This window comes from bacterium (assembly GCA_035307765.1).
Taxonomy (GTDB): domain Bacteria; phylum Sysuimicrobiota; class Sysuimicrobiia; order Sysuimicrobiales; family Segetimicrobiaceae; genus Segetimicrobium.
Map to the genome: position 1 here is coordinate 169,100 of DATGHU010000034.1, position 230,686 is coordinate 399,785.

General features: G+C 66.3%; 199 protein-coding genes, 2 tRNA genes, 1 other RNA gene and 1 pseudogene (2 of these 203 cut by a window edge). 83 read left to right on the plus strand and 120 right to left on the minus strand.

All coding sequences use genetic code 11. The features are described 5' to 3' along the window. The 5 genes from VKV57_11745 to VKV57_11765 all read left to right on the plus strand — a co-directional run. Window positions 1-126: the 3' portion of a glucosyl-3-phosphoglycerate synthase gene (locus VKV57_11745; GenBank protein ID HLW60580.1), read on the plus strand. 897 nt of this gene lie to the left of the window's left edge; only the last 126 of its 1,023 coding nucleotides appear in the window; the start codon falls outside the window, past its left edge; it ends in the stop codon at window positions 124-126. 1 nt (window position 127) lies between these two features. Further along, window positions 128-967, plus strand: a complete 840-nt coding sequence (locus VKV57_11750) for a mechanosensitive ion channel family protein (protein ID HLW60581.1) — start codon at window positions 128-130, stop codon at window positions 965-967. A 128-nt stretch (window positions 968-1,095) separates the two neighbouring features. Then, on the plus strand, window positions 1,096-2,820 hold the full coding sequence (locus tag VKV57_11755) for a 1,4-alpha-glucan branching protein domain-containing protein (protein HLW60582.1): 1,725 nt from the start codon (window positions 1,096-1,098) through the stop codon (window positions 2,818-2,820). A 4-nt stretch (window positions 2,821-2,824) separates the two neighbouring features. Beyond that, window positions 2,825-4,066 (plus strand): glucose-1-phosphate adenylyltransferase, encoded by a 1,242-nt coding sequence (locus VKV57_11760; protein ID HLW60583.1) that lies wholly within the window; start codon window positions 2,825-2,827, stop codon window positions 4,064-4,066. Between the two features lie 5 nt (window positions 4,067-4,071). After that, on the plus strand, window positions 4,072-6,558 hold the full coding sequence (locus tag VKV57_11765) for a DUF3536 domain-containing protein (protein HLW60584.1): 2,487 nt from the start codon (window positions 4,072-4,074) through the stop codon (window positions 6,556-6,558). A gap of 61 nt (window positions 6,559-6,619) precedes the next feature. Here VKV57_11765 and VKV57_11770 read toward each other — a convergent pair whose 3' ends face one another. From VKV57_11770 to VKV57_11810, 9 genes are read right to left on the minus strand one after another with little or no spacing between them, the layout of a single operon-like run. Beyond that, window positions 6,620-7,768, minus strand: a complete 1,149-nt coding sequence (locus VKV57_11770) for a permease (protein ID HLW60585.1) — start codon at window positions 7,766-7,768, stop codon at window positions 6,620-6,622. Further along, window positions 7,765-10,068, minus strand: coding sequence for a DEAD/DEAH box helicase (locus VKV57_11775; protein HLW60586.1), 2,304 nt, complete (start codon window positions 10,066-10,068; stop codon window positions 7,765-7,767). The genes VKV57_11770 and VKV57_11775 overlap by 4 nt, the downstream gene beginning before the upstream one ends. A 55-nt stretch (window positions 10,069-10,123) precedes the next feature. Then, a complete protein-coding gene (locus VKV57_11780; protein HLW60587.1) occupies window positions 10,124-12,448 on the minus strand; it encodes a type IV secretory system conjugative DNA transfer family protein in 2,325 nt (774 codons plus the stop codon). 7 nt (window positions 12,449-12,455) lie between these two features. Then, window positions 12,456-12,998, minus strand: coding sequence for a hypothetical protein (locus VKV57_11785; GenBank protein ID HLW60588.1), 543 nt, complete (start codon window positions 12,996-12,998; stop codon window positions 12,456-12,458). Next, complete coding sequence (locus tag VKV57_11790; GenBank protein ID HLW60589.1) at window positions 12,998-14,053, minus strand: hypothetical protein; 1,056 nt, start codon at window positions 14,051-14,053, stop codon at window positions 12,998-13,000. Before VKV57_11790 ends, VKV57_11785 begins: the two co-directional genes overlap by 1 nt. A 23-nt stretch (window positions 14,054-14,076) precedes the next feature. Continuing rightward, entirely contained in the window at window positions 14,077-15,129 is a 1,053-nt protein-coding gene (locus VKV57_11795) for a hypothetical protein (GenBank protein HLW60590.1), read from the minus strand. Next, a complete protein-coding gene (locus tag VKV57_11800; protein ID HLW60591.1) occupies window positions 15,126-17,588 on the minus strand; it encodes a TraC family protein in 2,463 nt (820 codons plus the stop codon). Before VKV57_11800 ends, VKV57_11795 begins: the two co-directional genes overlap by 4 nt. A gap of 12 nt (window positions 17,589-17,600) precedes the next feature. Next, a complete protein-coding gene (locus VKV57_11805) occupies window positions 17,601-17,921 on the minus strand; it encodes a hypothetical protein (GenBank protein ID HLW60592.1) in 321 nt (106 codons plus the stop codon). Between the two features lie 5 nt (window positions 17,922-17,926). Continuing rightward, window positions 17,927-18,094: a hypothetical protein gene (locus tag VKV57_11810; GenBank protein ID HLW60593.1), complete on the minus strand. Its 168-nt coding sequence runs from the start codon at window positions 18,092-18,094 to the stop codon at window positions 17,927-17,929. 591 nt (window positions 18,095-18,685) lie between these two features. Between VKV57_11810 and VKV57_11815 the strand changes: the two genes are divergently transcribed. The 4 genes from VKV57_11815 (at window position 18,686) to VKV57_11830 (ending at window position 23,266) form a co-directional block, all read left to right on the plus strand. Beyond that, window positions 18,686-19,504 carry a hypothetical protein gene (locus VKV57_11815; protein ID HLW60594.1) on the plus strand — a complete coding sequence of 273 codons (819 nt, stop codon included), beginning with the start codon at window positions 18,686-18,688 and terminating at the stop codon, window positions 19,502-19,504. A gap of 70 nt (window positions 19,505-19,574) precedes the next feature. After that, window positions 19,575-20,768 carry a bifunctional DNA primase/polymerase gene (locus VKV57_11820; protein ID HLW60595.1) on the plus strand — a complete coding sequence of 398 codons (1,194 nt, stop codon included), beginning with the start codon at window positions 19,575-19,577 and terminating at the stop codon, window positions 20,766-20,768. Window positions 20,769-20,903: 135 nt separating this feature from the next. Continuing rightward, the gene (locus VKV57_11825; GenBank protein HLW60596.1) at window positions 20,904-22,115 is read left to right on the plus strand and encodes a hypothetical protein; all 1,212 of its coding nucleotides are present in this window, start codon (window positions 20,904-20,906) and stop codon (window positions 22,113-22,115) included. A gap of 668 nt (window positions 22,116-22,783) precedes the next feature. After that, the gene (locus tag VKV57_11830; protein HLW60597.1) at window positions 22,784-23,266 is read left to right on the plus strand and encodes a hypothetical protein; all 483 of its coding nucleotides are present in this window, start codon (window positions 22,784-22,786) and stop codon (window positions 23,264-23,266) included. 1,089 nt (window positions 23,267-24,355) lie between these two features. Here the strand turns inward: VKV57_11830 and VKV57_11835 are convergent. From VKV57_11835 to VKV57_11895, 13 genes are all read right to left on the minus strand, one after another. After that, entirely contained in the window at window positions 24,356-24,877 is a 522-nt protein-coding gene (locus VKV57_11835) for a hypothetical protein (protein ID HLW60598.1), read from the minus strand. Window positions 24,878-25,223: 346 nt separating this feature from the next. After that, window positions 25,224-25,517 carry a hypothetical protein gene (locus VKV57_11840; GenBank protein HLW60599.1) on the minus strand — a complete coding sequence of 98 codons (294 nt, stop codon included), beginning with the start codon at window positions 25,515-25,517 and terminating at the stop codon, window positions 25,224-25,226. Window positions 25,518-25,740: 223 nt separating this feature from the next. Further along, window positions 25,741-26,280: a CPBP family intramembrane glutamic endopeptidase gene (locus tag VKV57_11845; protein ID HLW60600.1), complete on the minus strand. Its 540-nt coding sequence runs from the start codon at window positions 26,278-26,280 to the stop codon at window positions 25,741-25,743. A gap of 2 nt (window positions 26,281-26,282) precedes the next feature. Beyond that, a complete protein-coding gene (locus VKV57_11850; protein HLW60601.1) occupies window positions 26,283-26,696 on the minus strand; it encodes a hypothetical protein in 414 nt (137 codons plus the stop codon). A gap of 71 nt (window positions 26,697-26,767) precedes the next feature. After that, window positions 26,768-27,568: a cytochrome c oxidase assembly protein gene (locus VKV57_11855; protein ID HLW60602.1), complete on the minus strand. Its 801-nt coding sequence runs from the start codon at window positions 27,566-27,568 to the stop codon at window positions 26,768-26,770. Between the two features lie 157 nt (window positions 27,569-27,725). After that, a complete protein-coding gene (locus VKV57_11860) occupies window positions 27,726-28,184 on the minus strand; it encodes a vitamin K epoxide reductase family protein (GenBank protein ID HLW60603.1) in 459 nt (152 codons plus the stop codon). Window positions 28,185-28,188: 4 nt separating this feature from the next. Further along, entirely contained in the window at window positions 28,189-28,995 is an 807-nt protein-coding gene (locus tag VKV57_11865) for a DUF929 family protein (GenBank protein HLW60604.1), read from the minus strand. A 114-nt stretch (window positions 28,996-29,109) separates the two neighbouring features. Continuing rightward, a complete protein-coding gene (locus VKV57_11870; GenBank protein ID HLW60605.1) occupies window positions 29,110-29,757 on the minus strand; it encodes an SCO family protein in 648 nt (215 codons plus the stop codon). An 828-nt stretch (window positions 29,758-30,585) separates the two neighbouring features. Beyond that, window positions 30,586-32,532, minus strand: coding sequence for a copper resistance protein CopC (locus VKV57_11875; protein HLW60606.1), 1,947 nt, complete (start codon window positions 32,530-32,532; stop codon window positions 30,586-30,588). Between the two features lie 122 nt (window positions 32,533-32,654). Further along, window positions 32,655-33,311, minus strand: a complete 657-nt coding sequence (locus VKV57_11880) for a response regulator transcription factor (GenBank protein HLW60607.1) — start codon at window positions 33,309-33,311, stop codon at window positions 32,655-32,657. Continuing rightward, window positions 33,311-34,207: a histidine kinase gene (locus VKV57_11885; GenBank protein HLW60608.1), complete on the minus strand. Its 897-nt coding sequence runs from the start codon at window positions 34,205-34,207 to the stop codon at window positions 33,311-33,313. Before VKV57_11885 ends, VKV57_11880 begins: the two co-directional genes overlap by 1 nt. Before the next feature lie 142 nt (window positions 34,208-34,349). Next, window positions 34,350-35,123 (minus strand): copper resistance CopC family protein, encoded by a 774-nt coding sequence (locus VKV57_11890; GenBank protein HLW60609.1) that lies wholly within the window; start codon window positions 35,121-35,123, stop codon window positions 34,350-34,352. A gap of 34 nt (window positions 35,124-35,157) precedes the next feature. Beyond that, complete coding sequence (locus VKV57_11895) at window positions 35,158-35,724, minus strand: hypothetical protein (protein ID HLW60610.1); 567 nt, start codon at window positions 35,722-35,724, stop codon at window positions 35,158-35,160. A gap of 308 nt (window positions 35,725-36,032) precedes the next feature. On the opposite strand from VKV57_11895, the gene VKV57_11900 reads away from it, so the two are divergent. From VKV57_11900 to VKV57_11945, 10 genes are all read left to right on the plus strand, one after another. Then, window positions 36,033-36,494, plus strand: a complete 462-nt coding sequence (locus VKV57_11900; protein ID HLW60611.1) for a copper resistance CopC family protein — start codon at window positions 36,033-36,035, stop codon at window positions 36,492-36,494. Then, the gene (locus VKV57_11905; GenBank protein ID HLW60612.1) at window positions 36,491-38,116 is read left to right on the plus strand and encodes a hypothetical protein; all 1,626 of its coding nucleotides are present in this window, start codon (window positions 36,491-36,493) and stop codon (window positions 38,114-38,116) included. Before VKV57_11900 ends, VKV57_11905 begins: the two co-directional genes overlap by 4 nt. A gap of 66 nt (window positions 38,117-38,182) precedes the next feature. After that, window positions 38,183-39,526 (plus strand): CopD family protein, encoded by a 1,344-nt coding sequence (locus tag VKV57_11910; protein ID HLW60613.1) that lies wholly within the window; start codon window positions 38,183-38,185, stop codon window positions 39,524-39,526. Between the two features lie 67 nt (window positions 39,527-39,593). After that, window positions 39,594-40,433 carry a M48 family metalloprotease gene (locus tag VKV57_11915; protein ID HLW60614.1) on the plus strand — a complete coding sequence of 280 codons (840 nt, stop codon included), beginning with the start codon at window positions 39,594-39,596 and terminating at the stop codon, window positions 40,431-40,433. Between the two features lie 419 nt (window positions 40,434-40,852). Further along, window positions 40,853-41,752, plus strand: a complete 900-nt coding sequence (locus tag VKV57_11920; protein ID HLW60615.1) for a zinc ABC transporter substrate-binding protein — start codon at window positions 40,853-40,855, stop codon at window positions 41,750-41,752. 31 nt (window positions 41,753-41,783) lie between these two features. Next, the gene (locus VKV57_11925; protein ID HLW60616.1) at window positions 41,784-41,975 is read left to right on the plus strand and encodes a hypothetical protein; all 192 of its coding nucleotides are present in this window, start codon (window positions 41,784-41,786) and stop codon (window positions 41,973-41,975) included. Next, entirely contained in the window at window positions 41,959-42,168 is a 210-nt protein-coding gene (locus VKV57_11930) for a hypothetical protein (protein HLW60617.1), read from the plus strand. Before VKV57_11925 ends, VKV57_11930 begins: the two co-directional genes overlap by 17 nt. Continuing rightward, window positions 42,165-42,380 carry a hypothetical protein gene (locus VKV57_11935; GenBank protein ID HLW60618.1) on the plus strand — a complete coding sequence of 72 codons (216 nt, stop codon included), beginning with the start codon at window positions 42,165-42,167 and terminating at the stop codon, window positions 42,378-42,380. Before VKV57_11930 ends, VKV57_11935 begins: the two co-directional genes overlap by 4 nt. Before the next feature lie 87 nt (window positions 42,381-42,467). Continuing rightward, a complete protein-coding gene (locus tag VKV57_11940) occupies window positions 42,468-42,680 on the plus strand; it encodes a hypothetical protein (protein ID HLW60619.1) in 213 nt (70 codons plus the stop codon). Beyond that, entirely contained in the window at window positions 42,677-43,255 is a 579-nt protein-coding gene (locus tag VKV57_11945) for a recombinase family protein (GenBank protein HLW60620.1), read from the plus strand. The genes VKV57_11940 and VKV57_11945 overlap by 4 nt, the downstream gene beginning before the upstream one ends. A gap of 1,422 nt (window positions 43,256-44,677) precedes the next feature. On the opposite strand, the gene VKV57_11950 is transcribed toward VKV57_11945, so the two are convergent. The 8 genes from VKV57_11950 to VKV57_11985 are packed head-to-tail and all read right to left on the minus strand — an operon-like array spanning window position 44,678 to window position 53,934. Continuing rightward, window positions 44,678-45,130, minus strand: coding sequence for a response regulator (locus tag VKV57_11950; protein ID HLW60621.1), 453 nt, complete (start codon window positions 45,128-45,130; stop codon window positions 44,678-44,680). Continuing rightward, window positions 45,127-46,341, minus strand: a complete 1,215-nt coding sequence (locus VKV57_11955; protein HLW60622.1) for a response regulator — start codon at window positions 46,339-46,341, stop codon at window positions 45,127-45,129. The genes VKV57_11950 and VKV57_11955 overlap by 4 nt, the downstream gene beginning before the upstream one ends. After that, window positions 46,338-47,381 carry a chemotaxis-specific protein-glutamate methyltransferase CheB gene (gene cheB, locus VKV57_11960; GenBank protein ID HLW60623.1) on the minus strand — a complete coding sequence of 348 codons (1,044 nt, stop codon included), beginning with the start codon at window positions 47,379-47,381 and terminating at the stop codon, window positions 46,338-46,340. Before cheB ends, VKV57_11955 begins: the two co-directional genes overlap by 4 nt. Window positions 47,382-47,403: 22 nt before the next feature. Beyond that, window positions 47,404-49,677, minus strand: coding sequence for a hybrid sensor histidine kinase/response regulator (locus VKV57_11965; protein HLW60624.1), 2,274 nt, complete (start codon window positions 49,675-49,677; stop codon window positions 47,404-47,406). Beyond that, window positions 49,670-51,457 carry a CHASE3 domain-containing protein gene (locus VKV57_11970; GenBank protein HLW60625.1) on the minus strand — a complete coding sequence of 596 codons (1,788 nt, stop codon included), beginning with the start codon at window positions 51,455-51,457 and terminating at the stop codon, window positions 49,670-49,672. The genes VKV57_11965 and VKV57_11970 overlap by 8 nt, the downstream gene beginning before the upstream one ends. Before the next feature lie 45 nt (window positions 51,458-51,502). After that, window positions 51,503-52,036, minus strand: a complete 534-nt coding sequence (locus VKV57_11975) for a chemotaxis protein CheW (GenBank protein HLW60626.1) — start codon at window positions 52,034-52,036, stop codon at window positions 51,503-51,505. 12 nt (window positions 52,037-52,048) lie between these two features. Further along, window positions 52,049-53,431: a CheR family methyltransferase gene (locus tag VKV57_11980; GenBank protein HLW60627.1), complete on the minus strand. Its 1,383-nt coding sequence runs from the start codon at window positions 53,429-53,431 to the stop codon at window positions 52,049-52,051. Beyond that, the gene (locus VKV57_11985; GenBank protein HLW60628.1) at window positions 53,428-53,934 is read right to left on the minus strand and encodes a chemotaxis protein CheW; all 507 of its coding nucleotides are present in this window, start codon (window positions 53,932-53,934) and stop codon (window positions 53,428-53,430) included. Before VKV57_11985 ends, VKV57_11980 begins: the two co-directional genes overlap by 4 nt. A 647-nt stretch (window positions 53,935-54,581) precedes the next feature. Between VKV57_11985 and VKV57_11990 the strand changes: the two genes are divergently transcribed. Next, on the plus strand, window positions 54,582-55,001 hold the full coding sequence (locus VKV57_11990; GenBank protein HLW60629.1) for a tyrosine-type recombinase/integrase: 420 nt from the start codon (window positions 54,582-54,584) through the stop codon (window positions 54,999-55,001). 418 nt (window positions 55,002-55,419) lie between these two features. On the opposite strand, the gene VKV57_11995 is transcribed toward VKV57_11990, so the two are convergent. From VKV57_11995 to VKV57_12015, 5 genes are all read right to left on the minus strand, one after another. Continuing rightward, a complete protein-coding gene (locus VKV57_11995) occupies window positions 55,420-56,616 on the minus strand; it encodes a Gfo/Idh/MocA family oxidoreductase (protein HLW60630.1) in 1,197 nt (398 codons plus the stop codon). Between the two features lie 43 nt (window positions 56,617-56,659). Then, the gene (locus VKV57_12000; protein ID HLW60631.1) at window positions 56,660-57,946 is read right to left on the minus strand and encodes an aminotransferase class III-fold pyridoxal phosphate-dependent enzyme; all 1,287 of its coding nucleotides are present in this window, start codon (window positions 57,944-57,946) and stop codon (window positions 56,660-56,662) included. Between the two features lie 33 nt (window positions 57,947-57,979). Then, a complete protein-coding gene (locus VKV57_12005) occupies window positions 57,980-58,807 on the minus strand; it encodes a carbohydrate ABC transporter permease (GenBank protein HLW60632.1) in 828 nt (275 codons plus the stop codon). Continuing rightward, window positions 58,804-59,832: a sugar ABC transporter permease gene (locus VKV57_12010; GenBank protein HLW60633.1), complete on the minus strand. Its 1,029-nt coding sequence runs from the start codon at window positions 59,830-59,832 to the stop codon at window positions 58,804-58,806. Before VKV57_12010 ends, VKV57_12005 begins: the two co-directional genes overlap by 4 nt. A gap of 69 nt (window positions 59,833-59,901) precedes the next feature. After that, complete coding sequence (locus tag VKV57_12015) at window positions 59,902-61,266, minus strand: ABC transporter substrate-binding protein (protein ID HLW60634.1); 1,365 nt, start codon at window positions 61,264-61,266, stop codon at window positions 59,902-59,904. Window positions 61,267-61,526: 260 nt separating this feature from the next. Between VKV57_12015 and VKV57_12020 the strand changes: the two genes are divergently transcribed. After that, window positions 61,527-62,546: a Gfo/Idh/MocA family oxidoreductase gene (locus tag VKV57_12020; protein ID HLW60635.1), complete on the plus strand. Its 1,020-nt coding sequence runs from the start codon at window positions 61,527-61,529 to the stop codon at window positions 62,544-62,546. 49 nt (window positions 62,547-62,595) lie between these two features. On the opposite strand, the gene VKV57_12025 is transcribed toward VKV57_12020, so the two are convergent. From VKV57_12025 to VKV57_12050, 6 genes are all read right to left on the minus strand, one after another. Then, window positions 62,596-63,816 carry a CoA transferase gene (locus VKV57_12025; GenBank protein ID HLW60636.1) on the minus strand — a complete coding sequence of 407 codons (1,221 nt, stop codon included), beginning with the start codon at window positions 63,814-63,816 and terminating at the stop codon, window positions 62,596-62,598. 8 nt (window positions 63,817-63,824) lie between these two features. Beyond that, window positions 63,825-64,685 (minus strand): hypothetical protein, encoded by an 861-nt coding sequence (locus tag VKV57_12030; GenBank protein ID HLW60637.1) that lies wholly within the window; start codon window positions 64,683-64,685, stop codon window positions 63,825-63,827. Beyond that, window positions 64,682-65,464 carry a 6-phosphogluconolactonase gene (locus VKV57_12035; protein HLW60638.1) on the minus strand — a complete coding sequence of 261 codons (783 nt, stop codon included), beginning with the start codon at window positions 65,462-65,464 and terminating at the stop codon, window positions 64,682-64,684. Before VKV57_12035 ends, VKV57_12030 begins: the two co-directional genes overlap by 4 nt. Window positions 65,465-65,523: 59 nt before the next feature. Beyond that, window positions 65,524-66,960, minus strand: a complete 1,437-nt coding sequence (locus VKV57_12040) for an enolase C-terminal domain-like protein (protein HLW60639.1) — start codon at window positions 66,958-66,960, stop codon at window positions 65,524-65,526. A gap of 23 nt (window positions 66,961-66,983) precedes the next feature. Then, the gene (locus tag VKV57_12045) at window positions 66,984-67,676 is read right to left on the minus strand and encodes a GntR family transcriptional regulator (GenBank protein HLW60640.1); all 693 of its coding nucleotides are present in this window, start codon (window positions 67,674-67,676) and stop codon (window positions 66,984-66,986) included. 540 nt (window positions 67,677-68,216) lie between these two features. Beyond that, window positions 68,217-69,911: an AAA family ATPase gene (locus VKV57_12050; protein HLW60641.1), complete on the minus strand. Its 1,695-nt coding sequence runs from the start codon at window positions 69,909-69,911 to the stop codon at window positions 68,217-68,219. A 608-nt stretch (window positions 69,912-70,519) separates the two neighbouring features. On the opposite strand from VKV57_12050, the gene VKV57_12055 reads away from it, so the two are divergent. From VKV57_12055 to VKV57_12065, 3 genes are all read left to right on the plus strand, one after another. Next, window positions 70,520-71,782 (plus strand): hypothetical protein, encoded by a 1,263-nt coding sequence (locus VKV57_12055; protein HLW60642.1) that lies wholly within the window; start codon window positions 70,520-70,522, stop codon window positions 71,780-71,782. A 282-nt stretch (window positions 71,783-72,064) separates the two neighbouring features. After that, window positions 72,065-72,328, plus strand: coding sequence for a DNA cytosine methyltransferase (locus VKV57_12060; GenBank protein ID HLW60643.1), 264 nt, complete (start codon window positions 72,065-72,067; stop codon window positions 72,326-72,328). Window positions 72,329-72,595: 267 nt separating this feature from the next. Beyond that, window positions 72,596-73,345 (plus strand): trypsin-like peptidase domain-containing protein, encoded by a 750-nt coding sequence (locus VKV57_12065; GenBank protein HLW60644.1) that lies wholly within the window; start codon window positions 72,596-72,598, stop codon window positions 73,343-73,345. Between the two features lie 14 nt (window positions 73,346-73,359). Here the strand turns inward: VKV57_12065 and VKV57_12070 are convergent, their stop codons facing one another. Continuing rightward, window positions 73,360-74,781, minus strand: coding sequence for a hypothetical protein (locus VKV57_12070; protein ID HLW60645.1), 1,422 nt, complete (start codon window positions 74,779-74,781; stop codon window positions 73,360-73,362). A gap of 82 nt (window positions 74,782-74,863) precedes the next feature. Here VKV57_12070 and VKV57_12075 point away from each other — a divergent pair, with 82 nt between their 5' ends. The 4 genes from VKV57_12075 to VKV57_12090 all read left to right on the plus strand — a co-directional run bounded on the left by VKV57_12075 (window position 74,864) and on the right by VKV57_12090 (window position 82,113). Further along, a complete protein-coding gene (locus tag VKV57_12075; protein HLW60646.1) occupies window positions 74,864-78,106 on the plus strand; it encodes a TM0106 family RecB-like putative nuclease in 3,243 nt (1,080 codons plus the stop codon). A 469-nt stretch (window positions 78,107-78,575) separates the two neighbouring features. Further along, on the plus strand, window positions 78,576-79,673 hold the full coding sequence (locus VKV57_12080) for a sigma-70 family RNA polymerase sigma factor (GenBank protein HLW60647.1): 1,098 nt from the start codon (window positions 78,576-78,578) through the stop codon (window positions 79,671-79,673). A gap of 182 nt (window positions 79,674-79,855) precedes the next feature. Further along, window positions 79,856-80,170, plus strand: a complete 315-nt coding sequence (locus VKV57_12085) for a hypothetical protein (protein ID HLW60648.1) — start codon at window positions 79,856-79,858, stop codon at window positions 80,168-80,170. Between the two features lie 392 nt (window positions 80,171-80,562). Then, a complete protein-coding gene (locus tag VKV57_12090; GenBank protein HLW60649.1) occupies window positions 80,563-82,113 on the plus strand; it encodes a recombinase family protein in 1,551 nt (516 codons plus the stop codon). Between the two features lie 212 nt (window positions 82,114-82,325). Here VKV57_12090 and VKV57_12095 read toward each other — a convergent pair whose 3' ends face one another. Beyond that, window positions 82,326-83,600 (minus strand): hypothetical protein, encoded by a 1,275-nt coding sequence (locus tag VKV57_12095; protein ID HLW60650.1) that lies wholly within the window; start codon window positions 83,598-83,600, stop codon window positions 82,326-82,328. Window positions 83,601-83,706: 106 nt separating this feature from the next. On the opposite strand from VKV57_12095, the gene VKV57_12100 reads away from it, so the two are divergent. From VKV57_12100 to VKV57_12115, 4 genes are all read left to right on the plus strand, one after another. After that, a complete protein-coding gene (locus VKV57_12100; protein ID HLW60651.1) occupies window positions 83,707-86,148 on the plus strand; it encodes an ATP-binding protein in 2,442 nt (813 codons plus the stop codon). Between the two features lie 255 nt (window positions 86,149-86,403). Then, window positions 86,404-88,938 carry an EAL domain-containing protein gene (locus VKV57_12105; protein HLW60652.1) on the plus strand — a complete coding sequence of 845 codons (2,535 nt, stop codon included), beginning with the start codon at window positions 86,404-86,406 and terminating at the stop codon, window positions 88,936-88,938. An 80-nt stretch (window positions 88,939-89,018) separates the two neighbouring features. Next, a complete protein-coding gene (locus tag VKV57_12110) occupies window positions 89,019-89,489 on the plus strand; it encodes an NUDIX domain-containing protein (protein ID HLW60653.1) in 471 nt (156 codons plus the stop codon). Window positions 89,490-89,541: 52 nt separating this feature from the next. Beyond that, window positions 89,542-89,619, plus strand: a tRNA-Glu gene (locus tag VKV57_12115). A gap of 423 nt (window positions 89,620-90,042) precedes the next feature. On the opposite strand, the gene VKV57_12120 is transcribed toward VKV57_12115, so the two are convergent. From VKV57_12120 to VKV57_12150, 7 genes are all read right to left on the minus strand, one after another. Further along, window positions 90,043-90,906, minus strand: coding sequence for a hypothetical protein (locus VKV57_12120; protein ID HLW60654.1), 864 nt, complete (start codon window positions 90,904-90,906; stop codon window positions 90,043-90,045). 18 nt (window positions 90,907-90,924) lie between these two features. Further along, complete coding sequence (locus tag VKV57_12125; protein HLW60655.1) at window positions 90,925-92,274, minus strand: sulfatase; 1,350 nt, start codon at window positions 92,272-92,274, stop codon at window positions 90,925-90,927. Then, the gene (locus tag VKV57_12130; GenBank protein ID HLW60656.1) at window positions 92,271-93,320 is read right to left on the minus strand and encodes an ABC transporter ATP-binding protein; all 1,050 of its coding nucleotides are present in this window, start codon (window positions 93,318-93,320) and stop codon (window positions 92,271-92,273) included. The genes VKV57_12125 and VKV57_12130 overlap by 4 nt, the downstream gene beginning before the upstream one ends. Window position 93,321: 1 nt before the next feature. After that, window positions 93,322-94,152: a carbohydrate ABC transporter permease gene (locus VKV57_12135; GenBank protein ID HLW60657.1), complete on the minus strand. Its 831-nt coding sequence runs from the start codon at window positions 94,150-94,152 to the stop codon at window positions 93,322-93,324. Then, window positions 94,153-95,133 (minus strand): sugar ABC transporter permease, encoded by a 981-nt coding sequence (locus tag VKV57_12140; GenBank protein HLW60658.1) that lies wholly within the window; start codon window positions 95,131-95,133, stop codon window positions 94,153-94,155. Then, window positions 95,130-96,314, minus strand: a complete 1,185-nt coding sequence (locus VKV57_12145) for an extracellular solute-binding protein (protein ID HLW60659.1) — start codon at window positions 96,312-96,314, stop codon at window positions 95,130-95,132. The genes VKV57_12140 and VKV57_12145 overlap by 4 nt, the downstream gene beginning before the upstream one ends. A gap of 809 nt (window positions 96,315-97,123) precedes the next feature. Beyond that, window positions 97,124-97,333 (minus strand): hypothetical protein, encoded by a 210-nt coding sequence (locus tag VKV57_12150; protein ID HLW60660.1) that lies wholly within the window; start codon window positions 97,331-97,333, stop codon window positions 97,124-97,126. A gap of 379 nt (window positions 97,334-97,712) precedes the next feature. Between VKV57_12150 and VKV57_12155 the strand changes: the two genes are divergently transcribed. Continuing rightward, the gene (locus VKV57_12155; protein ID HLW60661.1) at window positions 97,713-98,333 is read left to right on the plus strand and encodes a recombinase family protein; all 621 of its coding nucleotides are present in this window, start codon (window positions 97,713-97,715) and stop codon (window positions 98,331-98,333) included. A gap of 335 nt (window positions 98,334-98,668) precedes the next feature. Next, window positions 98,669-99,094: a hypothetical protein gene (locus VKV57_12160; GenBank protein HLW60662.1), complete on the plus strand. Its 426-nt coding sequence runs from the start codon at window positions 98,669-98,671 to the stop codon at window positions 99,092-99,094. A gap of 43 nt (window positions 99,095-99,137) precedes the next feature. Here VKV57_12160 and VKV57_12165 read toward each other — a convergent pair whose 3' ends face one another. Together VKV57_12165 and VKV57_12170 are read right to left on the minus strand one after the other, a co-directional pair. Next, the gene (locus tag VKV57_12165) at window positions 99,138-99,536 is read right to left on the minus strand and encodes a hypothetical protein (protein HLW60663.1); all 399 of its coding nucleotides are present in this window, start codon (window positions 99,534-99,536) and stop codon (window positions 99,138-99,140) included. Window positions 99,537-100,582: 1,046 nt separating this feature from the next. Further along, window positions 100,583-100,921, minus strand: coding sequence for a hypothetical protein (locus tag VKV57_12170; protein HLW60664.1), 339 nt, complete (start codon window positions 100,919-100,921; stop codon window positions 100,583-100,585). Window positions 100,922-101,669: 748 nt separating this feature from the next. Here VKV57_12170 and VKV57_12175 point away from each other — a divergent pair. Further along, window positions 101,670-102,416, plus strand: coding sequence for a DUF6544 family protein (locus VKV57_12175; GenBank protein ID HLW60665.1), 747 nt, complete (start codon window positions 101,670-101,672; stop codon window positions 102,414-102,416). A 633-nt stretch (window positions 102,417-103,049) separates the two neighbouring features. Here the strand turns inward: VKV57_12175 and VKV57_12180 are convergent. Next, on the minus strand, window positions 103,050-103,829 hold the full coding sequence (locus VKV57_12180; GenBank protein HLW60666.1) for a metallophosphoesterase: 780 nt from the start codon (window positions 103,827-103,829) through the stop codon (window positions 103,050-103,052). After that, window positions 103,826-104,605 (minus strand): GNAT family N-acetyltransferase, encoded by a 780-nt coding sequence (locus VKV57_12185; protein HLW60667.1) that lies wholly within the window; start codon window positions 104,603-104,605, stop codon window positions 103,826-103,828. The genes VKV57_12180 and VKV57_12185 overlap by 4 nt, the downstream gene beginning before the upstream one ends. A 224-nt stretch (window positions 104,606-104,829) precedes the next feature. Between VKV57_12185 and VKV57_12190 the strand changes: the two genes are divergently transcribed. After that, window positions 104,830-105,657 (plus strand): sulfite exporter TauE/SafE family protein, encoded by an 828-nt coding sequence (locus VKV57_12190; protein ID HLW60668.1) that lies wholly within the window; start codon window positions 104,830-104,832, stop codon window positions 105,655-105,657. Next, a complete protein-coding gene (locus VKV57_12195) occupies window positions 105,654-106,082 on the plus strand; it encodes a DUF1634 domain-containing protein (protein ID HLW60669.1) in 429 nt (142 codons plus the stop codon). Before VKV57_12190 ends, VKV57_12195 begins: the two co-directional genes overlap by 4 nt. Before the next feature lie 5 nt (window positions 106,083-106,087). Here the strand turns inward: VKV57_12195 and VKV57_12200 are convergent, their stop codons facing one another. Continuing rightward, window positions 106,088-106,867, minus strand: a complete 780-nt coding sequence (locus tag VKV57_12200) for an enoyl-CoA hydratase-related protein (protein ID HLW60670.1) — start codon at window positions 106,865-106,867, stop codon at window positions 106,088-106,090. Window positions 106,868-106,967: 100 nt separating this feature from the next. Between VKV57_12200 and VKV57_12205 the strand changes: the two genes are divergently transcribed. Next, the gene (locus tag VKV57_12205; protein HLW60671.1) at window positions 106,968-107,483 is read left to right on the plus strand and encodes a flavin reductase family protein; all 516 of its coding nucleotides are present in this window, start codon (window positions 106,968-106,970) and stop codon (window positions 107,481-107,483) included. A gap of 26 nt (window positions 107,484-107,509) precedes the next feature. Next, window positions 107,510-107,923: a TIGR03668 family PPOX class F420-dependent oxidoreductase gene (locus VKV57_12210; protein ID HLW60672.1), complete on the plus strand. Its 414-nt coding sequence runs from the start codon at window positions 107,510-107,512 to the stop codon at window positions 107,921-107,923. On the opposite strand, the gene VKV57_12215 is transcribed toward VKV57_12210, so the two are convergent. From VKV57_12215 to VKV57_12235, 5 genes are all read right to left on the minus strand, one after another. Continuing rightward, window positions 107,920-108,822 carry a dihydrodipicolinate synthase family protein gene (locus VKV57_12215; GenBank protein HLW60673.1) on the minus strand — a complete coding sequence of 301 codons (903 nt, stop codon included), beginning with the start codon at window positions 108,820-108,822 and terminating at the stop codon, window positions 107,920-107,922. The genes VKV57_12210 and VKV57_12215 overlap by 4 nt on opposite strands. A 70-nt stretch (window positions 108,823-108,892) precedes the next feature. Beyond that, complete coding sequence (locus VKV57_12220) at window positions 108,893-110,083, minus strand: mandelate racemase/muconate lactonizing enzyme family protein (protein HLW60674.1); 1,191 nt, start codon at window positions 110,081-110,083, stop codon at window positions 108,893-108,895. Between the two features lie 13 nt (window positions 110,084-110,096). Further along, on the minus strand, window positions 110,097-110,819 hold the full coding sequence (locus VKV57_12225) for a sulfite exporter TauE/SafE family protein (protein ID HLW60675.1): 723 nt from the start codon (window positions 110,817-110,819) through the stop codon (window positions 110,097-110,099). Then, a complete protein-coding gene (locus tag VKV57_12230; GenBank protein ID HLW60676.1) occupies window positions 110,816-112,186 on the minus strand; it encodes an aminotransferase class III-fold pyridoxal phosphate-dependent enzyme in 1,371 nt (456 codons plus the stop codon). The genes VKV57_12225 and VKV57_12230 overlap by 4 nt, the downstream gene beginning before the upstream one ends. A gap of 166 nt (window positions 112,187-112,352) precedes the next feature. Then, complete coding sequence (locus VKV57_12235) at window positions 112,353-112,490, minus strand: DUF3096 domain-containing protein (protein ID HLW60677.1); 138 nt, start codon at window positions 112,488-112,490, stop codon at window positions 112,353-112,355. 338 nt (window positions 112,491-112,828) lie between these two features. Between VKV57_12235 and VKV57_12240 the strand changes: the two genes are divergently transcribed. The 3 genes from VKV57_12240 to VKV57_12250 all read left to right on the plus strand — a co-directional run bounded on the left by VKV57_12240 (window position 112,829) and on the right by VKV57_12250 (window position 117,786). After that, window positions 112,829-114,082, plus strand: coding sequence for a copper amine oxidase N-terminal domain-containing protein (locus VKV57_12240; GenBank protein ID HLW60678.1), 1,254 nt, complete (start codon window positions 112,829-112,831; stop codon window positions 114,080-114,082). A gap of 265 nt (window positions 114,083-114,347) precedes the next feature. Further along, the gene (locus VKV57_12245; GenBank protein HLW60679.1) at window positions 114,348-115,802 is read left to right on the plus strand and encodes an NAD-dependent succinate-semialdehyde dehydrogenase; all 1,455 of its coding nucleotides are present in this window, start codon (window positions 114,348-114,350) and stop codon (window positions 115,800-115,802) included. Between the two features lie 31 nt (window positions 115,803-115,833). Continuing rightward, a complete protein-coding gene (locus VKV57_12250) occupies window positions 115,834-117,786 on the plus strand; it encodes an FAD-dependent oxidoreductase (GenBank protein HLW60680.1) in 1,953 nt (650 codons plus the stop codon). Between the two features lie 30 nt (window positions 117,787-117,816). Here the strand turns inward: VKV57_12250 and VKV57_12255 are convergent, their stop codons facing one another. Next, window positions 117,817-118,164: a cupin domain-containing protein gene (locus VKV57_12255; GenBank protein ID HLW60681.1), complete on the minus strand. Its 348-nt coding sequence runs from the start codon at window positions 118,162-118,164 to the stop codon at window positions 117,817-117,819. A 276-nt stretch (window positions 118,165-118,440) separates the two neighbouring features. On the opposite strand from VKV57_12255, the gene VKV57_12260 reads away from it, so the two are divergent. From VKV57_12260 to VKV57_12275, 4 genes are all read left to right on the plus strand, one after another. After that, window positions 118,441-119,250 (plus strand): hypothetical protein, encoded by an 810-nt coding sequence (locus tag VKV57_12260; GenBank protein ID HLW60682.1) that lies wholly within the window; start codon window positions 118,441-118,443, stop codon window positions 119,248-119,250. Window positions 119,251-119,340: 90 nt separating this feature from the next. Further along, the gene (locus tag VKV57_12265) at window positions 119,341-119,787 is read left to right on the plus strand and encodes an 8-oxo-dGTP diphosphatase (GenBank protein HLW60683.1); all 447 of its coding nucleotides are present in this window, start codon (window positions 119,341-119,343) and stop codon (window positions 119,785-119,787) included. A 230-nt stretch (window positions 119,788-120,017) separates the two neighbouring features. Continuing rightward, window positions 120,018-120,611, plus strand: a complete 594-nt coding sequence (locus tag VKV57_12270; protein ID HLW60684.1) for a hypothetical protein — start codon at window positions 120,018-120,020, stop codon at window positions 120,609-120,611. Between the two features lie 38 nt (window positions 120,612-120,649). Next, window positions 120,650-121,615: a DNA glycosylase gene (locus VKV57_12275; protein ID HLW60685.1), complete on the plus strand. Its 966-nt coding sequence runs from the start codon at window positions 120,650-120,652 to the stop codon at window positions 121,613-121,615. On the opposite strand, the gene VKV57_12280 is transcribed toward VKV57_12275, so the two are convergent. Together VKV57_12280 and selD are read right to left on the minus strand one after the other, a co-directional pair. Further along, a complete protein-coding gene (locus tag VKV57_12280) occupies window positions 121,605-122,918 on the minus strand; it encodes an aminotransferase class III-fold pyridoxal phosphate-dependent enzyme (protein ID HLW60686.1) in 1,314 nt (437 codons plus the stop codon). The genes VKV57_12275 and VKV57_12280 overlap by 11 nt on opposite strands. 76 nt (window positions 122,919-122,994) lie before the next feature. After that, window positions 122,995-124,047, minus strand: coding sequence for a selenide, water dikinase SelD (gene selD, locus VKV57_12285; GenBank protein HLW60687.1), 1,053 nt, complete (start codon window positions 124,045-124,047; stop codon window positions 122,995-122,997). Between the two features lie 440 nt (window positions 124,048-124,487). Here selD and VKV57_12290 point away from each other — a divergent pair, with 440 nt between their 5' ends. From VKV57_12290 to VKV57_12320, 7 genes are all read left to right on the plus strand, one after another. Next, window positions 124,488-124,913: a phage tail protein gene (locus VKV57_12290; protein ID HLW60688.1), complete on the plus strand. Its 426-nt coding sequence runs from the start codon at window positions 124,488-124,490 to the stop codon at window positions 124,911-124,913. After that, window positions 124,903-125,427, plus strand: coding sequence for a hypothetical protein (locus VKV57_12295; protein HLW60689.1), 525 nt, complete (start codon window positions 124,903-124,905; stop codon window positions 125,425-125,427). The genes VKV57_12290 and VKV57_12295 overlap by 11 nt, the downstream gene beginning before the upstream one ends. 111 nt (window positions 125,428-125,538) lie before the next feature. After that, complete coding sequence (locus VKV57_12300) at window positions 125,539-126,492, plus strand: selenium metabolism-associated LysR family transcriptional regulator (GenBank protein HLW60690.1); 954 nt, start codon at window positions 125,539-125,541, stop codon at window positions 126,490-126,492. Between the two features lie 388 nt (window positions 126,493-126,880). Beyond that, the gene (locus tag VKV57_12305) at window positions 126,881-128,044 is read left to right on the plus strand and encodes an alanine--glyoxylate aminotransferase family protein (protein ID HLW60691.1); all 1,164 of its coding nucleotides are present in this window, start codon (window positions 126,881-126,883) and stop codon (window positions 128,042-128,044) included. A 14-nt stretch (window positions 128,045-128,058) separates the two neighbouring features. Then, on the plus strand, window positions 128,059-129,636 hold the full coding sequence (gene serA / locus VKV57_12310; GenBank protein HLW60692.1) for a phosphoglycerate dehydrogenase: 1,578 nt from the start codon (window positions 128,059-128,061) through the stop codon (window positions 129,634-129,636). A 35-nt stretch (window positions 129,637-129,671) separates the two neighbouring features. Further along, window positions 129,672-130,961, plus strand: coding sequence for a serine--tRNA ligase (gene serS / locus VKV57_12315; protein ID HLW60693.1), 1,290 nt, complete (start codon window positions 129,672-129,674; stop codon window positions 130,959-130,961). 290 nt (window positions 130,962-131,251) lie between these two features. Then, window positions 131,252-132,880 (plus strand): long-chain fatty acid--CoA ligase, encoded by a 1,629-nt coding sequence (locus tag VKV57_12320; protein HLW60694.1) that lies wholly within the window; start codon window positions 131,252-131,254, stop codon window positions 132,878-132,880. A 97-nt stretch (window positions 132,881-132,977) separates the two neighbouring features. On the opposite strand, the gene leuD is transcribed toward VKV57_12320, so the two are convergent. The 7 genes from leuD to dnaX all read right to left on the minus strand — a co-directional run bounded on the left by leuD (window position 132,978) and on the right by dnaX (window position 140,162). Next, window positions 132,978-133,589 (minus strand): 3-isopropylmalate dehydratase small subunit, encoded by a 612-nt coding sequence (leuD, locus tag VKV57_12325; protein ID HLW60695.1) that lies wholly within the window; start codon window positions 133,587-133,589, stop codon window positions 132,978-132,980. Between the two features lie 4 nt (window positions 133,590-133,593). After that, window positions 133,594-135,000 (minus strand): 3-isopropylmalate dehydratase large subunit, encoded by a 1,407-nt coding sequence (leuC, locus tag VKV57_12330; protein ID HLW60696.1) that lies wholly within the window; start codon window positions 134,998-135,000, stop codon window positions 133,594-133,596. Beyond that, on the minus strand, window positions 134,997-135,542 hold the full coding sequence (locus tag VKV57_12335; GenBank protein HLW60697.1) for a ribonuclease H-like YkuK family protein: 546 nt from the start codon (window positions 135,540-135,542) through the stop codon (window positions 134,997-134,999). Before VKV57_12335 ends, leuC begins: the two co-directional genes overlap by 4 nt. Before the next feature lie 79 nt (window positions 135,543-135,621). Next, window positions 135,622-137,370 carry a M3 family oligoendopeptidase gene (locus VKV57_12340; GenBank protein ID HLW60698.1) on the minus strand — a complete coding sequence of 583 codons (1,749 nt, stop codon included), beginning with the start codon at window positions 137,368-137,370 and terminating at the stop codon, window positions 135,622-135,624. A 44-nt stretch (window positions 137,371-137,414) separates the two neighbouring features. Beyond that, window positions 137,415-138,014 (minus strand): recombination mediator RecR, encoded by a 600-nt coding sequence (gene recR, locus VKV57_12345; protein HLW60699.1) that lies wholly within the window; start codon window positions 138,012-138,014, stop codon window positions 137,415-137,417. A gap of 7 nt (window positions 138,015-138,021) precedes the next feature. Next, window positions 138,022-138,348, minus strand: coding sequence for a YbaB/EbfC family nucleoid-associated protein (locus VKV57_12350; protein HLW60700.1), 327 nt, complete (start codon window positions 138,346-138,348; stop codon window positions 138,022-138,024). Between the two features lie 47 nt (window positions 138,349-138,395). Continuing rightward, complete coding sequence (gene dnaX, locus VKV57_12355; protein ID HLW60701.1) at window positions 138,396-140,162, minus strand: DNA polymerase III subunit gamma/tau; 1,767 nt, start codon at window positions 140,160-140,162, stop codon at window positions 138,396-138,398. 71 nt (window positions 140,163-140,233) lie between these two features. On the opposite strand from dnaX, the gene VKV57_12360 reads away from it, so the two are divergent. After that, on the plus strand, window positions 140,234-141,106 hold the full coding sequence (locus VKV57_12360; GenBank protein HLW60702.1) for a type II CAAX endopeptidase family protein: 873 nt from the start codon (window positions 140,234-140,236) through the stop codon (window positions 141,104-141,106). A gap of 12 nt (window positions 141,107-141,118) precedes the next feature. Here the strand turns inward: VKV57_12360 and ffs are convergent. The 3 genes from ffs to lepB all read right to left on the minus strand — a co-directional run bounded on the left by ffs (window position 141,119) and on the right by lepB (window position 142,557). Beyond that, an RNA gene (gene ffs / locus VKV57_12365) (signal recognition particle sRNA large type) lies at window positions 141,119-141,382 on the minus strand. A gap of 160 nt (window positions 141,383-141,542) precedes the next feature. After that, a complete protein-coding gene (locus VKV57_12370) occupies window positions 141,543-142,004 on the minus strand; it encodes a DUF2269 family protein (protein ID HLW60703.1) in 462 nt (153 codons plus the stop codon). Window positions 142,005-142,035: 31 nt separating this feature from the next. Beyond that, a complete protein-coding gene (gene lepB / locus VKV57_12375; GenBank protein ID HLW60704.1) occupies window positions 142,036-142,557 on the minus strand; it encodes a signal peptidase I in 522 nt (173 codons plus the stop codon). Window positions 142,558-143,163: 606 nt separating this feature from the next. Between lepB and VKV57_12380 the strand changes: the two genes are divergently transcribed. From VKV57_12380 to VKV57_12395, 4 genes are all read left to right on the plus strand, one after another. Then, complete coding sequence (locus tag VKV57_12380; protein ID HLW60705.1) at window positions 143,164-144,384, plus strand: CoA transferase; 1,221 nt, start codon at window positions 143,164-143,166, stop codon at window positions 144,382-144,384. 10 nt (window positions 144,385-144,394) lie between these two features. Continuing rightward, the gene (locus VKV57_12385) at window positions 144,395-146,014 is read left to right on the plus strand and encodes a thiamine pyrophosphate-binding protein (protein HLW60706.1); all 1,620 of its coding nucleotides are present in this window, start codon (window positions 144,395-144,397) and stop codon (window positions 146,012-146,014) included. Window positions 146,015-146,183: 169 nt separating this feature from the next. After that, on the plus strand, window positions 146,184-146,402 hold the full coding sequence (locus VKV57_12390) for a hypothetical protein (GenBank protein HLW60707.1): 219 nt from the start codon (window positions 146,184-146,186) through the stop codon (window positions 146,400-146,402). A 339-nt stretch (window positions 146,403-146,741) separates the two neighbouring features. Further along, window positions 146,742-146,972 carry a hypothetical protein gene (locus tag VKV57_12395; GenBank protein HLW60708.1) on the plus strand — a complete coding sequence of 77 codons (231 nt, stop codon included), beginning with the start codon at window positions 146,742-146,744 and terminating at the stop codon, window positions 146,970-146,972. Between the two features lie 196 nt (window positions 146,973-147,168). Here the strand turns inward: VKV57_12395 and VKV57_12400 are convergent, their stop codons facing one another. The 6 genes from VKV57_12400 to VKV57_12425 all read right to left on the minus strand — a co-directional run bounded on the left by VKV57_12400 (window position 147,169) and on the right by VKV57_12425 (window position 153,633). Then, entirely contained in the window at window positions 147,169-147,903 is a 735-nt protein-coding gene (locus VKV57_12400; protein ID HLW60709.1) for a ferritin-like domain-containing protein, read from the minus strand. A 66-nt stretch (window positions 147,904-147,969) separates the two neighbouring features. Then, entirely contained in the window at window positions 147,970-148,689 is a 720-nt protein-coding gene (locus VKV57_12405; protein ID HLW60710.1) for a ferritin-like domain-containing protein, read from the minus strand. Window positions 148,690-149,684: 995 nt separating this feature from the next. Next, a tRNA-Ser gene (locus tag VKV57_12410) sits at window positions 149,685-149,774 on the minus strand. Between the two features lie 110 nt (window positions 149,775-149,884). Next, window positions 149,885-150,748 carry a xanthine dehydrogenase family protein subunit M gene (locus VKV57_12415; GenBank protein HLW60711.1) on the minus strand — a complete coding sequence of 288 codons (864 nt, stop codon included), beginning with the start codon at window positions 150,746-150,748 and terminating at the stop codon, window positions 149,885-149,887. Beyond that, on the minus strand, window positions 150,745-153,123 hold the full coding sequence (locus VKV57_12420) for a molybdopterin cofactor-binding domain-containing protein (GenBank protein HLW60712.1): 2,379 nt from the start codon (window positions 153,121-153,123) through the stop codon (window positions 150,745-150,747). The genes VKV57_12415 and VKV57_12420 overlap by 4 nt, the downstream gene beginning before the upstream one ends. A 15-nt stretch (window positions 153,124-153,138) precedes the next feature. Continuing rightward, a complete protein-coding gene (locus tag VKV57_12425; protein HLW60713.1) occupies window positions 153,139-153,633 on the minus strand; it encodes a (2Fe-2S)-binding protein in 495 nt (164 codons plus the stop codon). A 479-nt stretch (window positions 153,634-154,112) separates the two neighbouring features. Here VKV57_12425 and VKV57_12430 point away from each other — a divergent pair, with 479 nt between their 5' ends. The 5 genes from VKV57_12430 (at window position 154,113) to VKV57_12450 (ending at window position 158,150) form a co-directional block, all read left to right on the plus strand. Then, window positions 154,113-154,961: a branched-chain amino acid ABC transporter permease gene (locus VKV57_12430; protein ID HLW60714.1), complete on the plus strand. Its 849-nt coding sequence runs from the start codon at window positions 154,113-154,115 to the stop codon at window positions 154,959-154,961. Further along, the gene (locus VKV57_12435; GenBank protein ID HLW60715.1) at window positions 154,958-155,902 is read left to right on the plus strand and encodes a hypothetical protein; all 945 of its coding nucleotides are present in this window, start codon (window positions 154,958-154,960) and stop codon (window positions 155,900-155,902) included. Before VKV57_12430 ends, VKV57_12435 begins: the two co-directional genes overlap by 4 nt. Beyond that, entirely contained in the window at window positions 155,899-156,636 is a 738-nt protein-coding gene (locus VKV57_12440; protein ID HLW60716.1) for an ATP-binding cassette domain-containing protein, read from the plus strand. The genes VKV57_12435 and VKV57_12440 overlap by 4 nt, the downstream gene beginning before the upstream one ends. Further along, window positions 156,629-157,330: an ATP-binding cassette domain-containing protein gene (locus VKV57_12445; protein ID HLW60717.1), complete on the plus strand. Its 702-nt coding sequence runs from the start codon at window positions 156,629-156,631 to the stop codon at window positions 157,328-157,330. Before VKV57_12440 ends, VKV57_12445 begins: the two co-directional genes overlap by 8 nt. 304 nt (window positions 157,331-157,634) lie before the next feature. Further along, window positions 157,635-158,150, plus strand: a complete 516-nt coding sequence (locus VKV57_12450; protein ID HLW60718.1) for a DinB family protein — start codon at window positions 157,635-157,637, stop codon at window positions 158,148-158,150. Window positions 158,151-158,739: 589 nt separating this feature from the next. Here the strand turns inward: VKV57_12450 and VKV57_12455 are convergent. Together VKV57_12455 and VKV57_12460 are read right to left on the minus strand one after the other, a co-directional pair. Beyond that, window positions 158,740-159,954: a DUF4185 domain-containing protein gene (locus tag VKV57_12455; protein ID HLW60719.1), complete on the minus strand. Its 1,215-nt coding sequence runs from the start codon at window positions 159,952-159,954 to the stop codon at window positions 158,740-158,742. 420 nt (window positions 159,955-160,374) lie between these two features. Then, on the minus strand, window positions 160,375-162,306 hold the full coding sequence (locus VKV57_12460; protein ID HLW60720.1) for a GDSL-type esterase/lipase family protein: 1,932 nt from the start codon (window positions 162,304-162,306) through the stop codon (window positions 160,375-160,377). 365 nt (window positions 162,307-162,671) lie between these two features. On the opposite strand from VKV57_12460, the gene VKV57_12465 reads away from it, so the two are divergent. Next, complete coding sequence (locus tag VKV57_12465) at window positions 162,672-163,001, plus strand: ATP-binding cassette domain-containing protein (GenBank protein HLW60721.1); 330 nt, start codon at window positions 162,672-162,674, stop codon at window positions 162,999-163,001. Window positions 163,002-163,161: 160 nt separating this feature from the next. Here the strand turns inward: VKV57_12465 and VKV57_12470 are convergent, their stop codons facing one another. After that, complete coding sequence (locus VKV57_12470) at window positions 163,162-163,620, minus strand: RidA family protein (GenBank protein HLW60722.1); 459 nt, start codon at window positions 163,618-163,620, stop codon at window positions 163,162-163,164. 153 nt (window positions 163,621-163,773) lie between these two features. Here VKV57_12470 and VKV57_12475 point away from each other — a divergent pair, with 153 nt between their 5' ends. Continuing rightward, complete coding sequence (locus VKV57_12475) at window positions 163,774-164,961, plus strand: Xaa-Pro peptidase family protein (GenBank protein HLW60723.1); 1,188 nt, start codon at window positions 163,774-163,776, stop codon at window positions 164,959-164,961. A 249-nt stretch (window positions 164,962-165,210) separates the two neighbouring features. Here VKV57_12475 and VKV57_12480 read toward each other — a convergent pair whose 3' ends face one another. The 9 genes from VKV57_12480 to VKV57_12520 all read right to left on the minus strand — a co-directional run bounded on the left by VKV57_12480 (window position 165,211) and on the right by VKV57_12520 (window position 172,313). Next, entirely contained in the window at window positions 165,211-166,014 is an 804-nt protein-coding gene (locus VKV57_12480) for an ABC transporter permease (GenBank protein HLW60724.1), read from the minus strand. Window positions 166,015-166,033: 19 nt separating this feature from the next. Further along, on the minus strand, window positions 166,034-166,918 hold the full coding sequence (locus tag VKV57_12485) for an ABC transporter permease (GenBank protein HLW60725.1): 885 nt from the start codon (window positions 166,916-166,918) through the stop codon (window positions 166,034-166,036). Window positions 166,919-166,921: 3 nt separating this feature from the next. After that, window positions 166,922-168,004, minus strand: a complete 1,083-nt coding sequence (locus tag VKV57_12490) for an ABC transporter ATP-binding protein (GenBank protein ID HLW60726.1) — start codon at window positions 168,002-168,004, stop codon at window positions 166,922-166,924. A gap of 18 nt (window positions 168,005-168,022) precedes the next feature. Beyond that, window positions 168,023-169,180 carry an extracellular solute-binding protein gene (locus VKV57_12495; protein ID HLW60727.1) on the minus strand — a complete coding sequence of 386 codons (1,158 nt, stop codon included), beginning with the start codon at window positions 169,178-169,180 and terminating at the stop codon, window positions 168,023-168,025. A gap of 141 nt (window positions 169,181-169,321) precedes the next feature. Then, entirely contained in the window at window positions 169,322-169,753 is a 432-nt protein-coding gene (gene tadA, locus VKV57_12500) for a tRNA adenosine(34) deaminase TadA (protein ID HLW60728.1), read from the minus strand. A gap of 35 nt (window positions 169,754-169,788) precedes the next feature. Beyond that, complete coding sequence (locus VKV57_12505; GenBank protein ID HLW60729.1) at window positions 169,789-170,409, minus strand: hypothetical protein; 621 nt, start codon at window positions 170,407-170,409, stop codon at window positions 169,789-169,791. 3 nt (window positions 170,410-170,412) lie between these two features. Further along, complete coding sequence (locus VKV57_12510; GenBank protein ID HLW60730.1) at window positions 170,413-171,216, minus strand: aldolase/citrate lyase family protein; 804 nt, start codon at window positions 171,214-171,216, stop codon at window positions 170,413-170,415. Window positions 171,217-171,292: 76 nt separating this feature from the next. Next, on the minus strand, window positions 171,293-171,844 hold the full coding sequence (locus VKV57_12515; protein HLW60731.1) for a VIT family protein: 552 nt from the start codon (window positions 171,842-171,844) through the stop codon (window positions 171,293-171,295). Next, on the minus strand, window positions 171,831-172,313 hold the full coding sequence (locus VKV57_12520) for a Fur family transcriptional regulator (GenBank protein HLW60732.1): 483 nt from the start codon (window positions 172,311-172,313) through the stop codon (window positions 171,831-171,833). Before VKV57_12520 ends, VKV57_12515 begins: the two co-directional genes overlap by 14 nt. A gap of 110 nt (window positions 172,314-172,423) precedes the next feature. Between VKV57_12520 and VKV57_12525 the strand changes: the two genes are divergently transcribed. Both VKV57_12525 and VKV57_12530 read left to right on the plus strand, forming a co-directional pair. Beyond that, the gene (locus VKV57_12525; GenBank protein HLW60733.1) at window positions 172,424-173,386 is read left to right on the plus strand and encodes a fumarylacetoacetate hydrolase family protein; all 963 of its coding nucleotides are present in this window, start codon (window positions 172,424-172,426) and stop codon (window positions 173,384-173,386) included. A gap of 53 nt (window positions 173,387-173,439) precedes the next feature. Next, entirely contained in the window at window positions 173,440-174,471 is a 1,032-nt protein-coding gene (locus tag VKV57_12530; protein ID HLW60734.1) for an ATP-dependent 6-phosphofructokinase, read from the plus strand. An 11-nt stretch (window positions 174,472-174,482) separates the two neighbouring features. Here VKV57_12530 and VKV57_12535 read toward each other — a convergent pair whose 3' ends face one another. Beyond that, window positions 174,483-174,617, minus strand: a complete 135-nt coding sequence (locus VKV57_12535) for a hypothetical protein (protein ID HLW60735.1) — start codon at window positions 174,615-174,617, stop codon at window positions 174,483-174,485. A 607-nt stretch (window positions 174,618-175,224) separates the two neighbouring features. Between VKV57_12535 and VKV57_12540 the strand changes: the two genes are divergently transcribed. Continuing rightward, a complete protein-coding gene (locus VKV57_12540) occupies window positions 175,225-176,055 on the plus strand; it encodes an ABC transporter permease (GenBank protein HLW60736.1) in 831 nt (276 codons plus the stop codon). Window positions 176,056-176,186: 131 nt separating this feature from the next. Here the strand turns inward: VKV57_12540 and VKV57_12545 are convergent, their stop codons facing one another. Genes VKV57_12545 through VKV57_12560 form a run of 4 tightly spaced genes read right to left on the minus strand, consistent with a single transcriptional unit; the run spans window position 176,187 to window position 181,830 of the window. Beyond that, window positions 176,187-176,990: a class I SAM-dependent methyltransferase gene (locus VKV57_12545; GenBank protein HLW60737.1), complete on the minus strand. Its 804-nt coding sequence runs from the start codon at window positions 176,988-176,990 to the stop codon at window positions 176,187-176,189. Beyond that, window positions 176,987-178,675, minus strand: a complete 1,689-nt coding sequence (locus VKV57_12550) for a hydantoinase B/oxoprolinase family protein (protein ID HLW60738.1) — start codon at window positions 178,673-178,675, stop codon at window positions 176,987-176,989. Before VKV57_12550 ends, VKV57_12545 begins: the two co-directional genes overlap by 4 nt. Continuing rightward, entirely contained in the window at window positions 178,672-180,771 is a 2,100-nt protein-coding gene (locus VKV57_12555; protein HLW60739.1) for a hydantoinase/oxoprolinase family protein, read from the minus strand. The genes VKV57_12550 and VKV57_12555 overlap by 4 nt, the downstream gene beginning before the upstream one ends. A gap of 30 nt (window positions 180,772-180,801) precedes the next feature. Continuing rightward, on the minus strand, window positions 180,802-181,830 hold the full coding sequence (locus VKV57_12560; GenBank protein ID HLW60740.1) for an LLM class flavin-dependent oxidoreductase: 1,029 nt from the start codon (window positions 181,828-181,830) through the stop codon (window positions 180,802-180,804). Window positions 181,831-182,232: 402 nt separating this feature from the next. Here VKV57_12560 and VKV57_12565 point away from each other — a divergent pair, with 402 nt between their 5' ends. From VKV57_12565 to VKV57_12575, 3 genes are all read left to right on the plus strand, one after another. Next, a complete protein-coding gene (locus tag VKV57_12565) occupies window positions 182,233-183,795 on the plus strand; it encodes an ABC transporter substrate-binding protein (GenBank protein ID HLW60741.1) in 1,563 nt (520 codons plus the stop codon). 91 nt (window positions 183,796-183,886) lie between these two features. After that, the gene (locus tag VKV57_12570; protein HLW60742.1) at window positions 183,887-184,828 is read left to right on the plus strand and encodes an ABC transporter permease; all 942 of its coding nucleotides are present in this window, start codon (window positions 183,887-183,889) and stop codon (window positions 184,826-184,828) included. Window positions 184,829-184,909: 81 nt separating this feature from the next. After that, window positions 184,910-185,722 (plus strand): ABC transporter permease, encoded by an 813-nt coding sequence (locus VKV57_12575; protein ID HLW60743.1) that lies wholly within the window; start codon window positions 184,910-184,912, stop codon window positions 185,720-185,722. Between the two features lie 20 nt (window positions 185,723-185,742). Here the strand turns inward: VKV57_12575 and VKV57_12580 are convergent, their stop codons facing one another. Next, the gene (locus tag VKV57_12580; GenBank protein HLW60744.1) at window positions 185,743-186,603 is read right to left on the minus strand and encodes a DNA-formamidopyrimidine glycosylase family protein; all 861 of its coding nucleotides are present in this window, start codon (window positions 186,601-186,603) and stop codon (window positions 185,743-185,745) included. Window positions 186,604-186,760: 157 nt separating this feature from the next. Between VKV57_12580 and VKV57_12585 the strand changes: the two genes are divergently transcribed. Further along, entirely contained in the window at window positions 186,761-187,702 is a 942-nt protein-coding gene (locus VKV57_12585; protein HLW60745.1) for an aldo/keto reductase, read from the plus strand. Between the two features lie 183 nt (window positions 187,703-187,885). Here the strand turns inward: VKV57_12585 and VKV57_12590 are convergent, their stop codons facing one another. From VKV57_12590 to VKV57_12615, 6 genes are all read right to left on the minus strand, one after another. Then, on the minus strand, window positions 187,886-188,932 hold the full coding sequence (locus VKV57_12590; GenBank protein HLW60746.1) for an alcohol dehydrogenase catalytic domain-containing protein: 1,047 nt from the start codon (window positions 188,930-188,932) through the stop codon (window positions 187,886-187,888). Next, window positions 188,929-190,548, minus strand: coding sequence for an ABC transporter substrate-binding protein (locus VKV57_12595; protein ID HLW60747.1), 1,620 nt, complete (start codon window positions 190,546-190,548; stop codon window positions 188,929-188,931). Before VKV57_12595 ends, VKV57_12590 begins: the two co-directional genes overlap by 4 nt. Window positions 190,549-190,653: 105 nt before the next feature. Further along, complete coding sequence (gene opp4C / locus VKV57_12600; protein ID HLW60748.1) at window positions 190,654-191,559, minus strand: oligopeptide ABC transporter permease; 906 nt, start codon at window positions 191,557-191,559, stop codon at window positions 190,654-190,656. Window positions 191,560-191,669: 110 nt separating this feature from the next. Beyond that, a complete protein-coding gene (locus VKV57_12605) occupies window positions 191,670-192,620 on the minus strand; it encodes an ABC transporter permease (protein ID HLW60749.1) in 951 nt (316 codons plus the stop codon). 21 nt (window positions 192,621-192,641) lie between these two features. Next, on the minus strand, window positions 192,642-194,027 hold the full coding sequence (locus VKV57_12610) for a M20/M25/M40 family metallo-hydrolase (protein ID HLW60750.1): 1,386 nt from the start codon (window positions 194,025-194,027) through the stop codon (window positions 192,642-192,644). Window positions 194,028-194,234: 207 nt separating this feature from the next. After that, a complete protein-coding gene (locus VKV57_12615; protein HLW60751.1) occupies window positions 194,235-194,930 on the minus strand; it encodes an AIM24 family protein in 696 nt (231 codons plus the stop codon). Between the two features lie 213 nt (window positions 194,931-195,143). On the opposite strand from VKV57_12615, the gene VKV57_12620 reads away from it, so the two are divergent. Beyond that, window positions 195,144-196,181 (plus strand): dipeptidase, encoded by a 1,038-nt coding sequence (locus VKV57_12620; GenBank protein HLW60752.1) that lies wholly within the window; start codon window positions 195,144-195,146, stop codon window positions 196,179-196,181. A gap of 92 nt (window positions 196,182-196,273) precedes the next feature. On the opposite strand, the gene VKV57_12625 is transcribed toward VKV57_12620, so the two are convergent. The 4 genes from VKV57_12625 to VKV57_12640 all read right to left on the minus strand — a co-directional run bounded on the left by VKV57_12625 (window position 196,274) and on the right by VKV57_12640 (window position 203,610). Next, window positions 196,274-196,657 (minus strand): RidA family protein, encoded by a 384-nt coding sequence (locus VKV57_12625; GenBank protein ID HLW60753.1) that lies wholly within the window; start codon window positions 196,655-196,657, stop codon window positions 196,274-196,276. 97 nt (window positions 196,658-196,754) lie between these two features. Next, window positions 196,755-198,698, minus strand: coding sequence for a M28 family peptidase (locus VKV57_12630; protein HLW60754.1), 1,944 nt, complete (start codon window positions 198,696-198,698; stop codon window positions 196,755-196,757). A gap of 200 nt (window positions 198,699-198,898) precedes the next feature. Beyond that, entirely contained in the window at window positions 198,899-200,926 is a 2,028-nt protein-coding gene (locus VKV57_12635; GenBank protein ID HLW60755.1) for an amylo-alpha-1,6-glucosidase, read from the minus strand. A gap of 11 nt (window positions 200,927-200,937) precedes the next feature. After that, entirely contained in the window at window positions 200,938-203,610 is a 2,673-nt protein-coding gene (locus tag VKV57_12640; GenBank protein ID HLW60756.1) for a glucosidase, read from the minus strand. Between the two features lie 256 nt (window positions 203,611-203,866). On the opposite strand from VKV57_12640, the gene VKV57_12645 reads away from it, so the two are divergent. Both VKV57_12645 and VKV57_12650 read left to right on the plus strand, forming a co-directional pair. After that, the gene (locus VKV57_12645; GenBank protein ID HLW60757.1) at window positions 203,867-204,835 is read left to right on the plus strand and encodes an NAD(P)-dependent oxidoreductase; all 969 of its coding nucleotides are present in this window, start codon (window positions 203,867-203,869) and stop codon (window positions 204,833-204,835) included. A 37-nt stretch (window positions 204,836-204,872) separates the two neighbouring features. Further along, on the plus strand, window positions 204,873-205,652 hold the full coding sequence (locus VKV57_12650; protein ID HLW60758.1) for an N-acyl homoserine lactonase family protein: 780 nt from the start codon (window positions 204,873-204,875) through the stop codon (window positions 205,650-205,652). A gap of 27 nt (window positions 205,653-205,679) precedes the next feature. Here the strand turns inward: VKV57_12650 and VKV57_12655 are convergent, their stop codons facing one another. The 6 genes from VKV57_12655 to VKV57_12680 all read right to left on the minus strand — a co-directional run bounded on the left by VKV57_12655 (window position 205,680) and on the right by VKV57_12680 (window position 211,554). Next, window positions 205,680-206,669 carry a D-2-hydroxyacid dehydrogenase family protein gene (locus VKV57_12655; protein ID HLW60759.1) on the minus strand — a complete coding sequence of 330 codons (990 nt, stop codon included), beginning with the start codon at window positions 206,667-206,669 and terminating at the stop codon, window positions 205,680-205,682. Between the two features lie 25 nt (window positions 206,670-206,694). Next, window positions 206,695-207,777, minus strand: coding sequence for a dipeptidase (locus tag VKV57_12660; GenBank protein HLW60760.1), 1,083 nt, complete (start codon window positions 207,775-207,777; stop codon window positions 206,695-206,697). Between the two features lie 106 nt (window positions 207,778-207,883). Further along, window positions 207,884-208,201: a hypothetical protein gene (locus VKV57_12665; GenBank protein ID HLW60761.1), complete on the minus strand. Its 318-nt coding sequence runs from the start codon at window positions 208,199-208,201 to the stop codon at window positions 207,884-207,886. Further along, window positions 208,202-208,444: a carboxymuconolactone decarboxylase family protein gene (locus VKV57_12670; protein ID HLW60762.1), complete on the minus strand. Its 243-nt coding sequence runs from the start codon at window positions 208,442-208,444 to the stop codon at window positions 208,202-208,204. A 104-nt stretch (window positions 208,445-208,548) separates the two neighbouring features. Beyond that, on the minus strand, window positions 208,549-210,273 hold the full coding sequence (locus tag VKV57_12675; GenBank protein HLW60763.1) for a thiamine pyrophosphate-requiring protein: 1,725 nt from the start codon (window positions 210,271-210,273) through the stop codon (window positions 208,549-208,551). A gap of 63 nt (window positions 210,274-210,336) precedes the next feature. Next, the gene (locus VKV57_12680) at window positions 210,337-211,554 is read right to left on the minus strand and encodes an amidohydrolase/deacetylase family metallohydrolase (protein ID HLW60764.1); all 1,218 of its coding nucleotides are present in this window, start codon (window positions 211,552-211,554) and stop codon (window positions 210,337-210,339) included. A 132-nt stretch (window positions 211,555-211,686) separates the two neighbouring features. On the opposite strand from VKV57_12680, the gene VKV57_12685 reads away from it, so the two are divergent. After that, on the plus strand, window positions 211,687-212,754 hold the full coding sequence (locus VKV57_12685) for a hypothetical protein (protein HLW60765.1): 1,068 nt from the start codon (window positions 211,687-211,689) through the stop codon (window positions 212,752-212,754). 118 nt (window positions 212,755-212,872) lie between these two features. On the opposite strand, the gene VKV57_12690 is transcribed toward VKV57_12685, so the two are convergent. From VKV57_12690 to VKV57_12700, 3 genes are read right to left on the minus strand one after another with little or no spacing between them, the layout of a single operon-like run. Next, window positions 212,873-213,841, minus strand: coding sequence for a Gfo/Idh/MocA family oxidoreductase (locus VKV57_12690; protein ID HLW60766.1), 969 nt, complete (start codon window positions 213,839-213,841; stop codon window positions 212,873-212,875). Beyond that, a complete protein-coding gene (locus VKV57_12695; GenBank protein ID HLW60767.1) occupies window positions 213,838-214,908 on the minus strand; it encodes a Gfo/Idh/MocA family oxidoreductase in 1,071 nt (356 codons plus the stop codon). Before VKV57_12695 ends, VKV57_12690 begins: the two co-directional genes overlap by 4 nt. Before the next feature lie 10 nt (window positions 214,909-214,918). Beyond that, window positions 214,919-216,709, minus strand: coding sequence for a gamma-glutamyltransferase family protein (locus VKV57_12700; GenBank protein ID HLW60768.1), 1,791 nt, complete (start codon window positions 216,707-216,709; stop codon window positions 214,919-214,921). A gap of 185 nt (window positions 216,710-216,894) precedes the next feature. On the opposite strand from VKV57_12700, the gene VKV57_12705 reads away from it, so the two are divergent. Beyond that, complete coding sequence (locus VKV57_12705; GenBank protein HLW60769.1) at window positions 216,895-217,524, plus strand: MFS transporter; 630 nt, start codon at window positions 216,895-216,897, stop codon at window positions 217,522-217,524. Here VKV57_12705 and VKV57_12710 read toward each other — a convergent pair. After that, window positions 217,475-218,242: an SDR family oxidoreductase gene (locus VKV57_12710; protein HLW60770.1), complete on the minus strand. Its 768-nt coding sequence runs from the start codon at window positions 218,240-218,242 to the stop codon at window positions 217,475-217,477. The genes VKV57_12705 and VKV57_12710 overlap by 50 nt on opposite strands. Window positions 218,243-218,460: 218 nt before the next feature. On the opposite strand from VKV57_12710, the gene VKV57_12715 reads away from it, so the two are divergent. Next, window positions 218,461-219,309 (plus strand): DMT family transporter, encoded by an 849-nt coding sequence (locus tag VKV57_12715; protein HLW60771.1) that lies wholly within the window; start codon window positions 218,461-218,463, stop codon window positions 219,307-219,309. A gap of 325 nt (window positions 219,310-219,634) precedes the next feature. On the opposite strand, the gene VKV57_12720 is transcribed toward VKV57_12715, so the two are convergent. Next, the gene (locus VKV57_12720) at window positions 219,635-221,059 is read right to left on the minus strand and encodes an amidohydrolase (protein ID HLW60772.1); all 1,425 of its coding nucleotides are present in this window, start codon (window positions 221,057-221,059) and stop codon (window positions 219,635-219,637) included. Window positions 221,060-221,405: 346 nt separating this feature from the next. Between VKV57_12720 and VKV57_12725 the strand changes: the two genes are divergently transcribed. The 5 genes and pseudogenes from VKV57_12725 (at window position 221,406) to VKV57_12745 (ending at window position 228,690) form a co-directional block, all read left to right on the plus strand. Further along, a complete protein-coding gene (locus tag VKV57_12725; GenBank protein HLW60773.1) occupies window positions 221,406-223,739 on the plus strand; it encodes a penicillin acylase family protein in 2,334 nt (777 codons plus the stop codon). A 48-nt stretch (window positions 223,740-223,787) separates the two neighbouring features. Further along, window positions 223,788-224,291: a hypothetical protein gene (locus VKV57_12730; protein ID HLW60774.1), complete on the plus strand. Its 504-nt coding sequence runs from the start codon at window positions 223,788-223,790 to the stop codon at window positions 224,289-224,291. Between the two features lie 176 nt (window positions 224,292-224,467). Continuing rightward, window positions 224,468-225,496, plus strand: a complete 1,029-nt coding sequence (locus tag VKV57_12735) for a C-terminal binding protein (protein HLW60775.1) — start codon at window positions 224,468-224,470, stop codon at window positions 225,494-225,496. Between the two features lie 157 nt (window positions 225,497-225,653). Then, window positions 225,654-227,415, plus strand: a pseudogene (locus tag VKV57_12740) (CocE/NonD family hydrolase). Between the two features lie 87 nt (window positions 227,416-227,502). Next, entirely contained in the window at window positions 227,503-228,690 is a 1,188-nt protein-coding gene (locus VKV57_12745; protein ID HLW60776.1) for an aminotransferase class V-fold PLP-dependent enzyme, read from the plus strand. 124 nt (window positions 228,691-228,814) lie between these two features. Here the strand turns inward: VKV57_12745 and VKV57_12750 are convergent, their stop codons facing one another. Together VKV57_12750 and VKV57_12755 are read right to left on the minus strand one after the other, a co-directional pair. Beyond that, complete coding sequence (locus VKV57_12750) at window positions 228,815-229,771, minus strand: glycosyltransferase family A protein (protein ID HLW60777.1); 957 nt, start codon at window positions 229,769-229,771, stop codon at window positions 228,815-228,817. After that, window positions 229,768-230,686, minus strand: the 3' portion of a protein-coding gene (locus VKV57_12755) for a glycosyltransferase family 2 protein (GenBank protein HLW60778.1). It continues 296 nt past the right edge of the window; the window shows 919 of its 1,215 coding nt (coding positions 297-1,215); the start codon falls outside the window, past its right edge; it ends in the stop codon at window positions 229,768-229,770. The genes VKV57_12750 and VKV57_12755 overlap by 4 nt, the downstream gene beginning before the upstream one ends.

Genomic DNA, 230,686 nt, shown 5'->3' on the forward strand with positions numbered 1-230,686 from the left:
GGCCGCTCTCTCGAAGTGCGCGAGGTCTTGGAACGCGAGCGGCCGCCGATCATCACCATCCCCGAGTACCGACACCAACGGGCGCTCATCGGGTCGGCCCGGGGGGCAGCGGCGGGAGCCCGCTGAGATGGATCCGCTCGAACCCCTCCGCCAGGTCGGACGGGATCTGCTGAACCCCGAGCGAATCGCCGGCACCATCGAAGCCGTGATCTGGCTTTCGGTCATCGCGATCGGTGCGTGGGTGGCGCTGCGCCTCTCGCTCGGCGTGGTGCGCCGCACGGCGGCGTGGCGGGTCGGCCACCCCGCCGCACGCCTCCAGCCGATTCTGGAAGGGTTGCTCCGGTACGTGATCGTCTTCACGGCGATCGTGCTGATGCTTGCCGCGATGCGGGTCGATATCACCCCGGTGCTCGCCAGTGCCACCGTCCTCGGCCTGACGCTCGGCTTCGGGGCCCAGTACATCATCCGGGATCTGCTGGCGGGCGTCTTCCTGGTTTCCGAGGGCATCATCCAGACGGGGGACTCCGTGCGCGTGGACGGCGATCTCGGGACCGTCGAGCGCGTCACGCTCCGGTTCACGCAGATCCGGATGTTCTCGGGTGAACTCGTGACGATGCCCAACGGCACCATCGCGAAGATCGGCAACCTGAGCCGCGGCTTCGCGCGAGCGATCGTCCAAGTCCTTGTGCCCTACAATGCCCACGCCTCGAAGGCGCTCGAGGCGCTCCGCGACGCGGCGCAGACGTGGGCCGCTTCCCAGGCTGCGGACGGCCTGGCCGCCCCAACGATCGACGGCGTCGTGGAGCTGCACGACACGGGCGCGGTGTTGCAGTGCTCGGTCCGCGTCCCGCCGGGGCGCCAGGACGCGGTGGCCGCCGAACTCCGCCGCCACGTCTTGGAGGCGATGGGACACCGCGGGATCGTCCCGGGGGCGACGCTCTCCGCGCCGACGCCACCGCCGCCGTAACCGGCGGGGGGTAGCGCGCCTTTGGAATATCGTGACAATAGGGTACAATACTAGGAGCACCGATGCTCGTGCTCCGGGCGGCGTGCCCGTAATCCCCGCCGCGATCCGCGCTCGCCAACAGGGACATCATGAAGCAGCCTGTGGGATACCTGATTTTCACGCTACACTCCCATCTCCCGTTCGTGCTGAACCACGGACGATGGCCCTTTGGAAGCGACTGGCTCTCCGAGGCCGCGGTGCAGTCCTACCTGCCCCTCCTCCGCAGCCTGACCCTGCTCGCCGACGAGGACGTCATCCCCACGGTGACCATCACCCTCTCCCCCATCCTCTGCGAACAGTTGGCCAACCCCGGGTTCGGGGAAGAGATCACCGCCTTTCTCCAGCAGCGCTTGGAGGCGTGCCGGGACAACCGCCGGCATTTCGCGGACACCGGCGAGGATCACCTCGCCGCCCTGTGCGACTACTGGCAGTCGTTCTACCAGGGAGCGCAGGCCCAACTGGAGACCCTGGGAGGGGATCTCCTCGGGGCTTTCCGACGGCTCGCGGACCGCGAGGCGATCGAGCTGATCACCTGCGCGGCGACCCACGGCTACCTTCCGCTGCTGAGCCGGGATGAGAGCCTCGACCTCCAGATGCGGGTGGCGGTGGCGACCCATACCCGACACTTCGGCCACGCCCCCCACGGGGTCTGGCTCCCCGAGTGCGCCTACCGCCCGCGGTACGAGTGGACCCCGCCGGTGGGCCCCCGCAGCGGCAAGGTCCGGTATCGCCGCCGCGGCGTCGAGGAGGTCCTGGCCGACCACGGCTTGGCGTACTTCTTCACCGACATCCACTTGGTGCGCGGGGGGCGGGGAATCTCGGCGTACGGGGATTACTTCCCGAGCCTACGCACGGTGCTGGGGCCCGAACCCCACAACTTCTACCGGCGGGGGGAGCGGACGCCCTACACCCCGTACGTGGTCGCTTCGCGCGGCGGAACCGGGCAGGCGGTCGCCTTCGTCCGCGATCCCGAGACGACCCTGCAGGTGTGGAGCCGGGACGTCGGCTACCCGGGGGATGAATGGTACCTCGACTTCCATAAGATACACTTCCCGGGCGGGCTCCGCTTCTGGCGGGTGACCCACCCGAAGATCGACCTCGCCGACAAGCAGGTCTACGACCCCCGGCCCGCCGCGGAACGCACCCGGGCGCAAGCCGAGCACTACGTGGGGATCGTCCGGGAAATCTTGAGCCGCAGCGGGGGAGACGGCGAGGCACCGGCGGTGCTGTGCAGCCCGTTCGACACCGAATTGTTCGGCCACTGGTGGTACGAAGGCCCGCAGTGGCTGGCCCGCGTCTTCGAGCGGCTGGCGGCGGAACAGATCACCCCGCTCACAGCCGGGCAATACTTGGCGAAGCACCCGCCGCACGAGGCGATCACCCTGCTCGAGGGATCCTGGGGCGAGGGGGGGGACCACCGCGTCTGGATGAACCGGGACACCGAATGGACCTGGGAAATGATCTACGAGGCCGAGGAGACCTTCTGGACCTTCGTGGCCGCCGGCGGCTGGCAGCGCACGCCGTTGCTCCGCCGGATCGTCGAGCAAATGGGACGGGAGCTCCTGCTCCTGCAGGGGTCCGATTGGCAGTTCCTCATCACCACCTGGGCCGCCCGCAGCTACGCCGAAACGCGCTTCGCCGAGCACTGCGCCAACCTGACCCGGCTGCTGGACCTGGCCAAGCGGGTGGCGGGCGGCGGGTCCCTCACCTGGGAGGACGAGCAGTTCCTCAAAAGCAAGGAGGTACAGGACTTCTGCTTTCCGGTCCTCGCCGGGCACCTCGAGGCGGCGGCACAGCATCCCCATCCGGCGTGATGGCGTGAGCACGCCCCGCATCCTTGGCCTGATCCTCGCGGGCGGCAAGGGGGAGCGGCTGTTTCCCCTGACGCAGGAGCGGAGCAAGCCGGCGGTGCCGTTTGGGAGCAAGTACCGGATCGCCGATTTCGTGCTGAGCAACTTCATCAATTCGCAGATTTACTCGCTGTACATCTTGGTCCAGTACAAATCGCAATCGTTGATCGACCACATCCGCCGCGGCTGGCGGATCGGCGGCCTCGTCGAAGGCCACTTCATCATCACCGTCCCCCCACAGATGCGCTGGGGCGAGACCTGGTACCGCGGCACGGCGGACGCCGTGTTCCAAAACCTCAACCTGATCCGGGACGTGGACCCGGATCTGGTGGCGATCTTTGGAGCCGACCACATCTACCGGATGGACCTTCAGCAGATGGTCGCCTCGCACCTGAATCGCCGCGCCGATGTCTCCGTCGCCGCCCTCCCCGTGCCGATCGAGTCGGCCTCCGGGTTCGGCATCATCGAAGCGGATGTCGAGGGCCGGATCATCGGGTGGGAGGAGAAACCGCGGGAGCCGAAACCGATGCCGGGGGACCCGACGCGGGCGTTCTCCTCGATGGGCAATTACATCTTTACGACGGACGTGCTGGTCGAGGCCCTCGTCGAGGATGCGCGGCGCAGCACCGACCACGACTTCGGCCGGACGATCATCCCCGAACTGTACCCGTACGCGCGGGCGTTCGCGTACGACTTCATGCAGAACGCGATCCCGGGAATCCACCCCGGCGAGGAGCTGGGGTACTGGCGGGACGTCGGGACGATTGAGGCCTATTGGCGGGCCAACATGGATCTGCTGGGGCCCGCCCCTGCGTTGGACCTCGACAACCCCCGGTGGCCGGTCCTCGGCTCCCCGTTCGGTGGGCCGTCGGCCCGGATCCTCGACGGGGTCATCGAGGACGTCCTCTTGGGCGAAGGAACCCTCGTCCGCGGAGCGACGATTCGCCGCTCGATCGTCGGACGCGGGGTCACCATCGAGCGGGGGGCCACGATCGAAAACAGCATCATCATGGACAATACCACCGTCGGCCCACACGCCCGCATCCGGCGGACCATCGTCGACCGGTTCAACACGGTCCCCGCTGGGGCGGTGATCGGCGAGGAGGCCGAGCCGCCCGAGGATGCGATCGTGGATCCTTCGGGCATCACCATCGTGGCGCGCGGCACGACCCGGGTCCGGAGGACCACCCCCACCTCCGCGCTGCCGTGACGGCGATGGGCGCCGCGGACCGCTTCATCTGCATTCACGCACACTTCTACCAGCCGCCCCGCGAGAACCCCTGGCTCGAGACGGTGGAGGTCCAGGACTCCGCCCGACCGTATCATGACTGGAACGCGCGGGTGACCGCCGAGTGCTACGCGCCGAATGGCGCCTCGCGGCTCCTCGACGGCGCCAAGCGCATCTTGGAAATCACCAACAACTATCGGCTGGTCAGCTTCAACGTCGGCCCCACGCTTCTCGCCTGGCTTCAGGGCGCGGCGCCGGAGACCTACGCGAGAATCCTGGAGGCCGACCGGGTGAGCCGGGCGCAGCGGGGCGGCCACGGCAATGCACTGGCACAGGCCTACAACCACATCATCCTCCCCCTGGCGACCAGGCGGGACAAGGAGACCCAGGTGGCATGGGGGGTCGCCGACTTCCGGCACCGCTTCGGGCGCGAGCCCGAGGGCATGTGGCTCCCCGAGACCGCGGTGGACACCGAAACGCTCGAGGTCCTCGCCGCGTCCGGCCTCAGGTTCACGATTCTCGCTCCCGACCAGGCGGCGCGCGTGCGCCCTGTGGGGCAGGATGGGTGGATCGACGTCCGCGGCGGTCGTGTCGACCCGAGCCGTCCGTATCTCTGCCGGCTCCCGAGCGGAGCGACGATCGCGTTGTTCTTCTACGATGGGCCGATCTCGCGCGCCGTGGCGTTCGAAGGCCTCCTCAACAGCGGCGAGGAGTTCGCGGACCGGCTCGCCGCGGGCTTCCGGGGCGATCGGCAAGGTCCCCAGATCGTCCACATCGCGACGGACGGGGAGTCATACGGGCATCACCACGCGTTCGGCGAGATGGCCCTCACCGCCGCCCTGCGGATGATCGAAGAGCGCGACACGGCGCGCCTCACCAACTACGGGCTGTTTCTTGCGCTGCACCCCCCCGACCACGAGGTCGAGATCGTCGAGCCGTCGAGCTGGTCGTGCCCACATGGGGTGGAGCGGTGGCGGTCTAACTGCGGATGTCGTGCGGGGCACCCCGGTTGGACCCAAGAGTGGCGGACGCCGCTGCGCAACGCGCTCGACTGGCTTCGGGACACCCTCGCGCCCATCTACGAGGACCGGATCGGGGGAGACCTGCGGGATCCGTGGGCGGCCCGGGATGCCTACGTCGATATCGTCCTGGACCGCAGCCCGGAGAACGTGGACGGGTTTTTCGCCGCTTACGGCCGTCCGGGCCTCGACCGCGGCGAGCGCCCGCGGGTGCTCCGCCTCCTGGAGATGCAGCGGCACGCGCTCTTGATGTACACCTCGTGCGGGTGGTTCTTCGACGACCTCTCCGGGATCGAGGCGGTCCAGGTCACCATGTACGCCGCACGCGCGATCCAACTTGCGGAACGGTTCGGAGCCCACCTGGAAGACGAGTTCGTTGCGCGGCTGGCCGAAGCCAGGAGCAACGTCGCGCGGTGGGGGGATGGTGCCAAGATCTACCGGCGGGTCATTCGGCCGGCGGCCGTGACCCATTCCCGGCTCGCCGCGCACTACGCGATCAGCGGGCTCTTCGACCCGTACGAAGACGACGCCCGCGTCTTTAGCTTTGTGGTACGGCGCCTGGACGCCCGGCGAGAGGACCGCGGCGGCCACACCGTGGCCGTGGGGTTGGTCTCGGCGGCCTCCCGCATCACGACCGAGGCCGAGCAGGCCGCGTTTGCGGTGCTGCACCTGGGGGGGACCGACGTGCAGTGCGGGGTCCGAATGGACGCCACCCCGGAATGGTACGAGACGGTGAAGACCGAGCTCGTCGATTCTTTCCTCACCAACGGGCCCAGCGAGGCCGTTCGCGTCCTCGACGAGGCCTTCCGCGGTTCCCTGTACTCGCTCTCCGACCTCTTCACCGAAGCGCGCCGGAGCATCCTGGGGCGCATCACCGAGAGCCACCTCGCCCGCTTCGAGGGGGCGTACAAGGCGCTGTACGAGGAATCGCGCCCGCTCATCGCGTTTATGCGCGATTCGGGGGTCCCCGTTCCGGCCGGAATTCTCATGGCCGCGGAGTACACGCTGCTCAAAGAGCTCGCCGACGCGCTGGACCGCGCGCCCGCTCACCCCCTGCCCGACCGCGCCTTCGAGATCGCCCGCGAGCTCGACGCGCTGGAGATCAAAGACCACGCGGGGGAGCACGAGCTGCTCCTGCGCCGGGCCGCCGAGGCGCGGGCGGAAGGCCTGAAGACCGGACCGTTCGGGGAGGACCTCGACCAGCTCCACCGCCTGCTCGATCTCGCCGACGCCCTTGGGTTCACCCTCAACCTCTGGCATGTCCAAAACGCCTACCACGACGCGGCGCTGACCCACCGCGAAGAGCTGGCGCGGGCCGATGCCGAAGCCGACCGGGTGGCGGAGTTTTGGCGGCTCGGGGCCAGGCTGAACTTCAACCTGGACCGCCTGCGGGCTCCCGCCCGGGGTCGGGTAGCCTCGCCGGACCCCGGCGATCGTACGGCGGCGGAACGTTGACTCCGCTCCCGGCGGCCCGCGGCGCGGTCGCGCCTCCCGCTCGGGGAGGCGGCCCCTTTCGCTATTTCGACTCCGGCGTGGTCATGGGCGTGTTCATCATTCGGAGCATTTCAGGCCCGCCGGTCGTGAGGAAGCGCCGGACCAGGACGGCCGCAAGCAGGAGGAAGATGAGGTTGAGGATCGAGGTGGAGTTCAGGGCGATGCGGGCGTCGAGTACGACGGCGTGGCGCGCGGTCGGGGTCAGTCCGAGGACACGGAAAAGGAGATCGACGGCCACGCCCGCGGTCACGATCGCGGCGTAGGAGGTGACGAGCAGGTACAGCGCCATCCGCGTCCCATAGTACTTCCGATAGATGTTCAGAATGGGAAGGATGATCAGGTCGGAGTAGATGAAGGACACGACCCCGCCGAAGCTGATGCCCCCGTTCCACAGGACGGCGGCCAGCGGCACGTTCCCCACTGAGCAGACAAAGGCCATCATCGACACCACCGGTCCGATCAACGGACCCCAGATCAGGCCCAGCCCCGGATGGTTCATCAGGAAAAACCCCCGCCAGAACGCGGCGGGCACCCACGCGGCGATGGCCCCGGCGATCACGAGGCCGCCGGCGATGTCCATCCAGACCGCCGCCCAATCCATGACGAAGTAATGGCTGACGGCGGTAAATCCCTCCGGCGATACCATTCGCGCGAGCAGGGGTGTGCCTTCGGTCACCGCCATGTCCATCTCGGCGTGGCCCTCCATGCGCCCGGCCCGCCCCCGCTCCGCCTGCCGGCGGGCTTCGTCGACCGCCGCGCGACGGAGCGTAAGGCGGAACACCAACCACAACACGGCGATCATGATCGGGCCGCCGGCAAACTCCGCCAGCGCGAACGGCCACCCCAGGAGCACGATCATGATGATCCCAAGCTCGATCACCAGATTCGTCGACGCGAACTCGAACACGATCGACGCGGTGAAGTCGGCACCCTTCCGGAATATCGATCGGGCCAGTGCCACCGCCGCGTACGAACAGGATGACGAGGCGGCGCCGAACAGACTGGCCAGGACGATGGAGCGCGGCGAGTCGTCTCCCAGCACCCGGACCATCTGCCGCTTGGAGACGAATGCCTGGATTGTCGCCGAGAGCGCGAATCCCAGGATCAGCGGCCAGAGGATCTCCCACCCCATCGCCGCCGCCGCACTCAGCGCCCGGGCGATGGCGCTCATCTGGACCGCAGCCCCTTTTCCTCCAGCAGGCAGCGGAGCAGCAGCACCGCGGCGTGCTTGTCGAGCGGGGTGTTGAAGTTGCCGCACTTGGGGGACTGAATGCAGGAGGGGCACCCGGCTTCGCACGGGCAGGACCTGATCGCGTCCAACGTCCGCCGCAGCAGCTCGTCGAGCAGTTCGAACCCTTTCTCGGCGACCCCCACCCCGCCCCGGTGCCCGTCGTAGATGAAGATGGTCACCTCCCCTGTATCGGGATACGCCGGGTAGCTGACCCCGCCGATATCCCAGCGGTCGCACATCGCGAGCAAGGGCAGCAGACCGATCGCCGCGTGCTCGACGGCGTGGATGCCGCCGGCGAGGTCCCGCCCGGCCTCCTCCACGGCGGCGGCCAGCGCAGGGGGAATGGTGAGCCACAGTGCGGTCGTCGCCAGCTCCTCCTCGGGGAGGTCAAGCGGTGCGACGGACACCACCGCATCGCTGACGAGATGCTTGCGCCGGTACTCGACCACCCGATGGGTGACCAGAACCTCGCCAAAGTATGCGGTCGTCCCGCCGCACGCCCGGTCGGCCCGGGCCCGGGCAACGCTGAGGTCGGTGACGACGCGTGGTTCGGTGTAGGTGCCGCTGTCGTCCGCCTCGACGGTGGCTGTGCGCGTGGCCAAGTCGAGGCGTGTCACCCGGTAGGCCTCCCCCTGGTGGAGGTAGATGGCCCCCTCGTGCACCTGCTCGAACGCTCGGGCGCCGTCCACGGTCCCGACCAACCGGCGCGTGCGGGCGTTCACGATGCGGTAGAGATCGCTGGAGGTGCTGCGGATTTCAACCGACCCCGCAGGATACCGGCGGGATCGAGGGTGCCACCGATCCCGCCGGCGCACGAGCTCCCCGGTGCCTTCGAGCGCTTCGGCGATGACCCGCATCCGCGGACCGAACACCGCCTCGTCCCCCGCCCAGAGCGCCACCTCACTGGCGGCACAACGGAGGTGCGCCGCCAGCACATAGGGGTTCTCCGGGTCAACCGTCGCGTGCTCGACCGGCCGGCCGAAGAAGTAGGCCGGCTGGCGCATCAAGTATTGGTCAAGCGCATCCTCGAGGCCGATCAGCACCGCGAGCGATTCATCCTGCCCCCGCCCCGCGCGCCCCGCCCGCTGCCAGACACTGGCCATCGTCCCCGGATACCCCACCAGCACCGCCGCGTCCAGCCCGCCGACGTCAATCCCCAACTCGAGCGCGCTCGTGCTGATCACCCCGGCCAGATCGCCGCTGAACAACCGCCGCTCGATCTCCCGCCGCTGTTCCGGAAGGTACCCGGCCCGGTACGGGCTGACGCGCGCCGCGAGGACGGGATCCTCCCGAAGGGCGTCCACGGTGTACCGGTGCACCAGCTCCGTGATCTTGCGGGCCTTGGTAAACGCGATCGTCCGCACACCGCCCTTAAGGAGGCTCGCCACGAGCCAGCTCGCTTCGATGTAAGGACTGCGGCGGCTCATCTTGGCCCGATCGATCACCGGGGGGTTCCACAGCAGGAACGACCGGGGCCCCCGCGGCGCACCGTCCTGGTCGATGACCCGCAGCGGGCGCCCGGTGAGGCGGCGGCCAAACTCGCCGGCGTTCGCCACCGTCGCCGACGTGCAGATGATCTGTGGATCGATCCCGCGAAGGCGGCAGACCCGGACCAACCGGCGGAGGATGTTAGCCACGTGGCTCCCGAAGACGCCGCGGTACACGTGCATGTCGTCGAGCACCACGAACCTGAGGTGCTTGAGAAATGGCGTCCACCGAAAATGCTGCGGGAGGATCCCCACGTGGAGCATGTCGGGGTTGGTCAGGAGGATCTGCGCCTCTCCGCGCAGCCGTCGCCGCTCGGCCTGTGGGGTATCGCCGTCGTAGGATCCAACGCGGAGGCCGAGGCCGAACTCCCCCAACGCGTCCTGCTGGTCCTGCGCCAGGGCCTTCGTCGGGAAGATGAACAGCGCTCTCGCCTCCGGGGCCGTGACCAGCGCTTCGAGAACCGGCAGCATGTAGCAGAGTGACTTCCCGCTGGCGGTCCCGGTCGTGACGATGACCGACTCTCCGCCCCGCACGGCCTCGACCGCCTCCGCCTGGTGCGTGTACAGGCGGGTGATCCCTAGACGGACCAACGCCTCGGCGAGCGGCGGCGCCAGTGCTTCTCGCAGCGTCGCATACCGCGCCGATCTGGCGGGGAAGCGCTCCTCGTGGACGATCTGACCGCGGTAGCGGGGGTCTTCGCGGACCGCCCCGAGGAGGTGGACGAAGTCCATGCGCAGGTAGTTCGCGGCCAACGCGATCCGGGCCTGTGAGCGGACCGGCGATCGGGGCGCACACGTCGGCGCGCCGTCAGGGCTTCGCGCCTCCATCGCCGATGGAGCTCTCGAGTCGCCGGGCCAGCCGTGAGTCGAGGGCATCCAACGCCCGCCGACTGAGGACGAATGACGGGCGAACGCGACGCACCCAACGGAGGGCCGACCAGCGCCGAGCCAACGCGTGCATCACCTCGGGCCGGCCGCAGGCGCGGCTGACCGCCCGGGGATCCACTCGGACCTCTATCAGCCTCCCTCGCACCCGGACTCCCCGGAGCGCGTCCGGCCGGTCCCGCTGGGCGTGAATGAGCACCTCAAGAAACCTGTGCAGCTCGGAGATGTCGGCCGGCGTCGGGGCATCCTCCGACGGCGGGGCCGGTGGGTCGGACCCCTGCGGGTGACCACCGACGGCGGGGGAGGAGATGTCGGCCGGCGTCGGGGCGTCCTTCGACGGCGGGGCCGGTGGGTCGGAACCCTGCGGGTGACCACCGACGGCGGGGGAACGTGGCGGCGCCGTTGGCGTTTCTGGTGCCGGCGGCGGGGAAGGCGCCGCCGAGCCGTTGGCGCGACGGATCCAGAGGTGGTGATAGACGGCGAGGTCGGGGGTGCGGGGGAGTCGATCGGGGCTTCGGCCAACATACGGAGGCCGAAGATAGAATGGAGGACACCACAGGCGTGCCGGCGGCATGCGGCCAAACCGCACAAGGACTTCGTCCGTCTCCAACGCCCCCCCGCGAAGCTCCTCGGCGCGTCCGAGGGGAACGGGAATGGCCCGCCGCTGCTCTCCGCCGCGATACCCGGCCGCTCCCCATCCCCGGCTGTGGGCGACGTCTTCCCCTGGGGCCATCCCCAGCACCTGACTGAGGCGCTCGGCATCGCCGTCTGCCAGCGATGGGAGGTACAACTTCGTCACCAGGTTGGCTTCGATGGCGGCCCACCCTGCCCGCCCGTACACGTGCTCTCCCTGGGCCGTGCTCTGCAGCGTCGCAACCACGGAGACCTGCCGACTCCGATACGTGGCCAAGTGGTCGGCCAGCCCCGGCAGCGCCCCCCACGCCGGCAACTCCTCGAGCACCAACAACACCCGCACCGCCTCGTCCGCGTCGCGCGGTCGAAGCAGATGGACGGCGAGGTCTCGGAGGAACAGTCGGCAGAGCCATCGGAGCCGTCCGAGGGCGGCCTGGGGCACCCCGACGATCAGCAACACGGGCTCGCGGCGGAGCCGGCCGAGATCAACGTGTTCCCACGGCGCGCCTTGACCCGTGGCCGCGCAGACGGCGTCATCGCCCCACGCTTCGAGGCGGGCGGCGATCCCCTGAAGGATCCCCGCCTGGTCCTTGGGGAGCATCGCCAAGTACGCTCCCAACCGAGCCATCAGCTGCGCGGCGTGCGGATGGGCCCCGACGAAGGCGTGGATGACTCCCGGGCCGGATTCGCACAGCGATCGCACCCGGCCAAGCGTGGGCGGCCCGCCGTCGACCGTGACCGCATGGCAGAGAGCGGCGCAGACGTGCCGCTCCGCCCCCATCCAGTAGACCATGCCGGGGTCCGAAGACTCGAGATCGTCGAAGAGCTGTGATGCGATCCGCTGACCATCGCCGATCGAGCGGCACCCTACGAGAGGGTTCCATCGCAGGGTGGCCGTGTCGAGAGGAGCAAACACCAGCACGTCGCGGGCCCACCTCTGCCACTCCTGAGCCGCCCCGACGAGGCTGTCGCCCTCTCCGTACTTGAGATCCAAGGCCACCACAGACACTCCGTGCCGGGCGGCCTCGAGCACGATCGGCAAGACCACCGCGGTGGTCTTGTGGGAGCCGGTCAATCCAACCGTCAGCACATGGCGAGCGAGGTCCTCCGTCGGCAACCGCACCAGGGGCCCCGACAAGAGATGACGGATCCCCGTGCGCGCCGAGCGCCGCGCCCACGCCCTGAGGAATCGCGGGAACGGCGCGTATCCGAGGGGGAGCCAGGCCTCACCGGATTGGCATGCCAGACGCCAGATTTCGACCAGCGATGCATATCGTGCGCACCCCGCGGAGGAACGAAGGCCCGCCGCCCGCGCGCGCCACATCCGCCCCAATACTTCCAGCCCCACCCCGACCAGGCTCGTCACCGACAGGAAGCTTGCGTGCGTGCGCAGGGTGCGGCGGAACACCCAAGACACTCCCCGGCGGCACTCGGAGGAGAACGCGCAGGCCCGCAGCCAGCGCGCGAAGCCTTCCGGAGCCGAGGAGGCCTCGGCGGGGAGCACTCTTCGAATCGTCTCGACGCTCTCCCGAGCGATCGCAAGCAACGCCGCGGCGACGATCGCGATCCCCAGGAGTTGCATCGCGGCCCCCACCTCGCAAAGCTTGGAACGCATCCGCCGCTCACCGCACAAACGGGATCGCGTATCCTTCCGGGATGGTGCGAAAGGTCACCGCACAGCGAACCCCCTCCCAGCTCACGAACAGGAACACGGCATAGCCCAAACGCTCGTACGTCGCGAGATCGCTGATCCACGGCGACACGGCTTTCAGGGCTTCTACCCCAGGGTCGCCGGGGGTCCGAAGGGCGGCGGCGATCCTGGCGATGGCCCGGCCTCCCTCCGCGGGGTGCGGCCTCGTGATCAGGGCTTGGGCCACCCGAGCCGCGAGCGGACCCGCGGCGGCGGGTCCCGTCACGAGCATCATCACCGCCCCCACGCCGGGGCACCCTCCCCAGAAATATGGGACGAACGGGTACACGTCGACATCCGAGGGCGCCGTCGGCCATCCGCGCACCACTTCCACCCGACCCGCCGCGGAATCGACAAAGGAGAGCACGGCCGCGGTCGTCCCCGCCGGGAGGGGCTGCGCCCCCGCCCAGGGGCTCGCCAGGGGCGCGAGGACCCCGATCACCGCAACGACCACACGACGCAGGCCGGCCGGCATCACCGGACGAATCGGCCCCCGGGCTGAATCACCGTGGCTCCCTGAGCGCTCCCGCTCGGAGGACCCCACGGCCCCGTTCCTCCCGCCGGGGGGCCGATGGTTGCGGTGTCGGGGATCTGTCGATCCGCGGCCTGATGCGACACCCAGCCGGCGAGTTGTCCCTGCAGGCGCATGGGGCCGGCGAAGAGGCCTTCGCCAAATGCCACGCCCTCCACGAACTGCCCGGTCAACCGCTCGGCACGCAGCATCGCGTACACGCCGATGCCGGTCCCCACGAGCATCAGCGCAAGCAGCCACACCAGGTTCAAGAGCGCAATCCCCAGGGTGGAGGGATCCCCTCGGGAGCTCCCTCCCGTCTGGCCGAACCCATTGGAGAGTCCGGCCGACAGCTGGTGGATCGGGACGATCACCGCCAGGTAAATCGCGGCCGCGTGGATGACCCTGACGCTGAACACCACCAGCCCCGTCTTCACGACGACCACCGCCCACCGCGCCGTCCATCGGGCCGTCGCCGGCGCCGCGAGCAGCGCGAAGGCCAGCGGGGCCAGAAAGATCGCCAGGAGCAGGGTGAGGTGGGCAAAGAACAGGATGGCCAAGTACACCATGAAGCCAACCGCGAATAGGAGCACCCCGAGCAGGACGCCCGCCAGCAGCACGGTCAGGGCCCATGGATACGTGAACCAAGGCCCCAAGGTCTGAAAGAGCGTGGCGGCCTGCGGCGACAGCCAGTCCTGCACGAATTGATTCCAGTGCTGGCTGATCAGCCCGGAAAGCACGGCCGTTCCGGCATCTCGAAACGTGGTGAAGGTGAGCAGGATGAGCTGATTGATCGACCCCACGCCACTCAATAGCCCGCCGGCAACGATCAAACGACTGAACGCTCCGACCACATCGGGGGGCCGGTCCGGACGCAGCGAAACAGCGATGTGGGACAACCACAGGCACGTCAGGACCGCCCAGGAAAGTCGCAACATCGACTGGGTGGCCCCCGTCGACACGAGCCACTGTTCCAACGCCGTGAAGATCTCCGCGATCCCTCGCTCAAACCCGCTCACGATCGGTGTCGCCGTCTCCTCCCTTAGTACAGCGGCCGGAGCTCGATGTCGGCGGGTTGGGTGGCGCCGGCGCCCGCCAGGACCTCGCCGAGCACCTGTGATGCCGTCGAGACCGCATCGGCCAAACCCAGCTGCGCGTCCAGCGCGCGCCGATCTTGCTCTGCCTGCCGAAGGGTCAGCGCTCCCGTCGTGGCCGCGAGCGCGCCGACCTGCTGACTCACCTCCGCGGCCTGCGCTACGAGAACGGTCAACCGATCCGCCGTGGCAGTCCCGAGGTCCGCCTGCTGCCGTAGGCTGGCTCCGGCCCCTGCGACCAGGAGCTCGATGCCTGCCCGAGCGCTGGGCAAGTCGTGCGCGCTCGATGCGAGCGCATCCCCCGTCTCGCGAGCCTGCACGGCCGCCGCCTGGGGGCGCAGGTCTCGGGCGACCTCCGCCGCCGCCGCCGCGGCCGTCTCGGAGGCGGCCGCCTGCTGGACGACCCCGCCGGCGACCACCTGATCGGTCTCGGCGATGCCGACGGCCTCCCGGGCCACCGCAGGATTACTCCCCACGTACGCGTGGTGCCGCTCATCGACGCTCCCCGGAACGACCGCCGGCTGGAGCTTCGCCCGAACAACCTGCAGCGCGCCCCCGAGCGCAGCGGGCAGGGCCGCGATTTCCCTGGCCAGGTCCGTGAGATCCGTCCCGTCCGGTAGCTGACCCGGAAACTCCTGGATCAGCCGCGCCAGCATCTCCGAGGAGGTCTGTCGAAACAATTGGCTCCACTCCGCCAACCGGTCCAGGGATTGCCGAAACAGATCGATGACCTGGGAGAGATCCTCCGCTCCGCCAACTTGCGCCACCGACGCAGGAGCCGCAGCCCAGCCTAAGGTGAGAAAAATCCGGGCGTGCGGATCGACAGCGGCCTCCCCCACCGCCGCTTGGGCGACCGGAGGTGAGGCGCTCCGGCTGTGGAAGATGCGGGGCCGTTGGCCGGGGGCGGCGATCTGCGCCAGCAGCGGAGCGGGATCGTGAACAATCAGCAGACTCACCACAAGCAGAAACCCGGTCGCCCGGGGCATCGACCGTGAAGTCATTGTTCCCTCCTCGATTCGGCGAGGTGCTGAACGGCCTTCCAGGTGCCCAGGCGAGCGGCGAGCTGATCCCGTTCGAGGCGTTCCTCCGCGGTCGTGGTGGCGATCACGTAGTCTTCCGGAATATCACGAATGACGACGATGCCGCCCTCGCGCCCCTCGAGCAGGTCCGTGATGACGAGCGCTTCGCTGAACACCCCGCGACGCTGCGCCAAACTCTTCCACAACATCCGATACTGGTCGTTGAGTTGGAACAGGGGGGCGACGCGGTCCACGTCTTCGGCGCGGGTCAGGACCTTGATCGGGGCGTTTTCAAGTATCCCGCGGGCGTATTCGTTCTCGAAGTCCTGAACCCGCTGGCTGATCGCCATGATCCCGGCGCCGAATTTGCGAAACCGGCGGAACATGCCCACCAGCGAATCCGCCGCGACCCGGTTCAACAGGGTGGCCCAGGTCTCGTCGCTGACCACGTATTTGAGGCGACCTTCTTCACCCCGCACCCTCCGGTAGATCAGATGGTTGGCGAGCAGGGCGGCGATCGGCACGAGATCGGGGTAGTGTTCGTTCAACCCCTCGGTATCGAGACACACAATCCCACCGCTGAGATCGACCGTGGACGGGCGGTCAAGCAAACCCGCATAGAGTCCCTGATCCACCCAGAGCTCGAGGCGACGGGCGATTCCCCGGGCGCTGCTCCATTCCTCGGGTCCCCCCTCGTGCGTGCCGACCTGCTCGAACGTCCGGAGGGTCCGGACCAAATCGTGCAGGAACACCGGGTCACCCGCCCCCCGGGCGTAGGTTTGTCGAATCGCCGACTCGAGGATCGCCATCTCCTGGCGGTCCAAGCTCTTCTCCGGTTCGGCCACCATCATCGCCACGAGGCTCTTCAGCAGACCGAGCTGGGTGTGATCGGGCTCCACCTCCCCAGGCAGGAGGTCAAAAGGGTTTACGGAGATGCCGGAGCCGGGATCCAGGTGGACATACTGCCCGCCGTAGACGTCGCAGAATGTCTTGTACGCCCCGCCCTTGTCGACGATCAAGACGACCGGATTGCGCGCGAGCAAGTGCGACAACCAGGCGATCGCGAAGTGCGTCTTCCCTCCCCCGGACTCCCCAACCACCACGGCGTTCCAGGACGGGAGCCGCGGGTCAAAGGGGTCGATCGCCACCAGGCTCCCCCGGCGCGTCAGGAATGGACAGACGACACGTCTGGCGCCTCGCCAGGGGGCGTGGCACGGCACGAAATCGGCCGCGTTGCTGGTCAACATCCGCATCAGCCGTTCGTTGGGGAGACCGCTGAACGGCGCGAGCTGCACGAATTGCCGCCGCAGCGCCACCGACTCGATGCGGGCGTCAACTCCAGGAATCTGCTGAAACGCGTCCACGGCGCGGCGCGCAGCCGCGCGAACGGCCTCCGGACTCCTCTCTTGAAGGATCACCGCTGCCCCGACGCGGACAACGCGCTCGCTGGTTAGTTGAAGGACATCCAGGGCATCGGCAACCTGTCGCTCCACCGCGCGGGCGTTGGAATCGCCGCCATCCTGGGCGAGCACGGCCTGCCGGCTCAAGCGGCTCTTCAGTTCGAGTCGCTTGATCTGGTCCGAGCGCGGGTCGTTCCACGCCTCGATCACCAGCCAGTAGGTTCCGGGCAGCGTTTGAAGCGGCCCCAGCACGTTCGGCGTCGTCGGCTTGTCGGGAAGGGTATCCATCGCCACGACGGCATGCGCGTGCCCATCCAGCCAGAGGAAATCCCACCGGCGAAAGAGATCGGACCGGGCCACGGCCGTGCGCACCGACGGACGGCTGAGAAACGGCCAGGCCGCCAGCAGGCGCCGCGGGAGCTCACCGCCCTGATTCTCCATGGGGACGGGGGGGGGCGGGCAGTAGCGCTTACGATCGGGGTTGAAGAACCGCCAGGCGGTCGCCAGCAGGTCCCCATCGTCAAGCGGGCGCGCCCGGAACCCGCACCGTTCGCAGTGTCCGACCATCAGATCGCGGAGGATCTCCATTTCTCGCAGGTGACGCCTGTAGGTGGCGGCGTCCACCGGGGCCCACCACCGTGTCCGCCCGTGCCTTGGATGGTAGGAGAGATCAAACACCAAGCGTGAGTTCACCAAGCGACCCGCGGCGTGGGCCTCGCTCCAGGCGGAAACGCGCCGGCGGTGGAGTTCCCGAACAATGGCATGACTGCTCAGGCACTGCTCGGCATACGTGCGCAGCAGTTCGGCACAGTCGGTGTGGATTTCCAGGAGGATCCGCAGGCATTCGCCATCGGGAACCGCCGACCCGATGAGGGTCCGGAGCCGCTCGTTGCACAGCGTGAGCTGCGGCGCATCCCAGACCTCAGTCCCCGGAAGGTCCACCTCGAATCCCAACCGGTAGCTTCCATCGCGCAGGACGACCGCGCGGTCGCGGATTGTCCAGTAGGGCAGCGCTCGGGTCAGATCTCCCCAGGACTCCATCGGCATCGCCCTTCAGGCCACGTAGGGGTTGGCGTCCGTATCGGCGGTCAGGACGTACACGTCGGGTTCCCCAAGGTAGTCGAGGAGGTGTCGAACGAAGTGGCGCGGGGTCCGCTCCCGCACCCTCCGCCAGAGCAGGAAAACGGCACCTGTGGCGAGGGCCGAGGCGCCGGCCTCGGCCCGAGGGATCCGCAGGATTTGTCCAACGACCAGATCGCTCACCCGAGACAGGACGACGAAGGACACCCCGAGGCCGAACCAATCTTCGAGTTCCACCCCAAGCACCGTCACCGCCGCGTCGAGTTTCCGAAAGACCGGATGCTGCGGGAGCATCGGCGCTATCCCTTGATCATCCGGATAATCTGGCCGCCGAAGAAGAGAATGACCGAGCCGATGATCACCCACAACGCGTTGCGAACGCCGTTGCGGTGATCGGCCACGATGAGCGCCCCGGCGACGAGGAGGGCAGCCGTGGCGTAGGCGAGCCCGAACGCGGCGCAATACAACTCCCGGGTCGGAGCAGGCGACGCCGTCCCCCCACAATCTCAGACACACATTCGCCACATCACGAGAATGGGTGCGAAACACGATAAGTTTGACAAGGAACTCCGCTTTACACCGCGGCGGAGATCGCCAAGATGACGCCCGCCCACGCCAGCAGCTTCGCCGACGCCGCCCTGCGCCCTGTATCTACCCGGCGAGACGAATGGTGACAGAAAATGAGCAGTCGGATATCGAAGAGCCATAAAGTCCAGTTCCTCCTAGCGGCCCAGAGGGCCGGCTTCATTGTGCTCCACAACTCCGTAGGGGTCTTTTCTCTGAGTGCAACGTTCGAGGCGCAGGTGCGGAGAAAAACGATCAGGTTCCTCGTCTATGGGGAGCAACATGAGATCCGGCGGCAAATTAAGCGGGCGTTGCGGCAATTTGATGCGCTCAACGATGAGGAATTTAGACGCGACTTCGAAGTCCCCTGCTGGTTTCTGTTCGGTGATTTTCCAGAGGTACTATTCGGACCCCGAGACATCGCGGGGTACATTCGCTTGTTGCTGAACGTGCGAAAAATACTTCACTACTGACACAATGGAGGTGGGATGAAAATGCACCGGGCCCTTCTGGTCGTCCTTGATACTGCAAGGCGTGATCGGGACACAGTGGAAACGGCGGTCGCGGAACAAATGGCGACGTTCGGTGGGGACGCTGAGAGCGGCGGCCTGTGGGACAGTTGGCAGATCGGAGGCCGGTGCACCGGCTACCTGTCCGGTTACCGTCCTTCACAAGACAAGCGGAACTACTCGCCGTGCGAATTCTGCGGCGGAAAGGGAACGCGCCCGCTCGGCGGGACGGCGCCAGAGCTAGACGCGTGGTATGCGGCGCGCGCCCTTGACTCCGGCGTGTTCCCGGTGATCGGTAAGGGCTGCAACGGGTGTCTGGGCACCGGCTGGAGATGGAACGACCTGTTGTGCCAGCCGCCGCACGACGGCGACATTATGCGACACGATGAGATTGATCTGGACGCGTTGCTCAGGCGTCGGCGGGCCGATGCCGCCGAGCTTCACCGGTGGTTGCGACGGGATCGGACCCTACGTCCGCGCGCCGAACGCGAGAAGATCCTCGCGATGACCGAAGCTGAGTACGTCGCGACCGTTCCGGCATTCTCGCCGTTCAAGGCCTTTCTCCGGTATAGACACTGGATTGAGCGAGAGCCGTTGGACATGGGCCTGAGCTGGTCGATTCGCACCGAGTGCGAGAGGGCTGTCCGGACAACGAGCCCGGCCTCTGTAACGCGAAGGATCGAGGCCGACACGACTATCATCATTTATGAGGACGCCGACGATTGGGCCCGGCAGTTCTATGAGCGGTTCGTCGAGCACCTGCCGGGGAGCACCCTGCTCGTGGTCGTGGACTTCCACGTGTAGCAGGCATGCGACGAAACTCAATAAGTGTGACAAGGAACTCCTCTTCTGCATCGCGGCGGAGATCGCTCGGATGAACGCGGCCCATGCCAGCAGCTTCGCCGACGCCGCCCTCGAATTCCGTAGAGCCGGGCTGAACGTGATCCCGGTGATCACCGGCGCGAAGCGGCCCCCTCGCGGCTTCCGGTGGCGGCGCTGGCAGAAGGACTGTCAGACAGGCCGCGACCTCGACCGCCTTCGCAGCAGATACCCCGACTACGGGACGGCTGTCATCCTCGGGGGACCTGGGGGACTCGTGGACCTCGACGTGGACGGCGAGGACGGCGAAATGCACCTGAACGACATCCGTCTACCGGTGCCGGAGACCGCAGAGTTCGCCTCGCCGCGCGGCCGTCACCGTCTGTACCGGTCTTCCGTCCGCCTCTCGCGCCAGATTGGCCTCCGGCCGAACCTCGATGTCCTCGGGGCCGGCTACGTCGTAGTCCCGCCGTCCCTCGGCAGGCGGTGGCTCCGACCGCTCAGTGATCTGAATGAACTGCCCGGGGAATGGCTCGAACTGTTGCGGACGCGTGTCCCTCCCCCCGTCGCTTCTCGCCCCGCACCCCCTAAGAAGCAAGTAACGAGAGAGGGGGGGTGTGGCGCCGCCGGGCGCAACTGGCTGGCGGATCTCTACCGGGACGCTGCTACGGTCCGGGCGGTGGCCGCCGTCCTGGGGATCCCGGGCGAGGTCGGCCGCGGCTTCCGCTGCATTCTCCCCGGGCACGGCGAGACGAGCCCCTCGGCATCGCTCGGCCTGAACAGCGTCGGCATCCCCGTCTACTACGACTGGCACGAGCGGGATGGCCTGAAGGTCCTGACGCTCCCCGAGGTCCGCGCGGCGCTCGCATACGGCGAGGTCCGCCAGCTCCGGGGACCAGGGTTGGCGACGTGGGGGCTGCGCTTGCTCGTGGAGGCAGGCGTCCTGCACCCGGTCCGCGTGGAGCCCCCGCCGCTGCCCGATTGGGAGCCACCCTACGTCCGCCAGGTATACGACGGCTTCCTGTTCCTTCTGGGCTGCAAGTGGCTGCACACGCCCGGGGCGCCGACGGCCTTCTCTTGGAGGTTCGCGGCAGCGTGGTGCGGCGTCCCCCAGAAGCAGGCGGGCGAGGCGATCCACCACCTGTGCTACGAGGGCTACATGCACATCGTGGACCCGGCGGGGCCGGTCACGCTGTTCCTGCCGGGGCCTCGCCATGCTGCCGCTACGCTTACGACCCATGTTTCGTAGAGGCTACCCGTGTACGAGACCATCGTCGACTCTCCCGTCCAGGGTCGCTGCAAGGTCCCCCCCACCGTGTGTGGTGAGCCCCAGGCATCAAAACTGCACCTGGACCAAGGCGGTTATTCGAAGGGAGGCGATGGAATGGCTGATGTGAATGTACTGGAGGCGCTTAGGGAGCGGGCGCGCACGGCAAGGGACGAAGTACGAAGCCTGATTGACGAGAATGTGATCAAGGCGACGCGCCGGTACCTACGCCAGCCTGTCTTCTTATCCACGAAGGAAGAGCGCGCGGTGGTCGCGGCGTACATTGCGCTCTGCCACGTGACACCAATTGGAGCGATCCGGTGGGCGCCCTACCTGGGAGTACACAACTCCGCGGGTACTGGCAAGAGCACCTTGGGCGAGGTCATGGCGTCGCTGACTGCCGGAACCGTTTCCGGTGGCCACACAGCAGCGTCAGTCTACCGGTGGCTGGACGAGAACGTCGGCCGTCTCTTCGTCGCGGACGAGGGTGAAAGGATACTGCGCGGCGCGCGCAGGGAGGGCTTCGAAGAGATCCTTCTCAACGGCAATAACATCAAGGGCACAATCAGGCGTGGTCGTCCCGGCCCAAAGGGTGCAGGCTGCGACACGTATCGGGTGTTCGGGCCGAAACTGATCGTCAGCATCCGCGGGGCTGAGGCGAGCACGGCTCTGGCGCGGCGGATCATCATAATCGAGATGAAGGAACCGCCGGTGGCGGAGTTCAGTTCGCTACGGATCCAGCGGCTGGAGCAGGAGTTGTGTAACGCGCTGGAGTCGTGGGCCAAGACGCACCGGGACGAGGTCCGCGACCGGTATCTATCTTACAGCCATAGTGCGACGTACGGATCGGGGTGGCAGTTCGCCAACCAATCGCAGCGGCAACTCTGGGCCGGGATGCTCGCCGTCGCGGAAGTCGCTGGTCTATTGGAACCCGTGGCGACTTATTGCCGCGCCCACGAACAGGCGGCCGAGAGGCGGATTGAGTCGCCGCTGGGAGACGCGCTGTTGGAGCTGTTCGACACGCTGCCCGCCGGTCAGTATCGGTACACGGACCTGAGCGAACGACTCCGGCAGCGCCATGGCGCGAGAGCTGATCGCTGGTCGGAGGAGAGGATCGGCAGGATCATCGCCAAACGGGAGCGCCACCCGCGCGTAGGCCCCGTCGAGAAGGACATGCGGAGTCGCTACGTGGTCCTGAGCGGGGCCCCCGTCACCCCCTCCCCGCAACCGTCCCAGCCGCCGGACATGGGGACGCTGATCGCGGCTACCGCGGCAGCCGTCGCGGCCGCCACACAGAGTGGAGCGCGCAAGCCGAGCGCACGCGGTTAGGCGGCATTGTCCCCATGCCGGTTATGCCGGTATGCCGGTAATTCAGGCACTATGGGCCGGTCCCGCCACCGCATCTGAACTTGAGAGCACAAGTCCAGGCAAGTCCGGGAGGCGAGCCGTGGTCGAAGGGGAGCTCGGGGGTTACCCTCGGGCCCCAGAGTCGGACTCGTCCTCGGAGATTCTCGGGGGCGTAGAGCCCATTGTAGAGCCGGTCTCGGGCGACCCCGCGAGGGGAGCTGGCGAGAGAGTCGCGTCAGCTCGGGCGGGTGGCGCGCGATGGGTCGCGCACCCTGCAACGAGGGCGGGCAGGGAGTGGACGCCCTACTGGGCGGACTGGTAGGACTGTGGGACAGGGCGCTGGCGCCGGATTCCGGGGTATAATAGTGGAGGACAGTGTCATCCGTGACAAGGTAGTCCTCGGTCGGTGAATCCTCGGTACAATCTCATACCCGATACTGCACTACACCGCGGCGACTTTGAGCTTCACGAGCTGGGCGTGGAGGACCTCCGCGGTCACTGGTCCCAAATCGGGGCTCGACGGAAGATCCCCCGTATTGTCGGTAGCGTGGTCGTGCTCGCAGCGAGGGTGCGGCGGTGCCTCGTCGGGAGCCCAGCTTCTCGGTGCAGAACTGTCGTATCTCGCACGGGCGAATCCTGGAGGCTTCGTGATGGATGGCGATCTTGTCACGGTTGTGGTAGTCGCTTACGTGGATGTGCCCGGATATGCCTCGTATATGCCCGGGGACGTGGCTGGCTTTGAGCCTAGTGTGGCCGAAGCGCTCATTCAGCAGCGCAAGGTTAGGCGGTTTCAGGGGGTGCCCCCGACAGCCCCCGCACCTTCGGCCAACACTCCGCCGGAGCAAGCGCCGAAGCTGCTGGTGGCCGGGCCGACTACTCTCGCGCCCTCAGCGGAAGCTGTACAACCGGTCGCCGCCAAGTCTTCCCAGCTCGCAATAGCCATAGCGTTTCTCCGCGAGGTCCTCGGTCGCAGGCCCAGGCCGGTCACAGAGGTGCAGACGCTCGCCAGGCAGCGCGGTATTTCTCGCGCGACCCTTTGGCGCGCCAAGCGGGCGTTATGGGTGCAGTCCGAGAAAATCGGGATGAAGGCGGGATGGGCCTGGGCGATCCGCGAGGGGACGCTCTGGGGGTGATCACCCTCGGGAATGGGGCGTGAATGGGGCGTGAATGGGGTGTTAATGGGGTGTTAATGGGGTGCGAAAGAGGCTGAAAACGTAAGTTTGCCCGGATGGGCGGAACCCCCGCTGATCTTCGGAACCTCATGGGATTCCAGGGTTTGCGCGAAGGTGATCGAGGTGCGCGGGGAGGGAAAAGACCCGAAGATTGGTGTAAGTGGGGGGGAGCACCCAGCCGCCCGACCCCTTCCACGCACGCACGACCCCACCGATGAGCATGTAGCAGGGCGACGCAGTCGACGAAGGGTGCTGGAACTTGTGCTTAATGGTAACCACCCATTTACCACCGGCGCTGACAGAACCTGGGACCGCGGCGTTGACGCCTGTGCTTTGGCTCGAGGGCGTGCAACGTCAGGGCGGCGAGGGCAACCTCGGGGACCAGGGTTCAGATGCCACCTCGGACAACCTCGGCCGAATAGAGATAGGTAGAGTCTGCCCCGGTCGATCGTCAGACCCTTGCTCCAGAGAGGCACGTCGGTCGGGACTGGCGACAGTGCATGATCCGAATACATCGGTGCGGCCTCGTGGAAGTGCGAGCCGACCCTCCCTCTCGCGGCGTCCGGTAGGTCCCGATCGTTGGCCTTCCTTATGGACAGAGGGTACCACCGACGACCTCGTTTTCCCGAGGGGTGGGAGGTTGCACTCAATTTACACTTGTCCGGCGCTATGCAGGATGCAACGGGGTGCATTCCTGTTCTACCTTCTGAGGGGCCGAAACCTTTGGAAGATAGGGCGTCTAGCAGCGCCGTGCAGTCGGATGTAGCCGGGTTCTTGGTGGAGGCGGCGGGAATCGAAACATCGACCTTTGGTCTGCCGTCTAGTAAAAACCGCATCTCGCTGTCAGCCTTTGTTCACAGGTGTTTGCGAAGTTTCATCGATCCTGCGTTCCCCTGCCCCACTCTGTCTAGTTTCGGGTACTTGGGACACAGGTTTTGGCACAGGTTGAAACGCGTCGGGGGGCCCGTTTCCTCGGCGCGGCCTCGCGGGGGGCCTAGCTACTCGATAAGAGGGGAAGGAAGGTCTGAGACCCTTTGGGCTCTCCGGGACTCATATCACCGACGATATCTCATCCTTTCCAGGATCCGTAGCGCCGGGGCCACCGATCCCCCCGTGGCGACCGGCGGAGAAAATCCTCCGCGCCACAGCCCCTATCCCAGCGATTACCACAATAGCAACGAGCCAGCGGATCCATGGGCGGGTCGCCGTGGGGCCGGCAGCCACGAACACACCCGGCAGGTCTGAGGGGGCAAAAACCTCCATGCCCTCCGATACCTGAGTCGCCCCCAGCGGGCTCCACCCCGATCCGGAGAACCGGAGGAGCGCCGTTGCGCTGATTGGATAGCGCAAGACGACCGTCACAGGCTTGGCGAGCTCGATCACCGCCTTGGAGTTCGCATAGCGCAGGTCAATGCGATAGGCGTTCCCGTCGAAATTCAGTTGCGACGGCGGTGGGGCGAACGTGAAAGGGTCCACCGGGGTGATTTTCACAATCACGGAGGATTCGCCGTGATGTGGGACGACGCCGTTCTGAGGAAAGATCACTGTGGCCTGGGCGTCATCGGTCGACACCTCCCCCTCCACCGACCCGAATTGGTTCAACGCGAGCGCCCCGGCTCCCGTCGCCGGAGCGTGATTTCCCTCTCGAAGAGAGGGCGGGGGGTGGAGCCAGTTATACGGGGGCAGTGGTGCGATCCCATCGTAGAGCAAGCGGATCGGACCTGACCCCCAGGCAGACACCGTCGCGGCGACATAGAGCAGCACGGTCAGGCCCCCCCACACAAGCCAGAGCCGTGAGCTCTCGTTGAGCTCGACCCCGGACCCCGCTCCTTTCACCATGGTTGTCTGAAGAGAGTTTTCTCCATCGTGGTGACCCCGGAGCCACCATCTGTGCGGAGATCCCTGGCCCGATCTCGGATCACGGCCCGGCAGGGACGAAGATCCCCAGGCTGTCTGTGTCCGCCAGCACCTGCTGGCTCCCGGCGAACCGCGTCGTGGGGAGAGCTTTCCACCCGCTCCCGACTGATTGGAGCAGCATAGTGCTATGCACGGCGTAGCGGAGCACCACTGTCGCAGGACCGGCGAGCGTAGCCGGCATCGCCGATGCCGCGTAGGTCGCCTCGATGCGGTAGGTGCTGAGGGAGTTGATTGTCCCCGGTGCGATTTGCCGGAGGATGGACCCAGCGGTATGGAGGAAGGGGCGCCAACCCATCGTACAGCAACCGAGAAAAGAACGACCACGAGCTGGTCACCGCCGCAAGATACAGGAGTGCCGCAACAATACCCCAAGCGAGGGGGCGAGTCCTCACGGTACCTGGTGGTGCGCACTCACGACCTCTTCATCGCTCCTGACGGCCATGACTGCGTCGTGCTTGGCAGCTCGCTCAGCCGCACGCGCTGCGGCCGAGCGGCAAGCGCCCCACGTCGCATTGGCATCAGCTCATCTGGAGGAGATTGGCCGCGGCATGCGTGACGGCTGAGGCGGACCACGTACCGGCCGCCCAGCGCTGCCAGCCGAACAACACCCCTGCCGCGAGATCAATCGGCAGGGCTCGCACCCCGTAGACCGGCACGTGCACGATCGCGAAGGCCATGGCACTCCCCCCCACGGCGAGCCATGCCCCCCATCGAATCAGCCAGCCATACACGAACCGCCGGAAAAAGAGTTCCTCGGCCGCAGCGGCGAGCAGACTTGCCCCCACAGCCAAGGTGGTGACGGGCGCAGGCGCCACGGCCACGCGCAGCCACCGGCCGATGGCGAACGCGGTGATGCCCATTCCGACGGCGACCAGCCAGCGCGTCCCTCGCGGCCGTTCAACCTCATCGCGCCGCAGGGGGGCGAGCGCCCCGACTGCCCCTACCGCGCCTGTCACCAGCACCGCGCTGAACGACCCCGGCGGCCGAACGGCCAGAGCCACGCAGCCGCAGACCGCCAACAGCGCCGCCCCCCATTCTCCCGGGCGCGCCCCTCCCACGCTCAGCGAACCGTAAATGTTACCGATCGAATCACGCGCGGATTAAACGGGAAGTGGTCTTGTGCCACGAACTCCGCCGTGAGCAGGTGCGGGCCTTTGACCACAGCGATGTCCTGCTCGAGCCCGTAGGCCATTGACACGACCCTCCCATCGACGAGCAGATGGACGTGCCCACGATCAGGTCGCAAGTGGGTGGAGACCTGGGGGGTGATCTGCGCCCCCTCTAGCCGGAGCCGGACGTGGAGGGTGGTGCCTGAGATCGTGGCCCCGGGCTCCGGCCACACGATGGCGAGAGTGGCGCTTGAGCGCGGGCGGATCTGGGGTGCTGGCGGGGCGGCCGCTTGCGGGCGCGCACTGCATCCGATGATCGCAAGCGAGATGAGAATGAGGCCTGCATGCCCCATCAGGTTATGCATCGGTAGAGGATTCGCTCCCAGCGGAGTCCCCTCCCGTCATCTCGACGTTCCGGACTGGCTGCCGTCATGAGCTAATTCCTTCCATGGGCCGCCTGCGCCTCACGGCGTTGCTGCACGCGTTCCTCACGCCCGAGGAACCACGCGATCAGGATCAGCAATGGGATGACATACATCATCTGCCCCATCACCCACATCAGGCTGCCACCCAGCTTTTGGTCTTGAAGAGCGCTCAGGCCCCAGAGGTGCGGGACGACCGTGTAAGGCCAGTAGAAGACTCGGTCCGAAAACGCCAGCGCGAGGCCGAGCAAGAAGTTGACAACTTCGGTACCAAACAGCATCGTGATGCGAACCCCCAGGTCCGCCTGAACGAGCGTCGGCGCCGGTGAGACGATGACGCCCCAGAACACGAGACCGACCGCGACGAAACTGGCGTGCTCGGCCGCATGGATCCACGGCGCCTCGAGCGTCGCAATGTACGCCGCGGGGGAGTGCCAGAGCAGCAGCACCCCATTGTAGAGCACGAAGGCCGGGACAGGCGACCACAGCGCCCGGTAGGCGTGCCACAGCGAAGGTCGACGATGGAGCCACCCAACGACCCCCGACGGCACGCCCAACACGAGTAACGGGGGGGCGACCATCATCAAGAGCATGTGCTGGACCATGTGGAGCGTAAACGAGTACGGGGCTCCAGTGTGAACCGGGGAGAGCAGGGCGACAACGAGCGTGGAGAAACCGGCCCAGAAGTACAGCTGTTGCCGGCGCCCGACGCGGAACCGGTGTAGCACCCAGAGGTACGCCGCCGCGGTCAGCCACAAACCGGCGACGCTTGTGGGGTTCCAATCCCAATCTGTGAGCCGTAGCGTGACGACCATCGATGGTGAGCCGAGTCCCGCCCTCCAGTATAGTAGCAGAAAGACGCGTCGGCGGTCGCGTTCCGAAGATCGTCCGAGAAATGTTGCCCATTTCGACGGCAACCTCCTCGAGTGCGTCTCGACCCGCTCACGACCACCTCGGCCGGATGAACGACCTCTAAGGCTCTGGATTCGTAGAGGTGCGTGTCGCGTCTGTCAGCATCTGGACCACGAAGAGGCCGATGACCAACACGTGCACGGCCGTGCACCACAGGCAGATGCTTCCGATCACCACCAGTTCGGTGTAGAGAAGCCGCAGCACCGCTGCGGCACCGATCACCGCCCAGCCGATCCCGCCCCAACGTAGCCACGGGGGCTCCGCGGCTCCGTGACGCACTAGCGACAGGATCGCGAGCGTGGCGGCGACGGCGAACCAGATCATGCCCCAGAGTGCCACGGGGATCCCGTTCCAGACGGCTTGAGGGCTCGTCAGCACGCGCTCGCAGTTCACGGCGCCCGAACTCGAGCAGACAAGAGACACGGCCGTGTCGTAGTGTAGGGCGCTGAGGTACGCGGCGATCCCAAGCCCGATCAGGCTCGCGGCGAGACGGACGCGGTCCCAGGCCTGGAGGGACACCCGATCAGTTCCCGGTGTGGGGCAGCACCTGCGCGGCGTCGCGCACCCCCGCACTCTGACACACGGAGGCCGGCGCCTTTCCGTCGACGGCACAGATCGCGGCGGTGATCTCGTTCGCGAAGCTGAGAATCGCCCGAGCCGCGGTGGTCGTGCCTACAGGGAGGGATGCTGCAATGGCGTGCCAATCCATTCCCTGCAACACGGATGGCGAAAAGGGCGATCCCGTCAGAAGATATCGGCCGCCGATGATCAGGAACGGGATGCTCCCCGAGGAGTCGTAGTGGCTGAACAGCGCTGCCTGCGTATCGGTGAGGTGCTGCAGCGGTGGATATCGCCCGGAGGCGTCCTGGATATTGCCCTGCAGTTCCGCGGTCTGCAGCAGAAGGTATGGGCTTTCGTATCGTTGTCGCAGCAAGGTGAGGGTCGGCGTGCGTGGGAAGACGTCGGTTGCGGACGATGTCGAGAGCGCCAGCCCGGTAAACGTGCCGAATCGATCGAGCGTCGCGACGAGCGGCCACCGCATGACGGCACAGTAGGGACAGTACTCGGCGCCGACGTAGAGCACGACGGGCGTCACGTTACCCGACGGCGGCGTCCCCACAAGCATCAGGCGAGCCGCCCCGTCCGCTCCCACCCGATCCCACGTAGGCTCGGGGATGGCGGCCAGGTTGCGCGCGATATCCGCCGGTAGTGGCGTGCCTTCGGCCGCGGCCAAGGCTAGCCGCGAGGCGCTTTGCCGTTGGCGCTGATGGACGATACCCCCGACGATGACCAACGCAACCGCCACGCCGAGGGCCGGGAGCGTCCACACTAGGGATGGTCGTCGACCATGCGGTGCGGGTCGGCGCATCTCCGGACCCGCACCAGTCTTGATCTTTCGACGCGGTCCCTGCGGCATAGGACTCCTCTCCAGCGTGGCCTGTTCTCACGTCTGCGGGGGGGCGAGAATCTTCAGGTCCGTCATCAGCGCCTTCGGCGTGAAGTCCGCGGACAGGAAAACTCGAATTTGCCCCCTTGGATCGATGACGTACGCGAGGGCGGTGTGTGTGATGTTGCCGATGGTCGCCGCCACCGCACCGGCCTCAGGATCCAGTCCCCTCGTTCCGATATAGTATTGCGCCCAGATCGGGCGGAGTTGTGCGGGCGACCCTGTGAGATACTCTAGTTCCCCCCGTACGTGGTGCGCTGCAAGGAAGGCCCGAACCGCAGGGCCGGTGTCTCCCCGGGGATCCACACTGACCGCGATGAACGCCACGTGCCGTGCCAGAATCCCCAATTGCGCGTAAGTGCGGTGCAGTTTCTCGGCGATCAGCGGGCAAACATCTGGGCAATGGGTGTAGAGAAAGGTCAGGACAACCACCTTTCCCCGAAAACCCGCGAGAGACACTTCCCGTCCGTCTTGATCTCGCAGGCGAAACCCGAAGGCTGATATTGGAGGCGTGAGCACGCTCCCGACAAGGGGGGTTGGGGGTTGAGGTAGCAAGCGTTTGAAGGTCGCGAGCCCACCGACGGTCGCCGCCATCAAGGTGACTAATACTATTCCCACCCAACGTCGTGAACCCCGGATCGGCATGCGAGGGCCCCCAGAAGCGCGGCGCTTTTCCCGTTCATCCGTGTTGATCACCCCGTTTCACCATGCCCCCCCCGGAGTCATTCGGTCCCACCAAAATGATTGTATCATCCGGATACCTCTGGACAATGGTCCGGAAATAGTAGTCCTCACATCCCGGCCGACTTAGCCGAGCGAGGTCTTGCCAACGTCGTCACTGGCCCGAGCACTACCGGAAAACCGACATTCCGGAAGCTTACATCAAAACGGAGGACTCTATTGTGCGCGCGAGAAAATGTATCGAATCTCTGTGATCACCCGACGATCAAGAAGGTAAACGTCTGAGCGTGCGCGACCGGACGCTACCCGACAAGGGGGCCCGAGGGAAAAAACGCTCAACAATCCGTGAAGGTCAGTGATCGGATCACACGTGGATCGAAAATGATCTTGTGCGACGAACTCGGCAGTGAGCAGATGTCCCCCCTTTGGCGACAGAGATGGCTTGATCGAGCCGTATGCCATTGAAACCACTTGCCTATCGATGAGCAAATGGACGTCCCCTCTGTCAGGTCTCAGACGCGTGGAGTTCTGGGCGGTGATCTGCGCATATAGCTCGAAGCCGGACGTGGCGCATAGGTCCCGAGATCGTGGCGCCGGGCTCTGGCGAGACGATGGTCAGCACGGCGGTCCAGCGCAGATGGGTGTTGTTCGCGGGCCCGAGGGCCGCCGGGACGGCACTGCACCTGCGCAGGCTCAAGGCAATGCGCACCAATCCTGGAAGACCGACCAGGGATCCCCATTGGGAAAAGGATCGCTCCACACGCGCCACGCCGTTTCGCCTCCAGGGTCGCTCTACAGGTGGGCGGTGAAATGGGCGCGCAGGGTCTCGCCACTTCCGGTGGTGACGACAACGTCGATTCTCCAGTCCCCTTTGGTCAATCGGGCGTCCGCAATGAAGTGCCCAGGGCCGAACCGGCGCGCAGACAGCGACAGAGGAACCTTCCCAGTCCCGGCCGCGAGAATCTGGGGAAATCGCGGGACCGGAAGCTCGCCGCCTGCAGCATTAATGAAGGTCAGGTGCAACTCGTTGAGTCCTGGCTTTCCAGGATCGAGGTACGCGTCCAACAGACGGCGACCAGGGAGATCGATGTTGTAGAGGGCGGGCTGGCCCGGGGTTTGCAGGATCCGAACGGCCTGGGGAGGGGTCCGGGTGGTCACCGCGAGAGGCACCTCCACGGCGGTACGCTGTCGTTCAATGACGGCGGTGACGAGCCAGGGTCCGTCGAGGGAAATGTTCACCCCCTGCCCCTGGTACGTTCCATCGGCCGCGCGCCGTAGTTCCAGCGTCGAGGCGCCAATGTCCGGTCGCGCGGGAGCCATAAACCGCAGAGTGACCCGTTCCGCCGCGATGGGACGCCGCGTATCATAATCTGTAATCTGTGCCACGAACCGGTTCACGCCGGGGACCCCCGGGGTGACCTCCAGGTGGACTCGAATCGTCGTGGCGTAGTCGTTGGCCGTGGCCGTGACGACCGACACGGCGGATGCGGCGCCCCCGGTGAGGCTGGGCGGCGCCAAGCCCGTCAGCAGCCCGGCCACGGCCAGCACCACCGCCGCAAGCCCCAACTCAGTTCCCCCTATCCGACGCAGACCGCGCAGGGTCTTGGTGGCAGCGGGAACACTCCGGTAGCGGTTCACTGCTCCAAGGCTCGCGAGGACGAGCAAGAACGCGGCCTTGACCAGCACGACCTGCCCGAAATCGCTGGTGAGCAGGGCCCCCCAGCTCCCCACCTCATCGACCGCGCGAAGCACGCCCGTTGCCGCAACAACGACCAGTGCCACCCCGGCTCCGGTTGAGAAGCGCCGGACCAGAATAGCTTTGTCGCCATCTGGCCTGCCACGGACGGCCACCAGCAGGGCAGCGAGGCCCCCGACCCAGATGCCGATGCCGGCAAAGTGCAGCCACTGGTCCATGATGTTCGGCCATCGCCATGGGCCTGCGCCCGCGCCAGGATGCCCGGCCAGCACATGCGCGAGCATCGCGCCTGCCGCTCCTATGCCAACAATAAGAAGGGCGCGGCGACGTGAACGGATGGATAGGCGTTGGGTCGCTCCAATGGCGATTCCCGCAATGCTGAGCGGGAGCGCCCTCCAAGCGAGGGCGAGACCGAGCGGTGTTCCGAGGAGGCGGCCGATCCCGACTCCCGCGTCGGCCGCCTGGGCCAGACCCAGGACGACTAGCCCCGCCGCGGCAAACGCCCACAGCATCCACAGATATCCCGCGCTCGGCATCACGGGCTCGTGGGCTGCCAGCGCCCACACCCATGCAGCCCCCAGCAGACCGCTCAGGCCAAGATACCACCCCCAACGGCTGATGACGTAGAGCGGTGAGGGCCACGGCGGCCTCCCTTGCGCTGCCGGAACCGTCCCTGGAGAGACACCGATCCCGAACCCAAACGCGCCCCCGGTTACGTGGCCATCGACGCGGGATACGGTCCGCCAAGTGACCGTGTACACCCCGTTCAGGAGCGGGCCGAGAGGGACTCGTAGCTGCCGCGGATTCTCTGGAACGACCTGTGCCCCTCCGCGATCGACCACCCGGCCGGCATTATCGAGCACGTGGACCACGGAGAGGGTCGGCTCGGGTTCCTCGGTGAAGGTCATGGTCACAGCGGCGGGTGACTTCTGGAGAACGGCTCCGCTTGCGGGGGTAGCTTCGCGCAACAGCGCGTGTGCACCGGCCGGGGACGCGATGACGAGTACGGTTACGAGCGCGAGGGTCGTGCCCCGCGAGAACACTATGCGGTACCCGGGCGCCGCGGTTCGTTCACGCCACCGAAAGCTCCCAAACTAGAGTCTTCTGCTCTTCGGCAGCACATTATCGAATTGGGACCAAGCGGGGTCCGATGGTGAACCCCTGCTCACCGTTTGCGCTGGCCCATGTCATGCCTCGTCGCGAAGGCGGCGAGCTCGACGCGGTTCCGTAGATGCAGCTTCTCCAGGATGTTCTGGAGGTGGCGTCTTACGGTATTCTCTGCAATGTCCAGCACCATCCCGATCTCCCGATTCGTCTGGCCGCGGGTGACGAGCGTGAGAATGTCTCGCTCTCGCGCAGTGAGCATCGGCAGGGTCGTTGCCAGGTCCGGCTTCCGGGACCAGGTAAACTCTTGAAGGACGCGCTCCGCGATGGTCCGTGAGATACGCGCGTCTCCCGACACAATCGCATCCAGATATTCCAACCAGAGCTGCGGTTCCATATTCTTGATCAAGTAGCCTTGCGCGCCACGCTTAATCGCTTCGAACAGATCCCGGGGGTCGTCCGAGACGCTCAGCACCACGATCTGCATCGACGGAAATTCTTCCTTGATCGCCTGGATCGCGCCGAGGCCGTCTAGACGCGGCATGCGGAGATCCATAAGCACGAGCTCGGGCATGAGCTCACGGGCTCGGGCGATGGCCTCCAGGCCGTTTGTCGCTTCGGCGATAACCTCGAACTGCGAGGACCGTTCGAGGATGTTCCGAATGGCGCGCCGCGCAAGCGCGCTGTCGTCAACGATCAGCGTCCGCCTGACAGACATCAGGTCCTTTCTCCCAAGCCGTGGAGGGAAAGGACAATCGCGGTCCCCCCACCCGGCACCTGCGATACCGCCACCGTCCCGCCGGCCGCCGCAGCGTGCTCCCGGAGCGTCGCCAGGCCGTACCGCCCTTGCGCCGGACCCGGGACGGGATCCGGCAGGCCCCGCCCATCGTCCGCAACGGCGACCGCGAGGCCGGCCTTGCTCCTGGTGACGGTGATGGTGACCGTCCGCGCCTGCGCGTGTTTGGCGACGTTGTGCAGGATTTCCCGGATCAGGGCCATCACGTGCAGTTCCCGTTCGACCGGGAGGGCCAGGGGGGGGCCCACCTCCTCCAGCGTGACCGCCACGTTGTGGATGTCACTCCATTGCTGCGCGTAGGCTCGCAGCCAGGCGGCGAACGGCTGGTCGGGCTGCCGCGCCGTTCGCAAGTCGAAGATGGTATCACGGACACGGCTGGCGGTGTCTTGGACGGCCTGTGCGATCTCGCGCACGGTGCGAAGGGCGGTCTCCGGTTGGGTGGGGTCACCTAGGGATCGTTCGAGCGTCCCGGCCTCGACATTGAGGAAGAACAGCGCTTGCGAAATTCCCTCGTGCAGCTCCCGGGCGATTCGCTCCCGCTCGTCGCGCACGGCGTGCTCGATCTCGAGCCTCCGGACGCGCGCATCAGTTGAATCGAGCCGCCGGTAGAGCGGCACGAAGATCAGCAGGGAAATGCCGAGCGCGATCGCCCCGGTCACGACGTTCCCCAGCATCACCGGGAGGACATCGTGCAACCATTCGTGCCTGACGATCTCGGCGCCAAGAACCAGAACCGCCGGCAGCAGAACCGTAAGATACCGGGCGAGCGTTCGCGCGCCAAACGAGACAATGGACCCCGGATACGTGGCGATCGCCATACGCGCCCCCGATCGTGCGGACACTTCGCCGCCCCCAGCACCTAGCTGGGTAGATATGGAGACACCGCCATCCGAACCAGAGTACGTCTGGCTCTGGGCTGTCCGCCGCAGTTCTACAGCGGCCCGCCCTGCGAGTCTGCGGCTACTGCGTCACGGTGCACGTCGCTGCATGCACCGGGCCCACCGGCTGGTGCGTCTTATTGTCCGCCCAAAAGACCTTCACGGTATGCGGACCCGGCGACAACGGAGCGAGCATATACTGGTAGCGGTGGGTGCCGGCCGGTGTGAGTTGGTCGCTGCTCGGCATCGTCACCACGCCGTCCACCAGGATGTGCAGGTGGACGCCCGGCGCCATCCCCGCCATGCCCCCCCCACCGCTCGTCTGCCCCGTGGTCATGCTCCCCATGGTCAGCTTCTTGATATCACCGGGCGTCTCCACAATAAGGGCCACCGGGTTCTTGACCGTGCTGTGGTCGGCCGGCGCGACGAGTTGGAGCGCCGGCAGGGCCATCGATCCGGGCATACTCATGGCGCTGGTCTGGATCGAGAAGCGGAAGTACCCTTGCGTGACCGCGTTATCGTCAGCCGACACCACATGCCAGCGCACGAGGTAACTGCCGGGGCTTAACCGCGGCGGCGCCAGTCGCAGGACCTCGTGGCTCGACACCTTCGGATCCAGGCCGCCGGTCCCCAGCTGCTTGTTGTGGGCATCGTACAGGTGTAGGTAATTCCCATGCGTGGCGAGTTCCTCGCTGAACCACGCCTGAATCGCCGAAGGACTCGATGTCAGCGCCGCGCCGTTAGCCGGAGAGGATTTGGTCATCTCCGCATGCGCCGATACCCTCACCCCCGCGAGCAGGGTCGCCACTCCCACCGCCACCAGCCACACGGTTGCTGCCGTTGTTGTCTTTCCCATGTACCTCACCTTCCTTTCCTCTCTCTGCTAGAGCTCATGCTGACCGCACCGTCCCGCCGGCGGGCCCGGTCCCGCGTGCGCGGCGACGGCTCGATCTGGCGGCGACGATCACGCCGACGGTGCCCGCCAGGATCCCCATCGTGCCGAGCAGCTCTCCGCGACGGGCCCCGGCTGCGGCGGTAACCCGGGTGGCCTCCAGCCGCGAGCCGAGCCGGTCGAGCTTCTCCGCCAGTTCTCCCGGAGACGGATCCTTGGCGGGGAACTCGATCGCGGCCGCTTCCTGCACCGGATCGAACGTTGTTTCGGAACTCGTGAAGGACTGGTCGATCCGCTGGCCGTTGAGCGACCCAATGAAGTGGAAGGTGTAGTTACCCGGTCGCGTCGGTACCACGGCGGCGCGAAAGTCGCCCGGCCTGCCGAACGCCTTTCCGAAGGCGGCCTCCAGCGGCAGCGGACCCGTCTTTTGGCCGCCGAAGACGATCTCGACCTTGAGGTCCTCGGGAAGGTCCGTGAACGGCTTCCCTTTCGCGTCGCTCAGCATGAGCTGGACGGCGTTCTTCACACCCGCATACGTGGGTTCATCGGCCCAGCCGACGCGCATGACATACGCCCCCACCTGGCGCCGTTCATGCGCTCCGGCACTGCCCGTGGCAGTCAGTACCACACATAGCGCCAGGGCTAGTCCGGTTCCTAATGTATACACACCACGCCATGGCATAATTTCTCCTTATTTCGTAGCAACCGGGGCAGGCTCACGTCGAACGCGCCGGAGGGCTATTGGAAGAGCCCCTGGCCTCCAGCCCCCTCATTCTAGAAACTCCGCCGGCGGATGTCTCTACTACTTTTGGACCATTGTACGAGATTTTGCCTCGATCTACACTGCTGGACAGGCACATTCGGGGGGGCTTCATGGTTCGGCGAAGTGGGTGGATCGCTGTCATCATCATGTTAGGGTGCATGTGCGGAGGCCCGCAGGCCTCCGCACATGCTTTCCTCAACGCATCAGTTCCAAGCGCGGACAGCACCGCCAGCGCGTTGCTGAAAGAGGTCAGGTTATCGTACTCTGAACCGGTCGAGATCCGCTTCAGCATCTTCAAGGTCTACAAATTGAATGCCGCGCCCGGCGCCGACGTGCGGGCACTGCATGCGGCGGCGGACGATATTGTGTCTGCTGACTTGCTGAAGCGCGGTGATGAGGCGGCTCGAAGCGATGCGGGTGTCGCGAACACCACGAGGACCAGCACCGACATCGTCCTGCGGCTCAAGGATCTGGAGCCGGGCGCCTACGTGCTCATGTGGCGCGTCCTTTCGGTCGACACACACACGACGCAAGGTTCGTTCATTTTCGTCTACGCGCCCGGCGATTCATGAATAAGCACGCAGACACCCGGATCTGGCAGAGTGTGCTCCTCGCCGGTTTGCTGATCCTCGGAATCGCGGCCCCCGTGGTAGGTTTTTTGACGCCGCTCGCCTTCGGGCCAGCACATGATCCCTCTATGCTGACATCCGATGCGGGCACGCTGGGAATGACGGGTGGAGCCGGGCAGGAGCCACTGCTGGGGAGCGCTCCGTGGGCGACGATCCCGCTTCCGTCGACTGTTCTTGCCGCCGACGTCACGCAAGGCGGCGAACCCGCGGGAGCTCACCCGCCTTTGTGGGTGTGGCTGCCGGACATTGACGGCCCGGACCTATCCGGCGTGCGGGTCGCCAACGAACCCATTCGGTCACTGGAAACCGCAACCGGGTCATCGGACTTCTCTGCCGGCATTCGTGCACAGGCCTCAGCGATCGATGCGATGCCGCCGCAGGCTATTCAAGCGCTACAGGCTGGCGCTCCAGAGCGCCAGGACCCGCCGGCCAACCTCCAAGTCTCCGGTGTCTTGATGTACCGGCTATTCAACAGCCCGTATCCCCCGGTCGCCGGTGGAGCCAACCTGAATGGCCTGGCACCCACGCCAGGCTTGTCCACAATCCACGATGGTCTGCTGGAGACGGCCTGGAATGCGACGTTCAGCCCCACGTTCAGCCTGTTTGCCGATCTGAGCCTCGAAAACACAACCGCGGCTGACTTTAGTACCTCGGACATCGAAGAAGCCTACCTCGATGCGCATAATCTATTTGGCCTGCCCGGCCTCGGCATACGGCTTGGCCGTGATCGGATCAAACTTGGCTTCACGGGATTATTGCTCGACGAAACTGCCTTTGACGGTGGCCGGCGCGATGGCATTGAGATGCAGTTGTCTCAGCTCGGCCCGGTCTCAGTCCTCGGCTTCATGCAGTACGCGGTGGACGACGGATTGCAGATCGGGAACTGGACGTCAACGCGCCGGGTGTGGGGCGCCCGCGCCGAGGCTGAGGTGGTGCCGGGCTGGACCGTCAATGTGAGCTATCGGGCCGACACCGCGGGGGACGTCGAGGTCGGGATGTGCCCCGGCATCGGGTGCAATGTCGGCAACGGGTTCTCGGCGGGAATCCAGGGAGAGCTTACCTCTGGCGTGAACCTCATCGTGGAAGCGGCCACCTACACGCAATCACAGGATGTGGCGCGATGGTACTATGAACCGAGCCTCGCGTTCGACCTGCAGCGGCTGCTCGGGCTACCGGCGCAGCCGGTACTGACGCTCTGGTACAAGAATTTCGATCCGTATACACTTCCTCTGGATGCCCCTCTTGGTCACCTGCTGACCCCCAGTGATTTCGGGATCTTCAACACCAACGACAACCTCACCGCAGTCGGCGCACGCGTTGACCTTTCGGTGACTCCGGCGGTTTCGCTGTTTGGGCTGGCCGAGTGGGGCACGTACAAGGACGGTGGACCCAACTACAATGTGTATTCGATCGGGGTAAAGTACAATCTCGGGGCGGACATTGTGATCAAAGTCACCTACAACAGCTATCAGGTCGATGGGGGCATCGTCACGACGAGTCCGGTGTCCGGCCTCCAATTGAGCAACGCACAAATCTACGAATTGGAAGCGACGAAGAGCTTCTAACGCACGACCCACGCGGAGACAGTTGTTATTGAACCCATGCAGGTAGGTGCGAAAGCCGCGCTCTTTGTGGGCATCATCCTGTTGCTCGGGGCGGGGGTGTTCGTCCGCTGGATCGCGGGGGACGTAGTGAACAGGGGGTCGTGGCGACAGCTCCGAGCAGGAGCCTGGGCCGGCGGCGTCTTGTTGGTTGGCGGATGCGCGCTCGACGTAATCGACACGCTCTCCCGTGCGGTCGGCAGTTTTGACCCGTCTCTCCTTCTGCCCTATCTGTCGGAAACCCGGCACGGCAATGCGGTCATCGCCCGGGTGGCGATCGTCGCCCTTCTTCTCTGGCTCGGGGCGGGGCATCGACGGCCAGCCGGCGCGGACAACGCCGCGTTTGTTACACTCGGCGTGGGGCTGCTAATGACGTTCAGCCTCGTCAGTCACGCAGGTGCTCAACCCGGATTCCTCCCGGTTTCGGCCGATCTCGCCCATCTCACAGGCGTTGCTGCGTGGGCCGGAGCACTCGTGTACGCGGCATGGTTCTTCCCATGGCATGGATCCGGTACCGCAGGCCCATCTTTTGAGCGGGCTCTGGGTCGGCTCTCGACAGTTGGACTCTGGAGCGTCATGCTGATCGCTGCAACGGGCGTTTACGCGTCCCTCAAAAATATTTGGGGCCCTCAGGCACTGATCGGTACGCCCTATGGCCGTGCCCTGCTCATTAAACTCGCCGTAGTTTCCATGGTGGTCATGGTCGCCGCGGTCAACCGGTGGGTGCTGATGCCATCGCTCGCACTCAGATCAGAAGCAGGCCGCCTGGGTGGGACGGTTAAGATCGAGTCACTGCTGCTCCTCGCTATTCTTGGTCTGACGGCCGTGCTGGTCTCCCAAGCACCCCCGGGGCCGCCCCCGACACTCTCGCGACCCCTGACCTTCGGCGACACAGCAGGGCCGTGGGTTCTTCGCGGTACCCTAGAGCGTCGAGACCCTGGCCGCTTCGCGATCGAACTGACCATTCGCGACGCCACCAGTGCGCCGGCACCCAATGGGGTGACGGTGGACCTTACCTTGACGATGCTGGAACATGAAATGGCTCCAGTACGAACGACCCTCGCAGAAATCCGCCCGGGCACGTATCGTGGGACATTCTTTCTTCCAATGACCGGTCGATGGCAGATGGCCATCCACGCTGGACCCAGCACCGCTCGGGTCACAATCCCGACCGAAGACGCGGTCTTCATCCGACATTCCAACCCGTGGACAGTTATGCTCCCGGGCGTCGCGGTCATCGCCTTCGGGTGTGGGTTCGTCGTCGTTGGCTTACGCCGGATGGGTGCGGGCATGCGAGGATCGTGGCCGGCGATGGCCGCCGGGATCACGTTCTTAATCATCGGTACCGTGTTGGCCGCACGCACAGTGAATTAACTGCGCCTCTAGCCGGGTGGCGCGATCCCCCGCTGATCAGCTTGCACCAGGCCCCTCGAGGGAGGTGATGCTCATGCGGTGCAGTGTTCGCCGGTTGATTGCGGCAGCCACTGCGGCGATCCTGGTCCCTCTCGCACCCAGCTCTTCGGTCGCACATGCGCAGCTTCTTGGGATTAGCGAAGACGAGGAGATCCAGATAGGACGGCAGGTCGAAGCCGAAGTGGCCAAGACATACGGGTTCGTGAACGATTCCGCCGAAACGCGCCGTGTGGCGACTATGGGGCTCAAGCTCGCCCGCGTTTCAGAGCGGCCAAACCTCCCGTGGACCTACCACATCGTGCGCGATTCCTCCGTGAACGCCTTCGCTGCTCCCGGGGGGTTTATTTTCGTGACCAAAGGGCTATTGTCGTTTGCTAAATCGGACGATGAGTTAGCGTTCGTGTTGGGTCACGAAACTACCCACATCGCGCATCGCCATGCTGTGGATCTTGCCCAGCGTGAAATGGAGTTGCAGCTAGGAGCCGCCCTGATTACCCGCCTATTGTTTGGGGGGAGTTTGAGTGTATATCAGCTCTCTCAGATTGCGACTGGCCTGATCGGAGCGAAGTACTCTCGTGACAAGGAATACGAAGCGGATCATTACGGCGTGATCTATGCTCGGAAAGCGGGCTTCGACCCTAGGGCCTCCATCTCGTTTTTCGAGCGACTTCAAACACTTGAGCAGAAGCAGGGGGCGGTTGGGGTTGCTTTCGCCAGCCACCCTCCAACGCCCGATCGGATCAAGGCCATCAGAGATGAGCTTCGTCAGATAGGGTACCAGGTCGCTCTCACGGACAATTTCGTTCCTATATCTCTGACAGAACGCTGGGCCGAGCTAAAGACTAATCCCCACAACGTCAAATTCTGATCCTCTCGCGCCACCTACCTCTGGTAGTTTCCCAACCTCCCTCCGGTACTCGTCCAGCCGGGCCTCTGCTTCAGCCCCAGGATAGCGGCAGAGTTGCTTTGGAGTTCCCTTACCACACATCTTCAGACAATTTCCGCGCTTCTCATTTCGGCCTTAGTTAAGAGTCTTCCCGTTTGCGGATACTGTTTTGAAGGGCGGCGATACCAGACAACTGCAGGCCTGAGTAGCCTACTCCGTTGGTCCGATTTCGTGACCTATAAGAGATTGGATTGATTAAGAAGCGAGCGACGATTAATTTTTCGGGCTAACTCGCATCACACCCCGGGCATTCGCGCCCTTGACAGGTGAATATCGGTTTCGATATGATTCATGAGACTAAATCTCGATACCCAATCTCATCTATATTAAGGAGGTGCCAAATGCCCTCGAGGCCCTTTCGCCGCTTGCTCGTCAGCATTGCGATAGGCTCTGTGACACTCGCGGCGGGGTACCCGGTCGCTGCCGCGCCATCCTCTCCCGTCATCGTGGTCGCCGCCGAGAATTTCTACGGCGATATCGTGGGGCAAATTGGCGGCGATCATGTCGCCGTCACGAGTATCGTGAGCGATCCCAACATCGATCCCCACGAATACGAGACTAACGCCAGGGATGCCGCTGCGGTGGCGAACGCCCGCCTCATTATTCAAAACGGTCTCGGGTACGACGCCTTTATGGACCGCCTGGAGGCGGCGTCGCCGAACTCCCAGCGAAAGCTGATCGTGGTATCAGAACTAACCGGGCACAAGAAGGGCGACAACGTGCACCTATGGTACGATCCGGCGACGATCCCCAAGGTCGCGCAGGTGGTCCTCGAGGCGCTGGTCCAGATCGATTCCGCAAACGCCCCGTCGTACCGGAACTGGTACCGAGCCTTCCAGGCGTCGCTCCCACCCCTGACCCAGGCGATCGCCGACCTTAGGGCCCAACACGCCGGCACCGCTGTTGGCGCGACGGAGCCTGTGTTCGGGTACATGGCGCAGGCGATTGGGCTGAACGTCATCACGCCCGTGAAGTTCCAGAAGGCGATCGAGGAGGGGGAGGATCCGCCCGCCGCGGCGCTGGCGCAAATGGAAGATCAGGTCAGGAAGCACCAGGTCAGGCTGCTCCTCTACAACATCCAAACGGTGTCACCCATCACCAAGCGAGTCCAGGAGCTGGCGAAGCGGCAGGGAGTTCCCGTCGTTGGCGTCTCGGAGACCGAACCGCCGGGAAAAACCTTCCAGCAGTGGATGCTGACCCAATTGGAACAGGTGCGTGCGGCCCTCGCCCAGGGGAAGTGATGCAAGACACGCCCCATCCCAGGGGCATGAGATGAAAACGTCGTTCTTGGCAGGACCGGTTGTGCTCGTCCTTGGGCTGCTCACGTCCGCCTGGGCCCAGCCATTCGCGGATGCGCCAACCACCTACTGGGCGCATGGTGCGCTCGCCAAGTTGGCGGCGGACGGCCTCATCCAGGACTACCGATGGCATGTTCCGCGGCGATCGAATGCTTACGCGCTATGAGATGGCGACGATCGTCGCGCGGCTCCTTGCCCGCATCGAGCTCCGGTCCGCAGCATCTACGGCCAGCAGAGCCACACCCCCCCAGCCAGAGGTGACCAAGGAAGACCTCGATCTGATTATGCAACTCGTCAATGAGTTACGCCAGGAACTGACCGACAAGAACGTCCGCCTGCCATCGTCGAGGAAGAGTTGAACGCCGTCAAGAGCAAGATCCACAACGTCAAGATCACCGGCGCGACGGAACTCCGATACGACATCGCCCGGATCGCCACCGGGGCTCCTTTGAACGGTAACCCCACCACTGGCAATGTGAGCGTAGGCGCCAGTCCGACGGGCAACATGGCCCGGAGTGTGCTCCGGCTGTTGCCGCCCGCAGCCGGCGGGGTTCCTTGGTCTTCCTCATAGGCGGAGCGTACCATGAAAGGTCCTAACACGAAAGGGACTCGTATTGGGTGTTACGAAAAGGGGCGTATGTTGGGGGGGGACGTCCAAATGAGACTCGTTGCGCTGGAGAAGGAGGAGGTGCTCCGGCTCCTCGAGGCGGCCAAGCGGCACGGCCCGCGCTCACACGCGATGGTCCTGCACGCGATCCGGCACGGCCTGCGAGCGGCGAAGGTCATGGGCCTGTGGGTCGAGCACGTCAAAGGCGCTCGGCATCGCCGCGCTAGCGGGCGCTGTCGTGGCGACTCTGCCGAAAGGAGGTGAGCAGCGTGATGCGCGCCGCGATTTATGCGCGGGTCTCCACGTCAGACAAGGACCAGAATCCCGAGACGCAGCTGTGGGCGCTGCGGACGTTCATCCAGGCGCAGGGCTGGCGGGCCGCCGGGGAGTACGTGGACGAGGCGTCCGCGACGAACCTGCGGGGCCGGGCCCAGTGGCGGGCGCTGCTGGACGCCGCCTCGAGGCGGCAGATCGACCTAGTCGTCTGCTGGAAGCTCGACCGCTGTTTCCGCAGCGTACTCGACGCGAACACGACCCTCCAGAACCTCAAGCGATGGGGCGTGGGGCTACGGTCCTACACCGAGTCGATGATCGACACGGCCTCCGGGTCGCCCTGGTCGGAGATGCTGTTCAACCTGATGGCCACGTTCGCGCAATTCGAGCGCGGCCTGATCTCGGAGCGGACGCGGGCGGGGATGGCCCGGGCGCAGGGCAAGCACGTCGGCCGGCCCCGGAAAGGGGGGGTCCCGGGCGCGCCCCGCGGGCCCCTGCAAATCACGGGGTCCCCTATTCGGAACGGCGAGCTGGGAAAGGGTTCCCTTTCGGCGGGAGGGGGGTGAAAGTGCTGGCAAGGACCATTCCGGGATGATGCCAGCACTGGAGGCGTCCTCCGGGGGGCAGGGCGACTGTCGTTGGGTGTAATCGATCGCGCTACTTCAGAGAGCCTGAGAAGACCATGATCAGTAATCCGGCAGATTGATCGACAGATCTCCCGACACAGTCTCAGTTCGCTCCATATCTCCGAGCGTCTTTGCTACCAGCGAGACCGCCGTAGAGACCCCCAAATAGGTCGCGGTACCATTGAAGGTGCAGCCGGCATTGCAGTGATAGGTGCCGCCGACCACGAGCGTGCCCCCCGAGGCAATTCCCCAGAGCCCATCCGAATATGCCCCCACGAAAGCGGTCCCACCCCAAGTCCCGGCAATCGTTCCCTTGGCGGAGGTACCCGAGAACGTGAGAGAATAGTGAAGCGTTGCGTGTTCCGGTGGGCGCCCCGGTAGGGCCACGATTAGAACGAGGGCGATCACGAGCCATGTCCCGAGCCCGGTCAACCCTCCTCACCCCTTCGCGTCCGGAGCCTGTTGCGCGGCGAGAAACATCTGAGCAAATGTTTACCCAATTACTCTTATCATCTCCTCTTCGCTGGATGTGCCCATCGCGCCTATCGACCTGTACCGGTCCACGCGCGCACGACCCCGCCGACGAGGAATGTAGCAGGGCGACGCAGTCGACGAGGGGAGCGCCGCTGCCGTGGCGCCGGCGGACGCCTCCATTGCTGGCATCATGCGCACCGCCGGGAGGCGTCCTCGCGGCGATCCGCTCTCAATACCACTACCATCCGCCTGAATGTGGGACCACGGCGTTGGCGCCTGTGCTTTGGCTCGAGGGAGTGCAACGTCAGGGCGGCGAGGGGGCAATCTCGGGGACCAGGGTTCGGATGCCACCTCGGGCAAACTCGGCCGAATAGAGACCACTATAGAGTCTGCCTCGTTCGATTGTCAGACCCGTGCGGGTGGGGGTGCTCGTGAGACTGTGCGGGGCGCCGTGCTGGGAGTGGACGCGCTACTGGACGGGCTGGGAGAGCTTGGACAGGGTGTGGCGACTTCCCCAGCCCGTCTTTGATACTGCGCCCGAAGCCATCGCAGGACTCGCTTCAATTCGGAGAGGCGTGGCGGCTTTCGCTTTGGCATCGGCAAGTCCGCGTATTTTCAATGATCTCGAACCGAAACGAGGAGCCGCTCGGAGTGTCGGACCAGCGCGGACCCGTGTGGAGGGGAGGGCTTCCCGCCGTCACCCGCCCGACAGCGACGTGACGCCGAGCCAGGTGGGGAACTGCCGCCGCTGCCTGAGCGCCGCCATGAGTCAGCCCAACCCGGCGACGTACGCGTTGACCGGCCCGAAGGAGTCGTATGGGCGACAGAAGATCTGATCGCGCTGTACCCTGGTTTCATTACGAGATTCGGTTGCCGCTTCGAACGCGACTAGCCCCCAGGAATGTGGCTGAACAACACCCTGTAAAAATCGACCGTGTCCCAGTAGAACCTTGTCGTGCGAACCGCGTCGGTTAATTTCTGAAAATCAACAGGCTTGACAATATAGCTGTGCACGCCCAACTCCCGGCACGCTTGGGCGTCACGCTCTTCCTGCGAGGCGGTGAGGATGATCACGGAAATCCCTCGAGTAGATGGGTTCTCTCTGATCCTACGGAGGACTTCAATGCCGTCGATTCCCGGAAGCTTCAGATCGAGCAGGACAAGCTTCAGCCCAGCGTTGCGCTCGTGGTCCTTGGCACAGAGTATTTCGATGGCTTCCGCCCCGTCCGCGACCACCTGAATAGGGTTGGAGATATTGAACTTGCGGAGCGCGCGGACGGTCATCTCTGCGTGATCCGGCGTATCCTCAACCAGTAGGATCTCGACAGGCTCTCCGGTCATGTGGCCTCGCTTCCCGGAAGGGTGAAGTAGAAGGTAGCGCCCTTTCCAACCTCCCCTTCGGCCCAGACGCGTCCCCCGTGACGCTGAATAATGCGTTGCACGATCGCGAGCCCTACGCCGGTCCCCTCGTATTCTTCTTGACGATGTAGGCGCTGAAACACGCGGAACATCTTACCGGCATACTGCATATCGAATCCCGCACCATTGTCGTTGACGAAGTAGGTGTGGTGCGTGGGTTCCTCAAGATCAGTGCGCCCCCCGACCTCGATCACCGCGTCCTTGCGATTGCGACTGAACTTTAGGGCGTTGGAGAGCAGGTTCACGTAGACTTGTTTGAGCAGAGCGGGATCCGCCCAGCAGGGGGGAAGATCGTCAATGCGGACATCGGCTTCCTGCCCCGCTCTCGCTCCGTTCACCTCTGCCAGGGCCTGGTGGACGATATCCGCTGGCTCGACATGCTGCTTATTCACGGGTTGGCGACCGAGACGCGAGAACGACAGCAGATCATCAATGAGATCGCTCATTCGCCGCGTCCCGTTCGCCACTTCGTGGATATACCGTTGGGCCTCTTCGGGGAGGGACGATGCATAGTCTTCGAGGAGCATTTGAGAGAAGCCGTGTACTGTTATAACGGGTGCCCGGAGATCATGGGCGACCGAATACGCGAAGGCATCCAATTCGGCGTTCGCCTGTTCCAGTTGTTCGGCCCGATAGGCGAGTTCCTCCATGGTGCTGAGAAGCAGCGCGACGATCTGCTGCCGTTCCGGCGTGACGGCAATCTTCTTCCCGAACAATTCCACATCCATCGTCAGCCGAAATTTCTGCTGCCGGTGCCCCCCCTCTTGCTCGGCGAACAGGGCCTGCATCCGTCCTTGGAGTAGGACATCTTCGTAGGGTTTGATGAAAAAGTTGTCGGCGCCCGCTTCCAGGCCTTTGATGATGTCCATGGGCGCGCCCTTTGAGGTGAGCATAATGATGGGAGTCTCTTGAAACTTGGGGGAACCCCGCAGTTGCCGGCACAGCTCATAGCCGTCCATCCGCGGCATCACGATATCGGTGATCACCATATCCGGGTGCCAGGTGGCGGTCTTGGTGAGCGCTTCCTCCCCATCTCCCGCTACCTGCACCTCGTACCCCTCTGCCTCGATGATTGCACGGAGGCGCTCCAACTGTGTACGGCTGTCTTCAACGATGAGCACCTTCTTCCTCATCGACCTCGGCCTCCTCTGCTAGCCACCAGGGTCATAATTCTGTCCGCAATGTGACTCAGCGGCTCAACGTAATCGACGGCCCCGCGGGCGATGGCCGCCTTCGGCATCCCAAAGACTACGCAGGACGTCTCGTCCTGGGCGATCGTCTGGCCTCCGGCGTCCCGAAGCTCCTTCATCCCGTCCGCTCCATCTTCACCCATTCCGGTCAAGATGACGCCGACAGCTCGCGGCCCATAGGTCTTGGCCACCGAGCGGAAGAGGTAGGTCGCCGATGGGCGGTGTCCGCTCACTGGGGGGACCTGGCTGAGGGCGATATCACCGTCGCCTGCCACACCGAGATGGCAGTCACCCGGGCCCAGCAGGACGCCGCCCCCGTTCAGCCGCTCGCCGTTCTTCGCCAGGCGCACGCGACGCGGCGTAAGCGATCCGAGCCACTGCGCAAGCCCTGGCTCGAAGCCCGGGCTGATGTGCTGGACGACCAGAATCGGTATGCTGAGGTCCGGCGGCAGATCCTGCAGCACTGCCGCCAGCGCCGCCGGGCCCCCAGTCGAGGCGGCGATGGCGATGACCTGATTCCAATGAGCAGTCGGGCCGGCCAGATTCCTGACGGAATGGACTGCAGAGACCCGATCAGGCCGACCCCGTACGACCCTTACGTCCGCCATCACCTTGATTGTCGTGAGCAACTCGTGGCGCACTGCCTGAAATGCCGCGTGAGTCGGTGCCCGGGGCTTCTCCACGACGGCCACGGCTCCCAGCTTCAATGCGTTGAACGCGATCTTTACCTCATCGGGGTCCACGCTCGAACTTACCACCACGATGCGCGTGGGCGACTCGCTCATAATCCGTTTGGTCGCCTCGAACCCGTCGATCACGGGCATGCGGATGTCCATCGTGATGACATCGGGCCGCAGGCTGGCGGCGAGGGCTACCGCTTCGGCCCCATTGATCGCTTGGCCCACCACCGTCACGTCCTGATCGCTCCGCAGGACGGCGACAATGAGGTCGCGCATGACGGGGGAATCTTCGGCTACCAACACGCGAATCGGCAAGGTCTCGCTCCTAGAGTAGCTGTCGAATCGTCTCGAGTAGGTTGGCCTGGTCAAACATGCTTTTCATGATGTACGCATCTGCCCCGGCCGCGATCCCTCGCTCTTTGTCCTCGCGGGTCTCTAGCGACGTCACCAGGATCACCGGCATGCGCTTGAGGGCCTCATCGCTCCGAAGCCGTGTGGTCAACTCGAACCCATCCATGCCGGGCATCGCCACGTCTGTCACAACTAGGTCGCACCCGTCGGCCTGCAGGACGTTCCACGCTTCGACCCCGTCGATCGCCACCAGAACCTCGTACCCTGCCGCCTCAAGGATCGTCTTCACAAGCGTTCGCGTGGTGATGGAGTCATCGACCACCAGGATCGTTTGCCGCTCCTCCGCAACGGCCGGGGCACCCGGCCGGGTCATGTGCCTTCGGATCTGCGCGCGCCCGGCGGATCTCAACAAATCGATCACGTTGAGGACGACCACAACCTCGCCGGTGCCCAGGATGGCGGCGCCGATGACATGCCTGACTTTGGCAAGCTGCGGACCCAGGCTCTTGATGACGATCTCCTGCTCACCCAAGAGGCGCCGCACGCGGAACGCGGCCCGCTGCTCCCCTGACGCGAGGACAACCGCGGTGACGGTGTCGTCCGGCAGTGGGTCCTTCGCGGCGACGGCGACAGGAGGCAGACCGAGAATGTCCTCGAGGCCAACGAGAGTGACAGGACGACCGTTGTAACGAATAGCGTCTTGCCCTGCCACGGCAACCATCTGCTCCCGTGACACGCGGAGGATCCGCTCCACGTTGCCGAGAGGGATCGCAAAGGTCTGGCCCGCTGCTTCTACCAGGAGCCCCTGGGTCGTGGTGAGCGTCACGGGCACGGTCAGAACGACCCGCGTCCCTCCGCCGAGTGTGGAGGAGATCTCGACCCGGCCGTGCAGCCGCTCGATGTGCTCTCGGACCACATCGAGCCCTACGCCACGCCCGGAGAGATCCGTAATCATCGCGTTGGTGGAGAGGCCCGGCCGAAGCACCAGGGCCAGCGCTGCTTGCTCGTCCATCGCGGCTAATTCCTCCGCCTCCACGATGCCCTTCCGCAGCGCCGCTTCCTTGACCCGCTGGGTATCAATCCCTCTCCCGTCATCGGCCACTGCGAGGGTGACGCTTCCGCCTTCCGAGCCTGCCTCGAGCGTAATGGTCCCTTCCGGAGGCTTTCCCACCCGCTCCCGGTCCTGCGGGGACTCGATGCCGTGATCCAGGCAGTTGCGCACGAGGTGAACGAGAGGGTCCTTGAGCAGCTCGAGAACCGTCTTGTCGAGCTCGGTGTCGGCGCCCACCACCTGCAGGGTGACCCGCTTGCCCTTCTCGCGAGCCAGATCACGCACCATTCGGGGGAACAGGTTGAAGACGGTCGAGATAGGCAGCAACCGGATCCGCTTCACCTCATCCTGGAGGTTCGCACTCACCTGGGCCAGGCGCCGGGTTTCGGCCTTGAAGCGGTGTCGCAAGCAGTGCATCTGCTCCTGCAGTTCCCGGAGGCGCTCCTCGTTCCGGTGCAGGAACCGGAGCAGTTCTGCCGGCGGGGCGCCGCCTTCGTCAGGCCAACCGCGCTTTTGGATCATCCCCCGGACCTGGCGCCAGTCGTCATGCCAGCGGTTGGCCAGGTCCGCGACCGATCCAAGGGTCTCGACAGGCTGCTCCACACCCATCCTGGCCACGAGCAGCTCTCCTGCCTCGGCCAAAAACGAGTCCAGCTTCGCTGCGGGCACACGCACGGTCGGCATGACGGTGGGAGCGGCATTGGCCAGACGGGACCCATCTCCACCTGCCGAGGCAGGAGGGGCAGCCTGCCCGGGTCCCGGGACGGTCGCCGGTGCAGGTCGCGGTACCCCGGCCTGCGTGTCCTCCCGTGAGATGGACGTGTCCACCTGGGAACTCGGGTCCGGGGGCACGGTCTTCATGGCTGCGGCAATCCCATCAAGCCTCTGATAGATAAAGGTCAAGGTCTCCGGGCCTAGCGCTGCATTCCCTGTCTTCATCTCTGACAGCCGGGACTCCAGTTCGTGGGCCCTGGCTTCGATGTCATCGAACCCAACAGCTTGCGCCGCTCCCTTCAGGCTGTGCGCCTCCCGGAAGAACGCCTCCAGGTGGCCTCGGCGCAGGTCTGGCGTGAGGTCTTTCTCTAATTCCAGGAGGAGCCCGGTCATCGACTGGAGATGTTCCTCGGCTTCCGCGAAGAAGGTCGTTCGAAGCCGGCGCAGGAACTCATCGTCCAATGAAGCCGATGCTCTAACCAATCTTGTACCGCTCCACTGTCCCGCGCAACTCACCGGCCAGCTCGTTCAGGTGCTCTGCGGCTTGCTGAGACTGGCGAGACCCCGCGACGGCTTGCGTGGTGGCCTGGGTGATATCCTTCATGGCCTGGGCGATCTGGCCCATGCCGAGGCTCTGCTGTCGGGCCGAGGCCGCGATCTGCTGGGCCGCCTGCGAAGCTTCCCGGATCGTCTCTGCGAGCTGCCGGATGCCCTCGCCCGCCTTTTGAGCCATCACTACCCCCGCCTCGGCATTCTTCGTCCCCTGCTCCGTCGCTATCACGGCGGCGTTGGTGGCTCGCTGGATCTCCCCCAGAATCGCCCGCACGCGAGCAGTGGCCTGCTTGGACTGCTCGGCAAGGGTGCGCACCTCGGCGGCCACGACGGCGAACCCCCTGCCGTGCTCTCCAGCTTTGGCCGCCTCAATCGCCGCGTTCAGGGCCAAGAGGTTGGATTGGTCGGCGAGGTCGTTGACCGTCGTGGTGATGTCCCCGATCTGCTGGGTCTGCTCGCTGAGTGCCAGGATGTCCTGGGCAATCGCGTCGACCTTGGCGCGGATCTCTTGCATACCCTGGACGATCGCCTGCACGTTCTCCAGGCCGGTCTGGCCGATCTTTGCCGCGTTCTGGGACGCCTCGGCGACCCCTTCCGCCCGCTCCTGCGCCTGCTCAGCAGCGGCCCGGACCTCGTCCACCGTCGTGCCAGTTTGGGAGATCGCCGCTGCTTGCTCCGTCGCGCTGGCCGTGTGCTGCGTGACCGCTGCAAGGATCTCCGCCGCGGCCGAGGTGATGCTCCCCGCGCCCTTCCCCACCTGACTGGCGAGTTCGTGGAGGCTCACCACCATGGTGTTGAGGTGAAGGCCGAGCACTCCGAGCTCGTCCTGGCCATCTTGGGCCAACCGCGCGGTCAGATCACCTTGCGCCACACGCTCCGCCAGGACCTTGTAATCGCGCACGGTGTTTTGCAGCTTCTCCTTCATGAGGCGCTCGGCTTCGACCATTTCCTGAAGACGTTCGGCCATCCGGTTAAAGGCAGTGGCCATGGCCTCGACCTCATCGCCACTGTGGACATCGGCACGATGCGTCAGATCGCCGCCCGCCAGCCCCTGAGCGGCGCGCGCGACTTCGCCGACATTTCGGGTGATCCGACGAGTGACGACGAACCCGATCGAAACGAGCAGGAGCACGCTCAGAATCGCGCCGTATGTGATACCGCGGATAGTGTCGCGAGCTATGGCACCGGCTGCCCCATCCCTCTGCCGGAGCAGAACGCGCTCGTCGTCCTGCTGTGTGCCAATCACCTTCCGGATCTCGTCCATGATGGTCTTGCCGCGACCGTCCAGAATCACCTGGGTCGCCGCCGCAAATCCCTTGCTTCTCCGGAGACTGATGGTCTTGTTGAGTTCGGAAAGTTTGTCCGCGATCAGGGGAGCGAGGGCGTCAAGCCCGCGCTGCAAACCAGGGGCAGCACCAACGAGTTGTTGGAGAGCGCTTTGTTCCTGGCTGACGACCGCGACGGCGCTGTTGTACGGTGCCAGATACCGCTCGTCTCCAGTGATGATGTACCCGCGCTGACCGGTCTCGGCGTCTTTGAGTGTCGAAAGCAGCGTCTCGAGGTGCTCAAGCACCTGGAGGGAGACCGTCACCTGACGGCTGGACTCAACGAGCTGCACCGTGATCCGGTAGGCGAAGATGTCCGTGACAGCCAAGAGCACCAGTGCCAGCCCGAACCCGGCCCCGATTCTTCGTCCGATCGACCATTTCATCGCCCGTCACCTGCTTTCGTTAATAGCGACCGCGGCTCAGGATCATCACTCCATGTCAGCGGCGGCCACGATCATCCGCCGGTCTCCAAGGATGGCATCGAGGTTCAAGATGATGAGCGCATCGGGCATGATACCGAACACGTACTCCTCTCTAACCGCCCAATCGAGCGACGACATCTTCCCAATGTCCTGCACGGGCACGGTGCGGACATCGCCGACCTCATCGGCAAGGATTCCGACGGTCAGCCCTGCCCCCGTCACCAGGACCACTTTGGCCGGACTGCCGGCTCCGGCATCGAGCAGGCCAAGGAACCGCCGCAGGTTGATGACCGAATAGAGGGTCCCGCGGATGTTGATCACCCCCGCCACAAATTCGGGTGTGGAAGGGAGCGTCACGAGCCCCCGCACGGGGTGGATCTGGTGGATGTGCGTCACGTCGATCCCATAGGCCTCGCCGCCGATAACGAAGGTTACGATCTGCTTCTGCTCCCCTGCGTAGGGGAGCTCGGGGACGATGGAGAGTCTGCGCGCACGCTCTTCGAGAATGCGCTGGACATCGACGGGGGTCCGGGTCTCCATCGTGATTTCGCCTCACCGGTGATTCAGTTTCATGGCCACCGCGTCCAGAAGCTGGCCCACCGTCACGCCCTCGCCGTCAGGGATGGGCTCCTCCCTCGGTCGCGCTCGAAGGAGGCGGTGGGCCACCTCCAGGCACTTTCGAGCCTGACGATTGTTCCCGGCGTGCATCGCCACGTCGGCGAGCACAACGTAGGCCAGAACGAACTCGGGATCCAGGAAGATCGCGCTTCTGAAGGCCTCCACGCTGACCTCCCAGCGTGCTTGCTCTTGATAGACGAGCCCCCTCAGGTAGTGGGCCCTCGCCTGCAGCGGATCGATGGCCAGCATGTCCGCAATCACGGCATGGGCGTCCTCGAGGCGACCGTGGTCCGCGTGCTCGCGAGCCTGCCGGTACGCCTCCTCCGCGGTTGCGGACGCCGCTCCTGCCACTGTTGCGCCCGGGAGAGGACCCTGATGGCCCGCGTCCATGCGGGGGGCAGGGTCAGCGAAAGAATTCCGCCTCGGGGTCTCGTCGGGGGGCGTCCATGGCAAATGAGGGGCCGGCACGGATGGCTGCGTCGTCACCTTCTGATAGGCCATCGCATTAGGGAAGGTCCTGATCTGAAAGCGCCGGTAGATCTCAAGCGACGGCTCGGCATGGCCGACGAGGAGCCATCCGCCCTCAACCAGGGCGTCGTAAAAGCGACTCACCACTTGCTGAGTCGTGTGACTGTCGAAGTAGATGGTGACATTGCGGCAGAGGATGAGATCCATCCCTTCGGGGCCGCCCGCGAGGGGTGGATATGGTCCCTCGATGAGGTTGTGGTGGGCGAAGGATACCATCGTCCCGATCTCAGGCCTGAGATGGAACTCCGCTCCGTGCTGAGTGAAGTACCGAGCCTGGATGCCTGGAGGGCACCCGCGAAAGGACCATTTCCCGTAGCATGCCCTCTCAGCCGTGCGGAGCTGCTCCTCGTTAATGTCTGTGCCTAGGATCAGAATGGTCCAGGTGTCGACGTCGGGAAGCAACTCCCGAAGCACCATGGCCACGGAGTAGGGCTCTTCACCCGAAGCGCACCCAGCGGCCCAAATTCGCAGGCGACGGGAAGCGCGATTCGAGGCGATCAACTGGGGGAGAATCTGCTGCTGCAGCGCGTCGAATTGCTCGCGGTTCCGGAAAAAGTACGTCTCGCCCACGGTCAGGTGTCTCAGCAGTCGTTCGAACGCGGCTCTTCCACGAACCCCATCGGCCAGTAATGCGTAATAGCTGTCAAGATCGTGGTGCGTGGACTGGACCAGGGCCCTCCGTACCCCCGCCTCCAGGTCCGCCCGTCGTTGATCCGGAAACGCTAGCCCGGCCCTCGAAGCGATAAGGTCACGAAAGCGCCGGTAGGCTACATCGTCGAGGCGGATCACGGCATTCCTTCGCTCCGGGAGATTGGCACCGAGCCCATCTCCTCCGGCGCATAGAGCATCTCGGGTTCCAAGACGGGGATCGAGCGATCGTGGAGCTGTGCGACAAGCGACGTGCGTTGTCCAGTCGGGTCGACTGCCACGCTTTGCACCTCCACCTGCTCCGCGGTCACGACCTCCTCGACACCATCTACCAGCAATCCGACAGTCTGCTCACCCGCGTGAACGACCATAATGCGATCAGTGAGCGTCGGTTCCCTGGAGGGGAGACCCATGCGAGCCCGGAGAGAGATCACGGGAATGATGTGTCCCCGCAGGTTGATGGCCCCGACGACTTCAGAAGGGACGTTGGAAAGAGGCGTGATTGCGACCATCCGGAGCAACTCCTTAACATGCTCAAGGGCCAAGGCATAGGTGCGCTCCCCGATGGTAAAGCACACGAGCGTGGAGGCTGCCGGACCTTGTAAAGCCGCGAACGGAGCTCCACGGGGTGGTGAATTGCCCATGGCTCCGCTACCTCCTCACGGCGTATAGCCTGCGCCAAGTAGTGCCCGAGGCGTGCAGGTTCTCTTCCAGGGTCAATATGTGCTCCCGCAGGGGCAGCCCGGCTCACAAGTCAGCTTCCAAACCTTGAGCCGCAGATCCCGGCTCGTTCACCAAGCGACGCGAATCTTATGCCGCTCTTCTCAACATGCCCCACAGCAGGCTGTCGTAGACTTCCCGGAAACTTCTCTCTTGGGCCTGGCGCATCTGATTACAAATCAACATCGGCCATCCCACTCTGCCCGCGTCCACCCATACGTGTCGGGGATTGCGCAAGATGGGCGCCTGGGGTGACAGAACGAGGCAAGCTACCTCCCAGCAATCATGACCCGCAATCAAAGGGGACATTATGGGCTAGGGCAACCTCCCACGCCTTCTTGCCGCCCTTGACGCCACCCATCGCTCCCAGTCTGGACGCCGCATACCGGCTGACGGCCGCGAGCGTTCTGCGACCGAGGCGGTCCAGGGTTCTTCGTAGCGCGTCCGGTAGGTCCGGATCCTTGCCTTCCTCAATGGACCGAGCGTACCACGCCAAGCGCACGGTACAAGAGGGACTCATTCTAGCTTTACGAAAGAGGGGTCGTATTGCTGAGTCGGAGGTAGTGTCCAAATGAGACTCGTCGCGCTGGAGAAGGAGGAGGTGCTCCGGCTCCTCGAGGCCGCCAAGCGGCATGGTCCCCGCGCACACGCTATGGTCCTGCTTGCGATCCGGCACGGCCTGCGGGTGTCGGAGGTCACGGGCATGCGGGTCGAGCACGTCAACGTGAAAGAGGGGTGGATCCGCGTCGAGCGGCTAAAGGGCAGTCTCACCACGGTGCAGACGCTCGAGCGCCACCCGGGCCAGCCGCTGCTGGACGAGGTGCGCGTGCTCAGCCGTTGGCTGCGGGCACGGCGGGAGCGGCGTCCTGTTCGTCTCCTCCCACGGCGGCCAGATGAACCGCTCGACCTTCGCCCGACTCTGGCGGCGCCTGGCCGAGGCGGCCGGCCTGCCGCCGGTCGATCAGTTCGTCCCAGGTCTACTGCACCGTGAGCGATCGGGACGCGAGCGCGGCCGCCCGAGCCGCGTTCATCCGGGCGTTCTGAGCCCGAAACGCACCAATACCGGTGATCCGGGCCTCCCGTCCGTTCACGGATTCTGAGGGTTTCGGACGCCAAAGGTGTGGCGAACGCACCAATATGAGCGAAACGACGCGCCGGACGATAGGCTAGGCGTCTCGGGCGTCCTTCACAGAAGCCGCCGCCGTCGTTCATGGGAGCCGTTCCCAGATCACGCGTGTAAAACGGTTGGGTGTTGTACAGTGCTGAGTGAGCATTTCCGACAAGGATCAGACGATATCTTCGTCATTGCGGTTAGGGGCAAGGCCGGATTATGGTTGAGCACTGCTGCAGGGCCTCACCGGGTCGCCGACCAGCTGGATGGGAGAACGCCGATGGAATCGAATGGTTATCTACGGCTCCAATTCGACGCGCCGTCCTTCTGCGGCGGAAAGATAGCCGGCGTAGACCACCTCGACGACGTCGCGGCCGAGGCGTCCACTGGCGAGCGGCTCACGGTCCTCGGCCACACACTCCACGAAGTCTTGAAGGACCTGCCGGTGGCCTTGCGCCCAATCCTCGTCCGGAGCCGGAGAGCTCCAGCCGGCCTTGGTCTCGAGTTTCTCCATCAGATATTCGTTCTCGAAGACAGTGGGGTCGGGCGCAAACGCCTGCACGAGATTGGTGTGCTCCATGCTGCACTTGATGTGCGCGTTTGACAGAAAGACCTGTAGGATGCTCTCCATCCCGCCCAGCACGGCATCCGAAGCCCAGACGACTCCCCGGGTGCCGTCCTCGAAGGTGATGAGGAGGCAACCCCAGTTCTCCACATCCACCCAGCCGGTGCCGATCCAGTGGTGTTCTTCCCGCTGAAAGGCCGGCGTACGTGTCAGGTCGCCCACGTCAGCGACGACGGCACGGGGCCGGATGGGCACACCTGCGCGACGAAAGCCTTCCCGCCGTTTCAAGTGCAGCATCGCGCCGATCGGATGGACGCCGAGGCGAAGCAGCGCACCACCACCTGTGAATCGCCACTCCCGAGCGTAAGGCGAGTGAGATCCACTGTGGCACTCGCCACCGCGCATCTCGAGAATCGCCCCGCCCGACGCGGCCGCCAGGCGATCCGCCTTTGCGATCGACGGAGCATACACCCAGTTCTCGGCGTACATGAGGCGCACGCGAGCCCGCTCGGCGGCGGTGACCATCGCGTCGGCGTTGGCGACCGCGCCCGCCAGCATCTGTGCGCGGGGCACTGCGGCGACGTCCGTGTCCGGGGGCAGGCCATACCCATCAAATGCGGTGAGGGGCTTCGCGCAGACAACGTGCTTGCCGGCCACAACGGCATCTTCGACCATGGACCGGTGAAGATGGTTCGGGACGCAGAGGTCCACGATGTCAATGTCGGGGCGGAGGAGGATCTCCCGGTAGTCATCGTATACGTCCGGAACGCCGTACCTGCGGGCATATGCCTCGGCGCGGTCGCGGGACCGACCGGCGACGGCCGCGATCCGCACGTCGTAGCCTGATACGGTCGCGTAGCACCGAGCCCGCGTCTCCGCGATGAATCCGGCGCCAATCAGCGCTATGTTAATGCGGCGCTTCTCGCGCATGACTCATCAGTTTTCGAGTGCATGGCTCTATACTCAGGCGAGGTCAAAGGCGTTGGACCTCACGTTCGTCCGGCACGGCCCGTCGTAAGCTACCGGCATCTAGGTGGCGCCGCAAGCCGCCCAAGACCTCCCTCACTATTGCTGTGCTGGTGTCGATATCTTGCTCGGTGTGCGTAAAGGCGACAAAGTTCAAGCCGCCGCGCCGAAATAGCACGCCGCGCCGCGCCGTTTCCTGGAGAAAGTAACTCCACGATAGCGCCTCAGCGTCTGGCGCGGCCGAGTCGAACTTCATGGCGCTCATCGGCGCCAGCCCAAAGCAGCGAAATGCAACACCGGCCGAGCGTGCCGCGTCATTCAAACCACGCATCAGCCGTTCGCCCAGTCGCCAAACGTGAGCGAAGACTTTCTCGGTGCGATACTCATTAATGGTTGCCACGGCAGCCGCCAGTGAAAGTGCTTCGCCGCCGTAGGTCGTCGTAACTGTCAGTCGCTCTGCCGCCTGCATGACTGCGCGCGAGCCGCAAACGGCGGCAAGCGGCATCCCATTCGCAACTCCCTTGGCAAAGCACGCCAAATCGGGCGTGACCCCAAAGTACTCCTGCGCGCCGCCCAGGGCTACGCGAAAGCCCGTGACAACTTCATCAAAGATAAGCAAGGCGCCATGGGCCCGAGCCAGTTCTCGGACGCCTTCCAGGAAGCCCGGCGCGGGAACATCGCGGCGCGCCGGGTCGAGTATCACGGCAGCAACCGCGCCCCTGTTGCTGTCCAGCGCCGTTTCAAGGGAGGAGAGGTTGTTGAACTCAAATGGCAGCGTATGGGCTCGCAACGCGTGCGGGACACCCTCCTCGTTGCCTGAGATCATCCACTGATCGTGCCAGCCGCGGTATCCGCAGTTGGCCACTTTCTCCCGTCCCGTGTAGGCCCGCGCGATTCGCGCGGCTGCGGAGGTGGCCTCGCCTCCGGACTTGAGAAAGCGTACCTGCTCCGCACACGGGACCGCCGCCACCACCGCTTCTGCCGCGGCGACCTCGACCTCGGCTAGGAGGCTGTATATGATGCCCCGGCCGAGTTGCACCTTGATTGCCTCGTCCACAGCCGGGTAGCAATAGCCCAAGGTGATCGGCCCCAGCGCCATCACGAAATCGACATATTCATTACCATCGATATCCCAAATATGGCCACCGCGGCCATGACTGGCATAGATGGGGTACCGTCCGAAAGCAAACCGCCCGGGTCGCTTGCTGTTCGTCTGACTTCCCGCGGGGATCACCGCGAGGGCACGTCTGAATTCAGCTAGCGACCTGTCGAAGCTGTGTATCGTTTCGGGCATGGCGCCAACCTCCTGTTGCACGATCTGGGCCGGCTACAGTTTCAACCCGCCGGACATCAATCCCGTGATAAACGTCCGCGTAGCGAGGGCGAAGAGAATGAGTAAGGGGATGCTCGCGATGGTGTACGCGGCCATCAACGGTCCCCAGTTCGTCACGTATTTGTTTTGAAAGTCAAGCAAACCCAGTGTTAGCGTCTTCAGCGAGCTGTCGAACACGGTGATCAGGGGCCACACATAGTCGTTCCAACTGTAGAGCACTTGCAAAATAGCGATCGCGCCGAGCGCCGGCTTGGTGAGTGGCAGCGCGATGCGCCAGAAGGTAACTGCCTCACTAGCCCCGTCAATCCGAGCGGCCTCGAACAGCTCCTCCGGCAGCGTCGCAAAGAACGCACGCAGAACAAAGATCCCGAACACCTCGCCTCCCGCGATATACGGCAGGATCAGGGCCTGCCGGGTGTTGAGCAGGCCGAGTTCCTTGACCAACACGAAACTGGGCACCAGTGTCAGCACTCCCGGTACCATCATCAACGCGATCACCAGGTAATAGAGTACTTCCTTCCCCGGGAACGCAAAGCGCGCGAAGGCATACGCAGCCAGTGACGAGACCACGACGACGCCCGCTGTGGAGAACGCTGTCACGATCAAACTGTTCAGAATGTAGTGATTGATATCGGCCCATGCCAGACCGTAGTTGCTGTAGTGCAGCGGCAGCGTCACCGCGAAAAACGAGCGGTAAAACTGCGTATTGTCCTTGAAGCTCGTGATGACCATGAGGATGAAAGGAAAGAAGGTGAGCCCAATGAGCAGCCACAGCAGCGTGTGACGGCCGCCTTCATGCACGTAGCGGGCCAGACGCGTCATGACGTTCCCGCGGTGTCGGATGTGTCCGGCACGCGCCAGCTTCCCGCCAGTGCGCCGCTGGGCTGAACTGGGAGATCGGCCCGATCCGGCTCGTACTCAACCCTTGACCGTATGGACCGCAGGTTGATGAACGTGAGCACGAGAATCGCAGCAAAGAGCACAGTACCGATGGCGCACGCGCGACCCATACGTTGATTCTCGAAAGCTTCGATATACATCCGTAAGGCCGGCACCGTCGTCGCGTAGCCCGGCCCGCCCTGCGTGAGGATAAGGACGCGCGTGAAACTCTGAATACCGTCAATGATCGCCAGCACCCACATGAGCCGCAGCTGCCCCACGATCTGTGGAATCTGCACGGCGAAGAACATCCGCACAGCGCCGGCTCCGTCGATGTGTGCCGCCTCCACGATCTCGTGAGGAATCGCCTGGAGGCCGGCGGTGTAGATCAATAGGCCGACACCTTCAACCCAGGGGAAGCCCATGGCCATAATGGCGTAGAGCGCGGTCTGCGGATTGCCTAGCCAATCCTGTTCCAGGCGGTTGAGGTGCAAAGCGCCGAGTACCTGGTTCAACGGACCGTCGCCAGCGTAAATGAACTGCCAAAGCAGAATATTCACCACGGCGGGCACCACGAGAGGCAGAACGAAAAAGAGGCGATAGATGAACTGAAGTCGCGGGCTCTTGATGCCGAGGATGAGCTGCGCCACAATGAGCGGCACCGTCACCGCCTGCACCATCCAGAACAATGTCAACTCCCCAACGTTCAGCACCGAGCGGCCAAAAATCGGATCCGCAAAGAAGCTGCGGAAGTTCGCCAACCCCACAAAAATCGGGGGGCTCGTTCCGTCCCAAGTCGTTAAAGAATGGTAGAGTGCCGACAGGGCCGGATAGTATCTGAAAACAAGCAGCATCACGAGGCCGGGAGCGATAAATAGGTAGGCGAGCCGCGTGCGCGCGCGCTGCCGGCCCGCGCTCGGCCGAGGCGCGCCGACTACTCCTGCACTGCCAACCGATAGTATGCTCATCACCTCAAATCAAATCGGGCGTCTTCAACACACTGAATGCTAAGATTCTCCGCCACCCATGGCCGAACTTCAAGAGAGGCCGACACTGGCCAGGGCGGCGTCGGCAACCTCGTGGCACACCTGATTCAACTGAGCCGTTGCTGCCTCCAAACTGAGTGATCCCGCGAGATATCCCTGCAAGAAGTCGTGTTCACCCCGGCTCAGCCTTGGCGATAGATCGAAGTGGACCGGCCCGAGCAGGCTCTGCCGAGCGATGATCTCATCGTACGACTGTTTGACCAGGGGCGGCAGGTTCCTCGCCCCGACGACCGCCGGAACCGCACCATACGCTACTGCCAGCGGGTAGACGACATCAGCCACCGTGTAGAACTGCAGGAAGTCGAGGGCCAGCGGGAGGGTCCCCCTACTGACCGTCGTGGTCGGTATGGCAATCGGATGTCCACCCGCCATGGCCCCGATCCCCGTATGGCTATCGCCGATAGCCAGGGGTGACGATGGCTTTGTGATCGGCGGGATAGGAAATATGCCAACTTCGAAGTCCTTGCCGACGGTCTTCTGCATGGAGATCGCGTATCCGGTGTTGTCGTACCACATCGCTGTGTTCCCGGACGTGAAGGCACGAAATTCGGTTGCGGTCAACGTGCCGCGAGCCCAAAATTGCGAGAAGTCTTTGATAAGCTGCCAGGCTTGCCGAGTACGTTCGGCTGTCTTCGAATACCGGCCTGCCTTAACAGCGCGGCAGAAATCCAGGGGCGACATGACATACGGATCGTCAGGGCCGTGCTTGAAGGCGCCCGCCCACAACATGCTTTCCACCACAGTGCCGAACGGTTGAATGGCTCTTCTGAGGCCTGCGAGACCAAAAGCCGGGTGGCCCGCGTCCGCCATCTTTCGCGAGACGGCCATGAGATCCGCCCAGGTAGCCGGCGGTGTTACACCAACCTTCTTGAATAGATCTTTGTTGTAAAAGATCGCCCAATCAGCGTACTCCGTGGCGAACACGTACGTCTTATTATCCAGGTACATGCCTTGGTCGAGCAAGTGCGGCGGCTGAATCAGATCGCGCCACCGCCGGTTACCCGAAACGTAACGATTGGGCTGCTCGAGGTATGGATCTAGGGCGACGAACCACTTCTTTGGAACAACACCAAGAACGAGGTTGACACTATCGGCCTCATACAAGTCGCTCATGCTGCCACCCATCATCCTCGTCTGCAACCAGGCCGGCGCATCGTTCGTAGGCTCGACGTCGTCCACAATCTTCACCTTCGGATTGAGCGCCATATACTGATCGTAAAGACGCTTCGTCTCCGGTTGTTTGTACGCGAGGGAATGGTACCAGGTGATGGAAAGCGTCCCAGAAAGCTCTGGTGCGGCCGCTATGGCCCGGGAGGCATCACCTCCCCGATTGAGCGCAACTAAGCCTGATCCCAACGCTGCCGCTCCAATCTTTAGAACCTGCGCCCTCGTGTACGTGCGCTGTCCCCTCGGAGCCCGAACTCCCCAGCGATTGCTCCCGCGTCTATTGCTCATACCGGATCCCTCCCGGACTTGACCGGACTTGATCGTTCTTGACAATTATCGATACCTAAAATACGATGTCTGATACATCAATCCTCTGTCAAGCGAAGAACACCGCCTCGACCATAATCGGGCCGCTATAGGGGCTCTTTGTGCCCCCACGGCCGGATCACTTGACCGAACTTGAGAAAGGAGCGCACTTCACGCCCGTATCGGTCGCGCTTGTTGGCCTCGAGGGACATGCCTCGTATGTGCTCGCCGGCGTCAAAGAAACGGCGGGCATCCATCTCGTTGGCGCGGCCGTTTTGGGTGAGCAGGCTGAGGCTTTCACCGCCGAACATCACGTACCGGTTTATGAATCAATTGGCGCGCTATTGGAGCACTGCTCGGTCGACGTTGTCGCCGTCTGCCTGGTTCCAAACCGACACGGCGCAACGGTCTTAGAAGCACTCCGAGCCGGTAAGCACGTCATCACCGACAAGCCGCTCGTCACCGACGCGGAGATGTTCGCTCGGGTGGTGGACGAGAGCGCACGCCACCCCGAGTTAGAAATCGGCATGCTATTGGCGCTGCGCGGCAATCCTCGATACCGGGCTGTCCGACAAATCATTCAATCTGGCGCCATCGGTACGCCGGCGCTTGCGTACGCAAAGCGAGCGGCACAATTGCGCCGTGCGACCCGCGCGCGCTGGTACTTCGATCGCCGTCTCTCCGGCGGACTGATGCCGGATCTCGCCATCCATGATGCGGATTACCTGACCTGGGCCACCGGACTACGGTATCAACAGGTAAGCGCCCATGAGGTGAACGTCGGGAACCGCGACGACCAGTATATGGATGATGCTGGGGCCGCTTTGTTTCAGATGGAGACCGGTATTCCGGCTCTGATCGAATACCATCGTCTCCTTCAGGCACCCTTCGGCAAAATGGATTGCAGAGTCAAGATAGTCGGGACGCGCGGACAAGTCGAAATGGCTGCCGATGGCCCCGTGACGGTTATCACCGAAACAGAACGTACGACAGTACGTGACATACCGCCCGCGCAGAACGTCTTCGTCGATTTCGCCGAGGCAGTGGTAGCTGGCCGCCGGCCGATCGTGGCCACGTCAGACACCTTCCACGCGATGGCAGCTGCGCTAGCGGCTGGTCAATCGGCCCGAGATGGTCGCACGGTGACAATCGCCCGATTCTAAAGGAGGGCGCGCTTGTTCGGTCACGTCGCCAAGACCGCCTTGGTCGACGTTAGATAATATTACTGGCTCGCAAAGCATCGATTTCGCTGTCTGAGAGACTGAGCAACTCTTTGAGGACTTCTCCGGTATGAGCGCCCAGACCCGGACCTGCCCAGCGAACTTGTCCCGGCGTCCTCGAGAACCGCGGCGTCACGCCCTGCATGCGTACGGAACCCAGTTCAGCGTCGGATACGGCCACGATGTTCTGACGGGCTGCGATATGCGGATCTTCGAAGATGTCGCGCACACTGTTGACTCGAGCATAGGCCACATCCGCCGGCGCCAAAGCGGCATCCACCTCGGCAAACGTGCGCGCGGCAACCCATTCGGCCACCACGCGGTCTAGCCTGTCCCGCTGGTGGAGGCGCAACTCAGGCGTGCTCGTCTCCGGATTGTGAACGAGGTCGGGCTTTCCGATCGCGCCCATGAATCGCTCGTAGATCGTCGGGGTCGATGTCGCAATACTGACCCAGCGGTCGTCACTGGTTTGATAGACGTTGGCCGGCGCGACATACTGGCTAAGATTCCCGCCGCGCTGGCGAACCGCCCGAAGTTGATCATACTCGATGACCAGATACTCGAGGATACGCAGGACGGCCTCGTAGAGGGACAGGTCGATGCACTGGCCGTCTCCGGCTGTGCGCTCGCGTTCCGCGAGCGCAAAACCGACGGCCATCGCGCCAAACACCCCAGTCAGGGCGTCGGCGATGGGGTAGCCGGCGTGCTGCGGCGCCGTTTCGGGAGTTCCGGTAATATTCGCCAAACCGGCGAATGCCTCGGCCATGCGCGCAAATCCGGCGCGACCGGCGTAGGGGCCCGTCTGACCATAACCCGTAATCCGCAGCATCGTGAGCTGCGGGCGCAGCTTGTGCAATGTGTCCCAACCCAACCCCCATCGCTCCAAAACCCCGGGCCTAAAGCTTTCGATGAGGACGTCAAAGTGCACGATAAGGCGGCGCACCAACTCCTGTCCCTCGGGCTTACGCAGATCGATTGTGATGGACCGTTTGTTGCGATTGGTAACCTTCCACCACAGCGACACTCCATCTTTGTGGGGGGGCATCAGGCGGAGAGCATCACCCCTCTCCGGCATCTCCACTTTGACGACGTCCGCGCCGAAGTCGGCGAGCAGACAGGAAGCGAACGGCCCGGCGATGATGTTGGAAATGTCCAGAACGCGCACACCGGACATTGGGCCTCGTGGATTGTCGTCGGCGGTTTCTGGCGTCACTTTGGTTCTCACTGGGCGCCGGCGCGGCAAGCGGCCACGAAATCTCGTGCCGACGCCGAGTACCCCAAGTCCATTTCGATTACGCGGATCGCCGCGTGGGTCATCCACCTGCCATCATAGGTTTCAGGAAACTCATATGCCGTCGTGCATTCGCGCAACACGACACATCGGTACCGGAACTTCGTCGCCATTTCACGCAGGGCCCCTGGAACGTTCACCAAGCACACATCAGCCATAAATCCCATGTAAAAGAGCGTGTCGATATCCATTCGGCGACATAAGCCGTTCAATTGCCACCCATCCAAGAACACCTCTTCATGGGGTAGCGGCCGGACTGCTTGGGCGATATCGAATCGGTCCGCATGCGTCCGCCAGGCGGGTCCCGGGAAATCAGCGCCATACAGGTCGTGCCTTCTTTCCTCGACCGACCACGGACGCACGCATCCCTCGACGGACTGTTGAGGGCCCGGCGGCTGCAGGGCAGGGTCGACTGCGATCTTTAGATACTGAGGATACTTTGGAGCATATCCAGACTGCGCCAGGTGAAAGACGGCGACGCCCGCGGCTCTGGCCGCGTCCACAGCCGGCTTGATGTAATTGGCGATGATCTCGTGTGCCGTGGGGACCCAGTCGGCGGCTTCACCCGGACAATGCGCATCGGGGCCGATGGGATAGGGTCCAGTCGACTCCCCCAAATTCCAACAATGGACGCATACCAGCCCAACCTGCCCAGCCGGCGCGTCGAGTTGCTTTTCGTGTAACCCCTCGTCGCCCGCGGCCGGCATGCCAGGCCCATAGAGTCGCGCGATTTGATAGTGGCGGATTGGGAGACGTAGCCGGTTTGGCTGCTCGTCGTCGTCGCCGCTCATAGGCGAGTCGTTCCTCTTTCGTCACGCGCGTCCGCCGGGCCTCCGGCAAATACCGATCCACCGCGGAGCGAAGCCGCCGCGGCTTCATCGAGGTAGAGTACCGCGTCCCGATGCGAGCGGAGAATGCTCGCGGGACACATGGGCGATACAGGTTCCAGAAGGGTCGTCCTCACTGCTTCGGACTTTGCCCGTCCCGGAACAACACAGGACAGATAGTTGGTCTGCATGAGAGCGGTGACGGTGACGGTAAGCGCATGTGTCGGCACTTGGGCCAAAGATTCGAATTGAGCATCGTGAACCTGTTGTTCCCGGCTCCGCGCATCCAAGGCCGCAAGCCTGACGAGCTCCGGATCGTCGAAGTTCGCGGGGGGGTCGTTGAATGCCAAGTGACCATTCTCCCCGATCCCGGCACAGACGATGTCCACCGGAGAATGCGTGAGGATCTCGATGTAGCGGAGGCGCGCATGCGTCGCATCCTCGCCGACCGCGAGAAGAGTGTGCATCACCCCCGGACGGACCACTTCGTACAGGTGCTCCTCGAGGAAGCGCGCCAGCGTTTGCCTCGACCCCGGCAGACTCACATACTCGTCCATCTGCAATGCCACCACGCGCGACCAATCGATGTGATCCATTCGGGCGAGGGTCGCGAGAAATTCACGCTGCGAAGGTGCCGATGCGAACATTATTGTCACGCGTCCCTTCCGACCGATAACGTTGCGCATGCGATGTGCGACTCGCTCAGCCGCTGCGGCGCCGGTCGCCGCGCGATCAAGATACACCTCCACGCTAAGGCGATCGACTGTAACACGATAGAGCAACCCGCTGGCTGGTGTGGAACTCATTCTAGTCTCAGACTGTCGCGCCCGTCGACGCGTACATCGCTCCCCCGGGGCCTGCTGTGCGAACTGCGGAATATAGGTCTCGGAATCTCATCGGTGCGAAACCCAAATCCGGATCCGTAGAGACTGTCGGTTCGCACGAACCCTTCTTTCACAGAAAAGATGTCCGGATGAACGGAGGCCTCGGCGGCCGATGTCGCGGGAAAGTATTGCCGCGAGTTGGTCTCCACGCCGACAAGGGGATGTGTCCGCGCGGCAAACCCTACAGAGTGAAGAAGCGCCAAACCGGGGTTGGTCAGATCCTGAACGGTATAGGGAATCCCGCGCTGTTCCGCCAGGCAAACGAACAGCAGGTCCTTGGAGTGACACTTGCAGGTCTTCAGGGCGATCCCGGACCATCCGAGCGTAAGGGCGAGATCGAAATCTTGAAGACTGGCTAGCCCCTCATCTAGAATCACGGGCTTCAGACGCGCGACGGCGCGCATGTCGTGTGGGTTTGCCGCGAGATTACGGGTGACCGGTTGTTCGACGTACAGTAGGGCATCGAAGGCCGGTGCGTCTTGTTCTGCGAGCCTGCGGAGGAACTCAACGATATACTCCGCGCTTTCGCACTGCTCGTTGGTATCCACAGAGAAGACCGGTGGACACGGCACGATCGTCGCCAACTCTCGAACAACCGTCACAACGTGGAGAAAACGCTCAAGGTCCCAAGACAGATCGTTTCCGCGTAGCTTCACCTTGAAGCAGAACAGACCGTCGCGCTCAATCCAATCCTCAAGGGACCTCGGTAAATCATCATCCGCACCAGTCAGTTCGTCCTTGTGAATTTGGTCGAGACCGCCGACGAGGTGAAACACTGGAAGCCGAGGAGTCGCAGCGGATATGAGATAGTCGCTGATGTACCTCCCCTTGAAGCCCGGACCCAAGTAGGCGCCAAGGTCAAACCGCATAAACTCTGGTCCATATCCTTGATAGGTGTGTATCCCGTTGACGTTCCCGAAGGCGTCGTGCAAAGCCATGTCGAGGGGCGAGGCAGAAATGAGGGCGGCCAGAGGCGGAATGGACTCCTGCGCACCAAGGCCACCAGCGACTGATCCAGCGATCGCGGGCAGATCGCGCTCCGCTTCCATGAAGACGCTCAAGGGATGGGCATAGTCTCGTGACCTGGAAAGGTTTTGGGCAAAGGCCTCCGTAACCCGCTGGAGCGCAACCTCCCGATCTACGTGAGACACGGCTGCTGACGGCCATCCCCACATGTCCATCAGAAAAATCGCGCCCCATCCGTCCGCAACGTGCCCACGCGCATTTTCTACCGTGACACGCGCATGGCAGTAGAGACAATTGTCCACGATCACGTTGCCGAATTTTAACGACTCGCGCGCTGTCTCCCGCGAGACATATACATCCGTTTCAAGGACACGAATGTCCGTCAGCATGGCCGGGTCACGGCGAGACCGCTCTACGAACCGCCCCGGGCATCGCCCGAGCGCCGCTGCAGCAGGTCGGCCTCCGCGTTTCGCAAGTGCTTGATGATGGCTTCTTTAGCCCGTGGTACATCCCGAAGTCGGAATGCCTGAGCGATATCCTCATGCTCAGCAACGGTAGCTTGCGCGCGCTGGAAGGGAGATCGTGACAGGGCCCGGACAACCATAATAGGCCAACGAAGGGTTTCGTAGAACTGGCTCAGCCGACGGTTTTCAAGAACCTTGGTTATACACCGATGAAAGTCTGTGTCCAGCGAGCTGAACGCATCATAGTCGGAGAAGATCTCTTCTGTTCGCAGGGCTTCCATCGCCTTCGCCAAATCGAACATCTGGATCAGGATCGCCTCGGGGGCGGACGGCAGTTCATCGGCCGCCGCGCATTCAATGATTCGCCGAATATGAAAGATCTCTCCTATACTCCTTGCGTCGAAGGCGGCGACGATGGTACCCCGGCGTGGCAACACGTCGACGAGTCCATCGGTGCTCAGCCGCCTGAGGGCATCGCGCACAGGGGTGGGGCTGAGTCCGATACGAGCAGCCAGGCCGCTGACCGTCACTCGCTCGCCAGATCGAAGGCTGCCCGCCAAGATCTCTGACTTGAATAGTTCGTAAACCTGGTCACTGAGAAGACTAAGATCAACGGATGCGCTCCGAAGTCGGGTAGCCATTTATCTACCCCCATATCAAATCAGAATCAGGCGAGGCTTCGTGTAAAATACGATGTCTGATGCATCAAGACCTCTAAAATACGAACTCTGTGCTTTCCACGCCGCGTGATTCTTTGACCACTGCCCGATCGAGAACTTGGATGCACGGTTCATGCTTCAAGTAGCGTGGGACGCGCCCAAAGGTGACGCTCTTGGGTCATCCACCGACCCGGGTCCATCCTTGGAGCCGGGCGTTCTGAGCCCGAAACGCACCAATACCGGCGATCCGGTCCTCCCGTCCGTTCAAGGATTCTGAGGGTTTTGGGGAGCCGAGGTGGGCGAACGCACCAATACGGGTGAAACGGTGCGCGGGTAGGCCGGTCGTCTCGGGAGTCGTTCAGCACGGCATCCTTCACAGGAGCCGCCGGCGTCGGTCACGGGGGAAGCCATTCCCAGATCACGTGTGTGCAAAACGGGTGGGTCTTGTACGATCGTGTCGCCGGGGAAGAAATTTCCCTTGATGGGAAGCATATTGCGATTCGAGATCCGACCATTCGCAGTTTACGCTTGTTCAGGGACCTTCGGCCGATTACCTAACCAGCGGAGAATTTCCGGTACGGGTTCAGGGATCGCCAGCCCTGGTTCCATTGCGATTAATCGCGCCCTTGTTGGCTTTCCCACGTTGGGAAACTTTTGGCAAAGTTCCTGATACTTCTGTTCACCGAGTGCCTTACGCAAATGGTCTTCGTAGCAGGTGTCCAACCGCCAGACACGTACAGTCCCCACCGGTTGGTGCAGAGCGTCCAACTGGGTGTTATAAGTAGTCTCTTCGCCCTTTTTGTCGCTCGAAAAATCAGACGAGTCGCTGTCGTACACTACCCCTGTCGGGATACCAAATGAGATGGCGATCTTAGCGAACTCCATCAAGTTGCGTTTCCCACCCGCCTCAATAATCGTGGCCCCGGCTTGATCAAGATCGATCCCAAGGTCTCTGGCGTATTCCGGTAGAGCGAGCTTTTCGGTATCACCTTCAACGATAAGAAGCCGCGTTGCGAAGAATAGCTCGTTTCTCTCAGGGTCTAATTCCTTGATGAGCTTTTCCCGTCGCGCGCTGTCGCTCGGCAGCCTTGAAATGGTCACGCCAGTTCTGCCGGTTTGCTTGCGGACCAGAACGATTTCTTTGTAGTCGGGTACTGCGACAAAATGAGGCGAATGAGTAGTATAGATGATTTGGTTCTTCTCTCCGATCCTGCGGAGAGTCTTATAAAGCGCTCGCTGCATTTGGGGATGTAGAAACATTTCCGGCTCTTCAATGAGCAGGATTGCTCCCCGTCTTTGGGTTTCTTCAAAAGCCTGCAGAATCGCGAGAACGATGGCATTTTGCATACCTTCACCCATCTCCTGCGCGCTTACAGTAAAGCCGTCCTCGCGGACATGCAGGTCTAACGTTTTGTAGAAGTCGAGGCTATCAATTGGCTTGAAATAGAGATCGATCTTGCTTGCATCGTTCACCGGATCAAAACCGAGCTGCTGAAGCACCTTGTCTTTAATAGACGATTCCACTTCGTTGAACGCATCAGTGTGGAGGAGTTCAAGCGCTGACTCCATTAATTCTCGGAAGCGCTCGATGCGAGACACCATCACTTCGGTTCCGTCCCCTCGCTTTACCCGTACAGTGTTTTTGGGGTCTTGTAGCCCGCGGTTGATGTCTTCGAACATCTGGCGCAGGAGCGAATAGCGCGCGCTCGGCAGCTGCTCTTTCAGAGACCGATTAGTGCCGATGTAGATGAGCGGAACAGCATCGCGGACCTCGGGTGGGATGCCGATGAGGCGTTCGTACTGATGTGTCTGTCCCATTTTCGGGGCCTTGGTAAGAACGCTTGGCGGCTTGCCCCTTTCATCGCGGCAACTTTGCTCTAATCGGGGCTGGCCTTTCTTTTCGCCCATCTTGTACCGTGTGTATTCAAACGAGAGGCCATGAACATCGGTCCGGGGTGCCTCCTTGAAATGATGATATGAAATCGGCGGGTCTACCGAGCACGAAATCGTGACAGCCGCTTCAGTGCGCATGAAGATATCCTCTGGGGAGAAGCTCGACGCCGCAACCCAGTTTGTTCCTAATATTCTGCGAAGGGCTTCTAGAATGTTGCTTTTTCCGGCATTGTTGGGGCCGATTAAGGCGCAGATCTGCGGCACCTCGAAAGTGAGACTCTCGATCGAGCGAAAGTTCTCGATCCGGAGGGATTTGATTCTCATGGCGCTACTGCCATCCTGCGTGTAGTGGTGCCCTGTGCTCCGTGACGCGTCTTCTTCAGAATCCCGAGTACTTCCTTCGTGCGGACTCGCTCGCCGCTCGCGAGCAGATTAACGCCTTCTGCCGTCGTCACCACCTACCCCTTGTTGATATCGGGATGACGATCCTGACAGAGGGCGAGCATCTCGCGTTGGCCCACGGCCAGCTCGTGCTTGTAACGCCGGACTCCGCCTGTCTCCGCTGCGGGCCGTTACTTTCCGATGCGGCTCTTGAGCGCGAACGTACTGTGCGTCGACCGGGTTATGATCGGAATCCCGAGACCCTGGGAGACCCTCAGGTGGTATGCATGAATGGGGTCCTTGCCTCAGGGGCGGCGAATAGCGTTCTCAACCTCATCACTGGATATGCGGGTGTGGCCCGGAATGCAGGTTGGTGGAGTTATGATGGTCGCCAGGGAGCCCTCATTCCCTGTGCGTCGCCAGGGGGGGCTGTCCTGCCTACGCCGAGCAAGGTCATGGCGATTTGCCTTAATGACTAGGGGGGCCTCATGACAGCATTTTCCTCGCGACACATAGCTGGGATCGATGCGAATCGCACTGTCAAAGATGAGTTGGCTGCCGCCATCGCCCGCAGGTCGGCAAGGCGCAGAATCTCGGTCACCGACCTAGTGAACCCGCGACAGACCTTCTTTAGCCGAACTCGGCCAGACATTGTCATCTCCGCAGACCGTAAACAGTTGATGATGGCAGGGACCGGGTTCCATGACTTATTCGGTCGCGCGGTCTCGACGGAAGAGTACGTCGAGCAGTTCGTTGAGTTTGAAGAGATCGTCGGCAAGATCGACGTCTTCGAGAGCGAGCCGATCGAGCTAAAGACCACCTCCTCAATCCCCACAGAGGTGCTCACATCACGTCCGGGTCAGGTGGAGCAACTAGCGATGTACTGCGCGATGGTCGCCAGGCCCTTAGGGCACCTCCTGTATTATCGACGGTCTGAGTACGGGCGCGAGCCTCTCCTCAAGGCGTTCGACGTGGAAATGACGGATCGCGACCACATCGTGCGCGAGATGCTTCAGCGTCGCGACCTCCTGCGTGCCGCTCTCGACACCGGGGATCCCTGCCACCTCCTCCGCTGCGAGTGGTTTGGCCGGGACTGTACGTATGCGGACGTTTGCGGTTGCGTCACCGCGCAGCCGCTCACGCGCATGGTTTCGACCGGGACAGTCCGCATCGCAGAGAACACCGCACTGGCCGAGGTCCTCAAGGCTAAGATCCTGGCAGTGCCCCCGATAGGGCCGGCCGACAACTTCACGCTGAACGACCTGGTATTCCCGCGGAAAGCGGCCCTCCGGCGTGATGGCATCCCAGAGAGTGGGGAGCCAGATGCAGGCGAACAAATGGAGTCGATGGAACGTCGTGGTTTCCTTGACGTGCTTGAGGACGCGGTGTGGCACGGAGTACCTGGGGCCTGCCGGACAACCAGGGTGCAGTTTGGGCCCATTCGCGGATCGCTGCTGCTTTACCGGGGGATCCCGACGTTGCTGCGCGCCACCAAACGCAGGGAGATGATCCCCCGAGACCGCCTCGCTGTCGATGCCCCTTACTACACGGACCGACTCGCCTTCGAGTGCGCGATGGCGGGCAGTGAGAAGGGAAGGCTCATCATCTACTATTCTGCTCTGGAAGACAAGTTCATGGTGTACGACTTCTGGTTTCGAGATCTCGAAGGCATTCGGGCCGAGATGCGCAGGCGCCTCGATTTGCTCCAATCAGGCGCCCAACCAAATGAGCTTCCGCCCTGCGAGCCGGCCTGGATGAGCAGGCTCTGCAACTTTGGGCACAAATGTGCCTGTGCGGGGGTCCCGCGGCGGTGATGCATCGACAAATACTCTGAAGAATCGCCAAAGCATGGAAGCGCAATAGAATCGCATGAAGCACGGTCGCCGGTGGCATGCCAGCACGGTAGGGCATGTCCTTTGGAATTCGCTTCATCAGATATGGTTGCCGGCCCGCGGCACCAAGAACAACCTAGACAAGTAATCGTTATCGCCGCCCGCTTCTGTGCTGCGCTGTCAATCTTAGTCGATCCTGAAGGAGGAGGAGCCACCCAGGAGAATGACCTTCGCAGAGTCCTTCGATGATCCGGAGCATCGACCATGAGGATCGCCGGATTGTTCGCCGGCATAGGCGGGATCGAGGTCGGCCTTGAGGGGGCGGGGCATTCGACGGAGTTCCTCTGCGATATCGACCCCTGCGCGCAAGCTGTTCTACGGCATCGTTTTCCCGGGGTGCCAGTCGAATCCGATATCCGCAAGATCCGTTGTCTCCCGAAGAACGTCGAGCTACTTACCGCCGCCGCCCCTCCTCCCCCGCCCGACCCCTTCCCCCCGTGCATCGCGACCCCACCGACTACATCGTAACGTAGCCGATGGCATGGCGACGTCCTTGGGCCCCGGCGAGACGCCCGTGTTGACGCCCGAGGAGCGGAATTTGCGAGCCGCCGCGCGGGGCGCCGGAGGGACGATGGAGGGGTGGAAGAAGCGCATCAGTGTTGATTAGGCACGGACGTTTGGCGAGTTGTAGGGCCACTCGACGATGACCCGCTCTCTTGTTCGCACCCATCCCCGGAGAATGGTATCATTCGGGGAATGGACAAACCCGGGTTCCGCGACTTGAAAGCAGAAGCGTTGGCCGTCCGAGACGGGATGGCGAACGCGGTCGCGCGGTACGCTGTTGCGCTTGTGCCCGCGACCGGGCCGACGATCGGCAGCGGTGTCCTTGTGTCACACGGAACGGATTTGTTTGTGGCTACCGCGGAGCATGTCGCCGACGCGCTCGACCTTGATGATATCCGCTGCATTCCCAAACCGCCCCAGCCTGTCAACATAATTGAGCATCGCGACGAACGGTATCGGCACCTGATACGTCCCGATCTTGCTGACACGGTTGCGTTCAGGCTGCCGGTGGCGAACGTACTCGCGGACGCGGCAGCGGACGTGGCACTCCTGCGTCTCAACGGGCACCCGGCCGAGTTCCGTAGCATGGAGTTCTACCCGCTCGAACGGGCGCGTTCAACCGAACTGCCGCACGATCGGGTGGTGGTCTGCGGGTTCCCGTTTGACCTGACCCTCGTGTTTCGTCCCACACGTCAGAGCGCGGTGTTCTCACGTACGCTCTGGGGTAAGTTGACGACTACTGTCCGGGAAAACTTCGACCCTGACCGCCAGTTGCTCATTACGTACGAGGTCGATGAAGTGATGGACGGACACGGCATGAGCGGGGGAGGGGTATGGATGCCCCCGCGACCAGGCACGGACCTTTGGAATCCCGACGATCAGATCCTCGTTGGCCTGCAGATCGGGTGCTTTGAAAAGACTGCAGGGCGACCGCTCGTCGCAACGCGAATTGAGCGGGTCAGGCGCCTGCTCGTTAAGTGACTTTACGGCCGATGTCACGGTCGATTCGGCTGCATCCTCAGCTCCGGCAGGGGTGGCTTCCTCCCCTTGCCCCCGCTCCGGACGCGCGCCCAGTAACCCCTCGGCGGCACGGGCACATTGAGCAGGCGGCAGACCTTGCCGAGCCGCACGGCGGAGACTACGTACGCCTTGGCCACGGTCAGCACGGGCTCTGACCAGACTTGCTCGTAGAGCACCTCACGGTCGTAGTCACGCAGCAGTTTCCTTATCGCGTTCGTCTGCTTCCCGTGCTCAGACTTTCTCTTCTCGCTTTCGGTGATGGGCTTCTTCTTCAGGCCCAGGGAAACGAGCCGCGCATGCACCTTCGGAGTTCGGACGAGCTCCCGATAAGTTTCTGGCGCGCAGATCTCGGGCCGCTCGAGGCGATGCATGATCGTTTTCAGGTGATAATCGCCGACTTTCAACAGAGAGCGCCGTATCCGCACGAGCCGCTCCGGATCCCTCTCTTCCCAGCGTACGCCGCACTTGAGGATCGCCTCGATTACGCCGGTGCCTCTATAGCCAGCGCCCGTGTTTGGAAAGCGATCCTCCAGCCACCAGAAGTGCCACGACAGGATTCGGGTCAGATCCCTGGGCGGCTGCACAGTCAGAAGGAACGCGACGATGGATTCGTACCTCGCACATTCGTACAGCTCGTCGAAGTCGTCACGGGCGGGATCGGGTCCGAGGCGCTTCAAGATGCCGAGATGCCCGGCGCGTGCAGCCTCCGTGATCGCTGACCAGCCAACGAAGCGCTCCTCGCCGTCTTCCGAGTCAGCATCCTCGGCGATGCCCAGGTTCAGATTAGGCGCCGGCGCGTGGGGATCGGCGCCGGCCCAGAGGCAGAGGGCGATGCCTCGTTCGTTCGCCTCCCTGACGTGGTAGCCGAGGGCGATATTCAGCTCCCGCTGGATTTTTGGGTTCTCGGCCCGATGGCGCTTGACGAATCCAAGTAGTGGGCGGTTCGAGGTGCCGTGACCGAGGATCGACGCCATCTCGTGGCCCTCCGTCAGATCATAGCCGGAGGCCCTGAAACGCTCATAGAGATCGGCATTGTAGGTGTTGAGCACCGTGTAGACGTCGACGCTCCTGAGATCTCCGCCCCACTCCAGGAGGAGGTCGAACAGGTCCCAGCGTCGGGACCGGAGCGCCAGGTCGAGCGGCGCGTACCGCTCGAGCTCGAGCCGGTAGCCATTCTGCAGGAGAAGGGTCGCGAGCGAATGCTGGCCGGTCTCGAGCACGATCTGCAGCGCCGTCTTCGGCCGGGCTCCCTTGGGGACGGCCTCTGACGTCAGCTGAAGCGGCTTCCCGTCAGCGATCCAGCGCTCGACGTCGTAGAAGCGGCCTTCGCGGCACAACTGGTGAAGGGGCCGGACATCCTCAGGGGAACACGCGAGAGGAAGGCTGACCTCTGGCATGGCGGGCCGGTTCTAGGCCGGCGACCGGTCACCCTCAGATCTAACCAACTTCGTCGCCTGCGAACACCTGACCCAGCTTGAACTGGGGGTTGCGCACCAGGAGAGCACGCGTCCGACGTTCGGGAACGCGTATGCTGATCTGATCAAGCGAAAGGGTGAGGAGCACGAGATTCGTATTCTGGACGGTTTGCGCGCCGAAGGGCACAAGATAGTCCATGCAGGCCTCGGTCAGGACCACGACTTCCAGGCGGCGGCCAAAGCGACAATCGAGGCAATCCACGCAGGCGCCAAGTATATCTACCAGGCCGTCTTCTTCGTTGATGGTTGGCGCGGGGTCGCAGACTTCCTCGAGCGAGTCGAGCGGCCCTCTGTTCTCGGCGCGTGGAGCTATGTAGTCCTTGACACCAAGCTCGCCCGACATCCGCGACCCGAGCACGCCCTTCAGCTCTGCTTCTATGCGCACTGTCTCAGGCGAATCCAGGAGCTCGAGCCCGAAATCGCGTACGTTGTCCTTGGCACCCGGGAGCGCATCCCAATCAGGCTTGCAAATATATTGGCCTATTACCGCCGGTTGCGGCGGCGCTTCGAGTTAGCAGCAGAAGGGCGCGCCCAAACCGCGCCCTATCCGTGCGAGCATTGCCCCCTGTGCGACTTCCGGCCGGTCTGTGAGGAACGCTGGAATCGTGAGGATCACCTTGTCCGCGTTGCTGGTATCCGTCACGATCAGGTCGATCGACTCGTGACCGCCGGCATCACCACGTTGACCGCCCTGGCTGAGGCACGTTCGGGCATACGAATTCCGAAGATGGCCGCTCCGGCGTTAAAGGGCTTGCATGAGCAAGCCGCGCTGCAGCTTGAGCGTCAATGTTCGGGAAAGATCCAATATAGTGCGCTTCCGATCGAAGATGGTCGCGGTCTCGCGGTTCTCCCCCAGCGATCGAAGGGTGACATCGTCCTCGATCTTGAGGGACATCCCTTCTTTGAGCCCGCGCGGGGCCTGAATTTTCTCTTTGGTGTCCTCACGTTTGATGGCCTTGAACCGCATTACGATGTCTTCTGGGCGCACGACCGCGATGGCGAACGCCGGGTATTCGAAGGCTTCGTTGACCTCGTCCACACGCGGCTTGCCCTTTACCCCGATCTCCACGTGTATCACTTCGGCGCTTACGAGCCGACCGCGATCAAACGGCTGATGGGCGAGTACGCGACGCGTGAGACTGAAGTGGACGAACTGCTCCGACGCAAAACCTTTGTTGATCTCCATGCCGTCGTACGTCAAGCTCTGCGGGCAGGCGTTCCGAGTTACTCACTTAAGGAGCTTGAACTATTGTTCTCTTTCACGCCGTCCGCCGCAGTGCGTTCGGGCACGCAGGCGATTCTCCAATACGAGCAGTGGATCTCGACGAAGGACGACGCGTTTCTTGCCGGGATCGCCGCATACAACGAGGACGATTGTCGGGCGACCCACGCTCTCCTCGGCTGGCTCCACAGATTGCGCCCGGCTGACCTCCCGTGGCCTACTATCCCGGCAGCACCGACTGTTACGGAAGAAGCGTCTGCGGCATTAGAGGCTCGCCAGCGCCTTCGCGAGGAGCTCTTGAGGGGTGCCGAGCCAGGCACGCCTCGCTGGCTCACCGCCGAGCTCCTTGAGTACCATCGCCGCGAGGCGCGACCGGCTTGGTGGTGGTACTTCGAGCGGCTCGGCATGACGCCGGAGGAATTGGTTGATGATTCTGAGTCGATCGGCTGTCTTGAATCCGATGCGAACATGCCGCCCAAACCGCGCAAGAGATCTGTCCTTCATATGCTCAGGTTTCCACCTCAGGACCACAAGCTCCGACCCGGGCCGGCTGACGACCCGGCGACCGGGAAGAGCGCTGGCGAGATCCTGGAGATCGACGAGGCCACCGGGACACTCTGGCTCCTGCGCGGTCCGACGCTCGCGGGGGTGCCGCTTCCACGGGCTCTCATCGCCACGGGCCCCTATGATGATCGTCAGCAACGTGAGGCCGTGCTTCGGTTTGCTGAATCGATCAGAGATGGTGACAATCGCTATCCGGCGCTCCAGGCGATTCTGGGTCGAGAGCGCCCTCGGACTCGTGGGCTAGCTTCGGGTGATCGAATCCAAACGACCGATTTGGCTCGCATGGAGCACCTCGCACTCAGCCTCGACGACAGCTACCTTTTCTTGCAGGGACCGCCAGGGACGGGCAAAACAAGGACCGGAGCTCGTCTCATCGTGCACCTATTGGTCCACGGACGGCGGGTGGGAGTTACTTCCCAAACTCACAAGGCAATCTACAACCTGCTTCATGAAGTCGAGGCTGTCGCACACGAAAAGGGCTTCAGCTTCCGCGGTCTCAAGAAGTCGACTGCCGGCAATCCGGAGTCGAAGTACGAAGGCGAGTTCATCAAGAGCGAATCGGACGCATCGGCGGTCTTCTCCGCGTCCGATGTCCAGCTTCTCGCGGGTACAGGGTGGCTCTTTGCACGTGGCGACATTGATGGTCAGCTCGACTATATCGTAATTGACGAGGCTGGCCAGATCTCGCTCGCCGACGCGATCGCCATAGGGACCTCATCCCGAAACATAATCCTGCTTGGCGACCCTCTTCAGCTTGCACAGGTAACCCAGGGTTCACACCCGTCGGGTAGCGGGGTATCGGTCCTCGAACACCTTCTCGGTGAGGTGGCCACGATCCCGGAAGACCGCGGCGTGTTCCTAGATCACAGTTTCAGGATGCACCCTGATGTGTGCGCATTCCTCTCAGAGATGGTCTACGCTGGCAGGCTCCACTCCGACCCCTGCGCGGCACGACGCGCGACCTCCTTCGGGACCGGCATCCGCTTCGTTGCTGTCGAACATCACGGAAATCGCTCTGCCTCGGACGAGGAGGTCGCACAGATCGCAGCCCGGATTCAAGAAATGCTTCGAGGTTCGTTCACCGATGCGAATGGAACGACCCGGCCGATCCGCGAAGACGACTTCATGGTCGTAGCGCCCTACAACGCTCAGGTACGGTGCCTTCGAGCAGGTTTGCTAGCTGGTGTGCGCGTCGGCACCGTTGATAAGTTCCAAGGTCAGGAGGCCCCGATAGTCTTCTTTTCCATGGCGACCTCCAGCGGCGAGGATGTCCCGCGCAATCTTGCTTTCCTCTTCTCTCGCAACCGTTTGAACGTAGCAATCTCTCGGGCGCAGTGCCTCGCCGTTCTTGTCTGCTCGCCGCGGCTACTTGAAGCGCGCTGCCGGTCGATTGATGAGATGGAGCTTGTGAACGCACTGTGTCGGTTGGTTGAGTACGCTGACGGGAGGGCGCAGGGATAGACAGCCGACGCCTCGGCCCGCGCCAACCCTAAGCTCCGCTCCCGGCCCTAAGAGGATCTTCGCGGGAACTCAGCCACCCGATGTGCCCAAGAATCAGCGCCCTGCCCTAAGATTGTCGAGGGGGCTGGCCCTCCGGAACTTTCGGCTCACGTCTAGTTTCGTAAGCTGAGCATAGCGGAGAGTCATAGCGAGGCTTTCGTGAGCACGATCATAACGTTCGGTGACGTCCACCATTTGCCGGGCCGCCAGTAACGCAGCGCAGATCTCTTCAACCAGTGGCAGGTTCGGGTAGGCGGCGCGAAGCCGAGCTTCGTCGGTTTCCCCACGCATCATTTCCGCCCACATCTCCGGGGACATATCCTTCCACCGTCCCGAGCGTCCGCCGTGTAGATAGCGGTCGGTCTCTCGAGTCTGCCGCTCGAGCTTCGGGGTGTCTGGTTGGTGCGGCGTCTGGGCATAAGCACGGGTGATGAACAGAGCAAAGACCCTGCCTAATCGCCTTCAGACGCCTTGGAGTGGGGAAATCCTCTCCGGGCGCATCAATCGTCTGATGCGCACAAACGTTATCTGGCACCCCATCTTCTCCCCAGAGTTCAATACTGACGATTGGGTTCTTATACCAGGGTGGCACTTCATGTGGGGGTGGACCTCTAATCGCCCCCACGCCCCGGGGGCCGCAAAATTCCACCCCGAAGATTGGGGGACCGATACCCTCGCCGATTGGGTTCCCGTAAGAGTCCCGGTTCCACTCCACCGACTGAAGAAAACTCCCAGGCAGGTCTCCTGCTCCTTTGAGGACTTTCTCCGGAAATATCAGCCTGTGGGAATGCTGATCCTCAAGGAGTGGTTGCTCTACATGCGCCCTCACGTTGCCGATCTGTTCCAGCATCCAGAGGACTACTCAGAACTCGTCGTGTGGATAGCACTGTGCGGGCTGAAGTTCACCGTCGAGCAGGCAGAAGCAATCCGGGGGTTCCTCACGAACCGTGTCATCCAGAAACTGAAGTGGTCAAATCCGGAGAAACTCCGCAAGCACCTGGGGATCACCGTGCAGCGTGATAATACTTACAGGCATGTTCCTGCAACAGGTACCGAGATAGAGTCGGATCTCTACGATCACTTCGTCGCTGATGTCTTGAACGACGTCTATGTCGTTCGGACCAATTGTCTCGGCTATCTGTACAGCGCGGCCAGAAACTACCAGCTTAACCTCTACAAAAGAGCGAAGTCTCGTCCGGCCCTAGAAGGGGTGCCCCCTCCCTCGAATGCGGAAGGAGAGCGGTCGGAAGATGAGACGGCCTTGGACAAACTGGCCACTGACCAGCAGAGGCAGAAGGCTGAGGCAGAGCGAGAGGCCGTGGAATCAAAACTCGACATGGACCGGCTGTTAGATCAAACGAACCTCACACCTCGCGAACGCGAACTTGCGGTCCTTCTGTGCCAGCCTTCTCAACTTACCCAGAAAGAGATCGCCCGGCGAATGCATGTTACGCCCGCAAGAATCAGCCAAATGATCAAGCAACTCGCCTCGAACCCGGTGCTCAAGCAAGCTTACGCCAGGCTTTAATCCAGCCCCCCCTTTCCTGGTCCCCTGAGGGTTTTAGCCGCCAGGATATTAACTTTCGCTTCCTCCCAGTTGTCTGTACACAGTAGAGGGCAATAAGACACCCTTTCCGTTCTGAGCCTTCCTGGACGGCTAGGCGGAGTCTGAACGTGGCAATCCAGTTCGTGACAAGAGGAGGAGCAGCGATGGGAGAGACTCAGGAATCGGGGCGGTTCGAGACCGTGGAGGATGGCGCGGCGATGGACGGTAGAGATCGCTGGGCCCCCGCCGAGCCGGGGGAGCGCGAGGTCGTGATCCAGTTTGATATGGCCAGCGGAGGGATGGCGCTTGTCTTTACATCGTGGCCAGGGTGGTATTCGAAGTTCCGGCGGAACCCCTCGGCCCGGCTGCTGGAAGTACACCGGGACGAGCAAGGGCGGCTGACCGGCGCGGATTTCGAGCTCCCGGTTGCGCTCGTGTCCACCCGGTCAAAGCGGCGCTCGGACAAGAAGGTCGGGTAGCCTCTGGTGCCGGTCGCGCGCGGCCGCTAGGATGGCCTCTTTTGCCTCTAGAGTGAGTTGGAGCCGGGGTCCAGCAGGCCCTAGGGCGGCGAGGGGGAGCGAGGTCCCTCCCGGCCCGCTCGCCGACGCAGAACGCGATACTGGGCACCGGGTGGTGCCCGCGGTGCCGGAGGAGCCAGCGGGGTCGTGACGCCCAACGCGCGGCAGGGAACAGGCGCTCGACCTCCCGAGACGCTCGGGAAGAAGAGAGGAACGCCCGCTGATGACCGGCGAAGCGAACGGCCTATGACCGTGCGGCTCATCCAAGTCGAACCCGATCTTGGGGCGCAGGACGTCATGGATCGGGTGTGGCACCAGCTCCTCGCGGATGATCCTGCTGCGGAGGAGTCAGCGTGAAGGCAGCTCTCTACGTGCGCGTCTCGACAATCGACCAGGTCGAGAAGTGGTCGCTCGCGGCCCAGAAGCGGGCCCTCGTGGAGTTCGCCGAGCGCCAGGGTTGGACGTACGGGGTCTATGAGGATGCCGGGATCTCCGGGGAGACGCTGGACGCTCGTCCCGCAATGTTGCGGCTGCTCGAAGATGCCCGGGCCGGGCAGATCCAGGTCACCGTGGCGATCGAGATGGAGCGGTTCAGCCGGTCGGAGAGCCTATTCGACTGGCTGGTGATCAAAAAGGCATTCCGGGAGGGCAAGATCAAGTTCGGGACGCCGCAGCAACTCTACGATCCAGCGGATGCCGAGGACGACTTCCTTACAGACCTTTTTGGAGCGCTCGCCAAGCGCGAGAAGCGCAAAATCCTGGAGCGCACCCGTCGCGGCCGGCTGGAGGCGGCACGCCGGGGACGGTTCGTGGGCACGCGCATCCCGATCGGCTACCGGCTCGCCTCGCCGGGCGTCTTGGAGGTCAATGAGCAGGGCGCGCGCATCGTGCGACTGATCTTCGACCTAGCGCTGCGGGGCCGCAGCACGAGGGCGATCGCCCGAGACCTGTTACGGCGCGGGATTTCGTCGCCCCGGGGGGTCCGGACGTGGACGCACTCCGAGGTGGGCCGCGTCCTGCGCAACCCGGCGTACGTCGGGCGGATGCGGTTCAACCGCCGTCGCGTGGTCCGCGAGGGCGCCGGCCGCCGGCTCGCGCCAACCCCCGAGCACGAGTGGGTGGAGATCGCGATCCCTCGCCTCGTCAGCGAGGAAACGTTCCGGCGCGTCCAGGACCAGCTCCGCCGGAACCTCCTGTTCTCGCCGCGCCGGAGGAAGGCCACGTACCTCGTCGCCGGCCTCATCCGCTGCGGCGTGTGTGGGGCCGCCAGATCAGGATCGAGCGCCGACGGTCGCGGGTACTACCGCTGCAACAACGCGATCGACCCAAAGCCCGGGCACGAGCGATGCCGGGCCCGTCCGGTCCGGTCCGACAAGTTGGACGCGGCGGTGTGGGCCCAGGTGGTCGCCTCACTGCGCCAGCCGGACGTGATCCTCGAGGCGGCCCGACGATACCGGGAGTCGCATCTCGGGCAGCGCGACGAGCTGCTAATACGCCTGGAGGCGTTGCGGACCGCGATGTCGCGGGTCCCGGAGGAGCGCGAGCGGGTGCAGCGGCTGTACCGTGAAGGGCTGGCTTCGTTCGAAGAGACGAAGAGTCACGTGGGCGAAATCGACCGCAAACGCTCGGCGCTCCACCAAGAGAAGGAGACGCTCGAAGCGCGCTTGTCCATGCAGACCGCGGACGAGGCGGAGGCGGATCGCCTAGGTCGAGTGGTCCGGCGCGTTGCCGACCGGCTCGAGCTGCTATCGCCTGGACAGCGCGTCGAGGTCATCCGCGCGTTCGTCCGTCGGGTCGTCGTCCTACCGGGTCCCGAGATCCAGGTCCATGCCTTCGTGCCGGTCCCCGGTCGCCAGGAGGAGCAGCAGTACGTGGGGGCGACATGGGAGGCAGCGCTGTCATGAACCCGACCGGGTTGTATTGCGGAGCGTTTGTCAGCCCAAAGGCGCCCGACAGACTCGCCGCCGCCATGTTGAAGAGATTCGTCAGAGGGCCGAACAGGTCGCCGGTCGATGCGCCGCCCGAAGGTCCAGGAGTCTGTCCGGCGGCTGGAGCGACCGACATCAGGATGGTGACGAGTCCGAGTGCCCCGCTCGCACGTCCACGAAGCCACACGTCACGATGCCTCCGTCACCAGAATGATCAGCGGCGTTCCCGTGGGGATCTCGATCGTCGGCACCCAGGATCCGGGGGCGCCGGGTGGGCTGAGTTCCTGTGCCATGCGCGCCGCCACATAGGTCCAAGCTGGAGCCGTCTGTCCCCCGGAAATTTGAACCCCTCCGTCAAAGATGTTCACGGTATCCTGGCGTGCGACGGCCTGAAGATAGTCGGCGGTGGCCTGCAGAGTGGCCGCGGCGACGGCGTTGGCCGCGGCGGGGTGGCGCATGGATGTCCGCCCGGAGAGACCGGGGACAAGGCTGCCGGGATCAAGCGCCAGGCCGCGAACCAGATGCCCCTGTTGCTTCTCAACGAGCGTCATCTGGATGCGGCCCGCCGGACCGACCACCGCTTGTCCGAGCCAGATCCCCGGCGGGTCGGCGACTTGAACGACAACCGGCACGGGCGGACCGCCCGGCACGTTGAGAATCCCCGTCACCAGCGTGGCGGAGAGCCGGGTGCCCGGAGCCAGAGAAGGCCCAGCGTCGTGTGCGTTCGCCGGCGAGGGATCCGCGGGGGCGGTGGGCGTCGTTGCCGAGGCGTCGGCGGCGCGATTGTACACCACGGGGGAAAACCCGCTGAGATCCCCGGACGGTCCGCGGTCGATCACCGGGCCGATTGGGACGCTGATCACGATGGGGTTTCCCGGGGGACGCGACGCGAAGCCGGAGGGTTCCACGGGTTCGAATAACGGTGGAACCGGAAGGACGCCGGCCGTCGAGGCCCTGGGTTCACCCTGTGGAACGACGGGCTCCCCTTCCTGCGGGCGGAACGGCGCGGTGAGAAGGCGAGGCAACTCCGCCCTGATGGCGGCGGTATCGTCAGGCCCCGGTTTGGACACCGCCACGGGCGGCGCCGGCAAGGGGAGGGCCCGGTGGCGGAAGGCGATCGAGAGCCCGAGCAGCACCAGGGCCAACGCGGCGATCGCCAGGGGCACCGCGGCCGCCACCTCGCGTTTGGCCAGAAGCCGGTCCCCCACGCTGGTCTCATATTCCCCCCACCAGAAGAACAACCGCCTCAACATGCCTCGCCGCCGTCGTCGCCGGAACTCGTCCTCGCTGTCGAGGCGGATCTGGGATCCCGAAATCTCCGCCAGCACCTGCGAGTACGTCGCCGGTGCCTCTACGGCAAGCCGGGCGAGAACCGCCGGGATGACTTCGGGCGCCAGGTCCACGTCGTCTCCAAGCGTGCCGCGGATCCGTTGGGCCGTCTGCTCACTCAAGGCAATTTTCATCCGCACCCTCACCCATTGTGATAGGTATATATTCCAGCATCAGTATATCTATCAACTTCATTGTGTCAAGAGGCGAACTCCTGGCCCCTATCGAAATTTGTCTCCCATGACTGCACCCACCCGAGAGCGCCTGCGCGTTCCGGTGGAGGCGCTGCGCTGGACGTGCGACCTCACCTCTCTCGGTTTTGCGACGACGGCGGACCTCCCCCGTGAGTCCGCGATCGTCGGGCAGGTTCGAGGGGTGCGCGCGCTGCAGTTCGGCTTGGGGATCGACCAACCCGGGTACAACATTTTCGTAAGCGGCGCGCCGGGGACGGGCCGGAGCACGTACACGCGCGGCGAGGTCGAGCGGGCCGCGCAGGCCAAGCCCGTCCCCTCCGACTGGTGCTACGTCCGGAACTTCGCTGCGGCGGATCAGCCGGTGGCGATCTCCCTCCCCGCCGGCGAGGGGCAGGCCTTCCGCGCGCAGGTGGCCGACCTTGTGACCGAGGTCCGGGAGGGCCTCCGGCGGGCGTTCGCGAGCGAAGCCTACGAGCAGCAGCGGGCGACGGTCGCCAAACAGTACGAGCAGCAACTGGGAGAGATCTGGCAGGCCCTCGAGAACCAGGCGAAGATCCGCAGCCTCATGCTCCAGCGCACGCCGACCGGCATCCTGACGGTGGCGGTGGACCTCCAGGGACGGCCGATCACCCCCGAGGTCTTTCAGTCGCTCCCGGAGGGTGAACGCCAGCGCATCGCCGATCGCAGCAAGGAGCTCGAAGAGGTCCTGGCCGAAGCGCAGCGCAAAGCGCGCAGCCTCGAACGCGAGGGGCGCGAAGCCCTTCGCCAGTTCGACGCGCAGACGGCGAAGTTCGTGATCGACACCCCGGTGGAACGCCTCAAGGACGCGGACCGCGACCACGCCAAAGTCGTGGCGTTTCTCAACGCGATCGAGCAGGACATGCTCGAACACCTCGCCGAACTCCGCGGCGACGACGAGGGCGAGCGGCCGCGTCAGGAGCTGCCATTTCCCCGCCAGGATCCGTACGCCCGCTATCAGGTCAACCTCCTCGTGGATCATCGGGGCACCCACGGGGCGCCCGTGATCATCGAGACCAACCCGACCTACTACAATCTCGTAGGCAAGGCGGAGTACCGGTCGGAGTTCGGAGCGCTGCTCACCGACTTCACGATGATCAAGGCGGGCGCGCTCCATCGCGCCAACGGCGGGTTTCTCATCCTCCAAGCGCGCGATGTGCTCACGAACCCGTACGCCTACGATGGACTGAAGCGCGCGCTCCGCAGTCAGGAGATCCGGATTGAGCACCTGGGGGAGGCGGCGGGGCTGCTGCCGACCGCGACGCTTCGGCCGGATCCGATCGCGCTGGACATCAAAGTGGTCCTGATCGGGACCCCGGATGTCTTCCACCTGCTGTACGGGCTCGACGAGGAGTTTGAGAAGCTGTTCAAGATCCGCGCGGACTTCGACGTGACGATCGACCGCACACCGGCGAACCAGGAGGAATACGTGCGGGCGATAGCGGCAATCTGCCACCGCACAGGCTCGTGCCACTTCGACCCTTCGGGGGTCGCCGCCGTCCTCGAACACAGCGCCCGGCTGGCCGCGAGTCAGGACAAGCTGAGTACCCGATTCAACGAGGTGGTCGAGATCGTCTTCGAAGCCACCGCCTGGGCGCGGGAGGGCGGGAGTCCGGTGGTGACGCGGGAGCACGTCCGTCGGGCCGTCGAGGAGAAGGCGTACCGATCCAACCTCCTCGAGGAACGGATCCGCGAACTGATCACCAAGGGTGTCATCCTCGTCGACACCGATGGCGCCGTGACCGGCCAGATCAACGGCCTGTCGGTGCTCCAGCTCGGCGACTACACCTTCGGGCAACCAAGCCGGATCACCGCCCGTGCCTACGTCGGCGGCCGGGGGGTCGTGAACATCGAGCGCGAAACCCAAATGTCCGGCCGGGTCCACAGCAAAGGCGTATTCGTGCTCGCTTCGTTCCTCGCGAGCCGGTTCGCCCAGGCCCACCCCCTCAGCCTCTCCGCCTCGCTAACCTTCGAGCAGCTCTACTCGGACGTAGACGGAGACAGCGCCAGCTCGACCGAGCTGTACGCGTTGCTGAGCGAGCTCTCGGGGCTGCCGATCGCCCAAGGCCTCGCGGTGACGGGATCCGTCAATCAGATGGGGGAGGTTCAGCCCATCGGCGGGGTCAACGAGAAGATCGAAGGTTTCTACTACGTGTGCAAAGCCAAGGGGCTCACCGGGCGCCAGGGGGTCGTGATCCCGCACCAGAACGTCCGCGACCTCATGCTGCGCGAGGAAGTGGTGGCCGCCTGCCGCGAGGGACGATTCGCCATCTGGGCCGTCCACACCATCGACGAAGGAATCGAGGTCCTCACGGACAGCGAGGCCGGCGCGCGCGGCTCCGATGGGCGATTTCCCCCCACCTCGGTCAACGGACGTGTCGAGACGCGCCTGGCGGAACTGGCCAAGCGCTACCGAGAATTTGGCCCCACCCCTGAGCACCCGAAGGACACCCCCCCCGCCTCCACCTAGTCGTCGCCTGTCCCAGTCCGCGCCCGGCCAGAGTCTCCGTCAATCTCCCATCGTTCTTCTTCCACCCTGGACCACCGGCCGCGCCCTCGGGTGGAAACGCCGATCTATCCACTCGATGCGTCCGTGACCGGAGAGTCCGGGGCATTACTTTGAACGAGGAATCTTCCACGAGGACCCCTATTGGCGAGCGACGAGACCGCCGGGACTAACCCGGGCACCGGAAGTCCAGGAATCCGTGCGAGGCAGCAGGCCGTGATGGCCATTCTCGGCCAGCGCGCGCTGTCGAGCAGCGACGTATCCACGTTCATGAGCGAAGCCGTCGCGTCCATTGCGCGGCTCCTCAGGGTTCAGTACTGCAACGTCTTGGAACGCATCCCGGGGACCCAAACCTTCCGGCTGTGCGCCGGGGTGGGGTGGACCGAGGACACGCGCACCGATGCGTCCGTCGATGGCGGCCCGGCCTCCCAAGCCGGATACACCCTCGGATCCACCACGCCCGTGATCGTGGAGGACTATCGGACCGAAGCTCGGTTCCGTGTGCCCGCCGTTGTCCACAGACATCCGCTGGGCGGCGGCATGAGCGTGGCGATCCCCGGGCGGGACGGTCCGTTCGGCGTCCTGGCCGTGGCCACGACGGCCTCACGAACGTTCAGTGAAGAGGATGCCACCTTTCTTCAGGGCGTGGCCACCGTATTCGCCGCGGCGGTCGAGCGCCGGAGGACCCACGATTCGGCCCAGGAGACCAACCAGCAACTTCGGGCGCTCGCCGACACCGCGCCGCTGGCCATCGTCTCGCTGGATCTGAACGGCATCGTACAGAGCTGGAACGCCGCCGCGGAGCGCGTCTTCGGCTGGATCGCCGCAGAGGTGCTCGGGCGGCCCGACCCGTTGTTCTTCGATCACGGACGCGAGGAAGGCGCCGGGGTGCTGGAACGCGTGCTCCGAGGGGAAACCATCGAGGAGCTCGCGAGCCAGATCCTACATAAGGAGGGGCGGGCGGTCGATGTCTCGATCTCCGCCACCCCAGTCTACGACGGCACGGGCTCCGTCGAAGGCGTGATCGCTTTGATTGCCGACAGGACCGCCCACCGCCAGATCGAGGCGGCCCAGGCCCAACTGGCAGAGATCATTGAGACGACGACGGACTTCGTGACGATCACCGACGTCCCCGGGAAGGGCTTCTACGTCAATCGGGCCGGCCGCCGGATGCTGGGGATCGACGGGGACGAGGACATCTCCAAAATGACCTTCGCCGACGTCTTTTCCGGCGACACCTGGTCGTTCATCTCGAACGAAGCGATGCCGGCCGCGGTGCGGGACGGGGGATGGAGCGGCGAGATCGTCCTCTTCAACCGGGATGGGCAGGAGATCCCCGTCTCGATGGTCATGATCGCCCACAAGGGACAGCACGGGCACGTCGAGTTCTTCTCGGCCATCGCCCGGGATATCAGCGAACGCAAGCAGTTCGAGCACCAACTGGTGCGCCTCGCCAATCACGACCCCCTCACGGATCTCTTCAACCGCCGACGGCTGGAAGAGGAGGTGGAGCGTCACCTGGCGGAGGCCCGACGGTACGGGATCCGCGGCGCGCTGCTCTTCGTCGATCTCGATCAGTTCAAGGACGTTAACGACTCTCTCGGTCACCCCACGGGCGACGCGCTCCTCGTCCACGTGGCGGGGCTCCTGCGGGAGCGGTTGCGGGAGACCGACATCATCGCCCGGATGGGTGGGGACGAGTTTGCGATCCTGCTGCCACACACCGATAAACCGGAAGCGGAGGCGCTCGCCACGCAGCTGGTGAACGCGCTGAGGAACACCACCATCGACGCGGCGGGGCGGCCGGTTGGCGTGACCGCCAGCGTCGGAATCGCCCTCTTCCCCGAGCACGCCACGACGCTCGGTGACCTGTTCGCGCGCGCCGACCTCGCCATGTACCAGGCAAAGGAGAGCGGGCGGAACCAGTGTGGGGTCTACGAGCCTGAGAGGGACTGGCAGGCCGCCAGCCACGCGCGGCTCTCCTGGCAGCGTCGCATCCGGGAGGCCCTGGAGAGAAACCAGTTCACCCTTCAAGCTCAGCCCATTCTCGATCTCCGCACCGGCCGCGTCGGCCACTACGAGCTGCTCGTCCGCATGGTTGGGGAGAAGGGGGAAATTATCCCGCCGGGGGCGTTCCTCGACATCGCCGAGCGGTTTGGACTGATCCAGGCGATCGACCGGTGGGTCGTGAGACGGGCCATTCGCCTGCTCGCCGCTCACCAGCGCGCCGGTCGCGACCTCAGCCTGGTCGTCAACGTATCCAGCAAGGGGTTGGCGGATGCGGACCTCCTCCCGATGATCAAGCAAGAACTGGGAGAGACGGCCGTCGATCCGCGGCGCCTCGTGCTCGAGATCACCGAGACCGCAGCCATCACCAACATCTACCAAGCGGAGAAGTTCGTGAACACGCTCCAGAAACTCGGCTGTCGGGTCGGCCTCGATGACTTCGGGGTCGGGTTTACCTCGTTCTACCACCTCAAGCACCTGCCCGTCGATTACTTCAAGATCGACGGCAGCTTCATCCGCGAGCTTCCGCGGGACAAGGTCGACCAGCAACTGGTTCGTGCCATGGTTGCCGTGGCGCGCGGGCTGGAGAAGGAGACCGTCGCGGAATTCGTGACCGACGCCGAGACGGTGCGGCTCCTTCGCGAATACGGGGTCGACTACGCGCAGGGGTTCCACGTCGGCGCCGACGCGGGAGAGGAGATCGTCTCCCCCCAGGCGGCCGCCGTCAGCGCTTTCGGGAACGACTGACGCGCGCTCACATCTGATCCGACTCGGCCGCGCGGAGGCAGACGGGGGTCGGCGGGGCCGCCGACGAAAGACCTTCCACGGTGAGGTTGACCGCACTCACGTCCTGGATCTGGCAGCGCCTACCTTGGCGGGCCCGGCAACTACTGCTCTGGATGTGCACCGCGCATTTCCTGATCGGCGCGGTCGCCATCGTCGATGATGGCGCAGGGCGGATCCTGGTGGCCCGGCACACGTATCGACGCGGCGCCCCGTGGGCGCTCCCCGGAGGGTGGGTCCAGCGTGGCGAAAACCCCGCGCACACGGTGGTGCGCGAGATCCGGGAAGAGACGAGTCTTGAGACCGAAATCATGAGCCTGCTGACGATCCTCGTGGAAAGCCCGGGGCACCTCACCGCCGTCTATCGTGCTCGGGTGGCCGGCGGGACTTTTCGCCCCAGCGATGAAGTGTCGGCGGTTCGGTTCATCGCACCGGGGGACTGGCCGGACGGACTGCGCGAGGACCACCGGCGGTTGATCGCCGCGCTTGCCACGCGGCCCACCCCTCTGGCCTGAACCCTCTTTCCCGAGGTCACCCGGGTGTGCTAATGTGGGACCCGACAGCCGCGCCCCCATCGTCTAGGCTGGCCCAGGACATCGGCCCTTCAAGCCGGTAACGCGAGTTCGAATCTCGCTGGGGGCACCACGCATCCCGTTGCACCAGACTGCACCACGTTGCAATTCTCCTGATTTTCCAAGGGGTTGCGGGCCTCCCGCGACTGTGTCGGACTGCACGCCACTGCACCCTGTGGAGCGCCGGACAAGTGCAATTTGAGTGCAGCGGCAAGGCCCTCCGGAAACACGATCTCGTCGATCCACTCGACCTGGACCCGCGGCACGGAGTCCATCAAGCGTCCGTACGTATCGAGCGTAACCCGGCCGAATAGTGCCTCATCTGCCGGGCGATGTAGAGCGGGTTCTTCCCGGTCGCGATCAGCAAGCTGGCGTAGGTGTGCCGGAGATCGTACTGGCTTGGCCACGACTTGTTGAGTGAAATACGGCGGGAGATAGCTAGAACTTAGCCTTTAGGGGGACCCCGGGTCGCGACAAAAATTTTCGATGGGCGCTCCTACAGATTGCTCAAACCGTCATCGGGCCATTCGCGTTTCGCGTGGAAGTTGTAAGGGACGAAGAAATCATGCAGGATGGCGTTCACCCACCGGCCGGCGATGAGCCACCCGGAATCGCGAAGCCGCGGCAGCGGATCCACGAGTCGATCGAAGCATACATACTCCTCCCAAGCACCGGGGAATCGCGGGGGCCAACGCTGCTTGAGGGGGTGGTTTGGCACCCGGCCCCCATGCGATGACGACTGAAAGTCGCGCCGCAGCACGGCCTCGACCTCCTCGCGCCCGGCACAGCCCTCGGGCACCGAGCCGTGCTTTCCCCACTGGACGCACACCGTTGGCCGAGCGTCGGCGCGCGGTGCCTGCCCCGTGAGGATTCGGCCGTGGAAGTAGCTCACCACCTCCACCGGAGCGAGATCCGTAGGCCGATAGCGGACCCAGGCGACCTCATGGTCACAGGGCTCATCGTCGTCCGGGTAATCCCAATCATCTTCCCAAAAGAAGTGGTACCCGATGAGCGCATCCTTCGGATGGTGGATCGCGGCGCAGTCCCGCAGGGGAAAGCACTCGGCCACGGTCGTCCGCAGGACGGGGCACAGACATTCGATCGCGCGCCGCTGCTGGTCGTCTAGCAGGCGGGGCGGATCGAGCCGGGTGACCTCAGCGTACAGGCGCCGCGCGACGTCGAGGCGCCCCAGGTTGTGCTGGAGTATCGCGAGCTGCTCGCAAGGATGAGGTGCCGCGGGGTGTGAGGCGATGAGGGCGCGGAGTGCGGCGAGCGCGGCCTCAACCACCGGGTCGTCCTCCCGCTTGGAGGCTTCCCCGCCGGCCCGAACGACCGCGTTTAGGAGAGCCGCAGTGGCCATGCGCAGGTCGTCGTCCATCTACACGTGGTCGGGCACGTAAGAACGGTGTTTGAGCGCTGGTCCGCCGATCGCGCGCAGCCACGCCTCAGCGACAGATCGAAGGTGCGCGAGCGCTACAGGGTCGGTGTCAAAGAGATCCGACGACTCCGCCAGGTCGGTAGCGATGTGGTAGAGCCTGTCACGGTACGGCGCCTCCTCCGGCCAGAAGAACGCCTCCCACTCTCCATCGGTCACGTTAATGGCCTCGCCGAAGCGCCCCCAGAACGCGTGCTCCCGGATGCGCCGAGTACGTCCTTCGATCAGCGGGAGTAAGTTCTTCGAGTGCCCGGGTGGCCCCGAAAGCCGCAACCAGGCGAGCAGGGTGGCGAACAGGTCGACGGGTTGGATGAGCGCGTCGCAGCGGACGCCTGCACCCGCCCCTTCCGGGTGATAGATGATCCACGGGAGGTGCGCGACCTCACGGTACAGGTTGGCCTCCGCAAGCCGTGCCCAAGGCTTCCCGAGGAGACCGTGCTCGCCGAACATGTACCCGTGGTCGGTGATCACGGCCACCAGGGTGTTCGACATGAGTCCAAGGTCCGCCACCTTCTCAAGCAACCGTCCCACCCAGCGGTCGACCATCGTGATCTCTCCAGCGTACAGTGCCCGGCACTCGGCCAGGTCCTCGCGGCCCAAGCGGTTCGCGAGGCCGTAGGCAGGATAGATCACGTGCTCCCCTTCATGGCCTGGGTTGTACATTTCATCGTAAGGGTAAGGCGGATCCCACGGTTCGTGCGGATCGAAGCAGTCCACCCATAGGAGGAAGCCGTCCAGGGTCCGATTCCGCTCCAACCATGCTATCGCGCGCCGCATAACCTGGGGTGCGAAGTAGTCCTCTTCCCCGAGACGGGCCGCGGTGTTCCGCAAGTACTGCGCCACCCGCCCGTAGGGATCGCGGAGCTTGTCCGGCCGGCAGGGGAACGCGATCGGGATTGTGGGATCGGTGATCCAGTCGTCGTGCTCCTGGCCTCGGATCAGGTCCCAACAGAAGCCGCGCTGATAGTTTCCGTCGTCATAGCAGAGCAGGTAGTTGTCGGTGATGAACATCGTGGTGTACCCGGCATCGCGCGCAATCTCCGAAAAGATAACGTCGTCCCTGTCGAGCGGGCCCCAGCCCCGAAACGGGAACTCATAGCGTCCCGTCCACATCTCCCGGCGGCAGGGCAGGCAGGGGTACGAGCCAACGATGGCGCGATCGAACACGGTGGCCCGCCGGGCGAACGCATCGAGGTGGGGCGTGCGGATCCACGGATTTCCATTGAAGCCCGTAAAGTCGTAGCGCAGGCTGTCCAGCAGGACGACGAGGGCGTTGCGGCGGCGGGCGGTCATGGCAAGGCGGCCTGCCCGCTTTCGGCCTCAAAGAGGAGGATGTGCTCCCAGGCCAGGCGGAGGCGGATCGGCTGGCCGAGCGTGACAGGGGCGTCCGGACCGGCCAGGACCCTGAGGCGCGTCTTCGCGAACTTCACGTGGATCAACGTTTCCCGCCCCAGGGATTCCAGCAGGATCACTTCCCCCACGAGGTCGCCGTCTGCAGCCACCGTCAGGTGCTCGGGGCGAACGCCGAGGTCGTAGCGGCCGGCCCGCAACGGCCGAGGGAGGGGCCTGGGAACTCCGTCCCCGATAGCCAGGCATCCGTCCGCCACCGTGACCGGCAGGAAGTTTATCGGGGGGGTCCCGATAAAATCGGCCACGAAGCGGGACGGAGGCCGTTCGTACAGGTCTCGGGGCGTCATGAGTGCCACCAGCCTGCCGCTCTGCATGACCCCGACACGGTCGGCGATCCCCAGCGCCTCCGCCTGGTCGTGGGAGACGAGGACCGTGGTGATCCCGAGGTCTTTCTGGAGTCGCTTGATCTCGGCTCGGGTCACCTCGCGGAGACGGGCGTCCAGGTTGGACAGCGGCTCGTCGAGCAAGAGGACCGCAGGCGCCTTGACGAGCGCGCGGCACAATGCCACCCGCTGCTGCTGGCCGCCCGAGAGCTGTCCAGGCCGGCGTGGGAGGCATTCTGTGATGCCGACCATCTCCGCAACCTCGCATACCCGACGGGCCACCTCGCCGGCCCTGATGCGCTTGACCCGCAGGGGAAAGGCGATGTTCTCAAACACCGTCAGGTGAGGGTAGAGGGCGTAGCTCTGGAAGACCAGCCCGATGCCACGCTCCTGCGGGTGCTCGTCGTTGACCACGCGGTCGCCGAACAGGATGCGGCCAGAGGACGGACGATAGAGGCCCGCCACGAGGAAGAGCGTTGTCGTCTTGCCGCATCCCGAGGGGCCGAGCAAGGCGAGGAACTCGCCCTCTCCGACGGTGAGGGAGACGTCGTCGACCGCCGTCACGGCTCCAAACCGCTTGGATAGGTGTTCCAGAGCGACTTGCACGTCAGCCCTTCACTCCCCCCGAGAAGATGTTCAGGAGATACTTCTGGGTCAGCGCGAAAACCAGCACAGCCGGCAGGATGTAGAAGACGCTCACTGCCGTCACGAGCCCGTAGTCCGCGAAGCGCTCCTCGCTGGCGAGGCTGGCCATGAGGACCGAGAGCGTCTGGGAGTTCTGGCTCGGCAACAGCACGTAGGGGAGTAAGAATTCGTTCCATCCGCTCAGGAAGGCGAAGATCCCGAAGGCCAGGAGCCCAGGCTTGACCAGGGGCACCATAACGCGCCACCAGATCCGGAGGCGCGAGCAGCCGTCGATGAGGGCAGCCATCTCGATGTCCCACGGGACGTTGTCGAAAAACCCCTTCATGATCCAGATCCCTAGTGGCAGATCGAGCGCCAGTTTGACCAGGATGACGCCCGCCAGCCGATCGTACAACCCCAGGAACCGGAGCACCAGGAAGATCGCGATGAGCAGGGTCACGCTGGGAAACGAGTGCAGCACCATGGTGGAGGACAAGACCACGCCCCGGCCCGCGAAGTTCAGACGCGAGAGGGCATAGGCGGCCATCGACCCGATGAGCACCTCGAGGATGCCGACGGCGAATGCGAACAGCAGCGAGTTCAGGGTCGTCGTCCAGATGCTGGCTTCGTTCGGGAGCGCCCTCCCCAGGAACCGCCAGTTCTCCAGGGTGAACCCATGCGGAACCAGGCCGGTGATGCGGACGCTGAACGATGCAACCAGCAGCCAACTGTACATCAAGATGATCGGCGCCGACAAAACCACGAGGCTCAGCATGATTCCCCAGCGTCCTCGGGGAGCGGCGGTCTCGGTCACTTAGTTCACCTCGATCTTGGGAGCCGCGACGAGTTCGCCGAAACGGAACAGCCGGAGGTAGATCGCTGAGGCCGCTAGGCCCAGCACGACCAGCACCGCAGCCAACGCCGCGCCGAGGCCGAACTGCGTGTTCCCGAAGTAGTTCGAGAGCGCCAAATGAAATGCGTACAGCGACCACACCTCGGTGGTATAGAATCCCGGGCCACCGTTCGTGGTGAGGAGGATATACTCGAACGAGGTCAGGAGGGACAGTGTTTGGTATGCCGTTACGAAGAGGATCGGCCACCGGAGACGTGGCAGGGTGATGCGCCAAACCTGCTGCCAGGGCGACGCCCCGTCCACGTCGGCGGCGAGGTACTGGTCGTGCGGGATCGCTGCGATCGCCGAGGAGAAGATAATCATCCCGAAGGACGCGCCGACGAACCCATTGAGCGCGACGATGAAGGCCCAAGGGTGGACGTTCATCCAGTTGGCTCCCGGCACGCCGGCCCATCCCAGGATCTGGCTGAGGGTCCCGTAAGGTGGCTGGGCGGCGAACCACCGCCACATGAGGGCGTAGATGACGGACGGCGTGATCCGCGGTAGCATCCACAGGACCCGGAACACGCCGGGTGCCTGTCCCGATAGGTGCGCGGTCAGGAGGGCGAGCATGAGGGCCAGTCCGACATTGAAGAGCGAGAGCGTGGAGAGCATGTAGATCATCGTGTTCTTCAACACGAGGACCAGCCACGGACTGTGGGTGATCTGGGCGTAGTTGCCGATGCCGATGTAGCGGTACTTGTGCAGGCCGGTGGCGACGCTCAGATTGGTAAGGCTGATGACGACGGTGAGCACGGCGGGCACGAGGAACAACAGGAGCACGACGACGACGGCCGGCCCCAGGAAGAACGCGGGATATCCGCCGACAGCAAGGGTGCGGCGGAGGAAGGATCCCCGCGCCGCACCCCGTGCCTCGATGGCGCGCTCGGTCGGCAGGGTCACTGAATGACGACGTTCGTCCCCAAGTTGGTCTTCATCTGCTGGATCGCCGTCTGGACGGCCTGGTCAGGCGTCATCTGCCCGGCGATCACCGCCGACAGGCTCTGCCAGATGGCTTGATCGTACGACCCGAAGTCCTTGTTGTTCGGGAGGAACGTAGTGAAGCCCAGCATATAGAAGGTATCCTTCGCGAACATGTCCTGCGCATACTGGGGGACCCGCGCTTCGTCCTTGAGCACCGCGAGGTGGCCGCTCGTCACCGCGTGTCTCGCGTTAAGCTGCGGGGTGGTGGCCAGGGCCAGGATGCGGGCCGCCAAGTCTGAATGCTGCGAGGCCTTGCTGATCATGTAGACCACGGGATGGCTGAGGGTGACCGGTTTGCCCCCCTGTCGTCCCGGGGGGACGAGGGCGAACCCGTAGGTCTTCCAGAGCTCATCCGCGGGCATCTTGTACTGTTTGGTCCACTGCGCCCAGCACCAAGTGCCACACTGGCTGAAGAACACGTCCTTTCCGACGAAGGTCTCGTGCCAGCTGTTCCAGTCGGTGCCGATGATGTCTTTCGGGGTGACTTTGTACGTGAAGACGGCGTCGTAGAAGAACTGGTATTCGTCGTGCAGCGCCTTGGAGTCGAGGAGCAGCTTCCCCTCCGCGTTCTGCATCTTCCCGCCAAACGCCTCGTAGTACATGTAGTAGTCGGGGCCATTGATCGGACGGATCCACCAGCCGTGCCCCGCAGGGACGAGCCCCTTGTCCTGCGCGTCCTTCGCCATCCGGAGAATATCATAGAGGGAAAACTGACCCGATTCGATCGCCTTCGGCAGGCCGGTGATCCTCGCCTGTGACCACCCGAGCTTGGCGAGTAGCGGCATGTTGAAATAGAGCGGGCGTGCCTCGACATCCTGAGGAATGGCGTAGATTTGCCCGTTGAACTTGGTGGCGCTCCACAGCGTCGGGATGACGTCGGAGAACTCCGGGTACTTCTTTACGTAGGCATCGAGCGGAACCACATAACCCGCCGCCGCCCAGGCGGCGATGTCCTCATGGCCGCTGCCGATGATGTCCGGGGCCTTGTCCGACTGGGCCGCAAGCACAAACCGCTGCTTGTAGGCGCCCCACGCCTCGCCTCCGCCTGTCGTGAAGGTCGCGTCCAGCTTGACCTGGATCGCAGAGCCTTCTGCCGCCAACTGCTTGTTTAGTGCGTCTACGGCACTAAGCAGGTTATCCCGTCGGTAATACGACGGTTCATCGGGGCCAATGGTCCAAGCCGTCATTTGGATTGTCTGACCACCGGCGGCAAGTGTCAGGCCGGTATGCACGATTCCATAGGCGGCCACTAGGGTAATCAATACGAAAACCGATCCGGCGATCCGGCCTCGCATGTCACACGACCCCCTCTCGAGCGCAAGGATCTATAGAATTGAGATTCGTATTTTGGGTTCTTTAGTTACGCTCAGTATACACCTGACAATCCTTCATTTAGAAGGTTCCACCCGATTCGGGATTCGTTTACTTGATGCAGGTAACCTCCTGATGCCAACGTTTAGGCATCGCCGGGAGGTCAATCTTGAGAGGGCTGCTATGTTGAATTCAGCGTGGAGTGTGTGCTTAGGACGCTATCTGCGGTTCGCGCTAATCGAAATGTGGTACCAATCGGCTAGCGCAAAGGGAAGTGAGAGGTCTTATCAGGCCCTGACCCGGCTCTGCAGGACCTTATCGGGCAGGAGTCAGCATCCCCTCGCTTTTAGGGGGTGATCGCCCGACGCACGCCCGAACAAGTGTTAACCTAGCCCTCAAACTGAATTTGCCGTCATAACCGTACGTCGAGGTGCTGGCAGGGGGGGCGGGGGTACCATGCCGCCGTTCCTTTGGGGACGCTGCCCATGCCTAACGACGGTGCTTCGCCCGCTTCATGTTCTGCCAGCGCCCCAGGACGGGCGCGATGGTCAGGACGCCATCAACGGGACCACACTGCCTCGCCGTTACGTGCCCGTTTCTAGGAGGACGGGGACTCGGTTTTGCTCTTCGACTGCGACTTCGGTCGTCGCCGCGGACGCTTCGCCAGTGACTTAGGCGGATTGATCGACGCAACATAGGCCTCATGCCCTGCTTTCCTGAGACGGTCGGTAATCCCCCACGCCACGTGCGCGGCATTGGTGAAGCCGCGTTCCTTGATTATCAGGATGAGATGAGCCTGGAAGGTCATGCGAACTCCCCCTTCTCGTGCGCCGCTGCCCACACACAAACCGGCTGTCGTCACGCCGCCGGCTACTCACGCCTGACGAGAACGCTGACTCTTCCTCTTGCCTTTCGCCTTTGCCCATCGCGCCAGCACCGCACGACGGGCAGCCTCGCTGCGCTCCTCTTTCGTTGCCCGCTGGTGACGAACCAGAGCGGCGTGGCGAGCGATCTTCGATCGCTGCTCGGACGAGAGCTTCCGAAGTCGCATCCTTGCGCCCTTGCGACCGTACGCGGAGAAATCCGGTGGGATCGCCACACACACGAGTATATCACCCTGAGCACGTATTGACCACGAAGGGGCTGAGCACGTATACTCGTGACGAGGCCTTTTTCGAGGTGTGCCCATGCGTGTTGCCCTGTACGCGAGAGTGAGTACCTCCGATAAGGATCAGAACCCGACCACGCAGCTGCTCCCACTTCGGGAGTTCGCGGCGGCGCAGGGATGGACGCTGGCCGGCGAGTTCGTAGACCGCGCCTCTGCCACCGACCTCCGCGGCCGGACCCAATGGCAGGCGGTGCTCCAAGCCGCCTCGAGGCGCAAGACCGATCTCGTCCTCGTGTGGAAACTCGACCGGGCCTTCCGGAGTGTCCTCCACGCCAGCACGACGCTCGAGGACCTGCGCCGGTGGGGCATCGGCCTCCGCTCCTACACCGAGCCGTGGGCGGATACGACGTCCCCGCAGGGCGAGCTCGTGTTCAACCTCCTCGCCACGTTCGCGCAGTTTGAGCGGTCACTGATTGCTGAGCGGGTCAGGGCGGGAATGGCGAGGGCGAAGCAGCAGGGCAAGCGCCTGGGACGGCCTCGAGCCGTGAACGGGGAATGGACGCGGGTTCAGCCATTGATCGAGAACGGCACGATGAGCCGGCGCAAAGCGGCTCGGGTCCTAGGCGTCGGCCGCAGCACGGTCGGTCGGCTGCTGGCCCAAAAAGGTAACGTAAACGACACCTCGAAGGCCCTTGTCTAGCAAGGTGTTCGATGCTAGCAAAGGGCGTCCCGAAAAGATCTCTTTGTGGGCCATGGTGGTCGTTGTGGCAAGGGATGTGGAACATGCCAAGGGTTGCATTTGCGGTCATCTTGGTGCTTCTGCTTGCCCCTCAGCTTGCCTTTAACCCGATTGCACATCCTCGGGATGCACTAGCAGCACCAGCAACTTGCCTGGTCTCAGAAGCTGCTCCCGCAGTGCTGATTGAGGGACCACCCCCATATGGAATTGTCTACACGCCTGACACAAGTTCATGCCTGATCTCTCCCGGCAAAGGTATCGGTCATGTCAGGCTTGGGGGATCGATTAAACGTGCCTTGTCCTACCTGGGCCCCGCCAAAGCGGCTTCACCGGATCCGGATGGAGGGGGTAATAGGTGGCTGTGGTTCGAACCCCCCGAGAACTCAGGCATTGGGGCCTTCGTCTCGCCAAACGGCATCATAGAGCGGATGTGGGCGCAGAACGACACCCGGTACGTTACGCAGGGGGGACTCCATATCGGCTACACCGAGGCGCAGGTCCGGTCGATTCTGGGGGCACCGGATCAGACAGTCGACACGCAGATCAAGACGCGGGAGTTACTGTATGACATCCTAGGGTTGTGGTTCATCATTCAGCTCGATGAGCGATTCGCCTTCTTCAACCACGTGTTCGACATTGGCGTGATGCGCCCGGCCGCCAACCTGTTCGAGTTCTATCTCTTAGGCCCGTGTCGCTATTTAAGAAACGTTCCCTGTACCTGAGCGACGGTTGTGGGGGCAAATGTCAGCGCAGCCTTGAGAGACGTTACCGATCGGCAAGCGCAGGTGCTCGCTGTGCTCCAGACCCACTATCAACAGACAGGGGTTCCGCCGAGCCTTCGGGAGACGGCCGCAGCCCTACAGGTATCTCCTGCCACGGTCCACACCCGACCCGGGCCCACTTCATCAGATCCCGACCGCTCATGCCCCCCATCGCCAGGAGCAGCACCATCGACTGAGTGACCTCGCCAAGCGGGAGCCGCGAACCCCCGTCCCCGTTCGGGGCGTGCCGGATGGTCACCACCTGGGCCCTCCGGTAACACGCCCCGTCCGCTTCGATGATCCCGCTCGAGGTATCGCAGAACCCCGTAATCAGCGCTGTCGTGCTTCCCACCCGAACCACCGCTACGACCCGCAGGTGGAACCCTGGCAGGGCAAATTGCACGATTGAGCCCCCCGGTTGAGGCGGTTTGGAGCAGATTGCCCATTGTGGAGGAGTATATTCCTGCCGGCTGAGTGACCGCAACAGATGGTACCTTCCCAGCCGCCCCGAAACGCCCCGCTACGCCTTGATAAACGCCCCTCAACCGCTCCGACCAAGGGCCCGAGAGGATCTTGACAACCGCTTATGCGAGCCTATGTTTCTGGGCCAATCTGCGGGCTACGGAACGGATGCGGGAATCGCGGCTCTCGAGGTTCTGGCGGATGAGGGAACGGGCGAGTTCGGCCTCCCGGTCACGGAGCGGTTGGAGCATCGTCTGGGTCTGGGCTCGGGCCGCTTCCCGCTCCCTGCGGCGTCTAGCGCGAACGGCCCGCATCACGCATCGATGGGAGCAGAACCGACGGGAGGCGCGTGTCGCGAAGATGGGGGTGCGGCAGACCGCGCACCAGCGCGGAGGGAGTACCTTGCGGGATGACCGGGGGGACGCACTAGGACGACCACTTTGGGCCATTTCCCCCGCGTCGGCGCAGCGCTTGGGATCAACGAGGACCCGAGAGGTTATTCGGATACCTCCCCACGGCCCTCAGAATCGATTCTCGCCGCATGAGGCACCCTCCGAGGGGCGTCAAGCGAGCGGGACGGGGGCGACACGTCCACTACGGGCTTGCTCAGGGGCCTGACCGGACCTTCTGGCAACCGCGAGGGGTCGATGCCGCCGGTTAGGACGACGGTAACATGGGAATTGGTGGGCATCACGGCCTGTGGCTTTCCGAGCAGACGGTCATCGAGCGTCTCCACGACTTTAAGCGCCAGTGCCTGGACAGATAGCCGATCATCGGTCTGCGCTCGCTGGAGGAAGCGACCTCGGATCGCATAACCGCGCACCGCATGTCGCCGCTGAAGGACCGCTGCAAGATCAGGGCTCCACCAGGATTCTTGCTTTTTGGTCAGGGGTCGGCCAAGCTGGGTACTCCGCTCGATGGAGGCGGCCTGAATCTCCGCCAAGGCGAGCCGATCCACCCCCGCCAGTCGCTTCGGTTTACGCTTCGTCATGTTCGGGGGCTCCCCGATTTGCCATTATCCATCAAGGACAAGAGCATGGTAAAGACGGCCCGCATTCCTCGAAACCACCACTCCTGCTCCTCTACGAGATTCGCCGGCGGATCCGGGAACTCGAGATAGAAAGGCGAAAACGTGCGTGTTTCTCCGAGCACGCCGAGGATCGCCATCACTCCGCGCTCGAAAGTGAATATGTCTTCTGCACCCACAGCCAGACGCGCCGCATCTGCGGCTCGCTTCCCGACTTCATCCCACTCGCGCAGCTCAGACTTAGGTCTATTCCCCAAGACAATCAGGTCTACCGCATCCGACCAGCGCCCATTGGCCACCTCGTCACCTCAGCACCGTGTGGCATTCCCGAGAGAGATTCGCCACGCCCATCGTCAATCCAGCACCCCGAGAGAAGGGACCTGCGGGGAGGCATCCTCCCTCCGCGACAAGCATGCTTGCCGGGACTCTCCAACAAGTGCAAAATGAGTGCAAGCGGGGCGGCCGTTACTTTAGGGATCATCGCGCGGGGGCTTGTTTTCCTTGGGTTCTGGCAGGTCGGGGGGTTCAGGGAACGCGAGTTCGAATCTCGCTGGGGGCACCAGACACCGAAATCCCAAGCGTCCCAGTCGAGATTACCGAGCAGGTATCCGTAAAGGAAGCCGATGTCCGCGGCGCGATCGAGTCGTTTCTCCTCAACCAACTACGGCCAACTATTCCGAGTGCACCCTGCAGACTTGCAAAGCGGGCCGGCACGGGCTCATCCGTACGATCGGCTACGGAAGCACCGCACCTCGCCGATGTCAAGGCGTTGATTGATCACACGGCTCTATGCGTACGGCGGCGAATGGCGCTGGTCACTCGCACTGAAAAGTGGTGGGAGCTCGCAACGTGCGGCATTGGACTGTCGCAGGTGCCCATTATTCAGTGGCGGAAGGACACCCACGCTGGAACCGTGAGGATTGTCCGCCTGCCGGACGGCGTGCACCTCCAAGTCCCGTGCGATCGTGCGGTTCGTGAGGACATTGTCGCGGCCGGGCGAAGGTTCCAACAGGTGGGACACCGGCAGCGCCACCGGGTGCGATAACCATGACGAGAGACCCCTCCCTCAACGGACTTTGGGAGTTGGTGCCATCCGGCGAGCGCCCCTTTCGCCCCGGCCACCTCTCGGGGCTGACGGAAGCGGCGCGATGCTATCTTGAGCACGCGATTGCCCCTGGCGCGTCGCTCGCGTCGGCAGTCCGCTTGCGGATGCACGGGGAGATGAAACTTGGGCGGTGGCGTCCATTTACGGCGGAGCAAGTCATTAATTGGGGCCAGGGAATGATATGGACCGCCACCGTACGCATGAACGGGATGCCTATTCGCGGATTCGACCGTCTCGTGAACGGCGAAGGCGCCATGCAGTGGAAATTGTTCGGGATTGTCCCCCTGATGAGGGCGTCCGGTCCCGACATTACTCGCTCAGCAACAGGCCGTATCATGGCAGAGTCGGTATGGTTGCCGTCCGTTCTCTGTGGCGAGGGCGTAACGTGGACGGCACAGGATGCCCTGCACCCTCGCGCCAGCCTGACGATCCATGGCGAAGCCGGAGAACTCTCGCTCACGATCGACCGCAACGGCAGGCTCAAGACCCTCACCCTTCCGCGCTGGAGCAACCCCGGGGGGCTTACGTTCGGGTATGTGGACTTCGGTGGCGTTGTTGAGGAAGAAAAGCAGTTCGGTATGTACACGATTCCGACTCGCTTGCGAGTTGGATACTACGTCGGGACCGACCGGTTTGAGTCGGACGGCGAGTTTTTTCGTGTTTCGATTGATGACGCGGCGTACCGATAACCGGCTCTGAAACGCAAAACAGTTCAGAGCAGCCCGCGTGCACTGCAGGGGCCTTCGGACACGCGGAGCGGACCCAATCAGAAGGTGCTCGGCGTTAAGATTTGATGGGAGAGGTCATAGGTGTTACGGGTGTGATACATTCACATGACGGCGACGACAAGATCCCGAACCACAATTACGGCAGGCGAGATGTCATGCAACAGCGTGGGAGGATGCGCGATGCGATATTTTCTACCAATCCTGCTGGTAGGCGGGGCGTTGACCATGAGTGCGTCTGGGGCACTCGCCACGTCGGGAGGCATGTCGTCAGGTGGTTCGGCCGGCGGCATGTCGGGAGGGGCCTCCGGCGGGAGTATGGGCGGCGGCGGCAACGACAGTAACGCAGGGGCCGATAATCACAACGAAGCCCCCACCGTTCAATCTCAAGGGAATTCGGCGCCCGGGAGCATCACGGCGACACCAACGTCTCGTGTGGCCGGATCGACAGACGACAGACCCGTGTGGGTCCGGCAACGTGAGGATAACATGGGCCGGTAGCGGTGCGCGTTCGCCCATGGCGAATCGTAGCCTTTCGAGCCTCGGCGCACGATCTGCGGCCGGCAGGGGGCCGGCTCCCCCCCGGGCGAGATTCCCTCACCGGGTGAACTCGAAGTGGCCGGGGCGGAGTCCTTCCACTCGAACGTCAATGACCCCGGTACGCACCGCCACGGTTGCAAACGTCCCGGCCGGCCGGCCCGCGGTATAGGCGCAGTCAACCAACGAACCCAGCGTGACGTAGGGAATCCGGTTGATCATCGACACGCGCGTCCAGTGCAGGTGTCCGGCGAACGCCGCGATCACCCGAGCGCTCCGCTCGACCAGGGACCGAATCTCGGCCCGGTTTCGGACCAACGCCCGGTCCGGTCGCACGGCGAAATAGCGGTGGCCGCGAAGGTCCTGCTCGTCGAGCGGATGGTGACAGAACACCAAACAGGTCTTGCCGGTTTCCTCAAGCACCCGGGCTAGCCAGACGACCTGGTCGGAACCGATCTCACCCCCGACCCCCTCGACCGGCGGGTCCTGGCTGTCGAGGAGGGCGATGCGCTGGTCCCACCGGTCGATGCATTGATAGGCCTCGTGCTGGCCGACCAGCGACAACGACTCCGCCTTCGTCAGATGGCCGCCATCGGTATTCCCAATGACGTGGAACACCGGAACGCCGATCTGGATGAGAGCGCGCCGGATCCACGTCAGGCGCTCGCGGTCCTCCGCCGCCGAGACGCTGTTGATCCGGTCCCCCAGATCGACGATGAGGTCCGGCCGGAATGCCTGCATCGCCGCGCAGAACGACTCCAGGAGCACCGGCGCGTGGCTGCCGAGTTGGGTGTCGGCATCCGGACCGGCATGGATATCGGCGATGAGGCCGAGCTTCACCGGGGGGCCACGCCGGCACCGGGCCGCCGAACCCACTCCGTGATCGCGCCGAGCGGCACGAATCCCAGCCGTTCCAGAATCGGCCGGCTTGCGGCGCTTGCGTCGACCGTGAGGTACCGGAAGCCGCGCCCCGCGGCTTCCCTCGCCCGCGCGGCCACCAAGGCCCGATAGATCCCCCGGCCACGGAACGGCGGCAGCGTCCCGCCGCCCCACAGCCCGGCGAAGGACCGCCCGGGGGGCATCTCCAGTCGTCCCTCGGCCACGGGCACGACGCCGGCGTACGCCACGAAAAGGCCGAGCGTTGGATCGTCCAGGCGGGAGCGAAACCGATCATCCTGTGCGCGGAGGTCGCGCCCAAACGCGGCGGAGGCGACGGCGACCAGATCGAGGAGGCCGGCCTCATCCCGGACGCGGCGAATCGCGATGTCCGGAGTCGAGGACGCCGACGGCACGCCCCCGGCCAGGTCCCACACCATCAACGTCTCGGGCGCGCGGGGCTCGAACCCGCGCGCGGCGAGACGGTCCCCCAGGTCGTGGGGCCGGTCGTGACCGTAGACCTTCCACTCAACCGCTCGCCCCAGCGAGGCGTAGTATGCCACCTGCTCATCGATGGCACGATCCGCATCGGCCTCGGTCAATTCCCAATAGACGATGCCCGCATACTCCCCCACCGCGCGGACGATGCCGCCGATCGTCTCGAAGCGGACGCTCCGCTCGGGCACGGGGTGGATCCGAAGCTCCGCGTCGAATCGCTCAAGCACCAATCTCTCGTCCACGGTGTCGATCACCTCGCGCGCGGTTCCGCCCTCGCCCGGATATCAGCCCCATGATAGGGGCGAGGCGGCGGGTGTCAAGGAGGATCATGCCGGCGAGCGCACGATGCCGCGGGCGCACGGCGGCGGACCGAGCCGCGGGCGGCGTGGACAGGGAAAAAGGAGAGCCCTCCGCGGCCTAGAATCCGCATCAGCATGTGTTCGGCAGGCGCCGCGGGAGCGCGCAGATGTTCTTCTTGATCCTGATCATGTCGGCGGGGGCGGGCGTCGCCGGGGCGGTCCTGGGGTTGGGCGGGGGGACATTCATCGTCCCGGCGCTCACGCTGGTCTTGAAGCTCCCCATTCGCTACGCGATCGGGGCGAGCATCGTCTCCGTCATCGCGACCAGCAGCGGCGCCGCAGCCGCCTACATCCGGGACCACCTCACCAATCTCAGGATCGGCATCGCCCTTGAGGTCATGACCGTCCTGGGGGCGTTCACCGGTGCGTTCGCCGCGGGGCACGTGTCGCCGCGGTTGTTGTATGTGATCTTCGGGATTCTCCTTGCCTATTCCGCGATCGCCCTACTCGGGCGGCTGAAGTTGGAACTGCCCGGCGAGGTCCCGCATGATCCCCTCGCCGCGCGCCTCCGGTTCGCCGGCCACTACTACGACCAGGCGCTTCGCCAGCGGGTGCCGTACGAAGCGACGGGGGTGATCCCCGGAGGCGTGATGATGTATCTCGCCGGGGTCCTCTCGGGGCTCCTGGGGATCGGCAGCGGGCTGTTCAAGGTGCTGGCGATGGATATTGCGATGCGGCTGCCGATGAAGGTGTCCACTTCCACGAGCAACTTCATGATCGGGGTCACCGCGGCCGCCAGCGCCGGAGTCTACTTCGCCCGCGGCGACGTCTATCCGCTCGTGGTCGCGCCCGTCGCGCTGGGCGTCCTGGGCGGCGCTTGGGTCGGCACGCGCATCCTGGGCCACCTGCGAAACACCACGATCCGCAAGCTCTTCATCCCGATCCTGGCGGTCGTCGCGGTCAGCATGATCGTGAGGGGGCTCGGGCTCCGATGAGGATGGCAGGCGGGTCGGGCGGGGTGCCGAACGACGAGCCCGCCGAGCACGGGATGCGGCCGGTCGTGAGCGCCCTGCTGCGGTACGGGGTCATCCTGTCCGCGGCCACCATCGTCCTCGGCCTGCTGCTCCTCCTGGCTCAGGCGGGACCGCAGGCCCTCATCTCCATCCCGCGCGTCCCCACCGCGGAGAGCACAGACCTGACCTCCGTGCACGCGGTCCTGAGCCAACTGCTGCCCCCCGTCCCGCAGGCTGTGATGGACGCCGGGATCCTGCTGCTGATCGCCACCCCCGTCCTGACCGTGGGCGCCTCCGTCGTCTCGTTCGCCATCGAGAGGGACTGGCTCTACACGCTGATCGCGGCCATTGTGTTCGTGATGCTGATTATCGGCTTCACCGTGGGCCGCGGAGCGGGGGGCGGGTAGGCCCCCTACCGCCCGGCCCAGCGCGGCGCGCGGCGCTCCCGGAAGGCCGCGATCCCCTCCTGGCAGTCGGCGGTGGCGTAGAGCATGCGCTGCAGCTGCCCCTCGAACTCCAAGCCGGCCTCCAACGTCGCCCCCAGCCCATGCCGAATCGCCCGTTTCGCGGCGCGCACCGCGAGGGGCGCGTTGGCGGCAATGATCCGCGCGGTCTCGCCGACCGCCCGGGAGAGGTCCTCGGGGGCGACGACGGCGTCGACGAGTCCGATCCGGTGAGCCTCCTGGGCGCCGATCCGCCGGCCGCTCAAGATCAGGGCCATCGCTCGGGACGACCCGACGAGTCGCGGCAGGCGCTGCGTCCCGCCGGCCGCCGGGACGATCCCCCGGGCGACTTCGGGACACCCAAACTCGGCGCTGCTGGCGGCCCAGCGGAGATCGCACCCCAGCGCCACCTCACATCCGCCGCCGAGCGCGTAGCCATTGACCGCGGCGATCGTCGGCACCGCCATCCGCTCCAGCCCCAGGGGGATCTGGAAGATCAGGCGGTTGTGGGCCCAGATCGCCTCGAGCGCGGCCCCCTCCCGCTCCAGGAGGTCTGCCCCCGCGCAAAACGCCCGCCCCTCGCCGGTGAGGATGAGGACGCGCGCCCCCGGGTCCTGGTCGACCCGCGCCAGCGCGTCCAGCATGTCCCGGCACAGCCCGCTGTTCAGCGCGTTGAGCGCGTCGGGCCGTCGAAGCGTCAGGATGTAGATCCCCTCCGAGCCGTCCAACGTCACGAACGAAACCGGCATCGCGCGCTCCTCCCTTTGCCGCGGGGCCAGGAGAAAGGACCCGCCCGCCTTCCCGCGTAAACTCTTCCGGCGTGAGCCTTTCCTCATGATAGGTGGTGCGATGGGATTGAACAATCCGGGGGAGCGTCCGGCGATCGACCCCGCGGCCAGAAAACAGGTCCTGCGGCTCATCACCTACGGCCTGTACGTCCTGACCTCCGCCGCCGACGACGATCTGGCCGCCGGCACGATCACGTGGCTGTCGCAGGCGTCGTTTACCCCCCCGCTGGTCATGGCGGGCGTCCGCCGGGACGGCCACGTGCACGCCGTCGTCGATCGCAGTAGCACGTTCGCCGTGAACGTGGTGGGGGCCGACCAGCGGGAGATCGCCTCCGCCTTCTTCCGCACCTCCGTGGTGGCGGCGGGGCGGATCAGCGGCTACGCGTTCGAGCGGGGGCGCGCAACCGGTGCTCCGATCTTGACCGATCTGCCGGCGTGGTTCGAGGCGCGCGTCACCGATGCCGTCCGGCGGGGGGATCACACGATCTTCGTGGCCGAGATCGTCGCCTGCGGGGTGCGGGATCCCGCCGCGAGCCCGCTCGCGTTGTCGGACACCCCGTGGTCGTACGCCGGGTAGCGGCACGGCCGCGCACGGCGGCCGGCATGCTCCGCCGGGCGCGGGTCGGCCGGCTCGCGACGGCGGACCCGCAGGGCCAGCCCCACGTCGTCCCCGTCTGCTTCGCCTTCGACGGCGCTGCCGTCTACATCGCCATCGACGACAAGCCCAAGCGTGCGGCTCCCCGCCGCCTGCGGCGGGTCCGAAACATCGAGGCCAATCCCCAAGTGGCCCTGGTGATCGATCACTACGAGGAGGACTGGAGACGCCTCGGCTTCGTCCTGATGACGGGGACGGCGCAGATGATCGCGGAGGGCCGCGATTACCTGCGCGCCCTGACGCTGCTTCGGCGCAAGTACCGCCAATATCGGGCGATGCGCCTGGAGAACAACCCGGTGATCAAGATCTCGCCGCGGCGCACCGTCGCCTGGACGGCGACGCCCCGGAAGGGATCTGCCTAGGGAGCGGGCGGGAGCAGCCCCAGTTCGGCGCAGACGCGGTCGAGGTCGCCGCGATCCTCCGCGCTCGGCACCGGGAGGGGGTTGCGCGCCCTCGCGGTGGCGATGACGCCGGCGCGCCAGAGGTAGTGCTTGACCAGGGCGAGACCGACCGCGGGCTGATTCGTGAGGCGGATCACGGGGTGGAATCGGTGAAAGAGCACGCGGGCTTCCACCGCACGACCGGCCTGCCAGTGGGTCCAGATCTCCACGTAGACGCCGGGCATGATCGCGGCCGGCATCGTGCCGCGCGCGCCCCGCGCCAGTTCCTCGACGAACCAATTTCCCCCCAGCCCGCCGAGAAGGGTGAGCCGATCGGCAGCGGCACGACGCAGCTCGCTGATCTTCGACAGCGGCGCCGGGGTCTCGACTTTGACGTACCGGATCAGCGGATGATCCGCCAGCCGGACGATGAGGTCGGCGGGGATCGTCACTCCGGTCCATCCCGGATTGTCCTGGATCATGATCGGAATTCCCGCCGCGTCCGCGACCGTGGTGTAGTAGGTGTGCAGCGCCTGCGCCGTCGGCTTGACGAAGTACGGTGGCATGACCATGAGCGCGGCCGCGCCGGCGCGGGCCGCATCACGGGCGAGCACGGCGGCGGCCTCCGCGCTGTTGTGGCTCGCGCCGACCACCACGGGGACCCGACCGGCGGCCTGCGCCACAACCGTCTCCGCGACCGTCCGGCGCTCTCCGTCGGTGAGCGCGAAGATCTCTCCCGCGACCCCGAGGGCCGCGAGTCCGTGCACCCCCGCATCGATCAGGTAGTCGACGAGCCGCCGGAGGCTCGGGAGATCGAGCTCCCCACGAGCGTCAAACGGGGTGGCAACGATCGGCACAACACCCTGCAGCGTCGCCGGCATCTGTCGGCCTCCCACTCCCAAGGCGGCGTCTCCGCCGCCCGGCTTCCCGCCCCGCGTGCGGCGGGGGGACTCACGCCCGGACCCGATTGACCTCGCCCCGGCCGGACACGTACTCGGCGAGCGCGGCGACGTCCACGTCGACGCCGAGGCCGGGGCCCGCCGGCACGATCAGCGATCCGCGGTCCAGCCGCAGCGGCGGAGCAATGAAGCGGTTCGTCAATTCCAGCATCGGCGGATGGTGCTCCTGGATCAGAAAGTGCGGGAGCGTCGCGGCGACGTGCCAGGTGGCGGCCATCGCCACCCCCAACGACACCCCGAGGTGCAGGGCGACGGGGCGGCGGTACGCCGCCGCCAGCTCGGCGATGCGGCAGCCCTCGGTGATCCCGCAGCGGGCGATGTCGGGCTGCGCGACGTCAAGGGCGTCCTGCCTGAGCCAGTCGGCAAACTGGTGGCCCGTGCGGAGGGCCTCACCGACCGCCACCGGGAGATCGAGCTGGTTCGCCAGACGGGCGTGCCCCAAGACATCCTCCGGCTCGATGGGAGATTCCAGCCACTCCACGCCGAGCGCCGCCAGCCGCCCCCCGAGCCGCACCGCCTCCTCCATCGAGTAGACCCAGAAGGCGTCGGCCACGAGGCGGGCGCCCGAGCCCACGCGGTCGCGGACGGCCGCTGCCTGCGCGACGTCGGGGTCGAGACCGTGGCCGAGATACAGCTTGACGCCCGCGTACCCGGCCCGAAAGCACTCCGCGGCCAGCGCGGCGCGGTCCTCCACCGTCGGCGCGCGCAGCCCGGAGACGTAGGCCGGCAGCCGGTCCCGCAGCGGGGCGCCGATCGCCGCCGCGAGCGGGGTCCCGGCCGCCTTCGCCGCGATGTCCCATAGGGCGATGTCCAGCCCGCTGATCGCATCGACCATGAACCCGGTAAAATGCCCGCGCACGTTCATGCTCTGATACATCCGATCACGCAGGGCGCGCACATCGCGGGGGTCCGCCCCGAGCAGCATCGGCCCGAGGAGACGGTCGACCACGGCCTGGGCGGCCTCAGGCACGATGGGGGCCTGGCACTCGCCCCACCCGTGCAGGCCCTGGTCGGTGTCGATCCGCACCAGCAGCGACTCCGTCCGGTCGGCGTAGACTTCCCGCCAGTCCTCTTCAAAGTAGTACTCGCTTCCGGGAAAGCGGGCGGGGCGCGCCGTGTGGCCGCCGAAGCGATCGTGATAGGGGATCTTCACCGCAAATGTCTGGACTCGATCGATCCGCACCGAGCACCTCTCCCTACGCGAGTGCCTGCACGGCGCCGAGAATCCCGACGACCAGCAGGAATCCGAGGACCGTCCGCTCGAACCCGCGCTCCGACAACCGGGCGGCGACGGCGATGCCGCCCGCATATCCCAGGAGAGCGCACGGGACGAGGGCGAGCGCCAGCCGGATCGTCGGCGGGGGCATGGCGCCCGACAGCACCAGCAGTCCCACGCTGGCCAGCGTCGTCAGAAAGACGAACGCGACGATGTTCGCGCGGAAGAGATCCTTGGACTGCCCCCACCAGAGCAGCAGTAACGCCACGGGCGGTCCGTTCAGGCTGGTCCCCGTGGAAAGAATCCCGCTCACCACCCCCGCCGCAACCGCCTGCCAGGGAGCCGGACGAACGCGGGGACGAACGCCGGTCAGCCTGGAGGCGGCAAACGCGGCGGTGAGCCCGGCGATGGCCACCTTGATCGCTACGGGGTGGGCATGGAGCAAGAGGAAAAGCCCCAGCGGCATCCCGGCCAGGCTGGAGAGAGACATCCGGCCCACCAGCTTCCAGTCGGCCCCGAGGCGGATCTCGGGACGCGCGAGCAGGACCCCACTCGTGACGGTCCCGAGCGCCAGGGTCAGTGCGACGATCGTCCGGGGAGGGTACACCGCGGCAAGCAGCGGCGCGCTGAACAGGTTGAAGCCAAACCCGGTGGCGGCGGCCCCAGCCGCCGCCGCGAGAATCACCAGCGCGGCGTAGATCACGAGCGGCCGCCCGCCCCCCCCGCCGCAGAGGTCCGCCCCCCCAGCGCGGCGACGGCCGCCGCGGCGGCCTCGATGAGCTGCGCGGTCTCGCGCGGCGTGACCACGAGCGGCGGGGCAAGGATCACAGGGTTGTCGACAAACGCCAGCACGCCGCGGTGGCGCAGGTCCCGCTCCAGCCGGTCGAGATCGCGGGAGCGGAGGCGGCGGGGCGCGCGCGTCGCGCGGTCCTCCACCAGCTCGATCGCGACCATCAGACCCACCCCGCGCACCTCCCCGACGGCCGGGCAGGTCGCGAGCGCCTGCCGCAGTCCCTCGCGCAGCCGTGCGCCCTCGACGGCGGCGCGAGCGGCAAGATCCTCCGCCGCAACGATCCGGAGGCAGGCCAGAGCGGCCGCGCACGCGGCGGGGTGTCCGGAGTAGGTGAACCCATGCGGGATCATCCTCGCCTCAAGCCGAGCCGCGACGTGGGAGCGCATCGCCACGGCGGCGAGCGTCTGATAGCCGCCGGTCATCCCCTTGCCGAGGATCATCAGGTCCGGAACCACCCCCCAGTGGTCGCAGGCGAACCACCGGCCGGTGCGCCCGAACCCGGTGATCACCTCGTCGGCGACGAGCAGCACCCCGTACCGATCGCAGATCGCCCGCAGGCGCGGCCAATAGTCGTCGGGGGGCACCAGGACGCCGCCCGGGCCGGGAACCGGCTCCGCGAAGACCGCGGCCACCCGATCCGGGCCCGCGGCGGCGATCGCCTCTTCCACGGCCCCGGCACACGCCAGGGTGCAGGCCGGGCCGTCCGCACAGAACCGGCACCGGTACCGATACGGCGCCGGGGTAAACCGGATGCCAGCCAGGCGCGCGCCGATCCCACGGAGCAACCCGCGGTCGGGATCGCTGAGGGATGCCCCGGCATAGGTACTGCCGTGCGCCGAGTACTCGCGGCTGATCACGATTCGCCGGCGGCGCTCGCCAGCCGCGGAATGATACAGGCGCGCGAACTTCAGCGCCGTGTCGACGGCTTCGGACCCGGTCGGGACCAGCGCCACCGCCGAGAGATCGCCGGGGAGAACGTCCGCCAGCCGCGCCGCCAGGTCCAGCGCCAGCGGTGATGCGGCGTCGGTGAGCGGGGCAAACGAAAGCCGGCGGAGCTGCTCGTGCACGGCGTCCGCCACGTCCGCGCGCCCGTAGCCGACCGTCACCGCCCACAGCCCGGACCGGGCGTCGAGGTAGGCCCGGCCGCGGTCATCCCAAACCCGGCACCCCTCGCCCCGCACCAAGAGCAGAGGGCCGCCCCGTCGGCGCAGCGCGGTTTGCGCCTGCCCTTGCAACCACAGCGACCCACCCGGCCCGGAGGCCGGGGCCGGCTTCACCTCGCCGCGCCGCGCATGTCCGGGGAGATCCGGTGCCGGTCACACCGGTCGACGGCCGGGCCCTTCGCGGCGCCGGCGATGCCGTGGCAGTTCATCGAGGGGCTCCTTCCCAGGCGAATGGCAACCGGATTCTCCGCCCGGGGAGGATCTCCCTGGAACGACGGGGTCAGTGCCCGAAGAAGCCGATCAGGCCGACCGCGATGAGGTAGAGCGCCACGATGGAGTTCGAGAGGTGGGGCACGATGAGGATCAGGATCCCCGCGATCAACGCCACCAGGGGCGACGGCGCGGTCGCGCTCACGATCCACGTGGGTCCCCGCAGCGCACCGGGGGCGGCAAACCCAGGTACCGCGACAACCTCCACGAGCAGCGCGAGCAGGATCGCACAGACCGACGCGAAACGAACGTATCGTCTGCGCTCCGCACACTCATCATCGTCCCTCCGAAGGACACACCCTCTCCACGTGTCCGCATGGGCTCCTCGTCTATCATTTTTCCCCATTCTCGCGCCGCGATGTCGCGAGTCCCACCCCCCGCCTCACCGGGGGCGATGTTTGACGGCGGGCCGGGGAGGGTAACGACGTACGCGGGAAGGGCATTTCAGCCGTTCCTGGGGGGGTCGGCGAAAAAGGAGGCGTGTGTATGAAACGCTTGGCTCTCGTCGCGCTGCTGCTCGCCTGTGCGGCGGTCTCCACATCAGTCCGCCCGGCGTCGGCGCAACAAGGTCCCATTCGCGTGTATATCGACGGGCAATCGATCGGCTTCGATGTCCCGCCGATGGTCAGCCAGAACCGAGTCTTCGTCCCGCTGCGCGGCATCTTCGAGCGCCTGGGGGCAACGGTGGACTACGATGCCGCCACCCAGCACATCGTGGCCATCCGGGGCGGGCAGACGGTCGAACTGACGATCGGTTCGCGCCAGGCTCGAGTCAATAATACGCCCGCGCTGCTCGACGTCCCCGCGTTCACGATCGGTGGCCGGGCGATGGTGCCGCTGCGGTTCATCAGCGAATCCCTCGGCGCGAGCGTGCAGTGGGTGGACGCCAGCCAGACGATCTTGATCGGTTCGGCCGGCGCCAGCCCTCCCCTGCCGCCCCAAGGCGAGCCGAGTGCCGTGCCCCCGCCCCCACCGGCCCAAAACCAGACGATCAGCGGACGACTGATGGCGGTGTCCACGGGAGGGAATCCACGGATCGTCGTCCGCAGCGGCGGGCAGGATTCCACGATCGCGGTCCTGCCCGACACCTCCATCTTTCGCTACAACGCGGAGACCCATACCGGTGGCTCCGCCCCGCTGGGCGCCCTTCGGAATGGCGACCAGGTCACGGTGATCGTCAACGATCAAGGTCAGGCCATGAAGATCACGGCGGACTACCGCGTGGTGGCGGGGGGCAGGATCGTCGGGGTAAACTCACAGGAGCGTACCGTCACGCTGGCCAACGGCCGGACCTTCGTGGTGATGGACAACTCCGAGATCACCCTGAACGGCCAGCCCGCCGATTGGGGAGCGCTGCAGTCGGGACGGAGCGCCCGCTTCCTGGTCGTTGCGGGCACCAATCAAGCGTATGCCGTCCGGGTGGTCAACACCACGCAGAATCCACCTCAGAGCGTGATCGCTCCACAGATCGAAACCCCGGTGCCGGGCGCCCAGGTGGGCAACACCTTCTCCGTAAGAGGGATGGCTCAACCCGGCGCGCTCGTCGTGGTCAAGGCCCAGCCGAAGCTGCTTGGGCAGGCGGCGCAGGCGCAGACGACCGCGGACCTCGCCGGGAGGTGGCGCGTGCCGATGAACCTGACGTCGCTTCCGTTTGTGACATTTCCGTACGTCGTCTCGGCCATTGAGGTCGTCAACGGTGTGCAGTCCGATCCGGCCAGCATTGAGGTGAACGTGCACTGAGCCGCGGTCCGGATCGTGTCCGGTGCGGCCGGGAGTCCCCGGCCGCACCACCTTTCTCCCCCCAGCCCCTGGATCCGTCGCATTCGCCGGGGGAACGCCCTTTGCGGATCAGCCCGCGGCTTCTCGGTCGGGATTGTGCCGGACCCGGCTCCCGCCCAAACTCCGGCGCTCCCCCCCGGCGGCAGGAAGTGATCCCTCCCGCTCTGAAAACAGGACGCGGTCGACGCGAAAAACCGGCGCAGTGGGACACGAGGAGGGCCAGACCATGGCAGTGCGGGAGGTTCCGCTATTCATCGACGGGCACTGGGTCAACGGTCACGTCGGCGGCAAATTCGAAGTGCTCAACCCGGCGACGTCTGAACCGATCGCCGCCGTTCCCGACGGCGGCCCCGAACAGGCGCGGGCGGCCGTCGACGCCGCCGCCCAGGCGTTCCCGAAGTGGGCCGCGCTGACCGCGCTCCAGCGCGGCGCCATCCTCTTGAAAGCTCGGGACATCCTGACCTCGCGGATCGATGCGCTGGCGCGCCTGATCACCGAAGAAAACGGCAAGCCGGTCGCCGAGGCGAAGGGCGAGGTGACGTTCGGCATCCAATACCTCCCCTGGTTTGCTGAGGAAGCCCGGCGCGTCTACGGCGAGATCGTCCCTCCGCCCGTGCCGCACAAGCGGCTCTGGGTCACCCATCAGCCCATCGGGGTCGTCGCCGCGATCACGCCCTGGAACTTTCCCGCCACGATGGTGCTCCGCAAAATCGCTCCCGCGCTCGCCGCCGGGTGTACGGTGGTGCTGAAACCGCCCAAGGAAACTCCGCTCACGGCGATCGAAATCGCCCGGGCCTTCGAGGAGGTGGGTCTGCCCCACGGGGTGTTCAACGTCGTGGTCGGGAAGCGCGCCGCGCCGATCGCGGAGGTCTTCATGAACGATCACCGCGTCCGCAAAATCGCCTTCACCGGCTCGACCGAGATCGGCAAGATGTTGATGGCCCAGGCGGCGAACCAGCTCAAGCGCGTCGCGTTCGAGTTGGGCGGCAATGCCCCGTATATCGTCTTCGACGACGCGGACATCGACAGGGCGGTGGCCAACGCGGTCGCGATCAAGTACTTCCGCGTCGGCGGCCAATCGTGCATCTGCGCGAATCGGGTCTACGTGCAGCGCCCCGTCGCCGAGGCATTCCTGGCGAAGTTCACAGAGGCGGTTCGGGCGATCAAGGTCGGCTCGGGCTTTGAACCCGGGGTGATGGTCGGCCCGATGATCAACGCGGAGACACTCGAAAAGGTGGAAGGCCTCGTCAACGACGCCGTGAAGAGAGGGGCCCGCCCGCTCACCGGAGGGCACCGGTTGACCGAAGGGGCCTATCGCCAGGGGTTCTTCTTCGCCCCGACCGTGCTGACGGACGTGACGGAGGAGATGCCGGTGGCGCACGACGAGACGTTTGGCCCGGTGGCGCCGGTGCTCGTCTTCGACACCGATGACGAGGTCATCGCCCGATCGAACAACACGGCGTTTGGCCTAGCCGCGTACGTGGCGGCGCGCGACATGCGCCGGATCATCCGGGTCAGCGAGGCGCTGGAGTACGGGTTGATCTGCGTGAACGACGCCACGGGGTACACGCACGAGATTCCGTTTGGCGGCTTCAAGGAAAGCGGCCTGGGTCGCGAGGGCGGGCGTCAGGGCATCGAGGAGTACATGGAGGTGAAATCCATCTCCCTGAACATCAGTTGACTGCCCGACGCCGCCATCCTCCCCAGCGCTGATGGCGCCCGGATCAAGCGACGCGCGGGTCATCGAGGTTCCGTGTGACGTGTTCATCGCCGGCGGCGGCCTGGGGGGGGTCGCCGCCGCGCTTCGGGCGGCCCGCCTCGGACGGCGGGTCTGCCTGATCGAAGAGACGGGATGGCTCGGCGGACAGATCAGCACCCAAGGCGTTGCCCATCTTGACGAACACCGCTACATCGAGAGCTTCGGGGGAACCGCGAGTTACTATGAACTCCGCGCCCGCATCCGAGCCTTCTACCGCTCCCACTATGAACTGTCCGAAGAGGGCCGCCGCGCTACGGAGCTGAATCCCGGGAACGCCTGGGTGAGCCGCCTGTCGTTCGAGCCCAGGGTGGGCGCAGCGGTGATCGACGAGATGCTCGCCGGCCCCCACGACTCCGGGACCCTGCAAGTCTTCACCCACACCCGAGCGATCGCCGCGGAGGTCTTCGGAGGACGCGTGGCGTCGGTGCTCACCCGGCAAACCGACAGCGGCACACTGATCCGCTTCCGCGCGGCGTACGTGCTCGATGCGACCGACCTCGGTGATCTCTTCGTGCTCACCGCGACCGCCTACGCGGTGGGAGCGGAGTCCCACGCCGAGACCGGAGAGCGGTCGGCCCCCGAGCAGCGGGATCCCGCCTGCACCCAGGATTACACGTTTCCGTTTGCGGTGGAGTACCGCCCGGGGGAGGACCACACGATCCCCAAGCCGCCCGGGTACGAGGTGCAGCGCGCCGCGCAACCCTATTCGCTCTCCTCGACGCCCTGGATTCCGGGGACCCCCGCCTACAAGATGTTCGAGACCGCCCCCGGGACCCACGGTCCGTTCTTCACCTATCGCCGCATCCTCGACGCGAGGAACTTCGACGATGCCCGGATCGTCCACGACGTCGCCGTGATCAACTGGCCGAGCAACGACTTCCGGGGCGGGACGCTGGTCGACCGCCTGCCGGACGAACAGACCCGGCTGCGCGAGCGCGCGCGGCTGCTGAGCTTGGGGTTCCTCTATTGGCTGCAGACCGAGGCGCCCCGGGACGACGGCGGCGCCGGGTATCCGGAACTCCTCCCCCGACCCGATGTGATGGGAAGCGCCGACGGACTCTCGCAGGCCCCGTACATCCGCGAGGGGCGCCGGCTGCGGGCCAAGCAGACCATCCGCGAACAGGACATCGCCGAGGCGACGAATCCCAGGGCGCGGGCGGCGAGGTTCGCGAATACGGTGGGGATCGGCTGGTACCCGATCGACCTGCACGGATGCGGGCGGGAGACGATCGGCATCCCGACCAAACCCTTCCAGATTCCCCTCGGCGCGATGGTGCCGGAGCGGACCCTCAACCTCATCCCCGCCGGCAAGAACATCGGCACGACGCATCTCTCGAACGGGGCGTACCGGCTGCACCCCGTGGAGTGGGCGGTCGGCGAGGCAGCCGCGGTGCTCGCGGTCTTCTGCCAGCGGGCCGCCGCCTCGCCCCAGGAAGTGTACGCTGACGACACCCTGGTGCGCCGGCTGCAGCTGACGCTGCTCGATCAGAGCATTCCCCTCTACTGGTACGAGGATGTCCCGCTCGCCCACCCGGCGTTTGCGGCGACACAGCTGCTGGCCGTCGCCGGCGCGTGGGAAGGGGAACCCGACACGCTCGCCTTCTCCCCCCGAAGCACCATGACGCTCGCCGCGGGAAAACGACGCGTGGCCGCCGCCGCGGTCACCCTCCGATCGCAGCGCGTTGGAGGCGCGAACCCGGATGCGGACGTCCTGCGGGCCGGCCCGGAGGATACCACCCTCCCGCTCCGCTGGTCCGCGGCGGCGACGATGATCACCCTGTCCATTCCCGGCGCCACGGTCCCGCCGCTCCCGGGCGAAGATCGGCGGATGACCCGGGCGGATCTCGCGATGTGGCTGGGGCGGCTGCTCCGTGAGGCGATCGAGCGGGAGGCGGCCGCCGGCTAGCGACCGACAGGCGGTGCGCGGGGACCCCGACTAAGCGAAGAGCTTGAGGTAGTCCTCTCGAAGCGGATAGAAGACATCCACGACCAACGCGCCGCCGCGGCCCGCCCGGCCGCTGTGCTGGATGCCTCCCGGGATCACGTAGGTGTCTCCGGGCCGGAGCGTCCGCCGCTCCGCGCCGATCTGCATCTCCAGTTCGCCCTCGATGATCAGACCGAGTTGCTCGTGGTGGTGGGAGTGGAGTGGGACCTCTCCCTCCGGGGTGAACTCCACGTAGTTCAACATCACATGCTCTCCCGCCAGGGGCTTAATCGTCACCCCCTTCGCGACTTCTTTTCCCCGCAACTGCTTGATCGAGGTGATGATCTGCTTGGCCGGCATCGGATCCCTCCTCGCCGACCCTTTCCCCCGAACCGGGCTCGGCCGGTGCAAGATTCGACTCCTCCGTGCGAGCTTCCCGCCGGGGGAGGGCGCCGGCGTTTGGGGCGGGTGCATCGTGGGTACAATAGTAGTCAGCGAACGGGTATCCCCTGGCATCGCCCGCGGAGGTGAACGTCGTGGTTCTTCTGCTGTTGGGCGTACTGATCCTCGTGGCCACCGGGCACCTGTTCGTGCACTGATCGCCCGCATGATCGCGACGGGCAGATGAGGGATCTCATGAATTGGTCGAGTCGAACCGTGCATGCGCTGGCCCTGGGTGCCGGCGTCGCCCTGATCCTCCAGGGGCTCGCGCTGCCCGCGCCCGCCCAGCAGACGCCGCCGGCCCAAAGCGCCCCCGACGCCCAAGCGGTGACGGTCACACTGGCCCGCGGGATCAAGGATACCAGTTCCATCTTCGGATCCGGCCTGGTCACGCCGGTCGATCCGACCACAAGCTTCGTGGACACGGATCTCCCCTACGCGATCGTCAAAGTGAAACCGCTCCCCCCGGAGGCGGAGGTGACGTTACGCCTCGCGGATCCGACCGGGCCGGCGTACACGATCAACGCGAAGATCCCCTCCCATCGAGGCAATCCCAAGGAGTTCGACGTCGCCCTGCCGATGTATATCCTGGGCACCGACCTCGAGGACCGCTTCGGCACCTGGCGTCTCGACGTGGCGTTCAACGGACAACCTCGGGGCGACACCGCGTTTCAATGGGCCCCCGCCTCCCCGATACAGCTTTCCAAGATCAAAGACCTCATCGATCAAGACCCGATGAGCGCGGACCTCCACTGGCGATACGGCGCCGCGCTGGCGCTGCTCCACCACGACCAAGAGGCGATCCGGGAGCTGCAGAGCGCGATCCAGCTCGACCGGAACTACGCGCTGTACTACATCACGCTCGGGCGGGTCTATGAGCGGGAAGGGCGCACCGCGGACGCGATGCGAAATTTCCAGACCGCCTTGTCGCTCCACGGGTCCTACTACGATACGGTATACTCCGGGTGGGCAAAGGCGCATCTGACCCGACTGCAGGCCCGCTAGCCGCCGGCGGCGCGGGGGGGCGCCCGGCGCCCGCGGGGCCGGAACAGGAGGATCGCCGCGCACCCCATCTACCTCAGGACTCTGTGCTTCATCCGCGACGGGGATCGCGTGCTCCTCCTCCGCCGAAACAAACCCCCCAACGACGGCCTCTACAATGCCCCCGGCGGGAAGATCGAACCGCATGAGGATCCGTATGAATCCTGCCTCCGGGAAGTCCATGAGGAAACCGGATTGCAGCTCCCCGAGGCCGCCCTCCGAGGCATCATCACCGTCGTCGTACAGGAGACCGGCGGCCAGTGGGTCTTGTTCGTATTCGTCGCCGATCGGCCGGCCGGGCCGGCGGATCCCGTGACGACGGACGAGGGCGCGCTCCGCTGGGTCCCCCTCGACGAGATCTCCACCCTTCCCGTGTTCCCGGACATCCCGCTGATGCTTCCCCACATCCTGGCGCCCCAGGGTGGGCTGCTCATGGGAAAGGTCCGCGCGCTGAACGACGACGCCGACAGCATCGTGGACTACGAATTCCGCACCGCGTGACCGTGCGCGCGATGCACCGGCGCGCAGCCTTGACCCCCCTTTCGGGTCCTTCTACAATCGAGGAGGGAAGTTCCGCCCCCAGTCTCCCATCAAGAAGTACCAGTGGGATCACCGGATCGTCCCCGGCGCCGAGCGGGCGGATGGAGACGAATCGGCCGAACAGGGCCTCGTCTTCGGTGACCGCGCGTCGCGGCCCGCCGGCGCGTAACCAGGCGCGAAAAAGGAGACGGATGCCCGAAGACGTGCTGGTAGTTCCGCGCGCCCGCCTGTTTCCCGCGGGCGGCTTTCACGGCTTCTCGACCGACGCGATCCCCCGATATCTAGCGGCGATCGCCGCGCACGCCCACTTCGCACCGCGGGCGCGGGTGGAGGAAGATGCCAGCCTGAAGCAGATCATCCCTTACGTCGTCCTCCGCCACCGCGAGACCATCTTCCTCGTCCGGCGGACCCGCGGAGGATCGGAAGCCCGCCTCCGGGAGAAGCTCTCCGTCGGCTTGGGCGGCCACATCAATCCGGAGGACGTCGGGGACGCCGTCGACCCCGTGGAGGCGGGGATGCGGCGCGAGCTCGCCGAGGAGGTCGAGGTACCGCCGGGGTGGCGGGCGCGGCCGGTCGGAGTCATCAACGACGACGTCGAACCGGTGGGCCGGGTGCATTTCGGGCTCGTCTACCTCGCGGATCTGCCCACCCCGGACGTGCGCGTGCGAGAGACGACCAAGCTGGCGGGGGCGTTTGCCGGGCTGCACGAGATCCGGGCGGCGTACGACCGGCTGGAAACCTGGTCGCAGTTCATCGTCGACGCGATCGACCTGCGCGAGATCTAACCGATGCCCGTCTCCGCCCCGCCGGGTGGTGACCGGGAGTGCCTGGCTGCGCGGGGGTAGCCGTGGCGATCCACCTCCCCGAGGCCGAGGGGGTCCACCTCGCCCGCACCCTGGAGTCCGGCCAGGCCTTCCGCTGGCGGTGGGAGCGTGGCGCGAGCGGTCGCGGGGCGGTGGTCGGCGTGATCGGCGGCCGGGTGCTTCGGATCCTCCAGGATGAACGCGGACTGTGGTTGATCTCACCCCCCACCGACGCGGCGCGGCGGCGGCTGCGGACCTACCTGGGGCTCCTCGCCGGCCCCGGGCGCTTGAGCGACGTGGAGGCGGCGCTGGCGCGCGACCCGGCGCTCTCGCGGGTACTCCCGCACACTCGCGGCATCGCCGTCCTGGCGCAGGATCCATGGGAAGTACTGATCTCGTTCATCATCTCCGCAAACAACAACATCCCGAAAATCCGCCAGTCGATCGAGCAGCTGGCCCGGTCCCTCGGCGAGCCGATCGGTAAGGGCCGGCACGCCTTCCCGACCCCCGAACGGCTCGCGGCGGCCCCCGCGCGGACGCTGGCCGCGTGCCTGCTGGGGTACCGCGCGCCCTACGTCCGGGCCGCCGCGCGCCTGGTCGTCGACGGCCGCCTCGACCTGAGGGCGCTCCGCCGCCGGCCGGTCGACGAGGCTCGCGAAACGCTCCTCTCGGTTCCTGGGGTAGGGGACAAGGTCGCCGATTGCACCCTGTTGTTCGGGCTCGGGCAGACGGCCGCGTTTCCCGTGGACGTGTGGGTCAAGCGTGCGGTGGAGCGATTGTACTTTCGCGGCCGGGCGCGGACCGCCGGACAGATCCGCGCGTTCGCGCAGGCCCGATTCGGCCCGATCAGCGGGTACGCGCAGCAGCATCTGTTCGCCTACGCCCGCGCCTATCTCGGGCCGCGAGGCGCGCGGTCGGGCCCCGTCCGCCCCGGCCTCTGGATGACCGAGCCGCCCCGTCGCGCGGGGCCCACGCCTACCGACTGATCGCCGTGAACGCCTGGTCGCACGCCTCGAGCGTGCGGTCCACATCGGCGTTGGTGTGGGCCAGCGAGAGGTAGAACTTCTCGTTCGGGTTGACGAGGATCCCCCGCTTCAGCAACTCGATCGACCACTTCAAGTTCAGCTGCGTGTCGGAGGTCAGCAGATCCTCCCAGTTGCGCAGCGGCTTTCGCGCGGTGAACCGGACCCCAAACACCGCATCCTCTCCCGGGGTCTGCACGACCACGCCGTGCCGGGCCCCGAGGGCCTCGATCTCGCGCCGCAGCCGGCCCCCGATCGCGTGGAAGTGCTCGTACGAGCCGGGGCGGCTGAGCACATCCAGGGCGCAGACCCCGGCGCTCGCGCTGATCGGGTTGCCGTTCAGCGTCCCGCTTGCCCACACCAGGTGCGCGCGGTCGGTCCGGCGCGCATCCAGATGCTTCATCACGTCGCTGCGGCCGGCGATCGCCGCCATCGGAAACCCGCCGGACATCGCCTTCCCGTAGGTGGCCAGATCGGGCACGACACCGTACCTCTCCTGGGCGCCTCCCCAGGCGATCCGGAAGCCGGTGACGACCTCGTCGAAGATCAGCACGATCCCGTGACGCGCGGTCGCCTCGCGCACCGCCTCGAGAAACCCGGGAACCGGAACCAGCACGCGCTGCAGCGGCTCGACGATCACCGCGGCCAGCTCCGCGGCGTGCTGCTCGATGATCTCCACCGCCTTCGCCGCGTTGTTGAAGGGCGCCACGAGCACCTGCCCGCGCAGCGCCTCGGGGATCCCGATGGAGTCCGGCTCGGCGTCCGGGTAGGCACTGGGGCGCTTGGGGACGGTGCCCCACAGCGCGTAGTCGTTCATCCCGTGCCAGCCACCCTCAAACTTCATCACCTTCGACCGGCCGGTGGCGCCGCGGGCCAGCCGCATCGCAAAGAACGTCGCCTCCGTGCCGGAGCCCGTGAAGTGAATGTGGTCGGCGCAGGGGATCGCCTCGACCATCCGTTCCGCCAGCCGGATGACGGATTCGTTGAGGAAGTAGTAGGTCGATCCTTTGGTCACCTGGCGCTGCACCGCGGCCGCGATCTCGGGGTGCCCGTGCCCGAGGAGGGCCGGCCCGGATCCCAGGTGATAGTCGATGAAGTCCCGCCCATCCACGTCGGTGACGTGGCTGCCGTGACCCTCGGCGATGACGAGGTTCACTTCGGGCGGCAGAACGAACAGCCCCAGGCCCCCGCCGGCCAGATACCGTCCGGCCTTTTCGAGGAGCTCCGCCTGGCGGGTGGTTTCGACGCGCCCGGTCTCCGGTGTCATCAGTGTCCTCCTTGGCCGTGTCGGCGTGTCGCCGGCCTCGGCATCGGTCAGCTTCGCTCGAGATCGCTCCTCGACACTATTCCACCACCACCGTGATCTCCCCCTCCCCCGGCGAGGTGATCTCGCCGACGACCGCCGGCTCCGAGATTCCCCCCGCGCGGAGCGCCCGAAGGAGGGCGTCGAGCCGCGCCGGGGGCACGGCGATCAGGAGACCGCCGGACGTCTGCGCGTCGCAGAGGAGGATCTGGCCGTCCTCGTCGATCCCTTCCCAGGCCACCGCTCCCCCCAGCCCCGCGCGGTTCCGGAGGGTGCCCGCGGGGATCACCCGCGCCCGCGCCAACGCCCACGCCTCCTCGAGCACGGGCACGGCGCGGAGCCGGACGCGTGCCCGCACCGCGGCGGCGCGCGTCATCTCGTGCAGGTGACCGAGCAGCCCGAACCCCGTGACATCGGTCGCGGCGGAAACCCCCACGTCGATCATGGCCTGCGCCGCGGCCCGGTTGAGCGTGGCCATGATCCGAATCGCCTCGTCGATCGTCGCCCGCGACGTCCGCTGCTGTTTGATCCCGGTCGTGATGACCCCCATCCCCAAAGGCTTCGTGAGCACCAACCGGTCGCCGGGGCGGGCCGAGGCGTTCGTGACGATCCGGTCGGGGTGGATGGTCCCGGTCACCGCCAACCCGTACTTCGGCTCGGGATCGTCGATCGTGTGGCCGCCGATGATCGCCACCCCGGCCTCGGCACACTTCTCCCCCCCTCCCCGCAGGATCTCCCCGAGAATCTCGAGCGGCAGCTTCGCCCGCGGAAACCCGGCGATGTTGAGCGCCAGGCGAGGCGTCCCCCCCATCGCGTAGATGTCGCTGAGCGCGTTCGCGGCGGCGATCGCCCCGAACCAGTACGGCTCGTCGACGATGGGGGTGAAGAAATCCACGGTCTGCACGAGGGCCAGGTCGGGGGCAAGGCGGTACACCCCCGCGTCGTCCGCCGTGTTCGTGGCCACGAGGACGGCAGGATCAGTTACCGGAGGAAGATGGCGCAGGACCTGCGCCAGGTCGGTCGGACTCAGTTTTGACGCTCAGCCGGCGCAGGCCACCATCGAGGTGAGCCGGATCCGGTCACGGTCATCCATGCGTCGTCCCCTGCATGACGTAGTCCCTATTGTAGCATCCGCGGCCGTCCCGATTCCGTTCCCGACGCAGGCTCCAGAGATGGCCCCAGGGAAGCCGACGTACACTCCCGGCCCCGCGACCGCCTCGTCCCGGACAGGAAGCCCGCACGGCACCGGGGCCCCTCGGCGGGCTCCCCGCCCCGAAATCGCACGCTCCGGCCGAGCATCCGACGAACTCTCCGCCGCCGCCCACGGAACCGCGGATTGCACACCCCAGAACCGCGCGCTATATGTAACTGGGGGGGGATGGCCGGGCTGCGCGTCGCCGGAGCGCAATCCGAGGCCGGGCCCCGCCGCTTCGATCGGCGAGATGTTCGACCAGTCGCGAAGAAGAGCCGCCCGGGGGGTTACCATCCGTGCCCCGCGGCGGGCCGGCGAGATCATCCCAGGAGGCCAGGGCCATGCCCCAGGATCCATACGCGAACTTCAGGTTCCTTGTAGAGATCGAGGGAATGACCCAGGCAGGCTTCACCGAGTGCTCCGGGCTCGGGGCCAGCGTCGACGTCATCACCTACCGCGAAGGAGGAGAGCCCCGCACCGTCCGAAAATTGCCCGGCCTCGTCCGGTACAGCAACATCGTCCTCCGGTGGGGAATCACCGACTCGGACGAGTTGTACCAATGGTTTCGGGGTGTCGTCGCGGGCACCATCCAGCGCAAGAACGGGTCGATCATCTTGCTCGACCAGGACGGGACCCCCAAGGTGCGGTGGAATTTCGTCCGCGCATGGCCGGCGAGGTGGGAGGGACCGGCGCTAGCCGGGGAGGGCGCCCAGGCCGCCATCGAGACCCTCGAGATCGCCCACGAGGGCATCGAGCGTGCCCCGTAGGGCGACGGCGAGTTCTCGGAATCCGCGGCGGCGGGCGGAGCCGGGCGCCGCTTCGGGCCGCCCCGATGTCATCGTGGACTTCCTCTTCGAGGAGGGGCTCTTCTTCATCGCCGTCAAGAACATCGGGGCCGGATCGGCCCTCCAGGTGTCGGTCCGGTTCGACCAGCGGCTGACCGGGGCGGGCGGCGGACGCGAGATCTCCGCGCTGCCGCTCTTCCAGAATATCGAGTTTCTCCCTCCCCAGAAGACGATCACCGCATTTCTCGACACCAGCGCCGCGTATTTCGCGAGAAATGAGCCGACAAAAATCGCCGCGCACGTCACTTTCCGAGATCCGAGCGGGCGGCGGTACGCGCAGACCCTCCGCCACGACCTGGAGATCTATCGGGCCATCGGGTATGTGGCGAGACCCGCCGGCGCGCCGGGCAGCGCGCCGAGTGGGGACCGCGGGGTCGACTCCGAGCTTATCGGTCGCGAGGAGAACGGCCCGATCGAGGGGGGCCGCGGGCCTTAGCGGCGGGCGGCGGACCGCCTCCCCGCGGAGATCGTCGGGCCTTACCGCGAGGGGCAGACGCATCGGCGGCTGTCGCCCGGACGGATTTATAGTAATATGGTGACAAGTTCGATGGCGATCAACCTGCACCAGTTGAAGATCTTCCACACCGTTGCGCGGTCCGGGAGCTTCTCGCGCGCCGCCGCCGAACTCTTGATCAGCCAGCCGTCGGTCAGCATCCAAGTGGGCGAGCTGGAGCGGCAGTTTGGGACGGACCTTTTTGCGCAGACAGGCAAGTCGGTGCGGCTGACCGAGGCCGGCCGCGTCCTCGACGACTACGCCGCCCGGATCCTGTCGTTGATCGACGAGACCCGGGTGGCGGTGGACGAGGTGAAGGGACTGCGTCGCGGGCGCCTGCTGCTCGGGGCAACCCCCACCCCCGGCACCTACCTGCTCCCGACCCTCCTGGGGCGGTTCAAGGAACTGTATCCCAACATCGAGATTTCGCTGCGCATCACCGACACCCGCCGGATCCAGGAGATGCTCCTGCAACACCACCTCGATCTCGGGGTCGTTGGCGGTAAGGTCAGCTTCCCCGACATCGAGTCCTCGGTGTTCCTCACGGATACCCTGGTGCTCATCGCCTCCCCGCTGCACCGGTTCGCCTCGGTCCCGAGCGTGCGGGTTGCCGACCTCACCGGCGAGCCGTTCATTCTTCGTGAGCGCGGTTCCGGAAACCGGGAGACCGTCGACGAGGCGCTCCACCGTGCCGGAGTGCACGTGACGCCGGTGTTCGAGCTCGAGGGCGCGGAGGTGGTCAAGCAGGCCGTCGCCGCGAACCTCGGCGTCTCGATCCTGTCGCGGTGCGCGGTCGAGCTCGAAGTCGCCGCCGGACGTCTGCGCATCGTGGCGGTCGACGGGCTGCGCGTGGAGCGGGCGTTCTCCCTGATCCACCGACGCGATCACGCACTCCCCCATGTGGCTCAGGCGTTCTTGGAAACGATCCGCCCGTCGGCGCCCGCCGGGGTGGCCGCCGCCGCCGAGGCCCCCTACGGGAGGCTGCCCCCCCCCTCTACCCCTGCCTAAACCCCGTTTTTCCCCCGCAATCGTCCCGGGACGGGCGGGGAAACGCGAGAAAGCCCCCTCGGCCCGTTGACGCCTGCGGGAGCGGATGCTATCATCACCACCAGTGCATCAGCTCGTCAGGTGAAGACGGAGACATCTCGGCCAGGGTCGCTCCCGTAGAGAGCCGGGTCTGGTGAAATCCGGCGGAGAGGTCCGGCCGAGTCCGCTCCCGAGCCGCAGCCGCACGGCGAACGCCGCAAGGCTGCCGGGTCCGCCCGATACCGCGTTCGAGTACCAGGCTGTGTGGTCATTTGGCCTGGATGAGGAGTGGCACCGCGAGCGCTCTCGCCTCCTTAGTGGCGGGAGCGTTGCTATTTCGAGAGACAAAACGATCCAGGAGGCGATAGCCATGAGTGACATCAACCTGCTGATCCCCGGGCCGACCCCGCTCCCCCCCCGGGTGCTCCAGGCGATGGGGCAGCAGATGACCAACCACCGGGGCCCCACCTTTGGCCGGGTCATGGCGGAGATGCTTGCCGGCCTGAAGGACGTCTTCCAAACGCGCAACGACATCATCCCGCTCGTGTGTTCGGGAACCGGCGGGCTGGAGGCCGCGGCGGTCAACTTCATCGCGCCGGGTGACCGCGTGCTCTCGGTGAACAACGGGCACTTCTGCGAACGGTTCGCGGAGATCGCCGAGACCTTCGGCGCCCGCGTCGACCGGGTGCGCGCGGAGTGGGGCCGGCCCGTCCCCCTGGAGGCGATCGCCGCACAGATCCGGGCGGACGCCAACCGGGACTACCGCGCGGTGCTCGTCACGCAGAGCGAAACCAGCACCGGGGTGCACAACGACATCAAAGCCATCCGCGACGCGCTGGGGGACCATCCGGCGCTCCTGATGGTGGACGCGGTGAGCAGCCTGGGGGCGATCCCCCTGGAGACGGACGCGTGGCACGTCGATGTCGTCGTCACCGGCTCCCAAAAGGCGCTGATGAGCCCGCCGGGCATGGCGTTCCTCAGCGTGAGCGACCGGGCGTGGGCGGCCGCGGACCGCGCCCCGACCCCGCGGTTCTACCTCGACCTGCGCCGGGCGCGCACGGAGGTCCACAGGGCCCTGCCGAGCACGGCCTTCACCACCGCGGTGACGGTGGCCTACGCCGTCCACGAAGCGCTGCGCCTGATCCACGAAGAAGGATTGGCGCACGTCTTCGAGCGGCACCGCCGGATCGCCCGGATGGTGCGGGCGGGCGTCCGCGGGATGGGGCTCCGCACCCTGGCCGATGACGCCTGGGCCGTGGACACGGTCACACCGACGTGCATGCCGGAGGGCATCGACGCCGTGGCGGTCGGCACCCGGGCACGCGAGGAGTACGGCGTCCTGCTGGGCCGGGGCATCGGGAATCTCGAACACACCATCGTACGGATCGGCCACCTCGGGTATACCCTGCCCGAGATGCTGCTGTCGGGCCTAGACGTGCTCGGACGGACCCTGAACGATCTGGGGCACCGCGTCCCCACCGACAAAGGACTGGCGGCGGCGCGCCAGACGCTCGAGACCGCCGCGCGGCGCTAGGTGGCGGACCCGCAATGCGCATCTTGGTCGCCGACGGACTGGCCGAGGAGGGTCTCGCCCGGCTGCGCGAGTCCGGCGACCTCTTGATCCGATCGGGCCTGAGCGAGGACGAGCTCGCGGGAGAGCTCCCCGGCGTGGAGGCGCTGATCGTCCGAAGCCGGACCCGGGTGTCCGCGGAGGCCGTAAAGCAGGCGACCTCCCTCCGGGTGATCGCGCGCGCGGGGGTCGGGGTCGACAACATCGACGTCGCGGCGGCCACGCGGCAGGGGATCCTCGTCCTCAACACCCCGGAGAGCAGCACGATCGCGGCGGCCGAGCACACGCTCGCCATGCTGTTGTCCCTGGTCCGGCGGATCCCGCAGGCCCAGGCGGCCCTTGTCGCGGGCCGGTGGACGCGTGAGAAATTCATCGGCTCCGAACTGTTCGGGAAGACCCTGGGCGTGGTCGGGCTCGGCAAGATCGGCGGCGAGGTCGCGCGCCGGGCCGCAGCCTTCGGCATGCGGGTGCTCGCCTACGACCCCTACGTCACCGAGGAGCGCGCGCGCCGCCTGGGGGTCGAGCTGAGCGCGTGGGAAGAGGTGCTGGACCAAGCCGACGTCCTCACGCTCCACGTCCCTCTGGCCCAGGATACCAAGGCCCTGATCGGCCGAACGGAAATGGCGGCGATGAAGCCGGGGGCGCTCCTCGTCAACTGCGCCCGCGGCGGCCTGATCGACGAAGCGGCGCTGCTGGCCGCGCTGGAGGAAGGCCGGGTGGGGGGCGCCGCGCTCGATGTGTTTGCGCACGAGCCCCCGCCGGACGGTTATCCGCTGCTTGCCCACCCGCGCGTCGTGGTCACCCCCCACCTCGGCGGATCCACACTCGAGGCGCAGCGGACCATCGCCGTCGACATCGCCGACCAGGTCCTCGCCGCCCTGCGCGGCGATCCGGTACACGGAGCCGTTAACGCGCCGGCGCTGGGGGAGGACACCTGGCGCCGCCTCGACCCCTTCATGCACTTGGCGCGGCGGCTCGGGGAACTCACCCAACAGGTCGCGGCCAAGCCCCTCAGCGCGATCGCGATGTCCTATGAGGGCGAGGTGGCGCGGATGGACACGCCGCCGCTGACCGCGTCGTACCTCACGGGCCTGCTGCACCGCGCCTCCGACCAGACGGTGAACCTGGTCAACGCCGTGGTCATCGCCAAGGAACGGGGGCTGGCGATCAGCGAAACCCGGACCGACCTCTGCGATGACTTCACCAGCCAGATCGTCGTCGACGCCCAGACCTCCGACGGGGCGCTGCGCCTCGGCGGGACGCTCTTCGGACACCGGGAGGCGCGCATCACCCGGCTGAACCGATGGCGGCTCGATCTGGTGCCGGCCGACCACATGCTCTTCGTGTGGAACGAGGACCGTCCGGGGATGATCGGCGCGGTCGGAACGATCCTCGGCCGGCACTCGGTGAACATCGCCAACATGCACGTGGGACGGAGGGACGCCGGGGGCACCGCGCTCATGGTGCTCACCCTCGACGCGCCGGCTCCCCAGGCGGTCCTGGGCGAGATTCAAGGAGCGGGCGGCATCTCCCGGGTGAAGGCGGTGCAACTCTAGGATCCGGCCGCGGCCGGCGGCGAGGAGCGGCGGAGATGGTGGACCTGAAACTGATTCGCGAGCAGCCCGACCTGTTCCGGGCCGGGCTGCGCAAGAAGGGCGCGGCGCCCGGCCTCGTGGATCGGGCGCTGGACGCCGACCGACGCCGCCGCGAGCTCGTCCAGCAGGTGGAGGCGCTGCGGGCCGCCCAAAACCGGGCCTCGCAGGAGATCCCCAAACTCGCGGGGGTCGCGCGTGGTGAGCGAATCGACGAGATGAAGCAGATCGCCGCGCAGGTCAGAGCGCAGGAACCGCTCCTCCAGGAGGCCGAGGCCGCGCTCCAAGCGGTGCTGCTCCAGATCCCAAACCTCCCCCACCCCTCGGTCCCGGAGGGAGGCCCGGACGACAGCGTCACCCTCCGGGTGGTCGGGGCCCCCCCGGAGTTTGATTTCAAGGCGCGGGACCACGTAGAACTCGGCACGGCCCTGGGTCTCCTCGACATCGAGCGCGGCGCCAGAGTCTCGGGATCGCGGTCCTACTTTCTGCGGCACGACGGCGCGCTGCTTCACCTCGCCCTCCTCCGGTTCGCGGTCGATCGGTTGGTGACCGAGGGGTTTACGCCGGTCATCCCCCCGGTGCTGATCCGCCGAGAGAACATGATCGGCCTGATGGGGGGCGCCTCCCTCGACGAGCAGATGGTCTACCGGATCGAGGGGGAGGATCTCGCGCTCGCGGGGACCTCGGAAATGGCGCTGGGATCGATGCTGGGCGGAGAGGTGCTGAGCGAAGCCGACCTGCCGATCCGGTTCTGCGGGATCTCCACCTGCTTCCGCCGCGAAGCCGGCGCGCACGGGAGGGACACCCGGGGGATCTTCCGCGTTCATCAGTTCGACAAGGTGGAGATGTTCTCGTACTGTCATCCCGAGCGGTCGTGGGAAGAGCACGAGTACCTCGTCGACGTGCAGGAGCGACTCTGGCAGACGCTCGGGCTCCCCTACCGCGTCGTCAATATTGCCGGCGGCGACCTCGGGGATCCCGCCGCCCGCAAGTACGACATCGAGACCTGGATGCCCGGCCGCGGCGCGTTCGGCGAGACGCAGTCGTGCAGCAACTGCACGGATTTTCAGGCGCGCCGCCTCAACGTCCGGTTCCGCAGGCGGGAGGGGGGCGGGGTCGACTTCGTGCACACCCTCAACGGGACGGCGGTGGCGAGCACACGGGCGATTGTCGCGATCATCGAGAACTTCCAGCAGCGCGACGGCAGTATCCGCGTTCCCCCCCCGATCGTCCCCTACATGGGCGGGCGGACCGTACTGCAGCCTCCCGCCGCAAAGGCGGCGCGGTAGGTTCCCCACCGAGATCGTGGAGACGGCGGCGCGCTTCCATCTCGCCGCCCCGCGCGACGACCGACAGGCCCGCCCTTCCCCGACCGGATCGCCCCCCCCGGGACGAGTCTCGCGCGGGCCGCCGGTGCGCCCTGCCCGAGCCGGACGCGTGTCGGGAGCCGTTCGGAGGAGCAGGAGTCCCAACGCGCACGGACGAACGACGGCGCTGATCCCACGGGCCTCGATGGCTCGCCCTTTCACCATACCTGATTCGGGCCGGGAACGATGGAGGGAGGCGACCCATGGCGACGATGCGGTACGCGCTGACCCTGCCGGCGATGCTCGAGCGGGCGGAGCGGGTCTTCCCCCGGAAGGCCATCGTGTCCAGAACGCCATCGGGCACCTTCCGGTACACCTATCGCGACTACGGCCTGCGGGTCCGCAAGCTGAGCGCGGCGCTCCAACGCTTCGGCGTGCGCAAGGGGGACCGGGTGGGCACGCTCGCCTGGAACCACCACCGTCACCTCGAGGCCTACTTTGCCGTCCCGTCGATCGGTGCCGTGCTGCACACGCTCAACCTGCGCCTTCCCCCGGCCCACCTGACCCACGTGATCAATCACGCGGCGGATAAAATCATCCTCGTCGACGCCGATCTGGTCCCGCTGCTGGAGGCGGTCGCCCCCGACCTGCGGACCCTGGAGGCCGTCGTCGTGATGGACGACGGGGTCGACCTGCCGTCGACCGCGCTGCCCCGCGTCGCGTCCTATGAGGCCCTGCTCGCGGCGGCCGAGCCGCTCGGGCAGTGGCCGGACCTGGACGAGTGGGACCCGGCAGGCCTGTGCTTCTCGTCGGCGACGACCGGCATGCCGAAGGGGGTGACCTATACCCACCGGGCGCTCTGGCTCCACAGCATGGCGTGGGGTCTCGCCGACACCGCCGCCCTCTCGGAACGGGACACGATCCTCCCCATCGTGCCGATGTTCCACGTCAACGCCTGGGGGCTGCCCTTTACCGGGGTCTGGATGGGGGCGAAGCAGGTACTCCCCGGCCCGCGCCCGGATCCCAAAGTGTACTGCGAACTGATCCAGCAGGAGCGGGTGACCCTGGCCGCGGGGGTCCCGACGGTCTGGATGGGGGTGCTCGCGCACCTGGATCGGGAATCCTATGACTTGTCCAGCCTCACCCGGATCATCTGCGGCGGCGCGGCGCCGCCCCGGGCATTGATCGAGTCGGTCGAGTCCCGGCTCCGGGTTCGGTTCATCCACGCGTACGGGATGACCGAAGCGGCCCCGCTGACGCACGTGGGGGGGCTGAAGAGCTACATGACGGACTGGGATGACGACCGCCGGTACGCGGTGAAGGCGAAGCAGGGGCTGCTCGTCCCCGGACTGGAGATGCGGGTTGTGGGGTGGGATGGGGCGGACGTGGCGTGGGACGGCAAGACGATGGGTGAGGTGTGGCTGCGGGGGCCCTGGATCGCCGACGAGTACTATCGTGACGAACGCACGGCGGAAACGTTCAAAGACGGCTGGTACCGCACCGGCGACGTCGCCACGACCGACGCGGAGGGCTACCTGACCATCGTGGACCGGATGAGAGATGTCATCAAATCCGGCGGCGAGTGGATCTCCTCGGTCGATTTGGAAAACGCCATCATGGCGCACCCATCGGTGGCGGAGGCCGCGGTGGTCGGAGTCGCGCATCCGAAGTGGCAGGAGCGCCCGCTGGCCTGCGTCGTCGTGAAGGCGGGGCGGACCCTCAGCGCGGACGAGATCCTGGCGCAGGTCAGGGACAAGTTTGCATCCTGGTGGGTGCCCGACGACGTGGTCTTCATCGATGAGGTGCCGAAGACCAGCGTGGGCAAGTTCGACAAGAAGGTGTTGCGGCAGCGGTTCGCCGCGCACCTGACGCCGCCGGGAACGGCATCCACGCGCCCCTGAGGCCTGGTCGCGGGCGACGTGCCGGGTTGCCGCGGACCGGGGGGAAGCGAGCGGGAGCGCGGGGGAGATCCCGCCCGGGGGCGTGCCGGGCCGAGGTTCAGCTCGTCACCCGCGGCAGCCACCCCGGCCGGGCGGCTTCGAAGCGGGCGATCTCGGCCTCGTGGCGGAGGGTGAGCGCGATCGCGTCCAATCCGTTCAAAAGGCAGTGCTTCTTGAACGCGTCGATCGCGAACCGATCAATGTGCCCGAAGCTGTCGGTCACGGTCTGCGCGTCGAGGTCCACGGTCAATTGATACCCTTCCCGCGTGCTCGCGGTGTCCAGGATCTGCCGAACCCGCTCCTCGGGCAGCTCGATCGTCACGAGACCCACTTGAGCGGAATTGTTGGCGAAAATATCGGCAAACGAGGGTGCGACGACAACCTTGAACCCGTAGTCCTGGAGCGCCCAGGGGGCATGCTCCCGGGATGACCCGCACCCGAAGTTCCGGCCGGCGACGAGCACCGTCCCCTCCCGGTACTGGGGCTTATTGAGGACGAACTCCGGATCGGGGGCCCCATCGGCCAGGAAGCGCTTGGGATAGAAGAGGAACTGCCCGTATCCCGTCCGCTCCACCCGCTTGAGATACCGGGCCGGGATGATCTGATCCGTGTCCACGTCGGCCCGATCGAAGGGCACGACGACGCCGGTGTGCGCCTTGAACGGGTCCATCCCGCTACACCCTCCACTCCCGGATGTCCACGAAGTGCCCGGCGATCGCCGCCGCCGCCGCCATCGGCGGGCTGACGAGATGCGTCCGGCCTCCGGGCCCCTGGCGGCCCTCGAAGTTGCGGTTGGAGGTCGACGCGCACCGCTCGCCGGGTCCCAGAATGTCGGGGTTCATCCCCAGGCACATCGAGCATCCGGCCTCGCGCCACTCGAACCCGGCGGTGGTAAAGATCCGGTCCAAGCCCTCGCGCTCCGCCGCCGCCTTGACCTGCTGTGATCCGGGCACGACCATCGCCCGCACCTTGGGATGCACCTTCCGTCCCGCCACGACCCGAGCCGCCGCCCGGAGGTCCTCCAGGCGGGCATTGGTGCACGATCCGATGAACACCCGGTCAACGGCGATGTCCTGGATCGGGACCCCCGGCCGCAGGGCCATGTACTGAAGCGCGCGCTCGATCGCCCCCCGCGCATCCATGTCGGGCGCGGAGGCGGGATCCGGCACGCGGCCCGTCACGGGCTCAGACTGAGACGGGTTGGTTCCCCAGGTCACGAACGGCTCGAACGTGGACGCATCCAGGACCACGCGCCTATCGTACGTGGCGCCCCGATCGGTGGGCAGGGTCTTCCAGAACGCGACCGCCTCGTCCCAGGCGGCCCCCTTGGGGGCGTACGGCCGGCCGGAGAGGTAGGCGAACGTCGTCTCGTCGGGCGCGATCAGCCCCGCCCGGGCCCCACCCTCGATCGTCATATTGCAGACCGTGAGCCGGCCCTCCATGGAGAGGCTGCGGATCGCCGACCCCGTGTACTCGACGACGTGCCCGATTCCGCCGCCCACGCCGATGCGCCGGATCACCCCGAGGATCAGATCCTTGGGCGTGGTCCCGAGCGGCAGCGCTCCGTCGATCCGGATCTCCATGGTCTGCGGCCGCCTCTGAGGGAGGATCTGACTGGCCAGCACGTGCTCAACCTCGGAGGTGCCGATCCCGAAGGCGAGCGCCCCGAGCGCGCCGTGCGTCGCGGTGTGGCTGTCCCCGCAGACGATGAGCATCCCGGGCTGCGTCAACCCCAGTTCCGGCCCGATAATGTGCACGATCCCCTGCCGCTGGCTCTGCAGCCCCTCCAGCCGAATTCCAAAATCGCGGCAATTCCGCTCCAGCGCTTCGACTTGGCGCCGGCTGATCGGATCGGTGATCGGCTCGGTCCGAGACGTCGTCGGGATGTTGTGGTCGAGCGTGGCAAACGTCAGATCCGGCCGCCGCACCCCCCGCCGGTGCATTCGCAGACCGTCAAACGCCTGGGGCGAAGTCACCTCATGGACGAGGTGGAGATCGACGTAGAGCCGATCCGGCTCCCCCCCCTGGTGGCGAACGATGTGGGCGTCCCAGATCTTCTCGACCAGCGTTCGCGGTTTCACGACCCCGACGCCCCTCCCGACCCTCCGACGGTCCCGGATGCCGCGGCGCGCGCGCGGTCACCTGCCCGGGGCTTGCCGGTCTCTCGATCCGCAACCTTGCTGGCGCCGTAGCTATCGGGCTTGGTGATCGCCGCATAGCCGCTGCCCTGGACCATGCCGACGACTTCCCGAATGATGCGCTTGGTCTCGCCGCGGTCCCCGACGTCGAGGTGGATCTCGACCGGAAGTTCGCTGAACCCGTTCTTTGCCAGCTGCGCGCTGACATTGCTGGCGGTTTCCAGGCTGAGCGATGTTTCATACAAAATGCGCTGGCGGAGACTTTCGATCTTCCGGTTGCGGAACTTGTGGTAGAAGTACCGCCCCCCCCGCCCCACCCGGTGGATGATCACCGCGGTGACGAAGCAGGTGTCGTCCCCCAACAGTGAATCGGTGCCGATGATCAGATGGTATTTTTGGGAAGGCTCCTCTTGCATGTAGTCCACGATGTGCTTGAACATCCGCTCAAAGCTGAGCTTCCCGTGGGTTGGGCTGATGTATTCCATGACTTCACCTGGCTCCAGTATACTCAAAGCTCAACCGAGGCGGCAAGGCGCCGACGGGAGGGAAGACGTCGCCCCCGTGCTACGAGGCCGTGTCGTCCCGCCCGTAGGGAACCTGGGCCAACGCCTCCCCCAGCGCCCGCGCCAGCGGCGCCATCGTCTCCTCGTCGAAAGCAAATCGGGCCCCGGCCGCTGCAAACAGGTCGGGCAGCGGGCGGCTCCCCCCCAGGGCCAGCGCCGCCCGGTATCCCTCGACGGCCTCGATCGGACTCGCCTGAGCCGCGCGCAGCCAGATCTGCAGCGCCCCTTGTTGGGCGACGCCGTACTCGATGTAGTAAAACGGGAGGAGAAAAATGTGAAGCTGCGCGTGCCAGGACGACGCCAAGGCCTCCTCGTGCCCCGACCAGTCGAGCCAGGGAATGAAGCGCCGGTGGATGCTCAGCCAGGCGGCGCGCCGCTCTTTCGGCGTGTGGTCGGCATGGGTGTAGAGCCAGTGCTGGAACGCGTCGACCGTCGCGATCCAGGGCATCCCCTTCGGCATGAGGATCCCTTCGAGGAGTGCGCGGAGCGCGCGCCGGGCGTCCTCCGCCTCTGGATAGATGGTGCCGAGGGAGGACGCACTCAGGAGCTCCATCCCCTGGGACGCGACCTCGGCGAATTCGATCGGGGCGTCTCGATAGGCGAGGAGCGCCTGCTCGCGCGCGGCGAGTGCGTGAAAGGCGTGGCCGGCCTCGTGCAGCAGGGTGCGCACGTCCTCCGCCGGGGCGACGTTCGCGAAGATGAACGGCACCCGCCGCTCGGCGAGGGTCTGCTGGTACCCTCCGGGCGCCTTCCCCTTCCGCCGTTCCAGATCGAGGAGCCCCTCCTCGCGCATGAACTGGAAAAACTCCCCGAACTCCGGCCGCACCCTCCCGAACACCGCCTCGCAGCGGTCGAGCAGGTCCGCCGTCCGTTCGAACTCCGGAAGCGGAGGGCGCCGGAGCGGGTCCACTTCGAGGTCCCATGGCCGCATCGTGTCAACGGCCAGGAGGCGCTGCCGCTCGCGGATGATCTCGCCGGCCAGCGGGACAAACAGCGCCGCAACCGCATCCTGGAACTGCCGGCACTCCGCCGGGCCGTAGTCGAACCGTTGGAGGGCGCGAAAGGCATAGTCGCGGTACGAGACGAAGCCGGCGTTGCGGGCGATCGCCAGCCGCACCTCTCGGAGCTGATCGAACAGGCCCTCCATCGCCTCCCGCTCCACGCCCCACCGTTCCTGGGTGAGCGCCCAGGTTTCTTGCCGGATCGCACGATCGGGATCTTGGAGGTACCGGGCCATCTCCTGCAGGGTGTGCTCGCGCCCGCGGTAGACGACCGTCATCGCGCCCCGCAGCTTCTGGTACTGTTGTCCCAGCTCTTCTTCCCGCACCTTCAGGGGGAGATTTTCCTCGCGATAGAGCGCCACGCGGGTTTCGACCCTGCGATCGAGCAGGTGGTAGTACGCGGGCAACGCGGCCCGGTGGGGCGTGTGCAGGTAGGCTTCGTCCAATCGCTGGGAGAGCGCCCGCCAGCGGGGCCGAACCTCACGGACGAAGTCGAGGAACGCCCGCTCCCGTTCCGGATCGTCGGTCTGGGAGGTCATGGCGATGTACAGACGGGCTCCCGCCTCCGACACGCAGGCGGCCAGCTCGCCGGCCTCCGCCACCCACTCCCGCAGCTCCTCGACGCTCCGGGGAGTGCGGCGCACCAGCGCGGTCCCGATTCGCTCGATCTCGGCCCACCGGCCGGCGTCGGCGTCCGGTGGCACGAACCGTCGGGGAAATGCCTTCCGCGGGTCAATCGTCGGCGGCATCGGGATGTCCTCCGGAACGATGATGGCGTCGGGCCCGATCGAAGCTACAACTCGCGGCGGCCTTCCAGCGCCCGCGCCAGGGTCACCTCGTCGGCGTACTCGAGGTCGCCGCCAACCGGCAGGCCGTGCGCGATCCGGGTCACCTTGACCTCAAGCGGCTTAATGACCTTGGAAAGGTAGAGGGCGGTGGCCTCCCCCTCCACCCGAGGGTTCGTGGCGATGATGACCTCCCGCACCGTTCCTCCGGCAAGACGCCGCAACAGCTCGGCGATGCGGAGATCGTCGGGGCCCACCCCATCCAATGGCGAGATCGCACCCTGCAGCACATGATAGAGCCCTTTGAACTCCCGGCTCCGCTCCATCGCCGCGACGTCCCGGGGGTTCTCCACGACGCAGATCACGGATTGGTCGCGCCTCGGATCGGTGCACAGCGCGCACGGGTCGGCCTCGGTGATGTTCGCGCACACCGAGCAGTGACGGATCCGGCGCTTGGCCTCGAGGATCGCCGCCGCCAAGGCCTCTGCATCCTGCGCCGTCATCGAGAGCATATAGAACGCCAGGCGCTGCGCGGTCTTGGGGCCGACCGTCGGCAGCTTGCTCAGCTCCTCAATCAGGCGGGCCAGCGGAGGGGCGTAGGTAAACATTCGGGCATCACGGACCCAGGCCGGGGAGCCCGGGCGGCAGTTGTAGCCCGCCGGTCACCGCCTTCATCCGCTCCGCGGCGTGATCACGGGCCTTTCGGATGACCTCACCGACGGCGGCGAGGATGAGGTCTTGGAGCATCGCGACATCGGCCGGGTCGACCACGCTCGGGTCGATCGCGATCTCAACGAGATCCCCCTGCCCCGTCGCCACGGCCCGCACCACGCCCCCGCCTGCGCTGGCCTCGACGCGCTCGCGTCCCAGCTCTTCTTGGACCCGAGCCATATCCGATTGCAGCTTCTGCACCTGCTTCAGCATCTTCTGCATGTTAAACATGCGTCACTCCACTCCGGGCGAGCCATCGCGGGGCGCTCGCGAGCCGGTCACTCCGGGTGCCGGATCTCCCGCACGGGATTGCCGAACCGGCGCACGGCTTCCTGGACGAGCGCATCCCCCGGCGGGGACGACTCGGCCGCAGCGGCTTCGGGCGGCGGCTCGGTCTCTCCCAGCACCAGGCGAAGCCGGAGGGGAACCCCCACCACCACGGCCAGGAGCTCTTCGACGAGCCGGCGGTTCTTGATCTCGTGGAGGTTCTCGAGGTGGAACTTGTGCCGGACCGCGAGGACGAGATCGGACCCCTCGACCGCCCTGGGCGCGCTCTCCAAGAGGAAGGCGTGGACGGAGCGGGTGCGTTGCTTCACCTCGTCCATCAGGCGCCCCCACCGGGCGAGGACGACCTCGAGGTCGACGCCCGTCGTCGCGCCCTCGCTCGGGCCCGCCGGGGACGGTGCCACCGCGGGGGCCGGGGCAGCGGCGATGGGTGAGGGCGCCGCCTCCGCGGCTTCACTTCGGGGCCCCCGCGGAGACCGCCGCGTACTCGGCCGGGCGGGCGGAGCACCCGGGCCGGGCGTCGGCGTCTCGTCCTTGGGGGGGGCCGGGGGCCGCTCGACCGCGGGCCGCGGAGCGGATCCAGACCCGCCCTGCCGCTCCAGCGCCTCGACCCTCGCCGCCAACCCCTCGATCGTCGCATCCACCTCGGGCCGGCTCAGCTTCAAGAGCGCCATTTCGAGCACGACCCTGGGCTGCGTCGCAAACCGCACCTCCGCCTCCGCGGCGGTGAGGATTCGGATCTGCTGCAGGATGGCGCCCGGCGTCAGTCGGGCGCTCTGCACGCGGAGCGTCTCCAGCCGGTCCTCGCTCGTTTCCACGATGGCGCGCGGATCCCCCACCACCGCCACCACGAGCAGGTCCCGAAAGTGCTCCACGAGGCTGCGGAGGATTTGTCGGACGTCTCTTCCCTCGGCGATCACGCGATGGGCGATTTCGAGGCAGGCCGCCGCGTCCCCCGCGATCACGGCGTCGGTCACCTGATGGGCCACCTCCTCCTCGATCAGCCCCAGGACCGCCAAGACGTCGGCTTTGGTGATCCGGCCCTGACAGAACGCGCTGAGCTGATCCAGCACGCTCTCGGCATCGCGCAGGGCGCCGTCGGCGCTCCGGGCGATGAGACCGAACGCATCGTCGGCGGCGGTGATCCCCTCGCTCTCCGCCATCGTCCGCAGCCGCTCGACGATCGCCGTCTGCGAGATCCGCCGGAAATCAAACCGCTGGGTCCGTGAGGTGATCGTCGCCGGCAGCCGATGCGGTTCGGTGGTGACCAGAACGAATATCGCGTGGGGGGGAGGCTCCTCCAGCGTCTTCAAGAGCGCATTCGCCGCTTCCGAGGTCAGCATATGCGCTTCATCGATGATGTAGACCTTGTGCCGGCCTTCGACCGGCATGAGCTTGACCTTTTCCCGAAGGTCACGAATCTCATCAATGCCCCGGTTGCTCGCGGCGTCGATCTCGATGACATCGAGCGAGACTCCGTTGCCGATCGCCTCGCAGATCGCGCACGTGTTGCAGGGTGTCGGGGTCGGCCCGTGCTCGCAGTTCAATGCCTTGGCCAGGATCCGGGCGGTCGTCGTCTTTCCGGTGCCGCGATGGCCGCAGAAGAGGTAGGCGTGCACGATGCGGTTGGCGGTGATTGCGTTCTGCAACGTGCGGGTGACGCGTTCCTGTCCGATCACATCGTCGAATGTCTGAGGTCGCCACTTCCGATAGAAGGAGACGTGCGACACAGAGGTCACCTCACGCAGGGTCCGGGTCATATTCGCCGAACCTTACCGGCACTCCTGGAGGTGCGGCGATCGTCGAGCCACTCGAGTGGGTCATCCTTATCGTGACGCTGATCACGAGCGCGTGTGTCTTTGTCGACGGCCGAACGCGCCTGCCGAGAACGACCACGGCCATTTGGACCCTGGGAACGTTTGTCACCGCTGGGCTCGCGTCTCCCCTTTATCTCCTGGCGCGGCCCTCACGCAACCCCAGTTGGGGGCTCGGCGAACTCGCTGCCCTTCCGCTCTTTTTTGTCTTGGCGGTGGCGCCGTCGGCGATGATTCTAGAAACCTTTGCGCTCCGGTTGGAAGTCTTTTCCTCGCTCGCCGTGATTGTCGCGCTTACCGTCGCCCAAAACGCGGTGTTCGTCGGTGCCGCCCTGTACGTCGTGCTGGTCAAGTACCGCCTCCCGCCGGACCGCATCGGCCTCGTCTCCCCCGCGGCGCCGCGCGTGTTCGTGCTGGCGGCGATCGCGTCGGCAACGGCCCTCGCGGGCAACTTCGTGGGACAAAACCTCACGGTCTTCGGGGCGGGGCTGGTCGTCGGACAGAAGGCCGCCGCCGACCTGGTCGTCCGACAGGAGATCCGACTCCCGGTCTTCCGCATGCTGCAGCAGTTCCGCCACCCCGTTGACATCGCCACCCTGGCGGTACTGGTGGGCCTTGTCGTGCCGGTGGGCGAGGAAATCTTCTTCCGGGGGTTGACCTACGGGGCGCTGCGCCGCATGATGGGCCGGCCGCTGGCGATCGGCGTCAGCGCGCTGTTCTTCGCGGTGGCGCACCTCGAACCAATAGAATTCCTTCCGATCCTCATCCTGGGAGTGATCCTCGCCGCCCTGTACGAATACAACAAGTCCCTCATCCCCTGCATGATCACGCACGCCGTCAACAACCTGGTTGCCTTGGCGCTGTTCTACCTGGCGCCGCCCACTCCCTGAAGCGTTCTTTGGCCGTGCACCCGCCGTCGACAGCACACTCCAGACGGTCCCCACGTAGCCAGCTCCGACCAGGTGATCCCGCGGCACACGAGACGCCTTACGTACCGTTGCTTCCTTCCGGACCTGGCGGGGTTGGTAAGATCTCGTTGCGCGGGACCCGGCCCTCCTTGCCGCTTGCGCGGGCCTGGCCCTGAAGCGTGAGGCCTCGGGCGGGAATTCAGCCCCGCTGTAGCGGGTTGCGGGTACAGGGAACCGCTAGCTCCCCGCCTAGCACGGCCACCTGCAGTATAACACATCGATCCACCCGCTCCGGGTCCAAGGATTGGAGCTCCAGGTCGACCCATTCCCGAAACTCAGGGAAAGCCGCAGGGGCGGCGCAGTGAAACGGCGAGACCGGACTCCCGCCCTGAACGAGGCACTGCCCGCGGCCGGTGTGCTAGGGCTTGACGACCATCAGGTAGAGAACGATCAGCGGAAGGAGTGTGGCGATCCCGCCCCACATGGCCCACCGCGCGGACAGCCGCGCGAACTCGGGCGGGAGAACGCCCGTGCGCCGGGCCTCCTCGCTCACGCCGATCAGTCGGCGCTGTGTCGGGAGCAGGACGAAGACCCAGATCAGAACCGCCAGCCAAAACAGCCCCTGCCCCCACTCGAGCCAGCGCAGTCCGTGCAGCGGCCAGGGGCGCTTCCCGGCCATCGCGTAGCCGCCGATCACGACCAGCAGCACCCCCGGCACGGTGAAGATCCAATCGGCGCGCGCCACCGTCCGCTGCGCAAACGCCACGGTCGCGAGATCCCCGGAACGATCGGCGCGCGTCTTCCACAACGCGGCGGTGATGATGTTCCCGACGAACAGGACGACGCCCAGGAGATGAAGGAATTTGAACGTCGCGTACATGTCGTTCCCCCCTGCGGCCCGAAGATGGGCCTTATAAGAAAATGTGGAACCGCTGCGGGGGCCAGTAAATCACGATGGCCTCACCGACGATGTTGCTTGTAGGCACGAACCCGAACGCCCGGCTGTCCTCGCTGTTGCCGCGGTTGTCCCCGAGAACAAAGATATCAGACTGCGGAACGACCTCCGGCCCATAATCCCCGTTGGTGGCGACGTGCAGATACGGTTCGCTGAGGGGCTGACCGTTCACGTACACCCGCCCTGCACGGATCTGCACCGTCTGGGAGGCCACGGCAACCACCCGCTTGATGTAATTCCGTGACATGTATGTCGGTGGGTGGAGGACGACGATCTCCCCCTGCCGAGGAGGGCGAAACCGATAGATGAATTTGTTCACCAAAACACGGTCGTGCGGCAGCAGATTGGGCTCCATGGAAAACTGCTCCACTTGGAACGCCTGGGCGACCGAGACCATGATGAAGTGGGCGAGGAGAAAGGCAACGATCAGTGTCTTGAGAAACTCGAAGGCGGCCCGACGGACTTCCTTGCCGATCATCTCGACCCTCGCTTCGTTACACGGTGGGAGGGAGGACGGCTCCCCGCCCTCCCCACGGCCGCGTGGTATTTGAGCGCTCTCTGCCGCTACAGGTCATTCTACCGTATTTGACCGGGGTTTCGGGGAGACCCCGAGATACGGGGCTCTCCTGCGGTCATCGCCGGTCGATTTCCTCAAGAGGCCGCGGGAGTCTTGTGCGGCTGCTCTTCCGCAAGGATCCGGCGGAGCCCCCGTTCTCCGTAGCGTGCGGCGATCGCATGGTTCCATCGCGTCCACTCAAACGGCCGCCCCCACGCCGTCGAGGTCATTTTGAGGACGTGCCTCCACAAACTGCTTCCACCATCGTGGGTAACCCTCTCGATGGGCCTGCCACACATAGACAAAATGGTAGGCGTTGCACCGATCCACGTCTCACCCCACGGCAAGAGGGATGACCCTCGTGGCGTCCTCGAGGGTACGGTAGCGAAAAAATCGTGAGGTGGCAATCCGAACGCCCCCGGGGGGCGTGAGGGGGTGGGGTTCGCTGGTGCCCCCACCGGCGAACCCAGGCGACCGCTTCGGTCGGGTGAGAACAGGAGACCGCCCTCCTCAGTGGAAGGGTACGGGATGCCTAACGAAGGCTCGGCGCTGAGCGGCGTCCGGGTTGTCGATCTCACGCAGTTCGAGGCTGGCACCTCGTGCACTGAAACGCTGGCCTGGTTGGGAGCTGACGTGATCAAGGTGGAGCCGCCCGGTCGGGGCGAACAGGGTCGGGCCGCCTCCACTGACATCCCGGGCCTGGACTCCTACTATTTCCTGCTCCTGAACGCCAACAAGCGCTCGGTCACCCTCAACCTCAAACACCCTGAGGGGCGCCGCCTGCTCGGGCGTTTGATCGAAAAGGCGGATGTGTTCGTGGAGAATTTCGCGCCCGGGATCATCGAGCGTCTGGGGTTTGGCTATCATGACGTGCGCCGGATCAATCCCCAAGTCATCTACGCGCAAGTCAAGGGATTCGCGCCGGACGGTCCTTTCGGCAGCTTCCTCGCGTTCGACATGATCGCCCAGGCGACGGGTGGCGCGATGAGCCTCACCGGGGAACCGGGGGCCGCGCCCATCAAGCCGGGGCCGACGATCGGCGACACCGGGGCCGGCCTGCACCTGGCGATCGGCATTTTGGCCGCCCTCTTCCAGCGGGAGCGGACGGGCGTGGGCCAGCAGGTGGACGTGGCGATGCAGGAGGCCGTCATCAACTATTGTCGGATTTCATTTGCCCGCCAGCTGCTCACCGGCCGCGCGGCCGAGCGGTGGGGCAACCAAAGCCAGTTGGGGATGACGGCGCCCAGCGGTATCTACCCTTGTCGGCCCGGGGGGGCCAACGATTACGTGTTCATCTACACCAGCCGGGCCGGCAATCACCAGTGGGAACGCCTGCTGAAGGTGATCGGCCGCGATGATCTGAAGGACGATCCCCGGTTCGGGGACCCCGTCCGCCGGGCCGCCAACGCAGCGGCGATCGACGAACTGATCTCCTCTTGGACCCGCCGGTACACGAAGCGCGAGGCGATGGAGTGCCTGGGCCAGGCGGGAGTGCCCGCGGGGGCGACCTTCGACACCCTGGAGTTGACCGAAGACGAACACCTGAACCGCAGGGAGGCCATTGTCAGCGTCGATCACCCAACGAGAGGCCTGGTCAAGATGCCGGGCTGGCCGGTGAAGATGGAGCGCTCGCACGTGCGGGTTGAGGCGGCACCCCTGCTGGGTCAGCACAATCGCGAAGTCTACGCGGAGCTCCTTGGGCTGAGCGAGGATGAACTGGCCAGGCTGGGCGAAGCGGGGGCGATTTGAGGGAGGGGCGATGACCGGCAACGAGATCCTGGCGCGCTGCCTCAAAGCCCAGGGGGTGGAGGTCATCTTCTTCCTCATGGGAGGCCCCATGATCGACTGCGAGAACGCCTGCCTGGGGCAGGGAATCCGGATGATCGACGCCCGCCACGAGCAGGCAGCCGCGATGATGGCAACCGCCTACAGTCGCCTGCGGCGTCAACCCGCGGTCTGCATGGCCTGCAGCGGTCCCGGTGCGATGAACTTGGTCACCGGGGTGGCGAACGCGTTTGCGGATTCCGCTCCTGTGGTGGCCATCGGCGGGTCAAGTCCGGTCTCCCAGTCGGGCATGGGGGCTTTCCAGGAGACCGACCAAGTGGCGCTGTTCCGGCCGATCACGCGCTGGGCCGATCGCTGTTACGATCCCAGGCGCATCCCCGAGTTAGTCGGGACGGCCTTCCGCCACGCGTTCGGCTCCCGGCCAGGACCGGCCTACCTCGACATGCCGGGGGACATCCTCTACCGCGAGGTCCCGGAGGATCACGTGCGCTGGGCACCGGCCACCGCCGAGCGCCGGCGACCGCCTGGGGACCCCCACTTGGTGAAACGCGCCGTCGAACTGATCGCCGCCTCCGCGCGCCCAATCCTTATCAGTGGCAGCGGGGTGCTTTGGGCGAAGGCTGAGCGAGAATTACGCACCCTGGTGGAGCGGGCGACCATCCCATTTTACACCACCCCCCAGGGGCGGGGGGTCATACCCGAGGACCACCCGCTGTGCTTCCTGGGCGCCCGCGGCGTCGGTTGGCGGGAGGCCGATCTGATCGTCATGGTGGGCACCCGACAGAACTACGTCGTCGGATACACTCGGCCACCCCGCTGGAATTCGGAGGCGAAGCTGATCCAGGTCGACATCGATCCCGCTGAGATCGGCCGCAATCGGCACGCGGATGTCGGCATTGTTGGAGACGCCAAAGCCGTGCTCGCGCAGCTCGTGGAGGCGAGCGAGGGCACCGTCGGCGCTGAGCGGAGGAGGAGCTGGACCTCCTACCTGGCCGAACAGCACGCAGAGAGGCAGGCCGAGCAGGAGAGGCGGATGTCTTCCGACACCCAGCCCATCCACCCCCTCCGCCTCTGCAAGGAAGTCCGCAACTTCCTCCCCCGGGATGCGATCCTTTGTGTGGACGGGCAGGAGATCCTCAACTACGCCCGAAGCGCGATCCCATTCTACGCTCCGCACAGCCTCAACTCCGGCCCCTACGGCTGCATGGGCGTGGGCCTCCCGCTTGGGGTGGGGGCGAAGGTCGCCATGCCCGACAAGTTGGTGGTCGTCCTCCATGGCGACGGCTCCTTCGGTCTCAACGCCATGGAGATGGACACGGCCCTCCGGCACCACCTGCCTGTGATCTGTGTGATCTCGAACAACGGCGGCTGGACCGCCACCGATCGATTCAAAGTCGGCCGCGAGCTCGGCTTCACCCGTTATGATCTCATGTTTGCCGCCATCGGCTGCCATTCCGAGTACGTCCGGGACCCGAGTCTCATCCGGCCGGCCCTGGAACGAGCGGCGGCCAGCGGGAAGCCGGCGGTGGTCAACGTCGTCACCGACCCCACCGCGCGGGCCCAGACCGTCCGCTTTGCCGACTACTCAACGTGAAGCGGGGTTGAACGCCGACAAATAGCGGTCCCGACCCCCCCGCAACCAGAGCCACCCCGGCATCACGCTCAGTGACCCACGTCACGCTCTCACGGTGCGTTGGGTCATGGTCTCGTTTTCCCCCATCCCCTATGCTGGGACCATCCTAAAAAGAAAGGAGGGAGCGACAATGCGGAATATCCTGGTGGCTCTGGCTCTGGGGGTTGCGGTGCTCCTCCCCGCGGTAGCCGCGTCGGCCGAGAGCGAAGTGGCGGGCGGCGATCACGAGACCGTCGTGACGCCAACCGTGGCCCAAGGCGACTCGGTGAACCTCGGCACGATCGCGGGTTCCGTCCAAACCCCGCAGGCGCCCTACTTCAACCTGCGGCTGGAAAACCGTGACAACTAGCCCGTAGCGCGCTGCCGGTCGTCGCACGTTGGGGGCGGCTGGCAGCGCGGCTTATCTTGCCTCCGCGATCGCGGTTCGGCGGTATCGGTGGGTGCGGCCATTGCCTGCGCTTCTCTCGCGGAGGGAACTGCTGCCGGCCGAATTCCGTCACTTCTCCTTCCGGTTTCCCCCATTCGCTTCCCCGCTGTTGCCCTGCCATACCAAATCATCCCCCCGAATGGGCGTGACGAACCTGTGACGCCATTCCCACCTCCGTCGCAATCTGCGCTTCCCTTCCAGGTGTATTGGTTCGTGAACGATCGCACAGCGCGATCAAATCGAGCAAAAGGAGTGAGCGCGATGAAGACGATGCTGGTGATGCTCATCCTGGGGATGTCCATCGCCCTGCCCGGCGCCGCGTCTGCCGCCGCAGGCGATGATACCCACCCAGACCGTTCGAACCCGTGGCAGGCCGCACAGGGGGCGCCGGAGACCGAGCCCACAAATCTCGGCACGGTGGCGGGCCCCGCCCAGGCCCAGCCCAACTTCGGTCCGTACTCCCAACAGCGGCTCGACAACCGGGGACAGTAGGGACCCGCCGGGCGAGCGGCCACCACGGGATGCCGGAACGAATCTTGATGGGGTCGGGGAGTCATGTCAGGATCCCGCTTTGGCCCGCGCGGCCCCCCGAGAACGTGCCGCGCTTTTGTCCGGCGGGGAAACGCGGGGGCGGCGGAGCAGGTCCGCCGCCCCCGGGCATCGTGCGCTTGCGCTCCGCAGTGAGGACCTACGTCGGGGTAAGTTGAGTCACCCCGGCGGTGTCGACGGAGCCCGCGAAATCGGCGTACCGAACCGGGGTGCCGGCGCCGCCGATGAACCCAAGCTTCTGGAGCGCGGCCGCCGCCTCCCCTACCTGGGTGAACAGCTTCTGCTCGAACGCGAGATTGTGGGGCAGCGGGTCGCGCAGGAAGAGGCGCGCGAGCGCGCGGTGTTCGCACTCGACCCCACCAATCTGAAGCGCGACCTTGACGAGATCGGGCTTCTGCATCTCCGCGAATTCCCGCGCCGCGCTCATGTACGCAGCGATGAATGCGGTCTCAAGGGACTCGAGCGTCCGGTACATCGCGTCGGTATCGGTGGCGATCTTGGGGTCCGGCACACTGAATGTCAGGGCCAGGGGTTTGGCCCCCGCCTTGGTCAGGAACGCAAAGTGCGCCTGTTCGGACGCCTGGTACGCTTTGAGGACGGTGACGACAATCGGAGGTAAGCCCTTGGACCCGTCCGCGTTTGTGTACACGGCCGCGCCCCGGATCACCGCGCCGGTCAGCGTGACCGCTAGGGCTTCCGCGGTCGCCGCGATGTTGATGATCGTCTCGATGTCCTCTGACTGCATCGCCGCTTCGGCGATGCCCCGGACCGCCGCTCCCTGGGTCAACGCCAGCCCGAGCCCCGTGGCCCCGGCCATCTTGATGAGGTCTCGGCGGGAGAGTCTCCCCCGCGCCGACTCTGTGTGCTCCAGCATCTGCCCGTCACTCCTTTCGCCGCGCGTCTGTGCTGCTCTCGAACGCTCCCCGACCCGAGCGGCGTGTTATACAGTCAACCCGCTCACGCCCGAGGGATCCACTTTGCCTGAAAAATCGGTGTAGTTAAGCGTCGCTGCCGGGTTGGACGTGCCGAGCAGGCCTAGGCTCTTGATCTTGGCGGCCGCCTCGCCGACGGTCTGGAACGGAGCCTGCTCGAACCCAAGGTTGTTGGGAGGGGTCACGCCCATCCCGAAGTTCGCCAGAACCCGATGCTCGCACTCGACGCCGGCAACCTGAAACGCCACTTGGGCCAGCGCGGGCTGACCGAGTTGCGCGAACTCGACCGCCGCAGCGATGTACGCGCCGATGAAAACGGTCTCAGCCGAAACCACAAAGCTGAGCAGCGCATGGCTGTCCTTGGTGATCGGGACAAGATCTTGCGGAACCGTGAAGGTGAGCGTCAGTGCCTTCGCGCCCGCCTTGGTCAGGTACTGATAGTGCGCCTGTTCCTCCGCCTGGATCGCCTTCACCCAGGCGACGATTGACGGCGGCAACCCCTTCCCGCCGTCATAGTTCTGAGCCCCGTCGATCACGGCACCGGTCAGCGTGACCGCTAGGGCTTCGGCGGTCGCAGCGATGTTGATGATGTCGGCCACAGACTCCTTGCTCTGCGCCATGGCCCTGAGGGTTCCGATCTGAGAAACCGCCAGGGCCCCGAGCCCGGCGATGCCTGCGGTCTTGGCAAAGCCTCTCCGGTCGAGCCTCCGATCCGCTCTGTCGGTCATTTGACCTTCACTCCCTTCCGCTGTGTGGTGCGACGCGGTTTGCGCGGAACGATCACCGCGCGCTCCGCGCTGTGAGGGAGGTTTCGGTGCCCGCGGCCGCAGAAGCACCAGCCCCTCCACGCATCTCTTCGCACCGACGCGCCTGTCGGATTGGCCGATCTGGACCCCACGGCGAGAGGGTTGCCAGCGGGCACCGACAGATTTTTGGCGAACATGCCGATCCCAAGAAATTGTGGGCGAAGGTTCCGGCTGGCTGTGTTCGTTCGGCAGGGACTCGGGCGGGGCGGGTGAAAAATCGCAACAAATTCCTCGGGAGCCGGAGGGCGCGAAGTGATACCTGATACCTGTGTGACGGTACCGGATACGCGCGTGATGTACGTCGCGGGGGAAGCGGGAAAGCCGATTGCCGAACAGGCTCCGAAGCCCTTCAAGGAACTCGAAGCGAAGCTCGCTTCGCTCAATGGTAGGAAGTTCTATGGGGTCGTGCTTGGCCACGAATATCGAGCGTGTGTCTCCATTGACCCGAATGACGACCCTCTCGCTCTCCCGCACCCGACTTGGGTGTTACCAGGCGGTAGGTACGTTCGCCGAAGGCTCTCCGATTGGGAAAACAACCTCCACCTGATTGGCCCGACCTTCGAGACCCTGTGCCGACGATCCGACTTTGACCCATCCCGGCCCTGCATAGAGTATTACAGGAGTCAAAAGGAACTCTTGGTAATGGTGCCGGTGCGGTAGGGGCAAACGGATTCATTTTGACACCGTGGGGGCCCCGGTGCTGCTTCACACTTAACCTTCCTGATCCGCGCAATCATACGAGCGCCCGAAGTCAACCCCAGGACTCGTTTCAGAACATGATTGTGATGATGAGGGGTCAAGCGCCGTCGGTCTCGATTACGTCCTCGCAATCTCACCTGGACGCCGAGATCAGTGGGAACCTCAATCTGATGTTCGCGCTCACGGGACGGGGGAGGTTCAAATGAACGGCTTTTTGGTGGCGGAGGGGGTGGGATTTGAACCCACGAGGCGGTTTCCCGCCTACACGCTCTCCAGGCGTGCCGAATCGGCCACTCTCGCACCCCTCCGAGCGTAGCTCATTATAACACCTCGACCGCGGCGCCGCCTTCCTGCACCCGCATCGTGTAAGGAAAGGCCCGGGACGAGAGGCCCCGGGCCTTTCCTTCGTGGCAGAACCTTACTTGGCGCGGGACGCCGCGAGCAGCACCGCCCGTTTGGTGTAGACCGAGGCGAGATGCGCCCGAAACTGCCCCGACGCATACAAATCTCCCTGCGGTTCGACCCCGTCCGCGGCATGAGCCGCGGCCTTCGCGACCGTGGCCTCATCCAGGGCTTGGCCGGCCAGCGCCTTTTCCACCGCGGTCGCCCGATAGGCCTTTCCCGCCACCCCGGTGATCCCGATCGCCGCCCGCTGGCACTTCCCGCCGCTCACGGTCACGACGGCCGCGACCCCTACCACCGCGTACCCGCTTGCGGGATGGGGATGCTTCTGGTACGCGCTCCCTGTGCCGCGGGCCAGCGCCGGGACGTGCAGTGCGGTGATCAACTCGTTGGGCTTGAGCGACGTGGTGAGCATGTCCACGAAGAACGCCCCCGCCGGGATCGTCCGCGAGCCTTGGGGACCCGTCGCCACGATCTCCGCATCCAGCGCCAGGAGCGCCGCCGGGTAGTCCGCCGCGGGGTCGGCGTGCGCCGCCGCCCCACCGATCGTCCCTCGATTCCGAACCTGCATGTCCCCGATCACCGCGGCGGCTTCGGAGAGGAGAGGACATTTCTCCATGAGCAGGGTGTTGTGTTCAACGGCATCGTGGGTCGTCAGCGCGCCGATCGCGATCTTCTGCCCCTCTGCCTTGATCCCGTCCAAGCCGCTGATCCGGCCGATATCAACGATGACCTTGGGCTGCGCGAGCCTCAGCTTCATGATCGGGAGAAGGCTGTGGCCGCCGGCGAGGACTTTAGCGTCGTCGCCGTGCTTCTCCAGCAGCCCGATCGCCTCTTTGACGGATTGGGGTGCGAAGTACTCGAACACTGCAGGGATCATCGTGCCTTCACCTCCCGATGCTGGCCGTGAATGGCGTTCCAGATCCGTTCAGGTGTCAGGGGCATATCGAGGTGCGTGATGCCGTAGGGCCGCAAGGCGTCCATGACCGCGTTGACGATCGCGGGCGTGCTGGCAATGGTGCCGGTCTCCCCCACCCCTTTTACCCCCAACGGGTTGTGGGGCGAGGGGGTCTCGGTGCGCGCGGTCGCAAAGGTGGGAAACATGTGAGCTTTCGGTACCGCGTACTCCGCCATCGTGCCGGTCAGGAGTTGACCGTCGGGGGTGTACGCGGCGCCCTCGCATAGGGCCTGCGCGATCCCCTGGACGAGCCCCCCGTGCACCTGACCGTCCACGATCAAGGGGTTGATCACCCGGCCGCAGTCGTCGACCGCGACGTACTGCTTGAGGTCGACCTGACCGGTTTCCGCATCGACCTCCACGACGGCGACGTGCGCCCCGAAGGGAAACGTGAAGTTCGAGGGGTCGAAAAATGCGGACGCCTCAAGCGAAGGCTCGACGCCCGGCGGAAGGTTCCACGCCAGGTACGCCTGCAGCGTCACTTCCTGGATGGTCTTGGCTCGATCGGGGCTGCCCCGCACATGGAACCGCCCCTGGTCGAAGACGACGTCCTTTTCCGCGGCCTCGAGCATGTGGGCGGCGATCTTCGTGGCCTTTTCGCGGACCCGCCGGGCAGCGAGCACGAGCGCCGCGCCCCCGACGACGGTGGTGCGGCTGCCGTAGGTTCCCCATCCCATCGGGATCGAGGCGGTGTCGCCGTGCACGACCTCGATATCCTCGATGGGCAACCCCAACTCGTCCGCAACGATCTGAGCGAAGGTCGTTTCCTCTCCCTGTCCGTGGGGGGAGGCGCCGGTGAAGACGGTCGCCTTTCCCGTGGGATGCATGCGGACCACCGCGCTCTCCCACAGCCCGCCCTGGAACCCGACCGCCCCAGCGACCTGCGAAGGGCCGAGCCCGCAGATCTCCACGTACGTGCTGAGCCCAATCCCCAGGTGCTTGCCCGCGTTGGAGCCCCCCTTCTGCGCCTCGCGCAGCTTGGGGTAGCCGACCATCTGCAGGGCTCGATCAAGCGCCGGGCCGTAGTTCCCGCTGTCGTAGGACAGCCCTTCCGCGGTCGTGTACGGAAACTTTCCGGCGGGGATGAAATTTTTGCGGCGGATCTCGACGGGGTCCATGTTGAGCTTGGTCGCGAGCAGGTCCACCACCCGCTCGATCAAATAGGTGGCCTCCGGCCGGCCGGCCCCGCGGTAGGCGTCCACCGGAGTGGTATTCGTGAAGACCCCGTGGACGACATAGTCGATGTTCGGGATCGTATAGCAGCCGGTCAGCATCAGCCCGTGCAGGATCGTCGGGACCCCCGGGGCGGCGGTGGAGAGGTACGCGCCGAGATTGGCCCACGTCTTGCCCCGCAGCGCGGTGATCGTGCCATCCCGGGTTGCCGCGATTTCCAGATCGGTGATGTGGTCCCGACCGTGGATCGTGCTCGTGTAGTTTTCCCCTCGGTCCTCGGTCCACTTCACCGGCCGGCCGGTCGCGCGTGCGCAGAAGACGACGATCGCCTCGTCGGCGTAGAATGGGATCTTGCTCCCGAACCCGCCACCGACCTCCGGCGCGATGATCCGGATCTTGTGTTCTGGGATCCCGGTGACGACCGACATGAGGAAGCGGGCGATGTGCGGGTTCTGGGTCGTGTAGGTGACGGTGAGGTCGCCGGCGCCGCTTTTGTAGTCGGCGACAACGGCGCGCGTTTCCATCGCGTTGGGGATCAGCCGCTGGTTCACGAACCGCTGGGCCAAAACGATCCCGTCACGCTCCGCAGCCTTGAACGCCGCCGCGGTCGCCTCGGCGTTCCCGAGCACCCACTTAAACGCGAGGTTGTTCGGAACCTCCGGATGGATCTGCGGAGCGCCCCGCTCCATCGCCTTCTGCTGATCGACCACCGTGGGCAGCGGCTCGTACTCGACGTGCACCAACGCCGCGGCGTCCCGCGCGGTGTACGGGTCCTCCGCCACGACCACCGCCACCCCGTCCCCGACGTAGCGGACGACATCCACCGCCAGGGCGGGATGCGGCGGAGTCTTGAGGTCGGAATTAGGAATCAGCCAGGCCGTAGGGATCGGGTTGATCTTCCCCTGGAGATCCTTGCCGGTAAACGCGGCGATCACCCCAGGGTGTCGGCGGGCCGCCTCCACGTCAATCCGCTTGATTCGCGCGTGCGCGTGCGGACTCCGAATGATCACGGCGTGCGCGAGCCCGGCGGGATGGAGGTCGTCGGTGTACGTGGCGGTGCCCGTGATCAACCGAGGGTCCTCCCGGCGCTTGATCCTGGCTCCGAACAGCTTGCTGACGGCCATGGGCTCCCCCCTCCGCTACCGTGACGCCGCTCGTCCGGCGCCACCGCGCATCTTACGCGCCGCGTGCTGAACAGAATTGACGATGTGCTGGTACCCCGTACACCGACAGAGGTTCCCCTCGATCCCCAGCCGGATCTGCTCCTCCGTGGGATCGGGATTTCGCTGCAGCAAGTCGAGCACCGTCATCATCATTCCGGGGGTGCAGAACCCGCATTGGAGCCCGTGCTCCTCCCAAAACCCCTCCTGGATCGGGTGAAGCTTGCCGTTCGTCGCCAACCCCTCGACGGTCTGAAGCGAAGCGCCGTCTGCCTGAACCGCGAGTACCGTGCAGGACTTGACCGCCTTCCCGTGCATCAGGATGGTGCACGCCCCGCAGTTGCTGGTGTCGCAGCCAACGTGGGTGCCGGTAAGTCCCAGCACGTCGCGAATGTAGTGGACGAGCAGGAGCCGCGGCTCTACCTCGTGCGTGTGGACCTTCCCGTTCACGGTCACCTTGACAGCCCGCTTCACCGTCTGTCCCCCTTTCGTCTCGCACTGTCCCACAAAACCGAACGCCGGCCGCTGATGCCCCTGCGGCCGGCGCCTGCGCGCAAACCCGTCCCTTGGTGGTGGCGGTGACAGATCCTCAGGCTGCCTGGTCGGCGATCGCGCAACGTCATCCGCACCCAAAAAGGCATGAGACAGACCGACAGGCCGGGAATATCGTTGGTGGGTTGAGGCTGCGGTAGCTGGAACCGGCGCCGTGGAACCTCGTGTGAGTGCATTATAGCGAGCGGTCTCGCGGCGAAGCAAGGGTTTGTTGCGAGCCCAACCGTACCATGTTAGCATGGGCCCTGCCCGCGACGCCGCGGGGCGATCCCTTACTCGCGCGCCAAACGGTTCGGGGAGCAGGAGACCAACGCCCGGGTTGAAACATTCGGCGACCGCATCGAGCGTGTGTTTGCGGTCGCCGGTGCGAGCCGCTGCGGGTAGCGGGGGACGCGAGCGATATGGAGGCGGCCTTCCAGCTCCTCATCGGCGGGACGCTGACCGGCGCCGAATACGCGCTGGCCGCGGTGGGAATGGTATTGATCCTCCGCGTCGGCCGTGGGGTCAATTTGGCCCACGGCGCGTTCATGGCGCTTGGAGCGTACCTCGCCTACCAAACCAGTATGTCCGGGCGTTCCATCTTCGTCGGAGCCGTGCCGGCCGCCGCGGCCGGCCTGGTGCTCGGAGGCGTGGTGGAACGGGTCCTGATGCGCCCCGTGCGGGGGGGCCCGCTCGCGCGGGCGGTGGTCCTCCTCGGGCTGGGGATCTTGGCGGAGGAGGGATTCCTGCTCGTCTGGGGGGACTCACCCCACTCGGTCCCGTTCCGCCTGGCGCCGCTGCTTGTGGGCCGGATGGTCATCAACACAGATCAGGCAATCGGCGTGGCCATCACCGCGGCGCTTCTGGGGACGATGGCGCTCGGCATCCGCACGCGGCCGGGGTTGGCGCTGCGAGCTGTAATCGCCAACCCGGAGATCGCCGAGCTATCGGGCATCGATGTGGGACGCGTCCGCACCATCACGTTCGCCGGGGGATGCGCGATGGGAGCCGTCGCCGGAGCGTTCCTCTCGCCGCTGCTCACCATCTCCCCCACGATGGGAGGGGGGCAACTCGCCCTCACGCTGGCAATGGTTCTCGTCGGAGGGGCCGGCCGGATCGGAGGGATCCTCGCGGCGAGCCTGGGGGTCGGCGTTGCGTCGACGGCCGTCGGCTTTTACCTGACGCCGGCATGGTCCGACATCCTGGCGCTGCTCCTCGTCGCCGCCGCGATCGTCTCGCACCCTCAGGGCACGCGGGGGCGCTGCAGATGATGCGCTCCGGGGCGGGGCTCTGGCAAATGGCGTGGGGCCTCCTTCCCCTGGGGATCGTCCTCGTGTCCAGGGATCGCTTCACGCTTTCGATCCTCGCGGTGGCCAGCACCCAGGCGCTGTACGTGGTGAGCTGGGACGTTCTCAGCGGCAGCGGCCGGATCAGCCTCGGCCATGCGCTGCCGTTCGGGTGCGGCGCGTACGCGACGGCGCTTGTGTCGGGGTGGGGGCTGGTCCCGCCCGCCCCGGCGATCGCCGTGGGCGCACTAGCCGGGATCGCCGCCGGCGCCCTGCAGGCAGCGCTCGGCGCCCGCCTTCCCCGGATCGGGCTGGCGATTGTGACGCTGGCGGTCGCCGAGTGCGCGCACGAGATCGCGGGGATGCTCCAAATTGCCGGCCCCGGCGGGCTCGTCATCGGTGAGGAGGCCGGCGTCACCGCGACCGTGTTCCCCGCAGACGAAACCGCCGCGGCGCGGCTCGCCGCGGCGGCGCTTACGGTCGCCGTGATCGGCGTCCTCTGGATGGTGCGCTCGCGGCTTGGGCTGGCCATGCGCACGGTGGAGGCCGATGATCGCGGAGCGACGGCGTCAGGAATCGATGTCACGCGGATCCGCGAGGTGGCATTTGTGATCGCCGGCGGACTTGCCGGTCTCGCCGGCGGGCTCGCCGCGTCGCTGGCCGGTCGAGCGGCGCCGCCGATGCTGTCGCTGGAACCCAGCCTCTTCGCGATCGCCGCTGCGGGAATCGGTGGGCGCGGCTCGATCGTCGGGCCGGCTCTCACCGCGTTCGCCGCGTCGGCAGCGCTGCAGTGGTTCGACCTGCCGGTGATGGCGCGGCTCGCATTGTACGCCCTCGTCCTGATCGGGATGGAACTCACGGCATCCCGCGGCCGCCGCCGCCGGGACGCCCGTCTGCATCCGCTGCGGGAAGACGGCGCACGATGAATGACCGCGCCGCCTCGGCGGGCGGACTAAGGGATGCTGAGGCCGCCCCCCGACGGCCGCTGCTGCGGGTCGAGGACATCGTCAAGCATTTCGGCGGCGCGGCCGCCCTCGCCGGCCTTACCCTGACGCTGGGCGAAGGAGAAATGCTCGGGATCACCGGTCCAAACGGATCCGGGAAGACCACCCTGATAGACGTGATCGCCGGATCCGTCCGCCCGGAACGAGGACGCGTTTGGCTCGGGACCCGGGACATCACCGCGTGGCCGCCGTACCGGACGGTGCGGGCCGGAGTGGCGCGCACGTTCCACGCCCCCCGTCTCTCCGCCAACTTAAGCGTCCGGCAGAATCTCGAGGCCGCGACACTTCACCGAAACCTGGCACGACGCAGGAGGGACGAGACCGTGAGCCGGGCCCTCGACCTCGCGGGCCTGCAACCGCTCCGCGAGCGGGAGGTCCGCACCCTTACCTTGGGCGAGATCCGACGCGTCGCGGTGGGGCGGGCGTTGGCGACCGGAGCCCACGTGCTGCTGCTGGACGAACCGTTTGCGTCGTTGGGCCCTGAAGAAATTCCCAAAATGCTGTCGGCGCTCCGTCGCCTTCGGGAGACGGGGATCTCCGTGGCCCTCGTCGCGCACAGTTACTCGGTGCTTCAAGCGTTGTGCGACCGGGTGGTGGTGATCGCCGCGGGCCGAGTCGTTGGCGGCGGCCCGCCTTCGGACCTGTGGCATGCTTAGCGCCCGGGGCCTGCGGGTCCGGTCCCCCGGGGGCTTCCTGGTGCTCGACGACGTCACCGTGGTCGTGCATCCAGGCGAAGTCGTCGTCTTGGTGGGCCCAAACGGGTCGGGCAAAACCATGCTGCTGCGGACGTTCGCCGGGCTGGTCCACCCCGAGGCCGGCACGATCCACTTATACGGGAAACCACTCCTGCCCCACCCCGCGCACCGGCGGGCCGACTCCGGATTGGCCTACGCCCCGGCCCCGCCGGCGATGCTGGCGGGACTTTCCGTCCAGGACACCCTAAAGGTCGGCGCGTGGCATCGCCGGGATCGCCGGGCGGTGGCCCGTGATGTTCAGCGGATTCTTGAAGACCTCCCGCCCCTTGGGGAGCGCCTGCATCACCTCGCGGAGTCCCTGCCTGCGCCCGCACGCCGGATGCTCGCGCTCGGCCGGGCGGTGATGTCGGCGCCGCGGGCGCTGCTCCTCGACGAACCTCTCGGCGGACTGGATGATGAGGCCGCCGCATACATCCGGCGGGCGATCCGCCGACTACGGGACGACGGGGTCGCCCTCCTCGCCGCCGAGCACGCCCTCACCGGTACCCTGGCGATCGCCGACCGGGCGTATGGGTTCAGGGATGGACGGGTCGTCTTCAGCGGTTCCCCCTCCGCGCTGGCACACGCGGCCGCATTCGGGGAGATTTACTACTAAGAGGCGATTTGCGCTCGCCCGCAAACTCCTCATCGTGGCGCATGCTCCTGACGAACGAGGTCTACCGAGCGGCACCAGCGATCGTAGTGGCGCGGAAACACCGCGAGCTGCAGAGCAAAATCCGGATACCGATGCCTTCAACGGTGCCAGTTCTGGATTCCGCGCGGGTCATCCGACGGCGGGAACACGCGCCGGGGAAACGGAGGGGCGATGAGTCGACGGCGAACACTCGGTTCGATTTGACTTCAATCACCAGTAGAAATTCCGGGTAAGAAAGTCGACTGGATACGTCGCGGAGGACCGGATGAGCGAATCCACCGTGGACTTGGCCGAGTACTTCGATTACCTGTGTCTCGCCCGTGAGCGGCTATTTGCCTGGATCGCCGGTCTCCCGGCGGAGGCCTACGCGCGTGCCTTTCCGTTCGGCCGCGGGTCCATCCGCGCGACGCTCATTCATGTCGCGGATGCGCAGCGCGGGTACACGTCGCGGCTTGAAGGGTCGGAATATTCGGCCGCGGAGAATCCCTTCACCGCGGAGCGGCTGCCCGATCTGGGATCGTTGAAAGACGCCTGGTCCACGCTGAATCCTCTGACGCGGCGCGCGATGGCGGCGCTCGGCAACGGCAGCCGTGAGATCCTGTACGCCAGCCGGGTGCTCTCCCCGGGCAAACGTCTTCGGGGCACGGCCGGCGGCGTCGCGAGCCAACTGCTCTTCCACGAGGTGCACCACCGGGCACAGGTGATGACCATGCTCCGCCATTTTGGCGTGGCCGCGGAGAATCTCGACTACAACAATCTGATGTTCGACCGGGTCGACTGAGGATCGGAAGAGGTTTCGCCGCGGCGTGACGCGTGGAGGTGGATTCGGATCTCGCAAACTCCTCCCGCGCCGTCCGGCAGTCTCCGCCACGTTCCGGGCTGGACGGCGCTGCCGTCGACCGCCCGAACTTCAATAAATAGTCGCCCGGTGACGGCGGTGCCCATGCCGCCGACCAGAACTACCAGGCGTTCACCGCGGGCCCATCCTTCACCACCGCCCGGAACCAGGTCTCGCCGACGTCGGCGCTGAGCTCCACCCCGGGAATGCCGCAGAAGAGTCAAAATCCCATGACATTGGTCTGGCAAGGCGTTCCGGGGTTCGAGCCCTTGTCGTCAGGCGAGGAGCCGAATTCACGAAAAATGACCTCGAGCGTGCGGCTGACCAAGCGCAGCCCCCTCCCCATTGCTGCACGTGGTCAATCGGCGCACCGTCGTGTATGTTTTACAACGCCGAAATTAAAGAATGTGTCTGAAGTTATAAGCCGAAATTTGCGCGATGTCCACTGCTTGACTACCATACGGCGGATGCGATCGCCCTCGCGGGCCAGCGGCGTCTTCATTCGTACCCCTCCAGTCCGCGCCCCCGTCGGCTATTTCGTCTCCAGGCGTGATTCCATCAGGACGACCACGTATGGATTCCACGTCGACAGCACGTAGTAGAGGCTGAGTTCGGATCCGCGGAGCATGGTCCAGCGCTCCACGACGTAAGGTGCATAGGCGCCACCGCGGACGGCTCCGGGGTTACTCCGACCTTTACCGATGACCGGCCCCGCCAGGCCGTCGTCCGGCTTTATCTCCGGATCATGGATGAACTTTCCCTGGGCGCCGTCACGAACAGCATCGAACAGAATTTGGGGGTCGCTCCACGGTCCCCACGGGGTGCGGGCGTAGGAGAACAGGATGCCCCGCGGTGTGCGGCTATCATAGGTCATCAGCCACACGCTGAGGTCTTTACACCACGTGACCGACAGGTCGCCGAGCGTGCCATTTTTCACGATCGGCGCAGCATCTGACTCCTGGCCGCTCCACCTCGGCGCGCCCGTCGCATCCAACCCAGCAAAATAGCGGGTTCCCTGTCCGTTCTCGAACGTTGCGGCGGGGACGATTGACAGGTAGGCGTCGCTCTCCCGGTACCGGCCGGTCCCCCAGACGATGACGAACGGTCCGCCCGACGGCAGGCCCGCCATCGGTGCTGGCTCGGTGTGCCATGACATCTTCACGAACCGCCCCGCCGGAAGCTCAGAAACGGTGCGGAGCGGCTGGAACGTCGCAGGGGGGATGAACTTCGTCAGCACGCTCCGATCGGTCGAACGATCCTCGGAGTGGTTCGTACTCACGGCGACGTACATCTGCCCGTTGAGGGTGATCCCCGCGACCGGCACCTCGAAGGGCCGCATGCTAATGCCCGGCGGCTGGATCGTCAGAGCACGGCCCCGGTCGGTCAGGAAGTCCAGCCGCACGCCTTGCCCCGGATCGCGAGCGTCCGTCGTCCCGATCGGGTGCCGCACGGGGCCCGGCAGGCCGATGGTATCGCCGAACAGGAAATACGCCCGTCCCTCATGCTCGAAGGAATAGCCGAGGTCGGTACCCTGGATCTTATACTGTTTGAAGGTCCGGCTCAGCGTCGGTTGATGCCGCTCCTTATCTGTATCACCGATGAGCTGTTCGAGTTTGACGGTGGACCCGGACACGAAGCGGAGGGTCGGCGCATTCGTCGGGGGCGACGAGGCCCCACGCACTCCAGGCGCCAGCGTGCCCGTGCTCAGCCCTACGGTCGCAATCACGCATGCCAGCAGTTTCTTCATTTTCGCGGCTCCCCCTTGCCGTGGCGATGATCCGGCGTAAACGTCCCCTTCAAATTACCACCCCCGTGATGACTGTGTATCCGGTTTCCAGATCGCCGCTGAGATCGTAGAGCCGTGCATTCGCGAGCGCTGAGGGTCTGGATAGAAGGGACGAACCGGTATCTTCGTTTGTGGAGAGGTCCGCCTCTGCAGGGCACCCCACGCTTAATTGCGCAGGCTGCCGGCCCGTCCATTCTATCTAGGGCGGTCGCGATCGAAAACCCGCGCGACGCGAAGGCGCGGGATAGTCCTGTGTCGCATCCCATCAAGAAACATACTCTCCCCGTATTCTTCGTGCGGCCCTGGTTCGGCGGATGTCACCGCCCCTCGTGTCCCCCGGCGCCGCGGCACGCGGCCCGAGACATCGCATCCCCAGCGGAATCAACGATGAGGCGCTACCGCCGGCAACAGGGCGGTGGGCGCGCCAGGGTAGTAGACTATCACGTAGAGCGCATTCCCCACGAGATTGGTGCCCTGAAAACCGTTGCCGAAGGAAAAGTTCCACTCGAAATTGGGTGCCGGTCCGCGGTCTTCACAATGCGCCTGAGCGGTTTTCCCCGAACAGGCCCAGTAGAGATAGGGCTGAATGTTGTGGAAGGGCCCGACCCTGACGTCCGGTGGGGCGACCACGGATTGGCCCGGGTGCAACCCCAATTGATTGTAGAACAATTCGCCCATGTCGCTGCCCGTGCAGCCGAACCCGGTCCTTCCGTCCGTGCATGACGGCTGATCACTCGGCTTGGATTCGGGTAACTTCCAGTCGGTCTGACCGAGATATCCGCGGCCATGCTCCGCCGTGTTCAGGGCGTGTATCCACCGAACCGCGGTCGGGTGTGTCATCGCACCGTCCGGATTGATCTCCTTGATGCCGAGTGCCTGCGTGGCCGCAAGATTGGCATCCGCGAGCCAGGTGACCTTCGCCACGGGATCGTAGACGGTCTTCCCGCCCGGGTTGACCTGCAATCCTCGTCCCGTGGCGGGTGGGGTGCCGGCCAGTTTGTGCGGGATCATCGGCAGCACATAGAGATAATTCGGCGGCACATTGGCCCCTTGAAATCCGGTGTTGAACGAGAAGCTGATGAACCCCTGTTTCGCATCCGCTGCAGCGGCTGCGGACCAATAGAGATACGGCTGGAAGTTGTGGAAGGGCCCGACGGCAGTGTCGGAAATGGGAACGGCCGTGTTCGGCTCTTGAAGGCCCAATGCAGTATAGTAGAGGGACCCAAGGGTACTCCCCGAACATCCGAACCCGAACGATTCGCCGTGACGGCCGGTATGCGCGCAGGTGCGATCCTTTTCCGGTGTCGTGGGGAGCTGCCAGTTGTTGTGGCCCAAATAACCCTCGCCGGTGTGGTAGGCGTCCAGCGCCTGGACCCAGCGAACGGCGGCCGCATAAGTCATCGAACCGTTGGAGTTGACGCCGCCGACGCCGAATTTTTCGGCTGCCGCGAGATTGCCGTTGGCGAGCCACGTCACGTGCAGTGTTGTGTCGTATACGGTCTGGCCGTCGGCGCTCGGCACCAATGCGGCCGCCGCGCCTTGCGTCGTAGCCGCGGCCAGCGCAACCGGCGCACCCTGTGGCGAGGCGGGGATCGTCGGGGCTTGCCCCTTCATGCCGCTGACGACCGCCCGTATGGCACCTTCCCAGGCTCGCGCCATCTTATCGTAGCCGCCGGCGTTCGGGTGAAGGACATCGGCATAGTCGGTTTTGGAGAGGATGGTCTGCATGTCGACCGTTGAGACCCGCGGGCCTTTGGATGCGGCGAGGCCGGGTATCGCGGCCACGTAGGTTTGATAGGCCTTGTCGGGGCCCCTCCGGAACGGAATGATTTGCGCCACGATGACGTACGCGTGTGGCAAACGCCCCAGGATATCATCGAGCAGCGCCGAGAGATTGGCCGGTGCCGAAGCCGCACCGCCCTTGTGGAGATCATTGGTGCCGATGTGGAGAAGAATGATCTCGGGCTGATACGTCTCGAGCCAGTGCCTTGTATCGATGCCGTTCTTGAGCTGCGGGATTGTCCACCCGGGGTGCCCCTCATTCGCCGGGTCGGGGATGACGCCGGTGCCGCTCTGCTGGGAGCCTACGAAGTGCACAGTATAGCCGTCCTGGGCGAGCAACGTCCCAAGCGAGTGTCGGTAACCGCCGTAGTCGCGATCGGGCCAACCGAAGGTAATGGAATCACCGAGCGGCATAATCTTGAAGACGCGATTGGACGGGGCCGCCAACGAAGCGGGGGTGCCCGCCCCATTCGCCAGGGCGCCCGCGAACACCGCTACGATCGCTATCGCACACACCAGCGCCTTTTTCATTCATGCTCCTCGAGTCCGCGCCCCGTGTCGGCTATTTCGTCTCCAGGCGCGATTTCATCAGGACGACGACGTACGAATTCCACGTCGACAGCACGTAGGCGAAATTTGCGTTTCGGCTTTTCGACTCATCGTCAGTGTGCACCTGCACCCCTTGTATTTGGAGGATCCATCCCATCCTCCAGCCCCGGGGTCCCAGAAGAGCCCGTTCTGCCTATCCTGAGAACGCCAACACCGGAATGCCGCACCGACGGGCGACAAGCCGTCTCAAAAAACCATGCGGAGATCCACCGGAAGATCGCGGAGGGCGCCCCCCGCGCACGTGCCCGCGGACACCGCCCTGATGGCGCCCGCGCTCCTCCGGCCTGTTGAGGCCCAGGCGGGGAACGGTGTGGCTCGAGAGCCGGGAGATCAGTCCCCTTCCCCCCGAGCGGATCGTCCGCCTCGGGGTCGCGCACGTCCCGCAGGGGCGGCATCTGTTTCCGGACCTGTCGGTGCGCGAGAACCTGCTCCTCGGCGCCTACACCCGGGGGACCCGGGAGGCATTGCCGAGGATCTACACCGGATGCTCAACCTGTTCCCCCGTGGTGGCCGATCGGGTCTCGCTGCCGGCGAACCACCTCAGCGGCGGGGAGCAACTAATGGTCGCGCTTGAGCGCGTGCTAATGACGCACCCGCCGATCGGGTCCAGGCGCTGATGCACGCGATCGACCGCCTTCGAACCGCCGGGGCGAGCGTGCTCCTTGCTGGAGGACACGTCGCCACGCTCTTGGATGGTGTCAGGGTCCGGGAGGCGTACCTAGGCTGGGCGCGGGATCCTCCCTCAGGTCCAAATCGGGACTCGCGGGGTGGATCGGGTCACTCCGCCTCCACGATCACCTCGATCTCGACGGTGATGCCGCCGGGGAGCGAACCCATCCCCACCGCCGAACGGGCGTGCCGGCCCTTCTCGCCGAACACCTCCACGAACAGATCCGAACAGCCGTTGATCACCTTCGGCTGGTCTCCGAACTCGGGGACGCCGTTCACCATCCCGAGGACCTTGACGATGCGCTTCACGCGATCGAGGCTGCCGAGCGTCTCCTTCAGCACGGCGATCTGCGTCAGTCCGACGGAGCGGGCATGTTTATATGCCTCCTCGGTCGACACGTCCCGGCCGACCTTACCCTTCGGGACCGAGCCGTCGGGATTATACGGGCCCTTGCCGGAGAGAAAGAGCAGATTTCCGACCCGGACGGCGTGCACGTAGGTGCCGGCGGGCTTCGGGACCGGCGGCAGCTCGATCTTCAACTCGGCGAGGCGGGCATCGATCGTCATGCGGCTCCCCCTTGGTAACCAATGTGCGGCATCGGGGTGTTCGCCGGCGACCGGCGGCGCCCCCTTCCCGGTTGAAGGAACCATCCCGGGATCGCCCAACTGTACCAACGGCGCGCACGCCGCACCGTTACGCCGGTCGTCGGGAGGCCCCGAGTGCCGTTAACGCCACGCGACGAGCTCACGATCCGCATCGACCAACTGCAGCGCCACCTGCAGTCTCAATCCCTGGATGCGGCCCTGATCGGCCAGAACATCGACCTCTATTACTTCACCGGCAGCATGCAGGGCGGCCTGCTCATCGTGCCCGCCGCGGGCCGTGCCGTGTACGCCGTCCGCCGCGTCTTCGAGCGGGCGATCCAGGAGAGCCGCCTCGAGGAGATCGTCCGGTTCGAGAGCTTCCGCCAGCTTCCCGACCTCGTCCGGGGGGCGGCGGGGCGCACTCCCCGCCGGATGGGGCTCGAGCACGACGTGCTCCCGGTCGCGGTCAGGGACCGCATCGTCGCAGGGTTCCCAGACACGACATGGGCCGACGTCTCCCCGGCCATCCGCACGATCCGCGCGGTGAAATCCCCGTACGAACTGGAGCGGCTGCGGGCGTCCGGTACACTCTCCGCGCAGATGATCGACGCCGCGGTCGGCGCGCTGCGGGAGGGCATGACCGAACTCGAATTCGCGGCCCGGGTCGAGGCCGCCGCCCGGATGAAGGGGCACCAGGGCATTGTGCGCATGCGGGGATGGAACCAAGAAGTATTTTTCGGCACGCTCTCCTCCGGAGAAGCCGCCGCGATGCAGAGTTTCCCCGACGTCCCGCTCGCCGGTCAGGGGCCGGGACCGGCGAGCCCGCTCGGCGCCGGCTGGCGCCGCATCGTGGCGGGCGACCCAATCATCGTGGATTACGTGGCGGCGCTGGACGGGTACATCTGCGACCAGACCCGCACGCTGGTACTCGGGGCGCTGCCCGAAAAGTTTGCCCGCGCCCACGACGCTGCCCTGGCGATCCTCGCGGACATCCAGGCTGCGATCCACCCGGGCGCAACCCCGCAGGACCTCTACCGGCGCGCGCTGGCGCGGGCCGACGCGCTTGGGTACGCGGAACACTTCATGGGCCACGGCGCGCTGCGGGCGCGGTACATCGGCCATGGGGTCGGCCTGGAGCTGGACGAATGGCCGGTGCTCGCCGAAGGATGGACGCAGCCGCTCCAGCTCGGGCACGTGTTCTGCGTGGAGCCCAAGATCGTCTTCCCGGGCGAGGGCGCCGTCGGGATCGAGGACCAATTCGCGGTGACCCCGGACGGCGCCGAGCGGCTCACCCAGTCCGAGCAGCGCCTCTTCACGGTCTAGCCGCCGCCGCGCAGGAGGGACCCCGTGCGGTCGGTGAAGCGGAGATCGCCGTCCACTGGAAAGAAGAGGGTACGAGCACCCTCCCCCAAGTTCATCGGGCAGGCCAACCTTGTCGACCCGGGGATCATGGAGCGGTTCAGTCTCGAGCGCTTCCCGGAATGCTTTCGCGAGTACGCGATGCGTTTCGCCGCACTCGCGCGCCGTGCCGGATTGCGTTCGCCAGGGGACCGACCGCGCCCCGCGGGGTGATCAGCCGCCGCCCAAGTAAAGCGAATCGAGCCCCACCAGCCGCTGGGTCACCAGGACCACCACCAGGGCCATCGCGATGCTGATCGTCCCGGCCACCGCTGCGGTGGGATCGAACGAAAACCGCAGGTAGTCGAAGATCTCGATCGGCAGCGGCGTCGTCCCGACGCCGCTGAGGAACAGCGAGATGTTGAACTCGTCGTAGCTGGTGACGAAGGCAAAGATCGCCCCCGAGATGATCCCCCCCTTGATCAACGGCAGCGTCACCCGCCAGAAGGTGGTGGCGAGGCCCGCCCCCAGGTTCCGGGCCGCCTCCTCCAGCGTGCGGTCGAACCGCACGAGCACCGCACTCGTGATCAGGAAGACGTACGGGAGGCTGATCAGCGTGTGGCCGATGATCAACCCCAGCAGCCCGGTGCGGCTCCACCCCAGCGCGTAGAAGAAGATGAGCAGGGCGATCCCGGTGAGGATCCCGGGAACGGCCAGGGGGGAGATCACCAGCACGCGCATCAGGTCCCGGAAGCGCCCCACCGACCGAGCCAGCCACAGGCTGGCCATCGTGCCCAGCACGGTGGCGACGACGGTGACGATCGCCGCCAGCTCCACGCTGAACGCGAGCGATCGGGTAAACGACCGGCTGTGGGCGAAAGCCGCGAACCATCGCAGCGAGATCCCATCCGGCGGGAAGCGGAGGTACGCGCCGGAGTTGAGCGCGGCGAGCACGACCACCACGATCGGCGCCAGCAGAAACGCGTAGATCAGCCCGACGGCGAGGAGCAGATACAGCCGCTCGCGCCGGATTACCATCGCCGGGGGCTGGGGGCCGTCATGTCACCGGCCGCGTCACCCGGCCGATCAGCCGGATGTAGCACCAGACGAGCAGCATCGTGATGACGAAGAAGAGGAGCGCAAATGCGCTGCCGCCGGGCCAGTTGAAGAGCTCGGTGATGGTGCGGACGACCAGGATGGGGACCGTGATCACGGTAAATCCGCCGAGCAGCGACGGGATGACATAGGAACTAATCGCGAGCACGAAGACCAGGATCGTCCCGGCCGCCAGCCCGGGCAGGCTGAGCGGGAACGTCACCCGCCAAAACGTGCGCCAGGCACCCGCGCCGAGCGAGCGTGCCTCCAGCTCGAGTTCGGGGTCGATCCCCTGGATCGATCCCGCCAGCGAGAGCACCATGAACGGGATGAACACGTGGACCAAGCCGATCAGGACGCCGGTCTGATTGTACATCAGCGGGGCCCGCCGCATCCCCACCGCGTGGAGCAGTTGGTTGATCAGGCCGGTGTCCTGCAGCAAGATCATCCAGCCGTAGGTGCGGATCAGCACCCCGACGAGGAGCGGGGAAATCACCAGAATCATGAAGAGCCCCTTCATCCGGCGCGGCGTCCGGGCGAGATGGTAGGCCAGCGGATAGGCCAGCACTACGCTCAGCCCCGTGGTCACCACCCCCAACCAGAGGCTGCGCCAGACGACCTGCCAGGTAAACGGATCGTGCACGATGTGGCCGTAGTTGGCGAGGGTGAACACGCGCAGGTAAGGTGCCTGATGGCTCGGCGTGAACACGCTGATCAGGAGCAGATTGAGGTAGGGGGCGACGAAGAACACCAGCATCAGCCCGAGCGCCGGGAGGATCAGCAGGGCCTGGCCCGAGATCCGGCCGCCCGGGGACGCTCCTGCCGGACCGGGCGCCGCAGCGGGCATCGCCTACCCCCGCCCCCCGGGGAGGGTCCACCCGGAAGACGCATCGAAGGCCACGGTGACCTCATCGGCCATTTGGTGCACGGCATGGACGCCACCCTGCACGCGGAGCAAGGTCCCCGCGCCGACGTCCACGCGGTAGTCGAAGAAGCTGCCCAGGAAGATGCGCTCGCGGATGATCCCCCGGAGGCGGTTGACGCCGTCGCCCGCCACCGCCGCCTCCCGCCGGCCGAGCTCGATGTTCTCGGGCCGGATGCTCAGCACCGCCTCCATGCCGCCGCCGAGGTCCTCCGGCCCCCGCGCCCGCAGCCGGCCGATGCTCGTCTCCAGCACGACGTCGTCGCCCGCGCGCGCCGCCACCCGCCCCGGGATCAGGTTGGTCAGCCCGATGAAGGACGCCACCCGAGCCGTGCGCGGACGTCGGTAGACGATCTCCGGCGCGTCAAACTGCTGGAGGACCCCGTCCATCAGCACCGCGACGCGGTCCGCCAGCACCAGCGCCTCCGACTGATCGTGCGTCACGTACAGGGTGGTGATGTGAAATTCTCGCTGAAGAGATCTGATGTAGAAACGCATTTCCTCGCGCAGCTTGGCATCCAGATTGGCCAAGGGCTCGTCCAGCAGCAGGACGCTGGGGTTGATCACGAGGGCGCGGGCCAGGGCGGTGCGCTGCTGCTGGCCCCCGGACAGCTGACGCGGGTAGCGCTTCCCCAGGCCCCCCAGACCGACCTTGTCGAGGATCTCCGCGACCATGCGGTCGATGTCGGCACGCCGGACGCCCTGCATCTCCAGGCCGAAGGCGATGTTCTGGTGGACCGTCAGGTGTGGAAAGAGGGCGTAGTTCTGAAACACCATCCCGCAGCTGCGCTTCTCGGGAGGGGCTTCGGTGACGTCCCGATCGCCCAGGAGGACCCGCCCGTGGGAGGGCGTCTCAAACCCGGCGATCATCCGAAGCGTGGTGGTCTTCCCGCAACCCGACGGGCCGAGCAGGGCCACCAGCTCGCCGGAGGCGAACGTCAGCGTCAGTTCATTGACGGCCACAACATTGCCAAAGCGCTTGGTGAGCCCTCGAAGACTGATCTCCGCCATGCCGGCTGAGCCGGATCGCTAGCAGTGCCCGCCGACCTGGTGGTTCCAGGCGTCCGCCATCCCCTCCCGTGCCCCCGAACTGTTCAGCCACACGTAGTCCCAACGCGGGATCTTGCCGAGCTGGGCCGGCGTCACCGGGATCAGCTTGGCCGCGTCGGGGCTGATGTTCACCTGCGTGTTGGCCGGGGTCCAGTAGAACTTCTCCGCCCACTTCTTCTGCACGGGCGCGCTGAGCCAGTAGTTGATGAAGGCGTAGCCGAGCTCCTTCACCTTGCTCCCCGCGCAGACGTTCATGTCCTGCTCGAACATCCCGCAGTAGCCTTCCTTGGGCAGGACCCAGGCCACGGGTAGCCCCTTCGCCTTTAAGAAGGACCAATCGGGCGCATCGATCAGGCCGACGGACGTTTCGCCCTGGGTCAACATCGTCTGCTCTGTGCCGCTGAAGTCAACCTGCCGGGCCGCGCAGAGGTGCTTGGCGATCCAGTCGATCGCCGGCTTCCAGTTCTTGTAGCTGCCGGTCAACACCTGAGCCATCTTCATCACGTGCTGGGGCTCACCGGAGTTCCCGATGTTGAAGATCGTCGTTTTGGTTCCGTACTTGCCGAGGTCGAACCACGAGGTTGGTGCATCCTGCACCATGTCGGTCCGGTACGTGATCCCCAGCGCCCCGACCAGGCCCAACACTCCCACGTCGTTCGGTTGGCGCAGCGCTTTGGGGACGAACTTCAGGTTGGGCACCTGGTCCGGCGGCAGCGGGGCGAAATACCCTTCCGCCCGCAACTGCGCCAGGTAGGTCTCGTTCGTGACAAACACGTCGTACGGGGGGCGGTCCTTGCCGGCCGCCTGCATCTTCGCAAACCAGTCCTTGGCGAGCCCAATCGCCAGTTCGACCTTGGCCCCCGTCTCCGCCTCGAACTGCGGGATGTGCTCGTTCAACATGAAATCCTGCCACGTCCCCCCGTAGCTGGTGACGACGAGCGTTTGTCCCTTGAAACTCTGGGCCGCGGCCGCAGCGGGCGTCGGGCTCAGGGCGCGGACCGCCGCGGACGCCGCCGGCACGCTCAGGCCGAGCAGGGCCAACCGACCGATCGCGGCACGGCGGCTGAGCCGTCCGCGCTTCGCCGAGGCGACGAGCCTCTCCACCGCGGGATCCCGGACCAGTTCATGCGCGTTCATCGTTGCGCCCCCTCGGAGTGCCTCGATTCCCCCCGCACCGCGCGGACCAAGCCGGCCGGCGGGGCGATGCGGTCGTTGGCGACGGTAACTTTGGCCCGCGGGGGGGATTTTCCTTCAGGACAGGCGGCGGACGAGGGACCGTCAGCGCCGCAGCGCGGCGAAGAACCCGCGGAGCAGCGCGCCGCACTCCGCCTCACGCACGCCCCCGAACACTTCCACGGCATGGTTGAACCGGGAATCGCGCAAGAGGTCAACGACGCTGCCGGCTCCCCCGGCCTTCGGATCGGGGGCGCCGTAGACGAGGCGAGGCAGTCGGGCCTGCACGAGCGCCCCGGCGCACATCACGCAGGGCTCGAGTGTGACGTACAGCGTGCACCCCAGCAATCGCCATCCGCCTAGGATCTTCGCGGCCTGGCGCACGGCGTTGAGTTCGGCATGTGCGGTGGGATCCCGCAGTACCTCGCGGCGGTTGCGGCCGCGGGCGATCACCCGCCCTTCCCGCACGACGACCGCTCCGATCGGAACATCGCTGAGGCGCGCGGCGGCCTCGGCCTCGGTGAGGGCCTCGCCCATGAACGCCAGATCGGCGGAGCTTGGAGGCGAGGGAGTCACTCGCTTGGGGGCATGGGGGCGCCTTCGGCGGGGAGATGCAGGGTCTGCAGCGCGTTGAGGATCCCCGCCGCCGTTCCGGCGATCTTGCGGGGACGGTCGCCGTCGACGAGCTCATCCTCTTTGAGCATGATGCTGGACTGCACCCGGGCGCTGTACACCGGAGGGGCGTCTTCGGTCGAGAAGTGCTGCTGAAGGCTGATGCTCGGCACTCCGGGATCGTCCGACGCGGGCACGATCGCGCGGCGCAGCGCCACGACGTCGGGGGGGACGAGGAGGCGGTCCATCATGATTTCCATCACCAGCTCGCCGAAGACTTGAACTTCTTCATGCACCGTCTTGGAGAACTCTACCCCCTCATCGTACTCGGCGATGTGCCGGCCGAACGACAACGCGTCGACGAGGAACCGCAGCTCCGCCCACGGCCAGGCGAAGGTCCGGGGAGTGTCGACCGACGGCTCGCTCTCAAGATGCACGACGTAGCGATACTCACGACTCATGTGGTCCACGTCGACCAGGAAGGCGTACCCGGAGACGATCAGGTGGTGATCCTCCAACGCCTCGGTCAAACGCCCGGCAAACTCGTGGAACGGATCGTGGTAATCAAGCCTGCCGGACATGGGTTACCTGGGGTGAGCGGGAGTGGGCGACGCGGCTCCGCTCGCGGCTTCGCGCATGCCGTGCACTTGGCCCTGGCAAGCCCGCAGGAGCACCCGCGGCAGGCTGTCAACGAACACGGTCACCCCCAACGTCCGGTAGGTCCGCACATCCTCCGGGGTCAGCGCTAGAATGCCGACCGGGACCCCCGCGGCGCGGCCGGCCCCGATGATGCGCCGGATCGCCGCCTGGATGTCGGGGTGTGTCGGGGTCCCCGGATGCCCCAGGCTTTGCGAGAGATCCGAGGGGCCGATGAACAGCACGTCGACGCCCGGCACCCGCGCGATCGCCTCCACGGCCTCGAAGCCGCGCCGGGTCTCGATCTGGAGCACGCTGATCGTGGTCGCGTTGCTGTTGGCAATATGGTCCGACATCGAAACCTTTCCCCACAACGCCGCCGCAGTCGCACCGGCCAACGACCGCGTCCCAGCCGGAGCGTACTTGGTCGCGGTCACGACCGCCGCGGCCTGCTCGGGGGTATCGACCTGGGGAACCATCACCCCCACGCAGCCGACGTCGAGGGCCCGCAGGATCGTCTTCGGGTGACCCTCCGGGACGCGAGCCAGCGGGACGACGTTCACCGCGCGGCAGGCGCGCACCAATCCCCCCAGGACATCGACCGTGACCGGCCCGTGCTCCATGTCCAGCAGGAGAAAATCATAGCCGGCGAGTCCGGCGACTTCCGCGACCTCCGGCGACGGCAGGGGCAGAATGGTGCCGAGCACCGTCTCCCCGCCATGGACCCGCTCCTTGAATGAGTTCGTGGTCATCGCACGCTCCCATATGTCGAGCACCGCCCGGAAGAGTTCCATCCGGGTTGGTGAAATTCCCTTGTCACAGGTGGGTTCAGGACTTACCGATCAGCACGCCCGCGACGAACACGAGCCCGCCCCCGACGATAACCTGGAGGAACGAGAGCCAGAAGCTCATGCCGAAATAGCGGTTGCGGATAATCGCGATCAACACCAGCTCGATCCCGACCACGAAGTAGGCCACGACCAGCGCGAGCCCGAGGTGGGCAATCAGGAATGGCAGCGTGTGCATCAGGCCGCCGATCAGCGTCGCGATCCCCGTAATCGTGCCTCGGATCAACGGGTGCCCACGGCCGGTGAGCTTTCCGGTGTCGGACAGCGCTTCGGCGAACCCCATGCTGATGGCCGCGCCGATCGCCGCCGCGCCGCCGACCAGAAACGCGGTGTGGGGGTTCTGCGTCGCAAACGCGGTCGCGAACAGCGGTGCGAGCGTCGAGATCGACCCGTCCATCAACCCCAGGAGCGCGGGCTGCACCACTTTGAGCAGGTATCCCGACCCCTGCGCCTCGCGGTCCCCGGCGATGTCGCCGAAGACCTGGCGGCCGGCCTCGCGCATCTGGGCGTGGAACCCCTCAGGACCGGGCATCACGCCCCCTTCCGCGCCGCGTCGATCGCTGGCAGCCGGGGCAGAAACCGTGCAGCTCAAACCGCACCGCGGCCACCAAGAATCTCGCCCGCGACGCCGCTCGATGCTGCACCGCTTCAAGCTCCACATCGGGTACGTCGGTGATCCGGCCGCACCGCTGGCAGACCAAATTGACGTGCGTGCCCGCCCGCCCATCATAGCGGCGGACGGCGCCGCTCACCTCCTGGATAAACCCGAGGCGCGCGAATAGGTCCAGTGCGCTGTACACCGTGGCCGCGCTGAGTCCGGGGAACCGCCGTCGAACCTCCTGGTGGACCGCCGCCACGCTCGGATGGCTGGTTCGCCCCACGACCGCCTCGTAAATCGCCATGCGCTGGGGCGTCAGCCGCCCCCCCCGGCCGGCGAGCCGGTCGTGGAGAGCGGTCCAGGCGGGCGATTTCGTCTGAATCGAATCCTTCTTTATAACCATTATGGACAACAGTCTATGGGGCGAATCGACCCGTGTCAATCAAGATCCAACTCAGGGCCCCAAGAGGGGCGGGCTCCGAAAACCGCCAATAGGTCATTGGGGGGTGACGGATGCGGCTCATCACATTTGCGGCGCGAGGCGAGACGACGTTGGGGGTAGAGGAGGGAGAGTGGGCAATCGACCTCGCCCGCGCCGGACGGGCGTACGTTCGTGCCCGCGGCCACTCGCGCGAGGTCGCGGGGGGGTGCGCCCTGCTCCCGCCGTCGATGACGCCCTTCCTCGGCGGTGGGGACGAGGCGATCGCGATCGCCTCGGAGGTCGTCGCGCACATTCGCGAAGCGCTGGGGACCCCACGCGAGGTCGCGCGGCTTCAGCAGGAGGGGATCGTGTGGAACCTGGCGGACATCCAGCGATGCCCCCCGGTGCCCGCCCCTCCCAAGATCCTTTGCGTCGGCCGCAACTACGCCGAGCATGCGCGCGAAGGCGGCAGCGAACCGCCGGAGTTCCCCATCTTCTTCGGCCGGTTCCCCCACAGCCTCCTCGCGCCGGGGGCACCGTATGTCCTGCCGCGGGTCAGCCCGCAGGTCGATTTCGAGGGTGAGCTCGTTGCCGTGATCGGCACCGGCGGTCGCGATATCCCCGAGGCGCGAGCGCTCGACCACGTGGCCGGCTACACGATCTTCAACGATCTCTCCATCAGGGATTTCCAGCGGCGGACCTCACAGTGGATGCTCGGCAAGAACTTCGATCGCAGCGGGCCGCTCGGCCCGGCGCTGGTCACCCGCGACGAGATCCCGGATCCCCAGGCCCTCTCGCTCACCGTCGATGTGAGCGGCGAACGGATGCAGGAGGCGCACACCGGGATGATGATCTTCTCCGTCGCCCACCTGATCGCGTACGTCTCCGGCGCGCTGAGCCTGGAGCCGGGCGACCTGATCGCCACGGGCACCCCCGGTGGGGTCGGGTTTGCCCGGAAGCCCCCGCGCTGGCTCCGCGCCGGCGACACGGTCCGCGTCGCGATCACCGGACTCGGCGCGCTCGAGACCCCGATCGTCGCGGCGCCACCCGAGTGAACGGGCCCCGGTGCCGCTTGGGAACCAACCGAGACCAACCGAGGAGGACGGGTGTGAAACGAATCGCTGTACTCACCGGCGGCGGGGATGTCCCCGGTCTCAACCCCGCCATCCGGGCCGTCGTCAGGCGGGCCGGAGAGGCGGGGCTTGAGGTCCTGGGCGTGCGCGACGGCTGGCAGGGCCTGATCGCGGACGACACGGTCCCGCTCTCGCGCGATGCGGTCTCCGGGATCCTGCCCAAGGGTGGGACGATCTTGGGAACGTCTCGGACCAACCCGCTCAAGGTCGCCGATGGTGTCTCCCGGATCAAGGCGACGACCGCCCGACACGGGATCGACGCGGTCGTGGCGATCGGGGGGGACGATACCCTGGGGGCGGCGGCGCATCTGACGCGCGCGGCGATCGCGATCGTCGGGATTCCGAAGACGATGGACAACGATGTGTGGGGGACCGACGCGACGATCGGGTTCGACACCGCCGTGAATACGGTCATGGAAGCGATCGACCGGGTGCACTCGACGACCGAATCGCATCACCGCATCATGGTCGTGGAGGTGATGGGACGGGACGCCGGGTGGGTAGCGGCCCTGGGGGGATTGGCCGGCGGCGCGGACGTGATCCTTGTCCCCGAGGCCCCGTTTGACATCGATGAGATCTGCGCAACGCTCCGGCGCCGCCACGGCACGGGCAGGCGGTTCAGCATCGTCGTCGCCGCCGAAGGCGCCACCCCCAAAGGGGGCGGAAGCCAGCAGACGGTGCAGGGGACACAGGTCGATGCCTTCGGCCACCCGCAGCTCGGGGGGATCGGCGCCGCCCTCGCCGGCGAGATCGGGCGGCGTCTGAAGATCGAGACGCGGTCAACCGCGCTCGGTCACGTCCAACGCGGGGGCTCGCCCTCGGCGTTCGACCGCGTACTCGCCACGCGGTTCGGCATCGCGGCCGTCGAGGCGCTCGCCGCGGGCCGGACCGGGGTGATGGTGGCCCTCCGGGGTCCCGCGATCGTCACGGTCCCTCTGGATGAGGTGATCAAGGGAACCCGCACCCTTGACCCTGCCATCGCCGCGATGATCCGCCTGTTCTGGTAACTCCCGGAGACCTACGCGCCCGACTCGACGATGGCCCGGCCGATTTCCTCGATCGCCCCCCGGCCGTCGGCCGAGGCGGCGAGATCGTTGGTGAAGACGGCGGCGATCACGGGCCCGCCGGGCAAAAAAAATGATACCCGCGTCATTCATCACCCCAGGAAGGCTCCCCGTCTTATGCGCGATCTCGACGCCCTCCGGCAGCCGGGCGGGCAGGCGTTCCCGCTCCTGTTGGGCCTTCAGGATCCCGAGAAGCACGGCGGTGGTCCGCGGCGTGGCCAGATCGCCCCGGAGTAGGCGCACGAACAAATCCGCCGTCTCCTCCGGGGTCAAGGTGTTGTCCAATCCCCGGCCGCGGGCGTCCGCGTCCATCATCCGCCGGCGGAGTGCGGCGCCCGGCCAGCCGGCGCGCGTAAGATGCGCGTTGATCTGCTCCATGCCGACGAAATCGATGATCAGGTTGGTCGCACGGTTGTCGCTGACGATGATCATCAGCGTCGCCAGGTCGAGAAACGTATAGGGCAAGGGGGACAGATACTGGATCACCCCGCTCCCGCCCGCGCCCTCGCGGCGGGGGGCCGGCACCTCATCCCACCGAAACCGACCGGCATCAACCTCGGCGGCGAGCGCGACGGCACGGGCACCTTGATCACGCTGGCGCCAGGGCAGCATCCTCGTCGTCGCGGTCCTCGCCACCCTCGTGCAGCTGGCGGTGGATCTGGTCTACGCGCTCATGGACCCGCGGATCCGCTTCTCGTGACCCGCCGGTCCCGGCTCTTTTTGCGGCACCGGCTCGGGGTCGTGGGGGCCCTCCTCGCCGTGCTGCTGCTCCTCGTTGCGCTCGGCGCCCCGTGGCTGGCGCGCGAAGACCCCCTCGGGATGCGCATGACGGAAACGCTCGAACCTCCCTCGGCTCAGCACTGGTTCGGCACCGATCAGTTCGGTCGCGACGTCTGGGCGCGGGTCGTCTACGGCGCCCGCCTGTCGTTCACCGTCGGCTGCGTGTCGATGCTCCTTGCCACCGCGGTGGGGATGCCGCTCGGGGCGGCGGCGGGGTACCTCGGCGGCGCCGCGGACGCCGTGACGATGCGCCTCATGGATGCCATCCTCGCGTTCCCGGCGATCTTGCTCGCGATCGGACTGGTCGCCGCGCTGGGCCCGGGCACCGGCAGCGGGATCATCGCGATCGGCATCGTCTACATCCCCGTCCTGGCCCGGGTGACGCGGGGGGCGGTGCTGGCGCGGCGCGGGGAGGAATACGTGGATGCCGCCCGAGCCATCGGCGAGACCGACTGGGGAATCCTTCGCCGACACGTGCTTCCGAACTCGATCGCGCCGATTCTGATCCAGGGCACGGTCGGCTTCGCCAGCGCCGTCGTGATCGAGGCGGGCCTCTCGTTCCTGGGAGCCGGCACGCCGCCCCCGACGCCGAGCTGGGGCAGCATGCTCAACGAGGCCCGGCAGTTCATGGTCGTGGCCCCTCACGTGGCGATCTTCCCGGGGGCGGCGATCTCGCTGGCGGTGCTGGGGTTCAACCTGCTCGGCGACGGGCTACGCGACGTGCTGGATCCGCGGCTCGACGCCTAACGGCACCGACCCCTCGGGGTAGCGCGAACGCTGATCGTGATTCGGGGTGGGGGCACTCATGGATGGAGCCGGACACGCCACCGACCGCGCCGGGACGCCGTTGGCCGCCGTTTTTGGATCTTGCCGATGCCCTACTTGCGGGTGGCCACGACTTCGAGATACGCGCTCGGTGCGACGAGGGTCCCGTCCCCGGACCGATTCCCGCGCCGCATCAGATCGGTTAATGCGCGCGCGAGCGCCTCTTGCCCCGACGGCGCGAGGGCGTCGAACGCCGTCGCCATCGGGCCGAGGTATTTCCGGTTGAATTCCGCCCACCGCTCGACCGAGCGGTGCCGGATCCTGGTGCTCCGCTCGGTCACCTGGAGCGAGACCACATCGCCGCCGAAGAGTTCGCGCAGCCGCTCCATCGTCCCCCACAAGGTGGGCGGCCGGATCCCGGGAGACGCGGGAACAAACTGAGCGCGCGTTTGGAACACTTGTCCGATCAGCCCGTCGGGCGTCCAGTTCGCCATACCGATCTTGCCGCCGGGGCGGCAGACCCGGAGGAGTTCCCGCGCCACCTTTTCCTGCTCGGGGGCAAACATCGCCCCGAAGGTCGACAACACCGTGTCGAACGCCGCGTCGGGGAATACCAATGCTTCTGCGGTCCCCTCTTGGAACGTGATCGTGAGGCGCTCCGCGACGGCCCGCTCCCGCCCCCGCTCCAGCAACGCGGGCACGAAGTCGATGCCGGTCACCTCTCCGCCGCGCCGCGCGGCGGCCAGGGCGGTATTTCCGCTCCCGGTGGCGACGTCGAGCACGCGCTGGCCGGGATGGATATCCACCGCTTCGCAGAGCAGCTCTCCGACGATAAGTTGCTGCGTGGCGATGATCGAGAAATCGCCGGCCGCCCACGCCTGCTGCTGCCGCCGCTTGATCGACTCCAAATCGGTCATCGCGTCCTCCGCGCCCGGCCGTCGGAGCCGACCACCACACCGTAGGCCGCCGCCCCCGCGGAGGTCACATAACCTTCGTCGAGATCGGCCTGCACGCGCTCCAGGGGCCGTTCGGTGGGAGCCCCATACCCGCTGCCGCCCGCGATCTCGATCGTCGCGGATTGTGCGGGGTGACGCAATTCGGCGAGGCTGACCGTTGCCCCCCCTTCCAGGACCTCTTGGCCGTCCGTGACGTATGCCCGCGCCCTGGCCCCTGACAGTCCGCCGTCGAGGCCGGCAGGTGCGGTCAGCATCCCGTGCGGATGGAGATCGACGAGTGCGGGGATGCCGTCGTCGGCGAGTTTTCGAACGCGCACACGCTGGCCCAACCCGCCGCGGTGCCGTCCCGGGCCGCCCGAGTCGGGAAGGAGCTCCTTGCCCTCCACCACCAGCGGCGTCCGGCTCTCGAACATCTCCACCGACACGTTGCCCGCGGAGGTCGGATAGAGGAGCGCCGACACCCCATCGCCGTGGGCGCTCGCGCCCTGGCCGCCCCCCTGGAAGAGGTGATCGTTGTACACGCGTCCGGCCGGGTCCCGCCCGTAGGCCCCCATCCCCATCGGCAGCCCCGTGAACGCCTGCACCCGGTCGGGAAGCACTCCGGCCAGGGCCCTGAAGACCGCCGGCCCGCAGTACCACCCGGTCTGGGTCCGCTGGTTGACGGAGGCGGGGTACTGGCAGTTGAGGATCGTCCCCTCCGGCACCGTGACGTGCAAGGGCCGGAAGCAGCCGGCGTTCGACGGGATCTCCGGCGTGAGGATCGACTTCAGCACATAGGTCGTGTGCGCCGCGGTGTAGTGGTAGGTGCAGTTGATGCCCCCGCGGGACACCTGCGGGGGCGCCCCGGTCCAGTCGACGGTCATCTCGTCACCGGCGACCGTGACCGCGCACGGCAGGACCAACGGCTCGCCAAGCCCGTCGAAGGCGACCTCACTGCGGTACGTCCCCTCCGGCAGTGCGCGGATCGCCTCCCGCATCGCGCGCTCCGCCCGCTCCTGGACGACGTGGGCCAGCGGGGTCATCGAGCTCAGCCGGTATTCGTCCATAAAGGCCACCAGCCGGTCGGCGCCCACTTGGTTGCTGGAGACCTGGGCTTGAATGTCGCCGATCACCATCTCGCCGCGGCGGACGTTTGTCTGGATCATCGCCACCAGGTCCGCGTTGAGGATGCCGCGGCGGTAGAGTTTGAGCGGAGGGATCTGCAGCCCTTCCTCGTAGATCTCGCGGGCGCTCATCGAGTCGCGCGTGCCGCCGATGTCGGAGCAGTGGCCGATCGACCCGACCAGCCCGACCAGCTCGCCGCGGCGGAAGACGGGGGTGACGGCCGCCAGATCGAAGAGGTGCCCGGCGCAAATCCAGGGATCGTTGGTGACGAGCACGTCGCCCGGCTCCAGCGTCTCGCGCGGAAACACGGTGAGGAGGCGGCGCACCGCGAGGGGAAGGGTCAAGTTGAACACCGGCATCGATCGCGGGGAGTGCGCGATGGACTGAGCGTCGGGGTCGAACAACTCGCAGCCGAAGTCCTGCGCCTCGCCGATGATCAGGCTGAACGCCGTCCGCCAGATCGTGATCCAGCACTCCTCCGCGATATTGATCAGGCGGCTCCACATGATCTCAAGCGAGACCGGGTCGAGGCCCGCGTTCATGTCAACGCCACCGTGATGATCAGGTTGTGGTGCGTATCGACCTCCAGCGCGTCCCCCGGGCCGACGATGGTCGTGGATTCCCGTTCCTCCACGATCGCCGGTCCGGCCAAACTCGCCCCCGGCCGGAGCCGGTATCGGTCGTAGACCGGCACCTCGACGAACCCCTCGGTCTCGGGAAAGTAGGCGGGACGGCGTCCCCGCAGCGCGTGCACCGCGCGGGCGGCGCGGTCGACCGGGGCGGTGCCGAGCTGCACGCGGGGGCGCGGCCCGGTGACGAGCAGGCGCCAGTTCAGCACCTGGATGGGACGGCCGGTCAGAAACGTGCCGTAGAGACGGCGGTACTCCGACCCGAACCGGGCGGCGAGGCCGGGGACCACCTGCGCGGTGAGCCGGCCGTCCGGCACCGGCAGCTCGATGTCGTGAAACTGACCGGCCAAACGCATCTCGGCCCGGCGCTCGGACGCGATCTGGGCGGGATCCACGCCGCCCTCGCTCAGCATCGCCCGACCGCGCGCTTCCATCGCCGCGTACAGCGCCCCCACCGCACCCCAGTCCAGCACCTCGAGCTCCCCGGGCAGCGAGTGGACGAAGTCGAAACTGATCGGGGTGACGAGAAATCCCAGCGCGGAGGTTGCCCCGGACGCCGGTGGGACGATGATCTCACCCACCCGGAGAATGCGTGCCACGCGCGAGGCGTGCGCCGGCCCCGCGCCCCCGAACGCCAGCATCGCGTAGCGGCGAGGGTCCTGCCCGCGCTCGATCATGTACACGCGCGCCGCGGCGGCCATGTTCTCGCAGACGATCTGGTGGACGCCCCAGGCGGCGCCCACCCGCTCCAGCCCCACGGGTGCGCCGACCCGCTCGAGCGCCACCTCGGCGGCCCGGCGATGGAGGGGCATGGTCCCGCCGAGGAAGTACGCGGGGTCGAAGTAGCCGAGCACCAGACAGGCGTCGGTGACCGTGGGCTCCGTCCCGCCGAGTCCGTAGCACGCCGGTCCGGGGGAGGCGCCGGCGCTGTGCGGGCCGACCTTCAGTAAACCCAGACGGTCGATCCGGGCGACGGACCCGCCGCCGGCCCCGATTTCCATCATGTCCACCACGGGGGCTTTGACGGGCAGGCCCGACCCGCGCTTGAATCGATGGACGCGTGCGGCTTCGATCGTGGAGGCGATCTCCGGCCGGCCGTCGCGGACGAGGCACACCTTCGCCGTCGTCCCGCCCATGTCAAAGGCGACCAGATCTCGCCGGCCGAGCCGCTCCCCGAAGAACGCGGTCGCCAGCGCCCCGCCGGCCGGACCCGACTCGAGGAGGCGGATCGGGAAGCGCCGGGCGGTCTCGGGGGTGGCGGTCCCGCCGGAGGACTGCATCAGATAGAACCGGCCCGCAAATCCGCGCGCGACCAGCGCCGCCTCGAGCCGCCTGAGGTAGCGGTCGACGAGCGGCTGGACGTAGGCGTTGCAGACGGTCGTGCAGGTCCGCTCCCACTCGCGAATCTCCGGCACCACGTCGCTCGAGAGCGAGACGCTCAGACCCGGGCACTCCTCGCGCACCGACGCCAGCACGGCCTGCTCGTGCGCGGGGTTCTTGTAGGCGTGCAGCAGCGAAACGGCGAGCGCCTGCACCCCCTGCGCCTCGAGGCGGCGGACCGCGGTGCGGACCTGGGCCGGATCGAGCGGGATCAAGACGTCCCCGTCCCGGCTCACCCGCTCGTCGATCTCCACCCGCCAGCGCCGCGGAACGAGCGGCGGGGGAAACTGCAGAAATAAGTCGTAGATATCGTATCGCTGCTCCTTCCCCATCTCGAGGATATCCCGGAACCCTCGGGTGGTGAGGAGCGCGGTGGGCACCCCAGCCCGCTCGATGATCGCATTGGTGACGAGGGTCGTGCCGTGGACCAGCGTGCCGATGTCCCCCACCCCAATGGCCTCGCGCCGGCACAATTCGGCGAGCCCCGCGAGCGCCCCCTCCGCCGGGTCCGCCGTCGTCGTGAGGACTTTGTGCAGACGGATCTCCCCGGTGGCGTCGTTCAGGAGGACGAAATCCGTGAAGGTGCCGCCGATATCGAGACCGACGCGATATCCGCTGGGGGCGATCATGTGCGCGTCCGGATTCTCTGGCCGGCGCGCCTATTCCTGTCCGGCGGGGGCCGTCGCCCGCATCGCGTCGCGCACGGATCCGACCGCGTCGTCCCCCACGGGAACGGGATAGGCGAGCACGAGATCCGCTCCGGCCGCCCGGTACGCTTGGAGGTGCGCGCCGAGCCGGTTGCGGTCGCCGATCCCTACGAACATCTCCAGCATCGCGTCGGGCACGACCCGCGCCGCGGCCTCGACGCCCTCGGAGAGCGCCGCGGCGATGCGCCCCACGGCCTCGCGGAACCCGCCGGCCTCCCACAACCGTGCGTAGGCCGGGAAAGCGGCGTAGCTCGCGAGTTGCCGGCGTGCGGTCTCGCGCGCCCCATCGCCGTCCCGCGGGGCGCAGATGCGCGCGGTGGCCGCGATCGTCACCTCCTCGGGCCGCCGCCCGACCTCGCGGGCGCCTGCGGCAACCAGGTCACGCGCCCAGGAGAGTCGGGCGGGGGGAAACCAGGTCAGGATCACTCCGTCCGCGAGCGCACCGGCGAGCCGTAGCATCCTCGGCCCCAGGGCGCCCACGAAGATGGGCACGCGGCGGCCCGGGGCGAACTCGAGGTGAAACTCCCGAATCCGCACCACCTCCCCCTGATACCGAACCGACCCGCCCGCCAGCACCAGCCGGACCGCTTCCAGGTACTCGCGCATCGCGCGGGCGGGATGTGGGAGCGGGACGCCGTGACCCGACTCGGTCACCGCCGCATGTCCGGTGCCGAGGCCGAGGATCAACCGTCCCCCCGACAGGTCGTCGAGGGTCGCCGCCGCCATGGCCGTCACCGTCGGCGGGCGTGAGAAAATCGGGAGAATGCTGGTGCCGAGCCCGATTCGGCGGGTGGCCATCGCCATCGCCCCGAGCATCGCGAAGCTCTCCTTCCCCCGTCCCTCGGTCACCCAGGCACTCTGAAAGCCGAGGGCCTCCGCCTCACGGCTCAATTCGGCCATCTGTCGGGCCGGAATGCTCGGGCGCGAGCCGGAGGCGGGGAGGAGATCCCGGAGCACCACCCCGGTCGGTGCTGCAGCCATTGGCAGTGGCTTCCCCCGGGCCGGCAGGCATCCCTCCCCAGGGGGCAGGAACGCCCTCCGCATCCCCCGAAGCACAGCGCACAGTCCACTCATCGCCCCCGCCCTCCGTATCGAGGGCTCCAGAGCTCCGATCGTTCCCTGCGGCGGAGCTCGTGTACGTTTTAGGGAAGTTCGGACGAGGCGTGTGCCAGGGCGAGGTCAAGGATCCGTGGACGACGGCACCGCCCGATGCGATCGTTTGACGCATCGAACGGCCGGGCGGCGCCGAGATGGAGGTGGAGTACACGCGCGGTCGGTTGAGGCGCGCGGATTGATGTAGAAGAGATGGGAGGGTCGCCGGTAGACTCCCCTCGCAGCCGACGCGCCCGTTCGTTGGAGTCACCGGAAAGGAGGAGTGTATCGATGCGGTTGAAGAACTCCCTGGGGTCCGCGATCATTCTCGCGGCGATCGTCGCCCTAACGGGAAGCTTGGTTTTCTCCACGTCCGCCGCCCCTCGTCAGGGCGGGACTCTGCGAATTGCCGAGATCGGCGAACCGCTCACCCTGGATACCGTCGCCACCACGGCCGATCTCACATCGATCATCACGCTCCCCGTCTTCGAAGAACTGTTCACCTTCGACGCAAACTGGAAGGTCCAACCGTTGCTGGCGGAGTCGTACACGGCGAGCAAGGATGGCTTGACCTACACCTTTAAGCTGCGGAAGAACGTCCCGTTCCACAACGGCAAGGAAATGACGGCGGACGACGTCGTGGCGTCCCTCGAGCGCTGGGGCAAGGTCAGCCCGCGGGGCACCTCGGTGTATAAGGACGTCGAATCGACCACGGCGCCGGACAAATACACCGTCGTCATGAAGTTGAAGGCCCCGTTCGCACCCCTGCTCTCGTTCCTTGCGCTTCCGAACGGCGCCGCCGCGATCATGCCCAAGGACCTCGCCGACGCCACCGGCACCGGCAACCTCAAGCAGTACATCGGAACCGGCCCCTACAAGTTCGTGGAGTGGGCCCCCGATCGGTACGTCAAGCTCGCCCGCTTCGACAACTACGCGGCCCGATCGGAGCCGGCCAGCGGGTACGCCGGGAAGCGTGAGGCGCTGGCCGACACCGTGGTCTTTTACCCCGTCTCTCAGGTGGCCACCCGCATCGCCGGCGTCCAGAGCGGTGACTACGACATCGCCGACCAGATTAACCAAGATGCCTATGCCCAACTCCTCAAGGACCCCCGGGTCTCGCCGGGGGTCGTCAAGCCGGGAACCTTCCTGACCTTCTTCTTCAACAAAAAGCAGGGGATCATGACCAATGAAAAGCTCCGCGAGGCCGTCGAGCTGGCCCTGGACATGAAACCAATCATGGAGGCCACCTTCGGCAACCCGCAGTTGTACTCGCTGGGGCCCAGCGTGTATCCAAAGGGGACCCCCTGGTATTCAACCGCCGGCAGCGACATGTACGACGTCCACGACGCCAGCAAGGCGAAGCAGCTGATGAAGGAAGCCGGGTACAACGGGGAGACGGTCCGCTGGCTGACGACCCAGCAGTACGACTACATGTTCAAGAGCACGACGGTGGCGGTCTCCCAACTCCAGCAGGTCGGATTCAAGGTGGACATGCAGGTGCTGGAGTGGGCGGGTGTGCTCGACCACCGGGCGAAGCCAGCCGACTACGATCTGTTCACGACGAGCCACGGGTTCGTCCCCGATCCGGCGCTGATCACCGTCTTCAACTCCGCGTATCCCGGCTGGTGGGACTCCGCGGAGAAGAACAAGCTGTTCGACGAGTTCAACCAAACCCCCAATCAAGGTGCGCGGGTTCAGCTGTGGGGCAAGCTCCAGGCCCTCTGGTACCAGCAGGCTCCGCTTGTGCGTCCCGGGGAATTTTACGCGGTGGTCCTCTCCACCAAAGCGATGACGACCCAGGGATTCCGCCCGAGCTACTGGCTGGTCCCCTGGAACGTCTCGGCGGTGAAGTAGCGGACCGGAACCCGCCGCCGCACAACGCCGCCCCGGCCGGCCAGGGTCGAAGCCCCGGCGGCCGGGGCTTCGCGTGCGAGGGGACGACGACGTGCTGTCATATCTGACCGGACGGATCGCGGCTCTGGTACCGGTTCTGCTCGTGGTCGCCGTCGTGGTGTTTCTGCTGATCCACCTCACCCCCGGCGACCCCGCGCGCGTGCTGCTCGGACAGGACGCCGCACCCCAGCAGGTCGAAGCGCTGCGGCATAATTTGGGACTCGACCGCCCCCTCCCCGTCCAGTTCGTCCTGTGGCTGGGCCGCGCGCTCCACGGCGACCTGGGCATTTCGTTCTTCCAGCAGGTCCCCGTCACCCGCGACATCATCGAGCACGCCAGCCCGACGGTGATGCTCTCGCTGATGGCGATCATCATCTCGCTGTCGATCGGGATCCCCGCCGGCGTGATCTCCGCCGTCTTCCGCAACTCCTGGCTCGATCAGGGCAGCCTGGCGCTCGCGATGCTCGGTGCGGCGGTGCCCAGCTTCTGGCTCGGGCTGTCCCTGATCGTCCTCTTCGCGGTGAACCTAGGGTGGCTGCCCTCGTCGGGCTACCGATCCCCCAGCGAGGGGTTCGGGCTCAGCCTCCATTATCTGCTCCTCCCCGCGCTGGCGCTGGGGCTCCCCAACTCCTCGCTGATCATCCGCTTCACCCGGTCGAGCCTCCTCGACGTCATCGGCAACGACTACATCCGCACGGCCCGGGCGAAGGGGGTGAGCGAGCCGGCGGTCATCTTTCACCATGCCCTGCGCAATGCGCTGGTGCCGATCCTCACCGTGGTCGGGCTGACCTTCGCCGCGCTGATGGGCGGGGCGGTTGTCACCGAGACCGTCTTCACCCTGCCGGGGGTGGGCGCGCTCGTGGTCTCGTCGGTGCTGCGCCGCGACTATCCGGTGATCCAAGGGGTCATCCTGATGGTGGCGACGATCTACGTCCTCATCAACCTCGTCGTCGACATGCTCTACTTCCTCGTAGACCCCCGGGTGAAATACTGACCGCCGATGGCCCAGGAGACACTCGCACCTTCCCACGCCATCCGCCGATCGAGACCCGGACCCGTCACGCTCCTGTGGCGAATGGTTCAGCGGCGCCGCATCACCGGGGTGGGGGCGTTCATGCTCCTGTTCATCCTGGCCTGCGCCGCGGCGGCACCCGTGCTCGCGCCGTACGATCCGATCGTCCTGAACGTCCCGGCCCGCCTCCTGCCCCCCGGACATGCCCACCCGTTCGGCACGGACGAGTTCGGCCGCGACATCCTCAGCCGAACGCTCTACGGCGCCCGGCTGTCGCTGCTGGTCGGGGTGCTGGTCACGGTGCTCTCCACCGGCGCCGGCATCGTTATCGGGCTGACGGCGGGGGCGAGCCCGAGCGCGGACCGCGTCCTGATGCGCATCATGGACGGCCTGATGGCCTTCCCCGACATCCTGCTCGCCATCGCGCTGATGGCATCGCTGGGACCGAGCGTCCGCAACGTCGTCATCGCGCTCGGGGTCGTGTACACGCCGCGGATCGCGCGGGTGGTCCGCGCCGCCGTGCTGGTGGTCATCCGGCAGGAGTACGTCGAAGCCGCCCGGGCGGTGGGGGCGTCCGGCGCACGGATCCTCGCCAGGCACATCCTGGTCAACTGCGCCTCGCCCGTGATCGTCCAGGCGACCTTCATCACCGCCTATGCCATGCTCGGCGAGGCGGCGCTCAGCTTCCTCGGCGTCGGGGTTCCCCCCCAGGTCCCGACGTGGGGGGGCATCATCAGCGGCGGACAGGTCTACCTGCGGCAGGCCGCCTGGATCAGCATCTTCCCGGGGACGGCCATCGTGCTCAGCGTGCTGGCGCTCAACCTGATCGGCGACGGGCTGCGGGACTTTCTCGATCCCCGGCTGCGGCACTCCTGACTGGGGTTCCGGCCTTCCGCCTACTTCAGCAGCCTCGACCGCCTCCGATCCGCGTAGACCTTCCCGCCGGTCTGGCAGGTCGGACAGTAGTAGGTCTCCCGACCTTCGTAGTAGATGACCGCGACCGGAGTCCCGCACCGAGGACACGGCTCCTTGCCGTGTCGGTGCACGCGCAGCAGATGGAGCGGTTCCCGCATCGGCAGGGCACCGCCAAACTCCTTCCGGTGCGCGGTGACGGCCTCCGCCAGCGTTCCCGTGATGGCCGCGTGGAGCCGGGCCACCTCAGCCCCGTTGAGCGCGGTGGTGAGGGTCCGGGGGGAGAGCCGGGCCTCCCAGAGGATTTCGTCGGAAAACGTGTTGCCGATCCCCACCACAAAGCGCTGCAGGGTCAGGAACCGCTTGACCTGTGTCCGCGCCTCACGCAGCATGCCGGCCAACACCTCAGCCGTGAACTGAGACGAAAGCGGTTCCATCCCGAGTGCGGCGAGGGGCTCACCCGCGTCTTCCTGGCCGGCGGGGAACAGCCAGATCGCGGCCGCCTTCTTCGGGCCGATCTCGATCATCCGGAGGTCGGTGCCATCGTCAAAGCCGAAGGCGATCGCCAGATCCTTGGCCGTCCGCCCCTTCGCCCTGGGCGAGACTTGGAGGCGGCCATTGCGCATGAGATGCATGACCATCACGGGCCCGTCGCTGAGGGAAAACACCAGCAACTTGCCCCTGCGCCGGATCCCGGCGATCCGGCGGCCGACCGCGGCGGTGATCGGCGGGTCGTAGGTCTTGAGCGCCGCCACCCCGCGAACCAACACGTCTGTGATCGCACGGCTCTCCACCCGCGGCCACAGGTTCTCGGCGAGCACGGTCACAAACGGCAGCTCCGGCATCTCGCTCTGGTATGCGCCGTGCTGCGGGGATCCTCCTATCGCCTCCGGGCTCACCCCGGCACTTGCCCCGCGGTCGCCTGATCGAGGCGGGGCGCAGGACACCCTTCTCCGGGCTACGAAGTGTAGAGGCGATCCTATCACGAACAAGGAGCACGCGGTGGAGTATCTGCCTCTGGGTCGAACCGGCACGAAGGTCTCGGCGATCGGGCTCGGCACCAACTCGTTCGGCGGACGCGCCGACCGCACCACGTCGATCGCGATCCTGCACCGAGCGCTCGATGCCGGGATCACCCTCATCGACACGGCGAACATCTATACCGCCACGGCGTCGGAGACGATCATCGGGGAAGGGCTGAGGGGCCGGCGCCATCATGCGTTCCTCGCCACCAAGGGCGGCATGAAGATGGGAGAAGGTCCCAACGACCACGGGTCGTCGCGGGTCCACCTGATGCGCGAGTTGGAGGGAAGCCTGAAGCGTCTAGCGACGGACTACGTCGATCTCTACCAGATCCACGCCTGGGATGACGACACCCCGGTCGAGGAGACCCAACGCACGCTTGACGACATGGTGCGGGTTGGCAAGGTTCGCTACATCGGCGCGTCCAACTATGCGGCCTGGCAGCTCTGCAAAGCGCTGTGGGTCAGCGACCGGCGCGGCTTCGTTCGATTCGAATCGGTCCAGCCCTCCTACTCGCTGGCCGACCGGGCGGTCGAGCGCGAGCTCGTCCCCTTCTGCCGCGATCAGGGGATCGGGGTGATCGCCTACTTCCCGCTCGCCGGCGGGATCCTCACCGGCAAGTACCGCCGCGGGCAGCAGCCCCCGAAGGGGTCCCGGGTCCTCACCCAGCCGCAGTTCGCCAAGCAGATCAGCGAGGCCAGTCTCACCCTGGCGGAAGATGTCGTCGGCCTCGCCGGCGAGGCGCGCTGCACGCCGTCTCAACTGGCGCTGGCGTGGCTGGTTCGGCAGCCCGCGGTCTCAAGCGCCATCGCCGGGGCGACCTCGGTGGCTCAGCTGGAAGAGAACCTCGCGACCCTGGACGTGAAACCCGCCGACGGCGTGCTCGCCCGCCTGGAGGAAGTGAGCCGCCCGTTCATGTAACCCCGGCGCTTCCGGTGCCGGCGCACCGGATGCAGGTGCGGGCCCGACCTCCTTCATCGTGTCGTACTTCGCCGCACACCCGGCGTGCGTGATGGCGGTCATGAACTCATCCGCCATAGACCGCCCGTCCCGCCGACGCCAGCGACGTCATCGAGCCCCCGCGCTCCGCACCGAGCCTCTCGCTTAGGGGACCAGCACGATCTTCCCGAAGTGCTCGCGGGCTTCGAAGATTCGGTGGGCTTCGCGGATCTCCGACAGGGGCAGCACGGCGTGGATGATCGGGGCAAGGGTCCCTCGGAAGACCAGCTCCATCACGGTGCGGAAATCGGTGACGCTGCCGTGGGGGGCGCCGAGAATCTGGCGGTGGCGTTGGTAGATCTCCCGGATATCGATGTTCGGGCGCTCTCCCCCCGTCGCACCGCAGATGACCATCCGTCCGCCCGACCGCAGGCTGCGGATCGACTCCGGCCACGTCGGGGCGCCGACCGGGTCGGCGACGACGTGCACGCCGAGCGGCGCCAGGTCCCGGACCCGCTCGCTGAACTGCGGGAACTCCGTCCGATCGATCGGGACGGCACCGAGGTGCTCAGCCTTCCGCGCTTTCTCGGGGCCTCCCACCAGCGCGAACACCCGAGCGCCGGCGTGGATCCCGATCTGGAGCGCCGCGCTGCCGACCCCGCCCGACGCCCCGACCACGAGCAGGTCCTCCCCGACACGCAGCCGGCCCGTGGTCACCAGCATCCGCCATGCCGTCGTGAAGCAGACCGGCGCGGCCGCCGCCTGTTCGAATCCTATCCCATCGGGGATCGGGAAGAGGTTGCCGACGGGGACTACGGTGAACTCCGCCATCCCGCCGGGGGTGTGCTCGCCGAAGATGCGGTACTCCCGGCACATCGACTGCTCGCCCGAGAGGCAGAACTCGCAGCGCCCGCAGCAGAGAATCGAGTCGACCACCACTCTATCGCCGGCCGCCACCTGAGCGACGCCGGGCCCGACCTCCTCGACGGTGCCGGCGACATCGACCCCGCTAATCGTCGGCAGGCGCTGCTCCCGCCACGGGTAGACGGGGCGGCCTCCGGGCGGACCGCTGCGCGCCCAGACGTCGAGGTTATTGAGGGCGACCGCGCGCACGCGCACGAGCGCCTCGCCCGGCCCCGGCGACGGGACCGGGATCTCATCTAGACGAAGCGAGTCGATTCCGCCGTGCTGGCGAATGACAACCGCCTTCACTGCGGGGCCGCCACCCACGCGTACGGGTCGAAGTCATACACCCCGGACACATCGGTCAGCACGTTGCTCATCCGCTTGGAGATCGCCGTGAGGGCGTTGTTGTAATAGAGGACGATGACGGGCAACTGGTCGGCAAAGGTCTCCTGGAACTGGTCGTAGACCTGGCGCCGTTTCGCCGGGTCCGCGGTCTTGACCCCTTCGTCCAGCAATTGGTCCATTTGGGCGATGGAATGGAAGCTGAAGTTGTACTGGCCGCCGGTCCGGTACTGGGAGGAGACGTCGGGATCGGCGGTTCCGGTCCAGCCCACCAGCGCCATATCGAAGTTCCCGCTGCGCATCGCCGCAATGTGCGTGGGGAAGTCGGATTTTTGGATGTCGGTCTTGACCCCGACCGCCACCAGGTTCTCCCGGATGATCTCGGACGACCGCTCGCGGACGATGTTCCCGATCGGCACGCGCAGGGTGAGGGTCCGGTTTGGATCCCACCCCGCCTCCTGCAGCAGCGCCTTGGCCTGGTTGGGATCGTACGGCCACGGCTTCACCTTCTTGTCGAAGTACGGATTCGTGGGCGGAATCGGCCCCTCCGCGATCTGCCCCTGCCCCTTCAACAACTGGCTGACGATCAGCGGGCGGTTGATCGCCTCGGCGAGGGCCCGCCGCACCCGCTTGTCCTGCAGAAACGGCCGCTTCCAGTTGACCACCAGATACTGGTACCCGGGAGCGGGAAACGAGATGGTCTGCAGGCCGCTCATCGTCTTGACCCGATCCCAATCGTCGATCAGGATCTCCCCGATTCCGAACCCCGCCGTGATGTCCAGATCGCTGCGCTGCAGCTGCGCCAGCATCGTCGTCGGTGGGATAATGCGGACAAAGACCCGCCGCACGCGGGGCGCGCCCAGATGATAGCTGTCGTTGGCGGCCAACTCGATAAACTCATCCGGCCGGTACTGGACGAACTTGAACGGACCGTCGCCCACGGTCGGGTGCATAAAGAACGGGTGCTTGGCCAGCTGATCGGGCGGCACATCCCCCAGCACGTGCTTCGGCAGGATGTAAACGTTCGCGCCAAACTTCTCCAGGAATCCCGCCGGATCGACCGGGACGCTGGTCTTGATCTCGATCGTCTTCGGGCCGAGGACCCGGACTCCGAGCTGCGCCCCGGGCGCCCGCTTCCCGCGGACGTCGAGCCCGGCGATGTCGGCGATGTTGGCCCCGCGGTTGGTCTCGGTCTTGGGGTCGCTGATGGTCATGATGGTAAACAGCACATCGTCTGCCGTCACCGGCTGCCCGTCGTGCCAGGCGGCTTTGGGATGGATCGTAAAGGTGTAGGTCTGGTGGTCGGCTCCCACCTCCCACCGGCTGGCCAGGGCGGGACTGAACTTCAGCTGGTTGTTGTCGAGGCGCGCCGAGACCAGCCCGGTGAACATGAAATGGATGGGGTAAAACCCATACGAACTGTCGGTGTTGATGGGGTTGAAGTTGTTCGGGGGACTCCACATTCCGCTGACCACGACCAGCCCCGACTTTGGGGCACCCCTCACCCCGGCCGGCAGTGTCAACGCGATCATCAGCGCGACGATCACGGCGGTCACGGGTCCAGTTCGAATCCTGTTCATCGTCGCCTCCTTGAATGGGTGGCCCGTCTTTCGATGACCCCGTTCGTCGTTCCTCTGCGGTGGCCGGGCCCCACCTCGAGAGGTGTGGGGGGAATGTGCCGGCGGTCAGAGCTTGAGGCTCGGATCCAACGCGTCGCGCAGGCCGTCGCCGACAAAGTTGATCGTCAGCACCGAGATCAGGATCATGAAGCCCGGCGGCACCCACAGCCACGGCAATCGCTCCAACACCGTCAACGACTGAGCATCGGTGAGCATGTTCCCCCACGACGGGGTGGGAGGTTGCACGCCTAACCCCAGGAACGAGAGCGAGGCCTCCACCAGGATCGCGTTGGCCGTGCCGAACGTGGCGGCGACGAGCACCGGAGCGAGCGCGTTGGGGAGAAGATGGCGTTCGATCACGCGCGCGTCCGACGCGCCGCTCGCCCGGGCGGCCTGGACAAACTCCGATCCGCGGAGGGACAGGAGCTGCCCCCGCACCAGGCGCGCGACCCCCGGCCACCCCAGCAGGCCGAGCACGATGATGATGTTCCAGAGGCTGGGCCGCCCGAAGATGCTCACCGCAAACAGGATGATGATCAGCGGGGGAAAGGACAGCACGATATCCATCAGCCGGCTGAGGGCCACGTCGATCACGCCGCCGTGGTAACCCGCCAGCGCGCCAACCGAGGTCCCGATCACCACGTACATCGACACGGCCAGGAGGCCCACCGTCAACGAGACCCGGGCCGCGTAGATCAGCCGGCTGAGGACGTCGCGGCCGACGCTGTCCGTGCCGAGCGGGTGCGCGCGCGACGGAGAGGCCTGGAACGCCCCCGTATCGATCGCCGTCGGGCTGTGCGGAGCGACGAAAGGCGCGGCCAGGGCGAGCCCGCCGATGGCCACCAGCACACCCAGGCTGACCACCGCCAAGTGGTGGCGCAGGAATCGCCTGAGCGCCAGGGCCCAGAAAGACATGCCGCGGGGCGGGTGCGCGGCCGTCCCCGCGACCGGAGGCGACAGGGCGTCACCCATCGACCCGGCCCGCGCGGATCTGCCCCGTGCGCGATCCCGGATTCGGGCCCCCCCCGGCGAGCCCCCCCGGCTCTCTGCGCATGCCCGGTGCGGGCGTTCGGGCGCCGGCGTCAGTCATAGTGAATTCTCGGATCGACCAGCGAGTAGGCGACGTCGGCGAAAAGGTTCCCCGCGATCACGAGCACCGCGCTGATCAAGGTGATGCCCATCAGCACCGGGTAGTCCCGCTGACTGATCGCCTCGATCGTCAGCCGTCCCATGCCCGGCCACTCGAATACTTGCTCGGTGATCACCGCGCCGGCGAGCAACACCGGAATCTGCAGCCCGGCGAGCGTAATCACTGGGAGCAGCGCGTTGCGGAGCGCGTGCCGCCAGAGGACGGTGATCTCGTCCAGCCCCTTGGCCCGCGCGGTGCGGACGTACTCCTGTCCCAGCACCTCGAGCATGCTGGAGCGGACGTATCGCGTGAGGGCCCCTGCGCCGGCCACCGCGAGCACCGTCGCCGGCAGGATGAGGTGAAGCGCCGCGTCGCCGAGGCCGCCCTCGCCCCCCAAGGTCATCGTTCCCCCGGTGGGCAGCCAGCGCAGTTGCAGGGCGAAGACGTAGATCCCCACCAGTCCGAGAAAGAACGTCGGCAGGCTGATGCCCAGGAACGCGAACAGCGTCGCCAGATAGTCGATCCACGTGTAGCGGCGGGTGGCCGCCAGCACCCCGGCGGGGACGGCGATCAGGTACGAGAGGAGCAGCGCGCTGACGGCGAGCGCGAGGGTCGGGGTCACCCGCTCACCGATCCGCTGGGCGACCGGAGCCCCGCTGCTGAACGAGTAGCCGAGGTTGCCGCGGATCACCTCGTTGAGCCAATGAACGTAACGCAGGTAGACGGGCTGATCCAACCCGAAGGCGTGCCGCTTGATCTCCACGTCGGCCTCGCTCATGTTCGGGCTGATCTCCATCTGCGCGGGATCCCCCGGGGTGAACGAGAGGATGGCGTAGCTGAGGACGGTGACGCCGAACAGGATCGGCAGCGTGATCAGGATCCGCCGCAGCAGGTACCGCTGCATGCCACCCCGCACCACCCGGTCCTAGCTGCCGGCGAACTCATAGAGGAAGCGGGCGACGGAGCGTTCGAACAGGCGCATCCCGTCGACCGTCGCGTACTCGTTCGGACTGTGCGGCCGTCCGCCGTGTCCCAATCCGCCCATGACGAACGGCTGGTTGAGCACCCGCCGGAACAGGTAGAAGGGCGCCGATCCGGCGAGGTGGGGCCAGATCTCGGGCTCACGGGCAAGCGCGCGGATCGAGCGGATCATCGCCTGAACCGCCGGCTCGCCGACGCTCGTCTTGGCCGGGGGGTACCCCTCGTGGAAGTGCACCTCGATGTCCTCTCGACCGAGCCCGCGGAGGTGAGCCGTGATGCGCTCGCGGACCCTCTGAGGTTCCATATCCGGTACCATCCGGACGTCCATCTTCACCCGCACCTCGTGCGGGAGGAGCGTCTTCATCCCGGGCCCCGTGTACCCGCCCCAAACGCCGTCGATGTTCAAGGTGGGGGTGTACAGGTACTTGCGCAGGAGGGCGATGCCCTGGAGCCTGTATTTGAACCGCTCGGTATCCCACATCGCCAGCTGGGTCTCGGGGTCGAAGGTCTCGGCCAGAGCCTCCAGGAGCGCCTCGTCCTCGGCGCTCGGGGGAGCGACGTCGTCGTAGAAGCCGTCGATCCGGATCTGTTCCTCGTCATCCATCATCGTGCCGAGCGCCCGGACCAGCCGCCACGCCGGGCTTCCGACCCAGACGGCGTTGCTGCCGTGCACCCCTCGGGTTCGCGGACCGCCCCAGGCCCCGCCCCGGCAGGTGACCTCGAAGTACTGGATCCCCTTCACCCCGAGCCACAACACGGGCTTCCCGCGGCGGTCCTGGCAGTAGAATGCAAAGAACGTCGCGTCGGCCTCCAAGCGGTCCCGGTGCGCGTGGATGAATCCGGGAAGGTTGCGGCTCCCCAGCTCCTCCTCCCCCTCGACGACAAACTTGACGTTGACCGGAAGGCGCCCATCGACTTGCTGGATGCTTTCCAGAACGTTGAACAGTCCGGCGAGCGGGCCCTTGGTGTTGTAGACGCCGCGCGCCACCATGCTCGCGCCTATCCCAGGCAGATCCACGACCGCCCCCTCAAAGGGCGGGACCACCCAGTCTTCGCCCTCCACCGGCTGGACGTCGTACATGCCGTAGAGGAGCAACGTCTTCGACCGGCCGGCGTCGATCGCTCCGTGGACCACCGGCCATCCGGGGGTCGCCGCGATCTCTGCGCTCCCCCCGAGGCCGCGGATGGTGTCGCGGACCAGCACGGCCATCGCCTCCATGCCGACGCCCTCACCGCTGATGCTGGGCTGGCGGACAAACGTCCGGACCCGCTCCAAGTGGCGGTCGAACATCTCGTCAAGGTGGGCGTCGAGGTCGACCCGATCGATCATGCGGGGCTGCCTCCAGGGAGACGGCGCTGGCGCCTGTTCGCTACGACGCGGGGTTGGACCGGTCCTCCCCTCCGCCCGCGCCGGCGGCCCGGAACGCCGCGGCGGCCGGTCGATTGCACCGGCCGCCGTGGGGGACTCGCGACGACGTGGCTGCGGGTTCAGGCCCCTCCGGAGGCGCTCAACGCGCCGGGGGAAGGGGTGCCCCGATCACCCTTCCGTCGGCATGTGCACGTACATGGACTGCAGGGCAATCCGCCCCGGGCCCGTGAAGCGGTTCCAGAAGAGGTTCGAGGCGCTCGCGAACAACCCGGTCGAAATCTTCTGGAAAATCGTCTGCATCTGGACGGTACGGTCCTTGTACACCCACCCGCCGGGCTCGATGTCGATCTGCTCCCCTTGGCCCAGCGTGACCTCGAAGACGTTCCCGTACCCGTGGAGCCAGACGATCCCGTCCTGGCGCAGGCAGGTGAACGTGTCGATGAAGAACCCGGTTCCGCTGAACAAGATGTTCGCCGCGCCCTTCACCCGAGCGAACGTGTACTCCACCCCGTCCGTCGCGGCAAGAAACTGGTGCTCGCGGACATCGACGGCCTCCCCGATCTTCATGTGCATGGCGAAGACGTGGCCCGCCCCATCCCGGCTGAAGGCGATGCGTCCCGGGCCCTTCGCCTGCGTCATGAACACCGGCATCCCGGAGAGCACCCGCTTAAAGGCCCCCTTGAGGGGTTTCAGGCTGATCTCGACCGACGGATCCTTCCACAGGAGGATGTGGTGCTCGAAGTACACCGCCATGGCGCTGAGTTCGACGTGCAGCACGGGGACGAGCTCCCCCTGGATGTGGTAGGTGACGCCCCCAAATGTCTCGTCACGCGCCGCGGTAGGCAGCTGGGTCGGAACGGGCATGCGCTCGACACCTCCTCAGTGGATGCGTGCGTTGGGTACCGCACCGAGAACGCCGGACGATCGGTCCGGCCAGATCCCTAATGCCCCGGCGGAGGCTGTTCGAGACTTCCCGTAGGGAGGCGATCGACCCGTAGCCGACGGCGACCCCCGGCAGGGGTGGAGCGGCCGCGGCAGAACCAAGAGACTCGATCCGTTCAGCCGAGGGAGGCGCCCATGCCGGAGCTCCACCATGATGCCGTCGTCGTCGACTGTCACAACGACCTGATTCTGCTCGTGGACCGCTGGCGCGCACTCGGCGACCCGGGCTACTTCGGAGAGCGGGTGATCCCCTCCCTGCGGGCCGGGGGCGTCGACGTGCAGGTGGTGCCGATCTTCATGGAAGCCGAGTACGCGGCGGAGGGCGCGCTGCGGAGGGCCCTGCAGCTCATCGAGTGGGTGCACCGAGAGGCCGATGCCAACCGCGATGCCGTGGCGCTATGCGGGAGCGGCGCGGAGATCGACGCGGCGACCGCGGCGGGAAAGATCGCCCTGGTGCTGGCGCTGGAAGGGTGCGAGGCAATCGGCAAGCAGACGGAGTTGTTTGGCACGTTCTTCCGACTGGGTGTCCGCATGGCGTCCTTTACGCATTTTGGACGCACGCTCCTGGCCGACGGAAGCGGGGAAGACGACACCGGCGGCCGGCTGACGCGCGCGGGAGTCGCCGCGGTACACGAGATGGAGCGCCTCGGGATCCTGGTCGATGTTTCGCACCTGTCCATGGCCGGGACCCAGCACGTCCTCGAGATTGCGACCCGCCCCGTGATCGCCTCGCACTCCTCTGCCCGCGCCCTGCGCGATCATCACCGAAACCTCTTCGATGACGTGTTGCGACGGATCGCGGAGACCGGCGGGGTGATCGGAGCAAACTTTTTTCCGGCCTTCGTCGCGGCGGGCAGACCCACCATCGACGACGTGGTCGATCACATCCAGCACCTGGCCGCGGTGACCGGGTGGGACCATGTGGGGATCGGCCCGGACTTCATCAAAGAGTACTACGACGAGCGGTACCCGCATCATCCGTCGCTTAAGATCGAAGGACTCGATGCCAAGATCACGATCGAGGGCCTAACCGGGCCCCAGGACCTGCCGGCGCTCACCGAGGCGCTCGTCCGCCGGGGGGTTTCGGAGGCCAACGTGCGGAAGGTCCTCGGCGAAAACTTCCTGCGCGTCTTCCGCAGCGTCTTGGGGATATCGGGCGTGGGTCGAGGATGAGGGAAGGCCTTCGACTGACCTCTCCCCGTCCGCACCGTGCCCGCCACCGTCAACGCCCTCGCTTCTTCCAGAAGACGAAGGAGTTTCTTCCCTCAGGGGCGTGAGGCCACGGCCTCGATCTCCAGGAGATAATCGGGTGTGGCGAGGCTGGCCACCACGATGAACGTGTTCGGGGGAAAGTAGGTGGTGAAATACCGGGCGCGCACCTCCGCGATCTTCTGCCGGTGGGCGACGCTCGTCGTGTAGGTGGTGAGCTTCACCACATCGTCCAAGGCGGCGCCGGCGGACGCCAGCACCGCTTTGAGATTTTCGAACACCTGCACCGCCTGCGCCTCGATGTCCCCCCGGCCAACGAGGCGGCCCTCCTGGTCCTGGGCCACCTGCCCGGCCACGAAGACCAGATCCCCCGCCCGCACGGCGTGCGAATACCCGGTGGTCTTGTGCACGCCTCGCACCGCCACATCCTCGCGCTTCACCCGCCCTCCCCCTTCCCTCTGCGTTCTGGATACCCGCCAGACTCTCGGGCGACCCCGTTCGGCCTACCCCCCACCCCCCTCCCCCGAAGACGGCCCGTTAGCCCCGGGTGATCGCCTCGACCGTCTCCTCGGCCAAGCGTGTCGCTTCGCCGAGGGCGGTGACCACCCGGTTGCGCTCGCGGACGGCCTGGGCGCGCAGGAACCCGTAGTCGAGGTCGCCCGCCAGCTGCGGGAGCGCCGCCGCCCGGCTCAGGCCGGGGAGCGTGTACTGCCCGACCGCCCGCATGATCGGCGACCACTCCGCGGGGTCGTGCGCAAACCTCCCGCTCTGACTGTAGATCACCGGCGTCAGGATCCGGCTCAGACGCCGAAGTGCCTCGTTGATCCGGCGCGCCGCCCGCCGGCCGTCGGCCCGCGCCTTGAGCACCTCGAGCTTGGCCGCCGAGGTGAGAAAGGCATCCGCGGCGGTGATCGCCGGCAGGAGATCGAGGTGACTGCCGACGGCAGTCGCCAGCTGTGAGACGCACTCCCGGATCTCCCGGCCCGTGTCCACGTGGTTGAAGGGCAGGATCTCGGCGTTCGCCAGTTCCGCCACCGCGGTCAGGGACACGCGGGTATCCAGGGCCAGAATCTCCGGGTCGGCCTTATCCAACGTGTCGAACTCCGTGTGCCACCACCAGGCGTTCGCGCTGCCGCCGGTCCACGGCCGGCGGTCCGGGTGGTCGTCGGGGAGGAACGGATAGGTCGAGAACGACGGCACGCCGTTGGCCAGGAACGATTGGTCGGCCGCGCGCGACGGGCGGTGAACCGGGACGTCGCGCTGGCCGGTGACGCGCCGGATCACCTCACGGCAGAACTGCTGCACCTCGGCGGTGGTGTGGCGGGCGACGTATCGGGTCGCACCGCGGACGCCCGGGGAATCGATGTTGTGGTAGGCGAGGCAGTGCTCCGCCAGGTCGGCGAAGTACGTGTCCGCGTACCAGGTCGAGCCGCTGTAGCGCCCGTGGGAGTGGCCGGGCCACCAGCAGATCCGTACGTTGCGCCGCAGGTCCGCGCGGTGGTCCCACAGGATGCGGGCCATCTCGAGGAGGCACACGTCTCCCGTCGCATTGTCGGTGATGCCGACGTCCCAAGAACAGTAGTGGGCTCCCACGAGCGCAAATTCGCTGGTGCCGCCGCCCCCCGGGATCCGCGCCTCCGGCAGTTCGGAGCGCACCCATCCGGTCTTGACGTCGGTGGTAACGCGCACGGTCACCCGCTGCCCGCCCGCCAGCAGGCGCCGCAGGGTCTCCCCGCCCGCCTTGTTCACGGAGACCACCGGCAGTTGCGGGAGCCGGTCGACTTGATCGAGCGCCGGTGTCCCCCAGACGGTGGTGCCGATCATATTGTGGATAACCTGATCCTGATTGGCGAAGATCACCGCCGCGCATCCGGCTCTGCTCGCCCTCAGGATCGTCACCGGGGTCGCCAGCCCGTCGATCAGGCAGGCGCGTCCCGCCCCCCGGTTCACATTTCCGTCCTCGAGCGCCAGAAGATCAGAGACGACGCCCTGGGCGCCTGTGGGACGCCCGAACGAGTGGGTCAGGCAGGCGATCTGCAATTGCTCAGGGGCCAGAACCTCAAGCGTGGCCCGGACCGGATAGCTGAGGAACGCGTCGAATTCATGGACGGTCACGGGGACCCCGCCGGCCCGGAGCCGATCGGCGATATACTCCGCAGCGCGCGCCTCGCCGGGTCCTCCCGTGTCGCGCCGCACCCCCGAGAACCACTGCAGGTGCGCCAGCAGCCGCTCGGCGCTCACCGCATTGGCCATCATCGATTCTGCCGTCTTCACGTGATCACACCCTCCGTGACCCGCGCGCTCGCTCGCCGGACACTCGTCGGTCGCGCACGCGAGATTCGCCCGGGCCGGAATCGTCCGCCACGTGCGCATGACCCCGTGCGTCCGCTCGGCCGAGCCGACGGTGAAAAGCGCCGGCCGGGTGACCACGGGCGCGCGGAGCGAGAATCCCGCTCCAACCGGCCCGGAAGAAAATGACACGATGCGCGACCTTCTGCGTGCGGCCGCGGTCGACACGCGCCCGACTTGACGCGGGGGCCGCGTTTCGCCATCGGCGCACCCGCGTGCACCGCCTCGACCCCGCGGGAACCACCCGTCTGCACCGCGTGTGTTCGGTCCGGTCGAAGCCCACCCCTCTCCAACGCCGTGGGAGACGATAGGCACCGCTGCGGCGCGGTGGGTCAGCGCGCCGGGGCCTCGGTGAGAATCCGCCACACCCGGAGCACTTCGGCCACACTCCACGCCTGGCCGATGCATCCTCGGGGCAGGTGCGGGGGATCGCCTTCGAAGATCTCGGAGATCGTACCCAGCCCGGCATCGCGCAGGTGTGGTTCGAACGGGCGGAGGAATCCGAGCGCCACTTCCGGGTCGCGGTGGACCCGAAAGTGCGCCTCGGCATACGCGCCGAGGAGCCAGGCCCAAGCGGGTCCCTGATGATAGGCCCCGTCACGGCGGGAAACGTCGCCGGTATAGTCGCCGTGGTAACGGGGATCGTCCGGGCTCAGCGAACGCAGCCCGCCGGTCGTGAGCAGGGCGCGACCGACCGCTTCGACCACCGCAGCGGCCGCCCCCCCGTCGAGGAGCGGGAACGGCAGGGACACCGCCAGGATCTGGTTGGGCCGGATCGCCAGGTCGTCGCCGTCAGGGCCGTCCACGACGTCGGCCAGCGCCCCCCGGTCCGGCCGGACAAAGCGCGCGCGAAACGCTGCGCGCGCCCGGTCGGCCAGGTCGGCGTAGCGCTGTGACGCGGGATCGTGGCGGGCAGCGAGACACTCCACCAGCGTCCGCAGCGCGTTGTACCACAGGGCGTTGATCTCCACCGGCTTGCCGATGCGCGGGGTGACCACCCGGTCACCGACCTTCGCGTCCATCCAGGTGACCTGCCATCCGGGTTGCCCGGCACGGAGCAGGCCGTCTGTGGGGTCCACGCCGATCCCGTAGTTCGTCCCGGTCACGTGACGGTCGATGATCTCCCGCAGCACCGGCAGCAGCTCATCGGCGAGGCGCCGGTCGCCCGTCGCCTCGCGGTGCGCCCGCACGGCCAGCACGTACCACAGCGATGCGTCCGCCGTGTTGTACCCGGGATCGACCCCGGGCCGGTCGGGAAAGTTGTTGGGGATGAGGCCGTCGCGGACGTAGAGGGAGAACTCGCGGAGCACCGCCTCCGCGTCCGCGGGACGCCCCGTGCAGAGCGCGAGGCCCGGGAGCGCAATCATCGTGTCCCGCCCCCAATCGTTGAACCAGTGATACCCGGCGATGACCGTTCTCACGGCCGCGGCCTCGGGTCCGCGGCGGACGATGAACTGGTCGGCCGCGAGGACAAGCTGCCGGACGAGGGGGTGAACCCGTTCCGCCCCGGCCTGTGCGAGCAGCTCCCGCTGGCGGTCCTGCGCGGCGGTAAGGCTGCGATCGCCGTCGGGATCCGCACTCGCCTCCGCCGTCATGACGACCGTGAGGCTCCCTCCGGGGGGAAGGTGCGCCCGAAAGCTGCCGGGCGCGTACAGGTCGGCGCGGTCGTCCAACCCCCGCGCGGTCTCCTCGCGGTGGAGAAAGTTCCAGTACCACTCCCCGCCCGGGGCGAAGATACCAGCGGCGGCCTGCAGCCGGAATGGAACGGCCCCCGCGTGCGCGTGGATGATCGCCCCACCCGAGCCGGCCTCGACCTCGGGCGCCCATCCCCGTCCTGAGGTCAGCGTGTGAAAATCGCGATAGGTCACCAGCGGCGTGATCTCCAATTCCACACCGCAGCTGCCCCGCACCAGCCGGTACCGGAGATACGTCGTGTTGGCGCGCGCCGCCATCCACACGCGCTTCTCGAGCAGCGCGTCGCCAAACGCGTGGGTCCACACGGGGAGCATTCCCTCAAGGTGGAACGATTGGAGGTGGCGGTAACCGTGCGGATCGATCGTCCCCCCGCCCCACTCATGGGTGCACAGCGGGTACCGGCGCCCGTCGTACACGACCCACTCCACCAGCCCGCCGACGAGGACGGTGCGTCCGACCGGCGGGGCGAGCGCCGCCACGAGCAGTCCGTGATAGCGCCGGGTGCTCACCCCGGCCAGCGTCCCGGACGCGTAGCCCCCCAGGCCGTTTGTGACGAGCCACTCCCGGCGCAGACCTGACGGGAGATCGCCGCAGGTTTCGCGGCCGAAGGCGACGGCCGGGGCCGCGGGCCCCGCATCCGATGGGGGGAAGAAGGCGGACGGCACCGGGCGCTGGCTCAGCGGCCGCCGGTCTGCTCCAGCAGTTTGGCCACGAGCGCCGTCCACCCGGTCTGATGGCTGGCCCCGAGCCCTGCGCCCGAATCCCCGTGGAAGTATTCGTGGAACAGCAGGAGGTCGCGCCAGTGCGGGTCGCGCTGAAGCTCCTCCGATCCCCCGAAGACGGGGCGGCGCCCGTCCGGCCCACGGAGGAAGATGTGGGTGAGCCGCCGGGAGAGCTCCTGGCTGATCTGCCACAGCGTCATCTTCGTCCCGGATCCGGTTGGGCACTCGACCAGGAAGTCGTCTCCATAGTAATGGTGGAATCGCTGGAGGGCTTCGATGATGAGAAAGTTGATCGGGAACCAGACCGGACCGCGCCAGTTGGAATTTCCCCCGAACAGCCCGGTCCGGGACTCGGCGGGCTCGTACGCAATGGTCCTGACCACCCCGTCCATCTCGAGGACGAACGGGTGCGCCGCGTGGTACCGGCTGACGGACCTGATCCCATGATCGCTGAGGAATTCCTCAGGGTCCAGCATGCGTCGCAGCACGCGCTTCATCCGGTGCCCGCGCACAAGCGCGAACAACCGCCGCTCGCCCATGCCCGGTTGGTACCATCGCGACACCAACCCGGCCAGCTGTGGACGGTTGGCGAGGAACCACTCCAGCCGTTCCCGGAAGTCGGGGAGCTTCTGCAGCAGATCCGGCTCGATTGTCTCCACCGCCAGCAGCGGGATGACACCGACCACCGACCGAACCCGAAGCTGCTCCTCCCGGCCGCCGGAGTGCAACACGTCGAAGAAGAACTCATCCGCATCGTCCCACATCGCGATGCCGTCCCCGCCGATGTTGTTCAGGGCCCCGGCGATGTAGAGGAAATGCTCGAGGAACTTGGTGGCCACGTCCTCGTACGCAGGATCGTCGCGCGCCAGCTCGAGCGCGATCGCCAGCATGTTGAGGCAGTATACGCCCATCCAGGCCGTGCCGTCCGCCTGGTCGATGTGTCCGCCCCCCGGGAGCGGCTGGCTGCGGTCGAACACGCCGATGTTGTCGAGTCCGAGAAACCCGCCTTGAAAGACGTTTCGGCCTTCGACGTCTTTTCGGTTCACCCACCAGGTGAAGTTGAGCAGGAGTTTGTGGAATACGCGCTCCAGGAAGCCGCGATCGGCCTCCCCGGTGATCCGGCGGTCGATCTTGTAGACCCGCCACGCCGCCCAGGCGTGGACCGGCGGGTTGACGTCCCCAAACGCCCACTCGTATGCCGGCAGCTGGCCGTTGGGATGCATGTACCATTCGCGGAGCAGCAAGATCAGCTGCTGCTTGGCAAAGTGGGGATCGACGAGGGCCAGCGGGATGCAGTGAAACGCGAGGTCCCAGGCAGCATACCAGGGGAACTCCCAGGTGTCCGGCATGGACAGGATCTCGGCATTGTCGAGATGCCGCCAGTCCGCGTTCCGCCCGCGCTTGCGACCCGGGGGCGGCGGGGGCCCCGCCGGATCGCCGTCCAGCCACGTGGCGACGTTATAATGGTAGAATTGTTTGCTCCACAGAAGCCCGGCAAACGCCTGCCGCTGGACGCGCCGCGCGTCCTCCGGCATATCCGTCGGCCCGAACCCCTGGTAGAAGGCGTCCGCCTCCGCACGGCGCCGTTCGACGATCCCGGAGCTGTCGGCAAACGGATGGGCGGGGCGTCCCGGCGAGAGGCGGAGCTCGACCCGCTCCGCGGCCCCTGGGGCGATCCGAAACGTGTAGTGCGCGGCCACTTTCGTGCCCGCCCCGGTCGCGCTCACGGCTGACCGGCGCTGGTGCACGACCGCTTCGTGCACCCCGTCCTTAACCACGGGGGTCCGGTTGGCGACCCCCCACAACCGCTGAAAGTTCGTCTCGTTCTCCGTGAACAGGAGCTCGGGGGTGCCCTCGCAGGCGAACCAGCGTTCCCCGAGGGACTGGTGGACGGCACGCACCAGGCGGTACCCCGGGGGCGCCTCAGGAGATCCCGCGGTCGCCGGGCTGACGCGCAGTTCCGGTCGGCGGTCGTCCCCCCCCCACGCCCACGTATTGCGAAACCAAAGGGTCGGAAGCACGTGCAGCGGGGCAGCTGTGGGGCCGCGGTTGGTGGCGGTGATCCGAATGAGAATATCTTCGGGGTCGGCCTTGACGTACTCGACAACGACGTCGAAGTACCGATCCTCGGCGAAGATGCCGGTATCGATCAGCTCGTACTCCGGCTCATTCTTACCCCGGCGCCGGTTCTCGGCCACCAGGGCAGCGTATGGGAAGGCCCGTTGAGGGTACCGGTACAACGCCTTCATATACGCATGTGAGGGCGTACAGTCGAGGTAGTAGTAGCACTCTTTGAGGTCTTCGCCGTGATTCCCCTCGGTCCCGGTCAGCCCAAACATCCGCTCCTTCAGGATGGGGTCGGCTTCATTCCACAAGGCGAGCGCGAAGCACAACAGCCCGCGGCTGTCGCAGATCCCGAGCAGGCCGTCCTCGCCCCACCGGTACGTGCGGGAGCGAGCGTGGTCGTGCGGAAAGGACTCCCAGGCCGCGCCCTCGGCAGAGTAATCCTCGCGCACGGTCCCCCACTGCCGCTCGGAAAGATAAGGACCCCATCGGTACCAGCCCGCCCGGCCTTCGCGCGCCTCGACGAGCCGACGCCGCTCGGCCTGGGGATCAAACGCCGTCATCTCTACCTCCGGTCGCCTGCCGCCCGCTCCTGGTCCGTGGGCCGACACCGGCGGCGGCCCCGGCGGGTCCGGTACCGCGCCTCCCCTCTTGCGTCGTGCCCCTCTATCTTCAGTAGTGCCCCTTCATTATATAAAGAAGTCCAAATGCGCTGGACGGCGGGGCGCTGGCGGACGGAGGCGAGTCGGCTCCGCCCTCGAACCCTACCGGGACAGGGGGACGCCGACCGGAAACGCGGCCCCCCGGGAAGGAGAAAAGATGGCCGCGGTCCGCATCGTCATCCCGGACGACAGCCCGCCGGTGATCTCCGGCACCCCCGCACTCGAGCGTATCCGAGCGTCGGCCGAGACGATCGTGCATACGTCGCCGCCCGACTCCGAGGATGACCTGATCCGGCGGCTGAGAGACGCGCACACCGTCGTCAACATCCGCGGCTACTGCAAGTTCACGGCCCGCGTCCTCGAATCCGCCCACGGGGCGCTGCGGCATCTGGCGATCTGGGGCACCGGCACCGACAACGTGGATCTCGCGGCGGCGCGCCGGCTCGGCATCGTCGTCTCCAACACGCCCAACACCGCGACCGACGCCATCGCCGAACACTGCTTGGCCCTCCTCCTCGCCGTCGCCCGAAGGCTGCCCCACCTGGACGCGACCGTGAAGCGCGGGGAGTGGGAGCGCGGGATGTTGTTCCAGTGCCTGGGGAAGACCCTCGGCATCATCGGCACCGGCGCGATCGGCACCCGGTTTGCCGAACTGGGACGCGTGATCGGCATGCGGGTCATCGCCTGGACGCTGCACCCTGATCCGGCGAAGGCGCGGCACGGCGGGTTTGCCTACACCCCGACCCTGGAGGCGCTGCTCGAAGAGGCCGATGTCGTCTCCCTCCATCTGCGGTCCAGCCCGGAGACCCGGGGACTGCTCGGGGCGGCCCAATTTGCGAGGATGCGGCCGGGATCGATCTTCATCAACACGGCGCGCGGCGATATCGTGGACGAGGCGGCGCTGGCCCAGGCCCTGCGGGCGGGGAAGCTGGGGGGGGCGGGGATCGATGTGTTCCTCAAGGAACCGATCACCAATGATGCACCGCTGCTCGGCTGCGACACCGCGGTCCTGACCCCGCACACGGCGGGGACCACCCCGGAGGCCCTCGTCAACGGCCTCAACCTCTGCGCCGAGAATGTGACGCGGTTCCTCGCCGAAGGCAAGGTGGTGCACCGGGTCGTATAAGGTGGTGCACCGCGACGACACTGACGAGGAGTCGATGATGGCCGCAACCTATGAGATCGACGCGCTGAGCCCGGGCGGGCGCGAGGTGGATTGGTCCACCCGACTCTTCATGGCGCCGAGTGGGGAGACCACGACGTCGGCCTACTTCCTGTGGTTATTGCGGGGGCCGGCCGGGCCGATCCTCGTGGATACCGGGTTCACCCCGCGTCTCGCCAAAGCCAAGGGGTTGTCGGATCAGCTGAAGCTGCGCACGCGCGACGAACTGCTTGCCACCGCCGGGGTCGACCCGAATGCGGTCAAGACCGTAATCCTCACCCACACGCATTGGGACCACTTCGATCTCGAAGGATTCCTCCCCAAGGCAACCTTTTGGGTTCAGCGCCGGGAAGTGGAGTTCTGGGACGGGTTCGGCGGCCAGGACCGATGGACGCGCCGCTTCCTCAGCGACTGCTACGCCCAGGACCTGGAGGCGGTGCGCTCGAGCGGGCGGCTCAACGTGGTCGACGGCAACCTCGAGCTCGTCGAGGGCGTGCGTTTGGAGTGGGTGGGCGGTCATTCGCCCGGGATGCAGATCGTGGTCGTGCAGACGGGCAAGGGGCCGTTCGTGATCGCCAACGACGCCTTGACGACCTACCGCAACCTCCGCGACTGGGTCCCGCCCGCGATCCACCTCAACAGCGTCGCGGAGTGCCTGGGGGCGATGGCCCGGATCAAGAGCGTGGCAAACGGCGACGAGGGGCGGATCTGTCCCGGGCACGACGGGGAAGTGTGGAAGAAGTTTCCCGAGGTCAAGCCGGGGGTCTACCGCCTCGCCTGAATCGCCGGACGGCGAAGCCCGGAGCCCCTATTGGGGACGGCGCCGGAGGTGTGAGGAGGAGAGGACGGCGGGGTTGAGCACCCGGACCGGGGTCCCCGCCAGGAAGGCCCGAATGTCGTCCGCGGCGTCCCGGTAGAAGACCTCGTAGCCCTCAACCGTCACGTACCCGAGGTGGGGGGTGATCACCACGCGCTCCAGCCGTCGAAACGGATGGTCGAGGGGCAGCGGCTCGTCATCGAACACATCCAGGCCGGCCCCGGCCAGCGTCCGCTGCTCGAGCGCCTCGATCATGGCCGTCTCGTCGATGATGGGCCCGCGCGAGGTGTTGACCAGCAGCGCACTCGGCTTCATCAGGCCGAACTCCCGCCGCCCCAGCACGCCGGTCGTCCGGGCGCTCAGCTTCAGGTGGATCGTGACGACGTCCGCGCGGGAGAGGAGTTCATCCTTCGACACCAGGGTCGCCCCGAACTGCGCCGCGCGCTCGCCGGTCAGATTCTGGCTCCACGCGATCACCGTCATGCCAAACGCGCGCCCGATCGTCGCCACTTGCGAGCCGAGCGTCCCGAGCCCGATGACCCCGAGCACCTTCCCCTGCAGCCCGGTGCCGAGCGTCGTTTGCCAGTGGCCGCCCCGCGTCGCCCGGTCCTCGTGGGGAATGTGACGCGCCAGAGACAGGATCAACCCCCAGGTGAGCTCCGCGGTCGGGTACTTGAGGCCGCCCGTCCCGCAGACCACGATCCCCAACCGTGTGGCGCTGTCCACGTCGATTGAGGCGTTGGCCATCCCCGTCGTGACTAACAGGCGAAGCTCGGGCAACCGCTGCAGCAACGGCCCAGGAAAAGGGGTGCGCTCGCGCATGGCGACCACGGCGTGAATCGGTGCGAGACGCTCGCCGACGCGACCCGCGTCCTTCAGGTGGTCGCGGTAGACGTGGACCTCGGTGTCCGGGCCGAGCGCGTCCCAGTCCGCCAGGGTCGCGGCGACGCCTTGGTAGTCGTCGAGGATCGCGACCCTCAGCATGCCGCCTCTCCCGGAAGGGAACCTACTCGCCCCAGGTCTCCCGCAGGACCCGGACCCAGTTGCCGTGGGCGAGCTTCCGGAGATCCTCCCCCGCATACCCGCGATCGCGCAGCGCCTGGAGGAGCTTGGGCAGCCCGGCGGCATCCTTCAGTTCCGCGGGCATCGTCGCCCCGTCGAAATCCGAGCCCAGGCCGACGTGGTCGATCCCCATCCGCTCCACCATGTGCTGGACGTGATCGACCATGCGGGAGAGGGGGACGTGGGGATCCCGCCCCCCGTCCCCGCGCAGAAACCCGACGTGATAGTTGAGGCCGACGATTCCTCGGCTCTCCCGGACCGCGTCCAGCTGCTTGTCCGTCAAGTTCCGCGGCGACGCGGAGAGCACGTGGGCGTTCGAATGCGTCGCCACCAAGGGCGCGGTGGAGAGGGCGGCAACGTCCCAGAAACCTCGCTCGGTGATGTGCGAGAGATCGATCATCACCTTGCGACGGACCAGTTGGCGGACCAGCTCTTTGCCGCGATCGGTCAGCCCCGCACCGATGTCCGGCGAACTCGGGAATTTGAACGGGACCCCCTGCGCATACCGATTGCGCCGGCTGTGCGTCAGCCCGACCGAACGCAGCCCTGCGGCGTGGAACGCCTCGAGCGCGTACCCGTCGGGGTCAAGGGGTTCGGCCCCCTCGAAGTGCAAGAGCATGGCGAAGACGCCGCCCCGGAGGCACTCCTGAAGTTCGGACGCGGTGTGCACGATCTTGACCTGCCCGTTCGAGGCCTGCGCGATCCGCAGCAGCCGTCCCAAGAGGTGCAGCGCCTGCGACTGGGCGTAGTCGAGCGGCATCGGCTCGGGCCACGTGCTCTCGTCGGCGTACAGCTTCATCGCCGCGTCGGGAGCCGCGCGGTCGCCCTTGCTCATCTCCACGGCGATGGGGTCATAGATGTACACGGCGAAGAACCCGCCTCCCAGCCCGCCGCTGCGGGCGCGGGGCAGATCGATGTGCCCCTCGCCCGTGCGGTCGAAGAACGACCGCCCGGTCTTGACCAGGCTGAGGATCGTGTCGTTATGCCCGTCGAAAATCAGGGGATCGCTGGACGTCGTCGGTGTCATGGCCTCCCGCTTCGGGGCGTTCGCGCGGGTCCCCTGCGTGGTTCCCCCGTGGAACCGCGCGCGGTCCCGACGATCGACGCCCGCGCCGGATGAAGGTGCGCCCGGCCTATGGAGAGGACCGGACCTTGCGGATTTGGCAGAATCCCTGGGCTTCGATGCGCAGGGCGTGATTGAACCTGCTGCGGAAGTTCTCGAACGCCACGTGCGCGGTGAGCTCCACCATCTCCTCTTCGGAGAAGTGCGTCCGCAGGGTAGCGAACAGTTCGTCCGAGACATCGTGACCGCTGACGGTCATCCCGTCGGCGTACTGGAGCACCAGCCGTTCGAGCGCCGAAAACACCGGGCTGGTGGCGTAGTCGCCGAGGTGCGCGAACTTTTCTTCAGCTATTCCGGCCGCCTCGCCCGAGGCGGTGTTGATATCCACTCAGAACGGACACCCGTTGATGGTGGCGACCCGCACGTACACGAGATACCGCAGCGCAGGAGGGATGAGGGGGGCATCACGCATCGCCTGGCTCCACTCGCGATACGCGCGCTGCAGGGCGGGACGTCGGGTCCACACCTGTGTCGTGTGGAGCGGTGTGCCGTAGCGAGCGGTCTCTTGCACCAGGAGCTCGCGCATGTCGGCGGGCAGCGTAGACGCATTTGGCGGGGTGATGCGGCTCATGGGAACCCTCCCTCCGGAGCCTGTCCGCGTCACAGTTCTACAGCGCACCGCCCCCCTCCCGTCGGGGGCGTCGTCAGGTGGAAGACCGCTGATCCGACGCGGGGCTATTTGAAGATCGAGAACTCGATCTCCTTAGCCGTGATGAACTCGAGCAGCGCGGGCGTGCCCTGCCGAGTCTTGCCCACCGCGCGCTTAATCGCCGGGATGATCGCGCCCGGCTCGGTCACCCGCTCCCCGTACCCCCCCAACGCCTGCGCCAGCGCGGCGTAGTTCCCGGAGATGTCGGTGCTGCGGTATTTCTGGGTGGCCACTTTCATCACCGGCAGCTCGATCGCCATAGAAGAATTGTTGAGCAACACCGACAGGATCGGGATGCGCTCGCGCACCGCGGTCTCGAAATCCATACCGGTGAACCCGATGGCCGCGTCACCCCACACGTTGAGGCAGAGCTTCTCGGGCGATTCGAGCTTGGCCCCCATGGCCAGCCCAAGCCCGTACCCGAGCTGAGTCGTCTTGCCCCAGCCGATATACGAGAGCGGGGTCGTAGCCTGCCAGAACGGTGAGAGCTGGTCGCGCGGGCTTCCGGCATCGTGCGTGATGATGGTGTTCGCCACGTCAACCGTGTGCAACAAATCCCAGATCACTCGGTACGGCGACAACGGCGTCGCCTCCGACGTCAGCTTGGGCATCCACTGCTCCAGCCAGTCCGCGCGCACGCCGGCAATCTCCTTTGCCGTGTGCGCGGCCTCCTCCCGCCGCGCCGCGCGCACCCGATCCTTCACCGCCGCCAGCAGCGCCTCGAGCGTCAACCCGGCGTCCCCCAACAGGATGTGGTCGACCGGAATGTCCTTGTTGATGTCGGCCGGATCGAGCGTGGCGTGAATGATCACCTTGCCGGACGGCATGGCCACCCCGTAGTTGGTGGTGGCGAAGCTACACCCGATGCCGAGGATGACGTCGCTGGACTCCAGGAACAGGTGGACGGGTTTGGGGATGGAACGGCCGCCCGAACCGAGCGAGAGCGGGTGGGTCTCCGGGAACGCGCTCTTCCCCTCCAGGCTCGTGGTCACGGGAACGCCGAGCCACTCGGCGAGCTCCCGCAATGACCCCCAGGCGCGGGCGTAGTGGACCCCTTGCCCGGCGTAGAGCACCGGGCGGCGCGCCCCCACCAGCACGTCCGCGACCCGTTCGACCGCCTTGGGGTCGGGGGCGGTCCGGGAAGCGAGCGCGGGGCGGTAAACCAGGGGCTCGGGGACCTCCTCGGTCAGCACGTCCGACGGAATCTCCACGAGCGCGGGCCGGGGCCGCCCGTTCCTTACCTGGGTGAAGGCGCGGCGCATCGCGGCCGGCACCTCGCCCGGGAGCACGACCTGCTCCGCCCACTTCGTGACGTGGCGGTAGTTCAGGGCCGCGTTAAAATTCGGGGGGATGTTCGTGAGGCGGCGCGGGTAGCCCGCCGGCAGCACCACGATGGGCACCGAGTCCCCGTACGCTTGAGCGACGCCGCCGAACGAATTCTCCGCGCCCGGCCCGTGCTGCATGGCGAAGACCCCAATCCGCCTTCCCGAGGAGGTCCGACTCACCGCATCGGCCATATGGAGCCCGGTCCGCTCCTGCCGGACGATGATCGTCCGGATGTCCGCCGCGGCCGCGGCCTCGATGATGGGATTGACAGGATACCCGATCAAAAACTCAACGCCCTCGCGCTTCAGGATCTCCGCCACCGCCGCCGCTGCTTTCATCTTCCTCCGCCTCCTCCGCCTCCCGGCCCGAGCGGCTCTTCTCGCGCGGCCCGCATCCGTCCTGTCCCCACCGGGCCACCGTCCGATGGGTCACCCCTCGTGGCGTGGGGTGGCCGGCCGGGGAGACCCTCCCCCCCCACCGCGGTCTCCTCACCGCTGCAGGATGGGCCGCTGGTGATCGGGCAGCACCGCCCACACGTGGGGGGGACGCTCGACGGCGCGCGGAAGCGGCTCACCGGCCATCAGCGTGAGTGTGTTCACGAGACGGCGCGTCCCCGTGCGCCGCTGCATGGCCACGTCGTAGAACACGTACTCCCCCTCCTCAAGCCGGAACAGGGCAAGATCTGCCTGGCTGCCCGGCCGGAGCGTGCCGAGTTCCGGCCGCCGCACCGCCGCCGCCGGGCGCGAGGTCGCCCGCTCGATCACATCGTGCAGGCTCATCCCGAGGTTGAGGAACTTCGAGAGGGTCGTCGGCAGATCGAACATGGGCCCCTGGACGCTTAATTGGTGAATATCGCTGCTGATGACGTCGGGAAGGACCCCCTGGTCGATCAGGCGCTCGGTCACCTCGTAGCTGAACGAACCCGCACCGTGCCCGATGTCGAGGATGAGCCCGCGATCGTGCAGCACCTTGACGTCGGTGCGGAGGTTGCCGTCCGGCGCGACGATCCTGTGGGTGCCGCCGGTGAAGCAGTGGGTGAGGATATCCCCCGGACGCAGCAACTCTACGATCTCCGCAATCGTCGGGGGGCCGCTGCTGATGTGGACCATCAGCGGGAGCTCAACGCGGTCGGCCAGGTCGCGGGCGCGCTGAAGGGCGCGGATGCCGGTCCCCCGTGTGGTGCGGTGATCGATCCGGGCCTTGACGCCGAGGATCAGGTCGCGGTTGGCGTCAACGATCTTCACCGCCAGATCGACATCGCAATAGTCCAGGTTGGCAAACTCCCACGTGGGGGCGATCAAGCCGATCGATGAGAGGTTCAGGAAGGCGCGAATCCGGGCGCGGCTGGGTTCGATGATGTACCGGCGAAACCCGGGGAAACTGTAGGCCCCCGCGCTCCCCACGTCGATCCAGGTCGTGACCCCGCTGCGGGCGGCCACCGGATCGGCCTCGATCCCCCAATATGTCCCGCCCCAGTAGACGTGGGTGTGCAGATCGACCAACCCCGGTGTCACGATCTGTCCCCCAGCGTCGACGACCCGCACCCCCCGCGCCCGATCAAGCGTCCGCTCGATGGCGGCGACCCGCCCCCCGGCGATCCCGACATCGTATCGGCCCTCGATACCGGCCGCGGGATCGAGCACCTCCCCGCCGACCACAATCGAATCGAACCGCCCATCCCCACCGCCCGCCGCCTGCGGCCCCATCGCTCCCCCCTCTGCCCGCGTCCGATGTCATTCAGAGTTAGGACCACGGCCGGCGCGTTCCTGCTTCGGGCACGACTCGGCGGGAGGAGAGGAAGAGGAGATCGCGGGGAACTGCGGCAAGAAAGAGCCACAGTGCGAATCGCGAAACCCCCCTTTCATCTCGTCAGGGCCCTGCTGCGCAGAGCATCCCGACGCCGCCTCCCCGCAGGGTTCTCCGCTTCGCAGGTGGTGCGCGGCCGCACCTGGGCGTGCACGGATCTGGGGGCGTTCTCACGCCCGCTCCCGAATCTCGGCGGCGTAGAAGGGGTCGTGATCATGGAGGATCGTGACCCCGAGTTCTACCTGTCCTTCCAGGACTATGCTCCCGGGGCGGTAACCCGCCTCAACCGCCACGGCCCACTCCGCGCGTGGTCAACCCAGCAGGACCTCAAGGAGTTGGTCGCCGGGCTTAACGCGCAAGGATTGAAGGTGGCGATTGGATTTTGGAGCTACGGGGGGTGGTGGCTGCACCGAAAGCCCCGATGGCTGCGGGAGCATCCGGAGTTGCGGCGGCCGCCGTTGAGCAGCCACCTCTATCCCTTCGTGCGGCTCCATCGTGAAGGGATCGAGTATGCGGAGTATATCGCCCGGCAATACGAACGGTTGCACACGGCGTTCGGATTCGACGGGCTGATGCTGGGGGACGGCCTGTGCGGATTCGGCAGCATATGGGATCCCGACCTGTACCGGGACAAAGCCCCCACCATCCCGCAGTGGACCCGACTCTACGCCACCATCGCCGGCACGGTTCACCGCACCGGCGGGACGCTGCTGGCGTACGATCAGATGGGGTTTCCCTATACCGAGGCGCGGGAACACGGCGTCGACTATCGGGACCTGGCCGGCGCCGGCCTCGACGTCCTTGTCTACCAATCGTATCCGCAGGCGTGGGCGGGATTCTGGCTCGATGAATATCCCAACCGGTTCGACCTGCGCGCCTCGGTGAACAACCTCAAGACGATCACGGCCAGCCTGGAGGGCACGACCGCCAAGGTATTCTATACGGTGGAACTCGGTGATGCCGTGGAGCGGTGGCAGGCCGATCCCGAAAGGACCCTCGCGCAGATGGACGCGCTCGACCCTTTAGCGGCGGGGCGCTTCCTCGTCTGGGCGAACGACACCTTCGCGCGGCACCCGCAGCCGGTAGGAGGATCGCGCTGATTGGAACCGCGCCTCCGTTGTATGGTGCACCACTTCCCGGGAGTGTCAAATCATCGGCACATTCGGGATCGCGTGGGGCGTCGCCCCCGCGCGTGGCTTGACCGGGAAACGATCCTCCCTATCCTCCCGCGGACCTGCCTGCGGCTCGCACGGTGTCCATCAGCGCGGCAACTCGACGCAAATGGGGCACGGCTCCGGTGCGACCCCCCCCGCTGGCCACCGCGTCCACGACCTCCTGGATCATGAACAGCACGGGATCGTCCACCCAAGGGAGGAGCGCGGCATCGCTCGTGAGAAGGCCGAGGGCCGCCGCGTAGGGCTCGAGGCGTACAGCCTGCCGCGACCCGATGATCTCAAGCTCGACCTCCCCCACAGCAAGTGAGGGCACGGACGCGGGCAGGCACCGCGAGAGCTCGATCGTGGCGATCAGGTCATCTTCGAACCGAATGATGCTGACCGCGGTATCGTCGACCCCGGCTTCGAAGAGCGCACCGGACCAGGCGTGAACGCGCCGCACCCGGGCGGGTGTCGCGGTCAGGAGCACGTCGAAGACCTCCCACGCCGCCTCCTCCAGCACCGCGCGCCGCGGGTGCGCGCGATCGTCGCGTGGAAGGCGAACGGCCGCGTAGGCGGAGTGTAGCGTCCCCAACGCGCCGTCGGCGACCAGCCGCAGCGCGGTCCGGCCGGCATGGGTGTGGCGCAGGGCCCCCCCTGAAATGAGCGCCGCGTGGCCCCGCCCCTCGGCGGCGGCCAGGCGGTCGAGGTCGTCCGCCCGGGTCGCGGCGGGGACGGGGCAGAGCACGACCTTCCCCGCCGCAAGCGCCGCTTCCACGGCCCTCCCTTTTTCGGGATCGCTGCTCAGGACGAGCACCGCCGGGAGTGACGGATCGCGGGCCAGCGTCTGCCAGTCCGGGGACCACTCGGCCCCCACCCCATCGGCCAAGGTGTTCGCGCCATCGCGATCTTGACCGCATGGGCTTGGGGACCAACGGGCGATCCGCGCCCCGGAGAGCGGGGCGTCGTGCCCGGCGACCGCACGGGCGTGGCGGTCGGCGCCGATGACCCCCAGCGGGATCGGCGCGTTCATGCCCGGCCCCCCGCGGCGTCCGCCCCGGGCTGCGGCGTGAGCCGCACGACGTGGCCTGTGTGGGCCGACTCCGCCGCGGCGAGCGCCAGCCGCAGGGCGGCGCGCGCTTCCTCGGGCGGCATCGGCACGGGACGGTCCTGTTGCACCGCGTCCACAAAGCCCGTCCACTCGCGCGCGTACGCCGTCAGGTTGTGCAGGAGAACCCGGCCGCTTTCCGGATGGTCGGCGCCTTCATCGCGGTAGCGCGTCAGGCTGACAAGATCATGGTCCCTGGCGCGGACGGCGCCGTGCGTGCCGTAGATTTCGCACTGGTGGAACGCCGGGTACCCGGGGGGCAGGCAGTTGCTGATTTCCGTGGAACCGATGGCCCCGCTCGCAAAGCGGACCGTGTACGTGATGAAATCCGGCACCCCCCGGTTTCCCTCCACCGTCACCTTATGCTCCGCGGCCACCCACACGGGTTCCGAGCCGGCGAACCAGCGGAGCAGATCCGCCTCGTGGATCCCGTTGGTCAACGCCGCCCCCACGGACATCGAGGGGTCACCCGTCCAATGCTCGGCCGTGTAGTACCCGCGGGACACTCCCAGCGGCGGACGAGACCGACGCTCGTTCTCCCGGATCAGCCGGACGGTTCCGACCGCTCCCCGATCGATGGCTCCGCGGATCTCCATGTAGCGCCGGGTGAACCGGCGGCTGTGCCCGATCATCAGGTGCACCCCCGCGGCGCGGCACGCCGCGATCATCGCGTCGGCGTCGGCGAGCGAGGGCGCCATCGGCTTTTCGCACAGCACGTGCTTCCCCGCCGCGGCGGCGACCTCCGTCCACTGGCGGTGTGAGGCCTCCGGCGTCGCGATCATCACCACGTCGAGATCGCGGCGCCGGACGAGCTCGTGCCCGTCGGTGTAGACCGCGGCCGACCACGGCGCCGCGGCCGCTCGTGCCGCCGCTTCGTTCAGGTCGGCCGCCGCGACCAGGCGCACCCGGTCGCTCAAGGTGTACATCGCCGGCAGGTGCGCCGTCTGGGCGATACTGCCGCAGCCGATCAGCCCCACCCGCAGCGCGGCCATTCGTCCTCGCCTACCATCCGAGCGCATAATTGCGCTCGCCGCGCGAACTCGCCGCGCCCTCGATCACCTTCCGGTCCGGATCGTATGCCACCGCGGTGGTGTAGTTGAGGCTCCAGGGGTCCACGACCTTGACGAGATGACCGCGCCGCCGGAGCTCCTCGACCACCGCGGCGGAGACACGACCCTCGAGGACCACCTCCCGCGGCCGCGCCTCCCTCGGGTAAAACGAGCTCGGCGCGTGCCCGGTGTGAAAGCTGGGGGCGTCGATCGCATCCTGCAGGTCCATCCCGAAGTCCACGACGTTCAGGAAGAACTGCAGGCTCCATTGATCCTGCTGATCGCCGCCCGGGGTGCCGAAGACCAGATAGGGCCGCCCCTCCTTCATCACCAGCGATGGGGAGAGCGTCGTCCGAGGACGCTTCCGCGGCCGCAGCGCCGCCGGGTGGTCGGGGTCGTTGAGCCAAAACATCTGCCCCCGGGTCCCCAGGCAAAACCCCAGCCCGGGGATGATCGGCGAACTGCGAAACCACCCGCCGCTTGGCGTGGCGGAGAACATGTTCCCCTCCGCATCCACAGCTCGGGTGCCGGTGGTCCCCCCCTGCCAGGCACGCCCCCGGACGGGCGAGGCGTCCGCTTCCCTCTCGCTTCCCTGAAAGGGGTACGGATCACCCGGGCGCAGCTCCGGTGACGCGGTGTGCGGATCGATGAGCGCGCGCCGTGCGTCCGCGTACGGCGTGGAGAGCAAACCCCGTAACGGGACATCGACGAACTCGGGATCGCCGTAGTACCGCTCGCGGTCGGCCAGCGCCAGCTTGGCCACCTCGGTCAGGGTGTGGATGTAATCCGCGGAGTTGTGGCCGAGCCGGCGCAGGTCGATGCCGTCGAGCAGGGTGAGCTGCTGCAGAAAGACGGGCCCCTGGGACCACGGCCCGCACTTGTGGACATCGCATCCGCGATAGCGCACCCGAACCGGGCTCTCGATTCTGGTGTCGAAGGTCGCGAAGTCCTCCTCGGTCAACAGCCCGGAGGAGACCACGCCGTTGGCGTCCCGCACCGACGTGTCGCGCTGAAAGGCCACGATCTCACGCCCGATCGGTCCACGATAGAAACAATCTCGCGCGGCCGCAAGGGCCGCGCTCCGGCCGCGCGACGTGGCGCCCCGCTCGGCCTCGACGAGGCGCTCGAACGTCCGGGCGAGATCCGGGTTCCGCCAAGTGTCCCCCACCCCCGGGGGCTTCCCCCCCGGCAGGAACAGGGCCGCCGAAGTCGGCCACTCCGCCCGAAATCTCCCGGCGCACTGTTCGATGGAGCGGAGCATCCCCTCGTACATCGGGAACCCGCCGGCGGCCAGCTCGATCGCGGGTGCCAGCACCTGTTCCAAGGTCAGGGTGCCGTACCGGTGGAGCGCGGTGATCAGCGCATCGGGGACGGCGCAGACCCCGGCCGGGAGGAACCCGTCACCCGGGATCAACGTGATGCCCCGCCCGCGGAACCACTCGATCGTCGCCGCGGCCGGGGCCCGCATGTTGCCGTTGATCGCGACGACCCGACGGTCGCGCGCGGTATACATCAGGATGGGAGCTTCCCCCCCGAACCCGAAGCTTTGGAATTCCAGGACCGACTGCGCGAACACCATCGCCACCCCGGCATCGACCGCGTTGCCGCCGAGCAGGTGCATGCGCATGCCCGCCAGGCTCGCCAGGTAGTGCCCGCACGAAACCACGAGGGACCGACCCCGGATGACCGGACGGGTGGCGCTTAGGGTAAACTGCCAGTCGTGGTAGGCGGTGTTGACGCTCATCTCCGCCCGGCGCAGCGCCGGACGCTCGTGCTGCCTGCACCGGCTCCATCTCGAGGCCTCATCGCGATCCCCCCCTGATCCATCCTGCCCGCAGGATTTCATGGACCACGCGGAGTCTCCTCCCACCCCCGCCTGGTGCTGCCGCCGACCTTCACCGTATACTGAATTGGGAACGAATCGACGCCGTGACCGGAGATCGGAGCGCGATAGCATCCCCCGCTGGGGTGACCCCGCGTGAGCCGTCCAGCCTGCGCGTGCTCACGCTGACGACGCTGCAGCAGGCCGGACTGACGTCCATTCGCTTCGGCCTCCCGATCCTGGCGCCGTACTGGCGAGACGCGTTCCACCTCTCGCTGGCACGGGTCGGTGTGCTGTTGGGCGCCTTCGATCTCGGCGCGCTGCTGCTGTTCATCCCGATCGGTCTCCTGACCGATCGGTGGGGCGGTGCGGGCGTCCTCGGCGCGGGCGCGCTCTTCACTGCCGCGATGACGGCCGTGACCACCCGGGCTAACGGATATTGGCCGCTCGCGCTGCTGCTCGCGATCGCCGGGCTGGGATGCGGCAGCGGACAGACGGCGGGGACGCGTACGTCGTGGGATGGGTGGCCCTGGCCGCCGTCATGGCCTGGGCCCTCGCGGCGACCGCGCGAATCCCCGAACCAGCGGCGAGAACCCGCGGAGTGTCCAGCGCCCCCCACCGCGTCCGATGAATCCGCGTCCGCTCGCCCGACCCGCCACTGCTTAAACGGCGCGCGCGGCGGGGCGTTCAGTACGTGGCGTTGCGGCCCCCGTCGACCACCAGGTCTTGTCCCGTGACGAACTCGCTTAGGATCAAGCCCATCACCGCCTGGGCGACGTGCTCCGGGTTGGCACAGGCGCCGAGCGGCGTTTGTGCGGCGGACTCCGCCTCGATGGCCTGCGCGAACGCCTCGCCCCTCGCCATCCGCGCCCAGCGCGTCACCACCTGTCCCGGTGAGACCGAGTTGACGCGCACCTCCGGGGCCAGCGCGATGGCCAGCCCGCGGGTCAGCTGGATCAGCGCCGCCTTCGACACACCGTAGGGCAGCGAGGAGCCCGCCCCCCGGTGTCCGGAGATAGAGGCGACGTTCACAATCGCCCCCCGCGCCGCCCGCAGGGCGGGCGCCGCAGCCCGTGAGCAGTAGAACGCCCCCAAAAGGTTCACGCCGAGAATCGCGTCCCAGACCTCGTCGGTGACCGCATCGAGGTTCGGGAAGTCCAAATAGCGGGTCGTGCCCGCGTTATTCACCAGCACGTCGAGGCGGCCAAAGCGATCGACCGTGCGAGCGACCAGCGCCTTGACCTCATCCTCCCGCGCGACATTGGCCTGGACCGCCACGCCTTCGCTGCCGGCCTGGGCGAGTTCGCGAGCGGTCTTATCGGCATCATCCCGGGAGCGCGAATAGTTCACAATTACGGCGCGGGCTCCGGCGCGGGCGAGGGCGTGGCACACGGCCCTGCCGATACCGGTACCGCCCCCCGTCACGATCGCGACGCTTCCTTTCTCCAGTCCCATGGCGAGCCCCCCAACGAAGATTCCGCCGCCCCCCGAGCTGAGTTCACGGGGGACCCCGGATCGCAAGGACGGTCCCCGGCGCAGCGGACGGTCGTGCCGTCCGCATCCGACGCGCGCGCGCAGTTTTCCTCCGCAGGAGCCTCCCCCCGCCCCCCGAATCATCTGTGGGGCCGGGCGCCCACGGCTCGCACCGGGGCGTCTTCGGGTTGAGAGGACTCATGGCCTCCGTGCTTATTCTGGTTTCCGCGTTCTTCTTCGGGATCTCTCCGATCCTCGCCAAGATCGCCTACGCGTATGGCGTGACCCCGCTCACACTCCTGTCAGTTCGCGCCACGTTCGGCGGCCTCTTCGTCTGGATCGGGCTCGCCGCCGCGCGGGGCGTGCCCCCCCTGCCCCGGCCGCTGCTCCTTCGCCTCATCGGCCTCGGCGTGACGATCGTCCCCTTTCAGGTCTTCGCGTATTTCTATGCGCTCTCGGTGCTGCCGGCCTCGTCCGCTTCGGTCATCGCCAACACCTCGCCCGTCCACGTCGCCTGGATGGGGCGGGTGTTCCTGGGGGAGTCCCTCCAGCCGGCAGATTGGGCGATCCTGGTCGGGATCGTGGGCGGGGCTCTCCTCGTCGCCGGACAGACCCCCCACGCCGGACACACACTCGGACTCGTGGCGGTGGTCACGGCCACACTGGCGTCGGCCTTCTATCTGGTCGCCCAGCGGCGCCTCGTCCAAGACGTTCCCCCTCTCGGCGTTCTGGCGGTGGTGCTCCCCTGTTCCGCCGTTATGTATTGGGGGATGGGTCTGGCGACGGGGCAGATTCACCTGTCCATACCTCTCCCCGCGGTCTTCGCCGTTTCAGGGGCCACCATCCTCGGCTCCGTCGCATCATTCCTGTTGCTCATCGCGCTCCAAGTCACCCCGGCAACCCGCACGGCGATGCTCGGGATGCTTGAACCCGTGGTTGCCGTCGTGTTCAGCATCTTGCTGCTCAGCGACAGGGTCACCTGGCTGAGGGCAATCGGCATCGTGATCGTCCTCAGCGGCATCACGGCGCTCCACACCCGCCGCGCCTAGGTGAGCGACAGCGGCGGTCTCCGATCGCTGCCAGGATTCGCGTTGAGGTCGCAACGCGCGCCACGGGACCGGGCAGATTCAGGCACCGGTTGGGCCCCACGACAACCGTGTGTGACCACCGCCGTTCGTCCGCCTCATGTTCCGGGCAGTGGTCCACTTCCGGACAATGGCCGTGCCCCGCAGAGCACGGCTGCGGGCTTCCGAACCACCCTGGGGATCTTCAGCCGGCCCGGCGGCGCCGCTCGGGTCCGCGGCCGGTCGCACGACCGGCGTCCGCCATCGGGCAGCGCATTACTGAACGCGCGCGGGAGCCGGTTGCACGAACTCAGTCAAACGCGGGGCGCTCCAAATCCCGCACCGGAGACACGTAGGGGTCGTCGGTGGTCGCCAGGCGAAACTCCTCACGGGCTCGGGCGATCAGCTCCGGCTGGTGGAGGAGATCGCAGGCCGATGCGGCGAGGACCTGTGCGGCAAAGAGCATTCCCTTCCGACCGATGGAGCTCCCGACGCTCACGACATTCTGCCAGGAATGACTCGGCATCCCCAACGGAGCCGTCACCGTGCGCACCTGGGCGGTCGGCACGACGTAGGACACGTCGCCCACATCGGTGGACCCGCCGACCAGTTCGCCGTACCCAGAGTGCGGGGCGATCCCTTCGAATAAATCGGTCCCGGCGTCGCCCGGCTGGCCCACAGAGACACCCCACCGCCGGAGGTCCTGAACGGCCTTGGGAAGGGCCCCGGGGGCGAAGGTCGCCTGCAACTGGCGGGCCAGGGCCTTTTCTTCGGCGGTAAATTGGGGAGCTCCGATGGCCTCGAGGTTGCCGTGCAGAACGTCACCGAGCGCTTCATTGGCCAGCGTATCGTAGCACCCGGCGATCAGTCGAACCTCGTGGGCGGTCCCGGTCATCAGGCAGGCGCCGCGCGCGATGTCGAGGAGGCGGTGGTAGACCTCATCCACCTGGGCCCGATGCGGCGCGCGCACGTAGTACCAGACCTGGGCGCGGGCCGGGACCACATTCGGAGCCTGACCGCCGTCGGTCACCACGTAGTGGATGCGCGTCGAGCTGTGCACGTGTTCGCGCAGGAAGTTGGCGCCGACGTTCATCAGTTCAACGGCATCCAGGGCACTCCGTCCATCCTCCGGGGTGGCGGCGGCGTGCGAGGGCACCCCGGAAAAGGTGAACCGCGCGGAATTCATCGCGGTCAGGTGTTCAACCATCACCCGATTGATCGATCCCGGGTGCCACGTCAACGCACAGTCGACATCGTCGAAGAGACCGGCCTTGACCATAAAGACCTTCCCGACCAACGTCTCCTCGGCCGGGCAGCCGTAGAACACGACCTTCCCGCGGAGCTCGCCCCGTCGGATCGCATGCCGGACGGCCATCGCGGCCGCGGCTGCGGCCGTCCCCAGAAGGTTGTGACCGCAGCCGTGGCCGGGACCCTGCGGAATAAGCGGGCGGGGTTCGGTCGCTCCGCGGGCCTGGCTGAGCCCGGGCAGCGCATCGAACTCCCCGAGAAGGGCGACGGTGGGCCGACCATCGCCGTAGGCGGCCACAAACGCCGTGGGCATCCCGGCGACCCCGCGCTGGACCGAGAATCCGGCCGCCTCGAGCGCATCCGCGAGCGCGGCGCTGCTCTTGGCCTCGTGGAGACCGAGCTCGGGGGTTTCCCAAATGCGGTCGCTCAACTCGGCGAACAGCGGCGATTGCTCCTGCACGAAATCCAAGACGGACTGTAGCGGCATCGTCTTCCCTCCAACGCACATGTCCCGGCTGATTGAGCACGCCATTGGCCGGCGTCTCTAGACATTATTCACCGCCACCGAAGGCCCCTTTGCCGCCTGGGGCGCGCAGGACGGGGCGGCGAGGGCGTCGTATCTGACGGGGTGCCCGCCGTACGCAGATCGTCCTCTCACAATCATCGGGCTGGGCCACCGGGAAAGGACGATGGCGGCGGAGCTCGCACCACGCCGTACGGACGCGAGGATGCTGCCCTGCTCCATCGTCCCGATCCCGCCGGTGAACACGGCGGCCGGCATGCGGCGACGGTCACGATCGGTGAACCCTTCGCGCTCCTCTGATGAAACGGGGATGGCGTTGACCCGACAGGATCTCACAGCGGCGCTCCCCGACCTCAACGAATCGATCCGCCCTCTGGGCCTCCGATCGGGTGCGGAGATCTGGCGCGATCAAGACGGCATCCCGCACATCACGGCGGCCTCGGCCCATGATGCGTTCTTCGTTCAGGGGTTCGTGCACGCTCAGGATCGCCTCTGGCACATGGAGTACGATCGGCGCCGCGCCTACGGGCGTTGGGCGGAGTACGCCGGCCCGGCCGGCCTCGCGCAGGATATCTACCTCCGCCGCCTCCGGCTCGGTGTGACGGCCCGTCAAGATTACGATGCCGTGAATCCGTCCACGCGTGAGATGCTCGGAGCGTACGCCGCCGGGGTGAACGCGTTTCTCGCCGCGGCGCGGACCCTTCCCGTCGAATTTCAGCTGCTGGACGCCCGTCCCGAACCTTGGACGCCGTGGGACAGCGTGGCCGTGTTCAAGGTGCGGCACGTGGAGATGGGCCCCTGGCAGGCTAAGCTGTGGCGCGCCCGGCTCCTCCGCCACCTGGGCCCGGACCTGACGGCGAAGCTCTGTCCCGGCACCCAGCCGACCCCCACGCTGATCATCCCTCCTGGAGTCGAGTACCGCGGACCCCTCCCCGATGGGCTCGAAATCCTCGCCGCCGGGGCACCCGCTCTGGCGGAGGCCGGTGATTGGGAAGGCGGGAGTAACAGTTGGGCCCTCTCCGGACGGAGAACGGCATCGGGCAAACCCCTGGTCGCCGGGGATCCGCATCGGGCCCTTGATGTGCCGGGCGTCTACTATCAGAATCACCTTGCCTGCCCCGACTTCGACGCGATCGGACTGTCGTTCCCCGGGGTCCCCGGCATGCCGCACTTCGGCCATAATCGGTTCGTCGCCTGGTGCGTCACCCACGCGATGGCCGACAACCAAGACCTCTTCATCGAGCGCTTCGACCCGGCAGACCCCGGCCGGTACCTGTTCCAGGGCGCCTGGCGGCGGGCGACCGGCGTCCGTGAAACCATTCGCGTGCGCGGCGCCGCGCCCGTCGAAATCGAAGTCACCGTCACACACCACGGACCGGTCGCTCTTGGTGACCCGCGGCGCGGGCACGCGATCGCCTTCCGCTACAGCGCGACCAGCGACGCGAACCACACCTTCGAGGTATTCCAGCCGATGCTGCGAGCGGTGTCCGCCGATGATCTGGAAACGGCGATGAAGCCCTGGGTCGACCCCGTGAACAACTTCGTGTTTGCCGATATCCACGGGGCGATCGGCTATCGAACGCGAGGCCGGGTCCCGGTGCGGGCCGCGGCCAACGCCTGGCTCCCCGTGCCCGGTTGGGACGGCGCCCACGAGTGGCAGGGCGTGATTCCCTTCCAGGACATGCCGGCGCAGCGGGACCCCGAGACCGGGTGGATCGCGACGGCCAACAGCAGGATCGCCGGGCCTGACTACCGATACTACTTGGGGCTCGATTTCGCCCCCGACTTTCGTACGCGGCGCGTCATCGCGCGCCTCCAACCCCTCGATCGGGCGACATCACCCGACATGGAGGCGATCCACGCCGACCGGGTGTCGATCCCGGCCCGCGAGCTGGTCAGCCTCCTCGAGTCCGTCGCCCCGACGGATTCCCTGGCGCGGCAGGCACTCGACCGGCTCCGCGCCTGGGATGGTACGGTAGACCGCGACGGCGTGGCGCCGACGATCTACGCCGCGCTGCGAGAACGGCTGATGCGCGACCTCCTGTCCCCGGTCCTCGGCCCGCTCGCCGCCGAGGCCTTCGCCGCCGTGCCGGGCGGTGCGGTCAATCACGTGGCCAGGCTCAAGGGTCTCCTCCCCGAATGGATCGGCCGCGACGACCGCACGCTGCTCCGGCCGGGAGAAACGTGGGCGAGCGCGCTGAACCATGCGCTTGAGGGGGCGGTGGCAGATCTCAGGGAAACGCTCGGCCCGAATCCCGACGCGTGGCGCTGGGGACGGCTCCACGTGGCGCAGCCCCATCACCCACTCTCCGCGACGTTCCCTGGAGACGCTGCGCTGCTCGATCCACCGGCGGTTGCGGTGGGCGGCGATGGCGAGACCGTACAGGCAGGGGGGTTCGTCCCCGCGTCCGGCTACGCGGTGACGCTCACATCCGTCGCCCGGTACGTCTTCGATCTGGGGAACTGGAGCAGGAGCGCGTGGATCGTCCCCCTCGGCGCCTCCGGGCACCCGGGCAGCCCGCACTACGCGGATCAGGCATCGGACTGGTCAGAGGCCCGCCTTCGGCCGATGCGCTACGATTGGAACCGCATCCGCGCGGAAGCGGAGCGCCATCAACGCCTCGATCCCGGGGAGAAGATCTGACGTTGGGCGAACCCTGCGATCATCACTCACGACCGAGGAGGACGTCACATGGACAGCGACACCGCAAGGGCGTCTGCAGACTCCAGCCGTCACCTGCTTCGCCACTGCGTCGCCACGCTGGCCTATCGGGCGGGTAAAGCCGTGCGCGGCGCGCCCGATGGCTTTGGAGACCTGCGTGTGTCCGCGGCAACCAGAAGTTCGGGTGAAATCCTCGCCCACATGGGGGACCTCCTCGACTGGGCACTCTCCATCGCGCAGGGGAAGCAGCAATGGCACACTTCGGCACCGCTGCCGTGGACGGCCGAAATCCAGCGCTTCTTCGCCGCGCTGGAGGCATTCGATGGGCATCTGGCCTCAGGCGGTCCCCTTCACGTGTCGCCGGGCAAACTGTTCCAGGGGCCAATCGCGGATGCGTTGACGCACGTCGGGCAGCTTGCCACACGCCGCGGCCTGGCCGGCGCTCCGGTCCGGGGCGAAAACTACTTCCTTGCCGATATCGCCATCGGTCGCGTGGGTCCCGAGCAGTCCCACCCCCGGCGAGAGTTTGATTGATGCCGACCGCAACCGGTCGGGCGGACGCGCGTCATTCGATTCGGCCGGGATGCGCAGGCCTTGGGGGGTGCGGCAGGAAATCGTTCCCCAACACCGGCCGGATCCCGGCGGGGTCGCCCTCTCGCTGAGGCGGCGGATCGAACAGAAGGAGGAGAGCAGTGGCGCGGTTTACGGTCATCATTGCGGTGGGGGCGGGCCGTCGGGGGCCGGATGGAACCAACACACCGGAAACGGAAGCCCTGGGCCCGATCGGGGCGGAGTGCATTGAGGTCGCCGCCGCCACGGAGGACGAGTTCATCAGCGCGGCGCGGAAGGCCGACGCCCTGATTTCCAAAGGGCGACCCATCACCAAGCAGATCATCAACGGCCTGGAGAAGTGCAAGGTCATTGCCTTGGGCAGTGTCGGCGCCGACACCGTCGACCTGGCCGCGGCCACGGCCCGCGGGATCCCCGTCACCAATGTCCCGGACACGTTCATCGAAGAAGTGGCCGACCACGCGATGATGCTGATCCTGGCCACCTTTCGCCGGGTCATCACGATGGACCGGTACGTGCGGGACGGGCGCTGGCGGGACGGCCGACCGCTGCTTTCACAGTACCCTCGGCTACTGGGCCAGGCTCTTGGCTTCATCGGCTTTGGGCACGTGGCCAGGGCGGTCGCGGCCCGCGCGAAGCCCTTCGGCGTGAGGTTGCTGGCGTACGACCCATATATCGAGGAGTTGGTCATCACCCAGTGCGGCGCGGAACCGACGGGTTTGACGGAACTGCTGCAGCGGTCTGACCTCATCTCCATGCACGCCCCGGCGACGGCAGATGCACACCATCTCTTGACCGAGACGCACTTCCGGCTGATGAAACGGGATGCGCTGTTCATTAACACCGGTCGCGGTCCAACCGTGGACGAAGCGGCGCTGATCAAAGCCCTGCAAGAGCATTGGATCGCCGGCGCAGGGTTGGACGTGCTCGAACAGGAACCTCCCGACCCGACCAATCCCCTGCTGCGCATGGACAACGTCATCCTTACCCCGCACGTGGCCTCGGCCTCCGCCCGGATGGATCCCTCGCGGTGGCGGCGGGTGGGCCAGGAAGTGGCCCTGGTGCTGAGCGGCCGGCGGCCGATGAGCTGCGTCAACCCCTCGACCCTGGACCGAACGGGGCTGGTGCGGTGGCAGCCCTATTCCATGGAACGTGGGCCGGGGGCGTGAGCGCCACCATCAATCCCAACCAGGCGACGTCCGACAACGGAGAAGGGAGCGGAGAAGAGAGGGAGCGCGGGGACCCCGGCCAGGGGCGGTGCGTATCCGAAGGGGGGACGAGGGGCTGAACGCGTTGACGCACGACGTGACCTGCGAGCGGAACGTCATGGTGCCACTCGCCGACGGCACGCTGCTCGCCACGGACGTCTACCTGCCGCGAGGAGCGCCCGGGCCGTGGCCGGCGATTCTGGAACGCACCCCCTACGATAAACTCGCGGCCAGCCTCGTCCTCTCGGCCAAGTATTTTGCCGACCACGGATACGCGGTCGTCCTCCAAGACGTGCGCGGGCGATACGCGTCGCAGGGCGAGTGGTACCCGTTCGGCAACGAAGGCCCCGATGGCGTTGAGGCCCTGGCGTGGGTGCGGCGCCAACCATGGTGCGACGGACGGGTGGCAACGATGGGCCTCTCCTATTCTTCCTGCACCCAAACCGCCATCGCCGCGATGAATCCACCCGGTCTGGCCGCACAGTTCGTCAGCCACGGTTTTCATAACTATCACACCGCGTCGATGCGCCAGGGCGGGGCGCTCGAGTTGCGGTTCTTCCTCTACGCGTTCATGATGGCCTCGACCTCGATAGAGGCGATCGCCGATCCGGTGAAGCGGGTGGCCTTGGAGCGCGCCTGGGCCGACGTCCGGTCCTGGCTGGCGCAGGTGCCGCCCCGGGCCGGCCTCACCCCTCTCCGCCACGTGCCGTCCTACGAGAGGTGGCTCCTCGATATCTGGCAGCACGGCGAGTACGACGACTACTGGCGCAGCCGCCCCGCGTATTCTATTGAAGGCCTCTACGATCAGCACGCCGACGTTCCCATCTACCTGTGCGGCAGTTGGTACGACTCCTACGCGCGCTCCACCGTCACGAACTACGTAGAGTTGAGCGCGCGCAAAACCGGGCCGGTGCGGCTGATCATGGGACCGTGGATCCACGGGGGAGCCAACATCGACCTGTCATACGCCGGAGACGCCGAGTTCGGTCCCGACGCCCCCCTCGGCTACAATCATTTTCGGCTGCGCTGGTTCGACGCGGTGCTGAAGGGCGCGCCGAACCACATGCTCGAAAAGCCGCCCGTGCAGATCTTCGTGATGGGCGGGGGGTCGGGCCGCAAGGTCGCCGGAACCGGGAGGCTCGACGTGGGAGGGCGGTGGCGCGACGAACGGGAATGGCCGCTTCGCCGCACCGACTACCGGCCCTACTACCTCCGACCCGGGGGGGGGCCTTACGCCGGAGAAACCGCCGGCCGACGCCGCCCCCTCCCGCTACATCTTCGATCCAAAGGATCCCGTCCCCACGATCGGCGGGAACATCTCCGTCGGCTACGACCTCATGCCGGGTGGGGGGTTCGACCAGCGCGGGGGCCCCCGCGTCCACGGGGCGAAAAACACCCTCCCCCTCTCCGCCCGTCGCGACGTGCTCGTCTTTTCCACGCCCCCCCTGGGGAGGGATATGGAGGTCACCGGTTCCGTGGTCGTGGAGCTTTGGGCAGCCTCGACGGCCCCCGACACCGATTTCACCGCCAAGCTGATCGACGTCTACCCGCCAAACGGCGACTACCCTGACGGATACGAATTGAACATCGGCGACTCGATCCTGCGGGCGCGCTACCGCACTTCGCGCGAGAAACCGGATTTCATGGTACCCGGAACGGCCTATGTGTTCACGATCACGCTGTACCCTACGAGCCTCGTCTTCCAAAAGGGACACCAGCTCCGGCTGCACATCTCCTCGTCGAACTTCCCCCGCTTCGACGTCAACCCGAACACGGGAGGCCCTCTGGGGCTCGAGCAGATCACTCAGATCGCGGTTCAGACAATCTTCCATGATGCGGCGCGGCCCTCACACGTGCTGCTGCCCGTGATTCCCCTCTGATGGCCCGGGACGGACGGTGGGCGGCGCTCCCCTTTGGACCGGACGTCGCCCCGCGCCAGCAGCCGACCGGGCGCGCGCCGGAGCGCCATGCGTAGCGACGGGGCGGGCGGTTCGCCACGGGTCCCCGGCCCGAGCGACCTCCGCCCACAATTCCTCCTGCGCCCCGGGGTGGTCTTCCTCAATCACGGTTCGTACGGAGCCTGCCCCCGTCCGGTGTTCGACACCTACCAGCAATGGCAGCGGGAATTGGAAGAGCAACCGGTGGAGTTTCTCCACTACCGCTTCAAGGGACTGATGCGATCGGCGCGGGAGGCACTCTCGACGTTCCTCAACGTCGATCCGGATGACGTCATCTATGTCCCCAACGCCACGACCGGCCTCAACATCGTGGCCCGTTCCCTGGCGCTCCAGCCGGGCGACGAGATCCTGGGGACCGATCACGAGTACGGGGCGCTCGACCGGACGTGGAGGTTTGTCTGCGAGCAGCGGGGAGCCCGCTACGTGCGGGCCGGCGTGCCGGTACCGGTGGACTCCCCCGACCAGGTGGTGGAGGCGGTGTGGTCACGCGTCACCTCACGGACCCGCGTGCTCTTCCTCAGCCACATCACCTCGCCCACGGCGCTGATCCTCCCGGTCGAGCCTCTCCTACGGCGGGCGCGCCGGCAGGGGATCCTGACCGTGGTCGATGGGGCGCACACGCCGGGGCAGATCCCGCTGGATCTGCGCGCGCTCGACGCGGACTTCTATGCCGGGAACTGCCACAAGTGGATGTGCGCCCCCAAAGGATCGGGGTTTCTATACGCCCGCCGCGAGGTGCAACCCCTCCTGGCACCCTTGGTCGTGAGTTGGGGCTGGCGATCCGGGTTCATCGATGAACAGGAGTGGCAGGGGACCCGGGACATCGCCGCGTTCCTCTCCGTGCCGGCCGCGATCGAGTTTTTGCGGGCGAACAACTGGCCCGAGGTCCGTCGGACCTGCCACGCTCTGGCTTCGGCCGCCCGATCGGCGCTCCTGGCCCTTGGCGGCCTGCCCCCCCTCGCCCCGGACTCCCCCACCTGGTACGCGCAGATGGTGTGCGTCCCCCTCCCTCTCGCGGACGCGGACGGAGCGCGCCGCCGCTTGTGGTCCGAGTTCGGGATCGAAGCTCCGATCACCGTGTGGGACGGCCGCACCCTGATCCGGGTCTCCATCCAGGGCTACAACTCCCAGGCCGACATCGATGCGTTGGTGGCCGCGGCGGGCCGCCTGCTCGAGGCGGAGGGAGAGCGGCGCTAGCGACGCCGGGCCGCGGTGAAGTCCCGGACGGACTCCGGGACGCGGCCAACCGCCCGGGCGGATCGAGGGTGACGATCCATTCGCCATGGCGGAGCGAAGCTGCGGGGACCCGCGTGCGCACGCCTCAACCCCCGAACCAGCTCCCGATCGTTCCGACCGCGCTGCCCACGCGTTGTCGAATCGCCAGTTCGCATTCAAAGGCCCGCTGCCCGCGGCCCACGGCATAGTAGGCGAGCATCTTCACGCAATCCTTCGCCATGATGGCCGCCGCATGGGTGGCCCCGCCGGTGGATATCGGCCCGCGGATCAATGGGTGGGCCGCGGTCCTGCCTCCCCAATAGGCTCCGTAACGGAAGTACCGCTTGGTCATCCGGGACGCCCGAACGGAGTGCCGCACCACCGCTTGGCCGCAGTAGTATATGATCCCTCCGCTCCGGTACGTCCGATAGCAAAACTCGAGATCCTCGCCGGTCAGGCGACCCGACTTCGAAATGCCCAGCGCCGTTTCGAACACCCCGACACGTGTGAACGTACTCCTCCGGGCCGAGAAGTTTGCCGTCCACAGTGCGCGTGGGTGCGCAAGCCGGATGGTCCCCTCGCCCATATCGAGATGGGCGAAGAATGCGGCCATATCGTAACGGGGGGAGGCGTTGCGGAACCACAGCGGGCAGGCATCGGGGAGGACCAGCGCAATCTTGCCCCCGACGCACCACGCTTCGGGGTAGGCCCCATACGTGGCGGCCAGAACCTGCAACCAGTCGGGGGCCGGCGCGCAGTCATCATCAGTAAACGCCACAACCTCCCCCTGCGCCACGCGGATCCCGGCGTTGCGGGCGGCGGAGGACCCCTGCGTTTGCTCAAGGACGTACCGCACCTCCGGACGGGCGCGGCGCGCGTAGGAGCGAACCACCGATCGGGTCTCATCGGAGGAGTTGTTGTCAACGACGATGATCTCGTAGGGCGCATCCGTTTCCTGGGCAAGGAGAGCCTCGATCGCCGACGGCAGCATCCGTGCATTGTTGAAGGTCGGGAGCACGACGGAAAACGTGAGCGGTCCTCCGCCCGCGATCGCCTTGATCATTTGCGTAGGGGCAGGCGGCTCCGGACGCCGCCGGCGATCAGCGCCAGCAGTGCCTTCCGCCGGAGGTTCGGAGGGTAGGCCAGAACCGCCTGCACCGCGGCCGTTCCGAGCCTCCGGGCGTCGAGGCGGCCCTCGGCTCGGCCGATCGCCGCCGTCTCCCACCAAACATCTGCCAGCAACCGCCGCCGCCGGAGCCACATACCGGTCCCCCGGGTGGGTTCGGCCAGGAATATCGCGCAGAACTCGCGGGCGGCGGCGAGGGGTGCCGCTGATGTCGCGGCGATGGCCCCGGCGACATGCGCCAGGCTCGCCCTCGCGCCCGGGTCGACGGCAAACTCGGGAAAGGCGGCAAGGGCCAAGCCGAGATGATGCCGCGCCGCCTCGTACCGACGGAGGACTACCAGTTCCCAGGCAACGCTCAGGTCCACGTTGGCGCGGATCTTCCGCGCCAACCGGGATGACCCGGGTTCCGCACGCAAAGCCAGCGCCCCTTCGACCACGGTGTGCATGGCACGTGCAAATGTCCCATCGGCGATCATCTTCGACCACGACCCGTCCAAGGACCGCTGGTACACCGCCACGATCCCGGGGACGAACAGGAATGGAACGCGATGGGCAAGCCGCAACCACAGGTCGAAGTCTTCTCCGATCGGCAGGGTTTCGGTGAACCTGGCCGGTTCGAGCGCATCGCGGCGGAGAAGAACGCCCAGCGTGTTGCCGCAGAAGTTCTGGAGAAGAAGCCGGCGAAAAATATCCCCGGACGGCGCGGTCCTCGAGTCGGGGCAGACCGATTCGCGATCCTGAAACCTGACGACGGCTTGACTGTAAACGACTCCGATTTCGGGGTGTGCCACCATAGCGGAAACTTGGAGGCGAAGCTTGTGCGGAAGCCAGACGTCGTCGTCGTCCAAGAAC

Excerpts from the sequence above, each read along its gene's own strand:
- VKV57_11750 (HLW60581.1), top strand. The coding sequence starts at position 128 with ATGGATCCGCTCGAACCCCTCCGCCAGGTCGGACGGGATCTGCTGAAC.
- VKV57_11755 (HLW60582.1), top strand. The coding sequence starts at position 1,096 with ATGAAGCAGCCTGTGGGATACCTGATTTTCACGCTACACTCCCATCTC.
- VKV57_11765 (HLW60584.1), top strand. The coding sequence starts at position 4,072 with ATGGGCGCCGCGGACCGCTTCATCTGCATTCACGCACACTTCTACCAG.
- VKV57_11770 (HLW60585.1), bottom strand. The coding sequence starts at position 7,768 with ATGAGCGCCATCGCCCGGGCGCTGAGTGCGGCGGCGGCGATGGGGTGG.
- VKV57_11780 (HLW60587.1), bottom strand. The coding sequence starts at position 12,448 with ATGCGTTCCAAGCTTTGCGAGGTGGGGGCCGCGATGCAACTCCTGGGG.
- VKV57_11785 (HLW60588.1), bottom strand. The coding sequence starts at position 12,998 with ATGCCGGCCGGCCTGCGTCGTGTGGTCGTTGCGGTGATCGGGGTCCTC.
- VKV57_11795 (HLW60590.1), bottom strand. The coding sequence starts at position 15,129 with ATGACTTCACGGTCGATGCCCCGGGCGACCGGGTTTCTGCTTGTGGTG.
- VKV57_11800 (HLW60591.1), bottom strand. The coding sequence starts at position 17,588 with ATGGAGTCCTGGGGAGATCTGACCCGAGCGCTGCCCTACTGGACAATC.
- VKV57_11805 (HLW60592.1), bottom strand. The coding sequence starts at position 17,921 with ATGCTCCCGCAGCATCCGGTCTTTCGGAAACTCGACGCGGCGGTGACG.
- VKV57_11815 (HLW60594.1), top strand. The coding sequence starts at position 18,686 with ATGCACCGGGCCCTTCTGGTCGTCCTTGATACTGCAAGGCGTGATCGG.
- VKV57_11820 (HLW60595.1), top strand. The coding sequence starts at position 19,575 with ATGAACGCGGCCCATGCCAGCAGCTTCGCCGACGCCGCCCTCGAATTC.
- VKV57_11825 (HLW60596.1), top strand. The coding sequence starts at position 20,904 with ATGGCTGATGTGAATGTACTGGAGGCGCTTAGGGAGCGGGCGCGCACG.
- VKV57_11830 (HLW60597.1), top strand. The coding sequence starts at position 22,784 with ATGGATGGCGATCTTGTCACGGTTGTGGTAGTCGCTTACGTGGATGTG.
- VKV57_11840 (HLW60599.1), bottom strand. The coding sequence starts at position 25,517 with ATGGGTTGGCGCCCCTTCCTCCATACCGCTGGGTCCATCCTCCGGCAA.
- VKV57_11850 (HLW60601.1), bottom strand. The coding sequence starts at position 26,696 with ATGCATAACCTGATGGGGCATGCAGGCCTCATTCTCATCTCGCTTGCG.
- VKV57_11855 (HLW60602.1), bottom strand. The coding sequence starts at position 27,568 with ATGGTCGTCACGCTACGGCTCACAGATTGGGATTGGAACCCCACAAGC.
- VKV57_11870 (HLW60605.1), bottom strand. The coding sequence starts at position 29,757 with ATGCCGATCCGGGGTTCACGACGTTGGGTGGGAATAGTATTAGTCACC.
- VKV57_11880 (HLW60607.1), bottom strand. The coding sequence starts at position 33,311 with ATGTCTGTCAGGCGGACGCTGATCGTTGACGACAGCGCGCTTGCGCGG.
- VKV57_11885 (HLW60608.1), bottom strand. The coding sequence starts at position 34,207 with ATGGCGATCGCCACGTATCCGGGGTCCATTGTCTCGTTTGGCGCGCGA.
- VKV57_11890 (HLW60609.1), bottom strand. The coding sequence starts at position 35,123 with ATGGGAAAGACAACAACGGCAGCAACCGTGTGGCTGGTGGCGGTGGGA.
- VKV57_11895 (HLW60610.1), bottom strand. The coding sequence starts at position 35,724 with ATGCGCGTCGGCTGGGCCGATGAACCCACGTATGCGGGTGTGAAGAAC.
- VKV57_11900 (HLW60611.1), top strand. The coding sequence starts at position 36,033 with ATGGTTCGGCGAAGTGGGTGGATCGCTGTCATCATCATGTTAGGGTGC.
- VKV57_11905 (HLW60612.1), top strand. The coding sequence starts at position 36,491 with ATGAATAAGCACGCAGACACCCGGATCTGGCAGAGTGTGCTCCTCGCC.
- VKV57_11915 (HLW60614.1), top strand. The coding sequence starts at position 39,594 with ATGCTCATGCGGTGCAGTGTTCGCCGGTTGATTGCGGCAGCCACTGCG.
- VKV57_11920 (HLW60615.1), top strand. The coding sequence starts at position 40,853 with ATGCCCTCGAGGCCCTTTCGCCGCTTGCTCGTCAGCATTGCGATAGGC.
- VKV57_11925 (HLW60616.1), top strand. The coding sequence starts at position 41,784 with ATGAAAACGTCGTTCTTGGCAGGACCGGTTGTGCTCGTCCTTGGGCTG.
- VKV57_11930 (HLW60617.1), top strand. The coding sequence starts at position 41,959 with ATGCTTACGCGCTATGAGATGGCGACGATCGTCGCGCGGCTCCTTGCC.
- VKV57_11940 (HLW60619.1), top strand. The coding sequence starts at position 42,468 with ATGAGACTCGTTGCGCTGGAGAAGGAGGAGGTGCTCCGGCTCCTCGAG.
- VKV57_11950 (HLW60621.1), bottom strand. The coding sequence starts at position 45,130 with ATGACCGGAGAGCCTGTCGAGATCCTACTGGTTGAGGATACGCCGGAT.
- VKV57_11955 (HLW60622.1), bottom strand. The coding sequence starts at position 46,341 with ATGAGGAAGAAGGTGCTCATCGTTGAAGACAGCCGTACACAGTTGGAG.
- VKV57_11970 (HLW60625.1), bottom strand. The coding sequence starts at position 51,457 with ATGAAATGGTCGATCGGACGAAGAATCGGGGCCGGGTTCGGGCTGGCA.
- VKV57_11975 (HLW60626.1), bottom strand. The coding sequence starts at position 52,036 with ATGGAGACCCGGACCCCCGTCGATGTCCAGCGCATTCTCGAAGAGCGT.
- VKV57_11985 (HLW60628.1), bottom strand. The coding sequence starts at position 53,934 with ATGGGCAATTCACCACCCCGTGGAGCTCCGTTCGCGGCTTTACAAGGT.
- VKV57_11990 (HLW60629.1), top strand. The coding sequence starts at position 54,582 with ATGAGACTCGTCGCGCTGGAGAAGGAGGAGGTGCTCCGGCTCCTCGAG.
- VKV57_11995 (HLW60630.1), bottom strand. The coding sequence starts at position 56,616 with ATGCGCGAGAAGCGCCGCATTAACATAGCGCTGATTGGCGCCGGATTC.
- VKV57_12000 (HLW60631.1), bottom strand. The coding sequence starts at position 57,946 with ATGCCCGAAACGATACACAGCTTCGACAGGTCGCTAGCTGAATTCAGA.
- VKV57_12005 (HLW60632.1), bottom strand. The coding sequence starts at position 58,807 with ATGACGCGTCTGGCCCGCTACGTGCATGAAGGCGGCCGTCACACGCTG.
- VKV57_12010 (HLW60633.1), bottom strand. The coding sequence starts at position 59,832 with ATGAGCATACTATCGGTTGGCAGTGCAGGAGTAGTCGGCGCGCCTCGG.
- VKV57_12030 (HLW60637.1), bottom strand. The coding sequence starts at position 64,685 with ATGAGCGGCGACGACGACGAGCAGCCAAACCGGCTACGTCTCCCAATC.
- VKV57_12040 (HLW60639.1), bottom strand. The coding sequence starts at position 66,960 with ATGCTGACGGACATTCGTGTCCTTGAAACGGATGTATATGTCTCGCGG.
- VKV57_12045 (HLW60640.1), bottom strand. The coding sequence starts at position 67,676 with ATGGCTACCCGACTTCGGAGCGCATCCGTTGATCTTAGTCTTCTCAGT.
- VKV57_12050 (HLW60641.1), bottom strand. The coding sequence starts at position 69,911 with ATGAGAATCAAATCCCTCCGGATCGAGAACTTTCGCTCGATCGAGAGT.
- VKV57_12060 (HLW60643.1), top strand. The coding sequence starts at position 72,065 with ATGAGGATCGCCGGATTGTTCGCCGGCATAGGCGGGATCGAGGTCGGC.
- VKV57_12070 (HLW60645.1), bottom strand. The coding sequence starts at position 74,781 with ATGCCAGAGGTCAGCCTTCCTCTCGCGTGTTCCCCTGAGGATGTCCGG.
- VKV57_12080 (HLW60647.1), top strand. The coding sequence starts at position 78,576 with ATGAACAGAGCAAAGACCCTGCCTAATCGCCTTCAGACGCCTTGGAGT.
- VKV57_12085 (HLW60648.1), top strand. The coding sequence starts at position 79,856 with ATGGGAGAGACTCAGGAATCGGGGCGGTTCGAGACCGTGGAGGATGGC.
- VKV57_12095 (HLW60650.1), bottom strand. The coding sequence starts at position 83,600 with ATGAAAATTGCCTTGAGTGAGCAGACGGCCCAACGGATCCGCGGCACG.
- VKV57_12100 (HLW60651.1), top strand. The coding sequence starts at position 83,707 with ATGACTGCACCCACCCGAGAGCGCCTGCGCGTTCCGGTGGAGGCGCTG.
- VKV57_12105 (HLW60652.1), top strand. The coding sequence starts at position 86,404 with ATGGCCATTCTCGGCCAGCGCGCGCTGTCGAGCAGCGACGTATCCACG.
- VKV57_12120 (HLW60654.1), bottom strand. The coding sequence starts at position 90,906 with ATGGCCACTGCGGCTCTCCTAAACGCGGTCGTTCGGGCCGGCGGGGAA.
- VKV57_12125 (HLW60655.1), bottom strand. The coding sequence starts at position 92,274 with ATGACCGCCCGCCGCCGCAACGCCCTCGTCGTCCTGCTGGACAGCCTG.
- VKV57_12150 (HLW60660.1), bottom strand. The coding sequence starts at position 97,333 with ATGACCTTCCAGGCTCATCTCATCCTGATAATCAAGGAACGCGGCTTC.
- VKV57_12155 (HLW60661.1), top strand. The coding sequence starts at position 97,713 with ATGCGTGTTGCCCTGTACGCGAGAGTGAGTACCTCCGATAAGGATCAG.
- VKV57_12175 (HLW60665.1), top strand. The coding sequence starts at position 101,670 with ATGACGAGAGACCCCTCCCTCAACGGACTTTGGGAGTTGGTGCCATCC.
- VKV57_12190 (HLW60668.1), top strand. The coding sequence starts at position 104,830 with ATGTTCTTCTTGATCCTGATCATGTCGGCGGGGGCGGGCGTCGCCGGG.
- VKV57_12195 (HLW60669.1), top strand. The coding sequence starts at position 105,654 with ATGAGGATGGCAGGCGGGTCGGGCGGGGTGCCGAACGACGAGCCCGCC.
- VKV57_12200 (HLW60670.1), bottom strand. The coding sequence starts at position 106,867 with ATGCCGGTTTCGTTCGTGACGTTGGACGGCTCGGAGGGGATCTACATC.
- VKV57_12205 (HLW60671.1), top strand. The coding sequence starts at position 106,968 with ATGGGATTGAACAATCCGGGGGAGCGTCCGGCGATCGACCCCGCGGCC.
- VKV57_12210 (HLW60672.1), top strand. The coding sequence starts at position 107,510 with ATGCTCCGCCGGGCGCGGGTCGGCCGGCTCGCGACGGCGGACCCGCAG.
- VKV57_12215 (HLW60673.1), bottom strand. The coding sequence starts at position 108,822 with ATGCCGGCGACGCTGCAGGGTGTTGTGCCGATCGTTGCCACCCCGTTT.
- VKV57_12240 (HLW60678.1), top strand. The coding sequence starts at position 112,829 with ATGAAACGCTTGGCTCTCGTCGCGCTGCTGCTCGCCTGTGCGGCGGTC.
- VKV57_12245 (HLW60679.1), top strand. The coding sequence starts at position 114,348 with ATGGCAGTGCGGGAGGTTCCGCTATTCATCGACGGGCACTGGGTCAAC.
- VKV57_12250 (HLW60680.1), top strand. The coding sequence starts at position 115,834 with ATGGCGCCCGGATCAAGCGACGCGCGGGTCATCGAGGTTCCGTGTGAC.
- VKV57_12255 (HLW60681.1), bottom strand. The coding sequence starts at position 118,164 with ATGCCGGCCAAGCAGATCATCACCTCGATCAAGCAGTTGCGGGGAAAA.
- VKV57_12260 (HLW60682.1), top strand. The coding sequence starts at position 118,441 with ATGAATTGGTCGAGTCGAACCGTGCATGCGCTGGCCCTGGGTGCCGGC.
- VKV57_12270 (HLW60684.1), top strand. The coding sequence starts at position 120,018 with ATGCCCGAAGACGTGCTGGTAGTTCCGCGCGCCCGCCTGTTTCCCGCG.
- VKV57_12280 (HLW60686.1), bottom strand. The coding sequence starts at position 122,918 with ATGACACCGGAGACCGGGCGCGTCGAAACCACCCGCCAGGCGGAGCTC.
- VKV57_12290 (HLW60688.1), top strand. The coding sequence starts at position 124,488 with ATGCCCCAGGATCCATACGCGAACTTCAGGTTCCTTGTAGAGATCGAG.
- VKV57_12300 (HLW60690.1), top strand. The coding sequence starts at position 125,539 with ATGGCGATCAACCTGCACCAGTTGAAGATCTTCCACACCGTTGCGCGG.
- VKV57_12305 (HLW60691.1), top strand. The coding sequence starts at position 126,881 with ATGAGTGACATCAACCTGCTGATCCCCGGGCCGACCCCGCTCCCCCCC.
- serA (HLW60692.1), top strand. The coding sequence starts at position 128,059 with ATGCGCATCTTGGTCGCCGACGGACTGGCCGAGGAGGGTCTCGCCCGG.
- serS (HLW60693.1), top strand. The coding sequence starts at position 129,672 with ATGGTGGACCTGAAACTGATTCGCGAGCAGCCCGACCTGTTCCGGGCC.
- VKV57_12320 (HLW60694.1), top strand. The coding sequence starts at position 131,252 with ATGCGGTACGCGCTGACCCTGCCGGCGATGCTCGAGCGGGCGGAGCGG.
- leuD (HLW60695.1), bottom strand. The coding sequence starts at position 133,589 with ATGGACCCGTTCAAGGCGCACACCGGCGTCGTCGTGCCCTTCGATCGG.
- VKV57_12335 (HLW60697.1), bottom strand. The coding sequence starts at position 135,542 with ATGGAATACATCAGCCCAACCCACGGGAAGCTCAGCTTTGAGCGGATG.
- VKV57_12340 (HLW60698.1), bottom strand. The coding sequence starts at position 137,370 with ATGCCGCCGACGATTGACCCGCGGAAGGCATTTCCCCGACGGTTCGTG.
- recR (HLW60699.1), bottom strand. The coding sequence starts at position 138,014 with ATGTTTACCTACGCCCCTCCGCTGGCCCGCCTGATTGAGGAGCTGAGC.
- VKV57_12350 (HLW60700.1), bottom strand. The coding sequence starts at position 138,348 with ATGTTTAACATGCAGAAGATGCTGAAGCAGGTGCAGAAGCTGCAATCG.
- dnaX (HLW60701.1), bottom strand. The coding sequence starts at position 140,162 with ATGACCCGGACCCTGCGTGAGGTGACCTCTGTGTCGCACGTCTCCTTC.
- VKV57_12370 (HLW60703.1), bottom strand. The coding sequence starts at position 142,004 with ATGTACGCGACGTTCAAATTCCTTCATCTCCTGGGCGTCGTCCTGTTC.
- lepB (HLW60704.1), bottom strand. The coding sequence starts at position 142,557 with ATGATCGGCAAGGAAGTCCGTCGGGCCGCCTTCGAGTTTCTCAAGACA.
- VKV57_12380 (HLW60705.1), top strand. The coding sequence starts at position 143,164 with ATGCCTAACGAAGGCTCGGCGCTGAGCGGCGTCCGGGTTGTCGATCTC.
- VKV57_12385 (HLW60706.1), top strand. The coding sequence starts at position 144,395 with ATGACCGGCAACGAGATCCTGGCGCGCTGCCTCAAAGCCCAGGGGGTG.
- VKV57_12390 (HLW60707.1), top strand. The coding sequence starts at position 146,184 with ATGCGGAATATCCTGGTGGCTCTGGCTCTGGGGGTTGCGGTGCTCCTC.
- VKV57_12395 (HLW60708.1), top strand. The coding sequence starts at position 146,742 with ATGAAGACGATGCTGGTGATGCTCATCCTGGGGATGTCCATCGCCCTG.
- VKV57_12400 (HLW60709.1), bottom strand. The coding sequence starts at position 147,903 with ATGCTGGAGCACACAGAGTCGGCGCGGGGGAGACTCTCCCGCCGAGAC.
- VKV57_12405 (HLW60710.1), bottom strand. The coding sequence starts at position 148,689 with ATGACCGACAGAGCGGATCGGAGGCTCGACCGGAGAGGCTTTGCCAAG.
- VKV57_12415 (HLW60711.1), bottom strand. The coding sequence starts at position 150,748 with ATGATCCCTGCAGTGTTCGAGTACTTCGCACCCCAATCCGTCAAAGAG.
- VKV57_12420 (HLW60712.1), bottom strand. The coding sequence starts at position 153,123 with ATGGCCGTCAGCAAGCTGTTCGGAGCCAGGATCAAGCGCCGGGAGGAC.
- VKV57_12430 (HLW60714.1), top strand. The coding sequence starts at position 154,113 with ATGGAGGCGGCCTTCCAGCTCCTCATCGGCGGGACGCTGACCGGCGCC.
- VKV57_12435 (HLW60715.1), top strand. The coding sequence starts at position 154,958 with ATGATGCGCTCCGGGGCGGGGCTCTGGCAAATGGCGTGGGGCCTCCTT.
- VKV57_12440 (HLW60716.1), top strand. The coding sequence starts at position 155,899 with ATGAATGACCGCGCCGCCTCGGCGGGCGGACTAAGGGATGCTGAGGCC.
- VKV57_12445 (HLW60717.1), top strand. The coding sequence starts at position 156,629 with ATGCTTAGCGCCCGGGGCCTGCGGGTCCGGTCCCCCGGGGGCTTCCTG.
- VKV57_12450 (HLW60718.1), top strand. The coding sequence starts at position 157,635 with ATGAGCGAATCCACCGTGGACTTGGCCGAGTACTTCGATTACCTGTGT.
- VKV57_12455 (HLW60719.1), bottom strand. The coding sequence starts at position 159,954 with ATGAAGAAACTGCTGGCATGCGTGATTGCGACCGTAGGGCTGAGCACG.
- VKV57_12460 (HLW60720.1), bottom strand. The coding sequence starts at position 162,306 with ATGAAAAAGGCGCTGGTGTGTGCGATAGCGATCGTAGCGGTGTTCGCG.
- VKV57_12470 (HLW60722.1), bottom strand. The coding sequence starts at position 163,620 with ATGACGATCGATGCCCGCCTCGCCGAGTTGAAGATCGAGCTGCCGCCG.
- VKV57_12480 (HLW60724.1), bottom strand. The coding sequence starts at position 166,014 with ATGGTAATCCGGCGCGAGCGGCTGTATCTGCTCCTCGCCGTCGGGCTG.
- VKV57_12485 (HLW60725.1), bottom strand. The coding sequence starts at position 166,918 with ATGCCCGCTGCGGCGCCCGGTCCGGCAGGAGCGTCCCCGGGCGGCCGG.
- VKV57_12490 (HLW60726.1), bottom strand. The coding sequence starts at position 168,004 with ATGGCGGAGATCAGTCTTCGAGGGCTCACCAAGCGCTTTGGCAATGTT.
- VKV57_12495 (HLW60727.1), bottom strand. The coding sequence starts at position 169,180 with ATGAACGCGCATGAACTGGTCCGGGATCCCGCGGTGGAGAGGCTCGTC.
- tadA (HLW60728.1), bottom strand. The coding sequence starts at position 169,753 with ATGGGCGAGGCCCTCACCGAGGCCGAGGCCGCCGCGCGCCTCAGCGAT.
- VKV57_12505 (HLW60729.1), bottom strand. The coding sequence starts at position 170,409 with ATGTCCGGCAGGCTTGATTACCACGATCCGTTCCACGAGTTTGCCGGG.
- VKV57_12510 (HLW60730.1), bottom strand. The coding sequence starts at position 171,216 with ATGACCACGAACTCATTCAAGGAGCGGGTCCATGGCGGGGAGACGGTG.
- VKV57_12515 (HLW60731.1), bottom strand. The coding sequence starts at position 171,844 with ATGCCCGGTCCTGAGGGGTTCCACGCCCAGATGCGCGAGGCCGGCCGC.
- VKV57_12520 (HLW60732.1), bottom strand. The coding sequence starts at position 172,313 with ATGGTTATAAAGAAGGATTCGATTCAGACGAAATCGCCCGCCTGGACC.
- VKV57_12525 (HLW60733.1), top strand. The coding sequence starts at position 172,424 with ATGCGGCTCATCACATTTGCGGCGCGAGGCGAGACGACGTTGGGGGTA.
- VKV57_12535 (HLW60735.1), bottom strand. The coding sequence starts at position 174,617 with ATGACGCGGGTATCATTTTTTTTGCCCGGCGGGCCCGTGATCGCCGCC.
- VKV57_12545 (HLW60737.1), bottom strand. The coding sequence starts at position 176,990 with ATGACCGATTTGGAGTCGATCAAGCGGCGGCAGCAGCAGGCGTGGGCG.
- VKV57_12550 (HLW60738.1), bottom strand. The coding sequence starts at position 178,675 with ATGAACGCGGGCCTCGACCCGGTCTCGCTTGAGATCATGTGGAGCCGC.
- VKV57_12555 (HLW60739.1), bottom strand. The coding sequence starts at position 180,771 with ATGATCGCCCCCAGCGGATATCGCGTCGGTCTCGATATCGGCGGCACC.
- VKV57_12560 (HLW60740.1), bottom strand. The coding sequence starts at position 181,830 with ATGGCTGCAGCACCGACCGGGGTGGTGCTCCGGGATCTCCTCCCCGCC.
- VKV57_12565 (HLW60741.1), top strand. The coding sequence starts at position 182,233 with ATGCGGTTGAAGAACTCCCTGGGGTCCGCGATCATTCTCGCGGCGATC.
- VKV57_12575 (HLW60743.1), top strand. The coding sequence starts at position 184,910 with ATGGTTCAGCGGCGCCGCATCACCGGGGTGGGGGCGTTCATGCTCCTG.
- VKV57_12580 (HLW60744.1), bottom strand. The coding sequence starts at position 186,603 with ATGCCGGAGCTGCCGTTTGTGACCGTGCTCGCCGAGAACCTGTGGCCG.
- VKV57_12595 (HLW60747.1), bottom strand. The coding sequence starts at position 190,548 with ATGAACAGGATTCGAACTGGACCCGTGACCGCCGTGATCGTCGCGCTG.
- opp4C (HLW60748.1), bottom strand. The coding sequence starts at position 191,559 with ATGGGTGACGCCCTGTCGCCTCCGGTCGCGGGGACGGCCGCGCACCCG.
- VKV57_12605 (HLW60749.1), bottom strand. The coding sequence starts at position 192,620 with ATGCAGCGGTACCTGCTGCGGCGGATCCTGATCACGCTGCCGATCCTG.
- VKV57_12610 (HLW60750.1), bottom strand. The coding sequence starts at position 194,027 with ATGATCGATCGGGTCGACCTCGACGCCCACCTTGACGAGATGTTCGAC.
- VKV57_12615 (HLW60751.1), bottom strand. The coding sequence starts at position 194,930 with ATGCCCGTTCCGACCCAGCTGCCTACCGCGGCGCGTGACGAGACATTT.
- VKV57_12620 (HLW60752.1), top strand. The coding sequence starts at position 195,144 with ATGCCGGAGCTCCACCATGATGCCGTCGTCGTCGACTGTCACAACGAC.
- VKV57_12640 (HLW60756.1), bottom strand. The coding sequence starts at position 203,610 with ATGACGGCGTTTGATCCCCAGGCCGAGCGGCGTCGGCTCGTCGAGGCG.
- VKV57_12645 (HLW60757.1), top strand. The coding sequence starts at position 203,867 with ATGGCCGCGGTCCGCATCGTCATCCCGGACGACAGCCCGCCGGTGATC.
- VKV57_12650 (HLW60758.1), top strand. The coding sequence starts at position 204,873 with ATGGCCGCAACCTATGAGATCGACGCGCTGAGCCCGGGCGGGCGCGAG.
- VKV57_12660 (HLW60760.1), bottom strand. The coding sequence starts at position 207,777 with ATGACACCGACGACGTCCAGCGATCCCCTGATTTTCGACGGGCATAAC.
- VKV57_12670 (HLW60762.1), bottom strand. The coding sequence starts at position 208,444 with ATGAGCCGCATCACCCCGCCAAATGCGTCTACGCTGCCCGCCGACATG.
- VKV57_12680 (HLW60764.1), bottom strand. The coding sequence starts at position 211,554 with ATGGGGCCGCAGGCGGCGGGCGGTGGGGATGGGCGGTTCGATTCGATT.
- VKV57_12690 (HLW60766.1), bottom strand. The coding sequence starts at position 213,841 with ATGAACGCGCCGATCCCGCTGGGGGTCATCGGCGCCGACCGCCACGCC.
- VKV57_12695 (HLW60767.1), bottom strand. The coding sequence starts at position 214,908 with ATGGCCGCGCTGCGGGTGGGGCTGATCGGCTGCGGCAGTATCGCCCAG.
- VKV57_12700 (HLW60768.1), bottom strand. The coding sequence starts at position 216,709 with ATGAGCGTCAACACCGCCTACCACGACTGGCAGTTTACCCTAAGCGCC.
- VKV57_12710 (HLW60770.1), bottom strand. The coding sequence starts at position 218,242 with ATGGGACTGGAGAAAGGAAGCGTCGCGATCGTGACGGGGGGCGGTACC.
- VKV57_12715 (HLW60771.1), top strand. The coding sequence starts at position 218,461 with ATGGCCTCCGTGCTTATTCTGGTTTCCGCGTTCTTCTTCGGGATCTCT.
- VKV57_12720 (HLW60772.1), bottom strand. The coding sequence starts at position 221,059 with ATGCCGCTACAGTCCGTCTTGGATTTCGTGCAGGAGCAATCGCCGCTG.
- VKV57_12725 (HLW60773.1), top strand. The coding sequence starts at position 221,406 with ATGGCGTTGACCCGACAGGATCTCACAGCGGCGCTCCCCGACCTCAAC.
- VKV57_12730 (HLW60774.1), top strand. The coding sequence starts at position 223,788 with ATGGACAGCGACACCGCAAGGGCGTCTGCAGACTCCAGCCGTCACCTG.
- VKV57_12745 (HLW60776.1), top strand. The coding sequence starts at position 227,503 with ATGCGTAGCGACGGGGCGGGCGGTTCGCCACGGGTCCCCGGCCCGAGC.
- VKV57_12750 (HLW60777.1), bottom strand. The coding sequence starts at position 229,771 with ATGATCAAGGCGATCGCGGGCGGAGGACCGCTCACGTTTTCCGTCGTG.